This window comes from Prochlorococcus marinus CUG1416, assembly GCF_017695965.1.
Taxonomy (GTDB): domain Bacteria; phylum Cyanobacteriota; class Cyanobacteriia; order PCC-6307; family Cyanobiaceae; genus Prochlorococcus_A.
This window is the reverse complement of record NZ_JAAORM010000005.1, coordinates 1-230,686: the sequence shown is the minus strand read 5'-3', so window position 1 is coordinate 230,686 and position 230,686 is coordinate 1. Positions and strand designations below refer to the sequence as shown.

Sequence of the window (230,686 nt, the reverse complement as noted above, 5' to 3'; positions counted from 1 at the left end):
TTAATTATTGGTGATTTTACTGCTCAAATAGGAGACCCAACTGGAAAAAATAAAACAAGAGTGCAGTTATCGGAGAAACAAGTTAAGGATAATGCAAAAACATACTTGTCCCAACTAGGAATGGGGAAGCCAGCTAATGAATCTATTTTAGATTTTGATTCAAAAGATAGAATAGAAATTAGATATAACAGTGAATGGTTAAAAGATTTAAATCTTAATTCGATAATTGAATTAATGGGGAGTGCAACAGTTAGTCAAATGCTAGCTAAGGAGGAATTTAATAAAAGGTACACTTCACAAGTTCCAATTGCTTTGCATGAATTTTTATATCCACTATTACAAGGTTACGATTCGGTAGTTGTTCAATCAGATATTGAGCTTGGAGGTACAGATCAGAAATTTAATATTGCAATAGGAAGAGATCTTCAAAGGTATTTTAAACAAGAACCTCAATTTGGTGTTCTGTTGCCAATTTTGACAGGTTTAGATGGAATTAAGAAGATGAGTAAATCTGAATTTAACACTGTAGGTTTGACTGATGATTCTCTTACAATGTTTTCAAAGTTAGAAAAAGTACCCGACAATATAATACCTACCTATTTTGAATTACTTACTGAATTAGATTTGAGTTTTCTTGAAAACTCAAATCCTCGTGAATTACAGAGAAAAATGGCTTTAGAAGTTACGACTTTATTCCATGGGGCTGAAGAAGCATTAAAGGCGCAATCGAACTGCGAAAAAATATTCCTTGGAAACAAAGAAGAAGTTGGAGATATTCCAGAGATTTCATTAAAAGAAATAGTTTTTCCAGTTAAGTTTTTTTACTTGTTAAGTGCTCTAAAACTTTTCAAATCTAGCAGTGAATCCAAAAGATCTATCAAAGGTGGAGGCGTAAAAATTGATAGCCAGAAAGTAATAAATCCTGAGTTAGTGTTTGATTCAAAAAATGATTTGGAAGGGAAGATTTTGCAAATTGGAAAAAAAATAATTAAGAGGTTTGAAAACTGAAAATTGATGAATAACAGATTTAATTCAGAAGATAAAATAATATTGGCAATTGATGGACTAGATCTAAGTCAAGCAAAATTACTTCTAGAAAAATGTCCTAATATTAAGTGGGTGAAAGTTGGTTTAGAGCTTTTTGTTAGGGAAGGTCCAAAAGTTATTGAAATATTAAAAAGTTTAAATAAAAAAATTTTTTTAGACTTAAAATTTCATGATATTCCAAATACCATGCTTGCAGCATGTTTCCAAGTTTCAAAATTAGGGGTTGATATGATTTCTATTCATGCTTCAGCAGGTCTAAAAGCTCTTAAGGCTTCGAAAAAAGCATCTCTAGAAGGAGCTCTCTCAGTCAGTGTAAAACCTCCAGTTGTTGTTGGCATAACTGTATTAACCAGTTTCTCACTTAAAGATTTTCAAACTGATCTTGATAGAAATAATTCAATTGAAGAAAATGTATTGAGACTTGCAAAGTTGTCTTTTGATGCTGGATTAGATGGATGTGTATGCTCCCCTTGGGAGGTAAAAATGTTGAGATCTATTTATAAGGATAATTTTGAACTAATTACACCAGGTATAAGGTTAAAGATTGATAATAAAGATGATCAAAATAGAATTATGACTCCGCATGAAGCTATAGATAATGGCGCTTCTAAATTAGTTATTGGCAGATCAATATCAAAATCTATAGATCCTAATAAAGTTCTAATAGAAATATTTAAATCTATTAATTCTGGTTAATTTTGGATTCTTCTCCCTTTAACAATCTTGTTATGTTTGTTCTATGTTTCCAGATTACTAAAAATGCCACAATTAAACTTATAAAAAAGTATGAGTGCATAAAATTACCGAGGTAAAAAAACATAAAAATAGGAAGTAAGATTGCAGCTGAAATACTTGATAAAGAAACAAATTTAGTTTTTGTTAGGACTATTAAAAAAATGCCAAGAGATGCTAGTCCAACTTTCCAAGAAAGAGCCAAAAACATGCCTAATCCAGTCGCAACAGCTTTCCCTCCTTTACCTCTAAGCCATATTGGCCAAATATGTCCTGAGATAGCGGATATGCCTGCTAAAACTTCTATTAATCCTTGATCGGTGTAATATTGAGCAATTTTTACTGCAATAAGGCCTTTCCCAACGTCAATGATAAAGACAAAAAGTGCTGGCCATTTTCCAACATTTCTTAAGACATTTGTGGCACCTGTAGATCCAGAACCTATAGTTCTTAGATCTATATTTTTGATATATTTCCCAATTAAAAAACCTGTCGGAAGTGATCCTAAAACATAACTTGTAAAGATTATTAAGATATTCATAAAGATTAGTTTAGTTCAAGATCATCGTAAATTTCTTTATCTGATCCGGCAAATGCGACCCATAATGGGAATTGAAGTATTGGAATTTCAACAGAGGTTTCTGCCGCATCAATTATAATAAATGGCAATTCTTCATTGGCTTCTAATCTATCAGCTCTTTCGATGACACCTTCAGGCCTTTCAAAAAGAACAATCCCACTATTAGGTCCAAAGTCATCTCTTGTAAGACCAAGTGAATCTTGAAGAATTCTTCTCCATTCTCCTAATCTTTCAGGCTGCGAGGCTAAGATAAGAGTCTGAAACTGATCTCCATACAATTCGCCAAGAATAGATATTAAACCAGCTGATAATAAGGCATTTTTTTGTCGAGATCCTCGACTTTCTAAAGAACCTCTGCCACCCATATTAAAGAACCAATCATCAATGGTTTCTATATCTGATGAATCAAGACTTCGTCTTAATTTCCAAGGTTCAGCATAAAAATCAGGTTGTCCTGTGAAAGTTGAAAAGCAGTTTCTTATGATCTGCTCATCTGGCTTGAATGTTTCAGAAAGAGCAGGAACATTAACCACATTATTTGTACTGTCTTTCTTTGTTTCATCAAGTGGTGATGGCTTTACGATTATTGGTTGAGAGACTAATTCAAGTTTCTCAACGTTTTGTGAAAGATTCTGTAAAGCCCCAGTTAAGTACTCTTGAAAGCCTTTAACTCTTTTAGCAATATTATCTGAATGTCCTTTAAAGTTTGCCTCAATATCTTTTTCTAATTCAGTTTTTTTTGTTTCTAGCACTTTTATTTCTTTTACTAAAGAGTCTTTTTTTGAAAGGAGATCGCTAAAAATCTCATTAGAAATTTCATCAAAAGGTTTGTTTGCTTTCTCGTTTTTTGAAGCAGTTTTTTTATTTTGCGTGGTATTTTTCTTGCTAATTGGTTTGGTTTTATCATCTGAAATCGACTTATCTATTATTAATTCCTTCTGAGGATGACTGTTTGAAATTTCTTTATTGGTCATTTAAATAATTTTTTGAAGATTAAGCAAAAACTAAATTTTAGGATTTTTTAATTTCCAGGGAGTCAACTTTTTTTAAAAGTTCATCTTTTAATTGTTTTGGATTAAATAATATTGGTAATAAATGAGGACTTGACTTTTCTCTGAAATAAAAAATACCGGGGATTATAGGAAAAAAGAATTTCCAAGATATCCAGTTCTTGAAGGGAAAAGTTCTAATCTCTTTCCCTAATTGTAAAACGATAAAATCATCACTTGTTATTTTTATTCTTAATGTAAATGCTTGAAGTAATAAAAAAAAGCTAAAAGATGCAGAAACTATTGTAGGCCAAGAACCAATATTTAGAAATAAAAGCATAAAACTTAAAACTATTACGATGATTGGCAATTGAAATGATGGTGATATTATTACAGATTCTTCCTTTTCTGATTTAGGGTTAAACATAGACTCATCCAAATAAAATTTGTGTTAGGAACACATCCATTAAAGATACAGTAACAAGAGTCATTACAACCGCTCCTGTTGTACTTGTTCCAACTTCTTTTGGACCACCTTTAGTGGTGAGTCCATATCCACAAGCAATAATTGAAATAAGTAACCCAAACACTACAGATTTTATCAACATTGAAGTTAAGTCTGTACTGGTTAAGCTTACATTACCTGATCTTACAGATGTCCAAAAAACTATTGGAGGAACTTTATAAAAAATTGTGCTCCAAATTTGTCCACTCCACAAAGACACAGATAAAAATAAAAGACACTGTATCGGAGACATTATTACCATTGATAGCAACCTTGGAACTACCAAATATTGGACTGGTTCTGTTCTTAACATTGTTATGGCTTCAATTTGTTCTGTAACTTTCATAGTACCTAGTTGAGCAGCATAAGCTGTGGCAACCTTCCCAGTCATTAAGGTAGCAGTTAGAAGAGGTGCCATTTCTCTTGCCATTCCTACTGCTAATAAACCTCCTATTTCACTTGAAACTCCCATACTTGTCAGTTGTGATGCAACTTGAATATTAAATACTGTACCTGCAGCAATTCCTGTAATTAATACAATTAACAAACTTCCCGGACCTGACTCCATTAGTTGATCAAAGAGATCATTCTTTGAAATTTTACCTTTAAAGATAAAATTAATTGCTTGCCCACCAATGATTAGGCTGCTTAGGAGTCTTTTGAAAAACCTAGGATAATACATATTTCTATATTAGTTCGTAATTAATTCTTGATCCCATTTTCGCATAATTAATAGACCCCAGTAGACAAGTATAGAAGGTATTAAACCCATGCAAATCCTTACTGTTATTAATGCAGAATCTGGTTGAGTGATATCAATAATTCCCTGACAGGCTGCTTGCTTGAACCCAGTAAGAGTAAGAAGATAACCAAATAATCCTACGCTTAAAGCAATACCTAATTTTTGGCATAAAACCATCCAAGCAGTATAAATTCCTGCGGCCTTCTCCGGGTCATGATCAATAGCGTCTGGCAATAAAGACCAAGGTATTAAATATGCTGTTGATGCACCAAAACCAACAAATAATATTGTGAGAAATAAAGCTAACATTTTTATAGAATCAATATTGAAATTAGTAATTTCAAAATTATTTGACAATGGAGGTAATATCATTGCAATCAAGCAACCACCAATCCATATAAGTCCACCTATTTTTAATGCTTTAATTCTTCCATATTTATTAGAATAAAAGCTCCAGACTTGCAATCCTAACAGAGCACTTATTTGGAAAGGAATGATAATCCAAAAGGATATCCCTCTTGGTACATTCATTACTTGTTGCAAATATATTAATGAAACTGTTTGCATTAACTGAAGTCCACACCAGAGAAGTAAATAAAGATATATCACTTTTATAAAAATTTTATTTTTTAAAATACGCTTGAATTGATTTTTTATTGGCTGTATTTTATTGATAGGCTTTCTTGCGATCTTTGCATATGGAGCTAGGCCCCAAGTAGAAAGTAAAGTTATTAGTGTAACGATCGTGCCAGATATTCTTCCCATAGTTAGGTAACCAGTATCTCCCTTTGTTAGAAATATTGCACCTACAGTTAATCCTGTTAGAGAAGCTAATATTGAGCCTGTAAATCTGGCGGCGTTAAGTCTAGTTCTTATATTTTCATCTTCACTAATTTCTGTGGATAATGCTCCATAAGGAAGATTTACAGATGTATAGGCTGTCATATACAAAATTGATGTGCATATGTAATAAAAAGTCTTTTCTCTGATGCTGTAATTATTGGGTATCCACCACATTGCAGCTAAAAAAATTCCCAAAGGAAGTGATGCTCCAATCATCCAAGGTAGTCTTGGCCCCCATCTTGATTGGGTATGGTCGCTCATCCAGCCAATCAAAGGATCATTAATTGCATCCCAAAGCTTGATTATCATCAAGATAGAACTCGCTATCCAAGGGGGTAATCCAGCCGCACAAGTAAAGAATGGGAATAGGTAAAAACCAAATTGAGCATTAGCAAGCCCTGTCCCAGCATCTCCAAGCCCGTAGGAAAGCATTAATCTTGTTCTTGATCCTGATATATTTTTTGAGTGTGAATTTTCCAATCTTTTTAAGTTGTTGATTGTTTGATAATGTATTATTGCAATGGTAATTCTAATACTTTTTGCGGGCGTGGTTTAGTGGTAAAACCTCAGCCTTCCAAGCTGAAGATGCGGGTTCGATTCCCGCCGCCCGCTTTTAGAATATATTATTTTTTGCTCCAAATACTTCTTCTGAAATAATTAATAGAGAGCTTCTACTCTTTATTGAAACAGTTTCTTCATTAACAGTTGAGGGTTCAAAAATCTCAGACTTGCTAGTATCAATAACGTTTAGCCAATTATAGTTACATTTTGGTAAGGGAAAATCGATACTTTTTGAATATGCATTTAAACCTATCCAGACTAAAGGATTAGTTTTGCCTTTATTAATGCTAAAAGCAACTGTGTGAGACCAACTACTCCAATCGGGGCTATTTAACTTTGTTCCATGCCAATGATATCTTGGAGTGTTTTCATCGTTCTGCTTGTGAGGTAATAATGATGGATTAAAAATCTTTATAAGTTTTTTTCGAATTTTTATAACGTATTTAAAATATTCTAATAATTCCAAATCTTGTTGACTATGATCCCAATTCATCCAACCCAATAAATTATTTTGGCACCAAGAATTATTGTTACCTCCTTGGGACCTTCCTATTTCATCGCCCATTAATAGCATTGGAACACCTTTAGAGATAAGTAAACTAAGAATAAGATTTTTCTGTTGTCTTTTTCTTAAATCATTGATTAATAAGTTTGTAGTTGGCCCCTCTATCCCATGATTCCAAGAATTGTTATGGTTATCCCCATCTTTATTATGTTCTTTATTAGCAAAATTATGTTTTCTATTGAATGTTAATAAATCTTTTAGGGTGAAGCCATCATGTGAAGTAATAAAATTTATTGATTTTGGGAAAATATTATCTTCTTTATAAATAGATGGACTACCTTTTATTTTATCGCTTATATTCCAAGCTGTATCTTTATCTCCCTTCCAAAATCTCCGCAAGTCATCTCTAAAATGACCATTCCAAGTGAAAGTATTCTTAGATGGGAAATCACCTAATTTATATAAACCACCACAATCCCATGGTTCACTTATCAACTTAATATCAATAAGTTCTGGTTCACATTCTATATCTTCAAAAATTGGAGGATTATCTAGTGGCGAAAGATTTTCTCCTCTGGATAGTGCAATTCCTAAATCAAATCTAAAACCATCAACTCCTAATTCACTTGCCCAACATTTTAATGATTCAATTATTATTTTTCTAACTAATCCTCTGTTCGCTGCAATAGTATTCCCACACCCAGAGACGTCCTGATAATTTTTATCTTTTCCAATGAAGTAATAAAGATTTTCATCTATACCTTTCCAAGATATTACGGGCCCTTGAGAATCCCCCTCAGAAGTGTGATTGTATACAACATCTAAGATGACTTCAATGTCTGCTTTATGACATTCCTCTACTAATCTTCTAAATTCCTCTCTATTCTTTTCGGCGGATTCATTCGTAAGATATTCAAAATGCGGAGTAAACCAATTAATTGGACTATAACCCCAAAAATTTTTTAAACCATTTGGTGCATCAGTTGGATCAAAACAAAAAATTGGAAGTAATTCAATTGCTGTAATACCTAGTTCTTTGAGATACGGAATTTTTTTTAAAAACTTCTTAAAACAACTTTCATCTTTATCCGTTGATTCAGTGAAGGCTTTGATGTGTAGTTCATAAATAATTGTTTCTTCCCAAGAATGTTTCGGTCTTGGATAATCTTTAAAATTAAATGGTTTTCTATCGCAAACAACGCTTTTAAGACAAGAATTGGTATTTTCTTGCGTTTTCAATGCATTTTTTCTTTTATAAATTCCCCATCCAGTAATACCCCTTGAACAAGGATCAAGTAAAACTTTTTTTTCGTAGTTATTATTAACCCCATTATTTTTCTGTTTTATTCTAAAAGCATAAATACAACCTTTATTTAAATTTTTTATTTCAGCATGCCAGTAAGGTCCAGTATTATTATTATGATCTAGTTTCAATATACTTTTTGGGGAAATAGAGTCCTCTTTTTCAAACAATAATATTTCTACATATTCTGCATTTGTGGCAATTAGGGAAAAATTAACTCCTTGTGAAGTTAGAGAACTTCCTAAAGGGAATGGTTTACCTTTATTGATATGATTCACTGTCTCTTTATCATTGATTAATTAAATATTTAGATAATTTATTCAAATTACTGATATTTGAATAATAGATGCAAAATTTAAAAAAAAACTCAAATTTAAGGTTTCACTAATCAACTTTATTGAATCCTAGAGAATATTAATTTTCTAACTTTTTTCAATTTATCCATCCATCTGCTCAGTGAATGAAACGATTTATAGAGAAAGTTGAATCATGAGAAAACCCGATTTTTCTTGATTCCAAAATACAAATTATGCTGTTTCATGTGATGAGAAGGAAATATATCTGAAAATTAATAAAATATAATAAATAACTCAAATTCTTAACTTCATAACCTTTAGACATTTTTTTCGTTGATAAATGAAGTTAGATTCTTTAAGGCTAAATCCAGTATTGCCAATCGTTTTAGCGGTTGTCTAGATACAGAGTTTATTCTTTATATAAGAAAAATGTGCGGTTATAATATTAAAAAATATAGCTAAAAATATCCCTAAGATTTGTATAAAGCTTTGCACCGCTAGCATTTTCGGTTGCCGTATTCGTATTTGCTCCATATGATATGCAAGATCGAGGTTTTTAGATTTGATTAATACTCTTGTCTTTTGAATCTCTGCTTTACAAAAAATTCAATGAACAAAGCTGATTTAGTAAATCTTGTTGCTGCTCGTACCGAGCTAACAAAAACGGATGTTTCTTTAGTTGTTGATGCAGCTATTGAAACTATTGTTGATTCAGTAGTGGAAGGCAAAAAAGTCTCCATACTAGGATTTGGTTCTTTTGAGCCAAGAGATCGTTCTGCAAGACAGGGATTAAACCCTAAGACAGGCGAAAAAATAGCAATACCTGCTAAAAGAGTTCCTACATTCTCAGCTGGTAAACTTTTTAAGGATAGAGTTCAAGGGTAATCTTTTTAAAATCTGATTCTTCCATTAATACTTAGATGCTCCTTAAGAGCATCTTTTTTATGAATGGCAATAAAATATTATTATATTTACTCCTGAAATTTTTAGAAACTTATTCCAAGTTTTATATCTTAAGAAGTGATGAAAATTTTAACTATTTTACTTTTGAAATTTTTATTATTATCTAATTGCCTTATGGCAGAAACAATACCAACAAAGTCCAAGATTTTAAAACAATCCAGTGAATGTATTAAAGATTCTCAAAACCAAATATGTAGAGAATTAGTTTCTCAAATAGAAAAACTGCAATTAGTAGAATTTGATCAAAATAGATTCAAATGTCAATCTAGTTTATTGGGGTTGCAGTCGGAACTTATTGAAGCTTATTTTTTAAAAGAATCCTACAATGAAAAAATGTCATTTATGATCCCATATGTGATTAAAAATTGTTAATTATTAAAATAATTTCTTTTTTTGGAATATTATAAATTTGTTATTTAAGTTGGTATGGTAAAAGGTTTCTCTGATAAAGAAGTTAAGAATGAAGATCAAAATCAAGATTCAAAAAATGAAAAAAAAGGATTAGCTTCTATTCTTAAAGACAAGAAAATTACTTATACTTTGCCAAGTAAAAAACAACAAAATACTCTTGCATCAATAGTAATTGGCTTGAATGGGATTTTATTACTCTTAGTTATCTTGTATCTAAATAATCAAAAATTCCATGACTTTGTTGTAAATATTGGACGTTAACTATATTTTTAGATCGAAAATTTTTTTTAGATGATATATTTAAATTTTAGAAAATTTTATGAAGGTCGTTAATTTAGTTTTACAAATATTTTTTTTGTTAGCACTTTTTTTATTATTTATATATTATTTAACAGGTATTGACTCTGCTTTTGAGGCAGATCAGTATTGTCATTCAGATCTCTCAAGTTACGATAACTTATCTGGTAATTATGAGTGTGATCATGATACTGAAACACATCAGTGGATACTTTACGAGTCAAATGACAACAAAGAACCAGCTAAAATTATTAAGAAATTTAGGTACAAATTTTTATAATTCAAATTTTTTATAAAAAAACTTTGCACATATTATGGAAATTATCCCTGTAATTGTGAAGGTAAGATACTGATATATGCTTCCTTCTAAGTAAATTTTATTTTTATAAAGAGGATAATCTATGAAAGAACCTAATGTTCCCCATATTATTACCCATACAGATATGTATAAGAATACTTTTATTGGATTAGATTTTTTTTCTTCCATTTTTAATTGATGCCAAAAATTGAAGAAGTCACAGGTCTGCCGCTAAAAACCAACTCGGTTAATATTAGCATTAAGAATCCGATCATAGCTGCTCTACCATTCACAAGCTCAGCGCTGCTATTAAATCCAAAAACATTCTTTACTTCATCCCCCTGATTGTCTACCCATTTTGAGTATTCATTATCAGTTGATGAATTATTAGTAAAATCATCATTTTGATTTTCCATTGGAGAGTCTTTTTCTTGCATAGAGTCTTTTTTGTTTATATTAATAATTTTTAAATTAATTTATTATTAAATTAAACTCGAAATCATAAAAAAAATTAAGATAAAAATTATTATCCATAAAAATTGTAATCTCAAAATTAATTGACAAATTAATTTAATTTTCTCTCCACTGCAATTATCTCCAGTCGCATTGATTATTGGCTTTTCAATAATTTCATTTTTATATTTACTTTTTCCTCCCAATTTAATACCGGAAATATAAGCAAATATAGCTTCTGAAATCCCAGCATTAGGCGAATCATATTTTTTACCATCAAGATAACTTTTTTTTATGATTGGTATGTACTCATTAACTTTGGAACCAACTAAAGGTAATGTGATTAAAACTAATCTTGAAGGAACAAACGTAAAAATATCTTCGATTTTTGCACTGAAAAAACCCAAATATCTAAAATAATCATATTTGTAACCTATCATTGAATCTAAAGTACTTATTGCTTTATAAGACAAACCAAGTGATAAAGGCCCTGGCAGAAACATTGAAAACTTCATAAAAACTATTCCAATAAAAATCCAAAATAATGGCCCAAATATACCATCAACAGAATTTTCGGTAAGGCTCTCGGTACTCGATCTCAAGAGATGTTTTATAGAAGATGAACTTACATCCCTACTTACTATTCTTTGAACTTTCGCTTTGATTTTCCTCTTATTTTGGTCATTAATTTCCTTGCGTTCTACTAGCTCTGCAATCTCCTTCACACTTGAAATAAGTCCCTTAGTCGCAATACAACTAGAAAGTCCAAAAAAAATTAACAATCCACCAAAAAAATGAGTTCTTGATTGCACAAAACTAAGTTCTATCAATTTTCCTAAACTAAAACTTATTCCAATAGTGGATATAGAGACAATGAAACCGCCCCAAAACAATATTTCTTTATTTTCTCCAAAATTATTTATGAGGTAATCACATATTTTTTTTATGTAAAAGCCAATTATTTGAACTGGGTGGATTAAGAATCTTGGATCGCCGATCAATAAATCAAAACCAATCGATCCAAGAAATATTAAAAATAAATTTATTTCAGCCAACTGAACATCGAGCGCAGACCTTTACCTACTTTCTCAATTTCATGTTTTGAGTTCTCTTCTCTTAATTTTGTCATTAGGGGTTTGTTTTTATCGCATTCTTCTACAAAATTCTTAGCGAAAGTTCCATCTTGAATATCTTTTAGAATTTTCTGCATTTCTTTCTTTGTATCACTATTGATAAGTCTTTTACCACTTACATAATCTCCATATTCTGCAGTATTTGAAATGGAATCTCTCATTTGAGATAAGCCTCCCTTCACCATTAAATCAACAATAAGTTTAACTTCATGTAAGCATTCGAAGTAAGCAAGTTCGGGCTGATATCCTGCCTCTACAAGAGTTTCGAAGCCTGATTTGACAAGTTCTGATAATCCTCCACACAAAACCGCTTGTTCGCCAAATAAATCAGTTTCTGTTTCTTCTTTGAAGTTTGTTTCAAGAATTCCAGCTCTTGTTCCGCCAATCCCTTTAGCGTAAGCCATCGCCAATGATCTTGCACTCCCGGAAGAATCCTGCTCTACAGCAAACAATGCTGGAACTCCTTGACCATTTTGATATTCCCAACGAACAGTGTGTCCAGGTCCTTTTGGGGCAATCATTACAACATCCACAAAACTAGGAGGTTTGATAAGTCCGAATCTTATATTGAAGCCATGAGCAAAACTTAATATCTTTCCTTCTTTTAAGTTTGGTTCTATTTCTTTCAGGTAAACATCTTTCTGAAACTCATCTGGAAGGAGAATCATAATCCAGTCTGCTTTTTCGCAAGCTTCAGAAACACTAAAAACTTCTAAACCATCGCTAATAGCTTTGCTTTCAGACTTACTTCCTTTATATAATCCTACAATTACATCCATACCACTATCCTTAAGATTTAAGGCATGTGCATGTCCTTGTGACCCATATCCTATTATTGCTATTTTTTTATTATTTAAAAGACTTAGATCTGCGTCAGTATCGTAAAAGAGTTGGGTCATTAGTTGTAGCTTCTTTGCATTTGATAATTAATATTCTAGACATTAAACGTGTAAATAAACCAATAAATTATTAATTTAAAAATGAAAATTAAAATATTTATTTAGAAAATTCAAGACTGATTCGCTTCGCTTGGATGTGTGATTACTCTATCAATCAGGCCATAGTTTTTTGCTTCTTCTGCGCTTAGAAAATAATCTCTATCAGTATCTTTTTCTATTTTTTCAAATGATTGCCCTGTCATATCTGCCATAGACATGTTTAACATATCTTTAATTCTTAAAATTTCTTTAGCCTCTATTTCAATATCACTTGCTTGACGTTGAGATGTTCCTCCCAGGGGTTGATGAATCATTATTCTGCTGTGAGGTAAAGCAACTCTTTTACCTTTGGTGCCAGCGGCCAATAGAAAAGCTCCCATGGAGGCTGCGAGGCCTACGCATATGGTTACAACATCACTCTTTACATATTTAATAGTGTCGTATATTGCCAAACCAGCAGTTACTGATCCTCCTGGGCTATTTATATACAGATAGATAGGTTTGGAATTGTCATCAGAATCAAGATAAAGCATTTGTGCAACAAGGCTATTAGCAATTCCATCATTAACTTCTTGTCCAAGAAAAAGAATTCTTTCAACACCTAGTCTTGTATATATGTCAACCCATCTTTCGTATTGACTTCCGGGAAGTCTATAAGGCACGCTTGGAGTTCCTATTGGCATGATTTTAAAGTAGTTTTTTGTGAGGGTTAAATTTTATTTGGTAAATCTTTTTGACTTGTGAGTATTCTATCGATAACTCCATAATTTAAGGCTTCTTGCGGGTTGAGATAACTCATCCTGTCTGAGTCTTTAGAGAGTTCTTCAATAGTCTTTCCAGTATTACGAGATAGAATCTCCAGCATCGATTTTTTATTTTTCAAAACTTCCTCAGCTCTTATTTGGATATCAGTTGCTTGGCCTCTTGCCCCGCTTATAGGTTGATGTAAAACAATAGAAGCATGTGGGAGAGCTGCTCTTTGCCCCTTCGTGCCAGATGAAAGGATGACTGCAGCAGTCCCCATTGCTTGTCCGATACAGATTGTATGTACTGGGGGCTTAATGTAGCTTATTGTATCGCAGATAGCGAAAGCTTCTGTTTCGAAGCCAACTGCATCACCTGTGTACCAGCTTGTCCCTGTTGAATTTATATAAAAATAGATAGGTTTTTCTGGATCTTCAAACTCTAGATAAAGAAGCTGAGCAATGATTAGCTCAGTAACATCCATTCCTAATTGTCTTTTCGCATCATCATCTGAAAATAATGGCAAACCAAGATAGACAATTCTCTCTTTAAGTAAAAGAGAAGGTAGATCAGGGGGCGGGGTCCTCATAACGGTGTTTTCGCCGTAATAAGGAGCAGATACAGTCATTTGTATCACAAAAATAAGATTGATCTGATTCTAGCTAGATTTAGCCCTGTGTCGCTGGAGATTTAAAAGATTTGTTTGACTCAGGATTATTTGTCAGTTTTCCAAAGACCATTCTTCCAGTTGGAGTTTGTAGTGCTCCTGTGATGACAATATCTAACCTGCTTCCAACAAAATTCTTTGCTTCATCAATTACAACCATTGTTCCGTCATCTAAATATCCAATACCTTGCATTTTTTCTTTGCCCTCTCTTACGATTTTTATATTAAGTGATTCGCCTGGCTGTACTTCTGGTCTTAAAGCAATAACCAAATCACTCAAATTCATAACTTTTAATTCTTTAACTTCTGCAATCTGAGAGAGATTGTAATCAGCCGTAATTAAAGTTCCTGACATATCCTCTGTGATTTTCAAGAGTTTTTCATCGACTCCATTACCTTCATATTTAGTTGGGTTTATTACAAGTCTTCTCCCGTATAAATCTCTTAATTCTTTTAATAATTTCAGACCTCTTCTGCCCTTAGACCTTTTTTCATTACTGCTTGAGTCGGCTAAAGTTTGTAATTCATCAATTACACTTTGAGCCACAATTAATTGCCCTTCCAACAAGCCGCAACTTAATAGGCCATTGATTCTGCCATCAATAATTACACTAGTATCTAGAATTTTTGGACTTGCAGCAGGAAGGATTCCTTCATTAACTAGATATGCATCAGTATTATTTGGATTGAATAATCTCAATAATGTTCTACCGTGAGTATCCGCTAACTTATAACCAAGCACACCAAAGAAAATATTGCTTAATATAGCTGCTAAAGGTTTCGCAAAAAAGACTTCTCTTGGGAAGGGAATTAATAGTATTGGAGCAAGCAGGAGATTAGCAACAAGTAATCCTACAATTAAGCCAACTGACCTACTTATTAATAAATCCGTAGGCATTGTCCTTATTTGATTAAGAAATGTTTTTCTAAGTTGAAGGAATACAAAACCAGCTGCTAATCCTATAAAAAAACCTATTATTGCTAAAACAATTCTAAAACCTTCTACATTAGACACCTGTTTGAGTATGTCTACTGGCAATAAATCAACCCCCAGCCATCCTGAGGCAGCCCCAGACATTACAAATAAAATTAATACTAAGATATCTGTCATATCTATAATCTACTAGGATTTATTAATTGAGTAAATAAGGATTTTGTTTTTTTCTATCCTTAATACTTTTTTGGAGCTTAAAAATGTATTTAGATTATGAATAAGTTCCCAAGAAGTGCTTATGTACACATCCCTTTTTGTCATAGAAGGTGCTTTTATTGTGATTTTGCAGTTATTCCACTAGGAAATAAAGTTGAACCTTTACAAGGTTATGGAAGTAAAACTGTTAAAGAATATTTGCACTATTTATACAGAGAAATATTGTCAATTAAGCATAAATTACCTCTTTCAACAATTTACATAGGTGGTGGTACACCATCAATTTTGGATCCTAAACAAATCAAAGAGATAATTGATCTTTTTAAAGAAAATTATGGAATTGACTATGGTGCTGAAATCACTATGGAGGTTGACCCAGCTAGTTTTAATCAAGATGATCTTTATGGATTCATAAATGCTGGGATAAATAGATTTAGTCTTGGTGTACAAAGTTTTAATAATCAAATACTGCAAAAGTCGGGAAGGCGGCATTTGAGAGAAGATGCTGAAAAATCTTGTTTATGGTTGAAGAGAGTATATGATTCAAGGTTAATAAAAAGCTGGAGTTTAGATTTAATTCAAAACTTACCACTTAGTGGATTTAAAGAATGGCAAGATGACTTAAACAAAACAATGACGTTTTCACCACCCCATATATCCATTTACGATTTAAATATTGAAAATGGAACTGTTTTTAAAAAATTAGTTAATTTAGGAAAATTAAAACTACCAAGTGATGAAGAGGCTTTTAGAAATAGTGAATCAACTCATTTAATTTTAAAAAACTCAGGGTACTCAAGATATGAAATCTCAAACTATTGTTTACCGAGGCATCAATCTAGACATAATCGAGTTTATTGGAGTGGTTTGGGGTGGTGGAGTTTTGGTCAAGGTTCTACTAGTTCACCTTGGGGGGGAAAGTTGACTAGACCAAGAGTCAGTAAAGAATATAAAGAATGGGTAATTAGTCAATACGAATTTAATTTGGATTCATCACTCATTAATAAGGACTTTGTCTATAAAGAAATTGATGAGAAAATCATGTTGGGATTGAGACTTAAAGAGGGTATAGATATCCAAAAAGTGTTTAAAGAACAAAACTGGGAAAACAAAAAATTTGAAAGTAACTTAAGTAAATTGCTTGAAGAATGGAAAGAATTTCTTGAAAGTGGATTATTAGTAAGAAAGGGTAATAGGTTCTTTTTAAGTAATCCAAAAGGTATGGAGCTAAGCAATCAAATTCTTATTTCGATGTTTAAATGGTGGGATAAGATTAATTAATTCTCTCAGAGGCTACCCATTCTTTTAATTTATCTTTAAATAATTTTTTCCCCTGAATAATCGGCTGGCAAAATGGTGGTTGATCATCATTAAGGCCTAACAAATCGGCAGTGACTCTTACTTGCCCATCGCAAAAATTACCTGCACCAATGCCTATCGTAGGAATTGATAAGTTATTTTGTATTTCTTTAGCAAGCAACTCAGGAATATGTTCAAGAACTATTGAAAAACATCCTAATTTCTCGAGAATATAAGCTTCTTTCTTGATTTTTTCTTGGCTTGCTAAGCTTTCTCCTTGTTTCTTTAATCCTAGATTTAAATAGCTTTGTGGTGTGAGTCCTATATGTCCCATAACAGGAATTCCCATTCTTACTAATCTAGAAATAACTTGTTGTATTTCTGGTTCAGCCCCCTCTACTTTTACCGCTTTTGCATAAGTGCTTTGAATGATTTTACCTGCATACTCCACAGCTTTATCCTCTCCACATTGGTAAGTCAGAAAAGGCATGTCGGAAACGACCAAAGGTTGTTCTTCCATTTTCTTTTTAAACCCTCTTGACACAGCATTAGTATGATAAATTATGTTTTCTAAAGTTAATGGCAATGTGGATTTGTATCCTAGACAGACCATTGCTAAGGAATCTCCTACTAAGACGAGATCTACATTAGCTTGTTCTGCAATGGATCCTGATATAGAGTCCCATGCAGTTAATGCAACAATTTTTTGAGATTTTTCTTTATACTTAACGAGGTCTGAAGGTAACATAAGAATTTATGTATCTTTTTTAATCAAGAATTGCTAATATACTAATGACTCGGCCTTTCGCGGTTTTAACGCCTAAACCTGGTCAGGACCGGAAGGTAGCAGCCACAAGGGATGCTTGAGGCAGGCGAGATAACCGAGTCACTCTATTTTACATATTTTAATCTATATCTTTTTTATTTTGTCTTAGTCTCAAAAACTCAGGAATACTAGCTCCTGATTCTTTATTATCAGACATATTATATAGGGTTTGATTTGACAATCTGTTTTTTATTCGTTGTTGTTTTAAAGGTTGATTCGTTTCAAATCCGGTAGCAATTACAGTAACTTGTATTTCTCCTTCCATTGCCTCATCAACAACTGCACCAACGATAATATTTGCCTCTTGGTCAACGACATCATAAATAATTTCAGATGCGGAGGTCATGTCTTCTAAAGTCATATCTTTGCCACCAGTGATATTTATAACGCAGCCTTTTGCACCATCAATTCTAGCTGCTTCTAGTAATGGACTATTCATCGCTGCCTGTGCTGCCTCTAATGCTCTCGATCTTCCTGAACCAATACCTATTCCAAGAAGAGCCGTGCCTGCTTCTGTCATAACCGATCTTACATCTGCGAAATCAACATTAACTAATCCTGGACGAGTAATTATGTCACTGATACCTTTGACGCCCATTCTTAAAACATCATCGGCATTCCTAAATGCTTCTTGAAGCGGAGCTCCTGCTATAACGTCTTTTAATCGGTCATTTGGGATTACTATAAGAGTATCTACATTTTCAGCTAGTCTTGCAATGCCTTCTTCTGCTTGACGCATTCTTCTTTTACCTTCAAAAGAAAATGGTTTAGTAACTATTCCTACTGTTAAAGCACCACTTTGTTTTGCTACTTCTGCGACTACTGGAGCCGCCCCTGTCCCAGTTCCACCGCCCATTCCAGCGGCTATGAAAACTAGATCGGACCCCTCTAAAGCTTGTTGAAGCTCATCTTTAGATTCTTCCGCAGCTTTTTGGCCAATACTTGGATTTCCTCCTGCGCCTAGCCCTCTGGTAAGGTTTTGCCCTAGTTGGACTCTACTCTCTGCAGAAGACTGTAGTAGCGCTTGTGCATCAGTGTTAAGGACTCGAAATGATACACCCTCTAAATCACTATTTATCATTCTGTTAACTGCGTTACTTCCACCACCACCAACGCCAATAACTTCTATTTTGGCGTTTTGGCTTGGAAGGATTTCTCTCGATTGATCAAAGTTTGGATTGTTACCGAAGCTCATCTCTTAATTAGGGATCTAATACTAGTATTGGGTGCATTATGAACTCACTAAGCCCATCTGTAGGAATTTGTTGAGGAAACTCCTTAAATATTTATTTAATAAATATTTTGATTTAAATGCTAAACCCTAGTCAACACTACAATAATTAAAAAAAATTATTTAAAATTAACCCCCAAATATTAGGGTTTGAACACTTTTATTTTAGGTCTATTTGGATCAGTAAGATCAATATTATCTATTTTTTTAAGAAAGTTATTTTTTTTAAATTCATTTTTCAGGTTATTGATTATTTGTAATTGATAGTTAATTAAAGTTGGATTAAATCCTAGGAATATTGTTTTTAAATCTTTTTCATCAATAGTTAGAAATCCATTTGATGAAAAAGTTATTTTAACCAGCTCAAATTCATAATTCTCTTGGGCAATTATAATTTCAGATAATCTTTTTTTAAATTTTTTTTCCCAACCAAAAACTTGTAAAGTTAATTTGCTCAAATTTGTTTCGTCCACATTTTGTTTATTAATAAAACTTCCATCTTTATCAATAAAACCTAATATTTTTTCGTTATTCAATATTCTTTCACCGTAAGCAATTGGAGTTCTTGTATCAACATGAACTTTTAAACCAAAAGGAAATATTTGTCTACTTACTGAAATATTCTTTAGCGATAAATTTTGTTTTAACTCTTTTTCTAAAAAGTTAGTTTTAACAAAAATTAATCGGATTGGAAATTTTAAAGATGAATTATTTACAACATCATTCTGCGAGAATAATTCACTACCGGAAATCCTAATGTCTTGAATATTCACCTTCTTTAAGGTTTTGAGGCTTAAGAAGCTTGTTGAAAATAAAAATAAAATTAGAAATAAAAGACTTCTCTTGTTAACTTGTTTCTTGGTTGTCACAAATCACATCGAGCTTTTTCCATCAATTGGTCCATCCATTTTCTCGCCTGCTCTGCATCTGAAAATGGTACATCCATCTCTTTCCCATCGCCTACTAGTCTCAACCTGCACTTTCCTTGAGATTCACTTGTTAGAGGAGCTTCTCCTGAAGTGAGTGCCATTAATTCAACTAATTCTAGTTTCTTGATTATAAAACTATCTTTTTCTTCAAATTTACCAGCTTCAAATGCACTCCATTTTAATTCCCCATCTTTTAAGGACGCTGCACCTGAACTATCTAATTTGCAAAGTTCAGAACCATTCGCCCAGCCCCTAAAAAGATTTTGCCTTCTTCTTTCTAACCATCCTAAAGCAGTTAGTAAAACGAAGATCAAAAGTAATGGTAACCAAAGAAGTCCATGCAGCATTTGATTTGACTTATAAATCAAGAGATGTCTCTACTAGTTTAGCCACAAGTTGTTCAATATTTAAACCTGAAGCTTTCCAAAGCATTGGAAACATACTGTTTTTTGTAAAACCAGGAATTGTATTTATTTCATTTAATAAGATTTTATTTGAAGATTTTTCTAAAAAGAAATCTACCCTTGCAAAACCAAAAATATTTAGTGCCCTACAACTTTGAATAGCAATTTCTTTAATGTGTTTGGCAGTTTTAGAATCTATTTCTGCTGGGATAGTTATCTTGTTATTTAAGTTGTATTTTGAATCGTAATCATACCAATCACTTTCGTAGGTTACTTCTCCTATCTCAGAGGTTAGGAGTTTTGACTTGCCAATTATTCCGCATTCAATCTCTCTTACATCTAAACCTTCCTCTACTAAGATTCTTGGATCTATTTCCCAAGCCTTGTTCAATGCTTGTAATATTTCTGATTTATTTTTAACTTTAGATATGCCAAGAGAAGATCCAGAGTTAGAGGGTTTAACAAAAAGAGGAAAATTTAATTTTTTTAAAATTTGATTAATTAACTTTTGTTTTACTTCCTTATCGTTGAGATCTTCATTTCGAAAAACTAGATAATTAACTTGTGGAAGTTTAAGATTTGAGAAAATTGTTTTCATCAATATTTTATCCATTCCAAGTGCAGAGCCAATAATTCCACACCCTACTAAAGGCTTCTTTGTAAATCTAAGTAAGCCATGAATTGATCCGTCTTCACCATTAAATCCATGTAAAAGAGGAAACCAAACATCAACATTTTGAAATTCAATTCCGTCAAGGAAGTTAAATTTTTCTTGATTAAAGATTTCTTGTTTTATTGTTTTATTGTTTTCAATTTCACCAATTAGGATTTTTTCTGAACTATCACTATCAAGCCAATCTCCATATTTGTTTATGTAAAAGGCTTTAACTGTAAAGCGTTCTTTGTTTATTTCTGAATTAAATGCTTGATAAACTGTTTTCGCAGAGGATATCGATACTTCATGTTCATTGGAATTCCCGCCAAATATTAACCCAATACATTTTTTCTTACCCCCGATCATTTAGAAAAAAATCATAAATAAAGTTCGCCTGTTAAAGAAAAAGGTCTTGCTTCATTTATTCTGACATCTATCTCATCTCCCAATGAAAAATTAAAGTTAATGTTTTTGGGAATCTCTACGAAAGTTAATCTATTTGTTCTAGTTCTACCCATAATTTGCGAGGAATTTTTTGGATTTAAACCCTCAATTAAAATGCTTTCGATATTATTGATATATCTTTGATTTCTACTCCTAGCAGTTTTCTCGACTAAATCATTAATTTCCTGTAATCTGGCTTTTTTTACCTCTTCCGAAAGTTGATTCGACCAAACTGCTGCAGGCGTGTTTGGTCTTGGAGAGTATGCTGCTGTATTCACTTGATCAAAACCAATTTCTGATATTAGCTTTAATGTATCTTGATATTGTTGTTCGCTTTCTCCTGGGAAAGCAACTATGGCATCAGCTGTGATTGATGCATCTGGCATTAATGATCTTATATTCTCAATAATGTTTTTATACTTTTTGATAGTGTATCCTCTGGACATTTGCTTTAAGATTTCATCATTTCCACTTTGGAAGGGAATATGGAAATGTTCACAGACTTTATCAAGTTCATAACAAGCTTGAATTAATCTTTTTGAAAAATATCTTGGATGACTAGTCGCAAATCTTATTCTGTGAATTCCTTTAACATCGTGAACATAATATAAAAGATCAGTTAAAGTATTTTCTTTTCTCCCTTCTTTTGTAGTCCCTGGAAGATCTCTACCATAAGCATCAATATTCTGCCCCAAAAGAGTAACTTCTTTAAAATTATCATCAGCTAATTTTTGGATCTCACTTTTTATTGCATTTGGATATCTAGATTGCTCTTTCCCTCTGACAGAAGGAACTACACAATATGAACATTTTTCATTACATCCATAAATGATATTAACCCAGCCACAAATAGAGCTTTCTCTTCTGGCACTTGTTATGTCTTCAGAAATGAAGGTTTCTTCTGTGGCAGCAACTTGATTGCCTAAATCAACTTTCCCCAGAAGATTCTCAAGATTATTTACGTGTTGAGGCCCCATAACCAGATCAAGTTCTGGGACTCTTCTTAGTAAGGACTCTCCCTCTTGCTGAGCAAGGCAACCTGTAACTACAAGTTTTAAGCTAGGTGTTTTGTGCTTCCTTTTTGCTTGTCTTCCTAGAAAACTATAAACTTTTTGCTCCGCATTATCTCTGATTGTGCATGTATTATACAAGACCAAATCTGCATTTAATTCATTATCTGCTCTGGTATATCCCATTTTCTCTAATGTCCCAGCCATTCTCTCAGAATCAGCCTTGTTCATTTGGCATCCAAATGTGGTTATCCAATAACTGCCAGTAGTTGAATTCGTTTGAAAATTTTTTTCGTCTGGTTTTGTTTTTGTCAGCACTTTACTAAAAATTTTTATGATTCTTTAATTCAAAATTACAATTTAAAAAATTTTGCTGCAATTTTTTGAGGGCGAGCGAGGGGATTCGAACCCCCGAATAGCGGCGCCACAAGCCGCTGCCTTAACCACTTGGCGACGCCCGCCTCACATTTATAAATTTAACAACTCAAGGGTAATTTTTCATAGTTATTTTTATCTTTTAGCGAAATTTGAATTATTTTCTAATTCAGGTAAGTTTTCTTATGATTTAAAATAAAAGAAAATTTAAAAATTTGAGTAATTCCGGCAAAGCTGAGGTTCTTATTCCCAGAAGCCTTTGTTTAATAGAAGATATTGATAACCTCATTATTGATATAGAGGATTTATGTTCAGTTTCCATTAGTTGGGAGGATGGATTTGTCTCTGAGTTAAAGCCTCTAAAAAATAGAGTTACAAAACCAAAAAATATTTTATTCCCAAGATTTGTTGAAACGCATTCGCATTTTGATAAATCTTTTACATGGGCAGATTTTCCTAACCTGGAATCAAACTATGGAGGAGCATTATCAATAAATCTTGAAGAACATAAAACTAGAACTACAGATAAGGTTCTAGAGAGAGTTGAGAAATCATTAAAACTTGCTATAAAAAATGGATACCGAGCTATTAGAAGTCATATTGATACATACAAAAGTCAATCAATTAATATTTGGATTGAACTTTTCAAATTACAAAAAAAGTTTGCATCTGAGTTGACTTTACAATTCGTTGCTCTAGCCCCATTGGAATTTTGGGATACTTCTAATGGAGAAGAGTTGGCAAAAATATTTTCATCTTATGGAGGCATTTTAGGAGGTGTTATTGTGCCCCCTTTCAATAAAAAAGATACAAGCAAATTTCTCGCAAAGATGCTTCTTCTTGCGAGTAAATATAAATTAGAAATTGATTTGCATATAGATGAATCGATCATTGAGCCTGGAGCAGGTATAAAAGTTTTATTAGAGACAATCGAAAATTTAAATATTAATAATATTCCAATTACTTGTAGTCATTTGAGTAGTCTTATTTCTCTAAGTCATAGAGAGATTTTAAATTTAGGAGAAAAAATGGCTGAGAAAAATATTAAAGTTATTGCTTTACCCCTAACAAATTTTTGGCTGCTCAATCGAAGTAATAAAACTACCTCATTAAAAAGACCAGTTGCGCCAATAAAGCAATTACAAAAATCACACGTTGATGTATCTATAGGGAGTGATAATGTTCAAGATCCCTGGTACCCATTTGGTAATTTCGATCCTTTTTATATGTTGTCTTGCTCGATACCTATGCTTCAACTAAATCCCTGGGAGAGAATGACTCTATCTTCTGTTTTTTTAGCTCCAAGCAGATTATTAAACTTAAAATGGGATGGTTTAATTAAAAAGGGTTGCCCTGCTGACTTTGTAATTTTAGATGCACAAAGATGGGCGGATGTTTTTTCTAGTACCTTAAAGAGAAAAGTGTTTATAAAAGGCGATTTATATTGCTAATCGGCTAATTTATATACAAAACAAAAAAAAATTATTAATGACATCAAATAGATTTAACTTTATAGACAAATTTAGGGAAGTTAACAACTTAGAGATTATTGAAAGCCAATCCGACGTAAAAAGACTTTCAAAAGATTTTTATAATTACTCTCCAATTCTGACTGAAAAATTAGACGAATGTATTGCTGATTTGGTGGTAAGACCTAGCGATCATAAAGCGGTAAAGGAAGTGGCAGAAATTTGTTGGGAATTTTCTATCCCACTTACTCTAAGGGGTTCAGGTACAGGTAATTACGGACAAGCTGTCCCATTGTTTAAAGGAGTTGTAATGCAGATGAGTCACTTTAATAAGTTAGAAGAATTTGATCCAGATACAGGTTTTGTAAAAGTACAGTCTGGATGTGTTATGGGAGATTTGAATAAACAATTAGAGAAATATGGGAGGGAATTGAGGTTACTTCCTAGTACTTGGAAAACTGCAACAATTGGAGGTTTTATTGCAGGTGGATCAGGAGGTATTGGGTCCATTAGGTGGGGATTTTTAAGAGATCCAGGAAATCTTATTGGTTTAGAGGCAGTAACTATGAATGAAAAATCTGCATTATTAAAATTTGATGCTGAAGAATCCGAACCTCTAAATCATGCTTATGGGACTAATGGAATTATTACTTCTTTATTCCTTGCTACTGATATCAAACGTAAGTGGTATTCAATAGTTATCGACTGTATTGAATTTGAAAAAACAATAGAAATATTAAAAAATCTTACGAGCGCAGCAATTGATCTGAAATTAGGAGCAATTCTTGAAGAAGAAATTGTAGATCAAATGCCAAGATGGTTTAAAAGTAATTCTAGAAGTCACAAGATATTAATTCAATCTACTCTTGGAGGAACAAAAACCATCGAGCTTATTTGTAAAAAATTCAAAGTTGAATCTACCCTCCTTGGGGAAGAAGAAAAACTCGTCAATGGAATTTCTGAACTCGTATGGAATCATACAACTCTTCATATGAGGTCTAGGGATAAAAATTGGACGTATTTACAGATGCTTTTGCCACTTAATAATGAACTAGAATTGATTAATTTTTTGAGAAAAAAATGGGGTAGAAAAGTTCTTTGGCATTTAGAGGCAGTTTCTCAACAAGGATCACCACGATTAGCGGCTTTGCCTGTATTAAAGTGGAATGGGATAGATGAATTAAATGAAATAATGGAAGATTGTAAGAAACTTGGTGCGTTTATTTTTAATCCCCATGTTTTAACTGTCGAAGGCGGAGGCCTAGGAGTGGTTGACGCAGATCAAGTAAAAGCGAAATTAAAATTTGATCCTAAAGGTCTATTAAATCCAGGAAAATTGGAAGGTTGGGAAGTAAAGGAACAATTTAATATTTAACATTTCTGTTTATTTGCAAATTTAATAAATTCAGCTACTAAAAAAATAGAACCTGTTAAAACAGGATGATTGGGGGGCCAGTTTTTAAGGGTAAATAAATACTCAATGGCAAATTCAAATTTCTCAAACTCAATTATGTTTTGAAAGTCAATCTCTTTAATTTGAGAGAGATCGTTTAATTTCCAACTAGGTTGGTTTGGAACTGGCACAAGTAATAAGTGATCATTTTTCTTTAGAAGTATTTTTAATATTGCGTAAATATCTTTTTGTCTTTGGACACCTAAAATCCAATAAATTCCTTTATCTTCATTCTCCCAATTGCTTCGCTCATTAGAGAGTGCTTTTGCAGCAGGATAATTATGCGCACAATCTACAAGAATTTTTTTGTTTAAATAATTTATTATTTCTAGCCTTCCGTTCCAAGTTGTCTTTTTAAGACCTTCAGATATATATTTTTCTTTAATATTAAATCCCAAATTATTAAGTGCTTCAATTGCACCAACGGCGACTGAAGCATTTTGCTTTTGGAAAATTCCTTTTAATCCAAGCTCATAGCTGTTTGAAATTGAATCTTTCCAGATAATTTCTGCTCCAACTTCTTCAACTTTTTTGGTTATTAAATTTTCAACTTGACTGTTTTGGGCGCACGAGATGACAATTGAATTTTTTTCAATAACTGCTAATTTTTCCTTGGTAATTTTTTGAATCGTATCTCCAAGAAATTCTTTATGGTCTAAGCCAATATTCCCAATAGCAATTATTGGTCTAGATTTATGGGCGGTTGTCGCGTCTAATCGTCCCCCTAAGCCAGCTTCAAGAATGAGTAATTCAACTTTTTCATTGTCAAAAAAATTTAGTGCGCAGCAAATGATTTTTTCAAAAGGAGTTAATTCATATATTGAAAGATTTTTTTCTATTAAGCTATAGATTTTTTCAAATTCAATTTTGTTAATATTTTTCTTATTAACTCTAATCCTCTCACATACATCAAAAAGATGAGGAGATGTAGTTACGCCAAAATTTTTGTTAGCTTCAAAAAGTATACTTTCTAAATATGCCGCGATTGATCCTTTCCCATTGGTTCCAATAATTTGTATTGCAGGGATATTCTTGCAAGGATTATCAAGTTCTTGAAGTGCTTTTTTAATTCTTGATAAACCTAACTTCATATTATCCCTTTCATATTTGGGTGATAATAATTCAAAAATTTTTAAATTTGCATTTTTCAAAATTTAAATTACTATAACTCTTCAAAAATTGAATTTAGCTTATCCAAAAGAATATTAATTTCTCTTCGAGATATAACTAATGGTGGGACAATCCTTACAACATTTCCTCCTGCAGGAACTACAAGTAATCCTTTATCAAAAGCTTTTAATGTAATTTTTTTTGCATCAGCATAATCATCATTTATAAGAAGACCTTGTATTAAACCTAAACCTCTTTTCCCGCTAATAATATTTGGAAATTTTTTTGACAATTTTTCAAAACCAGCACTTAATTGTTCCCCTCTTAGATAAACATTATTGATAAGATTTCTTCTATTTATTTCTTCTAATACAGTTAAGGCAGCCTTGCAGGCGAATGGGTTCCCTCCAAAAGTGCTTGCATGATCTCCTGGAGAAAAAATGTTAGCTTTTTCTTTTACCAATAATGCTCCAATTGCATGACCTCCTCCTAATCCTTTAGCAAGGGTGAATCCATCAGGTTCAATTCCTAAATTTTCATAACCCCACATTTTCCCAGTTCGACCTACTCCACTTTGAACCTCATCTAAAATGAGAAGAGAATTATATTTATCACATATATCTCTTAGGCTTTTAAAAAATATTTTACTTCCAGGAATTACGCCACCTTCTCCTTGTATTGGTTCAACTAATACACCAGAAATCTTTTGATCATTATTTTCACAATCTTCAAATAATTTTTTTACTGAATCAAAATTGTTAAATTCAAAAAACTTAAATCCTTTAATCATAGGTTCGAAACCTTTTTGATATTTGGGCTGACCAGTCGCACTTAAGGCTGCCAATGTTCTGCCATGAAAGCTGGATTCTGCTGCGAGAATAATTGATTCTTTCCCTTCATTTCTTGTATTTCCAAATTTCTTTATTAATTTAATAGCTGATTCATTTGCTTCTGCGCCACTATTGCAGAAAAAAACGCTTTCAGCACAACTCATATTCGTTAAAGTTCTGCTTAATTGTTCTTGTTCTTCAATGTTGTAGAGATTTGAAATATGTTGAATCTTTTTTAGTTGAGTCGATAGCCTTCTTCTTAAAACTCTATCGCTATGGCCAAGACTACAAGTCGCTATACCAGCAACTGCATCAAGATACTTTTTACCTGTTTTGTCCCATAGCCAACAACCTTTCCCTTTTTTGAAAGATATATCGAATCGACTATAAGTATTCATCAAAGTGGGAGCGGTCGGACTTGAACCGACATACCCGAAGGTGCCGCATTTTGAGTGCGGTGCGTCTACCAATTCCACCACGCTCCCAAGGCTTTTGAAAAATAATGAACTTTTTTATTATAACAAAAATCATCTTATTGACTATGAGTTTGGTAGTTAAGGAAAAGCGATCAAGATCACATTTTTTATTAGTTAAAATCTTTTTAATAAAAACATAGAGTCATATTTCTTGGATTTGCTGACAAGAAGTAAGATAAAAATGAATTTTTTAACATTTATGGCACAGCTTTGTATCTAATAGCTAGTAAAAGCCTTTTTTCTTAGGAGATAGCTTCATGTTTAGTAACATTATGTTATATTAAAAAGAAAAATTTTAAATGTCTAAAACTAAAGCTAAAAAATTATCTTTAAAATTTGTCCCTTACCTTTTTGTTGCAGTAACTATTCTTACAGCATTTGGTTCTAATGGTGGAACTTGGGTATGAATTATTTGAAACTTAGTGGTTTAAATAAAACTTGGTCTAATCGCTTTTTAGTGTTGTTTCTACTATTTTTAGGTTCTATTTCATTAATTAATATCGCTTACGTATAAATTAATTTCCTAAGAATTGAAAAATTTCTATTCGTATACTAAGCAACTCTTAAATCTATAATTTCTTTAGGTTCAGAATCAATTTTACATTCACTCCGAGTAAGAGTTCTTTTATTAAACTCTCTCGCTATTTTAATACCCAACATTTTTAGCTTTGATTCAAAATTTTCATAACCTCTATCCAAATGCTCTAAACCATAGACCTTACTAATACCTTTAGCGATAATACCAGCAATTATTAATGCGGCTGATGACCTTAGATCTGAGCCAACTAGATCCATCCCCTTAATTGTTTTAACACCTTTGATATAAGCTACATTTTTATTTAATTTTATACTTGCACCCATTTTCTTTAGTAAATGAATATGATTCATTCTGTTTTCGAAAATTGTTTCAGTTATCCTGGATTCACCATTGGCGATCGTCATTAGAGCTGTAAATGGTGCCTGCAAATCAGTAGGAAATCCTGGGTAGGGGGCTGTATCAATGTCTACTCCTTTAATCTCTTTACCCTTGATTTTAATTGAATTACCTTTAATAGTAATTTTACTCCCACTCTCTTGAAGCTTATTCGTAACAGCTTCAAGATGTATAGGAATAACAGGAGAAATTGTAATGGAGGAGGAAGTTGCAGCAGCAGCTATTAGAAAAGTTCCAGCTTCTATTCTGTCTGGAATTACTTTATGCGTACAACCACCAAGTTTATTAACACCATCAATAATTATTTTTTCTTTACCAGCGTCGTAAATTTTTGCTCCCATTTTATTAAGCATTTGACATAAATCCTGAATTTCGGGCTCTCTTGCAGCATTCTCAATAGTAGTCCGTCCCTCGGCTAGAGATGCAGCCATTATTAAAGTTTCAGTTGCCCCTACGCTTGGACACTTTAATTTGATATCAGTACCATAAAGTTTATTTTTCTTTCCTTTTATTTTTGCCTTGACAATTTCTTCTTCAATGAGAATTTCTGCACCTAATGCTTTAAGTCCATTAATGTGCTCATCAATTGGCCTTGAACCAATATTGCAACCTCCAGGTAAGGGGACTTTAGCCTCTCCAAATTTACTTAATAGAGCTCCAATACAAAAGAAACTAGCTCTTAGTCCATTAACAAGTTCATAAGGAAGTTCTTTAACGGAAATATTTTTTGAATCTATCTCTATTTTATTGTTTTTATCTACCAAATTAACTCCTAAATTCTTAAGAATATTTCCCATTTTTTCAATATCAGTAAGACGGGGAACATTCTCAAGAATTATTCTTTCATTAGTTAGTAATGATGCCGCCAGCAAAACCAAGGCTGAATTTTTCGCACCACTTATTTTAACTCTTCCATTTAATTTACCTTGGCCAAAAATCTTTAAATTTTGCGATTTAAGATATGACTTCTTTTTGCTTACGCAAATCATTAAGATTTAATTTATTAGATTTATAATGACAAACTAATATTCTTAAGTCCACCCTATGTAACGTCCTGAATATTAATTAAAAGTAAAAATGTATTATTCAATTTTTGGGAAATTAAAATTTAAAAAATATTGTTCAATACTTTAATGGAAATTAAAATGTAAATGATAAAAAAATTTTAAAATTCCTCATAGAAAATACTTTTTTAAAAATAACTAGTAAAAACAATAATCTAGTTAAAAGATTTAGATCATTTAAAAGCGGATCTTCTCGCAAAGATAAAAACTTTTTTTGCATAGAGGGTACTCATCTCATAGAAGAATTGTTGAATTCTGGAAATGCTCCCTCCAAACTTTTAGTTACTGATAAATGGCTTAAAAAGAATCAAAGTCTTAGCAAAAAATTTGATCAATCATTAATAACTATTGTCTCAGATGAGGTTTTGGCTTCTGCAATTTCAACAATTAATCCAGATGGCATCGCAGCATTAGTCGAAATCTCATCAATACCTAATTATCAATTTAATAGTAAAGATGATTTGGTTCTTGTTCTTGATAGGATTCAAGATCCTGGAAATATGGGAAATCTTTTTAGAACGGCTCTAGCTGCTGGGGTCAATTCAATTTTTTTAGCTGGAGGCGCGCACCCATTAAATCAAAAGGTATTAAGAGCATCATCTGGTGCCGTCTTTCACCTCCCATTTCTAAGATTTGAGGGTAATGAAGAAGAAATAATAAATTCTTTATTAAATTCTTTATGTGAATTGTCAAATGTTGGGTTTAAGATATTTTCTACTAGTAGTCACAAGAAAAAATCTTCAAAGCCCTACTGGGAAATTGATTGGACTAAACGTACAGCATTGATTTTGGGTAATGAAGGTGAAGGAATTCATAAAAAAATTCAAGAAGCTTTTAATGAAACAATTTCAATTCCGCATAGTGAGCTTGTAGAATCATTGAATGTGGCTTGTGTTGCAGTTCCATTATTATTAGAACGAAAAAGAGTCGCATACACTTCTAAATACAGAGATAAAAAGTGACTGATTCAAGTTTTGATTTTGATTTAATCGTAATAGGAGCAGGGTATGGAGGTTTTGATGCGGCTAAACATGCTGCTGCTAAGGGACTAAAAGTCGCAATAGTAGAATCTTCTGATATGGGAGGCACTTGTGTTAACAAGGGTTGTGTCCCCTCTAAAGCTCTTTTGGCTGCAAGTGGAAAAGTTAGAGAAATTGCTGATTATGAACATTTAGCTAAATTTGGTATTCATGCGTCACCAGTAAGGTTTGAGAGATCAAAAATTGCAGATCATGCAAATAATTTAGTTTTAAATGTTAGAGAAAATTTAACAAAAACTCTCAAAAGGAGTGGAGTTGAAATTATTTTGGGCATTGGAAGACTTCAAGGAAATCAAAAAGTGGGTGTGAGAGATAAAAACGGAATTGATAAAATTTTCACTTGTAAGAATGTTGTTATAGCAACTGGTTCTTCTCCTTTTGTTCCTCGTGGAATTTCTTTGGATAATAGGACTGTATTTACTAGTGATGATGCGGTTAAACTTGAGTGGCTACCAAGATGGATAGCTATTATTGGAAGCGGATATATAGGATTGGAATTTGCTGATGTTTATACCGCGCTAGGTTGTGAAGTTACCATGATCGAGGCTTTGGAGAATATTATGCCAACATTTGATCCAGACATTGCAAAAATTGCTAAGAAGAACCTTATTCAATCAAGAGATATAGATACAAAATCAAATGTCTTTGCGACAAAAATAACACCTGGATGTCCTGTTAAAATAGAACTGACGGATGCAGAATCTAAAGAAGTTATAGAAACTTTAGAAGTTGACGCTGTACTAGTTGCGACTGGTAGAAGTCCTAATAGTAATAACTTAAATCTTGAATCTGTTGGGATTGAAACAGTAAAAGGCTTCATTCCTATAGATGATCAAATGAGGGTTAAAAATGGTGAGAAAATAATACCTAACATTTGGGCTGTTGGAGATGTAACTGGTAAACTAATGCTTGCCCACACAGCCGCAGCGCAAGGTACTATTGCTGTTGATAATATTTGCGGTGGTAACTTCGAAATTAATTATAAGAGTATCCCTGCGGCAACATTTACTCATCCTGAGATAAGTTCAGTTGGTCTCTCTGAAGCTGAAGCTAAAGAAATATCGGCAAAAGAAAATTTTACTTTGGGAGTTGTCAAAAGTTTCTTTAAGGCTAATTCAAAAGCATTGGCTGAATTGGAGAGTGATGGAATGCTCAAGTTGATTTTCAATAAAGATAATGGAAAAGTATTAGGTGCTCATATTTTTGGGTTACATGCAGCTGATTTGATTCAAGAAATTTCGAATGCCATTTCAAGGAATCAAGATGTAATTGAATTATCTACAGAAGTACATACTCATCCCACTCTTAGTGAAGTAGTTGAGGTCGCATATAAACAAGCGGCTTCTCAAGTAAAATAGAATTTATACTTAATGGAAATAAGACGCAGGCCACCAAATCCAACAGTTAGGGTAGAAAATTTAGAATATGCTGTACCTCACAGAGAGGCACAAGCAAAAAATATTCTCGAAGAAATTGTATGGCATAAGGACCTTGAAATTAAGAATTTTAAAAAAATAGTTTCTTTGGAAGATCTAATAAAGAAGATTAGTAAACTTCCTGCTCCTAAAGATTTTTATGAAAGTATCTTGGAGTCGAAAATAAAACCAGGAGTTATTGCTGAAATAAAAAAAGCTAGTCCAAGTAAAGGTGTTATCAGAGAAAAATTTAATCCTGAAGAGATAGCGCCTTGTTATCAAGGATTAGGTGCATCATGTATCTCAGTATTAACCGATAAAAGGTTTTTTCAAGGTAGTTACGAAATACTTGAAAATGTAAGGAAATCAACTAATCTCCCTCTACTCTGCAAAGATTTTATTATTTCTGCTTATCAGATTTATAAAGCAAGGGTATCTGGTGCTGATGCAATATTATTAATCGCGGCGATTTTAAGCGATGATGATTTAATTTATCTAAAAAAAATTGCTGATAATTTAAGGATGAGCGTTCTTGTTGAAGTCCATAACAAGAATGAATTAGAAAGGATATTAAAGTTAAAATCTTTTAATTTGATTGGAATAAATAATAGGGACTTAAAAACTTTTAAAACAGATTTAAAAACATCAATAGAATTGATGAATACATATTCAGATATATTTTTAAAACAAAATATTCTTCCCATTAGTGAATCCGGAATTAATTGTAGAGAAGACGTAGAATCGCTTATATCTATTGGAATTAAGGGAGTATTGATTGGTGAAACTTTTATGAGAGAAAGTGATATTGAAAAACCTTTCAAGAAATTATTTAACTCAAATTAATTTTGACTCCAAATCGTGCTATAAAATTGAATAAACTGAGATGTACTGAATATATATGCAGGCTGTAATATTAACCGGTATCGTTGCAGGATTTGTGCATGTAGTTAGTGGTGCTGATCATCTAATAGCAATGGCGCCAGTAGCTATTAATAATCCCAAAAAAGCTCTTGGAAATAGTTTCTCATGGGGCTTAGGACACTCTTCTGGAGTTCTCTTATTAGCTTTTCTCGCTATTTTTATAAAGGACATTACGCCATTAAACAAATTCTCCAATATTGCTGAATTCCTAGTTGGAATTTCTCTTCTAATTGTTGGAGTATTTGCTATTAAGAATTCTTTTCAATTAAGTATGCATTCCCACTCTCACAAGCATGATAATGGGATTGCTCATCGTCATTTTCATTTACATGTTAAGGAACAAAAAAATACTAATAAGCACTCCCATGCTTTAACAGGTTTAGGCTTACTCCATGGTATAGCAGGAGGTTCGCATTTTCTTGCAGTTCTACCTGCATTAGCTCTCCCTTTAACAAGTGCTTGCTTTTATTTGATTTCATATTTAATTGGTTCATTAATAAGTATGAATCTTTTTACTTGTTTAATATCTTTAACGACCTTTAAAGCAAGTCAAAAATTTATTAAAAGATTAATAGCTGGTGCAGGAGGGCTTTCCTTCTCCATGGGATTATTTTGGATTCAAAGAAGTGCTTCTATCTTTTTGAATTAATAAAACTTTTTAATTTAGAACTGATTAGTTTAGAGGTTACAATCCCAATGATTTTTTCGTTATTTACTAATCCAAATTTATTACTATCTTCACTAAATTCCATATTGTCACCAAAAACTTCAATAGTATTTTGATTCACTAAATTTATTCTTTTGATGAGGTTTTTGTTCTTAAGTGGATGATTAAAAATAACTATTTGACCAGGTTTTGGATCTGATTTGCCTTCCTTATAATTTTTAAAAAATACAATATCTCCTTCTTTGAGGGAAGGCAACATAGAATCACCGCTAATAATGGCGGTTTTTCTTAAGCCTAAGAAAAATAAAATTAAGTCAAATAAACTTTTGAAAATAATTCTGATTAACTAGCTTTTACAAAAGCGTCTGATCTTCCTTTTGAAGCCCAGAAAATATTATGAATCTTTTCTACATAACTCATGAGTTCTTCAGCTTGAGCTAAATCAATATTAACTTTGCATGCACTGCATAATTTGGCCGCCTTCCAAATGGTTTCATGTAAGTCTGGATAAGTTTCTAAGTGAACTGGTTTAAAGTAATCTGTCCACAAAATTAGAATTTCTTTCTTTGTTTCTTTTGCTTGCTCTTCTTTAACTGCAACATATCTAGAAAATGTATTACTGTATGTAGCCCACTCTGCTGAATCAGTGCTAGAAGGAGCTTCTAATGCAATAAGTTTTTTTGTCATTGATAAAACTGCTTCAGCAGCAACTCTGGTAGATGCTGGATCATAAACACCACAAGGACCATCACAGTGAGCATGGACTGTCATTGGGGATTTTTTATCTAGAAAAGAATTGATGAATTTACTTAACATTTCAAATATTTGATGTTGTATATATATTACTTGGAGATTAACTAAATTGAAAAGTCTTAGATATTTTTCTTACTTAATTTAATTGACTTTTAATAATTCAACTTCAAATATCAAAGTTGCATTGGCGGGTATAACACTTCCTGCCCCTCTTGATCCGTATCCAAGTTCCGGAGGTATTGTTAATTTTCTTTTTCCTCCAACTTTCATGCCGGCGACACCTTCGTCCCAACCTTTTATTACTCGTCCAGCACCTAAGGGAAAGCTGAATGGAGCTCTGCCGATACTGGTGTCAAATTGTGTACCGTCTTCTAGAGTTCCTGTATAATTTACACTCACTGTTTGCCCAGCAGTAGCTTCATCTCCTTCCCCATTTACGATATCCGAAATAATTAGACCACTTTCTGTAGTCCTTGAATTGCTTTCTGATTGTGTTTCTTCTGCCATAGCGAAAAGTATAGGATTTGGATCTGATGGGTCTAGCTCAAATAAATTATTATTTGAAACATTTGATGATTTTGCAACAGGTGTTTTTTGAATTAACTGAGTTTCTGATTCGGCAGCATTAACAACTTGGGGTGAATTAAATTGACTGAAAAGAGTTAATGAAACACAAAAAACAAAAACTGCAAAACTAATAAAGACTTCTCTCACTTAAATTTTGAAAGTTACTAAAACTAAGTTTACAGAATAAAGGTACAATAAAAGCGTGATTATAAATTTAATTTAGTAATTTTAGATTGTTAATCCCGACTCAAATTAAAAGTTTAAGACAATATTTTTACCCTTGTTTAGGTGGGATTTTAGGAGGAATTTCAGTCTCAACTCACTTTTGGCTGATTTTTATGCCGATATCTTTATTTATTTTATGGGAGGGAAGTGAAAGAAAAATAGCAAATTTTTGGTGGGGCTTTTTCTTTGTTTTGATAAGTCATTCATGGTTATATGATCTTCATCCATTGACATGGCTCGGTTTTTCATGGTTTGCAAGTTTAATAATTGCCATTTCAATATTATTATTTTGTGCTTTTTGGGGTGGGTTATTAGTTTATTTATGGGGGCTGTTAGTTGAAATGATTCTCTGGAAAGAGGATGTTTTTAAAATGAAAATTATGCCTTTAACCATAAAAGTATTCTTTTTATCTTTGATTTGGGGGATTGGTGAATTGATACTTTCTCAAACACCTTTTTTCTGGATAGGTTTAGGTGAAAGTCTAGTCCCAGGTGATATTTATCTTGCTGGTTTGGCAAGATGGATTGGTGCAAGTGGTTTATGTGTAGTACAAATATTGATTGGATTTTGGATTTTTTTTAGTCACGGAAAATGGAGAAGAAAACTTCATTTTAAAAAAATATTTATTTTTGGACTTTTGGTTATTGTTTTCTTACATTTATTAGGAGGTTTAACAACTCCAATAAAAAGAGATTATGAATATCCAGTAGCTATTTGGCAAACAAATATCCCAACAAGAGAAAAATTAAAAATAGATAATGAGTTTATTAAAGAAAAACAATCTATCGCTCAAGAATATGCTTTAGCCAATCAAGCAAAACTTCTTGTTGCTCCTGAAGGAACTCTAACTAATAATTTTTATTTACCTAAAGGCATTAAGGTTAATACTTTGGCAGGAGGTTTCAGAAATTACGAGAATGAGTTAAGAAGCTCTTTACTGGGATTTAAAATTGGAGATAAATCTTTTACCTCTTTCATAGATAAAAATAGACTTGTTCCATTAGGTGAAAAAATACCTAGATTTCTAAATAGTTTTTCAAGAGGATTATCTGCACTAGGAGGAATTCAACCAGGTTCTGATTCAAGATTTTTCGATCCTAAATTTACACCTCCATTAGCAGTAGCTATCTGTTACGAAATTAGTGATGGAGTGAAAATAAGAAAGGCTATTAATAGTGGCGCAACACTAATAATAACTGCAGCAAATTTAGATCCCTATCCAATTAAGCTGTCTAATCAATTCCTATCTTTGGCGAGATTAAGAAGTATTGAAAATAAGAAAAATAATTTACTCGTATCAAACACAGGCCCTTCGGGTTTAGTTCAGGATGATGGAAAAATAATTCAAATGCTTGATTTAAATGTTGAGCAAAATGAAATAGTGTTCCCTAATTTTTCATCCGAAAAGACTTTCTATACAAAATTTGGAGATAAACCTATTTTGTTTTTGTTTATATTTTTTATGGGATTAAATATCTTTTGGAAAATTAATTAATTAATCCACCACCTAATAAAATTTCTCCTTTATAAAAAACTGCAGCTTGTCCTGGCGTTACCGAACTTTGACTTTCTTCAAAAATTAATTTAAATGTTTTAGTTGGATTATCTGAATTTTTCAAAGGAATTAAAGTGCCTTTTACTGGATGACTTCTATATCTGATTTGTGCTTCTACTTCTATCTCTTGCTTAGGCTCTTCGATTGAAACCCAGTTAACCTTATTAATTATTGCTTCCCTATTAAAAAGATCACTTTTATCAGCTACGTACACTACGTTTTTTTTTCTGTCTAGACTTTTTACATATAATGGTTCAGGCCAAGCAATGCCCAAACCTTTTCTTTGGCCTACCGTAAAGTGCTGAATACCATTGTGTGTCCCAAGGACTTTACCGTTGACATGAATAATTTCTCCTTCTTTGGGCTCAATGTGCTTGTCAATAAATCTCTGCATTGATCCATAATGCTCAACTAAACATAAATCTTGACTTTCTGGTTTTTGAGCAGTTCTAAGGCCTAATCTCAGGGCTTCCTTCCTCGTTTCTTCTTTTTTCATTTCACCAAGAGGAAATTTTAATCTGCTCAGTACTTCTTGTGAAAGAGAATAGAGAAAATAACTTTGGTCTTTGTTCTCGTCAGCACCTCTTAGAAGAAGAAATTCCTTAAATATAAAGCTCTTGCAATCAAGTTTTTCAGCATAAGATGATTTTTTCAGCCTTGCGTAATGTCCGGTTGCAATATAAGTAAAGTCTTTTTTGGTTATTGCGTAATTAAGCATCTCTTCAAATTTCACATTTTTGTTGCACATCGAACATGGAAGTGGAGTGAAACCTTTCTCGTAGCTTTCAGTAGTTTTTTTAATCACCTCTCTTTCGAATATTTCTCTTGAATCTATTATTTTATGGTTAATTCCTAAATCTTCACAAAGGCCAGCAGCATCTACTAATCCTTCAGAACAACAGGACCCTTGTCCTTTCATTAGCCAAAGAGTTAGTCCCTCAACATTCCAGCCTCTTTCAACAAGAAGAGCAGCTGAAAGGGAACTATCTACGCCACCAGAAAGACCTACAATAATATTTTTCTCCTTTTTAGTTTTATTATTAGTAGAAAAATAGTTCTCTAATTTTTTATCCTTTTGTGTCTTTAACATGGAAGTTTAATTTTTTGAACAGTACTTCAATTGTTTTGTACTAATTATGAACGAAATTGTATGGCCAACAATTGACTCTAAACATTTAATTGTTGATTCAAAGCAAATGTTGATATTAGAGAAAGAAATGTTTTCTGATGGCATGCCACAAGAAGCATTGATGGAAAAAGCTGGAATCCAAATTAGTAGATGGCTCTTGAAAAGGAAACCTCTTTTAAAGCATGGAATAACTGTTTTAATAGGTCCTGGGCATAATGGTGGGGACGGTGCCGTAATAGCTAGAGAGCTTTTTTTGAAAGGTTTTTTAGTCCAGGTATGGTGTCCATTCCCGATAAAAAAAACATTAACAAATAACCACCTTAATTATCTTACATCTATTGGTGTTACAAAATTAGTAGAGCCCCCTAATGCAAATGGGAAAGAACTATGGATTGATGCGGTTTTTGGTAATAATCAAACAAGAATAGTTGATAATAAATTAATCAAACTATTTAATCAAAAATTTCATAATAAATATGGCAAGGTAATAAGTATTGATATTCCAACAGGATTATGTCCTAATAAAGGAAAGCCGTTTTTAGATAATGCAGTAAAGGCAGACTACACTTTAGCTATAGGTCTTAATAAAATTGGGTTAATACAAGATTCTGCTTTGCCTTTTATTGGAGAATTGAACCATATAGATGTAGGGGTACCTATTAGTAAATTGTCCAAAGTTGATAGAAGGATTTTTAAGGTTACTTACAAAGATTTAAAAAATATTGATTTACCTTCTTTACCAAAAAATTCCAATAAATATAAAAGGGGAAGAACATTATTAATCGCGGGAAGTGAAAAATATCCTGGCGCAGCATACTTAGCATTAAAAGGGGCCATATCAAGTGGAGCAGGATTTATCTCTGCGGTCTTGCCTGAGTTAGTTGCTGAATCTATTTGGCAAGTTGCCCCAGAAATAGTTTTAAAAGGAACTATGCAATCTAATCAAAATGGAAATGCATCCTTATCAAGTGTATTAAAAAATATTGATTTAAGTGCATTTGATTCATTAGCTTTAGGCCCAGGCATAGGAATTGATTATGATGATTGGGAAAAATCAAAAGACTATCTTTTAAGTTTTGAAGGATTATTGATCTTGGATGCAGATGCACTCAATAGGATTTCGGAATCTAAATTAGGATCAAAATTCTTTTTAGAGAGAAAATTTAAAACATGGATTACACCTCATACCAAAGAATTTTCAAGGTTATTTCCTCATATAAAAGGTGAGACTAATGTTGGACTAGCTCTTAAAGCGGCCAAAGAATTTAATATAAGTGTTTTGTTGAAGGGAGCTAATAGCATAGTCGCTGATGATCAAAAAGCATGGCAACTTTTTGGAACTGATTCTCAGACGGCTAGAGCTGGATTAGGTGATCTTTTATCCGGATTTGTAGCTGGCAGTTCTGCGATTGATTTGACGTTTTGTAGAAATATAAAGACTGATTTTTTTGCTAAATACGTACTTTTACATTCATTCGCAGCATCAAAGTGTAAAACTGGGTCAAATGCTTATGCGATTGGTGATGAATTATCGAAATTAATGAGAAATAAGAAAACGAGACAAATATCTTGAAAGAAACAATTTAAGAGAGTTATTTATAGTTTTAAACACATAAATATACAAATATTACTTGAAATCTGAAGCGCGCATTAAATATTCGGCTATTTCATTAAAAGTGTAGGAGAGTCTTAGTACCTTATTTAGGTCAAAAAAATGGTTTCCTCAATACCAGCACAAGCAGAACCCCCAAGAAGAAGAAGTAATGATCCGATTAGTTGGTATTTGCAGAACATCGGGCGAGTTCCTTTGTTAACACCTGCTGAAGAGATTGAATTGGGAAATCAAGTTCAGAAAATGATGATTCTCACAGAAGATGGTCAATTAAATGAACAAACTAAAGAATTTACAACGCAGCAAAAAAGAACAATAAAAATTGGCAGAAGAGCTAAAGAGAGAATGATGAAAGCTAATTTAAGATTAGTTGTTAGTGTGGCAAAAAAATACCAAGGTAAAGGTCTAGAACTTCTTGATTTAGTTCAAGAAGGTTCTCTTGGTTTGGAGAGGGCTGTGGAAAAGTTTGATCCGACAAGGGGATATAAGTTTTCTACTTATGCTTTTTGGTGGATTCGACAAAGTATGACAAGAGCAATAGCTTGTCAATCACGAACAATCCGTTTACCAGTGCATTTAAGCGAAAGATTAGCATCTATAAGAAAAGTTAGTAGGGATCTGGCACATAAACTTGGTGCTATGCCAAGCAGAATTGAAATTGCAGAAGCAATGGAAATTGATGTGGAAGAATTAGATTCTGTTTTAAGACAAGCTTTATCAACAAGTAGTTTAGATGCTCCAGTTAATGGTGATGATGGGAGGAGCTTTTTAGGTGATTTAATTGCAGATAGTAATAATGAAGAGCCTTTAGATCAAGTTGAACAGAAAATGCATCAAGAGCAACTTGGGAAGTGGTTAAGTCACCTAAGCGAGCAAGAACAACATGTTCTTAAATTAAGGTTTGGACTAGATGGAAATGAGAGGCATACACTTGCAGAAATAGGTAGATTATTAGAAGTTTCTAGGGAGAGAGTAAGACAAGTTGAATTGAAGGCATTAAGAAAATTAAGAAATTTAACCAGAAAATTACCTAGTACTATTTAATCTAATCTTCAGCCCAAATATATTTAGTTAATTCTTCTGAAGGTGGTTCAGGTGAATCTAAAGCATCTTTAACAGAATCAGTTATCTCTTTATCTATTTTCTTTTCAATATTTTTTAATTCTTCTTGGGTTGCGAATTTACCCTCAATAATTTCTTTGGCTAATTTCTTAATTGGATCTCTTTTGCCCCAAAACTCCTTCTCTTTTTCTGCCCTTAATTCATCAGGATCTGCAAGAGAATGACCTCTATATCTGTAAGTTAAGCATTCTAAAAGAGTGGGCCCCTCTCCTGCCCTAGCTCGTTTAATTGCTCTTTGTGCTGCCCCTCTTACTGCTAATACATCCATCCCATCAACTTCCTCACCATGCATGCCAAAAGCAGAGGCTTTTCTCCAGATTTCGGGATTGCTGGTTGCTCTATCGTGAGCCATACCAATAGCCCATTTATTATTCTCAACAACAAAAATTATAGGTAATTTCCATAATTGGGCCATATTTAAACATTCAAAAAACTGTCCATTATTGCAAGTTCCATCTCCAAAGAATGCCGCAGTTACTGCATCACTATTATTATTCCCAAGAACTTCCTTTTTATATTTGCTTGAAAAGGCTGCTCCTAAAGCCACTGGTATGCCTTCTCCAATAAATGCATATCCTCCCAATAAGTGATGCTCTCGTGAAAATAAGTGCATGGACCCTCCTCGGCCTTTACTACAACCTGTAGCTTTACCAAAAAGTTCACTCATAACTTCAAAAGAGGGAACACCTGCACTTAGTGCATGAACATGATCGCGGTAGGTGCTACAAAACCAATCATGTTTCTTTTTCATGGCGCCAATTACTCCAGTGCTAATTGCCTCTTGACCGTTATATAAATGAACGAAACCAAACATTTTCCCCCTATAGTACATTTCTGCACACTTATCTTCGAATCTTCGACCAAGTGTCATATCTTCATAAAGAAATAATCCTGTTTCTCGATCTAATTGGGCTTTTTTTATGTCTTGAAGATTTGAGATTCTCTCTACGTGTGTTTCCAAGAAAATACCTTATTGAAGTTTTGATTTGTTAACATTCTAAGCTGTGAAGGTCGATTTTCATGATTTTTTTTAATAACTCTGTAAGACCTTATGAAAAAAAGTTTTTAACTTGATAAAATTTGTCTAAGAATTTTTCAATAGGATATTTGTTTGGAACTTCCTTTAGACCATTTTCGTTTAATTGGCGTAAGCCCCTCCGCAACATCTGAGGAAATATTAAGGGCGTTTCAGTTAAGGTTAGATAAAACTCCTGATGAAGGTTTTACTTATGAAGTTCTAACCCAAAGATCAGAGTTGCTTCGTTTAACTGCTGATTTGCTCACAGATCCAGAAAGTAGGAGAGAATACGAAAATTTGTTACTTAATGGAGCCTCTGGATTAGAGTTTTCTTCAAATAGAGAAGTAGCGGGGTTAATACTTCTTTGGGAATCAGGTTCACCTAAAGAAGCTTTTAAAATCACAAGAAAAGCTTTGCAGCCTCCACAAACCCCAGCTTTAGGCAGTAGTCGAGAAGCTGATTTAACTTTATTGGCTGCTTTAACATCAAGAGATTCTGCGATACAAGAACAACAGCTTAGATCCTATTCAAACGCTGCAGATTTTTTACATGAAGGTATTCAACTTCTGCAAAGAATGGGAAAGCTTGGAGAAATAAGGAAAGATCTTGAAGAAGACTTGGTTTCTCTGCTTCCTTTCAGGATTCTAGATCTCCTTAGTAGGGATTTAAATGATCAGGAGTCTCATAAAAAAGGTTTAAGTATGTTGGAAAATTTAATAGTTAAAAGAGGTGGTTTAGAAGGTAATAATAAATCTGAATATGGAAATTATTTAAATCAACAAGAGTTTGAAGCTTTTTTTCAACAAATTAAGCCATATTTGACTGTTCAAGAACAGATAGATTTGTTTCTTGGATTACAAAAAAGAGGATCATTAGAAGCAGGATTTTTAGCTTTTTTATCCTTGACAGCAATTGGTTTCTCAAGAAGAAAGCCGGAAAAATTATTTGAAGCGAGGAGGATATTAAAGAAACTAAATTTATCAGGTCTTGATTCAATGCCTCTTGTTGGTTGTTTAGACTTGCTACTAGCAGATATTGAAAAGGCCTCTGCAAGGTTCTCCAGCAGTTCTGATGAAAAATTACGAGATTGGCTTAACAATTATCCAGGCAATAACTTGGAGGCGATATGTATTTTCTGTAAAAATTGGTTGGAGAATGATGTTTTAGTTGGTTATAGAGATATTGACTTAAAAGAAGTGGATTTAGATTCTTGGTTTGAAGATAGAGAAATTCAAGAATTTATTGAAACATTAGAAAAGAAATCAAATAAAACTACAATTAAATCAAATTTTCAGAACCAACAGATCAAAAAAGAATCTTCTACAAAAATCACAGATGATTTTGATAGTACATTAGATAATATTGATGAAAGTAGATTACCTTTGCCAGGTGGCATAAAACAAGCATATGAAAAGCTTGATATTCAAGAAAATAAATTCAATGAGGAAATCTTCAAGAATAAACCAATAGAGTTTTATAAGTACTTAATCGAAAAAATTGCTGAATTAAAGTTTGTTTTTGGAGAATTTCTTGAGGATAAACATATTACCAGTCGCACACCTTACTTAATTTATTTATATGCTTTTTTGATCTTATTCACATTTGGTATTGGCATTGGATTTTTAAGAAATAATTTTAAAAATTCAATTCAGGATGATGCTGTTGAGGATAAACCTTTTATAGCTTTAGATAAAAATCAAAAGGTTAGTGATAACGATATTACTCAAGAAATAAAAAAAAATTCTTCAAATAAATTAAATTCAATCCCTGAGAAATCTACTGCAATTAATTCCTCTAAATTCAAAGCACTTACTACAGCATCGCCTTCTTTAGAAGAGGTAAGAGATTTAATTAATATATGGCTTCTGAAAAAAAGTAATTACTTAGCTGGAAAGAGTGAACTTAATCTCTCTACGATTGTTAGTAATGGTTTGATTGATAGAACAATTGAAGAAAGACAAAATGACATAAAGAAAGGAATTTATAAACAAATTACTTCCCAAATACTTAATATAGATTTGAAATCGCAGACTTCCTCTAGGATTGTTGTTTTAGTTGAATTAAATTATTTAGAGGGAATATTAAAGGATTCTGGGGAATTTGTTAACGAAACATCATTGAATCCTCTAAAGGTTAAATATATTTTGGGTTTTTCTAATAAATCATGGAAATTGGTTGATTTTGTAAGTGGCTTGTAAGTATAAACTTCGAGATCATCTATAATAATTAAAATTTCTTTTTAATAATGTTTGATGAACTCTCATCACGCTTTGAAGACGCAGTAAAAGGTTTAAAAGGCGAAGCAAAAATTAGTGAAAATAATATTAATGATGCCTTGAATCAGGTAAAAAGAGCACTTCTTGATGCCGATGTTAGTTTGTCTGTAGTAAAAGATTTTATATCAGATGTTAAAGATAAAGCTATCGGAGAAGAAGTAGTTAGGGGTGTAAACCCAGGTCAAAAATTTATAGAAGTTGTAAATAAAGAATTGATTAACATTATGGGGAATGAAAATTCTCCATTAAACGAAAATAAAAATAGTCCCACTGTTATTTTAATGGCTGGACTTCAGGGAGCTGGTAAAACAACTGCAACAGGAAAATTAGGCCTTTATTTGAAGGAAAAAGAAAAAAAAGTTCTTTTGGTGGCTGCAGATATTTATCGGCCAGCAGCTGTAGAACAACTTAAAACATTAGGAAGTCAATACGACTTAGAAGTTTTTTCAGCAAAAGAGAAAAATAGCAAACCAGAAGAGATAACGAAGGACGCATTGAATTATGCGAGTGAAAATAATTTTAACTCGATCATTATTGATACTGCAGGAAGATTGCAAATTGATGATTCAATGATGAGTGAAATGGTTCGGATAAAGGAAGTTTCTAATCCTGATGAAGTTTTGCTTGTTGTTGATTCTATGATTGGGCAAGAAGCTGCTGATTTGACAAAGTCTTTTCATGAAAAAGTAGGAATTTCAGGGGCGATACTAACTAAGTTGGATGGCGACTCTAGAGGAGGAGCGGCTTTATCAATAAGAAAAATAAGTGGTAAACCTATCAAATTCATAGGTGTAGGCGAAAAGATAGAGGCACTGCAACCATTCCATCCAGAAAGAATGGCTAGCCGAATTTTAGGAATGGGTGATGTATTAACACTTGTTGAAAAAGCACAAAAGGAAGTCGAGCTTGCTGATGCAGAAGCTATGCAAAAGAAACTTCAAGAAGCAACTTTTGACTTTAATGATTTTGTTAAGCAAATGAGATTAATAAAAAGGATGGGCTCACTTGGTGGATTAATAAAATTAATACCTGGTATGAATAAAATCGACGATGGGATGATAAAAGATGGAGAAGATCAGCTTAAGAAAATAGAATCTATGATTTCATCAATGACTCTTGAGGAGAAACAAAAACCTGAAGTCCTTGCTGCTCAGCCTTCCAGAAGACAAAGGATTGCTCAGGGTAGTGGTTATGAAGCAAAAGATGTAGATAAAGTATTAGCTGATTTTCAAAGAATGAGAGGTTTTATGAAACAAATGTCGAATGGAGGAATGCCTGGAATGGGAGGAATGCCTGGAATGGGAGGAATGCCTGGAATGGGAGGAATGCCTGGAATGGGAGGAATGGGAGGAATGGGTAGTAATAAGCCGATGAAAAAACAGAAAAATAATAAAAAGAAAAAAGGGTTTGCTGATTTATAGTTTCTAATTTTTTACCTTTAAATGATATTATTATTAAAAACTAATTAATTTAAGATGATTAAGTTGCGCCTTAAGCGCTTTGGAAAGAAAAAAGAGGCAAGTTTCAGAATTGTCGCATGCAATAGTACTTCCAGAAGAGATGGTAAACCTCTGCAAGAACTAGGTTTTTATAACCCAAGAACTAAAGAAACTAGGCTTGACACAGAAGCTTTAAGAACAAGACTTACACAGGGCGCTCAGCCCACTGATGTGGTTAGAACTTTATTAGAAAAAGGAGGGTTGTTAGAAAAAATAGAGAGGCCCTCTATCGCAATTGGTAAGGCAAAGTTAGAAAAGGAAAAAATAGCTAAAGCTAAGACTAAAGACGAAGAGAATGATAGTAGTAAAGCTGAAAGCGTTAGTGATGAAGCTGAAAGTTAGTGTTTTGACTAATTTTTATTCTTTTACAATAACTAAATGAAAGAAGTTTCCAAAACTGGTAACTTCACAATTGATTTGCCAAACTCTGATGCTGCTACAGCATTATCTGGACCTGGTAATTCTTTTTTAAAAAAGTTTGAGTCACTTACAGGAGTTTCTTTAACTATTAGAGGCTTACAATTAGAGATGAACGGTGTCATATCTAAGATAGAGAGAGCTTCAGCCCTAGTAGAGCTGACAAGACCCATTTGGGAACAAGGATTAGAAGTTCCAGAGGTAGATCTTAAAGCAGCTCTAAGCTCTTTAAATATGGGAGAGTCATCTTCACATGCTGAACTTGGGAAAAAAGTTCTTGCCCGTTCCAAAGAAGGAAGATACTTAAGACCAAGAACTATAAGGCAAAAAGAATATGTTGAATCGATTGAAAACTTTGATCTTACCTTTGCAATTGGTCCAGCTGGAACTGGTAAGACATTTTTGGCAACTGTTTGCGCAGCAAGACTATTAAACGAGAAAAAAATAGAAAGAATTGTTCTAACTAGACCAGCTGTGGAAGCTGGCGAAAGCTTGGGATTCTTGCCTGGGGATTTACAACAAAAAGTGGATCCATATTTAAGACCCCTATTTGATTCTTTACATAGTATTTTCGGATTTGATAGAACAAATTCGTTAATCGATAAAGGAATTATTGAAGTTGCACCATTAGCATTTATGAGAGGCAGAACCTTGGATAACTCTTTGGTCATTTTAGATGAAGCACAAAATACAACTTGCTCTCAAATGAGGATGTTTTTAACAAGATTAGGTGAAAGATCAAAAATGGTTGTAAATGGAGATATTACTCAAATTGATTTAAAAAAAGATCAGGAAAGCGGCCTTATTGAAGCATCAAGAATTTTTTCTGAAACTGAAGGTATAAAGTTTTGTTTTTTAACTGTTGATGATGTAGTTCGTCATCCTTTAGTTCAGAAAATTATTGAGGGTTATAAATAACTTTATAACTCTGGAGATCCGTACCCTGAAATTTTAAAAATCAAGTAGAATAGGTGCATATTTAATAAAAAAAATGCCAGCAAGTAGTAATTTCAATCAAGCTATTCGTGAAGCACAAACTAGTGCAATTGTTGGACCTAATGTTGTTCAAAAAGCTCTACCCTATGTCGGTGGAGGTATGGTTCTAACTTCTTTAGGTGTTTTAGCAGGTGTCTCACTTATAGCAACAAATCCTGGGCTTTTCCAACCTCTTTCAATAGTTGCTTTAATTGCAGAGTTGATTTTATTTTTTATAGCCACAAGTGCTGCTAATAATGCAAATAATGCAAAGGCCTTGCCTTTGCTAACAGGATTTAGCTTGTTAACAGGATTTACCTTAAGTGGAATAGTTGCTTTGGCAATAGGAACAATTGGTATTGGTTCGGTAGGAACAGCTGCTTTAGCTACAGGTATAACATTCGTTATTGCCTCTTACACTGGCCAAAGAATGAGCGATAGTGTTGGTCAAGCACTTAGTGGGGTAGTTGGTCTTGGGTTGATAGGACTGCTCATAGCAATGTTTGTTCAATTGATTGGAGGATTCTTTGCTCCAGGAGTTTTTGGAGGTTCAGGACTCGAATTGATAATTGCAGGATTTGGAACTGTCTTATTTGTTGCAATGTCTTTCGTTGATTTCTATACAATGCCAAGAAGATATAATGATGATCAATACCTTGCAGGAGCTTTAGGTATGTATTTAACTTATATAAATCTTTTTGTTTTTATATTGAGATTAATGATTGCTCTCCAAGGCGGTGGAAGAAGAGACTAATAATTACTTAATTTTCTAATTAAAAGCGTAGATTTATTTCTACGCTTTTTTATTGGGCGATATCAAAAATTTGTTTTTTTATAAATTCCTTTTGCTCTGAGTCATATTTTACTGAATTATCAAAACTATTTCCCATAGTATCTAGGTCTCTGAGGACTTGATTAACAAACTTTATAACTGACTTAGTTTCAAGTAGTCTCAAAATAGCTTTACATCTGCTTGAAATATTTTCTGATGTTATCTCATATTCATGATTATTATCTCTTCGATGAATAATAATTTGAGCTGAACTCATTATTAAATTTTTTAATACTATGTCTGTTACAGCATCCCCACCTTCATTCAGTTTGTAAATTAGTGAAAAAGGAAGTTTATCTAACAAAAAACAATCTTTATCTGATAAAGCGTACGCAAAAAATCCTCTGAGTCCATTTCTTGTTTTAATTAGCTCTGCAATTCGATCTGCTAAAACCTCTTCGCTGAGTAAATCTTCACCCCACTCTTTACACCATTGAGTGGATATATTTATTGCTTGCGTAAAAGAAGCTTCCTTTAAATTTATGGTTTTTTTTTTCATTTTTGATCAGAATTTTATTATTGATGCATTAAAAGTCTTTGACTAATTATAGATCTGGGTTTGTAACTTTACTAGGAAGACCAAATGTGGGTAAATCTACTTTAATAAATAAATTGATTGGAGAAAAAATAACAATTACTTCTCCAATAGCGCAAACTACTAGAAATAAATTAAAAGGGATACTTACTACAGAAAATGGGCAAATAATTTTTGTCGATACACCAGGTGTTCATAAACCTCATCATCGACTTGGAGAAATATTAGTAAAAAACGCAAAATCTGCAATTAATGGAGTTGATATGGTTATTTTTGTAATTGATTCAAGTGAAGAACCTGGTAGAGGTGATGAATATATATTGAACTTTTTAATCGCAAATAAAACTGATTTTATTGTTGCACTGAATAAGTGGGATTTGGTTAATAAAGAATTTAGGAATTTACGTATAAATCAATATAGAAGATTTTTTGGAATTAATAGAAAATTTCAAATTATAAGTGCTTCTCAAGGAGAAGGATGTTCTGAACTAGTCGATATGGCACTTAATTTTCTTCCAGAGGGACCAAAACTTTATGGCGAAGAGACGATATGCGACCAACCATTAGATAATTTATTATCTGATTTAGTAAGAGAGCAGGTATTAATAAATACAAGAGAAGAAGTCCCTCATAGTGTTGCAGTAAAGATAGAAAAGATAGAGGAAATGAAAAGAAAAAATGGCAAAAGTTTTACAGCTATTTTGGCTACCATTATTGTTGAAAGATCAACTCAAAAAGGCATTCTTATTGGAAAGAAAGGTTCAATGTTAAAAATTATTGGTCAGTCAGCAAGATCAAATATGTCAAAATTGATTGATGGTCCAGTTCATCTGGAATTGTTTGTGAAAGTTGTTCCAAATTGGAGAAAAAAAGAATCAAGGTTAATTGAGTTTGGTTATGAGGAAGATTTCTAGATGAGTAGTTTTAATTTTGATGTAATTACATTGTTCCCTAAAGCTTTTGAATTGATAAATAATTCAGGGGTCATAACAAGAGCTCTAGATAAGAATTTGATCGATTTAAAATTACATGATTTAAGAGAATATGGTGAAGGGTCTTACAAACAAGTAGATGATAAGCCTTATGGAGGAGGAGCAGGTATGGTACTAAAACCTGAACCTATTTATAAGGCATATGAATCAATTAGAAAAACACCTAAAAGTAAAACTTTGTTGATGACCCCACAGGGTAAAGTCTTAAAGCAAAAGGATCTTGCGAGATGGTCCACTTTGAATCAAATAATAATTATTTGTGGTCAATATGAAGGTTTTGATGAAAGAATTAGATGTTTAGCTGATGAAGAGATATCGATTGGCGATTACGTCCTTTCTGGAGGTGAAATACCCGCTATCTCAATAATTAACGGTTTGACTAGATTATTACCAGGAACTCTTGGTGATCCAGACTCCTTAGTGGATGAGAGTCATAATTCTTCTTTATTGGAATATCCTCAATATACGAGGCCGTTAACTTTTAGAGATATGAAAGTGCCTGATATTTTAGTAAGCGGTAATCATGAAGAGATTAAATCGTGGAGAACAAGAAAAAGTATTGAAAGAACATTGGAGAGAAGAAGTGACTTAATTTCCAATGAAAACTACAAAAAATCCCCACAAAGTAAGAGAATAATAAAAGAATATAATCAATTCATGAAATTTAGAATAGATAATGAATATTATAATTACCCTGACTGGTAGTTATAACTGGGATTTATAATAAGGTTTGAGTAACTGATATGTCACAAACTAATTACAACGCTGCATAATTGGAATGCAATTCATCTTTAAGTTACACAAAGTTAATATCCATCAAAAAATAAATCTTTAGTATTAAATAATATTAGAAGATATTAGAATTTAAAGATTTTTTTACTAAATGAAAATAGGCATAATTGTAGATTCTGAAAAAATTTCTAATCATAACTATGAATTGATAAATTGGATTGAAAAGCAAAATAATATTGAGCTATCCTTGTTGATTGTTCAACAAATAAACTTTTCCACTACTAAATCAAGAATTAAATATCATGGTTTTAGAGGTTCCTTAAGGAGAATTTTATTTAGATTTTTAACTAGAATAGATCGATATTTGTCTTTAAAAATCAATAAAAAATTAGAATTTACAAAAAATCAATTTCTTATTAGTAACAAATTTTTAAAGACTATATTTATCACACCAGAGGTCTCAAAATCTGGTTTTATTTTTAGATATAAAAAAGATGACATTACAAAAATTAAGGAATTAGATTTAAAGTTGTTAATTAGAATGGGATCAGGAATTCTAAAAGGAGATATACTTGATTCCTCCTTATTTGGGATAATTTCATTTCATCATGCTGATAATAATGTTAATAGAGGTGGCCCAGCATGTTTTTGGGAAGTTTTAGAAAAGAAAGATACTACAGGATTTATTATTCAAATTCTTACCGAAGAGTTAGATGGTGGAAAAGTTTTAAAAAAAGGGAATTTTCATACACAAAAAACTTATTTTGAAAATCAATACAATGTTTTTAAAAAATCTTATTTTTATATGCAGGAATTACTTTCTGATATTGCTAAAAATGATTGTTTACCTGATATCTTAGAGTCTATTCCATATAGTAAGAGACTATATAGTGTTCCAAGAATTAGGGATCAATTAGCATATTTAAATTACTTCATAACTTATTTATTTTCTAAGTTTTATAGAAGGAAAATTCTTAGAAAGTTTTACAGATGGGGAGTTTCGTTTACCTTCTCTCACTGGAAAAATGCCGTTTTTTATAGAAGTATAAAAATAAGAAATCCCAAAAACTGTTTTCTTTCTGATCCTTTTGTTATTGAACATAAAGGGCAATATTTTTGTTTTCTTGAAAATTATTCGTTTATTAAAAGAAAAGGTACTATTTCTGCTTATCTTTTAGAAAAAAATGCCGCAAATTATCTTGGAGAATCTATAGATGAAGATTTTCATCTCTCATATCCTTTCGTTTTTAAATATCTTGATAATTTTTATATGCTTCCTGAATCATCAGAAAATAAAGATTTAAGATTGTATAAATCCAAAAAGTTTCCTTTTGAGTGGGAATTAGAAAGGGTTATATTTGATAATATTGTTGCTGTCGATGGAACAATATTTCAATATGGAGATAGATGGTGGTTATTTTTTACTAAAGATTCATCTAATTCTCTTGAAAATAATTCAGAATTGTTCGCTTATTTTAGTGATAATCCCGTTAGTTCAGAATGGATTGAACATTCATGCAATCCATTAATTATTGATAGTTCCAGCGCAAGGATGGGGGGTTTATTAACAGATATAAATGATATTTATTTGGTATCTCAATCGCAAGCATTTAACTTGTATGGAAAATCATCAAAAATTTATAGAATTAAAGATTTAACAAAAAATAGTTTTCAAAGAGAGTATGTTTGTGAAATTACGCCTGATTTTTTCAGTGATATTTTGGGAACCCATCATATGAATTCTTATAAAAACTGTACTGTATTTGATTATTTTAAAGAGGAAAACATTGATACTTAATCTTTATTATTTATTCCTAATAATTAAAGTAAAAAATTTCTGCATGTACGAAATTTAGGGTAATTTTTTTTTGATGTGATTATGGGGTTCTTTTATTGTTAAAATTATGGAATTACAAGACAAAAGTTACATTAAATGTTAAATAAAAAATACATCTGGAGTTTTAAATTAGTTTTAAGTCGTTCAAAGATACTTCAAGTCTATTGATATGACAAGAAAATACCCACAGTTACGTATTGGAAATGGATACGATATTCACAAACTAGTAGAGGATAGAGATTTAATTATTGGAGGTGTGAAATTGAATCATCCTGATGATTTAGGATTGGATGGTCATAGTGATGCTGATGTTTTAATTCACTCAATAATGGATGCATTATTGGGCGCACTTTCTTTGGGAGACATAGGAAAGTATTTCCCCCCATCTGATGAAAAATGGAAAAATGCTGATAGTTTGTTTTTGTTATCAAAAGTAATTGACTTGATAAGACAAGATGGTTGGGAAATAAATAATATTGATAGTGTTCTTGTCGCTGAAAGGCCAAAAATCATGCCACATATAAAACTAATGAAAAAAAACATTTCTGAAATCTTAAATATTGATGAAAATTTAATTGGGATTAAAGCAACCACAAATGAAAAATTGGGTCCTGAAGGGAGAGAAGAGGGTATAAGTTGCCATTCAGTAGTTCTACTTGAGAAAAAATGAGATTTAATTTACATTTGAAAAAAAAATTCCAAAGTTTTTGTTTATTATTAATTTGCTTAGTAGTTTTAATTTTTCAATCTGATATTCCCAATTTAAAAGCTCTTACAATGGATAAGTATCAAAGTGAAATGGTCATAGAGGAATTAAGACTTAAAGTACCTGCCGATGTAAAAGCAGTATGGTTGAATGCTGAACAAGAAATATGGGAGCCATGGTTATCTTCTCAAGATGGGTTTTTGGGGAGACAATTATTTTGGGATAAAGAAAAAGAAGAAGCTTTAATATTGGTAAATTGGAAAAGTAAGAAATTATGGAAAAGCATACCAATCTCAGAAGTAAATGTAGTCCAACAAAAATTTGAAGCTAATGTTAAAGCTGCTCTAAAAGTAGAAAAAAATCCTTTTCAATTAGTTTATGAGGGAGAGTTAGATAAGCAAAGATGAATTTTGATATCAAGTTTGATTTTCAAAGAAGAGAGAGGCTTGGACTAATTGAGGCTATTTGGGGGCAAGACAAGAGTATCGATCAATTAAAGAGATTATCTGAAAGTGTATTAAGTAAAAATGAGGTTGTTTTTATAACTAGGATTAATAGTAAAAAGGCTAATTATCTATTGAATTTGTATGATGATGCACGATTCTATGAAGAAGCAAATTGCCTAATAATTGGGAACAATCTGAATAAAATAAATACAAATAAAAAAGTTGCTATAATTTCGGGAGGCTCAAGTGATTTGCCCGTAACACTTGAAGCACAATTAGCGCTTGAAATTTATGGAGTGAATTCTCAATTTTTTATAGATGTTGGAGTAGCAGGACTTCATCGATTAATAAGTCAGTTAGAAGAAATTAATAAATATGATGTATTAATAGTTTGCGCTGGAATGGAAGGAGCTTTGGCAACTGTTGTGGGAGGGTTACTGGCGCAACCTATTATTGCAGTGCCTGTTTCAGTAGGCTACGGAGTCAGTAAGAATGGAGAAACTGCATTAAATAGTATGTTATCAAGTTGTTCTCCAGGAATTTCGGTTATGAATATAGATAACGGCTACGGAGCCGCAATGGCTGCTCTGAGAATTATTAAAAGTATTTCCTAAATACTTACTTTTTTTCTATTTCTAATAGGTTTTCTATCCATAAATTTAGTTGTTTAGAAAGTATTCCATCTTCTCGCATCTTCATTGCCTTAATCATGACTTCAGTGTTTACCCATTCTGGAAATCTTTTCGGCATTTATTTTTATATTCAGTAACTTTAATTTGGTACAAATTTTTATAAAGACAAGATCTAAGTAACAAATTTAATCTATTAAGTTTGATTTTGCACCTAATCTAGACAACTCAGAAGAGGTATGTTCACTTTCTACATTCTTTAATCTTTCAATTAGCTCAAATAAATCCTTATGGGCTAACTCCCCATTCTGTTCCCATTTTAAGGACCTTGAATTGTTATCAGCTTTTTCTTTCATCAATTTATTTTAGTAATAAGAATATAAAACGAAAAAAGAGAAAAATGGGTTATTGTTTCAAGCCTAAACTTAAAAAATTATGAAGATTTTGATTATATAAAGATTTTATCTTTTAACCACCACCAACTATTGAAACGATTTCTAAATTATCCCCATCTTTAAGTTTCACTTTTTCCCATTTTATTGAATTAATAATTAAATTATTTAACTCTACGACAATTGTGTTAGGTTTATATCCCATTAAATTTAGAGCTGTAGATAGTAAAACATTTTCTTGATCAAGTTCTATTTTTTTTTCTTCTCCATTTACTTTAATTTTCATGAGACAACTCTTTTAAAATCATAATAGCGTCTTCTTTAGGATCTTCAGAATTCATTAATTGCGAAACTAAGGCAATTTTTTTAAACCCATTTCTTTTTAAATATGAAATATTATTTGACTTAATTCCTCCGATAGCAAACCAAGGAATATTTAAATCCTTTGTTAAAGTTTTGATCTTTTCAATACCTATCGGTTTTTTGTTCTTTTTTGTTACTGTCTCAAATACTGGTCCTATTCCTATGTAATCACAACCATTCTTAAGAGCATTAGAAATATCAATTTCATTATTTGCGCTTATACCAATTATTTTTGAATGTCCTAATAATTTTCTTGCGGTCTTCAAGTCTAAATCATCTTGTCCAAGATGAATTCCATCCGCATTAGAAGCTAGAACTATATCAAGTCTGTCGTTAATAATGAATAAAGAATTATATCTTTTACATAGATTTTTAATCTGAATTGCTTCTTGAAGATTATCTTTATCAGTTCCCGATTTAAATCTATGTTGAATGATTCTTACTCCTGCAATTAAAATCTGTTCTATTATTTCTAATAAATTGTCCTTTTGATCTGTGATTACATATAAGTCATTTTCTTTTAAAATTTTCTCAGAATTCTTACACTTGCTTAAACTTAATAAGTCTATTTCTATAGTATAAATTTCATATCTAATTTCCGAAGCGATTTTTGAAAGCTCATGATTATGTAGCCTTGAGAATTCTTCTATTACTCTTAATGCTTCTTGAACTCTGCCTGAATTAGAACTTATAATTTGCTCAGAGGTTTTTCTGTTGATTTGCTCTTGATGAGTCAATCCTTTGCATTTGTCTTCAATATAATTTCTAGATTGTTTATAAACTTCTAAATGATTTCTTCCTAAAATTTGTCTAAAATTTTTAATCCTTTCAACATATTTTTCTTTGCCTAGACCAAATCTAGCCCAATCCTCTAGTACTCTTAATCCTTCTCTAGCTCTGTCTAGATTGGCGTCAATAATTTGATAAATTCTTAAATCTTCAGGGTTTGTAGTATTGGAATTCAGCATTTGTAACTTATTTTTTGTTGTTTTTAAAAATTCTTAGGGCATTATCTCTATCTTTTTTAATTTGATTAGAAAGTTGTTCTATATTCTTGAACTGAATTTGAGATCTGAGCTTTTCAACTGGTTCTACGGATAGTTTTAAACCATATAGATTGATATCTTTATTAATTAAATGAACTTCAACTGCAGATGGCAATAAAGGATTTATTGTTGGTTGAGAGCCAAGATTCATAACAGATTCAATTTTTTGGTTGGAATTTTCTATAGTTGTCCAAGCTGCGTAGACTCCTTCTCCAGGTAAAAATTTTCTGCCATCTATTTCAAGATTTGCTGTAGGCCATCCAATACTTTTCCCAATCCCTTTACCTTTAACAACTTTTCCATTAAAACTGTAAGGCCTATTTAGTATTTTGAAAGCATTTTTGAGATCACTTCTTTCTAATAAATCTCTTATTCTGCTGCTGCTGATTCTACCTTCTTTGTCTTCTAAAATCGGAGTAATTTTTAGTTTTATGTCCGTATCTTTAATCGTATTTTTTATAGTATTTATGTCTCCACTTCTTCTAAAACCAAATTTAAAATTAGCACCTACAGAAATGTTTTTTGCCTGTAATTGATTTATCAATATATCTCTTACAAACATTTCTGCACTTAATTTGGATAGTTCCTTATCAAAAGGAATCAGAACTAATTGTTCAATCCCGAGATCTTCAAGAATAGGTAGTTTTTCATCAGGGAGATCAAGTCTAAGACGCGTCTCTTTGTATAGAACTTCTCTGGGATGAGGCCAGAAGCTAGCAATTGTTGGGGTATATTGATTTTCTTCAACAACACTTTTTATTAATTTTCTGTGGCCAGCATGTAGGCCATCAAAACTTCCAATAGCTATTGAAGTAGGATTCTTGACTTCTGATGGCGATATTAAAGAGATCAAAAGATTACGTGCAATTTTATGATTTTGATGGCAAATTTGAATAGATTATAGTTTATTCAATCAAATGAATGTCTGACAAAATTGATTTTCAGTCGCTTTCATTTGGAATGCGGCGCATTGGATGGATACGCTTTTGGATTCAATCCATTTTAGGTGTTGTTGTTGCAGCTGTTTTGCTTTTTTCAAATGTTGTAAATAATAGCGAAGGTCAGCTTGGCTTGGCGCCTGGTTTGTCACTTACAACAATATCCTTGATTTTACTACTTTTTAGTCTTTGGCAAGGTTGGTTAATAGTTAGAACAGGAAGAGCAATAGCAAGCAATGCAAGACCCTCAAGAGGACAAACCAGTAAATTAATAAAAAGAGGTCTAATAGTTGATTTATTAGGAATTTTGTTTGGATTAATTGGATATCAAGCTCTTATGGGGGCTCTATTTATACAAGCATCCTCTCAAACGACTGGACAATTGATAACAGCGACATCTGATATCCCTATTACTGGACTTGAAATATTATCAGTTCTAAGTAATACCCAAGTTATTGCTGCTCATTTCTTTGGACTTTGCTTTTCTTTATGGCTTTTAAGAAGGATTCATAAATGAATTATTAATTTTAGGTAAGTCTTGTAAATTACCCCTCCAAAATAAATCTGGTTCTACAGGTGTAAGCGATATTTTATTTTCTTGTATTTGAGATACATCACTAGGCCAATTCTTAGGGCCATAACCTTTTGATTTAAGATCTAAAACTACCTCACCTGCTAACCAATAATAATCATCACCCCTAGGGTCTTCTCTTTTGGAAAATTGGTTTTTATATTTTCTTACTGATAATCTTGTCCAGGATAATTCTTTTATTTTGCTTTTCTCGCAAGGGGGTATATTCAAATTTAATAGAAGTGAAGCTGGCCAACTATCCTTAATGGCTTGTTCGGCAATATTCATTGCAATTTCTCCAGCAAATTCAAAATTCTTCCATTTAAAACTAGCTACACTTATTGCCATGGAGGGAACATTTTCTAAAGTGCCTTCCATAGCAGCAGCAACTGTTCCTGAACAAAAAATATCTGTTCCTAAATTGGGACCGTGATTTATTCCAGATAGAACTAGATCAGGTTTAGTATCCAAGAGTTCAGATAGTGCCAATTTTACGCAATCAGCAGGCGTGCCCGAACATCCCCAAGCTTCAATTCCTTCCCCGAATAATTCGTCCGCTCTTTCCACTCTTAATGGAGATTGTAAAGTAAGCCCATGCCCAGTAGCTGATCTTTCTTGGTCAGGACATACTACTTTTACCTTGTGTCCTCTTTTTTGTGCTGATTTTGCTAAAGCTCTTATCCCCGCTGCAAAAACACCATCATCATTACTAATTAATATATTTAACGGTTTCATTAATCAATACATTTTATTAATGGACGATATTTAAGTAAGATAAAGCAATACTTATTTTTACTATATCAGTGAGACAAATTGAATCATTAAGTCAAATTGAGGAAAAACTAAATAATCTTTCTCTAACAGCAAAAAATAATATAGATAATACTAATACTCATGAAGAACTGGATCAATTGAGAGTTTCATTGTTAGGTAAAAAAGGTAATTTGTCACTTATATTGAAAACAATGGGTCAATTATCTGCCACTGATAGACCAATTGTTGGTCAGAAGGCAAATTTAATAAAAATAAATTTGCAAGAATTAATAACTGAAAGAAAAAATCAACTGAACAGTGAAGCTTTAGATAAGAAGATTAAAAACGAAAAAATTGATGTAACTATCCCTCCAATTGGAACACCCCCTGGGAATAAACATCCTTTAATTTCAACTCAAGATGAGATTATAGATATTTTTTGTGGTTTAGGATACTCAGTTGAGAGCGGTCCTGAAATAGAAACTGATTTTTATAATTTTGAGTCTCTCAACATACCCAAGAATCATCCTGCAAGAGATATGCAGGATACTTTTTACTTAGATGAAAATCGACTTTTAAGGACCCATACTTCTCCTGTTCAGATTAGATACTTAGAAAATAATCCACCTCCAGTAAGAATTATTGCTCCAGGAAGAGTGTATAGGAGAGATGCTGTAGATGCTACTCATTCCCCTGTATTTAATCAGGTTGAGGTTTTATGCATCGATCAAGATATTAATTTTAGTCATTTAAGAGGAACAGTTCTTACATTCTTAAAGACCTTTTTTGGAGATATTCCTGTAAGATTTAGAGCTAGTTATTTCCCATTTACTGAACCTTCTGCAGAAGTAGATGTTCAATGGAAAGGTAAATGGCTAGAAGTAATGGGCTGTGGAATGGTAGATCCGAAGGTCTTAGAAAAATTAGGAATAGATTCTGAGAAATGGACTGGATTCGCAGCTGGATTAGGAGTTGAAAGGTTTTGTATGGTAAGACATCAGATTGACGACATCAGAAAATTTTATACAAATGATCTTAGATTCTTAGAACAGTTCTAATAAATTGAAAATTTAAATTAGGATTGTCCAACAAATTAGTTTAATATAGTCATAGTTTTTGTTGTTTGATTGGTACGTAAAGCAGGGCTAATTGTTAATGATGGGAAAGAACTGGCTGTTCAAACCGCAAGTTCTGTTCAGAAAAAATTGGAAAATTCCAATTTTGAAGTTTTAAGAGTTAGTAGCTCTGGTGGAATGGTTGGATTCGCCAATCCTGATCAACATGTTCGTCCTTTGGGGTATACGAATTGTGTCCCCGAGGGGTTTAACTCGTCAATGGAATTTGCAATAGTTCTTGGCGGAGACGGAACAGTGCTTTCTGCAGCAAGGCAAACAGCACCTGCTAAAATTCCAATCCTTACAATAAATACTGGTCATTTAGGTTTTCTTGCAGAAGCTTATTTATCCAATATTGATGAGGCAATAGATAAAATCATATCTGGTAATTGGGATATTGAAGAAAGAACTTGCTTTATTGTTAGTGTAATGAGAAATGATCAGAGGAGATGGGAGTCTCTCTGCCTTAATGAGATGGCTCTGCATAGAGAACCTCTGACAAGTATGTGCCATTTTGAGATTTCTATAGGGCGACATGCTCCTGTAGATATTTCAGCTGATGGAGTAATTTTATCTACTCCAACTGGATCTACAGCCTATTCTCTAAGTGCTGGAGGCCCAGTTATTACGCCTGATTGCCCAGTAGTGCAACTAACTCCAATTGCCCCACATTCATTGGCGTCTAGGGCATTGGTTTTTAATGATTCGGAGCCAGTAACTGTTTTCCCTGCAACTCCTGAAAGGTTAGTAATGGTTGTTGATGGAAATGCTGGTTGTTATGTTTGGCCTGAAGATAGAGTTTTAATAAGAAAAAGTAAACACTCAGTAAAGTTTATTAGACTTGAAGATCATGAATTTTTCCAGGTTCTTAGAAATAAACTAGGTTGGGGTTTACCCCATGTGGCTAAACCTAACAAATAACAACTATTTAAATTTATTTTTTTCCTTTTAATAGAAAAACAGGATTATTTGGTTCTAATCTCATTCCCTCAGCGATACTTAAGCTTTTATGGGTCTGAATTAAATTTAAATTTGTTTTGAAATTTTTATCTTCTAATTCCTCTTTCAACTCTTTAATAGTTTGAATGTCAATAATTGGGATAACGATAATATCTCCAATGCTCATATCCTGAGCCAGGGAATTAATAATTTCAAGTTTAGTCTTTTTTTTACATCCTCCAATTACTAATCTATTAGGTTTTCCAAAAGAACTTAAATTTCTAGTGTTCAAGGTTTTAATTATGTCTTCCTCAAAAATAAATTTTGGTTTAACGCCAAGCCTTTTTGAGTTTTCTCGTATTAATGCTTTTGATCCAATCCTTTTATCGATACAAAACAAATCTAAACTAGGCCTTAATTTTAATGCCTCTAAACCAATTGACCCACAACCTGCTCCTATATCCCAAATGACACCATTTTTCGGCAGCTCTAAATCTGCCAAGATTTGAACGCGAACCTCCCTTTTAGTTATTAAATTTGGTCTATCATCAAAAGTTTTAAAAAAACTGTCATTGATGCCGAAAAGAGGGAGATTATTCTTTGAATAATTTTTCTTTGTTTTTGTAAGAACAACAATGTTCAAACTTGATATATCCAAGGGCAATGACACTTTAAGATTTAATTTTCTTATTTTTTCATTGTCAAAGCCTATCTCTTCACAGAGCCAAAAATCATAGAAGTCAATCAGATTTAATTCTGATAAGTTTTTTTTGATTATTTCTAAACTTTTGTTATTTGAATCTGTAATAATAGCCAAACTTGAAGGCTTTGCTTTAAGAGCCTCAACTAACTTAGTGGAATCTCTGCCGTGAACACTTACATTAATAGTATCTTGCCATGGGATCTTTAACTTGCTAAATGCTAATTGAATGCAAGTATTTGAAGGGTAAAAACTTAATTCATCTTTTGAAAAATTTTCTAGTAATATTCTCCCAATTCCAAACCAAAGTGGATCTCCTCTCGAAATTAAAATAACATCAGTTTTTTGATATCTAAGCCAGTTAACAAGTTCGTTATTACTGTTGCTCGAAAAAAATGATTTCTTTTTTTCTAAACCATTTTTGTTCCATGATTTAATTTCTTCAAAATATGAATTGGGAACTGCAATATTTTCTGTGTTTATAAATAGATCTTGTAATTTGGGAGGTAAATCTTCAAATACATATGAATTAATACCTAAGACATGTATTTTTCTATAAACTTCAGTCATCAATATTTAATGAAAAGGAACTAAACTGTTTGAATGTTTTATTAAATTATCTTATTATTGTTCGAGTTATCATAGTAAATTAATTGTCAGAAAGAAGAAAGAGATTACATGATTTATTGTTAACTCTAATTAATAAAGATAGTGAATTTGAGTTTATTGAAGAAGATTCTAACGATTTAACATCTAGCTATTCTGAAAAAGACACTTTGAATTTATCTCGAGTTATAGAAAAAAATCGTAAAATAATTAAAAGGTACCAAGCTATTGTAAGAACAGCTGTAACTCTAGATGCCCTAATGGATTCTGAAAATGAAGAAAATTACAAAATCAAATAAAAATATTTTTACAAAAGGAATTTTGACTCTAATTATACTACTATCCTTTATTTTTAACCCATTAAAAGTATCTGCAGAAGTTGCAGAAATAGAAATAAATGGGGAATTAATAAATGCTAGTAGTGAGTTTTTAAGGGACTTGGACTATGAAACTTGGCAATTAGTAGCTTATAAATCACCTCTTTTTGCAGATAAATTGATCTTGAGAGTAATAGGATATCCAGGAAATCTTAGGATTGATCATCCTACTGACTTGAGTGTTGAATCAGGAAGGAAACAGTGGCTTTTAGATGATAAAACATTACTTAATATGGAATTAGCAAATGATGGAAGACAAGCTGCTGCAGAATTTGATCTTGATGAATTGATTAAAAATTTAGATAAAAATAGACCATTAAGATTATCTTTGTCAGGAGTTTTTTCTGAGTTACCTGTTCCTCCCTTTGTTGTTAAAGAGTGGAGATCAATAAACTGAATTTGATTTTTGAGATGTCTGAAAAAAATGTAAGTCATACAAAATGGATGAAAAGAGCAATTTTTTTGGCTTCTTTAGGCAAAAATACAACTAGTCCTAACCCTAGGGTGGGAGCAGTAATAATTGATAAGAATGGAAACCTTATTTCAGAAGGATTTCATTACAAGGCTGGGATGCCCCATGCTGAGGCAATGGCTTTTAAAAATTTAAAAAAAGATGCTAAAGAAGGATCAATGTATGTAAATCTTGAACCTTGCTGTCACCAAGGTAAAACACCTCCATGTGTAGATAAGGTAATATCCTCTGGGATAAAAAAAGTATATATCTCTATTGAAGATCCTGATAAAAGAGTCTCTGGTAGAGGTATTAAGCTGCTAAAAGAAGCTGGAATACAAGTTCACTTAGGATTATGTAAGAAAGAATCTTTGGAATTAAATAAAGCTTTCATTCATAGGAATATTACTAAAAAGGCCTTTGGTGTTCTTAAATGGGCAATGAGTATTGATGGAAGAATAGCTTTAAAAAATGGAAAAAGTAAATGGATTACTAATGAAGAATCAAGGTCATTAGTTCACTCTTTTAGAGCAGAATTTGATGCAATAATCATTGGTGGAAACACATTAAGAAGAGACAACCCACTTTTGACTACTAGAGGTTCAAAAAATCCTGAGCCTCTGCGAGTTGTTTTTACAAAAAGTTTAGATCTCCCTTCAAAATCTAATCTTTGGGATTGTAATAAGGCAAAAACTATAGTTATTTATGATTCTTCTTCAGCAAATGAAAGCTACCTTGCAAGGATTCCGAAATGTGTGGAAGTTGAAAAGGTATCATCAGATAATCCAGAGTTAATTTCAAAAATACTATCTGAAAGAGGATGTAATAAAGTTTTGTGGGAATGTGGCCCTAGATTGGCTACCGCAGCTATTAAATCTAATTGCATTCAGGAAATCATTACTTTTATTGCGCCAAAAATTTTAGGTGGAGAAAATAGTACGAACCCCTTTGGAGATTTTGAATTTAGAGAAATGAATGAAATTATTAAATTAAGCGATTCTAAGGTTAGTTTGATTGGCAACGATATTTGCGTTAAGAGTTCATTTGAAAATTAATTTTCATACTTATTTCTATAGGTCATAGTACCGTACGGTTCTTACCCAAAAAAACAAAACAGATACGGAAGCTTTTCGTTTAGTTTATAATAAGTTCAAAATTGATAACAATCATGCCAATAAGACAAGACGATAATCAACCTAATAAAAGATTTGGAATAGTAAATATCATTTTGATAGGTGTAGGAGCCTTACTTCTTTTTAGTAGCCTCTTTCCGAATCAAAATATGCAAATCCCTAGGGTTCCTTACTCTTTATTTATAGATCAAGTGAATGATGGGGAAGTTAAGAGAGCATACATAACACAAGAGCAAATAAGATATGAATTAAATGGAGCTGAAGAAGGTGCACCTTCAGTATTGGCGACAACCCCAATATTTGATATGGACCTCCCACAAAGGTTAGAAAGTAAAGGGGTGGAATTCGCTGCTGCTCCTCCAAAGAAGCCTAATATCTTTTCAACAATCTTAAGTTGGGTTGTGCCACCATTAATTTTTATACTTGTTTTACAATTTTTTGCTAGAAGAAGTATGGGGGGCGGAGGTGCTCAAGGAGCACTAAGTTTCACTAAAAGTAAAGCAAAAGTTTATGTACCCGATGATGAATCTAAAGTAACATTTGCCGATGTTGCGGGAGTTGATGAAGCCAAAGACGAATTAACAGAGATAGTCGATTTTTTAAAAAAGCCAGAAAGATATACAGATATAGGAGCACGAATACCTAAGGGTGTACTTCTTGTAGGACCTCCAGGAACTGGAAAAACACTTCTTTCAAAGGCTGTTGCTGGTGAAGCAGAAGTTCCTTTCTTTATTATTTCTGGTTCTGAATTTGTTGAACTTTTTGTAGGTGCAGGTGCAGCAAGAGTAAGGGATTTATTTGAACAGGCCAAGAAAAAAGCTCCATGCATTATCTTTATTGACGAACTAGATGCTATTGGTAAAAGTCGTTCTGGTTCAATGGGAGTTGTTGGAGGTAACGATGAGAGAGAACAAACTCTAAACCAGCTTCTTACTGAGATGGATGGTTTTGCATCCGCAGATAAACCAGTTATAGTATTAGCCGCCACAAACCAACCTGAAGTGCTTGACGCGGCACTTTTAAGACCAGGAAGATTTGACAGACAAGTTCTAGTTGATAGACCAGATTTATCAGGTAGAAAAACCATATTAGAGATCTACACAAAAAAAGTTAAACTTGCAGATTCAATTGACTTAGATTCAATTGCTCAAGCTACTAGTGGATTCGCAGGAGCTGATTTAGCTAATATGGTAAATGAAGCTGCTTTACTTGCAGCAAGAGCCAAAAGAAAAAGTGTAGAACAACAAGATTTAAGTGAAGCGATAGAGAGAGTTGTTGCTGGTTTGGAAAAGAAGAGTCGTGTTTTGCAAGATGATGAAAAGAAAGTCGTTGCTTATCACGAAGTTGGTCATGCAATAGTTGGTCACCTTATGCCTGGAGGTTCAAAAGTTGCAAAGATTTCTATTGTACCAAGAGGTATGAGTGCACTTGGTTATACTCTTCAATTGCCAACTGAAGAAAGATTCTTAAATTCAAAAGAAGAATTAAAAGGACAAATAGCTACACTTCTTGGAGGAAGATCTGCTGAAGAGGTAGTTTTTGGAAAGATTACTACGGGAGCTTCAAATGATTTACAAAGAGCAACCGATATAGCGGAACAAATGGTTGGTACATTTGGAATGAGTGATATTCTTGGCCCGCTTGCTTACGATAAACAAGGTGGCGGTCAGTTTCTAGGTAATGGTAATAATCCTAGGAGATCTGTTAGTGATGCTACTGCTCAAGCAATAGATAAAGAGGTTAGAGATTTAGTTGATGATGCGCATGAAACTGCACTTAATATTTTGAGGAATAATTTACCTCTTCTGGAATCGATTTCTCAAAAAATCCTCCAAGAAGAAGTTATAGAAGGGGAGGATCTCAAAAATCTCTTAGCAGAAAGCAAAATGCCCGCATAGTAGAATTGGCTCACAAGATAGGGATTGATGATTAAACCAAAAAAGCTTGCTAGTAGGAATTTTTTGTCAAGCTTAGATATGACAAAAGAAGAAGCTATACAAATCTTAGATATTGCAAGAAGCTTTAAAAATAAAGATCTAAATATTAATCTTAAGAATAAAGTTTTGGGATTAATTTTTGATAAATCTTCCACACGTACACGAGTCAGTTTTCAAGTTGCCATGTCTAGGCTTGGAGGAACCACTATTGATCTAAATCCTACAACTTCACAAATAAATAGAGGTGAGCCAATTAAAGATACTGCACGAGTTTTAAGTAGATATTGTGATGCAATCGCAGTAAGAACTTTTAATCAATCTAATTTAGAAGAGTACGCTAAATGGTCAACAAAGCCAGTAATAAATGCTCTTACAGATTTAGAGCATCCATGCCAAGCAATAGCTGACTTTCTTACCATTAAAGAGGAATTTGGAGAACTTAAAGATGTGGTTATAACTTTTATTGGTGATGGTAATAATGTAGCTAATTCCCTTATTTTGAATGGTGCTCTATTGGGAGTAGAGATTAGAATAGCTTGTCCAAAAGGTTACGAACCAGATTCATCAATAATTAAAAAGTCAGTAGATATAACTAATAATACGGAGATGTTAAAAATAACTAATGATCCAATCTCTGCGGTTTCAGGTGCAAACGTTTTATATACCGATGTTTGGTCATCAATGGGGGAAGAAAATCAAAAAGAAGAAAAAGATAAAGATTTTAAGGACTTTTGTATTAACGATTATTTGCTAAAGAAAGCTGCTGTAAATGCGATTGTATTGCATTGTCTTCCTGCATACAGAGAAAAAGAGATTACAGATCAAGTGATTGAAAGCAAAAACAGTAGAATATTTGATCAGGCAGAGAACAGAATGCATGCTCAACAGGCATTGCTTGCATGCTTACTCCAATAAAAACTTGCCTGATGATATGATAAAAGGTACAAATGTATTAGAGTACATTTGTTTTAATGGTCCAAATTTCAGAAAATGATTTAACAGCTGCTCAGCATGAGCTGTATGGATGGATAAAGGATTATATGAAAAAATTCCAACATAGTCCTTCAATCAGACAGATGATGCAAGCAATGGGGCTAAAATCTCCTGCTCCAATTCAAAGTCGTTTAAAGCACTTACAAGACAAAGGATATATTTCCTGGCAAGAAGGTAAAGCCAGAACAATGCAAATAGTTGATGAGATTGTTGAAGGAGTACCAATTTTAGGTTCTGTAGCTGCTGGTGGTCTAATTGAAACTTATAGCGATGTTAATGAAAATTTAGATATTTCAGATGTGCTTACAAAGAAAAATGTTTTTGCACTCAGTGTTAATGGTGATTCAATGATAGATGCTTGTATCGCTGATGGAGATATGGTTCTAATGGAGCCAATTAATGATTCATCTAGTGTAAGAAACGGAACTATTGTTTCAGCATTAGTTCCAGGTTTAGGGACAACTTTAAAATATTTTTTTAAAAGAAATAATAAAATATTTTTAGAGGCCGCTAACAATGCGTATGAGCCAATTCAATTGAACCAAGAAGAAGTTATCTTGCAGGGAAAACTTTTAGCTGTTTGGCGAAAAATATAGTCATGTATATAAAAAAACTTAAAAGATCTAAGATTATTGGCTGCGCTATAATGATATAAAGTACTCACATTTCAATTTGAGAATTAAATTTTTCCTATTTCTTTCCTTCGGATTGTGTTTTTTAGGAAGCAATTTACCTTTATTATCCTCTATAAATCTTGAAAAAGAAAAAACATATAATTCAATAACTTCTGATTATCTAAAACAACTTCCAGCTAACGATTATATCGTTGGTCCAGGTGACACGTTGAATATTCTAATATCAAGAGAATATACAGATCTAAACAGCATAGTTCAAGTTGATGGAGAAGGTACTATTTATCTACCTAGGCTAAAAAGAGTTTTTGTAAAAGATTTAACTTTAACTGAATTGAACCAAATAGTAAATAATGCGTATAAAAAATTTTTGAAAAATCCATCAGTGGAGATCACTATTAAAAGTTATAGACCTATTAGAGTTTTTGTTGAGGGTGAAGTTGTAAATCCTGGCGTTCAATCTTTAAAAGGATCTTATTCATTAGAAGAATTTTCAGATAAAGATATTTCGAGTCAGTTTCAGAATAATGCTAAATCTTATTTTTTTCCGACAGTTTTTGATGCTATTAGATCTGCTGGAGGAATAACTGCATTTTCTGATTTATCTAATGTCCAAGTTATTAGACAAAATAATCTTTCTGATGGAGGAGGCAAAATTGTAGCTAATTTAAATTTTGATAAAGTAATAATTGAAGGAGATAACTCTCAAAATATTAGAATTTATAATTCAGATATTATTAAGGTAAGTAAGGATAAATCTAAAAATTCTGAGCTTGTAAGAAAAGCTATTTTGTCTAATTTAAGTCCTAAATTCGTAAATATATTTGTAGCTGGAAGGGTTAATAACCCAGGTTCGACTAAAATACCTACATCCAGTACACTTCATGATGCAATTGATATGGCAGGTGGTACAAAGATATTAAAAGGACCTATTACTTTTCTAAGATTTAGAAACGATGGGACAATTGATAAAAGAGTTTTTAATTTAAGAAAATCCCATAAAAGAGGTACCTTTAAAAATCCAGAATTAAAAGATGGCGATTTTATCGTTGTTGGGAATAGCCTTATTTCAAACATTAATGAAGTAACTAAAGAAATTACCTCTCCATTTGTTGGTGTTTTTTCAACTTATGGATTAATAAATGCTTTAACAGATTGATGAAAGTGAACAAGGAAATAGATAATAATGAAAATTTAGATCTTGATAAAGATCAAATCAATATAAGTTATTTATTTAATTTCTTTTTTAGAAATAAAAAAGTTATAGGATTAGCAGGAATTTTATTATTTATATTTGCTTCATTATTTTCCCTAACAAAAAAAAGAGTTTGGCAAGGAGAGTTTCAAATTGTACTTAATAATGATAAAAGTGCTAATTTAGAGTTAGGAATTAATTCAGCTTTAGAAAAAATTAGTGGATTAAATAGAGCTTCAAAAGACTTAAAAACTGAAGTAGGAATTCTGGAAAGTCCTTCTGTGCTTTTGCCAATATTTGATTTTATTAATTCTCAAAAACAAATTAAATCAAAAAAAGGTTATTTAGATTTTGCTGATTGGAAAAAAAATAATTTAAAAATCGAATTGAAAAAGGGTACTTCTATTTTAGATATATCTTATAGAGATAAAGATAAAGACTTAATTATTCCATTTCTCACGAAAATGTCTGAGACTTATCAGGCATATGCGGGGAGAAGTAAAAAACGCAAATTAGAATTTTCAAGAGATTTTCTTAAAAAACAAATTCTACTTTATAAAGAAAAAAGTTCTAACTCTTTAAAATCAGCCCAGGAATTTGCAATTGATCAAGATCTTATGCTTTATATTGAAGAAAATTTAAATAAAAATAATTTTGAAGGTTCCAAACTATCTAATAAGAATCTTCCAATATCAAATATTGAAATTGAAAATATACGTGTTCAATTGAAGAATAAAATAAGGAAAATTGATTTACAACTAAAGAAAATTGAAGAGATGGGAGAAGATGTTGATCAAATTAAATATATAAGCTCAACATTAAAACCCCTTGATGATGAGGGAATCCAAGATAAGTTATGGGAAATCGAAGAACAAATTGTGGAAAAACAGGTACTTTTCACTGATGAAGATCCTTATTTAAAAAATTTAAAAGAGCGCAAAGAATTTATGAATAAATTTTTAGTAGAGCGAACAATTGGATTTCTTAAAGCAGAAAAAATTGATGCAGAGGTTCAATTAGAGGCTGCTAAAAGGCCTAAAGGGGTTTTATTAAAATATAAGGAGTTAATTAGAGAGGCTCTTAGAGATGAAAATACACTTATTAATCTTGAGAATCAGTTAATATTGGTTGAGTTAGATATGTCAAGAATGCAGGATCCTTGGCAGTTAATTACCGAACCATCTTTACTCTTGGATCCAGTTGCACCAAGCAGAAGAAAATATGCCACTTTTGGATTAATATTTGGAATTATTGGAGGATCCTTTTTTTCCTCTTATAAGGAAAAAAAATCTGGATTTATTTATGAAAAGAAAGTTTTGGAAGAAATAATGGGAACTGAAATTATAAGTATTAAGTCAAAAAGTAATTTTGAATCAATACTTTTGCAAGAAAAAATAAAATCTTCTCAAACTAAAGATATAAATCTAATAAATTTAAATATTATGAGAAATAAAGATTTAAATTTTATTGAGAGTTTTTTAACTGATCTTAAGATTAATCTTAAGATTGAATTTTCGGAAATTAATAAAATTAGTAATAAGGATAAAAATAAGTTACTTTTTTTGATCACATCTTTAGATAATTTACAAATAAAAGATGCTATAAATCTTAATAAGATTTTGAATTTTTATGATATCGAACTGAAAGGAATCATATTAGTAATTTGATTTTTAAATTTATAGTTTTCAAAATTGAATTAAATTATTTCTAAAAAAGAATTTTTTCTTTTTATTAAATATAATACCTTTATGTTCAATTTTAAAACTTACCATGTGTCGTTTCTGGATATCAATAGGTAAGGAATCAAGTGTTGCAAATATTAGGAAAGAATTTTTAAAGTTAAAACTAGACTCTTTTTTTAAAAATGGAGGGCCTGATTTTCAAAACATTATAAGGAATCAAGGATGTACTGCATATCATTCTAGGCTTGCTATTCAAGATCTAACTTATGAATCAAATCAGCCTTTCGTATCAGGTGGTAATAATATTTTAGTTTTCAATGGGGAAATTTTTAATTGGAAGGAAATCTTGAAATTAATACCAAATGATTTATTAGAAAAAAATATTAATTCAGATACAAAATTTTTAAGTTTTTTATTAGATAATGATTTGATTGAAAAATATATACATAAATTTAAAGGTTTCTTTTCCTTTGTCTATTTTTGTTCTTCTAAATTTTATGTTTCATGTGGGAGAGATTGTTTTGGTGTGAAGCCTCTTTATTATGCTTATGAAAATAATAAATATCCAATTTTTTCTTCTACAAGTGAGGCCATAACTTTAAATCCTGCAATTAGTAATAGTTTGAATCCAGAAAGTCTAGGATCTTATTTAAGGTTTGGATTTTTCCCCCATATAAAGTCTCCTTTTCTTGGAATAAATCAATTATTACCAGGAACCTATAAAAAGTTATATTTGAATAAAGATTATTCTTTAAATCATAAAAAAAAGATTATAAGATTTGATATCGAAAAATCAATTATTCCTAAAGTTATTAAAAACAATAATGTAAATTTTTCCGAGAATTATTTCTTAAATATCTTAGAAAATGCATGTAAAAAAAGACTTCTTGCAGATGTACCAATTTCATTACTACTAAGTGGAGGAATTGATTCCAATCTTCTAGCGTGGATATATTCTGAAAAATTAGGTATTAAGTTACCATGTTTTACTATTGCATTTGATAACACTCCAAAATTTGATGAATCTAAAATTGCATCAGAAACTTGCAGAATATTAAATTTAAGGCACGAAATAATAAAATTCAGTGAGGTTGCTATGCAGGATAAGATTTTAGAAATAATGAAAAATCTAGATCAACCTTTTATTGATACTTCTATTATTCCAACAACATTATTGTGCAGCACTATTTCAAATCAATTTAAAGTGGCAATTTCTGCTGACGGAGGAGATGAAGGCTTTGGCGGATATACAAAGTATTTAGAAAATTTTAAATTTTACAAATATTTTTCCAAGTTAAACTTTCTTCCAGATGAATTTTTTAGGATTTCAAATAAGATTGACATAAATAGATTTTCAAAAATCGCAGATATATTTCTTGAAAATAAGGATTTAGATAAATCTATCTTTATTCATCAACATCAAGTTTGGCCAAACAAAATCATTGATAAGATTTTATTAAATAAACAAGAGCAATTTGATTTTGGCTGTTTTTACAAATCTTTTGAAAAATTTAATTCGCTATCAAATTTGTCACAGCTCCAATTTATTGATATGTCTTTTTATCTAAAGGACAATATACTTTTTAAGATAAATAGGGCATCTATGCAACATGGAATTGAACTAAGGGAACCATTACTTGACCAAGATTTAATTACTTATGGTTTGAGTTTGAGAAGTGAGGATAAAATTTCAAGAAAAAAAGGTAAAATATGTTTAAGAAAAATGCTTTCAGATAAATTACCTCATGTTCAAAATATAAAAAAGAAAGGATTTGGCGTTCCTATTAGTACAGTAAAAAGTTTCTTAGAAAATAGAGAATTCGATATAGATAATTTAGATCTATCATCAAATCTTTGGTCAGTTTTTGATAGGAGTTTTGTTAAAAGTCTCCTAAGTAAAAATAACTTAAGTATTACGCAAAGGTGGCATATTCAATCTTTGATATTATGGTGTTACTTAAAGAAGATTTAAATTATTTTGTCATCATATTGTTATGTCAAGTTATTTTCTAAACAGAATTCATAAATATGAGAATAATTATAATTCTAATTCTGCTAATTGGTTATTAAAAAAGAGTGAAAAGTTTGTAAATAAACTCTTTAGTTATGTGAGGATTCAGAATTTTTTTATTCCAAGATTAAATCTTTCGAAAGAAATCAACAAAATTTGTCCTCTAAATTTTGATATTTTTATGAGTGAAAATAGTAGTAGCCCTTTTGATATAGAAATAAAAAAAACCTTATTAAGGATAGAATTTAGATATAAATTTGAATCGCAAATCTTACTAAAAAAATTAGTTATTCAAGCTGCAAGAATCAAATCCACGCCATTTGATCTTGAAAAATATAAATATATTTCTCCGTTATATCCAATAATTCACTTCCCCAATGATTATTCTGAAGAAGGTGGATTACATAATGATTATATGAGTGTAGATCTATATGGCACAAGAGTTATTTGGTTGCCATTAACAGATTATGAATATCCTGGAATTATTACTAAAGGAAACTATTTTAATTTTGTTGCACAATATTTAGGTTTAAAAATTGCTCATAAAATCTTTAGAAAAAGTAAAAATATTAATTTGAGAAACAAACATAAAGCAGGCGAATGGATAATTTGGAACGATACTTTTTTTCATAAAGGGATTATCAATACGACCAAAAAAGTTGCCTGCGCATCTGTAGTTAGGTTCTCTAGAAGATTGACTAAGGAAACATTCTTAGAGATTGGTGATTTACTTAGAAGTAATCCTATTGATCCTTATTTATCAGAAACAAATGATTTTCTTGTTGATAAGGCAAAGGCCTTGTTTGAAAAAATAATTAAAAATATAAGTCTTGAATATAAGGGAGACGATAACTCGAATGATATTTATGGATATGTAAAATCAAATTTAAATAATTTTTCTAAAAAAGAAATTGCTTTTATTTTGCATATAGTTGAATATTCATTATCCTTGATTCTATTAAGAGTTACCACTAAATCTAAGATAAATTGGTTTCTTGAGGACAAATTTAATTCAAAAGTTTTGATCAAATTAATTTTTCAGAATAAGAAACTAATTGAGAAAATTAAATTAGAGTTAATATGAACTAATTATAAAATTTGAAAATAATTGAAATTTATAATTTATATTAATTAATTATTCTTTTGAGATACTATTTTTAAGTAATAATGAATTAGATAGTTGTATTATAGATTTATATTATTATTTTGAAAAATTTTATAGTTAAATAAATGAAACAAATATTAAAAAATATATTAATTAGAAGTTCTCCGAAAATGCTTAGGTTTATATATGAATTAATTGAAATCAAAAGAAGTTCTAATTTGAAATTAAAAAAAAGCATATGGGGATTTTCAATGTTCTCGCCTAATGATTTAATGAGCAAGGGAACGTTTGAAGAAATTGATACAAAATTTTTTAGAAAGATAATTAAAGATTATGAGTGCTTTGTCAATATTGGAGCAAATATTGGCTACTATTGTTTGCATGCATTGAGTCAAAATATAGAAACAATTGCCGTAGAGCCTAATCCTTTTAATTGTAAATTACTTATCCAAAATATTGAAATTAATGGTTTTTCTGAAAAGTTTTCTCTTTATCCTGTTGGAGCAGCCAAAAAAAATGGAATTGAGAAACTCTATGGTAATGGAACTGCAGCTTCGTTTGTTAAAGGATGGGCTAATGCAACTGTTGAAAATTATTCCTATCTTCCTCTATTATCAATTGATCAGATAACTAGTTCAATTAGGAATAAAAAAACATTGCTTTGGATGGATATTGAAGGTTATGAATTTGAAGCATTACTTGGTGCTAAACAATTCTTGGCAGAAAATCCCAAACCCAATCTTGTTATAGAAATAACTACTAATCAACATCAACCAAAAGGTTCATATTGGAATGAGAAATTTTTAAAAACATTTGAGCTCTTATGGTCGCTTGGCTATGATGCTTATTTTGTAAATAATCCAAATAAGAAAATTGATAAATCATTGATTTTTAATACTCATAAAAATAAAATTCCCTTAGACTCTTATAATTTTCTATTTATTCCTAAAAATAATACTTGATACAATTTAAAATTAATAACAATAATTTAAAATTTATTTTTTATCCCTTATTTTTTTAAATTCTTTATATCTAAAAATTATATATTCAATAATTCCAGGATTTTTATAAATTTGATTCGATAGGATAGGTTTTTGTTTTTTAAGATTTGGTAATTTTCCTTTAATACAGTCATCAACAACCTTCACAATTTCTTTTGAAATCATATTTAATAGCAAATAATCATTAGCTCTATAAGAAATGTTTACATCATATTTGATATATTCTCTTTTGATTATTGGTCCTGAGTCAACTCCTGAATTTATACAAAAAATACTATAGCCATTATAATCATCTTTATTTTTATATCTCGCCCAAAAGGTAGAATTAGAACCTCTAAACCAAGGTATAATTCCTGGATGAGAACCTATTATAATTTTAGAATAAATTAGATCTCTAATTTTTTTAGGTATCCAAAATGGAGTATGACAAACTAAAAAATAAGGATTTATAGATGATATAAATTTGACCACTTTTTGATTCCCATAATCATATGACTTTAAATTAACTATAGGTAAAGATAACTTTTCGGCTATCTCGAAAAGATCCTCCTGAGTAAATTCTTCATATAGTTCTTTTAGCATATTTTTATCTTTTCTCCCATCTATTAACTTATGTAAGATACTGGCAAATATTTGAGAAAACCTTTTGAAAACTCCATATTTACTAATAAGCGACTTTTCAAATTTTATTCTATTTTTTAACCCTTTATAGTTTCCAATTATTATCCCTGATGGAGGTGTATCTGATTTAACTAAAAGGTAAGCAGTATAGAAAGTAGATAACTCATTACTTATTAACAAAATATATTTTGAATTCATAAATTTGATATTTTTATTTTATTAATATTCTTGAATTAAGTTTTCTAAAATCAGCTTCTCTTTCTCTTTTGAATCTACCTGATTGATATCTTATTCTTTTTAAAGTCCAACCTTCTCCATTAATTATTCTTATAATTTGTTTTTTACCCATAGATTTGAATATACACAAGCGGCCATAAAAAACAGAATTTAAATTCCTAAAATACTCCCCTTGAAATGGTGTAGATGTATATATTTCCTTTAAATCAAATTCCTCCCCGCTAAGGGTAAGTAATGTACTTTTTGTGCATTCTCCTCCTGGAACAGAAAAAGTAGTTATCTTATCATTCAATAATTCTTCAAGTATTGATCTACTTTTATATATTTCGTATGCTATTTCGTCTTTATTTAATTTGCAAAATGGATTTGGATGAGTATGACTATGTGAACCTATCTGATGTCCCATTGAATGAATATACTTGATTTCCTCATAATTCAGAAAATTTTTTGAACCAATCTTAGATGTAATAATAAAGAAAATCCCCTTAATCCCTTGATCCTTTAAGAAATTAGCTAATAATAATGCGGAACCACCGCCATCATCACTTGTTATTTGAACAAAGTTCTTGTTCTCATGATTTGTAAAAAGCTTTTCAAAATTTATTCCATTTTTAATTGAAGCTTCAATACAGGATTTAAACTTTGAAAATGATAACAAATATTTCTCATCTTGATTCTTATTAAGTCCTCTTCTTTTTGACTCAATAAAATCATGAACTAAAATAACTCTATGTTTTTTTTTAGAGATATTAAAAGACAAATTACTTTTTATTTTTTTTAATATTTTACCTATTAATATTAAACATTTAAATCGAATGAATTACAAATTTATAAATTAATATCAATTAAAAAATTGATTATCAAAAATAATTAAAAGTTTTCAAAAATATTTAATAAAAAATCCCAAAAAAATAAAGCTTTTAAATATTTAATAAAATAAGAGGCTAAGTATTTTAATTATAAATTTTGTTAAAGATATCCTTTAATTAAAAAAATCATCATAAAGGGAAAGTGTGGAAATTTTCATCTCATCTCTGATCAATTTGTTTTTTCTATTTAAAATATCTTTGTAATATTTCTCATTTTCTAGAATATTGTCAACTCTAATTAGCAAATTATCTTTATTTATTTGATTACAATCGAGAACAAGATAATTATTCTCAAAAAAGAATTTGTTTATTCCCAAGGACTTTATGCTATAAGAAAGAATTATTGATGGAATATTTAAAGATAAAGCTGCAATAGTTGAATGTGTCCTAGCTCCTATAAAAATTTTAAAGTTAGATATTAAGTACTTAATTTCAACTGCGTTAAGTCTATTAGATACTAAGTAAACAGAAATATTTTCTTTTAAACATTCTTTCTGAATTCTTAATAAAAATTGGTAATCTTCATAAGGGTCATTCTTGCGGCAAAGGTGGGGAACTAAAACAACTTCCATATCATATTTAATTTTTAGTTCTTTAATAAATGATTTGATTATGCTTATTAGGTTAATTTTTCTGTTAGAGAATTTTTCAATTAGTGGATTAACATTTATTCCAATAATATTTTTCTTATTTATTTCTCTTAATAGCAAATCAACCTCTGATGACTTTTCATGTAATAAAGTGAAAGCCGGATCAAATGATAATTTTATATTATTTAATCCAATTTTTTCTTTAAGATATTTATATGAAATTTCCTCACGTACATAAATCATTTTCATTTTTGATAAATGTTTTTTTATTTTAGGAATTAAAAAATACTTTCTTTCAAAAGGTCCAACAGATGCTCCCCATAAAATAAGGGGCTTATTTAATTTATGAGCAAGTTGATCTTGATAGATTACATAATTAGGGATGTTGTAATCAAGAGAATAATTATCACCTCCAATAGAGAGAAAAGCATCTACGTTTTCACAAATATTTAGTAGATATTTAGGATAATGATATTTAATTTCATATTTACTTAAATTCCCTAGTCTCTGTATCCTCCAAACCAATTTTAGATAATTAGGAATTTTATATTTTATAAATTCAACACCATATTCTTTTGCTGCTGGCCACTGTTCTATATCCCATTTAATATTTTTACTAGGTACGATAAATTTTAGTGAGCTATCGTGTTTTTTTAATAATCGAATAGTAGACCTTACAATAGCTTCGCAACCTCTATTCTTAAAAGTATGATGACCTGTGAGGTAAATTTTTCTCATAATAGTATTTCTATTTCAAAGGAATTATTAGTTTATGCACCTTACTTAGAATAAAAGAAGAATTAATATTTAACAAATTTTTTGATTTATTCCAAAGGATAAAGCCTCTTAATAAAGAAGATATTAAAGTTGAAATTGCTGCTCCATTTATTCCAATTATTGGAATTAATACTAAGCCAAATATGGTTCCAATTAGCAAAGTTATCCCACAATAAAAAATAGAAACTTTTTCATTACCACTCATGTTTATTATTGAACCTACTGAACCAAAAAAAGAGTTAACTAATGGCGTTAGTAAAATTAAGAAAACAGTTGTTTTCGGTAAAATAAAAAAACTTCCAAAAAATAAGCCAATAAATTTTTCGTAAAAAATAAAGATTATTAAGCTTGTTGCTATAGCATAAATAAAAGCAAATTTATTACTTGTTAAAGCAATATTTTCGATTTTATTAATTTCTTTATTACTAAATCCCTTTGCAAATCTGGGCTGTACTATTTTGTTTATAGAATCTAAAGCTAAGCCTGAAATAGCTGAGATTTGAACAGCAATTTTAAAGTTTGCTACAATTTCAGGTGCTTGGCAAAATCCTAAAATGATAATTGGCAATAATTTATCTACCAAGACAAAAATTTGAAATAGAATAAATGATGTTGATTCCTTTAGATTCCTAAGCATGTTTTTCATCAAATTAATTTTAAAAATTTTAAATTTGAATATTTTTCTTATTTGATAAAAAGAGTAAGTAAGGGTTATAAAAGCTGATAACGCAAATAAGAATATATAAGATGAGTAATTTTCTAAATTTATAAAAATTTTTAAAAAGAAAATTAATAAAATAAATATAAGATTTTGGAGCAAATTCTCCATTATTAATCCTTTCAGCTCGCCTCCAGATGATCTTATTATTGATGAAATTGAGTTAATAATTGATAAAAAAGGTGTTATGAATATTATTCCAAGGATAATTATGTTGAAATAATTTCCTAAAAAATTTGGTATTATCAATTTCAGAAAAAGAAAAGATACTAAAGAAAAAAGTAAATAAAATAAAATAATATATAAGTTTCTATTGATCAATTTATTAACCTCTACTGACCTATTCTTACTTAAGAATGATGATTTTTTTAAAAGAAAATAGGGGTAACCTATTAAGATTGGTAATCCTATAAATTTCACTAGAGATAAGGAAAATATATATTTTCCAAATTCCGCAGCACCAAGAAATCTGGCTAAAATAAAAATTAAGAAAAAATTTAAAGAAGAATAAATAATATTTAGAAATAGACTTAAGAAGTTTTTTTGATTTAAATTCTTTATTTCTAGCTCCATAATTTGTCAGCTCCTATAAGTTATTAGAGCTATAAATTTTATAATATCTAATATTATTGAAATTAAAGAAAATCTAATAAATTGAAAAAAATTTAATTTAAAGAAATTTATATTTTTCTTTGATGGTAGAATGATTAGCCTAAATAATATGTAAATTATTAATATAAATAGGAAAGTTATTTTTGAAATATGAGGTAAATAAAAAAGACTATTCTCATCCCATTTAGCAACTTTGTCATTCCAACTTAATGCGATCAATATTATAGAAATTGTCGAAAAAGATAAATAATAGAATCTTTGAAAAATTAGACTATTATTTAAACATGCGCTTGAATAATTTTTGTACCATTTTGTGCATAAATCTATAAAATTTAAGTCTTTTAAACCAATATAATTTAAAGGCATAACATTGATTTGTTTTATGTTTTTTTCGAATGCTAAACATCTGTGAATCCATTCTGAATCTTCACCGCTTCTTTTATTTGGAATAAAGAAGCCTATTTGATTTATTAATTTTTTTTCTATCAAAGTCCCAGGTAATGTATGGCGGGGTATATTTCCAAAAGTTGCAGCTATAAAGCATTTTTCAAATTCATTTAAACCTATATATCTTGTTCTCCCCAATATTCCCCTTAAGTTTTTTTCTTCCATTATTTTAATTGAAATTGATAACCAATTTTTTTCAGGTAAGGTATGAGAATCCAAAAAACAAAGATAATTAAAGCTACTTTTATCAATTCCAATATTCCTTGCTTCCCCAGGTAGAACAACCCTTCTAAAGAAAACTAGTTCTAATTTGATTTTTGTAATATTTTTCAGCAAAGATAAAACTCTTTTTTGTTCTAATTGATTAATATCAGAAATAACGCATATTATTTCACTTAAAAATTTATTATTTTCATCTAGTTTTTCAATTAAAAATTTAATTTCAGCAATTTCTTTATATAAACATCCAATTATTAAAGAAAATTCTTTTTTTATATTCATGTTTTTAATTTACTCTTTATGTAATTTAAGGCATAATTTGAATATTTACTTTAAATAAAATTATTTAACCTCATAAAAAATTATAATGTTCGATCTAATATTAAAACTAAAAAAGTATTCTTATTTTAAGAATACATTTTATATGTTTAATTGTTTTTGATTTTATAAAATTAAATTTTTTGTTAGAGTTGGTTTAATTAGATAAATTTTCTAATAAAGTGTTTGAAAAATTAAGAAGTAAAATTCCAATAGATATACTAAATAAAGAAATAGATCTTGAAAATTTTATTTCTAAGGCAAGAATAGAAATTGATAAAAACGGTTATTTTATTGCAAAAAAACTTATCAGTAATGAATGGTATCATTCTTGTCGCAAGGAAGCTATTGAATATTTTAATAAATATAGTTGTAAAAAGAATGATTTACCTACTGCCCTTCGTGGGAATGTTTCAGCTGGAATGGCAGATTTATTAGGATATGAAAAGAATACAGCTTGGCATTTATTTAGATATTGCGGTTTTAGATGGAATAAACCTAATATTGAGCTAATAAAAGTTCTCGAGACTTCACATTCTTTATCTAGAATTAGAAATGTAATCTATGGAAACGATTTGGAATATGGCGATTTTATTGAAGAGAATAATTTTTTTACATATACTTCATTAAGTCTTTATCCTTTAGGGGGAGGATTTTTGAATAAGCATATAGACTTCAAGCCTTCATGGAATATAAAACCTATGATTCACTTTAAAGTTGAATTAACACATAAGGGGAAGGATTATAATAATGGAGGTTTATATTTAACGGATAAATCAAATAATAGTATTTGTTTATCAGATTATGTTGATCCTACAGATATTATTTTCTTTGAAGGTAGTCAACCTCATGAAATAAAACCTACAGGGAGTGGCAAGCTAGGAAGAATCGCTTTTTTTGAAATACCTGCATCAGTAATTCCTTCCTCAAGAAAATGTATATATTCTGGCGATGGTATATCTTTTCCCAAAAAGGTACTTATTAAAATAATTAACTTACTATAATAGAAATCAAGAAGAGCATTAGGCAAAATTAATTCCTATTTTTTATAAATAAATTTTTGTTCGATAATTAAAAATTCTTTCTTTTCATTTAAAAATAGTTCTAATTTCCTAATAGCTTTTATTTATTGATTATTTACTTCTCAAAAACTCTTTGAACTAGAATCCTTATCATGATTTTTTTTAACTCTGGAGAGGATATAGCTAATTAATAAAAAGGAAAAAATTAGTAAAAATTTTAATTTATCTAAAAAAACTCTTCAAATTTTTTATTTAATCTCTTTTAAAAATCCTCACATTTTCGTTTTAATACTCACCTTCGAAATTAATTTCTCCTTAAACCTAACCTCTTTTCTTGGAAAAATATCTAATACAGACTCTTGTTAAAAGTCTCCCTTTAATTTTTCTTACTTCTATACTCCATACAAGACAAGCTTGACTATTTAAGAAGGCTCTTAATAGCGTTATAAAAGTACCAGAAAGCACTCTAAAACTTGTAAATCTCTATGTCCATTTTAGGAAGTAGATATTAATAATCAAACGATATAAACTAACATAGGAATTAGTGACGTTGAGAAAGAAATCTTTAAATAGATTGTTATAAAAGACGTTTCTAGATTTGGGGCCATAGCTCAGCTGGTAGAGCACCTGCATGGCATGCAGGGGGCCAGCGGTTCGAATCCGCTTGGCTCCATCAAGATTTTGCTTGTTATACCAATGAGTGTGATCAATAATTCGATAGGATAATAATGTACAAATATGGATAATTAAGGGTTCTCTGCGAGCTACTGTGCGAGCCCTTATCTCATATTTAGTAGCACTAATTGATATACCATGATTGGACGAACCGTCCATTGTAAATTTTAATACTATATTTTCGAACAGGGCTAGCTATTACTAGAATATTACTAGTAATTAATTTTTCGTTATTAATGACCATTTCTTTATCTAATAATTCTAAATCCTTATTTAGTAAATCTATAAATCTCGACCATAATAAATTTTTAATCAAAGAAGGTTTTGATCATTCTAAAATTAATGAAATCAATAAAAAAATTGAAATTATAAACTCTTCAATATTTAATATTGGTAATTCTATTTTAGATGTTGCAAAAAATCTATCTGAGATTAAGATCCTTTTTAAAAATACTAATTGGGTTAAGCTAACTGATTCAAGAGTTTTTTATTTAAGTGGTAGAAATTGTAGAGATTTAGCATCCGCGTATGAATCATGGTTATTTAAAACAAATATTCCTGAAACTATTTTGGCAGAATTATCATCAAGATCATTAGCTAAAATTGGTAATTTTGATTTGGTAAAAAGAAAAGAAATTATAGATCGTTTATTAGGTGGAGAGATATTTACCGAATCTGATTTGACAAAATTTTCTTCTGAAAAACAAAAACCTAATTTTGATTACAACCAAAAAATAAAAAAAGCAATGGATATTTGTCGTTCATTATCTAATGCTCAAAAACTAAGGAATTTTGAAAATATTATGATTATAAATATTAAACAAAAAGAAGAAATAATAAATTTAAAAAAAACTATTTCAGAACTTAAAAATAAATAGAAGAAATTCAAAATTAATTATTAAATAGAAAAATTCAGATAGTAATTATTTACTCATCATTAATGAAAGATAGAAAGAATAATAAGAGCAATTCTTTAAGGGATTTTTAATATTGTTTTTTCTGCGAGCTATTCTGCGAGCTAATCATTAAGAACAGCAGCTAAAACTAGCTATAGCTTGATTGGTGATCTGCATGGCATGCAGGGGGCCAGCGGTTCGAGTCCGCTTGGCTCCATCAAGGTTTTCATTAGTTATACTAATTAGTTTGACCAATTTATCATAACAAAACGATACGTTTTGATAAGGTAAAATATGGCAAAATATGCCCCCTCTGCGACCACCTCTGCGACCAGTAAGTCTTGCAAATAGCTATGAAAAAGTAATATTTTATTATTCTGGACTTTCTTTAATTATTGGAATTATACTAAATTTTCTTTTAATACCAAAAATAGGAATAAATGGAGCAGCTATTTTCTCTTTAATAGCAACTTTTATAAGAGTATTTGCATTTTGGAATAAATCATTTAAATTACTTAAAGTAAATACTTCATTTTTCTTTAGTGGGATATTCAAACTTTATAATCAATAATATTTTGAAAATTTATAATAATTCTAAGTTTTTTTTAAAGACTTTTTTAGTGAATATTGGATATATGAATTTTCTGAATAATACCTATAATTTATATGATAATGCAATATTTAGCTTGGCTTCTGCAAATAATTTTAAGCTTAATTATCAAAAAATGAATCAGGATGAATTAGTTGAATATATTACTTATAACTATCATAAATTAGAAAAAGGTCTTTCTTTAAAAAAAGTTAAACCAAATTTTGGTTCCGACTCAAAAGTAATAAGTAAAATTATAAAATTAACTGAATATTATATTGATAAGTTTGATTATCAAGATCCCATAGTAATTTCTGTATATGATGCATTAAACGATTATTTAATTTGGCATAAACAAAAAAAAATTGATATTTTGGAAAAACCACTTATCAAATTCATTGAAAAATATAAACATTTGAAATTAATAAAATCTGATCAGAAATATGGTGGTATTATTTCTCAAAATAAAAAAGACATTTTAGAAAAGATTACTTATTTAAATGAAGATTTTTTTAGAAGTAGAAGAAGTATAAGAAATTTTTCAGATATTGAAGTTGATAATAATTTGATAATGGAATGTGTTAATAAAGCACTTATTGGTACCCCTACAGTATGTAATAGAAATATTAATAAGGTCTATGTTATTGATGATTATTATAAAAGAAAACTTATTTTATCTTTGCAAAATGGTAATAAAGGATTTGGAATCCATGCCTCAAAAATATTAATAATAACTTCAAAATTAAACTGTTTTTTTCATCCTATTGAAAGAAGAGAACCATATATTTCTGGTGGTATGTTTTCAATGTCTTTATTATATGCTTTACACTCTAATTCTTTAGCTAGTTGTTGTTTAAATTGGGATGTATCTCCAGATAAAGATATAAAGTTAAAAAATATCTTAAGAATTAAAAATGAAAGCGTAATAATGCTTATTGCTTTAGGACACTATAAAGAAAAATTTAATGTAGCAGTAAGTAAAAAAAAGTGTTTGAAAAATGTTGTAAATTTTATTTAAAATAATTTAAACTTGGAAAAGTTTGTATAGAATTTTATTCCCTTTTTAAAAAATATATTTTCAAATTTAGAAATAATTTATCAAAAATATTTAGTTAAATTTTTTTAATAGTTTTAAAGGATTTTTAAAAAAATATATGAATTTCTGACTTGTATTTTTAAGTCTTGATTTCTTTAGTGAAGCATTTACAACTTTTTCGTAGTCTAGGTTTTCATGATTTGATTCTAAGTAATATGGCATATTCTTTGAATTCTCCATGTCATACCAAATGTTTCCATAAAGTTGTGTTCTTTGTTCTATTAGATCATTGTATTCTGCCTTGATTGCATGCAAAGTATATGAATTAGGGGAAAAAATAGTTATGGAATTATTTTTGGAATGCATAAATTCAGTTTGACACCAGCTCCAAGGTACCCAAGGTCTTTGGATATTAGTATAGTTATTCCAAATTTCATATATATAAGATTTTTCTAATTTAAATTTCATTAAATGTGTATGATAATTTTCATTTTCGCTTTTTTCATTTAAATTTAAATTAAGCATCCAAGTTAATGCCTTCTCTCTTACATCTGGATGTGGACTAATTTCATATCCAGATAAATATTTTTGAAAACCACAATCAATTTTGTATTTAAAATTGTCATTTAAACTAAATTTATTTTTAATACAATCAATAAAATCTTCACTTAAAAATAAGTTTCTAAGCTCAGATAAAAATTCAGGCAAATTAGATAATCTAAAAGCCATTCCAGAACCTTCACATAATTTATTTATTTCATTATGACCATAGATATCTTCATTTAGCCTGTAATTATTTTTTCTCCAAGTTTTGTATGACTCTAAATCTTTAAATGTCCCTGGATGGGGATGAGGTGTCCAACCTTTTTTATCCATTTGTGAGCAAAGTTCTTCAAAATTATTACCAGATGTTTTAAATGAACTATGACTAATAATCATATTTAGATCATCTATTGATAAAAAATTATCGATATAAATAAATTCAAATGGTTTTTTTTTAACCTTAGATAATCTAATTTTATCAAGCAAATATGAATAGCTATTCATAACTTAATTTAGAAAATTATATCTTCATTAGTATATTTAAAATCAATTAGCCAAAAGAAAAAGTAGGTGTTTTGTTGAGTATTGTTAATATTGTTATCCCTGCGACCAACTTAGCTAAAACAGTTGCAAACACTAGTTATACCAATTAGTTTGGTCAATTTATCATAACAAAACGATAGGTTTTGATAGGGTTAAATATGGTTAAATATGGAGTCTCTGCGACCACCTCTGCGACCAACCCTGCGACCAAAGTGCAAAAAATACCTGCAAAACCTAGTTATAGCTTAGTTGGTGATCTGCATGGCATGCAGGGGCAGGGGTTCAAATCCCCTTGGCTCCATTTAAGAAATGCATTGATAAAATGAGTTTTTAGAGGGCTTTTAGTAACAAAATAACTTTTGTTGCCACTTTTCCATGATTGATTATGCAATTCTGCATCCTAAAATTAACTTAATTAAGACAAGTAATATCTAAAGAAAGAAATATAGTTAATAGCCACTAATTTAAAATTTTTTAGATAAAAATAATTTTTCAATATTTATTAATTAAACTTAAATTAAAAAAAATTAACATCTTTTATTTATATTGTTAGTAGAAGAAATTATTTTATCTTTAAGTGGTTGATTTCTGGAAAAATAAAAAAGTTTTAGTAACAGGTGATACTGGCTTTAAAGGTTCTTGGTTGACTTGTCTACTTCTAAATCAAAAGAGCAAAGTGCATGGTATTTCCTTAAAGCCTGATTCAACAAATATTCTTTATAATTCGCTAGTAACAGATACTGACTTTAAAAAGTTTTTTGATGAGAATTTATATACACATGAAAATATAGATATAAGGCAAAAAGATGAGTTAAAAGAATCAATTCTAGATTTCAACCCGGAATTTATTTTTCATCTAGCTGCTCAACCTCTAGTGAGAGAGAGTTATGTTAATCCTAAATCAACTTGGGATACTAATGTAATGGGGACAATAAATTTACTCGAAATACTTAGATTAATGAAAAAATGTTCAGTCATAATTGTCACAACAGATAAAGTTTACGAAAATCATACATGGCCATATAGTTATAGGGAAAATGATGAGTTAGGTGGCTATGATCCATATAGTTCGAGTAAAGCATCGGTAGAATTAGCAGTGAAATCATGGAGAAAATCATTTTTTAAAGATAATATAAAAATTTCAACAGTTAGGGCTGGGAATGTAATCGGTGGAGGCGACTGGTCCGCAGATAGAATTGTGCCAGATACTATTAAAGCTCTTATAAATAAGACATCACTTAAACTACGTTATCCAGATGCTGTCAGGCCATGGCAACATGTTTTGGATCCTTTATTGGGATATTTGAAATTAGCTGAAAAACAAATAAATGTACAGAAAAGTTTTGAGTATAACTTTGGACCTAATTCTATGGATGTTGTATCAGTGCAAAAATTAGTAAATATGATCTCATCATATTGGGGAGAAGAATTAACAATAGAAAAATTAGAGCATCAATCTGTGGAATCTACATATTTAACACTTTCTATTGAAAAAGCACTTAAGGAACTAAATTGGTATCCAAGATGGGACTTAAAAAAAACTATTTTTTACACAGTTAAGTGGTACCAAAACGTACATAATGGTAATTCTCCCTATAAATGTATTTTAGAAAATATTAGATCTTTTAACTCAAGATAATAACTATTTCTTTCTAGAAAAACCATTTGATAATTCCTCTAATCTTGTACTTATTTCTCTCCAAGATCTATCTCTATCTGATAAAAAAGATGGATTAATTGGCCAATTTATTTTAAGAAAAGGATCATCATAGGCTATTCCCTTTTAGTATTCTGCAGAATAAATTTCAGATGATACATAAATTATATTGGTGTTGTCTTCTAAAGATAGGCAAGCATGTCCAAATCCTTCCGGTACAATTAAACTTTTTCCGTTTGAAGGAGTTAATTTTACCCCAAACCATTCAAATCTTTGATTGGAATTAGGTCTAAGATTTATAGCTAAATCCCAAATGCTTCCTGTGATACATGAAATTATCTTACACTCTGAAAAAAACAGGATATTGAAAATGTATTCCCCTGAGAGTAACAGCTTTCAGTGATAAAGAACTGTTTACATGGGATACTTTTAAGTCAAATCCTAATTTTTTTAATTCATCAATCCCATATAATCTACAAAATTGACCTCGATCATCTTGTCTAATTTGTTTATTTAATATATAAACCTCATTTAAACTTGTTTTCTCTAAATATATGGTTAAAGATTGTTTTTAAGTTATTAGCCTATAGGTTAAGTTAATCAATATAAATTTTATATTATTAACAAAATTAATTTTAAATCTTAAAACTATTTTAAAAAAATTATCGAACGATTTTTATTTAAAAATTATCGTCTTTCAGAAATTTTTAAAATTTTATTCCTTACTCTTTTTTATTGGGAATATATAATTAAATTAATCATTATTTAATAAAAAAAATATTACTAATTTTACTTCTGATCCTTAAGAAGCGAAAGATAAAAAATATTCTAAAGAATTACAAATAGCTCGTATGGCATTAACTCTGGATTGAGTCAAAAGTTTAAGAGCCGATATTTGCGGCGATTGCGTAAAAGGGTTGAATTTAAGGGGTAGAGAAGAGACCTGGTTTTGATGATTATCTATTTTGTATAGATCTTTAACTTACGATTTAATTTCAATTCTTAGAAAATGGAATAGATAAAGGGTGCAACAACAGATCCTTGTGAAAATATTAAAACTGAGCCCATAAGCACAATAGTTATAATTAAAGGGGCAAGCCAATATTTCTTTCTTGTTTTTAGAAAATCCCATATGTCTTTTATTAATTCTAAGAGAGCTTCCATATCTAAAATATTTTTTTTAAATATACCTTATAGTTTACTTTAATCTCTCTATATGATTTTTGACTACTTTTGTGAAGTTTAAGAGGATCATAACCAATCATTTTCATAACCATTGAGATAGGTATGAGAACAATAATAAAGACTAATCCTAGAATTATATTACTATTGAACCATCCCAGAATATTTCCAATTTTCATCCATGCCTTATAAGGATAGTAAAGCAGAATTGGTTTTATAATTGCGGCAATTAATAAGGGGAAACTAAACCATAAGGTCCATACTCTAAAAGAATGACCACCTATTACAGGTAATAACCATCCGATTAGGATTGGAAATATAAAACCAACAAGGAACCCAAATTCCCTTAATATTTTCTTTGAAAAATTTTTCTTCATAATTAATCTAATTCAAATTTCTGCTTCCAAGTTTCATCTTTTTCTACTTTGGGCTGTTCAGATTTATAAAGGATTTGATTCTGTAGTACTAATATATCCATCTCTGTTCTCATAAAGCAGCGGTATGCATCTTGAGGAGTACAAACTATGGGTTCGCCTCTTACATTAAATGATGTATTAACTATTAATGGGCAATTAGTTAGTTTCTTGAAAGCATTTATTAGATTGTAATAGCGAGAATTGGTTTCTTTATTAACTGTTTGAACTCTTGCAGAATAATCAACATGAGTAATTGCAGGTAAGGTAGATCTTTTTATATTTAGTTTATCTATGCCAAATAGTTTTTTTTGCTCGGCATTCATATCAATACAAAGTTCTTTTTTTACAGGGGCAACCAACAACATATAAGGACTTTTATTTTTCATTTCAAATTGACTAGCAACATCTTCTTCAAGTACTGAAGGTGCAAATGGTCTAAAGCTCTCTCGATATTTTATTTTTAGGTTCATTACACTTTGCATTTCTTGGTTCCTTGGATCACCAATAATAGATCTCCCTCCAAGAGCTCGTGGACCAAATTCCATAGGCCCATTGAACCATCCAATTACTTTACCTCCTTCAAGTTCTAAGGCTATCTTTTTAAAAAGTTCGTTATCTTGATACGTTTCAAAAGGAGCATTAATTTTTTTTAGGTAATGAATAATCTCTTCATTAGAAAAATTACAACCAAGATAAGTACCTTTCATAGAATCGCTTGGATTAACTTTTCTTGGCTTATCAAAATGCTCATACCAGCCAACTAGTGCAGCTCCTAAAGCAGAACCAGCGTCTCCACTAGCGGGTTGAATCCATATATCATTAAATATTTTTTTCTCAAGCAGCTTACCATTAGCAACGCAATTTAGAGCAACACCCCCTGCAAGGCAAATATTTTCAATACCTGTTTCCTTTTTGAGAGAGCAAGCAATTTTCAGGACGATCTCTTCTGTCACTGCCTGAATAGATGATGCTAGATTCATATGAAATTGAGTTAATTCTTCTGCTGCGTCTCTAGGAGGAGAGCCAAAAAGTTTATTGAACTTTTGACTAGTCATACGAAAACCTCGATGGTATTTAAAATAACTCATATCTAATTTAAAAGTGCCATCGTCTTTAATATCAATTAGTTTTTCTTTAATTTCTTTTGTGAAAATTGGTTCCCCATAAGGAGCTAAACCCATTAATTTATATTCACCAGAATTTACTTTAAAGCCGCAATAATAAGTGAATGCTGAGTATAAAAGTCCCAATGAATGAGGGAAACTTATTTCCCATAGTGGTTTAATTTTATTGCCTTTACCTATCCATGTAGAGGTTGTTGCCCATTCACCCACTCCGTCCATACAAAGAATGACTGATTCTTCAAAAGGACTTGGATAGAATGCTGCTGCTGCATGTGATTGATGATGCTCAGCAAAAAGAATCTCAGGAATATATGGATCTTCATTATTAATAATTTCTTTCTGAATATCTTTAAATTTTTTCTTTAGTTCTGATTTTAAAAAAAGTTTTTCTTTTAACCATACTTGCATTGCTGCTACAAAAGATCTTCCACCTCTTGGAGATGCGGCAAGGTAGGTTTCTAAAAGTCTTTCAAATGTAAGAAGTGGTTTTTCATAATAAACAATATTTTTTATATCTTTCAGGTTTATATTATTTGATTTTAAACAATACTTAATAGCATTATATGGGAATCTTGAGTCATGCTTTTTTCTTGAAAATCTCTCTTCTTGTACTGCAGATATGATTTCACCATTACAAATCAATGCTGCTGCACTATCGTGATAAAAACAAGATAATCCTAGTAAAAATTCGTTACTCAAAATTATCTAAATATTCTCAGTGCACAACCAATAGGGCGCCTTGGCTTCTGAAAATATTTTGCTGTATTTAATATTTTTGTGGGTTTAGGTTCAAAGGAATATATTATAGATTTAATTTCTTCATCTGATTTATGCCATTGGTAAGTATGACCTCCAAATGCATCAAAAGTATTTAAAACAGAAAGTCTAAATGCTCTCTTAAATCGCTTAATAGGACTTTCACCTTTAATTATTGGCACATCTCCCTGTATTACAAATCCACTTTTCTCTAATAAAAAACCAATCAAGGGTAATATTTTTAAGGATGCAACTATCCTAGAATATAATAATCTTAATTTGAAAGGTAATCTCCTTAAAGTAAATCTTAAAGGTTTATATATAAAGTTAAACCTTATCCAGGTTACTAAATTATGGTCATTAGTGGAATAACAATTAAAAACAAATTCTCCTCCTGGTGCTAACAAGTTATATAGAGAATTAGCTGTTTTTTCTACAGAAGGAGTATGTTGAATTACATTATGACAATAAACTAACCCTTTAAAACTCATTGGCATAAAGGGGGGTGCATCTATACTGCACTGAATAATATCAAATCTTGTAGGATCAACTCCAGAAAGGTTTCTTTTAACTACATCATCGACTGAATGAGATAAATCCATAAGAAATACATGAGATGCTCCGTATTCTAAAAACCATTTTGCTTGAGCACCGCTTCCACATCCAGCATCAATAATAATATTATCTTTGAAGATATTAACGCTACCAAAAGTATTTTTTACGACGTGCTTTAACCAATTTTCTTTAAACTGTTCGAAATTAAAAAAATTCCACTCATCACCAAATGCTGCGGCTGTTTTTACAGAAAGGTTTTCTAAAAAACGAGGCACTCCTCTAATTATTTGATAGTTATTACCAGATATTGAGTTTAGGATCCCAGATTCTATGTTCCCAAAAGAATCATATATAGGATTCTCTAAAGTAAGTTTTTCTCCAGTTGCAGGATCAATTAAAAATTCAAGTAGATATGGCGTCAATTTTTTCTAAAAATTTTAATAATTATATACTATCTGCAGTGCAAAAATCTTTAGTAGATTGCAATGAAAGTTAAATTTGCATTAAAAATTAAATATAAAATTTCTTTAAATTGCATTTATATACTTAATTAGATATCTACAAACTTGGTTTGTCTATGAAAAAATAAAATAATGAAAAATTTTCAGGCTCCTTAAACATATTGTTATATCTACTTGGAAAAACTCTACTCCTAATCAAGCCGCTTTGATAACTGCGGTTATAATCCTAATTCTTATAATTTTAATGGTAAGTGTTGTTCAGGTATTAGTCCCTTTTACATATATTGCAATCTAATCTGATTTTTTGAACTAAAGTATTTGACATCTTTATTTTTATAGTTATTAAAAATATAAATAGCCTAATATTTAACATTCTATTATTATTTTTGTTGATCGCTTTATTGTAAGACTTTATAATTTAATTAATAGAGATTTAGGTTAAAAAATTGTCTGAACTCAGACTTCATACATGTGGGAATGCGACATTAATTTTAGAAAAAAATTCAGTCCCTATTTTGGCAACTGATCCTTGGTTAGATATACATACAGCCTATTTTGGATCTTGGTGTACTAGTCATAAGATACCAAAGTTTCATTTTGAATTACTCCAAAAAGTTCCTTTTATATGGATATCACATTTTCATCCTGATCATCTTAACTTAAGAAGTCTATTAAAGTTAAAAGCTAGAGAAAAAACAATTTTGCTTAGTTATCAATATTGCAATAGGGTGGCTGAAGATTTGAGAAGGGCGGGTATGAAAGTTGTAATTCTTCCTCCCAGACAATTTATAAATATTGAAGATGATTTAGATATTGCTACTTTCCCAATTTTATCTACAGTGGATTCTATTCTTCTAATAAGATTTAAACAAAATCTTGTTATCAACTCAAATGATACAAGTTGGGACCCCTCGATGAATTTCATTAAAAAAGAAGTGGCAAAAAGTAAAAGCTCATTGCTATTAAAGTTAGCGGGATATGGGGATGCAGACATGATAAATATTTATGATGAGAAAAGCAGATTTATTGAGCCTATTGCCGCTACAAAACCTGCTCCTGGATTCTTATTAACTTCTCAAGCAAACAAATTAAATTGTACCCATGCAATGCATTTTAGTTCTTTTCATAAATATATTAGGAAGGATTCATTATGGGCTAACAAATACACTACACCTGAAAATGATTTAACCAGAGGTTGGAATAAGAATATAGGATATTTTAAACAATTCTCATCAATACTAATTAATGAAAAAGGATTCATGAAATTACCCTCAACATATCCTGATAAAAATGATATTGCCGTTCAAATGCCTCAGGAATATGGAGATAATTGGGATGAAGAACTTTCTTTTATGGAAGAAAAAGTTGTAATCAATTATCTAAATAAAATTGAAGAAATAAATAAAAATGGATTCTCCATAAAAGTTGGTAAGAAAATAATATCTTCAGATAGATTCAATATTAAGGCTTATCAAAAATATAATTTTATACTTAATGCTCCTAGAAAAAGTCTTTTAAGAGCAATTAGATCGAACATCTTTGATGATTTGCTTATAGGAAACTTTGCCAAAATAATAATAACAAATAAAAAAACTCTAAATTTTAGAAATACTCTTAAAATTCCATCAAAATATGTTGATAATGTACGCATTAATGATGCTCAAGAATTAAAACAATTTTTATGGGCATATAGAAACTCTTATGATAGTAAATTAACTCTATTAAAATCAGATTTAAAAATTAGAGCTAGGGATATTGTTTTATCAAATTTAATCAAAAATACTAAATTATTAGGTAAACTTAAAAATTTTTATCAAAAAATTTAATTAAAAAATTTAATTAAAAAATTTCTTAAAATTTAAATTCTTTTTAAGCTTTTAACTAATTATTAATGAAATATTGGGAATAAAAATTTGCAATAAATGACGTGCCATCGCTAGTAAGGTGCGCAGCATCATAGAAATAATTATCTTTTAAATCTTTCTGATTTATTTGTAATATTTTAAAACCAATTTTCTTTAAAGTCTCCGAATATTTATTGTCATATTCTTTGATAATTGAAGCTGATTCATTTCCGCTCAACTTAATGCCATTCTTATCAAATAAGAATTGCCTAAAATCAAAAACTCCTGCTGTATTTTTGTTTAAAAAAGAGTTTGGCTCGATAAAAAAATAGACCTTAGATTTTGGATAATTTGCTCGCTTTAAAGTTGAATCCAATTTAGATCCTAAGGACTTAATGAATTTAGAATATCCTTCTTTATTTTCCTTATTTGACCATTCAAATTTTATGCTAGAACTTGTCCTATTTATTTGTGAAGCACCATAACAGCAGCCCTCAGATAAAGCTAATTCGTAGGCCAATTGATTAGAACTGAAATCATTTCCCTTTAAGGTTGAATTTTTATTATTAAATAAAGGCTTTAAGTTCCCAAGAAAATCATATATTCCAGGTAATGATTTTTTGAATAGATTTTTTGTAAATAACATCCAAGGAGATGTCTTTCCTTTATTAATAAATTGAGGAAGAGTATTTGCATTATTAGCAATTACTATAGCCTTAGGCTTACCTACGTAATTAAGAAAATAATTGATTGTATTTATACAACCTTCTAGCCCTTTCCCAGACATGCCAGCATTAATTGATGGAATTTTTGTATTTTTTGTAAATTTATCAGTAACTCTTTCACCTTCTGGCACAGCAACGCACTCAGTTGTTGAACCTCCGCAAAATATTATAGAGGAATTTATTAAAGTCTTATTTCTTTCTATAGATGATGGCTTAATTGTGCCATATGAATCTGTTCTGAAAATTGTCTTTTTTAGTTCTTTGGGATCACCATATATTTTTTTATAGTTATTAATTATATTAAGATTGGGTTCATGCAACCCTGCTTTTAAGATCTTTAATCTTGACTTAGATTTGTTAAATCCAAAATTATCATAGATGTAACCGGTGTTGAATTTATATTGCGCAAAGATTTCTACAGCTAATATTGGTATTAAAATATAAAAAAAAGTATAAATTGAAATTTTTTTTATATTATTCATAAATACTGAATTTATTAAAATTTAAATATTTATATTATCAAATACATGGCAAGAAAATTCAAATTCTCTTAAATAATTATTAAACATCAAATTATATTATTAACTCTTATTAGAAAATAAATATGGCTTAATAGTAGTTTTAATATGAGGATCTGAAAATTTCCAAATAAAACCATCTATGTAGAAATGATAAAGCTGGAAAATAATCGGAATTAAATAAAAAATTGAATAATTGTTTTGGTTAATTCCTAAATCTTTAATTCCAATATAAGCAAACGTAGTCATTAGAAATGAATAAAAAAGAACGAAACCTAATCTAGAAAAAAAGTATTTAGATGTTTTTAAGTTATTGTTTGTAAGATTATGTTTACGCAAATATGTTGACCAAATTATTGCTAGATATTGACACCAATGCATCCCAACTCCTATTGCAGTGGCAACTGAAATGTTTTCGAAGAATAATAAAGGTAAATAAATATATAGTCCAGTTAAAAGAGGTAAGAATTTCTCAACTTTTCCTATTTAAAATATTTAAGATCATAAATAAAGTTTTTGAAGATTTAAGAGCGTAATATTAAATAGATCTGATTTGATACGAGAGGATATTGACTTCTATTTTATTTATTATCTTTGTTCATAATAAATTGGTTTCATTTAATTGTATCTAGAATTAATTTATTAATAGATATACTAAAAAGACAATTTTTTTAATTGTTTATCTTTTGCAGATACTTGAGTTATTTGTTCAGGCCATTTTATTCCGATTTTTTCATCATTATAAAATAATCCACTTTCAAAGTCTGGATTATAGAATTCACTTACCATGTAATGAATAAATGAATTATCTGATAAGGATTGATATCCGTGTGCGCATCCTTTTGGAACATATATCATTTTTCCATTCTCAGGATTTAATTCAGTACCAACCCAATCTAGGAAAGAAGGTGAATTCTTTCTTAAATCAACAACAACATCAAAAATACTGCCAGCAAAACAGTTAATGAGTTTTATTTCTTCGTAAGGCTTGTTTTGTAGATGCATCCCCCTTACGGTTCCCTTCTTAAGATTCATGCTTATATTTGACTGTTTGTATTCCGTATTTAATCCCATTTTCTTAAATTCTCTAGTACAAAAAGACCTAGAGAAAAAACCTCTTTCATCAGATTTTTTTTCTTGTTCTATTATCCAACAATCAATTATGTTTGTTTTTTTAAATTCCATTAATTAATACCGACTTTTGTTTAATTTTTTAGAAGATTTATCTTATTAGGTAGTATCACTGTTTTATTCTACAATTAGATTTATAAAATACTGAAAATAATGAAAAATCATGTTTGGACAGGGGATAAAAAAAAGAGAGCTATAAGTGGCTCAGATTTAAAGATGAGATTAGATCTAAATAAGAAATATCAATCCAAAGATTTTCAATCTTGGTTAAGAAAAAGATTAAATGTAAAACCAGGTGAAAAGATTTTAGATATAGGATGTGGTAATGGCGCACAAACTTTTTTCATGGCAGAGGATGCCGGTGAAAACGGTCACGTCACAAGTTTTGATATTTCAAAAGATTCAATTCAAAATTTAAGGAAATCTACTCCTCATTATTTAAAAAATCGTATTTCTTCATTTGAATTAGATATGGGAGAAGTAGCTAATTTCTTGAAAAAAAATTATCCAAATAATAATTATTCTCTTGCTCAAAGCAGTTATGCACTTTATTACTCTCCAAAAAGAATAGATGTTCTTAGCTTAATGCAAGATAAAACAAAAGATTTTGGAAGGGTATCAATTTTTACACCTGCACCTCCTCATGGCATGATTTCTTTTGTAAGTAAATTTCAAGAGATCTCTGATCCAGTATCAGATAGTTTATATTTTGGTGAGAATGTCTTGAAAGATATTTTTAGGAAATGTTTTTGGGATGTAGAAATTCATTATTTTCAGAGTAGATTAAAAATCACGTCTTTTAATGATTTTCAACAATTTTATGAGGCTACTACTTATTTTGATAAAGATGCTTCTGAGGAGATTTATAAGAACGCTATTCTAGAAATTGAGAAAAATGGAAGCTTAAATTTTGAAAAATGTGGGATTCTACTTATAGGTTCCAGTTTAAGAAGGCTAGCAAATGAAATTTGAAGGACCAATAGCATGTGTTTTCGCACATCCTGATGACGAGGTTTTAGGATTCGGTGCAACTTCACATAATTTATCTCTTCAAGGCATAGAAGTTTATCCTATCTTAGTTTCAGGTCAAGCTGACAAAAGATATAAAGGCGATAATAAGAATGATATAGAGAAGAAATGCCGTAAGGCTTGCTCTATTATTGGGGCTAAAGAACCATTATTTGGAGATTTTCCAAATTTGGCCCTTCATAATGTAGATTCTTTTAAAATAGTAAACTTTATCGAGAATGCCTTTATATCAATAAAACCTAAGATTGTAGTTACACATCACCCCGGCGATTTAAATATTGACCATAAAGTTTTATCTGATTTGTGTTTAGCAGCTTGTAGGTTGCCTCAAAGAAGACCTGATTTAAATTTACCTCTAATAAGAAAGGTTCTATTTTCTGAGATTCTAAGCTCAACTGAATGGGCCTATCCTACAAAAAATAATCAATTCAAACCTAATCATTATTTTCAAATTCAAAAAGATAACTTGGACAAAAAGATACTAGCTTTAGAGGCTTATAAAAATGTTATTAGAAAAACGCCACATCCTAGAAATAAAAAAACAATTAATGCCTTGGCAACATTAAGAGGTTCCGAATCCGGTGTGGAATATGCAGAATCTTTCGAAGCTTGTTTTTCACTTTATGCAATTTAGTAGTTTTTTTATTTCTTTAGTTCTTTGTCCATTAATAATTTTAATTTCGCAAAAATTTAAATTATTTGATTTACCTAATAAAAGGAAATCTCATACAAAACCTACACCAAAATTAGGAGGCCTTGCAATTTTTCTTGCTTTTCTAATAGATAGTTTATTAAATAACTTCTTTGAAATTTCTTTATCCTTTTCTTCAACAATATTGATTATTCTAGTCTTATTGGATGATAAATATAATTTAAATAGGTATTTAAGGCTGGTGGTTCAAATTTTAGCTACTATTCCAATACTTTTGCATTTTAATTTATTTGATTTAAATTTCATAATTTTATTATTTTCCTCTTTTTTTATTATTTACTCAATAAATATTTTTAATTTTTTTGATGGGCTAAATGGATTACTAATAACCCAATTATTATTAGTATCATCTTTTTATCTTAATTATGGAAATTCCTTAGGTATTGGAAATTATACTAATTCTATTGCTTCAGTTTCATTAGCAGGGATATCTTTTTTATTGTTTAATCTAGGTGGATTGATTTTTATGGGAGATATTGGCAGTTGTTTTTTAGGATTATTCATTTCTAATGTAGTTTTAAAATCTATCCACAATGGAGATATAGTTTCTTTTGTTTGTCTTTTAATTCCACTACTACCTATATTTGTAGATTGTAGTTTAATTATTTTAACTAGATTCAAAAATCGCGAAAAATTTTTTTCTACACCACATAATCAACATACCTATCAACTTCTTAATAGGTTAGGCTTTAAACATTGGATGGTAAATATAATCTATATTGTTAAATATTTTATTTACATTATTCCTCTATATCTTTATAAGGAAGGCATAGGTACTTTGAATTACCTACTATTTAATATTTCAATATTAATTATTCTTGATTTGCTTTTTTGCTCCTTTATAAGAAAGGTATCACTTAAACAGAATATTTTATAAATAATTTTTCAAGATTAAATATTTATAAATTATTTATAAAAAACTTTTCTATCTTGTTATCTCGTAGTAATCTATATTTTGCAGTATTAAGTCAAATGAATAAATCATATAAAAATTTTGATGATGATGTTGTGAACGATTTTGGAAACCAGTGGGAAAAATATAATTATGACGAAATCTTTGGCTTTAATAAGCTAGCTTTTAATGAATACTTTTCAATATTTCCTAAGAAGTTTTTAAATAACGAGGCAATTGGATTTGATGCAGGATGTGGTTCAGGTAGATGGGCTAATTTCATTGCTCCAAAAGTAAAAAAACTTTATTGCATAGAACCGAGTAAAAAGGCAATTGAAGTTGCAAAACAAAATTTAATTAAATACGAAAATTGTGTTTTTGAATGCGCCACAATCAATACATCTACTATTAAACCTAGAGAAATGGATTTTGGATATTGTTTAGGTGTCTTACATCATATTCCAAATACATTAAGTGCAATGAAAAGTTGCACTTCAAAATTAAAGCCTGGTGCTCCTTTTCTAGTTTATATTTATTATAAATTCGATAATAAACCTATTTGGTATAAATATTTATGGATTTTTTCTAATTTACTTAGAAAGATGATTTGTATTTTGCCTTTTAAATTAAAACTATTATTATCAAGAATTATAGCTATTTTTATCTATTTCCCCCTAGCCAGATTCTCATTTATTCTAAATAAATTTGGCATAGAAAATAATAATTTACCTCTTTATGAATATAGGAATAAACGTTTTTATGTTATGCTTACAGATTCTTTAGATAGATTTGGAACAAAATTAGAAAAAAGATTTACAAAAAAAGAGATTAAGAAAATGATGCAAGATTCTGGATTGGAAAACATATCTTTTAGCGCTAATGCTCCTTATTGGGTTGGAATAGGTTATAAAAAAGATTAAGAAAAAAATTTTTAATTTAAATTCTAGGAAATTAAATTTTCATATTTTTCTTTAAAATAGTCAGATATATTCCATTCAGGAACTAATTTCTTTACAAATTTTATTGACTCTAATTCCCTATTTGCAAGGATTTCATTTTTCAATAATTCTAATATGGGGAAAAACTTCGAGGGATCAATACATTGCTCTTTTGCTTTATAAATTAGTTTATGTTCTGTGCTTTGACATGTAGAGTCTATAATTAATTCTTCATAAAGTTTTTCACCAGGTTTTAATCCAATAATCTTTAATTCAATTTGGTCTTTTTTATTGTGATTACTTAAACTTATCATTTTATATGCTAAATCTTTTATTTTTACTGGATTCCCCATTTCAAGCAAAAAAACCTCCCCTCCTTTTGTTAAAACTGAAGCCTGTATTAGTAGCTCTACTGCTTCTCTAATTGTCATAAAATACCTTACTACTTCTGGATGAGTTAATGTAATTGGACCACCATTTCTTATTTGCTTCTCAAATAATGGAACTACTGATCCTGATGAACCAATAACATTTCCAAATCTTACCATTGAAAATAGGGTACTATTTTTATTAGTATTGATTCCTTCTTTGAAAGCATAAGCTTGAAAAATTTGCTCAGCAATTCGCTTAGATGCGCCCATAATATTTGTTGGTCTAACTGCTTTATCAGATGATATTAATATTGCTTTTTTTACTGAGGTTTCTATACAAGCTTTAGCTATAGAATTAGTTGAAAATATATTATTTTTTAAAACTGAAATTAAATTTATTTCAGAAATGTTTACATGCTTATATGCGGCAGCATGAAAAATTATAGATACTTTGTGAATATTAAAAATTTCTTTTATTAAATTAAAGTTTGCCACATCTCCAAGTATTGGAATTAGCTCTGTTTTTATATCTTCATGAGAATTCAATTTCTGATTAATTTCATAAAGTGAAGGCTCGCTAATTTCGAATAGTATTAATTTATTAGGCTTCAATAATAAAATCTGATTACATAACTCTGAACCTATTGAGCCTCCTGCTCCCGTAACAGCTACGACTGAATTTTCAATACCTGGTCCAAGTAAATTATTTAATGGCTTAACAGGATCCCTTCCTAACAAATCTTCAACTGAAATAGGCTTTAATTTATTAATCTTAGCTTTGCCACTAGATATTTCTGAAAGTGTAGGAACTTTAAGGATGGGGATATTAAATTTACTTAAATTATCAATTAATTGTTTAAATCTGTTTTGGTTTATAGATGGAAGAGCTATTAATATTTGATCTATACCACTTTTGAATTTATTAATTTTAGAAGGTGGGTTTATAGGAATATCTTTTAATGATCTCTTCCACAAATCAGGATTATCATCTATAAAGGAAATTATTTCATAATTATCAGTAAGAATTAAGGATGCTGCAAGTTGAGCACCTGCTTGTCCAGCTCCATATATTATTACTTTAATACTCGACTTGAAATTTCTTTTTCGTCTGTAAAAAAGTAAAAAGTCCCTTATAAAGAATTTGATACTCCCAACAAAGGTTGTAGAAAAAATCCACAATACTATATATCCTTCAAAACTAAATGAGTCCCAATTATTTTTAGAGATTAATAAGGCAGATATTGTTATCGAAATTATATTTCGTAATGCTATTAAATATAAAGACTTACTTCCCTGGTATCTTACTAAACCTTTGTAATGTCCCGAAAATAAAAAAACTAAAACACTTATTAATAAGAATGTTGAAAGATCAAAAAATGAATCAATACTTTCTCTCAAAAAAGTACCTTTAGTTATCCATAAGAAAAAATTTATAGATAATATTAGTGTAATAATATCTATGGAAATAAGAATAAACTTCCTAATTAAAGGCCTGGACTTTGTAATTTTTTCGGTAGTTTTAAACAAAAAAATTAAAATTTGATTGTAAAGACTTTTTAGAAAGATTGAACTTTTGTAATTAATTTTCATATTTCCTTATATCAATTTATTAATTTATAATATTTAAATAATCTTGAATAACTCTTTGTTTTGAAAATTTTTTAATATTTTTCTCAAATAAATTATTTTTAAATTTAATTTGTTCATTAATAGGTAAAAATATAACTTTTTTTAATGCTTTATATAAAGATTCAGTTGATCTAGGTTCAAAAACTATACCACAATCATTTTCAATTATATCTATACAACCTGGGACATTAGTACTCATTAATAAGCAGTCTGCATTGCCTGCTTCCAATAATACATTAGATAGTCCTTCTCTAAAACTTGGTAAGCAAATTATGTCAATAGATGAATAAAAGGCTTTTACATTCGATGGTTGACCAATATAAATACCTCCTGCTTTTTCCCATTTTTGTAAATCAGAATCATTTAGTGTATTATTTTTGAAATTCCCTTTATATTTAATTCCTGCAAGATATATATTATCTTTCATAAAAGGATACTCTTTAAAAATAATTTCAGTAGCTTTAAGATAATGAAGGATGCCTTTATCAATGATTAATCGTGAAAAACATGCGATTTTAGGTATATTTTCTGGGATTTTGTAATTAATTTTTGTTGATTTTTTTTGTGAAATTTCTATACCTGAACCTCCTGTTATTGTGAAGTTCTGTTTTTTATTTTTTTTTGTTAGATAATTTGCATCATCTCTATTATGAAAGAAAATATGTTGTGCACTAGATAAGATAATTGGATAGAAAAATCTCAAGCATTTATAGATCCAATTATTTGAATCAATTAAAGGTCCTGTTCCAGTTATTGTTGGATATAAGCTTAAGCGAGGACATATATGTTTTAATAAAAAGCCAATGATTAATGGTCTTATGGTGAAAGTCAATATTTTGTCAGTTCTGTAAATTTGAGTTATTAACTTTATAAAAGTAATTAAGCCTAATCTTTGAGTTGAAAAATTATCAGAGATGTATATATTTTCCTTGATTTTGCTATCTTCTCTAAGGTAATAAAGTTTTACTTTGTAATCTTTGCTAAGCCTTTTAAAAAGATCTATTCTGATTTTTAAACTTATAAATCTAGAATTGTCAATTATTATTAGATTTTGCATTTCCAGATCTTATTTTTTCATTTCCATAACTTCCAAGGGGCTTGGTTTTTTTGCCATAATCCTTCTAAATATCTTTTATCTCTTAAAGTATCCAGAGGGTGCCAAAAGCCATTATGGTTATATAAACCAAGCTGATTCAAATCAATTAATTTCTCTAAGGGTTCTGACTCCCAAGGTGTGGAATCATTTTCGATTAAATCTATTACTTCTGGTTTTAAAATAAAAAAACCTCCATTTATCCTTCCTCCATCACCTGCTGGTTTTTCTGCGAATCCTGTAACTTTATTGTTTTTATACTTGATAGCTCCATATCTTCCAGGAGGTGCAACAGCGGTAACAGTGGCGAGAGTTTTGTTTTCAATATGAGTCTTTTTTAATAAATTTATATTTATATCAGCAAGACCATCTCCATAAGTAAATAAAAAATCATCTTCCATTTCTAAATATTGCTTTAATCTTTTTAACCGACCTCCTGTTTGCGTTCCCAATCCAGTATCAATTAAAGATATCCTCCAAGGCTCATACCTATGAGCATGAACTTCAGTTGAGCCATGTTTAAGATCAATAGTTACATCTGATGAATGAAGTGAATAATTAGAAAAATATTCTTTAATTACATAACCTTTATATCCAAGACAAATTATAAATTCGTTAATTTCATAACTAGATAAAAATTTCATTATATGCCATATGATAGGCATGCCTCCAATCTCAATCATAGGCTTAGGTTTTATATGAGTCTCTTCAGAAATACGAGTACCTAATCCACCTGCTAAAATAACTGCTTTCATTGTCTATCCTAAATTTTCTTTAAACACCATAACGCACATCCATAATTTAAACCAAAGTTATTTAAATAATCAATTTTGTCTGGTGATATGGGAGCATGGAATAAACCTGAATTATCAACATATGCAAAATTTATTGGTTTTAAGCCAACATATGAAAAAATATAAGAGATATCTTTTAAAGAAATTACTCTATGTGCATTAAAGTATATTTCTGATTCCTTTGAAGTAGGATGGGATAAATAAAGGATACCCTCTTTTTTTAATATTAAGGATAAGTTTTTTAAAGCTTTAAGATGACCTAATGGATCTAATTGATCCCCATATCTGCCAAGTCCAACATGTTCAATTGCATGAAGACAACTGATCGAAGTATATGTTGTTAATTTTTTACGTTTTAATGGTTTTGAAAGATCAAAATATATATTTTTAACTAAAGAATTGTCAATTTCAGATTTTCTTATGTCTCCAATTAAAAGCTTCTGTTCAAAAGATAATAGATGAGAAATAAAACCATCTATTCGGCTCCCAACATCAAAGTGAATTCTAGGTTTATCTCTATAAATTAAGTTTGCAAAATAAAGATCTTGGTGATAGTAATGCCCTTTTGCTACTCCAGAAGATTCTGTATTTTCACTAAATATAGGGTATAAGATACCAAATTTTTTGATATTAAATTCAGTGGAATTACTTTTAATAATACTCAAATAAAAAAAATATAAAAATGAAATTATAAATTTAGGAGTAGAATATAATGACTTAAAAAATTTTAAAGGGTCAAAACCATAACCTCTGAAAGTTAGGAAAAAAAATAACAGAATTTCTTTTAAAAACTTCTTTTTTTTAATCTGTTTTATTAAATTCATATTGTTGATAAGAATTTGTAGATTTTCTTACTTATGAAATCAATATCTCTAAAAGATAAATCAACATGAAAGGGTAAAGTCAGTAATAAATCTGCTTGTGATTCAAGGTTTGGACAAGAAGATTTATATTGTTTGAATAAAGGTTGTAGATGGAGGGGTGAATAGTGACATCCTGTAGCGACTCTATTTTTTTTTAAATATTTTATTAATTCATCTCTATATTTTGTCCTAATTCCAAATATTTGATATGAATAAATATCTGGCTCATATGGAACTAAAGGAATTAAATGAGGGCAATTTTTTAATTTATTTAAATATCTTTTTATTATTTGACTCCTTTTTTTTAGAAAGTAATTTAATCTTTCTAATTGTATTATTCCTAAAGATGCTGATAAATCATTCATATTATATTTGTATCCTAATTGATTAATTTCATAGTACCAATGCATTGAGGTATTCACATTATCAACGTATGATTTCGCAGATTTCCACGTATCTTTATCTATTCCTACCCATCGCATTGAAGGTAAATTTTTAAGAAGATCCTTATCATTTGAACAAATCATTCCGCCATCACCAGTAGTCAATAGTTTCTTTTCCTCAAATGAAAAGCATCCTATATCGCCCCACAGACCTAGTCTTTTTCCTTTATATATAGAACCTGCTGTATGAGCACAGTCTTCAATTATTTTTAATTTCCTTGATCTGGCCCAAGGAACTATTGACTCCATTTTGCAAGGATGCCCACTATAGTGCACTGGAATTATTGCGACACAATCTTCATCAAACTTTCTATCCAAGTCATCTATATCCATTGATAGAGTATTTATGTCACAATCAACAAAAACTGGAATTAAATTGTTGTAAAGAACGGCAGATGCTGTTGAAGAAAAGGTTAAGGATGGAACAAGAACCTTTTTGCCTGGCTTAAATTTAAAAACTGATAATGAAAGGTGTAAAGCTGCAGTTGCTGAATTTAAAGCATATGCTGATTTACACCCTAAGTAATCAGACCACATGTTTTCGAATATTTTAACTTTTGGTCCAAGACCAATCCATGAATCTTTGAATGATTTTCTAACTTCTTTAAGTTCTCTTTTCCCTAATGAGGGCTTAAAAAGTCTTATTGACTTTTTACTTGTGAAATTCAGTTTATTAATAAGACCATTTAAAAATTGTAGGAGCATATTAATATTTATTAGTTATAGATGAATCTACTACATTGTTTTTTTTAAGATATAAAAATATTAATATAGGTGAAATAATAAGTGACATTTTTACATCGATACAAAATCTAGAAGTAAAAAACTTTCTTATATCTCTATCTATTTTCAAACTAATTTTATAAATTTTATCAAATGATATTTGATTTAATTTTGAGTTGTTCTTTTCATAATGAAAGTGAAGAGCGATTGCTAAATTTCTATAGCATCTTTGTGATTCTGTATTCTTTTGTCCAATCTGTTGCGATGACTGTCTAATAAATACATTTTCTTTTTTAAGGAATATAATCTTAAAATTTCTTCTCAAAAGTCTTAACCATAAATCTCTATCTTGTGAAAACTTAAAATTCTCATCATAAAATATTTTCTCCTTATTTGCTTTTATTGGAAATATAGAACCTGAATGATTAAACCATGAAATAGGAAGAAATATCCCAAATTTTGAAGATGCAAGAAAATACATAAGTCGGTTTCTTTTCTTAGGCTTTGATATGTTACTGAATGTTTTGTAATTAGAAACGATTAAAAAATATTTATTTTGCAAAGACAATTCATGATTTATTAATTTTGAAGCTGTGTTTAAATAGTTAGGTGAAAATAAATCATCTGAGTCTAGTCTTACAGCATATTTAGCTTTTGATTTTTTTAGGCATTTATTAAGTGTTTTTGTTAATCCACTATGACTAAATTTATAAATTTTAATTTTATCTCTTAAATTATTTTTTGTATTTATTTTGTTATCTGAAATAAAATTATTTTTAATTACCTCGATAGTTCCATCTTTACTTCCGTCATCTCCTATTATAATTTCAAAATCTTTAAAAGTTTGTTTTGATAAACATATCAATGTTTCATTTATAGTATATTTTGAATTAAAAGTTGGAATTATTATAGAAAAAAAAGGTTCCATAATTAGCAAGATATTAATTTAATTAATTTACTTACAGAAATTTTGTCAGTTCCATTTTTAAGAATCCAATTTCTTGGTGATATATCTTTCGAAGAGTAATCTTTATTCTTTATAGATCTAATAAGACAGTCGAAATTATTTACATATTTGCCCACAGACTTATTTATGTAAGGGCAAACACATCCTTCATAATCTAAACCTTCATTTGTTTTAACTTTATATTCCCAAACATAAGTAAAAACATTCATGGACCATGCTTCAAAGAAAGCTAAACCTTGTGTTTCATCTCTAGAAAGAAAAATCATGAATTTAGATTTTTCTAAAGCTTTTTTATATTCTTCAATTGTGTAAGATCCATAATCTATGAAATTTATATTTAGATTAAATGAAGAGAGTTTTAATTTGATAATATCTTTACTAGGTATTGGCCCTTTTTGATTTTTGTAATAGATTAATATTTCTGATTTTTTTTTATTAGTTTTTCTATTTTCCCAGTATTTTGGATCTACGCCAGATGGCCATATTAATGTCTTTTTGAAATTCTCATAGTTGGCACTTCTTATAATTGATGAGGATTCTTTAGAAGGAACTAAAATTCCAGATAAGTAAGGAAAGTTTTTTCTGAAAAAAATAAACTCTATATTTGGACCTGCATACAGTCTCTCAATAAAACCATTTTTTTTATGAAAATGCATTTGAAGTGCTGCTAACCTTGATGAAATAACTACCACCTTTTTACGGCCTGTAATTTTACCCCAATTATTAAAATCTAATCTTGATAAAGACCCTCTAACTAAGGAATTATAAACAGCCCCATGCCCAGAACTGAATATATTCTTGAGATTTTGTTTAAAAGTAAGAACTTTTGTGATTCTTAAAAAAATCCAAAGAATAAATGGAATGGAAGTAGTATTCAATCCTAGGAAAATTGGTCTAGTTAAAATAAGTGGTTTTGGCTCTGATTTCTCAGGAATATGGAATAAAGAATCTTTAAATCTCATCTTGTTAATTTTAAAATAATTTTTTTAAATTCACTAGACATTTTGTTTAAATTGGAAACCTTATAAGAATGAGTCTTCATACTTATAAAATAATTTTTTTTATGAATTTTTTTATTTCTACTAAATAAATTATATTCTTTTTTTATTGCGCTAACCATACTACTTATTTCAAAATCATCTGTAATAGTTCCGAAATTTCCAATTAATCGATATGCATCTGCAGTTGGTGTTGATATAACTCTGGTTCCAGAGAATATTGCTTCAGGAATAACTAGGGGAGAACATTCGCAAATACTAGGTACAATTAAGAGGTTTATTTCCTTAAAAAAAACATCTACATTATTAGTATTTGAATCTAAGAAAATTAAATTTTCTTGATCTTTAGAAATATATTTTGAAAGTAAATCTACCTTATCTCCTTTCAAATATATTTTTGCAGTTGATTTAGTCGAATAATGAAATGCTAAAAATGCATTAATTGCAAGTTCTAAATTTTTGTATCTATTATTTCTTCCAAGAACTCCAATTTTAAAAACCTTTTCATAATTTGATTTAGTGCTTTTTATCTCTAAGTCTTCTTCTAAAAAAATACCATTTTTTACAACAATAGATTTGTTTTTAGGAAACCCATCTAATAAATGTTGACTCATACTTATTTTATTTGGGTAAGTAAAAACTACTTTTTTAAAAGGAAGAAATATTTTTATCAGTTTTCTAGATATTTTTACTGGTAAACCTTCCAATCTTTTATCAAGTAATGAATGCAAAGAAATTATTTGACCAGAAATAGGCGTTAAATAAGAAATAATAAATGCTAATAATCCTCCATAATACATCCATCCAAATAAGATTTTTTTATGATTTTTATGCCTATATAAAACAAACTTCAAAAGATCAATATAAGAATTTTTATCAAAAATTACTAATCTTAATTGAACGAAATCTTTAGATAGTTTTTGATAAAGGAGATTATGAATCTTTTCGGCTCCACCTCCATACAATCGAGGTAAAATGTGAAGGATAATTATTTTTTTATGCATTTATACCAGCATCCTAAAGAGATAAAAGGCCATAGTGCATCTGAAACTCTATCTCCGGATTCTAAGGAAATAATTAATTCATCTAAGTAAGTAATCATCTCTTCAGATTGAATAATTGATTTTGCAGCGTCTATATTATCTTTCATCCAAGAATTTAAACTTTCTCTTAACCATTTATCCAAAGGAAGTGAGAATCCTTTTTTTGGACGAGTAATGAATTCTTTACCTAGATGGCTTTGTAAAAGATACTTTAAAATACTTTTTGTTTTGAAATTATGCATATGAACCTTATAGTCTAAACCAAGAGCAAAAGACGCAATTTTGGGATGTAAAAATGGCAGCCTTGATTCTATGGAAGAAGCCATACTTGCCGAATCAGTTTTTACAAGTGTATCCTCATACATATAGTTGGCTATATCTGATGTCCTAAAAAAATGCATTTCAGATTGATGTAAACTTGAAAAAATTGAATTAATATTTTTGGAATTATCCAATCTATTGGAAAAAATATTCAGATTAGAGTTTTGTTGAATTAAAAGGTTGTATATTTCTCTTGATGTCATTAAATGGAATCCATTATCAATAGCTTTTTTTAATTTATATCTAATATTTGGGGATAAATTTACATATTTTATTGAAATGACTTTTTCTAATATTGCTGCTGCTGATTTACGAAGAAAAACTGGAAATTTATCCATCCATAAAGACATTCGTAAATATCTATATCTTTCATATCCATAAAACAATTCATCACCTCCGTCGCCTGAAAATGTAATTTTAAATCCCTTTGATTTGATTTTTTTAAAAATAAAGGTACTTGGAACCAAACTGGAATCTCCAAAAGGTTCATCTATAATATCGGTATAATTATCCATTATTTCTATGAGATCTGAAGGAAAAATTTTATATTCATTATGTTTAGATCTTATGTGCGTTGCAACTTCTCTTGCATATATTGATTCATCATACTCTTGATCAGGGAATGAAACTGTAAAAGTTTCTAGACAAGATAGGTTCTTTGCTAAATAAATACTTACTAAAGAGGAGTCTATCCCTCCAGAAAGAAGAGCGGAAACCTTTTGATCTTTTGGGATCATCTCTTTAATTGTTTCAGAAAAAATTTCTTCAAAATAATCTAGATTTTTTTTGAAAGGCCTATTTTTAGATTTAAAACTATTTGAATTATTTTTATTTTCTTTTTTATTAAAAGAGTTATGAATATAATTTTTGGTTTTAAAACTAAGTTTGGAATCAATTTCTATTAATTGGCCAGGGCCTAATCTTTTTACGCCATTAAAAATAGTATTTGGGAAGATATTTCTTACTTTCAAAAGACTTGAGTTTAAAGACTCTATATCAGGGTTTATTTTTAGATATTTGGATATTGGCAGTAAACGAGAACAAAAAATAAAATGTTTATTTCCAAGAGAATAATATAGGGGTTTTTCTGCGAAATTATCATTCGCAATTGTTATTTTTTTCTCTAAATAGTCATATATAGCAACTACAAATGAACCCTCAGCATGTTTCTTTATAGTTTCTTCAATCCCATGTAAAGAAAGAAATTCAACAAATACTCTTGTATCAGAAGAAAGGTCCATGATTCTTTGTGAAGTAATTTTTTTTAATAGGCTTTTTTTTAAATATTCGTGATTATAAATTTCTCCGTTGAAAACTACATGATATCTGCCACAAAATGACTTCATTGGTTGTTTACCAAATTCCTTGCCGCTTATAGATAATCGAGCATGTCCAAATAATAAATTTTTATGTAGCTCTGTAAAACTAAATTCATCAGGTCCCCTTTTAGATAAAAAGTCATGTGAGGATTTTAAAAAATCTAAATTTTGATGATTGTCATAATTTAGTAAACCAAATATTCCACACATATTTTATATCCAATTAAAAATATCAATTTTAATTGGAAAATCTGTCCATGGATGAACATAACCTTCCTGAAGCCATTTGTTTGAAGGAGCAATTACATTAGCCCCTTTAAATTTTGATGCAAAGTATCCAATCCACCATGAAAAAGTACTGTTACTTAATAAGATAGTTGGGAAAGTGCTTAAAAAAGTAAGTAATTCGTCAACCTCCATTTTTTGTGTAAGAGGTCTTAAATCTATAACTTCCTTGAAATTATTATCTTCTAATTTTAATAAGGTTAATATTGCATTTATAGATAATTCGCAATCAGTGGATATATATAAATATTTGATGTTTTTTGAAATAATATTGTTTATGCATTCTTTATAAAAATCAGGCTTTACACATTCTTTTATAGAAAATCCATCCTTGGGGTAGTATCTAAAATGCAACAATAGTGAATTATCTTTAGGACTAAAAGGAAAGGTGTTTTTATAATAACCATAAAATTTATCGCCACTGTTTTTATTTATAGTTTTTTCAACATATTTATAGTCCTGTAGATAGCCTGTGATTAAGTAAGAGAAGGGTGTACTTAATGTATAATCATCTTTATTATTTAATGAATTTAAATAATGTTTCTTAAAAAGTGAATTTGTACGTAATAATAATCTATTTAAAATTGTGATAAAGGTGGTTGGAAAATTTAATTTATTAAAATCTTCTTTAAGCATTATTAACTTACATATCTTCTTAAGTCTTAAGTATTTACTATTATTGCTTAATTTGGCACTGAAAATACTATCATTGCAATCAACATATAATTTTTTATTTCTATTTACGTTTGCAATAAATATTCCAGCACATATTTGAAATAACTGATTCCCAAAACCTCCTTGAATGCGTTGATATGCTAGGTTATTATTGCTTAACATTTTTAAATGTGTATTGGGAATTAATAGTATTATTAAGATTAATTAAATCTTCCAAAAACATATTTAAAGGTATACCATATAAATTAGCTTTGATTTTAAGTTTATTAAAAAACTTAAAGTTGTTTAGGAGAAATTTGTTAAAGAATAAAACTTTAGAAAGTGTACCAAAAGGAAAAAATTTATACATTACTAATTCTTGCTTGAATCCCTTTGATAATGAAAATTTTACTAATTTTAACAATAACTTAAATGTAAATAGTAGATATCAAGATACTATTGAATCTTTAAATTCGATCAAGAAAAATGATAAGAATGCCTATATAATTTTCGTCGATAATTCAAAATTTAATGTTGAAATGGAGAGAGAAATAATAGAAAAATCTGATTTATATTTCTCTATTAAAAATTATAAGTCAGTATTAAAATCAAGAAAATCTACTAATAAGGGAGTCCCAGCATTAGTTACTATAATTTTTGGATTAGAAGTGGCTTCTTTAATTAATAAAAATAGAAATAATTTAAATATCATTCCTGCAAGATATAAATTAATATCTAATCAACTTAACAAAATAAAATCGAAAGGAGTTTATATGAAAATTTGTAGAAGAAATAATAATCACTCTACAAGAAGAATAATAATTGTAAAAAGACAAATATCTAAGATAAGACTTATGAGTTTATTATTCCTAACGGCTTCAAATATTTCTTTAGAAAATATTATAGGAATCTTTTTATATCCGATTAAGAACATTCCCTATTTAGGCATTGAGGGCTACATTAATGGGAATGATTTTTTTTGTGAATGAAAAATATAATTATTAAGAATATAAAGTTTCAAAACTTAAATTTCTTTATTTTCTTAGCATTAAATTATTGTGCCGTTAGCATTCTAAAAAATTTTGTTTTACAAAATGACTGGCCCATTTATTCTCAATTTTTTAATTCTTTTTATGAACTACCAAATTTATCAATAATAAATTTAACAAACGAATATTTATGGAAAGCTTTCGCTACAGTTGTTAATATCCTCGGAATTGAGCCAGAATTTATACTTAATTTATTAAGTTTTATTATCTACACCTCATTTTCATACTATATACTCAAAGCTCTAAAAAATATTTTTAAATTAAAAAATAATAAAGAATTGTACTTGATATATTGTTTAAGTATTCTATTTAATATCCTTCCTCAATCAATTGTTCCAGCCTTTAATCAAGTAAGACAAGGTTTAGCAATTATATTTTTAATACCTGTTTTTATTAATAATTTAGGTTTCTTTAGATCTTTTATTGTTATTTTATTCGCTAGTTCTATTCATAGATCTTCTTTGTTTTTCCTGGGACCTTTAATAAGCTTTTATTTATCAAGGTATGCTCTTTTAAAGAATAAAAATGTAAACAAATTTTTATTAATTGCATTTCCTTTTTTAGTTATTCTCCTTATAAATATATATAATTTAACTATTGAGAATAGTTCATTTAGTTTAGAAATATACTCTTTATATACTAATAGATTTAACTTTGGTATCTTACTATACCTATTCATCTTCCTTATTTTTTGTAATGCATATGGAATGTTTGGAAAATATTCACTAATTAGCCATAGTTTACTTTTTTGCCTTTTAAGTACTTTCTTCTTTCCCTTTTTAGGAAGACTATTCGCAACTCTTTATATACCTATAACTTATATGATTTTTAGTAGTAAGAATAATGATTTTAAGTTGATTTATTTGTTTCTCATAATATTAAAATCAATATTTGAAGTTAAATTTGCATATTTGATTTAACCATTAATCTAATCTAATAATTTCTTCATGCAATTCACTTAATTTTTTGCTGTGAGTAATTGTTATAATGATGAAATGTTTTGAAAGAGACTTCAATATATTCGAAAACTGATTTAAAGATTCTATATCCATTGCACTAGTAGGCTCATCAAAAATTAAAATTTCAGGCTGACTTACAAGAGCTCTTAATATGGCAATTTTCTGTATTTGACCTCCGCTTAATGATGCAATTTCTTTTCCATAAATAGTTTCAATTCCTTTTGGTAATTTTTGGAAAGTATCAAATAGGTTTAATTCTTTTACCCATTTACTAATTTTTTCTTCTGAATTTTTATTAATAAGATTTTTTCTGCCAAAATAAATATTTTCTTTAATACTAGTAGTCAATAAGTATGGTTTTTGGGGTACAAAAGAAATTCTCCCTAAGAGGATTTTGGGATCATAATTAAAAACTTTGTTGTTTTTGGTAAATATATTTATTTTGCCTTCACAAAATTTTTCATGCCCAAGAATAATATTCATTAGAGTAGTTTTCCCGGCACCACTTGAGCCTGTAATAGCAGTAGATTTCCCCAATCTAAATGCACAAGAAAGATTTTTGAAAGTATAGGAATTTGAATTTATATATTTATGAGATAATTTATCAATAGTAATTGCATGAATTTTTTCTTTATCTGGAATATCGCGATATTTATAATTACTTTTAAATGAAGATTTTTTAAAATCTATTTGTTTTGTTAATTCTAATAAAGCAGGTGTTGAGGTTTTTATAAGAGTTAAGGAAGAATAAACAACTTGGATTGATGGAATAAGTTTCAGGCCAAATATTCCAATAGCAACTATCCCTGATACTTCATCAATATTATTCCCTTCATTAAGGGTTACCTTAAGTAATAATAATAAAACAATTGTCCCTAAGGAAATTGTCTCTATAAGATATCTTGGAAATGTCGCAATGAACTGAGATTTTGCTAATGATAATCTCATCTCTGAGTCATTTTTGAAGAAAATCTTTATGAAATTTTCTTGAACTTTATAAATATTAATTTCCTGCTTAAGTTTTAGGGTATCATCAAGAATTAGTGCTAGTTTATTACTCGCATTAACGAATTTATTACCATATATTTCGATTCGATTTTTTATTAAAAAATAAATAAGAATATAAAAAACAAAAATTATTAAAGCAAAATATATAAATAAACTACCAGTCTCTATTAAGAGTACCAAAATCAAAATACTAGATAATATCAATGAAGATATAAGCTGTAATGAGTTTATAAAGTAACCACTCACAACTTGATTTATTTTGGTTAGTACTATTGATTTAATCTTTGAGTCTTCTTTTGAGTTAAAAGAAATATACTCATTTGATAATGAGTTTTTATATACAGTGTTGCTAACTCTAATACTGATATTTGCTGATATGATTTGTGTTAAATAAATAGAAAAAGTTCTTACAAGACCTGAAATTAAAATAAAAAATAAAATAGAAGTTATCGCAATGATTTTATTGCTTCCATATTGAGGAAAAAATGTATAAAGCTTTTCGACGAAAGTAGTTGCTTCAAGAGGTGTTGATATTAGCGAATAAATAAATGAAAAAACTAGTGCAATTGTTGATATTTCAAATAATGCTGCAAAAATAAACATTGCAATTACAAAAAAGAATTCTCTATAAGAATTAGTTCTTTTTAGAAGAAAATTTAAAATCTTAAAGCTATACAATTTATTCACGGGCTTTAATTACTTTTGCTGGTGATCCATATGAAATCATATTAGATTCTATATCTTTAGTTACTAAAGAACCTGCTCCAACAATTGAATTTGAGCCAATTTTTATTCCTGGAAGAATTGTTGAACCAGCTCCTATAAAACTCATGTTACCAATGTGTACCGAGCCGCAGATTGTTACACCGGGCGCAATATGTGTAAATGCCCCAACACTTGAGTCATGTTCAATAATACTTCCACTATTTACTATTACTCCTTCTCTAATTTTAACATTACCGGCAATAGTAGTATTTAACAAGATTTGAACACCTTTGGATAAAGAACAAGTGTTCATAACTATTGCAGATTTAGATATGTAAGTGTCAATTGAATAATTTTTTCGTATTACTTGCTCAAACAAATATTTTCGGTCAGTTGAATTAGTGCCTCCTACTCCAATTAAAATAGAAATCTCATCATTTTTATCATTAATATTTTGAAAATCATCAAGGCTTTTATATATAGGTATGCCACTAATACAATTACCTAGTAAATCTTTATCTTGGTCAATAAAACATAAAATTTCTAAGCCATCGTTCTTAAGACTATAAAGTAAAGATCTCCCATGGCCTCGAGCACCATAAATGATGTGTTTTTTTAAGATCATTTTCAAATTTCTGTTGTTAAGATGCATTTTAGTAAAGGGACTTTATTTTTTGAATTTATAGATATTATTTTTTTTAAATAACCTAATTTAAAAGTTCAAATCTTGAATATGTCTTCAGATATTAACTTTTTATGACTTTAGTAAGTTTATAAGATCAATTTTTAATAAATTGAATTTTCGTTCTTCATTTCAGATAGACTATTAAAGAATAAGAAGAAAAAATGAAGTCTAAATAATGAATGTACTTGTGACTGGAGCAGCTGGATTTATTGGTTACCATCTTTCAGCTAAATTAATTAATGATGGATTTACTGTTATTGGATTTGACAATTTAAATAATTATTATGACGTAAATCTGAAAAAAGCTAGATTGGAGAAATTAAAAAAAATCAAGGATAAAGAAAATTCTTTTGTTTTTAAGAAAGGAGACTTGATAAATAAGGACTATTTAAATAGCATTTTCTATGAATATAAACCTAGTTTTGTTATTAATTTAGCTGCACAGGCTGGGGTGAGGTATTCTATTGAGAATCCGAAGGCTTATATAGAATCTAATATTGTTGGTTTTAGTAATATTCTAGAGTGTTGTAGAGAGTATCTTACTGAACATTTATTGTATGCGAGTAGTAGTTCTGTTTATGGGGGCAATAGTAATCTACCTTTAAGAGAAGAAGATAATGTTGATCACCCTGTTTCTTTATATGGGGCTACAAAAAAATCTAATGAATTGATGGCCCATTCTTATAGTCATCTATATAATATCCCTACAACTGGATTAAGGTTCTTTACTGTTTACGGACCATGGGGGAGGCCTGATATGGCATTATTTCTATTCACAAAAGCTATTTTAAATAAAGAACCAATAAATATTTTCAACAATGGGAATATGATTAGAGATTTTACTTATATCGATGATGTTGTGGAATCAGTTAGCAGGTTATTGGAAAAAAAACCTACTAGAGATTCTAAGTTTGAACTCTCCAATCCAAAACCTCATCAAAGTTGGGCTCCATATAAAATTTTCAATATAGGAAATTCAAGCCCAATTAATTTGATGGATTACATTATCAATATTGAAGAGATTTTAGAGATTAAAGCTATTAAAAACTTTATGCCAATGCAAGATGGAGATGTGAAAAGTACAGAATCTGATACTAAAGAACTAGAAGAATATATAGGTTATAAACCTAATACGACTATTAAGGAAGGTATCTCTAGATTTATTTCATGGTATAAGAGCTTTTATAATGTTTAACTATGCATTTACTTCCAAAATTAAATAATTGTAAAGTTACAATAGTTGGTCTTGGTTATGTAGGTTTACCTTTAGCAGTTCAAATTGATAAAACTTTAAATTGCCATAAAACTGGACAAAAATTAAGAAGAAAAATAGTTGGTTTTGATATCAATCAGGAGAGAATTTCAGAATTAAAAAAAGGATTTGATAGAACTAATGAAGTCAAAGATAATGATTTGATTAATGGGAATAATATTTCTTTTACTAATTTAGAAAGCGAGATAGAAAATTCTGATGTTTATATAATTACGGTCCCTACTCCAATTGATTCATTTAATAATCCAAATTTAAAGCCAATAGAAATAGCAAGTAAGTTAATTGGTAAAACTTTAAAAATAAGGCGAGATAATGAATTAATCAAAAATATACCCATAGTACTCTTTGAAAGTACAGTTTATCCAGGTTTAACCCAAGAGATTTGTATACCAATAATTGAGGCAGAGATGGTTGGTAAAGTAAATAAAGATTTTCTTTGTGGTTATAGTCCCGAAAGGATTAATCCTGGTGATAGAGGAAGATCAATAGGAGATATTGTAAAAATAACAAGTGGGATGGATGAAATAACTGCGAATTGGGTCGATAGTTTTTATGCCTCTTTTATAGAGGCTGGAACTCATAAAGCAAAAAGCATCAAAATTGCGGAAACAGCAAAAGTTATAGAAAATACTCAAAGAGATTTAAATATTGCATTAGTAAATGAGTTGGCGATAATTTGTAGAAAACTTAATATCGATACACTTGATGTCCTAGAAGCAGCGAATACAAAATGGAATTTTTTAGATTTTAGACCTGGATTGGTTGGGGGCCATTGTATAGGTGTAGATCCATATTATCTAACTCATAGAGCAACATTAGCTGGTTACTCTCCAGGGGTGGTATTAGCAGGAAGAAGAATAAATAATTATATGGGAGACTGGATTATTGAAGAATTAGTTTCTGTCATGACTAGTGAAGGATTTACATTAAGTAGGTCTACGTTTCTAATATTAGGATTGACTTTTAAGGAAAATTGTCCTGACATGAGAAACTCTGGGGTTATTAAATTAATCCAAAAAATAAAGTCATACGGAATTTCTATCGTGGTGGTGGATCCCTTTATTGAAAAAACAGATAAGAATTTACCAAAAAAAATAGATTTTTATAATAAAATTCCTACTAATCAAAAATTTGAGGCAATAATTGCTGCAGTTGCTCATGAACAATTTAAATTACTAAAAACAGAATTTTTCAAACAATTGATTGTAGAAAAGGGTAAATTCGTTGACATTAAAGGAATTATCCCAAGAGAATTGAATCCAATAAGGTTATAATTAATATAAAAGGCTAACAGTTAATTCATTAATTTTTCTTTTAAATTTATTTTTAATAACTCATCAATTATTATATTTAATTTGAAGTCTTTCAATATAAGAATAATCTAAGGCTTAAATCTTCAAATGAAAAAAGTACTTGTTACTGGCGGATGTGGTTTTATTGGTAGTAATACTTCTTTGGCTTTACTGGAGAAGGGCTATGAATTATTGATAGTTGATTCTTTTGTAAATAGTTATCCCATAGTAATAAATAAAATAAAAAACTTATTTTTTGAAAAATACGTTAAAAAAACAAATAAAATTAAACTTATTAATTGTGATTTAAAGGATCGTGATTCATTAGAGAAAGCTTTTGAAGAATCTAATAAAGATGGTAATAAAATATCAGCTGTTATTCATTTTGCTGGTTTAAAAGCCGTATCAGATTCATTGTTAGATCCATTAAGCTATTGGACTTCAAATGTTTTGGGTACAGTCAATTTGCTTAATGTAATGGAAAAGTTTGAATGCAGAACTTTGGTTTTTAGCAGTAGCGCAACTATTTATGGAACAAATAACAGTAAAGAAAACTTAAAAGAAAATCACTACAAAAATCCACTTAATCCTTATGGTATGACAAAGGAAACCATAGAAAAGATTTTAAATAATCTAAATAATGTAGAAAAAAATGATTGGAGAATAGCAATATTGAGATATTTTAATCCTATTGGAGCACATACTGCTGGAGAATTAGGGGAAAGTCCTAAAAATACGCCTAATAATATCATGCCAATTATTAATAGTGTTGCATTGGGTAAAAGGGGATATTTAAATATATTTGGGAATAACTGGAATACTCCTGATGGAACACCAATAAGAGATTATATTCATGTGATGGATCTTGCTGATGGTCACATTAAGGCATTGGAATATCTTTGTAAAAATAGTAAACCTAATTTAATTACACTGAATTTAGGAACAGGTATTGGCAAAAGCGTTTTGCAATTAATTAATATTTTTGAGGAGGTAAATAAAATATCAATACCTTATAGGTTTGCTTCTAGGAGAGCCGGAGATATTGAATACTCTGTAGCGGATAATTCAATGGCGAAGCAGTTATTAAATTGGGAACCACATAAAGATATAAAAGCCATGTGCAAAGATAGTTGGAATTGGGTATCCAAAAATCCAAATGGGTACTCAAATAGGTAAATTTATAATAGACCATCTCCTATTTGCCAGAAGTTTAAATTTGATTTTTTTATATCAATAGGGCTTAAAATTGAACGAGTATCAAATATCCAAGCAGGAGATCTCATAAACTTGGAGACCACTTCCCAATTTATACTTTTATAAATATCCCACTCTGTTAAAATTACGACAGCATCGGCATCATTAAATATTCCAGATAAATCTTGAGTATAATTCCAGTTGCCACCTTTAGATATTTTGGAATCATCATTATTTGTTAGATGACTGTTTAAAACTTTCTTTTCTAGATCTACTTCAATTTGTTTATAGGCCACTTTTGAATCATGTATAACTAAATATGCATCTTCCTCTAGTAGATTTTTACAAATTTGTATAGCCGCAGACTCTCTTGTATCATTAGTATTTGCTTTAAAAGCAAAACCTAATATTACAATTTTCTTATTTGACAAAGTACCAAATAACTTTTTGGTAATTAATTTTGAGATTCTATTTTGATGCCAATTATTTAAATTTACAACACTTTCCCAAAAGGCAGCCACTTCGGGTAATCCAAAAAATTCCGATAAATATACTAAATTTAGAATATCTTTTTTAAAGCAACTGCCACCAAACCCTGGCCCAGTATTCAGAAACTTTGAGCCAATCCTACTATCTGATCCAATCGCTCTGGCTACCTCTTTAACATTTGCTCCAGTAGCTTCGCATAAAGCACTAATAGAGTTAATAGAACTTATTCTTTGAGCTAGAAAAGCATTAGATGTTAATTTCGCTAATTCACTGCTCCAAATATTTGTAGTAAGTATTTTTTCTTCTGGAACCCAATTTTTGTATATTTCGCACAAAGAATTTATGGCATCATTATTTTCACCTCCTATTAAGACTCTATCAGGAATTAAAAGATCTTTTATAGCAGAACCCTCTGATAAAAATTCTGGATTAGATAAAACATCAAAAGTTTTCAGAGGCATTTCACCTATATTCTGTTTCTTTGATTCCTTTAGTATTGATTTGATTACTTCTGCAGTTCTTACAGGTAAAGTGCTTTTCTCAACAACTATTGTGTGACCAGAAGAATATTGAGCCACTTGTCTTGCGCAAGCCTCAACCCATTTTAAATCGCTTGCTTTACCGGCACCTAATCCCTTTTTTTTTGTAGGAGTATTTACAGATATAAAAACCATATCTGCTTCTTTAATTTTTTCCTGAATTAAATTGGAAAAAAATAAATTTTTATTTCTACAATTTTTAACAATTTCGGCTAACCCAGGCTCATAAACTGGAAGATTATTTAAATCATTACTATTCCAACTGTTCACTCTTTCTTGATTTAAATCAACGACATTTATTATTATATTGGGGCATTTTTCTGCTAAAACTGACATTGTTGGTCCACCCACGTAACCAGCTCCAATACAACAAATATTTTTAATTATCATCAAATTTTGCTAAAGAGTTCTTGATATTTACTATCATAAATTAACTCATAGTTTCAATAAAGGATAGTTTATAAATATGCAAAGTTGAGATATATGAAATCAAATATGATAAATTTTCATTATGGTTAATTTAAATAAAAATAAAATATTCCCTTTGGTTATATGTGGTGGCACAGGAACTAGGCTTTGGCCATTATCAAGAAAAAGCTTACCTAAACAATTCTTAGAATGTAACCCTAAAAATAAAATTTCATTTATTCAAGAAACTTTTTTGAGATTAAAAAATATTAATAATGTACAAGAACCTATTTTGATTTGTAATGAGGAACATAGATTTATTGTCGCTGAACAAATGAGAGAAATAAATGTTGAACCAAAATCCATAATTCTTGAACCTTTTGGCAGAAATACAGCCCCAGCAATAGCATTAGGAATAATTAACGCAATGCAATTTGATCAGGATCCCCTCGTATTAGTATTGCCAGCGGATCATTTGATAAAAAATCCTGATAAATTTAATGCAATTATTAATAAGGGAATTAAATATGCCCTGAATAACCAAATTGTAACTTTTGGGATACCTCCAAAATATCCTGAAACGGGATTTGGATATATAGAAGCTGAAGAACCTTTGGATAAATTAGATATTAAAGGTGTCAAAATAAAGAAATTTATAGAAAAGCCAGACAAAAAAACTGCAGAGAAACTACTTCAGAATGAAAAATATACTTGGAATAGTGGGATTTTTTTAACTAAAGCAAAATTTGTTTTGCAACAATATAATTTATTTGAGCCTGAGCTTTTATCTATTTGCAAGAAATGTATTAAGGAAAGTTCTGTTGATCTAGATTTTCTAAGAATTTCGAAAGAAAATTTTGAAAAATGTCCAGATATTCCTTTTGATATAGCAATTATGGAAAAGACTGAATTTGGAATGGTATTACCTTTAGATGTTGAATGGAGCGATGTAGGGAGTTGGGACGCTTTATTTAAAATATCTGAAAAAGATTTGAATGGGAATACATTAACTGGAAATGTTTTATCTGAAAAAATCAAAAATTGTTATTTAAGAAGTGAGAATAAATTATTAGTTGGTGTAGATATTGAAGATCTTATTGTTGTAGAAACATCTGATGCTGTATTGGTAACAAAAAAAGGATCTAGTCAAAAAGTTAAAAATCTTGTTGATCTCATGAAAATAAAAAACTTTCCAGAGGCTACCACGCATAGAAAAATATATCGTCCTTGGGGTAGCTACATATCATTGTCTAGTTCTAAAGGTTGGCAGGTAAAAAGAATAAATGTAAATCCTGGTGCCTCACTATCATTGCAGAAACATAATTATAGAACAGAACATTGGGTAGTAGTAAATGGAAAAGCTTTAGTAGAGATTGAGAAAGAAAAAAGTATTCTTTCTGAAAATGAAAGTACATATATACCCTTAGGTTTTAAACATCGACTTTCTAATCCTGGTAAATCCCCATTAATTCTAATTGAAGTTCAAAGCGGGGAATATCTAGGTGAAGATGACATAGTGAGATTTGATGATAAATATGGCAGAGATAACTTAAGTGAATAAACTTAATTTTAAAGTTATAAGAATCAAATTTTGAAAGTTTTTATTGTAATTGAAAAATATGGAGGTTTTTGTAATAGGCTTTTTCAATCATTACACTATCATGCATATGCCTTAGAAAAAGAGATAAAAATTTTAAATCCTTCTATGTTAGGACTTTTAAAATTTGATAATAATTTATTTTATTTTTTTGATAAGATAAATAATTTTATTCTTAAGTTTTTAACTAAATCGCTTAAATTATTTTTTGGCAAAGATGAGTTTTGTTTTTATATAAATGAAAAAAACTACATCAAATTTGTGACAGGTTGGAATTACAGACAATATAAATTAACGGCTAAGCATCATGAAGTATTAAAAAATATTTATAGTTTTGATGAAAGATTTTTATCTAGGAAATCAATTTCCCTAAAAGAGTTTTTAATTAATCAAAAATCTAAGGGAAAATTTATCATAGGTGTTCACATTAGAAGAGGAGATTACAAAGAGTGGAACAAAGGAAAGTATTATTTTGATGATGATTTTTATAGAGATATAATTAATTGCTTAAGGGGAAAATTAATTAACGATAGTAAGAAGCCCTTTTTTGTTATTGTCAGTAATGAAAAAAAAATGATAGATATTGGGGCTGATTATTTTTCTGAAGGTTCTTGGAAAGATGATCAAATTATTCTCCAATGTTGTGATTTAATCGTAGGACCGCCAAGTACATTTTCGATGTGGGCATCTTATATTTCCAAAACCCCTCTCATTGAGTTGAATTCAAACATCAACAAAAAACTTTTAAATGGAAAAGTGTGTGAAGGTTGAAACTTCTCTCGATCAATTATAAATAATATTTAGTTCTTATAAAAAAATTAAAAACTATTAGTGAATTATAAAAGTTAATTTTGAATTTATTCAAGTAATTTTTTTGCAATTTCTTCTTCTCTTTCTGATCTTTCTATATGATTAATTAATTCTTGATTCACACTCTTATGATTGCTCCTTTTAATAATAAATTTATCCCCCTTCATAAGGATATTAATATTAAATTTGCAAGCATCTTCGGTTTTCTGAAAATCACTTCTTTGGTGTGCACCTCTACTTTCTTTTCTTTCTAGTGCTGATAACAATGTTACTTTGGCCGTGATAAGAGATGAATGTAAATCTAATTTGTTAATCAAATCATTCTGATTATTAAATTCTAATCTTATATCTGTATTTGGCAAAAAGCTTTCAAGATCATTTATTCTGTTTATGCCTTTAATTAAACTTTTTTCATTTCTAATTACTCCACAATAATCCCACATTAAATCTCTTAACTCTGATTTTAATAAGTAAACGTTTTCATTACCTTTTGAAATTGAGTGATTTAAATAATCGTGAGTTTCAGAAATACACTTCCTTGATCTTAATTGAGAAGACAAGGCTTTTGACAACTTTGCAGCAGCTCTACCAGCATGAGCACCAAATATTAAGATTTCTGCTAAAGAATTGCCGCCGAGTCTATTAGCTCCATGCAATCCACTTGCTGCTTCTCCAGCAGAGAACAAGCCTTCTATTCTTGTAGAATGATCTAATGCATTAACTTTTAGACCCCCCATTGAATAATGGGCTGTTGGCGATACCTCCATAGGCTCCTTGGAAATATCAATTAAGGAGTTTTCAATGAATTGTCTATAAATATTTGGTATTTTTTCGAGAATAAATTCTTTACTTTTATGAGATATATCTAGAAATACTCCTCCATTTTCTGTTCCCCTGCCTTCTATTATTTCAGTATAGTTAGCCATTGCGACTCTATCTCTAGTGGAAAGTTCTAATCGTTTTGAATCATATTTAGCCATAAATCTCTCTCCTTTAGAATTTAATAGTAAGCCTCCCTCACCTCTTACTGCTTCAGTAACTAGAGTTCCTCTTGTTGCTGTAGGAAGGACCGTGCCAGTTGGATGGAACTGGACCATTTCCATATCTGATAATTCACAACCAGCTTTAAGACCTAGATGAAAACCATCACCTGTATTTTCATATTCTCTTGAGGTGCTATTCTTCCAAATCCTAGTATGTCCTCCAGTGCAGAGAATAACAGCATCTGCAAAGTGTGCTGTTCTTTCACCTGTAATAATATTAAAAGACATGGCTCCAAAACATTTATTATCTTTTACCAATAATTCTGCAACATATTGAGAGTCATGGATGGGGATTTTAAGAGAAAGACTTTTTCGCAACAAGGCATTCAAAATTGATTGACCTGTATAGTCACCTGAGTAGCAAGTTCTTCTATATTTATGTGCTCCAAAATACCTTTGGTCAAATTTATTGTTATCTAATTTTTTAAAATTTGCTCCCCACTTATCAATTTCTTCAACATAATATGGAGACTCTATACACATTCTTTCTATAAGCTCTGGATCACCTAACTCATAACCCTCTAAATATGTATCTGCAAAATGATATCTCCAATTATCATTTGGATCAATATTACCAAAAGCTGCATTTATCCCTCCTGCTGCAAGAACGGTATGAGAATCTTTTTTGCTTCTTTTCCCCAAAATAGAAACCTGCAGTCCATTCAATTTTGCCTCTATAGCAGCTCTTAATCCGGCCCCGCCGCATCCAATTACAAGAACATTATTAATATCAACTAGATTATGATTCATTGGATTTATACGTTATTAAATTTATAACTTAACTAAGCTTTTTAAATAAAGATAGAAATAATAAAAAATATTTTACTAAATTTAAAATATTTATCAATTAAAAAATCGTTGAAAAAGATTATTATGGATATTTGAAGTTTTTAATTTTAAAATTTCTAATCTGGAGTATAGATTTAGAATTAACTTAATTAAGATAATATAAATCGAAATTAGATTATATAGCCTATAAGAAAAAATCAAAGTTTCTTTATATCCAAAAATGATTGATCTTTTATTTAAAGAACTGATACCTCCAGTAGGCATTATGGAGATTATTTGATTAAGATAACAATTTTTCCAAAGTTGTTTTTTTCTTAATTCCAATTGCAATTTATAATCTGCAGATATTTTTAAACGTGAATCAAAAGGATTATTTAATTTTGATAAAGTTGCTTTCTTAACTACAAAGGAGGGGTGTGGTAATTGAGCAAAAGGTAGATTTTGATATAAGATTCCTAGCCCAATTAATCTTTTTATTTTTTTAGTTTTGAGATTAACTTGTAAAGTCCCTCCTGAATATGAAGTGAAGTTAGGATTTTTTTTTATATTTTCAGCTAAATCCCTTAAGCTATTTTTAGAAAGAAAAATGTCACCAGCATTTAGAAATAAGATATATTCATTTTTAGAAAGTTTGAAACCTTGATTCATTGCATTATAAACACCTTCATCTTTACTTTCGATAAATCTGGTATTTCTATATTTTGAGTAATCTATTTGGTTAGTTTTATCATTAGAAAAACCATCTTTTATAATGTGGATATAATGCTTATAATTTTGCTCTTGAACAGATTTAATTGTTGTTAGTAATTCTGCTTTAGCATTTAAAGTTACTGTAATAATAGAAAATTCTACATTAGTTTTCATTTTATTTAGGTAAAGAACCCCTCAAATTAAAGACTAATCTTATTGTTTCTAAAAGTATTAATAAATCAAATAAGGTTGAAAAGTTTTTAATGTAGTAGAGATCATAGCTGAACTTCATTTTTGTATCTTCAACAGATGCCCCATAAGGATAGCTAACTTGTGCCCAGCCACTTAATCCAGGCCTTACTAAATATCTTAATTGATAATTGGGAATTTCTTTTGAAAGCATCTCGTCTATTTCAGGACGCTCAGGTCTTGGTCCAATTAAACTCATGTCGCCATTTAGTACAGATAGTAGTTGCGGAACTTCATCTAATCTGGTTCTTCTAATTAATTTTCCAACTTTAGTTATTCTTTCATCATTAAGAGAAGACCATTTTATTCCATTTTTTTCTGCATTTACTTTCATACTTCTCAATTTATAAATTCTAAATGATTTACCCGCAAATCCATTTCTGATTTGAGAATAAAAGATAGGACCGTTATCCTCAATTTTTATAAGAACAGCAATCAAAAATATTAGGGGACTTAATATCAAAAGTAATAATAATGAGAGAAAAAATTCGCTGAATCTTTTTATTCTCTGAGAAGAATTAATTTCTTTATTAATTAAAACTTCTCCAGCTATATCATTAGAGTTAGTTATTTCTTTTGGATATCTATGTAGATACCTTTCATACCAATTTATTAAGGATAAAATTTTATAGCCTCTGTTTTTGAGATTAATTAAGATGGTTTTTTCTTTATTGTCAAATGAATTTATATCTTCAATAATCAATCCAAATTTACTATTACTTAATTTAGTTAATTGATTGATTTTACTTTTATGAATTGATTTAGAATAACTATTATTTTTGACATATAATGGTTCAGACAATAAAGAACCTTTTTCAATATTTGAATATATGGATATCCATTCAATATCTTTAGATAAATATTTTTTAATTATAAAAGCATGAAATATTTCATAAAGATAACTAAAAAATGCGGTACATATAATAAATGCAATCCATTTACCATCTCCAACATTCCAATTTAGAATGGAGGAAAATATGATTATAAATTTAAATAAGACTCCTGAAAGAATAGAAGTGTTTATAACTCTTAAAAGTCTCTTTGATATGTAGATGTTGAAATCATCTTGTGAAACAGAATATTTATCAAGGATATAACTAACAACTAACCATGATAAGGCTAATAGGTTAATAGATAAAAAATTAGTATTAATATATTTAGTTGTTTGTAGGATTAAAAATAATATTAAAATTATTGAGTAATCAACAATACTCAATATTAATACTCTTCTTCTACTTACCAACCAAGGCATATTTTTAATTATCATATAATTCTCCTTATAATTTTCTTAATAGTATTTGGGATCAATTTCTTGATTTTATCCTTAAAAAAATAATTTTTTCTTGTAAATATTCCGTGATTAAATTTTTTATCAATTTTTCTTATGATATTCAGAGATTTTAAAATTTCTTTTTCATAAATTTCATATATCAAATCAGGTTCTTTCTTATTTGATGAATACATATCTCCAAGTCTAAAGAACCTTTGGTTTTCCAGAATCTTAAATTGGTGGAAATGATAAAAAATTAGATTACTTTCATTAATTTTTATTTTATTATTTTGCTTCTTTATTTCGTATTTTGCATAATTCCATGGCGCTATTCCAGCTCCATCATCTTTTATGATATGACAATTACGGAATTTACTTGGCCACTCATCAAGGTATTTCTGATCGCCCATTTTCCCATTTTCTAGTCTGTAATAACACCAAGCTAAACATTGTTTTCTCCAATTATCCAAGCATCTAATACCCTCTTTGTCTCTTCGAAAACTATTCCATTCAACGCAAAATCTCCCATTAACTTCTAAGTACTCGAAGGGTGATGAGAATCTATGTTCTATAATCGCAATTGACGATTTTTTTATTTCTTTAAAAATAACCTCTACATCCGAATAAAATAAAAGATCGGCATCAAGATATGTAATTAAATCAATTTGTTTGAATCTATTTAAAACATACCAAGTAAATGAGGATGCAAGAGTCCAACAATATTCTGTATTTGTTCTTTTACTCTTAGCTTCTAATAAATCTCTATCTTCTATTTCATTCAATAATATGGTTTTAACATTATTTAAATTGATCTTATCTAAAATATCTTTTGTCTCTTTATCTAAGCAAAGTACATATATAAAATATTTAATACAATTCTTTGATAAGCTATTAATCATGCTCAAACCTTTGATTAGATAGTTTTTATCAAAAAGAGTACAAAAATATCTCATCTAGATTCTTATTAAAGATTTGATTAGTTCATTTAAAAGATTTAACCCCTCATATCCACTCCTTTCAGGGTGAAATTGAAGTCCAATACAACTTTTATATTTTACTGCAGAAATAAAATCTTTACCTCCATAGGTAGATTTGAAAAGAGTATTCTCTGAGTCAGTTTTCTCGGGTTGATAAGCATAAGAATGAACAAAATATTGATAACTTTTATCAAATAATCTTAAATTAGAATTTTCATATTTTTTATCTATATAAAGTTTATTCCAGCCAACATGAGGCAGTACTAATTTTTCATTATTATAAGATTTATTTGATAATTTTTTGATTTTACCTTTAATAATACCTAGTCCTTTGCATGGTTGGTATTCTTCACCTTCCTGAAATAATAGCTGCATTCCTAGACAAATACCTATAATAGCTTTCCCTTCATTTGCTCTTCTTAGCAGAGGATTTATGAGTTTTCTTGAATTCAAATTTCTCATCCCTTTATGAAAGGAACCTACTCCTGGTAAAAACACAAGATCAGCATCCATTATTTTACTTTTTTCAGAACTGATAATTGCATCAATACCTATCTTTTTTAATCCATTTGACAAACTTTCTAGATTCCCCATTGAGTAATCTACAATTATTACCTTAGCTTCAGTTATATTTAATATTTTACTAGTATTTTCTAATAGTCTTGTTTCACATTTACTTTCTTGAATTGCTTTGTGTACCTTATTGATATTGAGATGATCATTATGGAAAGACCAACCTATTGAAATCCCTGAAAGACTTTTATGAGTATTAAATATTTTTGTTATTTCTTCTTCAGAACCTATGCCACCACCTATTACTAATGGGATTTTTGTTGATGGTTGGACTTTTCTTATCAAATCATGATCGGTTCCTTCCCCGATACCATCATTATCAACAGAAGTTAATATTATTTCTCCAGCACCTCTGGCTTGGACCTCTTCAATCCAGCTAATTAAATTTTTATCACATTTTTCTCTGCCACCCTCGATCATTAATTCCCAAGAATTAGAATTGTAAGACTTTCTAGCTTGAATCGAAACTACAACACATTGGGTCCCAAATTCATTTGCTAAATCATTTATCAAATTTGGGTTTCTTACAGCCCCTGTATTAATTGCTAACTTATCTGCTCCTGAAGCGAGTAATTTTCGTCCATCCTCAATGCTGTTGATTGCTCCGCCAGCAGTTATGGGCACAAATACATCTTTACAGGTTTGCTTAAGTAAATCATATAGGCTATTTCTTCCATAAAGACTTGCTACCGCATCAGAATAAAAAATCTCATCAACCCCCAAATTTGCATATTTTTTAGCTACTTCATATGCATTGCCAATTACTCTTACTCCCTCAAAACGTACTCCTTTTATAAGCTTAGATCCTTTAATGTCTAATCTTGCCAAAACTCTTTTGCAAACACTCATTATCTAGCCTTGTTACCTTGCCATGATCCTGCGGAATCTTCTTGTTTATTATTTTCTTCGATTTCGAATATTTTATATCGTAAAGACCATCCATTCTTGTTGTCCCATTTCCATATGTGAGGCGATCTAAATTTATCTGCTAAAAGATCATAATATTTTCTATCAAAAATTGGTTTTTCAAAGAATTTCGAGATATCTGGAAACTCTTTTTCTGGTAGGCTTAAATAGTTAAAAACTTCCGATGCCCATCTTTCAGGAAATTCCCCGTCAAATTTTTTAACTAGCGCTATACCTTCTTCACGCATTAGATCTCCTGATCTGATTTCTTGAGCCGCATCATAAGTTGCCCTACCAATTCCAAATTTGATAAATGTTGTATGGTAATGAAAGTCATCGACCTTATCATCTATTGAGTTGTATGTATTAAAAGTTCCTGCTGTTCTTTCAGGAGCACTTTTAAAGTCACCATTTTTAACAGAATAGTAATAGGCTCCTTGAGGGTGCCACTTTTCAAAATAACCAAGATAGTAATATTCTATTTTTTTCTCCTCTAAATAGCAGTTATCTATAGGTAAATAAGGTTCCCAGTCTACTTTTTTTAATCCTATCTCTTTAAGTTCATCTAAGGATGTTCCTCCCAAGTATATTTTATCTTTATCATCCTTTGAAAAAAACTTATTGGCCATTTTAGGATTTTTGCTGTCAGACTTTGGATTGCCATATTCTGCTTGATTTTCTCCATAAAAAATTAATTCAATATCGTATTTGGCTGCTATTTTAGGAGGCATATTTTTTTGACCTAAAATAAAAGGCTGGAATGGATAGAATAATTTTTCCATAGCAAGTCTTGTAAGTAATCTATGGACTTTGCCGTTTGGCGTAAAAAGTAAATTATCAAATCCGGCATGAATCCAAGCTTGATGATTCTTCCAGCCCCAATCTGTATATATGTGTGGTGCCCATGTACAAGTTAAAGGATTCATCCCGTATTTATATTTTAATAAATGAGCGGTCATGAAACTGTCTTTACCTCCACTGCCAGGTACTAAACAGTCATATCTTCCATCATTTCTTCGATACTTATCACATATTTGTTTGAGTTCTTTTTCTCTAGCTTCCCAATCAATAATTTCAATATTTTTTCTTACCTTGCAAGCATCACATATTCCATCATCATTAAAATTTATAGCTTGTTTGGGTTGTTTCCCATCATTTTTGAACTCTACACTAGTTGAAGGTCTTTGATTGCTTATTACACATGACTTACAAAATTTTACATTTTTAGGTAACCCATAAAAAACTTCAGTATTATCGTTGAGTTCAAGATAATTAGTTTTGTTAACTTCACTTGGGTAGTTGCAAAAGAAATCCATATAATAAAAAATCTTTTTACTACCATAAAGAATTCTTGATCATTTTAGAAAGCTTTATTATAAATATTAAGACTTTAAAAGATTTATCAGAATTAAATTAGATGAAAATCTTTTTACAAGTATTTTTTTAGGATTATATTTAATTCTCCCATTCTTTTTTCGTAAGTATGATCTTTTAGTGTTCTTTTTTGTCCAGCTAATGATATTTTCTTTAATTGATCTTGATTCCTTAAATAATAAGAAGCTTTATCAGAGGCTTCTTCTTTTGACTTATATGTAATTACTTCTTTATCTATTACAAACATTTCATTTAAATTATCTTTATAGTCTGTTAGCAGTAGCGAACCCATACCAGTAGCTTCAAAAAGTCTCATATTATTAGCGTAATTCTTTGAAGTTGATATATGTCTATTAAGTGATATGAGACTTCTCTGAAGTGTGCTATACATTTCTAAACCCCATTTTTCTCCAGAGTGACATCTTCTGATTTTTGAAAAAATAGGTAAGTTTTTTACACCCTGTCCAAATATTTTTAAATTATTCTTTTTAATAAGATATTCAAGTATTGGCATTGCTTTGTTATGGTATTTACTAATACTTCCTACAAAGCTGAAATTTATATCTTTTTTTTGATGTTTTAATCTTTTAAGAACTCTTGAATCAAAACCTATTCTAAAATATTCACTATTAATTCCTAATTTCTTAATTTGACCTACAAAATGTGGGAATGAGGTAAGAATTAAATCATAAGGCTCTAAAAAAGAAATTGGAGGTAAAGGAGATGCGATCTGTCCAACAACTAATTTAGAATAATTTTTTATATTTAATAAAACTTCTTTTGGGAAAAATGATAAATTTTGAATATAAATAATATCAGGTTTAATTTTTTTTATTTGCTCAAAGGCAATATCCGCTAAGTTTGGAAGCTTATTTAAGAAATTACCAAATATCGGAATTTTGAATATTTTGTAATTAAGATTTATTCTGAAAACCTTAATATTATTTTCTTTGGCCCAAGCATTTTGTAAGTATTTGCAATTAACTATTAAATCGGAGGCTTTAAATGCTTTATGGTTATTCAAGTAATAACTATAATAATCTGAAGTACCGAAACTGGAATCTATCAAAGCTTTTAATTGATCATCATAAGTAGACCTTTTAAGATATTTATTTGTTTGATAAAATTTATCTAAAAAATCTTCATAATAAGTATCTATTATTAAAATTCTCAAAATAATTTACTTCCTCGATTTGGGATTATCATAAATATGATTATCCTAAAAGGCAAGGTTATCAATCCTAACCAATCACTGGCTTGGATCCAAAATGCAATCTTAGCAACAAAATAGGAAGAAGATTTTCTGACTAATAATTTTGTTAAAAATTTTTCTTTTTTACGTTCAGCTTTTTTTTTCATGAAATCTTCCTCAGAAAAGACACAATTATTTAAAGAGACAAGTAATTTTAGTCCCACTTTCTTAGCTCTCAAAGAAAGTTCATAGTCTGAATAATAATGAGGTAATAATTTTGGTCTCATCCCTCCACATTGTTTTATTTTTTCGAAGGGATAAATAACTCCTCTTCCTGATAAAACATCTGATTCTGCAATATCAAAACTTTGATATTTCTTTTTATTTTTTAATTCATCATTTATTTGTAAATTCCAAGTATCTACCTTTATTGTTAAAGAAGTTATTTCGGGAGTTTTGTTACAATTTTTGATTGCACTTCCAATCGCCGCTGGATAATATTTTTTAGCAAGATTAAATAAGTTTTTAATGTAATTTTTTTCTATAATGACGTCATTATTAATTAGAAGAACCCAATCTGTATAATTTGCAATTTTTTCTAAATAATTAAAGGCTAAATTAACAGCACCTCCCCATAGAAGATTGCCAGTACCTTTTATTGTTTTAATATCATTTTGTTCTATGAGCCATTCTCTTGTGCCATCTGTTGATCCATCATCAATAATGATTGTATGAATAAAATCTTTTGCAGTTTGTTCCCGTAAACATGAAACTATACTTTTAGTTTTTTCTAATCGATTAAAAACAGGAATAACTACATAAATCATTATTTACTTTTTTGATAAATTAACATTATTTATTTCCTTTCCCTAAAATATCAATTAATAGATTATCTATTCAAATTTATGTAATTAAAAAAAATAAAAAATTTAAAGTTTTTAAGCTATATCTCTTTAAGAGATCTAAATTCTTTAAATTTGCTGTAATCTCTTATGTAATCTGACTCTTCATATTTATGCGTACAAAAAACTATTAATATACTTTGCTCTGACAAATAATCTTGAGATGACCAAATCTCATTTGGGATTTTTAAAATCTTTTTAGGATTATCTAAAAAGATTTTACTAGAATATTTACTATCATCACATTGAATTAAGCACTTACCTTTAATACAACAAAGATATTGTATGCATTTTTTGTGCGCATGATTCCCTCTTGTTGAATTTTTTTTTCCTAAAACAATAAATGTCCTTTTTATAGATGTGTTAAAAATATCAGAATATTCATAAGGAATAAGAACCCCTTCTTCATTGCAAAAAGTTCTTGTTTCAATTAATTCAAGATCTTTGATAGTGTTCATAAATTTAGATTAATGAGATATTTATAAAAATTTTTAAAATAAATTAATTATCATATTTTTCTATAAAATTATATCTTTTATTATTTTAATTGTGTTTTTGTCTGAAAAATAATCAGACTTGATTTTACATATACTCTTTTTAAACTCTTTTAAATATTTCTTATTATTTAGAAGCTTTTCTAACTCTTTTTTTGCATCATTCAAATTAAAAACTTCTACTGCAGCTCCTTGTTTTGCTATCTCAGGGATGTATTTTGGAAGTGTTCCAAAACTACAAATTAATGGAACAACATTTAATGCAATGGATTCCATTATTACACTAGAAAAAACACTTACTGCAATATCTATTGATTCTAAATCATTAGAAATACTATTTTCTTCAGGATAAGATATGATGACATTTTTAAATTTTGAGATTTCATTTTTGAAGTTTTTATTGATTTTTGAAGAGGGATGCTCTCTTATAATAAAGTCGATATTTTTATATTTTTTAATTGAAAATAAAATCAATTTATAAAAAACTCTGATTTCTTTTTTATCCAATAGAGCACATTCTCCTTGCAAGAAGAAACCAACTTTAAATTTTTTCTTTGAGATTACCTTATAGTTATTTTTAGTTTTTAAAGAGTGATTCCCAACTATCATAAACTCTTGTTTTGGATTATATTTTTGTAGCAGTTTTGAGGTCCCAGTGCCCCAGGCTAAAAATTTTGAAAATTGCATATTTCTGAATCCTGTATCTATAAATGGTGGGTAACCATGCTGAACACAAAAAGTTGAAATATTCATGGATTTTGCAACTTCCGAAATTAAAATATCTTTTGGTGCAACTCCCTCTATAACTAAAATTGATTTTGGTTTAATACGCTTTAAAATAAAAATTAAATCATCAACTATATTAAATAATTCTAAAAATTCAACCATATAATTAGAAGAATTTAAATGATTATAATTTGAATAATAACTTTTAAAATCTATTACCTTATAATTTCTTTTTTTAATTTGTTCCCAAAAAATTTCATCATTACCTGCTTCAATAATAAATGAATCTTTAGGCAAAGCACTTAATATAGGTTTAAGAATACTTAGAAATTTAATATGGTTAATACTTATTATAATTTTACTCCTTTTATTTTTAATTTTTCTCTTAAGCAAAATTTTTCTTAGGTTTTGTATTGTATTTCTCCAAAATTGAATTGATTTTTTTAAAACTACTCTTTTAATATTTTTCTTTAAGTATTGATTAGAAATATTTTTATTTAAAATAAAATATAGAATATCTTTTTCAATAGGACTTAAATTAGGTAAATTAGTTTTTGAGTTTTTTCTTAAATAGTATTTTTCATAGTTTAGGAAAAGACTTTTAGAGTTAATACACTTTATATAGATGCATCTTTCTATCGAATATCTCATGTTGATGTCCCTATAATTAAAAGCATTTTTATCTTTATTTAAAATACTTTGAGTATAGTTTTCTATTGAATTACAAATATCTACTGAATACTGAAAGCCATTCCCCTTAAAATCAATTTTTGAATAATCAATTAATTTTTTATTAAACATATTATTAATAGATTTTTTTCTTTTTTGGAAAAACATTAAATTTTTCAAAAAGTTCTTTAGAAACTTGCTCCTCTCTATAAAAATAATTCGTTAAGGCATATCTGCAACCTCTTTTTATTGGAGCTCCTCTGTGCAAAGTACTAGTATCAAACAAAATTAATGATCCAGCCTCTGCACAAAATGATTTTTTTCTGTGTTTATTTTTATGTAATATTTTTTTTATCTCTTCATCACTTAGACGATATTGGTTAAATTTCAAATTAGCAGACTTCATATCACTTAATTGTGAATTAATCTTTTGAGAATTCAAAATTAACTCAAATGGACCATTATCCATATTTACATCAGTTAGATAAAGCATTGATTTAAATTGTCTATGAAATCCATCTCGATGCCAACCTTCTCCAGAACCTTTATTCCCAATTTTGAAATTCATTTTAGCTGCCAATGTAAATGTGAGGATTGTCTTTTGGCCATTAAATCTGTTGGCTATTTCATTTATATTTCTGTCTTTGAAGTAATTATTTATAAAATCAGAACAGTTTTCAGCTCCAAAAAATCTTTCGTCGGATAAACAATTAGAGTTTACATATTTAGGATATTTTTCTATGAATTTATTAATTTCTATTATTACTTTTTCACAAGCTTCCTTTGACCAGTAATTTTTAAGAACATAATATCCATTTAACTCCAGTTGATTAATGATATGAGAGTTATAATCATCAATATTTGCTAAATGTGATTTATTTTTATTTCTTTTGATAAAGAAAATATTATGCTCAACTTTTGTAAGAAGTTTTGCCATGTATTTCGGTACTTTATTATTAAAAATTTTTTTAATAATACTTGAAAAACTTTTTAAGATTAATAATCTAATTTCTATAAAAATGTTTCTTAAATTCATAAATAATTTTTAGTAAAAGAAATATAAAGAAAAAATATATTTGAAATATTGACTATCTTTTCTTTTGACACGAGATTTTACTTAGAGTATATTTCTTTTATATATCTAGATATAATATTGCTTACAAGTTTATAACCATAATCAGAAAAATGGCCATCAATATGATCTCCTGATTTAAAAAGTTTATCTATATCTTTATCTAGATTATAGAATCTGATATTGTTCTTGATTGAAAAATCTCTAACTAAATTTTTTTGAAGATGATGGGTCTTTTCATATTTAACTTTATCAATATATTCTTTAGAGTTCCATCCACCCCACCCAAGATAAATCATCACAAGTTCCCCACCGTTTGATTCAATATAATTTTTAGCTTCTTTTAATATCTCTTTAGATGCTTTAGCCATAAGTAAATCTTCTTTATGTGGTAATCTTCTCACTAATATTTCTCTTCTAGAAATGATCATATTTCTTGGAGTTTGTTTTTCTTTATAATTAGAGTATTTTTTTTTCTTTTCTTATTTTTTTAATTAAAGAAAAGGTTTTTGGGAAATAATTTTTAATTATATTTTTTGTATTAGAGTAAATATCTTTTTGATTATGATTTTTCTTAGATATTTTATTTAGGCTTTTAGAATCTTCTTGATTATTAAATTGTTGGTAAACTTGTAAAATTTCTTTTACGCTTTTATCTGCATTCAATTTATTTATAGGATTTATGAGGTTTTGGCTATATCCTTCACGCATATAAAATCTTAATGGAGATTGTAATTCATCTTGTAAATTTCTAAGGTCGTTACCAACCCAAAACCAGAAAACATGATTTGGTTTATATTCTGAAGCATATTCTTTAAGTAAAGCTAATGAAAGTAAGGGCCCAGCACCTCCTTGAGCAAAGGTAGCTATTTTAAGATTTTTATTCTGTTTAGATAGGTTTTGTTGTATCGAACTTTTATTAGTACATGCTCCATCTAAATAAGAATCTCCTATTAAAGCAATATCAATTTTTTGTGATTCAAAAACATCATCATTATTTGGAAAGCCATGCCTATCAGAAAAATAATTAGAAAGAAATCCTTGTTCATTGCAGTAATAAGTTTTTATATTTGATATTCCATTAATCGGTAATATATTTTTTTTTAAATCTATAATATTAGTTGCAAAATCAGGATAATAATTTAGTGAATAGTCCCTACCTAAACCATCATTAATTAAAGCTTCTTCTGCAGTATTGAAATTTTTAGAATCGTTATTTATTTTTTCTGCACTTGTGATGATATTTTCCCTTTCGCTAGAAATGAAATCGTAAATAAGAAATACTCCAATACCTATAAATGAAAATAGGAATAAAAATATTGCATTATATTTGAGTATTTTATTATTCAAGTTTTTTGCAAATTTGAAAGTTAATATAAAAAAATTTTTATTTATTCTACTAAATTATAGATTTAAATAAATGTTTCTTAATTTTATTTAAAATTGGCAATATAAAATAACCTTTTAAATATTCTTTTATGTCAAAAAAACTAAATTTCTTTTTATCCTTTGAAGTAATTTCTGAGAATAATAGATCTTCACTAAAATCTTTATTCAATTTATTTATACCGTTTATCCATTCGAAAAATAGATTTTCATTATAAAAGAACTGCATATCATTTTTATATCCGTGACAAGGTAATCTAAATAGAAGATCATTTAAATACCAAATACTATTATTGTTCTTAAGAATAAGAAACTTTTCTTCTAAAAGTTCTTTTAATTTTCTCTGATTAACTTCCTCATTGAACATATTTTCTAAATTTAAATATTTAAAATCAAAAAATTTGTAATTATTTAATCCGCTCAGTATTTGATTAGCGGCCACTTTTGGTAAATCATCGACTTCAATTATATTTTTCTCATTAAAAAAACTTCTTAGACCTGATTGAAGTTTATTTGATACTATACAAGGAACATTTAAACTAAATGCTTCAGCTAATACTCTAGGACCACCTTCTAGATAAGAATTTATAAAAATAAATTTTGATCTAGATATAATTTCTTGGATAAAACTATGTGGTATTGGAAAGTTTCCAAAAGATTCTTGTGATGAACTTAAAAAAGTAATATTTTTCAATTCTGTACAACTAAATATTAGTTTTGGAAGTTTAAAGAATTTTTCATCAATACCTAATTTATAGGTTCTTGATCCTTGAGACTGAATTCTTGGATCTGGAACTATAAAAATAACTTTTAAGTCTTTTTTTAATTTAAAAAGTTCCTTGATCGTATAAAGTGTCTCCTCAATTCTTTTTATTTTTGAAGGCCTAGATACTATACATATATCCCATTTTTTTTTCGAATTATTAATATTATTTTTTGGCAAAAAATATTCTGCTGTTAAAGGAATAATTTTTGCATCTTGAATATTAGACAAAAATTTAGAATTTTTAATATCCCCCCACATGTAGAATGATTCCCATTCAGAAACTGGCCAATATTGCATATGTTGGCAATTACCCTGAATATGAACTCCAAAAATCCATTTATTTTCTTTGGACATTTTTGTTAAAAATTCTCTTATTTTTTTTGATCTTGCAGGAAGTCCTCGTAATACTTCATTATGAGTAAATGTTATTATTCCAGGGCTATTTTTTGAACTTTTTTTTAATATACAAGGCATTTTTTCTTTTTCTTATTTTCTTATAATATCAATAAAGCTCTGAAGGCTAAATAATGATAGAAATTTCTTATCTTTATTTATACTAATAAAACAATTTTTTTAAAAACTATTGATGTGCCATGTCTCTAAAAGTTTTGTATGTTTTTATAAGACTCTCATAGCTTCCTGAATCTGCAATTGAACCATTTTTGAAAAAATAAATTTGATCACAATTTTTTACAGTAGACAATCTGTGTGCAACTATTATTATCGTCATTTTTTTATTTAAATTATCAACTGCTTGCATAACAGCCTTTTCGGTAAGGTTGTCTAGTGAGCTTGTGGCTTCATCAAGTATTAATACTGTCGGATTATTATAAATCGCTCTAGCTATACCAATTCTTTGTCTTTGCCCCCCCGATAACCTTACTCCTCTTTCGCCAATTTTAGTTAAATATTTTTTAGGAAGTTTATTTACAAAATTATGAAGATTAGCGACTTTGGAAGCACAAATTACTTTATCTAAATTTATTTCTTCTTTCTTTACTCCAAAAGCAATATTAGAAGCAATATCTTCATCTGAAATAAAAATCTCTTGTGGAACGTATCCAACGTTTTTCTGCCATAACTTTGAGTTCGTTGGAGTTATTATTTCGCTGTCAATTTTAATATTTCCGCTTTGAGGCTCTAATAGTCCCAATATTATATCTATTGTGGTACTTTTACCACTTCCTGTTTCTCCTACTAGTCCAACTTTTGTATTAGCTTTTATTTCAAGGTTAAGGTTATTTATTATTTTTTTATTTTGATCTTCATAAGCAAAGTTTATATTTTCTAATAAAAGTGAGTCTTTAAGTTCTATTTTAATTTCATTATTATAATTATAAAACTTATTGCTATTTAAATTTATAGAATCATTATATATATTTTTTAAAGGGATTTTTACATATCTTAGTTGAGCAAAATTAGAATATATTTGTTGTAGTGAAGGCAATAATCTATAACCTGCGAAAAGATAAAGAGTTATAAATGGGAGAGCGCTTTTAAGATTTAAATTATTAGCAATCATAAATAAAATTATAATTTGAACCGATCCGAAAGCAATTATTTCTACAAAATACCTCGGCAAAATAGTTGTAATTTGCAAATTGGAATTTCTAAAAGCATACTTCTTTGCTAATGGTTTAAATCTTTCAAGATATCTAGATTCTAAGCCCAGAATTTTTATCACTTTATAAGCATTAAAAGCTTCATTTAAAAGTTTAAATCGTAATGAATTTGTTTTACTTCTTTCTGCTCCAATTCTTTTTAAGAATTGGCTTACAGTTTTAAAAATTATTAAGTAAAGAAAAAGTAGAATAAAGATAATAGAAAAAGCTAATTTTGCTTCTGCAACTATTAGTAAAGTTATAAGCGATATTGCTACAATACTTTGTGCTGCAATATTTACCAAAGGCATCAAGCCACAATTTACAATTGTACTTACTTCTTCGATTATATTCTTACCAAGTACTGAACTATTTCTATTTAGAAACCAAGAATGTGGTTGATGGATATATAAATCAAACATTCTTTGAGATAAGCCACATTCACATATTTCTGCAAATAATATTTGAAAATATGTAGTAAAAGACTTAATTACTAAGGATATAGTGAATAATAATAAACAAAGTAAGCCAATAAAAATAATAAAATACTTTTCATTATTAATTCCAATGAAATTATAAATTTTCAAAATTAAAGGCTGACTATAAATGATTTCTGTATTTGTAATTAGGCCAATAAAAGGAAATATGGAGGCTACGCTAAAAACCTCTATAAATGCCATTATTAAAACTAAGATTAGTAATTTGTATCCTTTTGATTTTTCCTCTTTGCTAAATAAACTAATTATTTTCTTAAAATCATTTAACATGTAAATCTATTAGATTTGATTTTAATATAACAGTTTAATGAGATTGATTTATTTACCTGTAATTAAATAAATTAATTAATTCTTATCACCTAAAAGAGATAACAAATAGTTACCATAGTTCGATTTTTTATATTGCAATGCAATCGATTTTAGTTGATCTGATGAAATATAACTTTTTTTATATGCAATTTCCTCAGGGCAACTAATCTTTAGACCTTGCCGATGTTCCAAAGTCGCCACAAATTGACTAGCCTCAAGCAATGAATCATGTGTACCTGTGTCTAGCCATGCATGCCCTCTGCCTAACTTATTAACATTTAACCGATTTTGTTCTAAATAAACTTTTAAAATATCAGTAATTTCAAGTTCACCTCTTTTTGAAGGTTTTAAGTCTTTAGCAAAACTTACTACATCTTTATCAAAAAAATAAAGACCTGTAATCGCATGATTAGAAACATTTTCAGTAGGCTTCTCGATTAGTTTTACCGGCTTTTGATTTTGATTAAATTCAATAATGCCATATCTATGTGGATCTCTGACTTGTGAAGAAAAAATTGAAGCACCCAAGAAATTCTTAGCTGATATTAAGTCTCTCGAAAGCTCATTTCCATAAAAAATATTATCACCAAGAATTAAGGCACAATTTTCATTATTAATAAATTTTTCTCCAATTATGAATGCCTCTGCAATACCATTAGGTTTATTTTGAACTGCATAAGAAATATTTAAACCCCACTTATTTCCATTACCAAGTAATTTTTTAAATCTAAAGACATCAAATTCAGTAGTGATTAGCAAAATATCTCTTATTTCTGCCAGCATTAATGTTGACAATGGATAATAAACCATTGGCTTATCATATATGGGCAGTAATTGTTTTGAAACCGCGAGGGTAGCGGGATTTAACCTAGTCCCTTTACCGCCGGCAAGAAGAATACCTTTCATAAGATTTATACCTCGCAATAATTTTATATCTAATCAATCAAATTTCTTAAATATAATGATTTTTGTTATTTAGATACCAAATTATAGTTTTTTTAATTCCTTCTTCAAATTGAATTTTTGGTTCCCATTGTAAATTTTTAAGTATCTTTAATGAATTAATGCCATATTTAAAGTCATGCCCAGGTCTGTCTTTGACATGAGTGATTAAATCGTTGAATGAATTTAAATTTGCAGGTTTTTCTATCACGATTTTATCTAAAATATCACATATTTTATTAACAACATCAATATTTACTCTTTGATTATTACTTCCAATATTATAAGTTTCGCCAATCTTTCCTTCTGAAATGACTCTTAATAATGCTTCAGCATGATCCTCAACATGTAACCAATCCCTTACCTGCAGACCATCTCCATAAATTGGGATTTTTTTTCCTTGAATAGCATTTAGTATTGTAAGAGGAATCAATTTCTCTGGGAATTGAAAGGGACCATAATTATTAGAGCAATTAGTAATCACTATTGGTAAATTATATGTTTTAAACCATGAGCGAACTAAATGATCAGAACTTGCCTTTGAAGCAGCATATGGTGAGCTGGGCTGATATTTAGAATTCTCATCAAAAGTTTTATCTGAGTTCAGACTTCCATAAACCTCGTCAGTAGAGATATGATGAAATTTGAATCTGGTTTTTCTTGCATATGGTAATGAATTCCAATATTGGAGGCAACTTTTCAATAATATAAAGGTTCCAAGAATATTTGTATTTATAAATTCTGAAGGATTATTTATTGAATTATCTACATGAGATTCTGCTGCAAGGTGCATTAAGAAATCTGGTTGATAACTATCCAATAATTTTTGAATAAGATTTTCATCACAAATATCTCCTTTTATAAATTGATAGCGATCACAATCCTGGATAGACTTTAAATTAAATAAATTTGCGGCATAAGTATGTTTATCTAAATTCAAAACATTATGTTTGGTATCTTCTAAAATTTTTCTTATTAGAGCAGATCCAATAAATCCGAGTCCACCAGTAATAAGAAATTTCAATTTTATTATCTTTATCCTTTATTAATAATTTATCATTAATGCAGTTACATTAGTCTCTTTATTCCTTTAAGTAAATAAAAGATATTTATTTTTCTAAATAATAATTATCTAAGTAATCTTGATAAGTTTTTTCTAATCCAATATTAAGTTCTATTTTTGGATGCCAACCTAAGTTGTTAATAAGACTAGTATTTAAGAGTTTTCTAGGTGAACCGTCCGGTTTTGAGCTATCAAACTCAATGAGTCCTTTATAATTTATTATTTTGGCTATTTTAAAAGCCAAATCTTTAATTGTTATATCTAAACCTGTACCAACATTTATATGACTACACATAGGATCTATAAATTTATTTATTTTTGATTTATCAAGATTCATGATATGTAGACATGCCTCAGCGAGGTCATCCACATGAAGGAATTCTCTCTTTGGACTACCCGTACCCCAAATCTCAACTTTTTCTAGATTTTTAATCTTAGCATCATGAATTCTTCTTATTAAAGCTGGGATTACATGACTATTTTTTTCATGATAATTATCTCCAGGACCATATAAATTTGTAGGCATTATGCTGCGATAATCAATTCCATGGCTTTCCGAATATTGGCGATTATAACTTTCACATACTTTTATTCCGGCTATTTTTGCAATTGCATATGGTTCATTAGTTTTCTCTAAAAATCCATTAAGTAAATCTTTTTCACTTATTGGTTGATCGCATAGTTTGGGATAAATGCAACTTGAGCCTAAAAAAAGTAACTTTTTTATTCCAAAATTAAAGGCGGTTTGGATAATATTTGTCTGTATTAAAAGATTCTCAGTAATGAATTCTGCGGGATAAGTATTATTTGCAAAAATACCGCCTACTTTAGCTGCTGCAATATAAACTTCATTTGGTTTCTCATAATGAAAGAATTTTCTTACAGAATCTTGGTTAGTTAAATCAAGCTCTTTTCTTGTTCTTGTAAGTATTATGATATTTTTGCTTTTTTTTAAAACCTTTAAAATTGCAGATCCCACCATCCCATTGTGCCCAGCAATAAAAATTCTTTTTTGAGATGTATTTGTCATTCGTAATAATCTAAAATTGAATAACCACTATTTCTAATTAATTCATTTCTTTTTGAAATTTTATAATCTTCTTCAACCATTTCTTCCACTAAGTTTTGGAAACTAATTTTTGGTTTCCATCCCAATTTTTCATGAGCTTTAGTAGCATCTCCTAATAATGTCTCAACTTCTGTAGGCCTAAAATATCTTTCATCAATTTTAATAACTTCCTTATTCTTATATATCCCAACTTCATTAAGGCCACTTCCTTTCCACTCGATATCCATTTTTAGAGCTTGTGCAGCAATTTCTATAAATTCTCTTACAGAGTATTGAATACCCGTTGCGATAACAAAATCTTCAGGTTTATTTTGCTGAAGCATTAACCATTGCATCTCGACATAATCTTTAGCATGGCCCCAATCTCGCTTGGCATTTAGATTGCCTAGGTATAAACAATCTTGAAGCTTTAATTTAATTCTTGAGAGTCCGCGGGTAATTTTCCTCGTTACAAATGTTTCACCTCTTACTGGAGATTCGTGATTAAATAAAATTCCATTGCAAGCATAAATACCATATGCTTCTCTATAATTTACGGTTATCCAATATGCATATAATTTGGCTATTGCATAAGGACTCCTAGGGTAAAAAGGTGTAGTTTCTTTTTGCGGAGTTTCTTGAACCATTCCATATAATTCAGAGGTACTTGCTTGATAAAAACGTGTCTTTTTTTCTAGGTTAAGAATTCTAATAGATTCAAGAATTCTGAGAGCACCTAATCCATCAGAGTTTGCTGTATATTCAGGCTCTTCGAATGATACAGCAACATGACTTTGGGCAGCTAAATTATAAATCTCATCTGGTTGGACTTGTTGAATTATGCGTGTAAGAGAAATTGAATCAGTCATATCTCCATGATGCAAAATGAAATTTCTTTTTTCTAAATGTGGATCTTGATATAAATGATCAATTCTTTCAGTATTGAATAGAGATGATCTTCTTTTGATACCATGTACCTCATAACCTTTATTAATAAGTAATTCGGCCAGATATGAACCATCTTGTCCTGTAATGCCTGTTATTAAAGCTTTTTTCATATAAAAATGCCAGATAGTTTTTAATTAATTTTTACTATTAATTGTTTAAAACAAAATTTTTTTAAATAATTAAAAATCAAAAACCAAGAATTATTGCTGCAATTAAGATTGCGTGGATAATTTAAAATTTCTTCAATTCTCAATTATTCAAGTTACATGATTTATTTACTTAAAGTATATTAGTATAGTATTCATCCAAATAAAACTATGTTTTAAAATGGGCGAAACAATACCCTCTTGGACATATGAATATGAATTGAATGAGAATAAAAAAACTTATTTTGATTTAATAAATAAAGTATTTGATTCAGGAAGGCTTATTCTTGGTCAGGAATTAGAAAACTTTGAAAAGAATTTTTCAGAGTATATAGGTACAAATTTTGCTATTGGGTGTGATAATGCAACTAATGCACTTTTTTTGATTTTAAAGTCTATAGGAATAAAAAAAGGGGAAGAGGTTATTACAGTAGCAAATACAGCAATACCAACCGTTTCAGCTATAAGGCAATCTGGAGGAACTCCAATATTTGTTGATGTAAATGAAAACGCCCTAATTGATATCAATAAAATTAAAAATGCTCTAACTAGCAAAACCAAAGCAATTATTGCTGTACATCTCTATGGTTATCCTTGTGATATTCAAGAGATTAAAAAATTATCAAATCAATATGATATTACTTTAATAGAAGACTGTAGCCAAGCACATGGAGCAAGTTTTAAAGGTAAGAAAGTAGGATCTATAGGGGATTTTTCAGCGTTTTCCTTTTATCCAACTAAACCATTGGGGGCTTATGGCGATGCTGGAATTATTTGTACTAATGATATTGATAAATATCAACTAATTAAAAGATTAAGATTCTATGGGATCGAAAAAGATTATGTTGCTGAAGTTGATGGTTTTAATTCTAGGATGGATGAAATACAAGCAGCTATTCTTAATTTCAAGTTAAAAAAACTAGAAAAGAATATTTTTTATAGAAAAAATATTGCTGAAATTTATTATAAAAATTTAACAAGAGAATTTTTCAATCCAATACCAATCCCAAAATATTCAAATTGCTCTTTTTATTTAATACCCTTTTATTTCGCAAAAAATAGAGATGATTTTCAAGAAAAATTAAAGAATGCTGGTGTGGGCACTAATGTTAGTTATAGAAATCCTATACATTTGATGAAAGCTTATCGTGATTTAGGATATAAAAAAGGTGACTTGCCAAAAACGGAATTATTTTGCAAACATAATATATCTTTGCCAATATTTGATTTGATGCCGATAGAAACTACTTACGAGGTCGTTAATAGAGTTAGTAAGGTCCTTGATAGTTACTAAGAAAAAAATATAATCTATGAAAAAAATTATCTTATTGACAGGAAATGAGAGAAGACATGAATTTTTTAGGAAAAATATTGCATCAGATAAACGTTATAAAGTTATTGCTAGCTTCTGTGAGGGGAATGAAAAAAGTTTATTAAATCGATCAATTAATAATAATGTTTCTAAAATAGAGAAACTACATGCTGCAGCAAGAGATTCTTCAGAAAGAGATTTTTTTGATACTTCAATTAGATTAACTGAGGATTTTTCAAATCCAATAATGATTAAAAAAGGAGAGATTAATGATAAATATATTATTGAAAAAATAATAAAAATTAATCCTGACCTTATAGTCTGTTATGGTTCTTCTTTAATAAAAGAGGAACTTATAAATGTATTTGAAAATCGTTTTTTAAATGTTCACTTAGGCTTATCACCTTACTATAGAGGAAGTGGTACTAATATATGGGCATTAATAAATAATGAGCCACATATGGTAGGAGCTACTTTTATGTATTTAAATAAAGGTATAGATACAGGTAAAATTATTCATCAAATAAGAGCAAGTATATTTCTTGGAGACGGACCACATTCAATAGGTAATAGACTGATAAAAGAAATGTCAAATTTATACAAAGAAATAATTAATAAATTTAATGATTTAAGCCAAGAAGTTCAACCCATCTCTCAAGGTAAACTCTATCTTCAGAAAGATTTTGATGAAAAGGCTTGTAAAAGTCTTTACAGAAATTTTTCTAATAATTTAGTTGAAAATTATATCAATACTATAGATAGTATTAACTTGCCATATATTGTGAAGAATAAAGCTTTAGAAAAAATCTCTTCTTAAAGAATTTGTAGTTTTTAATTAGTTTTTAAAAGATTGTATGAAGGCCATAATGTATCACTACATTAAAAAATATGATGCAAGTCATCCAAATTTCAGATTTCTTGATTTTAAGAATTTCAAATTACAGTTAGATTTCTTTGATAAAAAATTTGGTTTTGTATCAAAAAAAGAATGGATTGATTTTATAGATAATGGTGTATATCCAAATTCTAAAGGTAAGGTAATTTTAACTTTTGATGATGGACTTCAATGCCATTATGAGATTGTTTTTAAAGAACTACTGAGAAGGGGATTATGGGGTATTTTCTATATTCCCGCAATGCCGCATATAGATAACAAGTTTTTAGATGTGCATAGAATCCACCTTTTAACGGGTGCTTTTTCTGGAGAAGTTTTGTTTCTATCTTTAAATAAATATCTTAGAAAATATATGATCCCAGATAGCAAGATTGAAGAATTTAACAAAAACACTTATAAGAATCAGGAAAACTCATATATGATTACAGAATTTAAAAAAATCCTAAATTATTATATTTCATATGAGTATCGAGAATTGTTAATTGATCAAATATCATTCGATTTGAATTATAAATTTAATATAGAGGATTTTTATATAAGACCAATCAATTTGAAAAATATGTCAAAAAATGGAATGATTATTGGATCACATTCTTATAGTCATCCAGTAATGAGTAAGTTATCTTTTGCTGAACAGAAAGTTGAAATTGAAAAATCACTTAAATTCTTAGAAAGTATAAATATTGTGGCACCAAAAACTTATTGTCACCCATATGGAGGTTTTCATACCTTTAACAAAAAAACAATTGAAATCTTAAATTTCGAGAAGGTGTCATATTCTTTTAATGTTGAACCGAGGGAAATTAGTCCTGATGATATTGATAATTCGAGGCAACATTTGCCAAGATTTGATTGTAATTTATTCCCTTATGGTAAAGCAGATTAATTTATTTTTTAATAATTTTCGAAACTTTTCTAAAGTCTTCTATATTATCTATATCTATTGATCTTTCTAAGGGCATTTCATAGAAACCAATTTTATTTGATGGAAAGTCTTTACATTTCAAAAAATCTTTTATTGAAAAAACATAAATTGCACCATTAGGAGAAAGAACTTTTGGAAGTTCTTGTCTGTTTTTAAAGAGAGACTTTTTATGTAAAGGTTTAAAAAAATTATTTTTTTTAATTCCATATTTTAAAATATTTTTTTCAGTTTCTTTTACACTTATTACAAGTGAATACTCTTTAGTTTTAAATAAATTAATGGCATTGATAATATCTTGATCTGATCTTAAGGGAGATGTTGCTTGCAATAAGACAGCATTGTAATCAACTAAATTCAATTTACAAAATAGATCATTTAGGACTTCTTGCATAGAAGTTTTATCTCCTGAATATTTCTCCTCTCTTTTAAATGTATCAATGTTAGATGTAAATTTTTTATTTAAAATCTCTTCAATATTTGTATTTACAATACATTTTTCAAATAGTCTTGATGATTGGTTAATAGTATATAAATAAAGCGGGATACCATTAAGTAATTTAGTGTTTTTATTTTTTATACCTTTTGAACCTTTTCTTAAGGGGATTATTGATATGAATTTATTCATAAGGAGTCCTTGAATTTTTTTTGAAGATTCTTTTCCCATAACTCATCCTTTTTTAAAAGATTAACAAACTCTTTTGCAGCATTACCTTTCCCATATGCTAAGTCTTTTACAAATCTTTTATTCCAGTTTTCAAGAATAGCTTCTTTGATAATTAACTCATCAAAATTATCAATTTGTTTTATTGAAGATGATAAACCTCTATTGGTTTGTCTTGAACCAATATTTATTGAACAAATCCCTAGAAAGGGTAATTCTCTTACTCCTGCACTTGAATTGCCGATAAATAAACTGCAATTTTTTATAAGTTCAGAAAAATAGTTAAATCGCATTGAAGGGAGAACTTTAAAATATTTTTTATCAAGTTTTTGAATCTTTTCTTTTATAACCTCAGATCCAGGGTCATTATTTGGAAGTATGACAACGAAATTTTTTTTGCTAAGACATAGTGCTTGAAAGAATTTTTCTGCTTGAGTGTCGATCTTATCTAGTTCAGAAGTAACTGAATGAAATATGCAAATTCCATATTCATCAAAAGTTATATCATATCTTTTCTTGACTTCTGAGATACTTACCCCTGAGTTCTCCCTGTGAATATCTAATTCAGGAGAACCAATTACATAAATATTTTTTTTATTCTCTCCAAGCTGGATAACTCTTTTTCTCGCGTCTTCCGAACTTACCATATGAATATTGCATAATTTGGTATTGCAGTGTCTAAATATTTCATCAATAGTTCCAGAAACCTCTCCTCCTTCGATATGAATACTCAATATATAATTAGTCGCACATACAATTGAGCACGCAATTGCTTCTATTCGGTCACCATGAATTATTACCATATCTGGTTTTAATTCATTTACATAATCAGAAAAGCCTATTATTGTTTTTGACAAAATAACGTCTTGAGGATCTCCATCTCTTTGGTTAAGGAATTCAACGGTCTCAAAATCATTATTCAAGGAAACTTCAATTTTTGTGAGTCCATATTTATCTAACATATGCATACCAGTTATAAAAAAAGTTACCTTAAATCCTTCTTTTATAGCTTCAATAGCTAGAGGCTGTAATTTCCCAAAGTCTGCTCTTGTTCCAGTTACAAATAGAAGATTCTTATTATAATTTCGCATTTTTGATTAATCTTTGACAAAATTTTCCCATTTCAACTGTTGATTAAATTTAATACTATTTTTTAACTTCTTTCCGAGTATCTCATCAAATAAGTAACCAGGTATTTCACCATTCCCGGGCCTTCTTGCCCAAATATCTTCTTCTTTTATGATTTGCCCTTCTTTTAAATCCCTATCAGCAACTAAGCTACTTCGAGCAAATTTATATACATCCTCCTCTGGCGTTGTTCTTGATTTTTGATTTTTAGATGCTATGTATATTTCCTTTGACTTCTTAATTAAAAAACTAAGCTCACTAGGATCCATTGAACAAGATATATCAGGACCTTTTCTATATTTTGTATCTGTAAAATGTCTTTCAATTATTGATGCGCCTAGAGGAATAGAGGCTAAAGCCATATGGGGTCCGATTGAGTGATCTGAAAACCCAATAATAGTATTAGGAAATTTCTTGCTTAACTCTGATATTCCCAATAAAGAAACAAATTCAGGAGGAGATGGATATAAATTCGTACATTCTAATAAAGCGTAATCAATTTTCCCCTGATTTAAAATTTTTACAGTTTTATCTAAACTTGTTAGAGATTGCATACCAGTTGAGATGATGATCGGTTTTTTAAATTTGGTAATATGTCTTACAAGTGGTATGTTATTACACTCTCCTGAACCTATCTTAAAAGCTGGAATATCAATTTCCTCTAGAAAATCAGCAGCAGCTCTTGAAAAAGGAGTTGAGATATAAATAAGTCCCAATTCCTCAGCATATTGTTTTAAGGCGAATTCTTCATCCCTATTTAAAGCACATTTTTCAATTACTTCCCAAATTGAAGCATTAGCATTAGGAGGAAAAATTTCTTTTGCATCCTCTGTCATTTCATCTTCCACGAAATGAGTTTGATGCTTAACACATTCGGCTCCAGATTTTGCAGCTTCATAAACCATATTTTTTGCTACATCCAAACTTCCCCCATGATTAATACCAATTTCCGCAATTATTAACGGAAAATTATTAGAACTGATTTCCCGACCTTTTATTTCCATTTATATTTGTTATTTTAATTATTATACTTGTTGGCTACTAAAGGTTATTCTATTTAATTAGAAGAATCATTTTTTTTATTCTATGTAAATAGAAAATTTACATCCAAATTGATATATATTTATATTTAGTTAGTCCTTTTAATGCTAAAAATACTTGAAAAACTAAAAAGAAGAGTTGTAAGTTCAAATTTATTTGTAACGGAGAATTATGATTATGCAGAAAAACTTTGTGAAATAAAAAATAAATCTTGTTATCAATCCGAAATTTTATGTAAATATCGGTTTGAAAAAATGAGTAACTTACTAGAGGTTAATCAAGACTTTTTTATACCACCGTCTTTAAATATACTTCTACGCTGCATAAAGCTTTTTGTTAATTCAAATAAATCGATAATCCCTTCATTTGTTGATTTTGGGGGTGCATGTGGAGAAAATATTTTGTTCTTAGAGTCTATTTTTGGGGATGAAATATATGATAAATCATGGGTAATTGAAACTCCAGCACAGGTTGAAGAGTCTAGGAAATGGAGCTTTTCCAGGAAAATTAGGTTCTCCTCATCACTAAAAAGTGTTTTAAAAAGTAATAAAATTGATATTTTTTTTACTTCTTGTGCAATTAATTACCTGAAAAATCCTTATGATCCAATAATGCAAGTTGTATCTGAGAAAGTTCCATATGTAATTTTAACGAGAAATAATTTCTCAAAAAATCCTTTTACTTTTGCTCAAAAATCTTTTTTATCTGAGAATGGTAATGGGAAACATTTGAAAAAATATATTGATAGAGAGATTTGGTATCCATCATCCACAATAAGTGAAACTAAAATAAAAAATATTTTTAATGAAAATCACTATTCAATAAAGTTAGAAAAATTTATCGATAATACAGGCGTAATCAATGAAAAAAAATGTTACTCAAAAGATTTAATATTTATGCTTAATTGAATTATTTATAAATTCATCAGAATTGTTTTCGGAGCCTATATTGTTAAGCCCTGCTATTAATATCCATAATATTACGCTTATTCTTCCATCGTAATAAGTAATATCATTCATTTGAGATAATAAAATAATGATCGAAGAGGCAAACCAACTTTTACTAAATATCAGTTCCTTTTTGTTTGGAATTCTATGTTTAATTGATTTATATGCTTTTTTGAAGATAGATAAAATAAGATAAATTAACAATATTGACACCAATAAACCATAACTAGAGGCAATTTCAAGAAAAATATTATGTGTGTGTTGTTCAGTATAAAGTGGATCACTAAATTTAATGGCATAAATTATTGGAAAGAAGGCAGCACCATAACCAAATATCGGTTTTTTAAGTAATAAATTTAATGTGTTATTCCATAAATTTATCCTCCGGTACTCGAGTAAATTACTAAAACCAAATTTATTAAATTTGTCTATAAATTGTTCTGGTAGAAATCTTGTTAAGTTTTCAGATAAGAAAGTAGGTATTGGTAAAAATGACGAATTTAACAAAAATAAAAATAATAATATTGTTGAAATAAGAAATAAGCTTTTTAATCCCAAAACTATTGGTATGGAAATAATAATACCTAAAATAGCATTCCTGGAAGTAGTTAAAATGATGGCAAAAGTAAAGCTCCCAATCATAAAAATCAATATGGATTTTTTATAGAACTTTTCTAAGTTAATTATTAGAAGACCAAGTATTAAAGGCCATATTGTTGAAAGCCAAGTTCCAGTATAATTCTGATTACTAAAAAGACCTGAAAGCCCTAAATGATTTTCAATAGGTTTTAAATACCATATTATGGTTCCGTATAAGAATTTAAATGGGCCTTGCCAGTTTAGAAAATATTGCCCAAATCCAGTTACTAATATTGGAATGCTGCCTGAGATGACAAATTTTGCAGCATTAATTCTTTGAGAATTTGTTTTTAGAAAAGATTGAGTACTCCAAAATAAAAAAAAGAATGGAATCCAATTTAATAATCCTAACCAGGTTAGTGAAATTTGCCATCCATACAGTTCCTGATTTGAAAGATTCAAAGTTTGAAAAATGCAAGATGCAACCATTAAAAAAGATATGCATATCAAAAGAATCGAATAGTTTTTTTCGTTCTGTTTATCTTTCCTGAAAAATAAAGTTGCGATTGAAGAAATTAGGATTAGTAATATTCCTAATGACATTGTTGAGGGGAGTAAGAATAAGCCTAATAAAAAGATTTTCTCAGATATTTCCTGAAGCTTAATTTCTTTATTTTTAATTTTTTTAAAAGTATTTATCATTCGGATTTCATCTCAAATTAAAATTTTTTTATTTCAAATTATTCTTATGAGTTAAGTTTAGGATCATTTTGTTAATGTTAAATTGACTTTAATTCGGAATTTTTTATTTAAACGCTTCCTGCAGGATTCGAACCTGCGGCCCACTGCTTAGAAGGCAGTTGCTCTATCCAGCTGAGCTAAGGAAGCATTTGTTTATTATATCTGACTATTAAAATCTAAACAATCAAAATGGCTATAAAATTTATTTTTATTGCTAAGTATTTTTATTTGTTTTTTTTTGCTCGAAATATTTCATAGAATGGTAAAAAGATATTTAATTAAATTTGGCAAAGAGACTTTCTGAAAAGCAAATACAGGAAATTAAACAAAGTTTTATTCAAGGTTCAAGTGTAGAAATTTTGTCTAAAAATTATGGATGTACTAAACTAACAATTATTAGAAATTTAAAGAAACATCTTGGAGATTCACAATATAAGGAATTAGCAATTAAAAATAATTCTTTAATTAAAGATTTATCTATTAAAGAAAAGGGAAAAAATAAGTCAGAATCTAAGAAAAACAACCTAAATTTAAAATATGATTCAATAAATATTAATAATTTGGACCTTAATACAAAAGATGATAATTTTTCTTTGTCCTCAACATTTTTTGAAATTACTCCACTTAATTACGAAATTAATGAGGAATCCCAAAAAGATTTAACATCCATTCCAATTTCAGATGTTGAATTTCCTAAATTAGTTTATATGATTGTTGATAAAAAAATTGAGTTAGAAATAAAACTTTTGAAAGATTACCCTGAATGGAGATTCTTGCCTGAGGATGATTTAAATAGAAAAACAATAGCAGTGTATTTAGATCTAAAGCTTGCGAAAAGATTTTGCAATAAGGAGCAAAAAGTAATTAAAGTTCCTAATACTGATGTTTTTAGGATTGTTGCCCCATTATTGATTTCTCGCGGTATTTCAAGAATTGTTAATGAAGATAGACTTATATCTCTTTAAATTGCTGTTGCTTTTTTTTATCAAAATTTAGTGTTAAAAAACTTCCAAGTAGTGATCCGCAAATAAAACTTGATCCTACGATGAAGCTTATTGGCAATATTATTGTTTCGTTCAATAATAAATTAACTCGACTTTTTTTTGCACTATTTTGGATACCTATTATTAGTAGTAAAAATAAACAAGTGTTAAAAGAAAATACAAAAAATAACTTTCTAAAATTAAAAAACATAAATTCGCATATATCCTATATCAAATTCTAGTACATATTATAAAGTAGGTTTTTTTTAATTCCTTTTTTCTTAGATAAGTATTTTGAAGCTGCTGATAGACTTATTCCTGCATTCATTAATTCGCTAATTTCCTTTTTTAGTTCTGATTCATTAAATTCTAAATTTATTTTTTTATCAATACCTTTTAAAACTATGGTAATTTCTCCTAAGATTTCCTTTTTTTCAAAGAATTTCATTACCTCTTTTATATTGTTACCTACATGTTCTTCATATTTTTTTGTTAGCTCTCTTGCTACAATTATTTCTCTATCTTCCCCACAAAATTCATGTAATTCTTTTAAAAGTTTCTTTAATCGGTGAGGGGATTCAAAAAATATAGTCGTTTTTTCGCTTTTACTAATTTCTTGAATAATTTTTTCTCTATCAATTTTCTTTTTAGGTAGAAAACCTTCAAATGTAAAACTTGATGAGGGCATCCCACTTGAGACAAGTGCCGTTATTGGGGCGCATGCTCCTGGTATACAAATAACATCAAAACCTTCTGATTTGACTGCTTTCACAACATCTTCGCCAGGGTCGCATATTCCCGGCATCCCTGCGTCACTTACAAGTGCTATCGATTTCCCTGACTTTATAAAATCAATTATTTTAGGAGTTTTTGTTAAGGAATTATGCTTATTCAGACTTATAAGATTATTAGAAATTTGAAACTTACTCATTATTTTTTTTGTTTGTCTTGTATCCTCGCAAGCAATGAGAGAAACGTTTTTTAAAATATTTAATGCTCTTGAAGAAATATCATTTAGGTTACCAATTGGAGTTCCAACGAGATATAAAGTACTGGGTTCAGGTTCTTGACCTCTATGAGATAATATAAATTTGTTTTTCATTTAATGATTAAATTGCCTGATGGCGTAGATATTCATAATCTTATCGACGATTTGAGGGTTTTAAGTTGGGAGGCTTGTGAAATATTATTGTTTTACTCCCAAAAGATTAAAGATTCCGAAAATAAAAGTGAAATTATTAAAAGCCAAAGTGTCCAAGACCCAGTAACAGTAGCTGATTTAGAAGTAAATGACTTAATAATCAATAGGATTAAACAAAAGTATAAAGATATTTGTTGGACTATCTTAAGCGAAGAGAATGCAAAAAATAACTTTGATTCATTTAATAAAAATTTTGATTGGATTTGGGTTCTTGATCCTTTGGATGGTACTAAAGACTTTATTCAAGGTACAGGAAATTATGCAATGCATTTGGCTTTAAATTATAAAAATAAACCTTTTATAGGATTTGTTCTTATTCCCGAAAGAGATGAGTTATGGATTTCTAATGGAGAAAAATCATGGTGCGAGAGGAAAAATGGTTCATTGATAAATTCCAAAATGTCTCGTAAAAATCATATTAAGGACATGAAAATAGTGACAAGCAAAAATCACAGAAATAATACTTTAAACAAATTAATAGAAAAGCTTAATTTCAAAGATGTAATAGTTATGGGAAGTATCGGATGCAAAGTGGCTTCAATTTTAAGAGGAGAAAGTGATATTTACATATCATTAAGTATTCCTGGTAAAAGTGCTCCGAAGGATTGGGACTTTGCCGCTCCTGAGGCTATTTTAAAAACAGCTGGTGGGGAAATCTCAACATTAAAAAATGAGGAACTCTCTTACTGTAAATTAGAATTTGAGCAAAGAGGTGTTATTGTTGCATCCAATAACTATCTGAATCACAAGGATATCTGCATGAAGGTAAAAGAAACGATCAAAAAATATGATTTATATGATTTTTAGGCCTAATTGAGTGGAGCAACTGGAGTTGGAGTTGGTTCTGGGTAAGACATTCCTCCATTTTGTGCAACCCCCCTTAATGTAAGGTTTATTCTTCCTCTGCTATCAATCTCTCTAACTCTTACTGTTACTTCATCTCCTTGCCTTACAACATCTTCTACTCTTTCAACTCTTGCTTCAGATAATTGAGAAATGTGTACCATCCCCTCTTTCCCAGGAAGGATTTCAACAAATGCACCTATTGGGATAATTCTTGTCACGACACCCGTGAAAATCTCTCCTTCGTGAACCTTTCTTGTTAATCCCTCTATTATTTTTTGAGCTTCTTCTGCGGCAGCTCCGTCATGAGATGCAATAGTTACAATTCCTCCATCTTCTATATCTATTTTTGTATTAGTTCTTTCAGTAATTCCTTTGATAGTTCTTCCTCCAGGTCCAATAACTGTTCCTATAAGCTCAGGATCAATTCTAAAGCTTAAGAGTCGAGGAGCATGAGGAGAAAGAGATTCTTGAGGTTTATCTATTGCCTCTTGCATCTTTTCTAAGATATGTAATCTTGCAGGACGAGCTTTTTTAATTGCATCAGAAATAATAGAGACAGGTAAACCTGAAATTTTCATATCCATTTGCAAAGCAGTTATACCCTTATCAGTACCAGCAACTTTAAAGTCCATATCTCCAAGGAAATCCTCAATACCCTGAATATCTGTAAGTATTCGAACTTCTTTGCCTTCTTTGATTAAACCCATAGCAGTACCACTTACAGGAGCTTTTAAAGGAACGCCAGCATCTAATAATGAGAGGGTGCTTCCACAAACAGACCCCATTGAAGTGGAACCATTAGAACTTAAAACTTCACTCACAACTCTTAAAACATATGGGAATGTCTCTTTGCCAGGTAGAACAGGGATTATTGCCCTTTCTGCAAGTGCTCCATGACCAATTTCTCTCCTTCCAGGAGTTCTCATAGGCCTAGTTTCACCAACTGAATATGGAGGAAAGTTGTAGTGATGCAAATATGTTTTTTCAGTACTTGGATTTAAGTCATCCATTTCTTGAGCATCACTTGGTGTGCCAAGTGTCGTAGTAGATAAGACTTGAGTTAGACCTCTTTGAAAAAGTGCAGAGCCATGAACTCTTTTTGGAAGAATGCCCGCAGAGGCTGTTATCTTTCTAACTTCGTCAAGTTCTCTTCCATCAACTCTTTTACCATCATTAATGATTTGGGACCTCATTAATTTTTTTGTTAGTTTTTTAAAGTCAGAATGAATTAATTTTTCATTCTCTGAGGTCAGAACTTTTACTTGATTGTCATCTTTAAGAGAATCAATTTTGCTTTGAGTTTCAGTTTTAATTTTTTCGAGTTCAAGATCTCTCTCATCTTTTGATTGATCAAATTTCTTAAGAACCAAATCAATAGCTTTACTGCAATTTTTTTCCAAATAAGAAGGTAATGTTTTATCCTCTTCAGGATCCGATGGTTTGATTCGTTTTATTCCTAAATCTTTTAGTAAATCTTCTTGAGATTTAATAAGTTCAGTAACAGCCTCATATCCAAAATCTATAGCTTCGATTGTATCTTGCTCTGATAATTGATTTGCACCGGCTTCAATCATGACGATACCGTCTGGTGATCCTGCAACCACAATGTCTAAATCTCCTTTCTCAATCTCCCTATAGCTAGGATTTAAGATGAAATCATCCCCTATTAGGCCAACTCTTACCGCAGCCATTGGCCCATAAAATGGTATTTCTCCTATTAATGTTGCTATTGAAGCGCCCGTAACAGCTAAAACATCTGCTGGAACTCTTTCATCTAGAGAAAGGCATGATGCGACTATTTGAATCTCATCACTCATCCATGTGGGAAAAAGTGGCCTCATTGGCCTATCAATTAATCTTGCAATTAAAGTGGCTCTTTCTGGTGGGCGACCCTCTCTCCGCATAAAACCACCTGGAATCCTCCCTGCAGCATAAAGTTTTTCTTCATAGTCGCATATCAGAGGTAGAAAGTCTGATGGTTCTTTTTTGGCAGTTTTTGTTGCTGTAACTAATAGTGAGGTATCACCACACTCAATCATTACTGATCCATTTGCTTGAGGAGCATATAGTCCTGTAGTTAGTCGTATCTCTCGTCCGTCAAACGTGATCGACTTATTTTGTCCTTCCACTTTTTAAATTATAAATCTATACATAATTTATTCTTACATTTAATAGGGACATATTGAGTAAATTATTTAGATAAGCTGTAAAAATTTTTAAAAATTTCCTAAAAATGAATCTTAATTTCTAAAACTATTATTTTTTCTTGAGAAAATATAGTACTTATTAAGTTAAAAACTCATACTACCAACTTGATTTAACTACTCCAGGAAGTTCACCGTTATGAGCTCTTTGTCTTAACTGATTCCTGCAAAGACCAAAATCTCTATATACACCTCTAGGTTTACCAGTTGCCCAACACCTATTTCTTACTCTATTTGGTGCAGAGTTTCTTGGCAGACCTTGAATCTTTCTATGAATTTCTAACCTTTCCATTGGATCTTTTGCGGCATTAAATTCATCTAATAATGATTTCCTTTTTGCAGCATATTTCTTCACAAGTTTTTTGCGTTTAACTTCTCTAGCAATCATGGACTTTTTGGCCATTGAATATAATCTTTAAACTAAATAACATATTAACAGCTTGGAGAACAGTTTTTAAAATTTATTTATTGGTTTAATAATCTTTGTACGATTAATAGTTGACTAGTATCTCTGATAATGAGCAGAACGCTTAGTCCAACTAAAAGAAAAAAACTGGACTGAGTAACAACCATTTGCACCTTGACTGGGACAGGTTTCCCCCTGAAACCTTCAATTAAAGTGAAAACAAGTTGTCCTCCATCTAACAATGGTAAAGGTAATGAATTAAGTACTGCTAAATTAATAGAAATTAAAGCCGCAAATAATAATATGCCTGTTCCACCTTGTTGAGATAATTGTGCGCCGATTTCAACGATTTTTACCGGCCCACTTAATTGTTGAGCTGTTGAGGAGAAATTTGTTATTAAACCTTTATAACCTTGAATTGTTTTTATCAAAAGTGATGAAAATTCATTATTAGTGTATTTAAAAAGTTCGAAAATATTTTTTGTCTTTTTAGTTTCTTTCCTTATATTCGGCTGCAATTGAGCACCTATTGTTCCTTTCCCATCAATATTTTTTGGTATCAAAGTTAAATCTTTTAAAATCCCATCTCTTTCAATTTTTATTGCAATTGGTTCATCTGATGAATTTTGAATCTCTTTTACTAAAGTGGAAACAGCTTGATCACCAATTCCTAAAGTACTAGTTTCAATTTCTAATATTTTATCTCCAGGTTCTAAGCCAGCAATAGAGGCAGCTTTCTCAGGTTGAGTCGCCAAAACTAAAATACCCGGTTCTGGATCAAATGGAATACCAACAGTAGTTACATTTATAATTAAGATTGTGTAAGCAAGTATTAAGTTAGCGAATACTCCAGCGGAGATTACAATAACTCTTTGGATTATGGGCCTATTTCTCAAAAGATTTGGATCTTTAGGGTCAATATTATTTAGTTCTTCATCAGGAAAGGATACAAAGCCTCCAAGGGGAAAGGCTCTGAATGAATAAGTGATGTCTCTAATTTTTTTTTGAATAATTGAGGGTCCAAAGCCAATCGAGAATCCATCAACATAAATACCTTGTAAAATTGCTGCAAGAAAATGCCCCATCTCATGAAAAAATATGAGGAATCCAAGTACTGTTATTGAGGTTAAGACATTCATTCTTTTATATTAAGCAGTTTTTAAAAAATTTGATCCAAAATATGGAACCAGAGCATCTGGAATCTTAACTCTGCCATCTGTTTGTTGACCATTCTCAAGAATAGCGGCCATTGTTCTTCCAACAGCAAGCCCACTGCCATTTAAGGTATGTAAATATGTATTTTTTTTATCAATTTTTGATCTTATTGATGATCTACGCGCCTGAAAGTCAAGGCAATTACTGCAACTTGAAATTTCTCTATAACATTTACTACTAGGAAGCCAGACTTCAAGATCAAATGTTCTACTGGAGGAAAAGCCTAAATCTCCAGTACAAATATCTACTAATCTATAAGGTAAGTTGAGCTTTTTTAAAATGCTTTCTGCATCAGAAGTAATCTTTTTATGAGCTTCTAAAGATTGACTTGGATCACAAAACCAATAGAGCTCAACCTTATTAAATTGATGAAGTCTTATTAAACCTTTAGTATCCCTACCATAACTTCCAGCTTCTCTCCTAAAACATGGACTATATGCAACATACTTAATAGGTAACTGCTGAGGATCAATAATCTCGTTCCTATGAAAAGCAGTTAGTGGAACTTCAGCTGTTGGAGAAAGCCATAAATCGTCATTAGTACACTTAAAACTTTCATTTGAAAATTTAGGTAATTGTCCAGATCCCCTAAGACTTTCTGAATTTACTAAAGCTGGGGGCATTAACTCTAAATAACCATTTTTAGTATGCATATCGAGCATAAAATTAATCAATGCCCTCTCTAATTTGGCACCATCACCTATAAGAGTAATAAAACGACTTTTTGAAATTTTTGTTGATTTTACAAAGTTAAAAATATTAAGACTTTCTCCTATTTCCCAGTGTGATTTAATATTCTCTTTTCTAAAAGGGTCCCCCCAAGTTTTTATTTGTACATTATCACTTTCATCATTTCCAATAGGTGCATCTTTGCTAGGAAAATTTGGCAAATTATAAATCTCATCGTCTACTTGTTTATCTAATAATCTTTTTTTCTCTTCAAGTTCAGAAATTTTAATTCTGTATTCGTTGCCCATTTTCTTTAATTCATTTAGTTCTTGTGAATTATTATTTTGCGATTTCCCAATTACTTGACCGATTGATTTGCTTAATTTTTTACTTTCGGATTGGAGACTGGATATTTCTATATCAATTTCTTTTTTTTTAACAGTTAATTCGTGTATGTGGGATATTTTATAAACTTTTCCTCTTAAGGATAAATTCTCTTCAACAGATGTTGGATTTTCTCTTATTAATTTTTGATCTAACACTCTTTTTTTGTAATGCCTTAATTAAGATAGTTAATCTCAATTCATTTTTTGGGATTTTTGATGAAAAATTAACTAAATTAATGATTCCTAACTTTTAAAACATTTTTAATGAATAGAACTTTAATTACGATGCAGAACGAGCACGTCCTGTAGATGACCATTCTTTTAGTAAATCAATTTGCTCTTTAGCTGTTCTGGATAGAGGCACTAATTCAGAAACGGCCTTTATTAAATCTTTCTCCATAAGCTCTCTATTTTCAGAGAATGAAATATGCATACCCTCTATTACTGCTTGTTCAAGTTCTGCTCCTGAGAATCCATCTGTTCTATCAATAATAGTAGAAAGAGGGAAACTGTAAGTTGGTCTTCTTTTTTTTAAATGCAAATCCAGAATACTTAATCTTTCTTCAGAATTTGGTAAGTCAAGAAAAAATATCTCATCAAATCTACCTTTCCTTAATAATTCAGCAGGAAGCTTATCTATAGCATTAGCGGTGGCAATTACAAATACGGCGGATTCTTTTTCAGCCATCCAAGTTAGCAAACTTGCTAAAACTCTTTGACTTGTCCCTCCATCACTTCTAGCATCGCCACCAAAGCCTTTATCAATTTCATCGATCCAAAGGATACAAGGTGCCATGGCCTCAGCTCTCGATATTGTTTCTCTTGTTCTTGCCTCGCTTGAACCAACAAGGCTAGAAAATAGTCTCCCCACATCTAATCTAAGAAGTGGCATCGACCAACTCTTGGAAATTGATTTTGCAGTAAGTGATTTCCCTGTTCCTTGCGCTCCTAAAAGTAAGACTCCCTTTGGAATAGGTAGTCCATAGTCTCTAGCTTCTTTAGAAAAGGCCCTATATCTTTGATTAAGCCAAACTTTTAAAACATTTAAACCACCAATATCATCTTGACTTGATTTGGCTTCGAAGAATTCTAAAATTTCACTTCTTGCTATAACTTGTTTTTTTTCTTCAAGAATATCTTTAATATCTTCTTTACTTATTTTTCCTCTTTGAGCAAGAGCCTTTGCAGTGACTTGCTTTACCTTTATTTCAGTTAATCCACTTGAAGCTATAGAAAGTTGGTTTAAGTCTTGTTCCTCAAGATTTGAATTGGTATTAATAGCAATTCTTTTTATTAGATTTTTCAATTCTTTTTGATCAGGTAAAGGTAAGTTTAAAATTGTCATTAATTCATCCAGCTCCTCTGATGATGGAAATAGATGAGAACTAATAATTAAATTATGACTGGTTTCCTTAAGCGCTGAAGATAGTTCTTTAATAGTTCTATTAATAGATGGATCATCATAAAATTTATGAAAATCTTTTACTAATAAAACTGTTGAAACTTCAGAACTTTGTGCCTTAAGCCAATTAAGCACTCCTAAAGGATTGTTAGAAAATTTACCTTCTTCATTTATTAATCCTTTAATACCGCTAACACAATCCCAGCAAACGAATCTTTTTATACTTAAACTTTCACAAGAGAAATTAACTAATTTTTCTAATCTTTCCTCTTCTTTAGTCCTTATCCAAATTAATGAAGTTCTTGATTTTATAAGTAATTCTAAATTTCTACACCAAGAATTCATTATTTAAGATTAAGACTATTTCTTACTGTTAGGTTCAAAAGGTAATCTTTTGTCAGAGATAGTTGAAGCAGAAGTCGTTATTACTTGATCTTTGGCCAATAATTGTTGATCCAAAATTTTCTGTAGATTCTCAGGAAGGGCTTCTTTGTTAAGAAGAAAAGTCTGAAATGCCTGGAAAATATTTGCAACAACCATATATAGTAAAACTCCCGCTGGTAGAGGGAAAAACAGAAACATACCAGTAATCATTACTGGTGTAATTTTGTTAGCTGTTGATTGCTGTGGATTCGCAGGCATCCCCTGACTAGACAAAATTTGGGAAAGAAGTAGGGTTAATCCAAAGGCCCCAACTAGTGTCGCAATATCCCAATTAATAGCCCCATCTACATAAAAACCAACTTGACCAAGAGCTTTAATAAAAAGAAAACCACTTTTGGCGGCTAGACCAGGTATTTTTGCTTCAATTGTTGCATCACCTGGTTTAATTGCAGTTACAGTACCGTCTTGGGAAACTTTTAGATTTTCAGATCCTTTTGATACCTTCCAAGTAGGGAGAAATTTCGAACCATTATCGTATTTAGATAAAACTTCCGCATAGCTATTGCCATTTGTTGTTTGCAAATTTATTTTGATTGATTCTTCTGTTCCTAATTTTGTTCCATTAGGAATTGTAGCTATCACAGGAAAATGTGATTTTTCTGTGATGAATATAGAGTGTCTTGGTGATTTATAAGGTTTTGGATCTATCGCTGCAATTTGATCCTGTGGAACAACCTTAAGATTTATGTTGTAAGGAACATCAGCAAATGGTGAGCCTCTTAAGGTCGCAAACAATGCAAATAGAACAGGCATTTGCACAATCAATGGAAGGCAACCGGCGAGGGGACTGCCAAACTCATTCATTAGTTTTCCTAATTCTTCTTGCTGTTTCTTTGGATCACCTGAAAACTTAGATTTTATTTCTGCTTGCTTTTTTTGCATTACTGGTTGGGCAATCTTCATCCTTCTTGCACTTCTAATGGAACCAGCGCTTAAAGGGAAAAGTGCGATCCTAATTACAACTGTTAATGCAACAATCGCTAAACCATAACTAGGTACTAAACCGTAGAAAAAATCTAGAATAGGGATAAGTAGTTTTTCAGAAATGAACCCTATCACGATATTAAAGAGAGTGTAATTTTACTAGACATTTTATTTTACAGGATAAACAGGTTTTTGTAATTAATTTATTTAGGATTTAGTAGCAAATCCTTCTACCTCGTTGAGATTTGGTATTTGTGATCTTTTATTTATATTTTCTTCAATAAATTTTTGCTTTTCTCTGAATAGAGGTAATGATTTCATTTCAACCTTTGATCCGTCATTAAGAATAAGAACCATATCACCATATGATCCGAATCCCCTTGGGATAGATCTGATTTCTTCAATGTTACTTAATGAAACTTGTGTTTTGTTTTTACCAAACCATCCACCATCTATTGTAATTCTTTTGTTTGTAATTTTATATCTCAACCACAATGCTCTAACTATTGCTGCAAAGGTAAATGGCAAACCAAGAATAGTTATACCCGCTAGTAGATTTATTATTAAATCACTTTTTGCAGGACCACCTTCGTAAAAGGTTTCTTCGTTGATGTTAATCATTTGATTAGACGAGATTTGAACATTAAGTTTTGAAATTCCTCCAAAAGTCTATTTTTATCATTGCAGAAATCTCCGAATTTAAGGTTAACAAGTAACCAATAAGGTTTGTGGTTATTAATTTTTTGAAAGTTTGTTAATAACCAATCTTGCAGGATTCTTCTTATTTTGTTTCTATCGACAGCTTTTTTTGAAACTTTTTTGCTAATCGCAATTGCAACCCTAAATTTGTTTGATGTATTTGTGATTTTATGGGATAAGAGGATTTCAGTATTTGATCTGGCCACTTTAAATGTCATTAATTTCCCATGATATTTTTTGGAATTTTTATGAATATAATTAAAAGTCCTATGACCTTTTAAACGCATATCTTTAGGTAAGGCCATCTTTATGTTGAGTTAGACAGCTATTCTTTCTCTACCTTTTTGTCTTCTGCTTTTTATAACTCTTCTACCAGTATGAGAACGCATTCTTACTCTAAACCCAGATACACGTTTTCTTTTTCTTGAAGTTCCACCAAAAGTTCTTTTAGTCATTTGTTTTATTATCCTTAATTAATTTATCATTTAATCGATCACTATGGTCCAGCTTCCTAAATAACTTGAAACTGATTTACCTTTAGGCTGTCCATAGGAATGAAATTGATAAAGTCCTGATTTTTTTGGATTAATTAGTTTTAAAACAATTGCAAAACTTTCTTTATTGTATGGAATTGGTCTGTAGGGGTAAATGTTTACTGATCTTAAGGATGATTCATCAGTATTAATTTCAATATCAGCAGGAATATCTTCCAGACATTTAGTTCTATTCTCAAAACCGCCTATTCTTACCTTGCAAAGGCTGATTTTTTCTTTATTTAGAGTAGCTTTAAAGGCTTTAGGAATGGATAGATTTATTTTTAAGAGTTCAGTATTTCTATCGGATGGCCTCAGGAAAAAATAAATCCTATTTCTAAATCTTCTTTTGTTCTCTTTTTGAAACCACTTTAATCTTCTGTGTCCAGAATTTTGGTCCCATTGGAATTCTAAGCCTGCTTTAGCATCTTTAATATCACTAAAGAATGGAGTTGAGACTAAAATTATAGGGATAAGAAGAAATTTTAATATTTTAATATTTAAAATAGTATTCTTTGTTTTTTTTAGCATTGATTAAATAAATTTCTAAGAATTAATTAGATCTATCCAAATTAAAAGTGGAAGAATTGTTTTACTAAGGTTAACATCTATCTGTCCTTAATTTTGAAGCGCCTCTTAAGTAAGGATGCTTTACAGGCTGAATTGTTGGTAATAAAACTTGTGCCATTATTCTTATACAAAAATCGATATCATTAGAGACATACATTTGTTGACAGTCTAAGAATGCGACTAAATCAAGTCCATGACATTTCCTTGCAATTGAAGCAGGAAAACATGCATCCAAATCTTTTGTTGCAGTAAATGTAATAGACAATATGTTTGTCTTATTCAGATTGTTGCGTGAAATTAATTCATCAATTAATTCCACAACTGCATCTTCTATTTCATTAATTGAATTCCCAGATGCTGTTGTTGCTCCTCGAATAAATGTAATTTTATGTTCAACAATCATTTTTTCATGCAGATTTATTTAAGGCTTATACAACCAAAGTATTTTGTTAGATGAATCAATCTCAAAAAAGATACTATTAATAACTTTTTCAATAATTTTACTTCCAGGAATTAGTCCAAGTATTTTCTTTTTTTTCTTCCCAAATGTTAAGGGCTGAATTTTTGGATCAATATTAACCATCTTTGCAGCAAGTTCTCTTGCCACGAATTCATCTCCAACTTCATCAACAAGACCTAATATTTTTGCTTGCGTCCCTGTGAAAATTCTTCCATCGGCAAATTTTCTAACTTCTTCAACAGATAAATTTCTTCCCTCAGCTACTGCCTCAGTAAATTGTTTGTAGCTTTCATCTATCAGGCCTTGAAGTAGTCTTCTACCCTCCTCACTTAAAGCTTTATCTGGAGAAAGTATATCCTTAAAGACACCGCTTTTAACCGTCTCGAATTTTATACCAATTTTATCTAATAATTCAGATAAATTATTTCCTCTTATAATCACACCAATAGATCCTGTAATTGTACCTGGATTCGCAACTATCTTGTCAGATGCAACACCAATGTAAACACCTCCAGATGCCGAGATGTTCCCAAAACTAGCAATGACTTTACATCCTGTATCCTTTAGTCTTTTAATAGCAGAGTATATTTCTTGGCTATCACCAACAGTACCTCCTGGCGAATCAATTCTCACGATTAAAGCAGGAAATTCTCTATCCTCTATTTGTTTAAGAGCTTTAAGGACAGAAACTCTTGTTGAACTCGTAATAGGCTCATCAATTACTATACGAGCCATTCTTTTTTTTGACTTTCGTCTAAAAGGCCAAATCATACTTTTAAGGTAAAACATAAAACTACTTTAAAAAGACTATCAGCAGACCTAATGAATTCAATCCTAAATTGGTTTTTAATGATACTCCCTTTTGCTCTTTGGGGTACTTCGATGGCGGCTATGACTCCCTTAGTATCTAGTGCTGGGCCAGAGTTTGTTGCTTCTTTAAGGTTACTTCCTGCAGGGATTCTTGTTCTTATAACAACATATTTGTTTAAAAGAGATTTAAAAATTTATAAGTGCGATTTGAAGTGGTTTTTTGTGTTTACAATTGTCGATGCCACTTTCTTTCAGTTATTTTTAACTTTGGGCATAGAAAAAACTGGAGCAGGTCTTGGCTCTGTATTGATTGATTCTCAGCCCCTTTTGGTAGCGATTTTAGCAAGGGCTATATTTGGAAATTTAATTAATCCAATTGGATGGTTAGGCTTACTTTTTGGCTTGGGAGGAATAGTTTTTTTAGGAGTCCCACAAGAATTTTTAGAGAATTGGTGGTTATTGTCTGATAAGTCTGTGAATGATATAGCTTTTAACTTTGGTGAACTTTGGATGCTTGCAGCTGCTTTAGCTATGGCACTAGGAACAATTTTAATTAGGTTCACCTGTACTAAAAGTGATCCTGTTGCAGTTACGGGATGGCATATGGTTCTAGGGAGTGTGCCCTTAATCATTAAGCATTGCTTACAATCAAATTTTCAAATTATCCCAAATTGGTCAATATTTGATTGGGGACTCATGTCATTCGCAAGTATCTTTGGAGGAGCTGTAGCTTATGGATTGTTTTTCTACTTCGCTAATAGTAAAGAAATAACTGGATTTAGTACCCTTGCATTTTTAACCCCTGTATTTGCGCTTCTCAGTGGAGGTGTTTGGTTAGATGAAAGACTTACTTTTGTGCAATGGATAGGAGTAGTTTTTGTTCTTATATCAGTATTTTTTGTTAGCCAGAGAAGGTCTTTATGGGAAAATAAATTTACAGACACTACTATTTAATTCGATTCTTGATTTTTAAAACAGTGTAATAATGCGTATAGTTTTGATTAGTACTCCAATAGGTTTTCTGGGAAGCGGGAAAGGTGGAGGAGTTGAATTAACTTTGAATTCCTTAGTTTCAGGTTTGCTTTCTCTAGGTCACTCGGTAGATGTGATAGCTCCCAAAAAATCTAAATTATATGATAGTAATGAAAAAGCAAAATTACATGTTGTAGAAGGTCAAGATCAAATTAGTTGGCAGCATCAAAATTACAATTCTCCTGTACTTATCCCAGATAATTCACTTCTAGCAGGAATGCTAGAAAAGGGATTAGATATCGCAAAACAAGCAGATGTATTGTTGAACATGTCTTATGATTGGTTGCCTATTTGGATGACTCTAAATGTAGAGATACCCATTGCACATATTATTAGTATGGGTTCTGAAAGTTTAGTCATTAGTAATTTAATCTCCAAGGTATATGCTAGACATCCAAACAATTTTGCTTTTCATTCAAAAATACAAGCTAGTGATTATCCATTTATAAAAAAACCAACAATTATTGGGAACGGTTTTAAATTAGATAATTATATTTTCCAAGATTCATCGAAGGGACCCTTGGCTTGGGTTGGAAGAGTGGCACCGGAGAAAGGTTTAGAGGATGCGGTTTTTGCAGCAAATCAACTTGGCGAGAAACTAAATGTTTGGGGAGTTATAGAAGATGAGACCTACGCATCAAAGATAGAACAATCATTTCCTCAAGGAACTATAGATTGGATGGGTTTCTTGACAACCGATGAATTACAAAAAGAACTTGGTAAATGCAGAGTTTTGCTAAATACTCCGAAATGGAATGAGGCATATGGAAACGTTGTTGTTGAAGCTTTAGCTTGTGGAGTGCCAGTTATAGCATATAAAAGGGGAGGACCTAGTGAAATTATTCAGCACGGGCAAACAGGTTATCTTGCCGATCCTGATGATAAAGAAAGTCTTCTTTCCTATGTAGAGATTATTGAAAAAATAAAGCGTAAAAATTGTAGAGAATGGGTAGAAAAAAATGCTTCCACAGATATATTTGCTAACAAGGTTATGAACTGGCTTAATAAGGTAATCAACGAATATAAGTAAAATTAATATAGTAAATGATTCTTCTAAATTCAAAAAAAAGGATTATAACCTTATTAATAGTTTTAGTTTCTGGGATTATTTTATTTATTTTAGATTTAGGGAAAACAGGACTGGTGGATGAAACCCCACCTTTATTTGCCGCTGCTGCACGGGCAATGAGTGAATCTGGGGATTGGTTAACGCCAAAAGTCAATGGAATTTTCCGTTTTGATAAGCCTCCACTAATATATTGGCTAATGGGTTTTTTTTACTCATTACCAAAAAATGAGATTTGGGATAGTTTCGGGACACTCTCAGCCAGACTTCCTTCGGCTTTAGGCTCATTATTTTTAATGCTGATGATTGGAGATACCTTGTGTTGTTGGCCACAGAAAGGTGATAAGTATTTCCTCACTCCAATAGTTGCATCATTAGGTTTTGCTCTGTCTCCATTAATAATCATCTGGAGTAGAACTGCTGTGAGTGATTCTCTATTAACTGGAACTTTAGGAATTAGCCTGCTTTTATTTTGGAGAAGAATGGCAAGTGAGAATAATGATAAATGCATCTCAGCATGGGTATTTTTGGGGTTAGCAATTTTAACGAAAGGACCTGTTGCATTTGTTTTAGCAACACTTACTATTACATCATTTTTATTTATTCAGAAAGATTGGAGAAGTTTGCTTTGCAAGATAAACCCTAAGAAAGGTTTATTAATAACAATTCTAATAAGTGTTCCATGGTATATCTTAGAACTGATTAAAGAAGGAAAGCCTTTTTGGGACAATTTTTTTGGTTATCATAATTTTCAAAGATATACATCAGTTGTCAATAATCATGCTGAGCCGTTCTGGTTTTTTCTCTACATAATGATATTGGCTTCATTACCATTCACCCCTTTTTTATATCACGGTGTATTTGAAGCTTTTAAGGATTTCTCGAAAAGTTTAAAAGAAAGTTGCAAGGTTTCTGAAACCCTTTATACATATTCCCTATGCTGGTTAACATCAGTTTTAATCTTCTTTAGTATTTCTGCTACGAAACTGCCAAGCTATTGGTTGCCAGCAATTCCAGCGGCTGCAATTTTAATCAGTAATAGCTTTATAAACTTAAAAGATCGAAATAAAACTTATGTATATTTATGGATTATTAATATTTTAATTTTGTTTGGACTTTCAATAGCATTCTTTTTCTCAAATATTTGGTTAGGTTCAATAAATGATCCTGAAATGCCTAATCTTGCATCTGATCTAATAAGTTATGGGATAATTTTTAAAGCCAAATTATTTTTCTCTTTATTTACTGTTCTTGCAATAATTTTATTTTCTTTAAAAGCCAAAGATATCTTTCTTTATCTTCAAATTTTGCTCCTAATTGGACAAACTTTTTTGATGTCGCCAATAAGAAAATTAGCAGATACTTCAAGGCAATTACCTTTAAGGAATATCTCAAAATTAATTTTAGGTATTCGTGATGGGAAGGAAACTCTAGCAATGATTGGGATAAGAAAACCGTCTTTACATTATTATTCGAGACAAATAGTTTTTTATGAGCCAAATACTAAAGAAGGATTAATTAACCTGTCAGACAGAATAAATACTGACAGGCGAAAAAATTATAAGGATCAACCTGATTATGAATACAAATCTTTATTGGTTGTTATAGACGATTATTCTTCCCAAGAACCTCATTGGTCAAAAATTAATCATCAAAAATTGGGCCAATATGGGATTTATAATTTATGGCGTATTCAGAAAAGTGATTTAAATAAGTTTTCTGATTTTTTAGTTAAAAGTGGTTATAAATCTGACTGGAAAAATAGAAAAGTTGAGAAATTTTAACAAAGCCTTTTTTTAAGAATAGCTTTTTTCAGGTCATCAAGGCTGCACTTATTTGGAATTTCAATTTGATGCAAATCTTCGAGTAATTCGAGATCAATTACAGAATCTTCAGCTAAAAAACTAAAAACTTCATTAATGCTTATTCCCATATCTTGAGCCATCTCTGTTATAAGCCTTAGAGTATCCTTCCTCAAAGAAATCCTGAGATTTAAAGGAATATATTCATTTTCAGGGCTTGCTGACTTCATAACCTAAATCTTAAGACATTATGTAGTTATCCGGATATTATCTTTACAATATTCATTAACCATGCGTCTAACCTTTGTAAGTCGTTTCATTGACTGCTTTTATGCAAATTGTTAAAAGAGGAATTGTAACTATTGAAATTAAAGTTGTGGAAAAAAGAATTTTTGAAGCGATCTTTTGTCTCACTCCATAAGCCTCTGCCATTAAAATTGTTGATATTGCCGTTGGAGTTCCTGCCTGAAGAATTACTGCTGCTGATTGATAGAAGTCAAAATTTAGAAATTTGCTTGCTAAAAAAATAATAAAAGGAAGAATAAATAACTTTAATAAAATGGAAAATTTAATTTCTTCATTTAGATCAAGAATCTTATCCTTTTGATTTGTTATTAATCCAAGTCTTGTTCCTACAGTAATTATTGCCAAAGCAATAACTATTCTTGCAGGGACCCAAAGATAATTACCTAAGGCCCCATCTATTTGGAAAAGGTATGCTAAAAGTACACCAATTATCCCTCTTGATGCAGGACTATTTATCAATGCATTTAATAATCCTTTGATATATGGGATATTATTTTTTTGAGATTTTTTTTGTAGAAAAAAAGGTCCAAATATCCAAGCGAATAGTGTTGTCCCTAAATCAAATCCTATAGTAAAGTTTATGGTTTTTGAAGGGAGAAGAGCTATTGCAATTGGTATTCCAAGAAATGATGTATTACCTATTAGGCCTGCCAGCTGCAAGCTGTAATTTGGAAGTCTGTTTTTAAATATTGGGAATATGTTTATTAAAATTAATAAAAATCCAATTATAGAAAATGCCAATATTGCACTTTTAATTAGGTTTATATCTATACCCTCTTTTAATAAAAGACCCATTACACTTAATGGAATGCCAAATCTTATTAAAGGTCTTGCAATATTTTCAGAAATCTTTGGGTTCTTTTTACCAAGAAAAAAACCAAAAATTAAGAAAGGGATAATATTTATAAAAAGAGAGTAGATGGTATTAATTAAATATTCATTAAAGTAATATTAACTTGCCGGAGTGCAGTAAAAAAAAGTTTTTTTTGGTATGGATTATTTAAATTATTTTCCATAATGCTTTATCTGGGATTATCGGAGATTTATATAAATTTTCTGGTTCTCTAGTCGAAACTCTCCAAGTTGGAACTCTACAAGTTACGTAAGCAGGACTTTCTATTAAAACCCCCGGTTTCTCGTCAAAAGTGCATGTAAACCCTTCTTTCCAAAAACCACTATTGTTAAGGCTTCCTTTAAACCAAACCCAGCATTTTGAAGTTTTCAAGATCAGTAAATTTTAATTCTATAATAATTACTTTTTAAGTAAAATAGAAATACTTTAATACTATTAGAGCTACTATTGCTGTCTTTAGTTTTTTGAAAAATATATCTTTGAGATTAATATCAATAGATTTAAGATTAAGGTAATTAAATTAGCTATCAGTATTGGTGTAGATGAAATCTTATAACCGTAAATAATCCAAGACAATACCCCGATAATAAACATTACTAAAGTTGTCAAAGAAACATCATCTGCCTTTTTCGTTCTTAAAGTTTTTATCAATTGAGGTAAAAATGCAGCTGTTGTTAGAATCGCTGCAAAATAACCAAATATGTCTATATTCATAAAAAGGTTTTAAAAACTATTCTTTAATTAAATTAGATAAAAATCCTAAAGGATCTCTCATGTTTGATGAATATCCAAGAACATCCCTCGAAAAAAATTTATAAATAATTTGATTTTTTTCATTTAATAAAAAAGAAGCCCCTCTTTGAGGAAGGTATTTTTCATTAAGTATATAATCACTCCAATTTTGAATTATTTCATTCATATTATTCAATCTAAATGTTGCCAATTCAAATGGTCTTAAATAACCATCCCCGAAAACCTGTCTGAAAGAATTACCAGAAAATTTTAGAAATTTTAAAACGTCAATATTGTCGAGTTCTGAATAGATTTGTTTTGCTTTACTGTCTCCTGTGTAACCTCTAAAAACTTCTTGTATTGTTTTAAAAGAATTTATTCCAGATAGCATCAAAAGCATATTTATCCAACCTCCTAAACCTATATCTAATCCTCTTGAGACTTTTAGATTATTATGAATTTGGTTATCAGAAACAACCATTAAATTTTCTTTACTAAAGCCAGTAAAGTTACAGAATTTTTCTTTGCCATTTTGATTGCCAATAGCTATAGCAAAAACATCTAAATTGTTATCTTGATGATTATCGATAAAATTTTTCAAATTTATTGCATATTCAAAGCTATCAAAATCTCCCAATAAACCAAATAAAACAATTAATTTAAACCCCCCCCTACCTTTAAAGTTAAATTCTTCAACAAGATTATTTATATCATTTTGAAATTTATTAGTCATGATGCTTGAAATGTTTTTTTATGAATTATTCTCAAAAAAATTTTCTTACTTTAATTAGTATAAAATTTTACATGAAAAAGTTTTTAAAGAAATTAATTTAACGTTTTTAGATTTTATTATTTTAAGGTAAACATTTTGAAGTTATGACTGTAGGAATTTATTACGCAACTACAACTGGAAAAACTGAAGATGTGGCGGATCGTCTTCACAACTTTTTTTCTTCAGCGGAAGCACCTAAAGATGTATCTGATGTAGATGATCTTTCAGAATTTGAAGGCCTTGATGGAATTATCTGTGGGATACCTACTTGGAATACCGGAGCAGATGAAGAAAGATCAGGAACTGCATGGGATTCAATCCTAGAGGATATTGGTGAACTAAGTTTATCAGGGAAAAAGGTTGCAATTTTTGGTTTAGGAGATTCTTCTACCTATACAGAAAATTACTGTGATGCCATGGAAGAACTTCATAGCTACTTCACTAAAGCAGGCGCCGAAATGGTCGGTTACGTAGATAAATCTTCTTATACATTTGATGAGTCTAAAAGCGTAATTGGAGAAACCTTTTGTGGATTACCTCTTGATGAGGATAGTGAATCTGATTTAACTGATTCACGTCTTGAAGCATGGGCTTCTCAGCTAAAGGGAGAAATTCCCTCATTGGCATAAGCTATTGAATATATTACTTCCTAAATTTGTAACATTTGTTCTTTAACAATATGTTTTTTTTACATAAGTAATTAAATCTGTAAAGAACATGTAAAAACTCATACTGATTAACAATATGCTCAACATGCTGTTTATTTAAATCAAGTGTTACAAACTTACGGAAAATCTGATGTCACCTATGACTGGTACGCAGGGAATTCTGGTGTTGTTGGCCGTTCAGGTAAATTCATAGCTTCTCACGCTGCTCATGCAGGACTTATGATGTTCTGGGCAGGTGCTTTTGGATTATTTGAGTTGGCTCGTTACGACGCCAGTATTCCAATGGGGGCACAAAACTTAATTTGTTTACCTCACCTCGCAGGTCTTGGGATTGGTGGTATTGAAAATGGAGTTATTACTGAAACATATGGAATTGTTGTAATTAGTACATTGCATCTAATCTTTTCTGCTGTTTTGGGTGCTGGGGGATTATTACATTCCACTAAATTTGCTGGGGATCTTGCAGATTATCCTGAAACCAGTAAGCCAAGAAAATTCGACTTTGAATGGGATGATCCAGATAAATTAACTTTTATTCTTGGCCATCATTTAATCTTTTTAGGTATAGGAGCTATTTGGTTCGTAGAATGGGCTAAATGGCATGGTATTTATGACCCAGCTCTTGGAGCAGTAAGACAAGTTGAATATGATTTGAATTTGTCACATATATGGAATCATCAATTTGATTTTCTAAAAATAGATAGTCTAGAAGATGTTTTGGGAGGTCATGCATTTCTAGCCTTTTTAGAAATTATTGGTGGAATTTTCCACATTTTTACTAAGCAAGTTGGAGAATATACAGAATTCAAAGGTAAAGGTTTACTAGGTGCTGAGGCTATTTTGTCTTACTCAGTAGTAGGCGTTTCCTATATGGCTTTTGTAGCGGCATTCTGGTGTGCTTCAAACACAACAATATACCCAGTTGATCTTTATGGGGAACCTTTAAAACTTCAATTTGAGTTCGCTCCTTATTTTATTGACACAGTTGATTTAGGTTCTAGTCTAAATAGCTCAAGAGCCTGGCTTGCAAATTCTCATTTCTATTTGGGATTCTTTTTCTTACAAGGTCATTTATGGCATGCTCTAAGAGCAATGGGATTTGACTTTAAGAAAATTGGTCAAGCATTTGACAATATGGAAAACGCAAAAATTACTCAAAAATAGTTTAATTTATCAAAAAACCTCTCCTTATAATAGAGAGGTTTTTTTGTAGAATTATTTTTATGAGTTTAAAAATTAATGGAGAATCTAAAAGAAATTAATTGTAAGGAGATTTTTAGAGAGGCTTATGAAAATAGGTATACCTGGAAGAATGAATTTAATGGTTATAAAGGTAAATGTATTTTTTCAAAAAATAGTAGTATTAATGAGGGTGAGTTTGTATTAGGTAAAGATTTTAAACCACATATTCAAAAAATAGATGATGAAAAAATTGTAAAAAGTATTGCCTCTCAATTATTTGAAGTATGTATACATCGGGTAAAGAGAAAATTTCAATCTGTGCATTCAGAGAATAATTTTAATTTAGTAAAAAGTTCTGAAAGCGGTATTGAAATGAGTGTAACTGGCAAGAACGAAGGTGATAAATATAGAGTTAAAAATAATTATATTAATATGGTCTATAGAAAAATTCATGGAACTATAATTGAAATTTTTGTTGATGAATTCATTGATACAGAAAGTGGCTTTCTAAGTAAAAGATATACAAGTCAACAAATTGATCCAAACACTCTCAAACCAAATTCTTTGAATTTGGAATATAAAGATGAATTTATAAATATAGATAATGAGGATTATTGGATTTTAAATTCAAGAACAATAAAATACTTAAACCAAAATCAAGAAGAAGAAATACAAAAATTTGTTTTCGAGGATATATGTTTATTGAACTAATTTTTTATTCAACCAATCTGAAACCTTTATCAAGTAGTTTTTGATATAGGATTCTTGCTCTGAAAGCTAAAATTTGTTCTTCATTTTCATTACTAATTACATGAAAATAATTATTATCAAGCTTGTTTTTGCTAAAGCATACATTTGCTTCGCCTAATCTTAAAGTCCAGTTCTCTTCTTTGGCTAAATGTTGATTAGGTCCAAGATCCCAAGGACATTTTTCAGGATATTTTTCTCTTTTAGAACCCATTATTATAAATTTTAACTATCCAATAGTAGTAAAAATTTAAAAGTATGGCTATGGATTATATTTATTAGATTTTATGGCTTGTTCCTCAATGTAATAAGAGAATTATTTATTTTTAGTCGCAATTAAACAATAAAATGGGTCTTTATTTAAAAAATTAAAGATGTTAAGAGCTGGTTCATTAAACTTTTTAATAATTCTTGGCTCATTAAATCCATTTGATATTAATACTTTTCTAACATATTTGACTCTCTCTTCTTCAGTAGATGAAGTCCATATGTAAGGAGCTTTATGCCAAAATGCTCTATTTGAAAAAGCAATTATAATTTTGCCTTGATCACTCAAAATTCTCAAGATTTCTTTGGTTAAATTTTCTGGATATTGTAAATATTGCCATGCTGCCACCATCAAGCAATAATCCACACTTTCATTATCAAGAGGAATTTCTTGATTTAAATTGAAATTTTGTATCCAATAAGAATCAAAAATCTTGTTTTTTTCAAGTTCTTGTTTGTTTAATCCATGCCCAATAACTTTTTTATATTTTTTCCCTTTAGGCAAATAACTATCCCAACTGGACATTAAATCAAGTACTGTTGAAAAATCTGCGATTTCATTTTCATAAACACCTGATAGATATTGTCTAAAGTTTGAATCTAGATGATAGACAAATTTTGGATCAGAATAAAATTCTTCATCATTACTCTCATCAAGCTTTTTTCTCTGGTAATTATTTAAAACTTCCAAAACAATAAGTAAATGTATATTGAATTTAATAAATAAGAATACATGTTGTGTTTTAAAAATCTATTTTCTATATAAATTAATTAAAAATATTAAAAAAACTAGACATCTATTCAGAAAAAGTTAAATTATTAATTAATAATTTAATTAAAGATGATTAAATTTAAAAGGAGCAAAAAAGGTAGATCCAGAAATGCTCTTTTCAATCCCTATAAAAACGGAATAAGTTCATACGATATGGCATATCTATCATCAAAAAGAGTGGTAAAGAATAAAACTATTTATTCACAAAGTGATTCCCAAAAAGATTATATGGCTGCATAAAAATGCCTTATATTAATATTTTAACATCATCAAAAATAGGGGATAAGAAAAAATTACTTGAAGAAATTTCAACATTAGTTTCATCTTTAACTAACAAATCAAAAAGATTTGTCATGGCAAAATTAGATGATAATTGCGAAATGTATTTTAATGATCAAGCCCCTTGTTGCTTTCTAGAAATCAAGTCAATAGGTTCTTTAAGTCCTTCAGATATGGCAAAGCCAATTTCCGATTTTGTATATGAGAGAATGGGAATACCAATAGATAAGATTTATATTTCTTTCGAGGATGTCTCTGCTTCAATGTGGGCATGGAATGGTAGAACATTTGGATAACAATTTATTTTGTTCAGGAATTCACTAAATGGAAATAAATAACTTATTTGATTTAAACAGCCTCAGATCAGCTCCTCAATTAAGTAAAGTACAAATCAAACAATTACTAGAAGAGCTTGAAGCCAAAATTATAGATGCTGATTGGATAACAATAGGAATAATGGCACCTTCTGATGTTGATGCTATTGGGGCATTAAAATCAATTTCCAAAAAATATTCCTCTGTTAAATTCAAGGATCTAGAATCCCTTAATGCTAATGGAAGTGTTTTTTTAAAAGGTAATCAAAAAACTGGGAATGTTTTTATTAGATCTGAAAATGGTCTTGGAGAAGGAATCTTGTTAACTTGTCAGTATGACCATGAATCTAAAGAGGCCAGTACTTTTGGGCCATTGCCATTAGATTTCTTTAACTAATTAATATTTAATTTACTTTTAAATCTAAAATATTTAAGGCAATAAATTTTTTAACTAGAGAACCATTTCAGAAATTAGAGTTGTTAATTACTTTTGTGATTATTAGTTTGAAAATTTCTTATTTTTACATTTGAAAATATGTCTTTTCTGAGAGCAATTAATATTTTAATAATTTATTTTTGTTCTTCTTCGTGTGAAGCTTTGTTAGTATTGCTTATGGAATTGATTTAAATCTCTCAACTTTTTAATTAGATGTTTTTTCAGGACATAATTCAAAACTTAAACAAATTTTGGTCCGAGGAAGGATGTTTAATAATGCAACCTTATGATACTGAAAAGGGTGCTGGAACAATGAATCCGCATACTTTTTTAAGGGCAATTGGACCAGAGCCTTGGAGTGTCGCATATTCAGAGCCATGTAGAAGACCCACAGATGGACGTTTTGGAGATAATCCAAATAGGGCCCAGCACTACTTTCAATATCAAGTAATAATTAAACCTTCCCCAGAGGGGATTCAAGAAAAATATTTAACATCTTTAGAATCTCTAGGAATTAATCCTAGAAATCACGACATAAGATTTGTGGAAGATAATTGGGAGTCACCAACTCTTGGAGCTTGGGGAGTAGGTTGGGAAGTTTGGTTGGACGGTATGGAAGTTACTCAATTTACTTATTTCCAACAATGCGGGGGATTAGATTGTAATCCAATCCCAATTGAAATTACTTATGGATTAGAGAGGATTGCAACGTTTTTGCAGGATAAGGAAAGTATCTGGGACTTAAATTGGAACAAAAATTTGAAATATAGTGATATTTGGCTTCAATTTGAAAAAAGTCAATGCTCATATAATTTTAATGAATCTAATCCTGATAATCTTAGGAAATTATTTGAAATTTATCAGGATGAGGCAAATAATTTAATCGAAAAGAAATTAACTTACCCTGCCCTTGATTTTGTTCTAAAATGTAGTCATACATTTAATTTGCTTGATGCAAGAGGAGTAATTTCAGTTACAGATCGTGCTCAATATATTGAAAAGATTAGAAAATTAGCCAGAGAAGTTGCATCATCTTGGATTGAAGAAAGAGAACTATTGATGTATCCATTAAATAAAAGATAATTAACCTTTAAATCTTTATGTCCTGTATAAAAAGATACTTCAAAAGGCAACTAATTATTCTTTTGTTTTTTGTTACACCAGATACAGTATAGTTACCCATTCTTGTGGGTAATTTTAGTGTGAGGCACAATGAAACTCTTCCAACAATTGTTGGTTGCTAGTACTGCAGTTGGTTTAATTTCCCCTATTGCAGCACAAGCTTCCGATACAATCAATCTTGAGGGCATGAGTAGCTACGGTCGTAGCGAATCTAAATCCAAAAGAATTGATAACAAATCATTCGTTAACGAAGTTAATGAAAATTTAGCGACACTTAAAGGACGTGTAGATGGTCTAGAAGCTAGACAAAACAATTTTGAGGCTGGTAGTTTCTCTGAAACTACAACTTTAGACGGTAAGGCTGTATTTACACTTGGTGGTGTTGACTATGACTTAGCATCTGAAACAGCTTCTGAAGCTATTCAGGCCATGTATACATACACCATGAACCTAAATACAAGTTTTACTGGTGATGATAATCTTTACGTAAGAATCAAGACAGGTAATCATGCTGACTGGTCTAAAACTAAAACTTATGGTACCTACTTAAGTTCAGCTAACAAGAATGGTGATACTTTAAAAGTTGACAAAATTTGGTATGAATTCCCTCTCGGTGAGAGAAACACAGTTTGGGTAGGTCCAAAAATTGAAAACTATTATATGCATGGAACTACACCTTCCATCTATAAGCCAGTAACAAAGCAATTTACTCTTGGCGGTAATGGAGAAGCATATGGTGCAAGTACAGATACAGGTGCTGGTTGGGCTTACAAAGCAGACAATGGATTTGCAGTTAGTTCAAACATAGGTACTAAATCAAATACATCTTGTTACGAAACTCTTGATCCTTGTGGTACTGATAAGACTAAATCTTACGTAAATTCAGGTCTCCTTACTGACGAAACAAAGACAAGTTGGGCTACCCAAGTTGGTTATACAAAGGATAGATATTCTGTATCAGCTCTTCTAAACGTTAAAACAAATGGTTGGAGTGATACTTATTATCACACAAGTGGCCATGGTGGAACTGCTAAGTCAGGTAAAACTCTTGGTAACTTCACTTCAGTTGGTTTAAGAGGCTGGTGGAGACCAGAAGAAACAGGTACTGCTACTCCAGCAATTTCTGTTGGTTATGACACTACTAGTTATGAAAATGCTACAAATGCTACATCAAACTCTGATGCATATTTTGTTGGTTTAAATTGGAATGATATTTTCCAGGCAGATGACAAAATTGGTATTGCATTTGGACAGCCTACTAAAAATGAAGATAACGATACCGATCCATTCGCGTACGAAGTTTACTATTCATTCAGACCTAATGATTCAATAGAAATCACACCTGCTATATTTGGTGGATCTGATAGAAACGGTACAACTGGTCAAGACTTCACTGGTGCACTAATTGAAACTACATTTAAGTTTTAATTTTACCGATTAAAAAACGCCTTAATAAGCGTTTTTTTTTCTAATTAAATAAATAAAAAAAGCCTTAACCGGCTTTTTTTTATTTTAAATTTAAGAATTGGTTTTATTTAATTTAAAAATATTACCAGCAGTTCTCCCCTTCTCCAATAGGAATACAAGCACTTGATTTTGCTGCTTCGTCAGCTATTTTTTTTGCATCTGCATCTAGTTTGAAATCTGCGTCTAAAGGCATATCAGTATTCCATTCTTTTAATCCTCCTAAATCATTTTCACCTGATTTAACTGGGTTAGTATCTGCAGTTGAAATAGCTAGTGCGCTTGTTGCTGCAATAAAAATTGCAATTGAACTTTTTTTTGGCATTAGATAATTTGCTTTTTTAATATGTTAACCATTTTCAAATTATTATTCTTTTTGTTGTATAAAATGATCTATATTTAATCACCCATAACTCTTAATAGATTTGAATATGATTTGAAAATAAGATCAAGCTCGTCAGATCTGCCATGCTTTGCAAGTAGACTCCTCGCACCTGCATCTAAATCAAATAAATATTCTCTCTCCTCAATACTTTTTACATAACTTTCGATCCATCCAACGCATACTATTCTTTCTCCATTGAGAACACTTTTAACGGAATGCAGATTTGTGCTTGGATAAATTATAATTTCACCTCTATTAAGTTTAAATTTGCTTTCTGAAGTCATATTCTCAATCAATAGTTCACCACCTTCATATTGTTTCTTTTCTGAAAGGAAAATTGTGAATGATAAATCAGCCCTTCCTGATGACATATAGGCATTATCTATATGACGACCATAGCTCATCCCTTTTAAGGATTTTGTGAACATGATTCCATGAATATGTTTTGGCAAAGTAAAACTTTTGATTAAATTATCATCTAAAATCTTTTTTTTAATTAGCAATGATAATTCTTTAGAGATATCTGATTTTCTATTTAGTTGCAAATTATTTTTTACTTTAGAAGCATGGCTTCCTGCAGTATTTTTACCGTCCTCCCAACCTTCAATTTCTTGACCTAATTTTTCTTTTATAAAATTTATTTCTTCAGCATTTAGTAACTGATGAGTTAAATAATTCATATGCAATATAAAAAATGATACATCTTTATGTATAGAAGATCGCTTTTAAAGCCCGAAGACTTTTGATGGGTATAAAGTAACCATAGATACTGATTTGAATAAGTGCAAAAACTAAAAAAAATTTTTTACTCAGCACTAACATTTACATTTTTATTAAATGTTAATTTACCATCTAATTCAACACAAAAAGAAGTAAAAGTTTATTCGGGTAGACACTACAACACTGATAGAGCTATATACAAAAAATTTGCAGAAGAAACAGGAATTAAAGTTAGGTTAATCGAAGCGGCAGGAATTTCTTTAATTGAAAGATTGAAAAGGGAGGGAAAGAATTCCCAAGCAGATTTAATATTGCTAGTTGATGCTGCAAGAATCACGAATGCTGCAAAAGCTGGATTACTTCAGAGTATTCAATCTTCATCCTTAGAAAAAGATGTACCAGATGGTTTAAAAGATAAGGATAAGCAATGGTATGCATTAACTAGAAGAGTAAGAGTTATGGTCGCTAATCCAAAAGTTGTAGATGTGAGTAAGATAAATGACTATACAGATCTAGCTGATCCATCCTTGAAAGGTAAAGTATGTTTAAGGAACAGAAAAAGTCCATATAATCAATCATTGGTAGCTAATCAAATTGTTAATAAAGGTCAAGAGGCAACAAAAACTTGGCTTAATGGGATGATATCTAATGTTTCTCAACCTTTCTTCCCAGGAGATATTTCAATAATCAGAGCAGTTTCTAAGAAAAAGTGCGGAATAGGAATAGTTAATCATTATTATGTAGCAAGGATGTTGGCAGGGATTAATGGAAGAAGAGATGCTTTATATGCAAAAAAAACAGTAGTACTTACACCAAGTCCTGCTCATGTAAATATTAGCGCTGGTGGCGTTGCTAAATATGCCTCTAATAAAGCCGAAGCTATTAAGCTTCTTGAATATTTAGCATCTCCAGGAGGTAGTAAAGGATTAGCTGATCCTACTTTTGAACATCCATTAAAAGAGGTTAATCAAAACCCTATTGTCAAAGATTTTGGAGAATTTACTCCTGACGAGGTTACAGTATACGATCTTGGGGTTAATAACTCTCTTGCAATAAAATTGATGAAAGATGCAGGTTGGAATTAATAATTAAGATAAATAAATAGACCTTATTTTTTTGATTCAATTTTGTAGATAATCAATAAAGCCTGGAGAGGTGGCTGAGTGGTCGAAAGCGAACGACTCGAAATCGTTTAATAGGTAACTATTCGTGGGTTCGAATCCCACCCTCTCCGGATATTCTAATTTTATGTTTTGTAGAAACTCCCAGAAATGATTATACGAAAATGTTTTTAAAAAAAATAAATCACCTTTTTTGACTTTAGTTAAGTTTTGGTTTTTGTCTGTTTGTGATATGTTTGTGATTTCTAAATGTAGTGTTTGTGATTTCCAATTTTAGTTTTTTATTCTCCAACAAAAGATGATTTTTTGAAAGCATTAAGTTATTATTAATTAAAAAATTTATTTTATATGTCTGAAATAGAAGATTCTTTAAAAAAAATACTCAAGTTTATCGATCCATATAAGAAGAACTTTTTATCTTGGTATGGAAGAAACAATAAAAATAAGTACATTACTAAAATTGGAGGAGGAATAATAATTATCTTTCTTGGTAATGCAGTTTTATTTGGAGGTGAAGCAAAGATAAAATTATCAAATGGTTCTACAGTAAAATTTAAAAAAGAAAATGTTTCTTGTAGGAAAGAATCATACCCTGATGGGAACCTGTGGTATTGCAGTGGAAGTGGAGTTATTAAAAATTTGGCAGGATATAAATATACTTATAATAAATCATCCTATGTTTGCGCTTCAGCACTGAATGGTAAAAAAAAGACTAGAGAAATTGGCATGGGAGAACCTGTTTGTATCGCGGCAGAGAAATTCAACAAGTTATAATTTCTGAAAATTTTTTCAAACAAAAAAATAAATTATATTGTTTGACTTTAGTTAAGTATTTTTGTGTTGTGTGTTTGTGATATGTTTGTGATATTTAAATTTTTTTATTAAAAACCTGTTCAGACCTGTTCAGGACTGTTCATATTAAAATCACTCTATGAACACCCTCTCCGGTTTAATAGGATAACTAGTACTCTTGATTTCTTGAGTTCTAGTTCAAATTGCAATGATAGAGAAGAGTTCTAGAAAATATCAGTTTAAATAGTGTTGGTTTTTATTTTTATAAGTTTTGTTGGATGTGGTGGGGGATATCTTTAATGTTTTGGTGGATATTTGATTGACGAAATATGGTGTTGGTGGATTCCTTGAGATCTCTTGTTAATAATGAGTGATTCTGATTATTTTATAGGGAATTACGTATCATCTTCATTTGATTTTTTTTCAAAATCTTTGAATAATGATTGCATTTGACCTGCATTCTCTACAGGATCATATTTATTTAAACCTCTTATTTTTCTCCATCTTGAGTACATATATCCAAGATAGATTCCTTGCATAAAGTTTTTTGCTCCATGCTCTAGAAGATTTTTTGAAAATTTATCATTAAATTTTCCACTTTCTAATAATTCTTTCTGCCAGTTAAATTTTTCTTTCATTGCTGTTGCTGTTCCTCCTGAATTTTCTTCAGTCTTTCGTATTCAACATGCAGAACACCTAGACGCCATGCATCTTTTAATCCTTTTACAACTCCCATTAAGAGTTTCGCATCTGAGGGGGAATGTGACTTCATATTTAAGAAATCTTTCTGCCAAGATTTGTCATCCCATTTAGTGCTCATACTTTCCCTACATACTTTTTGAACGCATCCAAAAAGATTTTAATCATTATCTTTTGAATAAGAAATTTTATGATTTACTTTGTAAGATTAATCCTTTAGCAAAAAACACGAATAAAATTCAAAAAAAATAAGAGGGCAAACAAACCCCCTCTTCTAGTCTTAGTCACCTCTCTGTCCACAAATTAGATTAAGTGCTTTTGAATAGTGAATTATTTCTACTACTACTGAATGGGAATAGAAAGTTGAGACATCCACAAAGCACTAATACTCGAGTATTAATACTCTATTAATTTCAAATGAATAGGAGGATAATTAATTAGTAGAGATATAGGAGGTTTTATGAGACTAACTACTCCATTCACTGCCCTTAGAAATGCAACTTCAGATATTTGGAGAATGCATGATTTTAATTATCAACTACCTAAAGATCAAAGACAAGATTATTGGGAAAAAGAATGCATAGACCACCCAACAAGTTCTCATTGCAAAGTTTACTAAAGGTAATATAAATTAAGATATCAATGAAGACCCTGACAAGGGTCTTTTCTTCTATTTAAGAAGATGTTTTTTTATTTAAAACTAAAAAATGCCTTTTAATAATTCAATCTTTAAATATGATTGGCAGTTTCTTGTGACTGGATTTTTTTTAATCTCAGTTTTTATTTTTACAGATTTAATTGGTGTTATTGATAAAGAATATTTTTACTTTGTACCAAGATTAATTAGTGATCAACCCCATAGGATTTTCACATCAATTCTAATCCATGCAGATTTAAATCATTTATTAAGTAATCTTGGTGGAATAATCATCACTAGATATTTCTTGATGAGACTCGGAATTAAAAGCAGATTTTTTTATTTAAAATTTATTTTAATTTGTTCTTTTTTAAATTTTTTTATTATCTGGTTTTACGAAAAGATTTTATCTTATTTTAATATATATCCAAATTATGCCGCTTTAGGATTTAGTGGAATAATTTATGCTTTTTTTGGATTCCTACTATTAACTTCTTTTTATGGAAAGAGTTATTTTTTAGGTAAAGAAATAGGTTTTAAATCCAATTATGAAGTTCAAAAAATGTCAAAGACAATATGCCTTATAGGGTTGATTTTTTCTTTCTTGCCAGGGGTAAGTTTATTAGGTCATTTAAGTGGATTTATTACAGGATGTTTTTTATTCTTAATCTAATTAATATAGTTATTTTCCCAGATATCTAACTTTTTTCTTTAACTAATTTACTTTTGAATAAATCAATTTTGATATCAAAAGTAACTACTATTCCAATACTTATAAGCAGTAATCCAATCGCAATCTGAGGAGAAGGTAATACCATATAAGAATTATTTTCAACCACCCTACCTAAGTTCTCCAATTAAAGATGAAAGGTTTAGTCATATTAATTCTAAATAAAGCATCACCTTGAAAAATGGCAAAAGTAGAAAATGATATTGATATATTACGCAGTAGGAAATGCAAATACTCAAAGACAAGAAAACGAAATTGCATTAATTATGAAAAAAGTAATTCTGCAGGATGGAAGTTGATGTCAACAAGTACCGCAATAGTAGATACTAAAAACCAGTTTTCAAATCTTTATCTATTTTTGGAAAACAATTAGTAATTAATAGTGTAGATATTTGATACCTTCTGCCATTAAATTATATTTATCAGAAACTGCTCACAAACTAATTTTTGATAACTAAACACCCTTCTGTCTAAATTAGGGTGTTTTTAATGACAAATATACTGCAATAGACAACTTGTAGATGTGACAGTTTAGTAATATCCCATTCGCCCTTCCACGAAAAAGAAAAAAATGTCATATTTTAAAAGTGTGTGAAGGAGTGGTTTTACTAAAACAGTGGAAACAAGGAAACACTTGATTTGGTAACACCAAGAAAGACCTCTAGAAATAGAGGTCTTTTTTTATGCAAACTCACTACTTTTATTGATTTTCCTATTTCTTTCCAAGTGTTATTTTCTATACCGAATTTAGTGACGGGGAATGAATTAAAAGTTAAAGTTTTAATTATATATAGTTCTATATCTTCCTTGATGGTATGCAACTAGGATTTAACCCTCTCATTTTATTAATTAAAATATTTCTATTTCAGAGATAGAAAACTTATTCAAGATTTGCAAGATATATTTTATTAAAGAAAAACAAAAAAGATGCTACCTTAACATATATATTTTAATGAGCGTTAACTTAAAAAGGGGATCTTTTTGAATTACTTATTTTTGATAATTATTTGGAATATTTGATCTTATTTGTTAAAAAAATATGAATTTTAAGTCAGTAATTTTTAAAGTATTTTTTACCTATTTATTGGTTTATTTTTTGGCTTTAATATCTAAATATACCTATGATATTGAATCAATAGTAAATAATATTCAATACAAATATTTGATAGCTTTGAATATAATTTCTATATTTTTAGGTCTTCCTTTTTCGATTATTTTTGACTTTATATTAGTAAAACTTTTTGGGTTATATTATGTTTTATTTTTTTCTCCTGCTTTAACCATTTTAAGTGTAATTCAGGTTCTTATTTTGAGAAAAATTAAATTCAGATTTTCTGGAAATATATTGTTTCTGAAAAAACCAAAGAAAAATTATTTTTATAAATTTTTTGAAAATGTCACCTTTAGATCCTTTTATATCTTAATCATAAGATCTTTCCCAATAATACCTCACGTCTTAGGAAGCTATATTATTGCCTCCTCAAAAATCAAAAAAAAAGTTATCCTAATCAACACATTTTTAGGTTCATTTTTATATTATATTTTTCTTTATTTAATCATCGGGAATGCTTAGTGGAATCTTTCTTTAGGTATTATTGAATTTATGAAATTTTCAACTACATTTTATTCCAACTTATATGTAGATAAGTTTAGACCAAAATATAGAACTATTTACAATATTAGTTGTATACCCTGGTGAATTATTATCTTGGGAAATTTAAGATTGATAATTATAGTTTTTTTTTTGTATAATTGGATGTTAGAAGGTAAGTTTTAGAATTTGTTAATATGAGGATAGTTTTTTATATATTTTTAATTAGTCAATTATTGAATTTTGTGGGAGTCTTTGCAGGTAAAGCAAAAGAAGATTCTTCTAAATTAAATTCGATTAATTGGAAAAAGGTAGATGAAAATAAATCTAAACCATTGCAAAAGATTATCTGGAAATCCTACAAAAATGATGAATTTTATTTTGGAAATAAAAATAAACAAGGTTTAATAAAAAATAGTACGAATTCATCAAACGAAGAAAAAATATATGAATCCTCAAAAATATCAGTTCCTCAGATAACGGAACTCGAACCTTTTTTGCCACTCAATAATTTCCTTGACTATGGTAATTTTCAAACCTCTATAAGGTGGAAATCATCTTTTGATGGAGGTGCCTCGGATGGTATTGGGCAGCAAAATCCCTCATTCGTTTTTGATTACGGAATTTCAGATTCTTCCCTTCTTTCTCTTTATATAACGGGAGCTGATGATGATCTATATAACTTAGTAGACGGTCAGAAAATTAACTATTATTGGCAAAATTATGGACTTTCATTTAAGAAAAAATTAATAGATGAGGAAGATTTTGAATTTGGATTGTCATTAGTATCTACTCTTGAATATTGGAGACATGCTAGTGGATCTGAAACCTCAAAAAGTATATTTAATCAAAGTGATAGTTCACTTGGTAAAGACAAATTTGAAGATCTAGTTGGAGCTTTATCTTTCCCAATATCAAAAAATTTAAATGAAAACTTTACTGCTTTAATTGTCCCCGGCATCACATTTTTGCCTGAGAAATTAGGTTCCAAAGGAATTGGAAAAAATGCGTATGGTAATAATTTCTATATTGGAAGTGGCATTATCTTTAATGCGGCTGAAGATCTTAATCTTCTTTTCTCATATACGACTCCTTTAGGTCCAGGTAATAATTATTTTGATAGTGATTTAAACTACTCTAGAAAGAGTATATATAGTTTTGGTTTGGGATGGGATATTAATTCTAAGATTGGAATTGAAGGAAAAATAACAAACTCATACGGAGCTTCTCCCTCTACTGGATTGCTTACTATTCCCTCAGATAACCTTCCACTTTACTCTGCCAATATTACTTATAAACCCCACGGCGAGGATACATATCTTAATCCTCTAAATGAGAGAGATAGATTTATTAGTAATAGTGGGATTACTGTAAATAATGCCTTGATACCAAGAGCTGGAACTTCACAAATACTTTTTAACTATGATAGTAGAGGTAATTTATTTGGCTCTTATGGTTATTCTTTATCAAATATATTCCAATTAGAGCTTCTAAATATTGGTAGTTTTAATGATTTAAACTTTAGCGGAAGTAAAAATTCAAATTTATATTCGACCTACTTAGGTGAAAATAATATTAATTTTAGGTTAGGCGGTAAGCTTCTAATATTGAGTCCTCAAAAAGATGACCTTTATTGGCTTGCATTAAGAGCATCAGTAGGAAGAAATGATGATACTAATCAAGGGTATTTATTCACAGAATTTATGAATACTTTTAGATTAAACAATTGGTTGGCCTTTAATATTACTCCCAAATACTTTTTTAGTGGGGTGGACAGTTTTGGTGGGATCGGCTTCTCAAGTTATATAAATTTATCAGATAATTTGATGCTTATCCCAGAAATAAATACTTCAATTAAAAAAGATTCGGATTTAAACTCTACTCTTGCATTGAGATATTCTTTCTCACCTGAAAAGTCATTAGATTTGTATTATTCTAATGCCGCAGGAGTTCAAGACCTTGGACAACTTTTGAAAGATAATCAATATAGATTTGGAATTAAGTTTAATTTTTTATATTAATAAAAAAAGAAAGTTTATATTTCCCAAAATGGGTCTGTAGTTAATGAAACTTTAAATAAGCATTTTTTATTGCTTTTAATATCACTTATACATGCTCTTACTGTTGCACCATTCACATCTATTTCGCAGGCTCCACAGCTTCCTGTAAGACAGCCAGTTGGAATTTCAAAACCAGCCTTTTCTGCAGAAGAGAACCAATCATCTCCCTCTGAAACAAATGTTTCATTATTATTTGGCCAAATAATTTTTATTTTTTTTTGTTTCAACTTAAAAATGATGTGAGATTTAAATGTTTATTGAATTCATCCGCAAGATTATCAATAATAGATTCTCTCTTCTTTTTATAAGATATTGATTTTTTATTTAATATTGGTAAATTTTTACTCTTCCTTATTAAATTAAGATATTGATCTCTCCAGCTATCATTTTCAAAGATTCCATGAATATAAGTTCCTGCAACAGTCCCACCCCTATTATTTTCTTTGTACCAACCTAGATCTAAGTCTTTAAAAATAGGGTTAATCTTTAATGAGCTTTGATTATTATCAAATTCAGTTTGCCCATTATGAATTTCAAATCCATTGATTTTTGATTGGCATGGCCATACCGATTCAGAGTTGATTCGTCGTGTTAATTTTTTCTCAAAGAAAGTTGTTTTTAATGGTAGTAATCCAATGCCTTTAATCGTTTGTTCAGACTGACTTTTGGAACCCTCTTTAAAAAAAGGATCATAAAGAGTTGTTCCTAACATTTGTAAACCTCCACAAATTCCAATAATATTTCCCTTATTATTGGAATATTCCCTAATATCCTTAGACAAACCAGACTTTTCAAGAAATATTTGATCTTTAATAGTTTGTTTACTACCGGGCAGAATAATAAAGTCATACTTACTCAAGTTTTGCGATTCTACAATCCATTCAATTAATATTGATTCTTCATTTTCTAATGGATCAAAATCTGAAAAATTACTTATTGATGGTAATTTTATAATTCCGACTTTGATCTCATGATTTGTGGAACGTGATTTTTTTTCTAACAAGTCTAAAGAATCTTCTGGAGGAAATGAATCATTTAACCATGGAATGATTCCAATAACAGGGATTTGAGTTTTATTCTCTATCCATTTTTTACCTTCTTCAAATAATGAAAGATCTCCTCTAAATCTATTTATAATGATTCCCTTAATAAGTTTCTTTTCTTCAGGTTTCATTAATTCAAGGGTTCCGATTATTTGTGCAAATATGCCCCCTCTTTCAATATCAGTAACTAAAATACAATTTGCTTTTAAATACTTTGCAATTCTTAAATTAGTAAGGTCTCTATGAATTAAATTCATTTCTACTGGACTGCCAGCTCCTTCGATAATTAAACGGCAATTTGGATTTCTTTTGTAAATAGATTTTATACTTTTTTTAATTATTTCCCATCCTGGAATAAACCAATCTTTGTAGTAATATTTTGCGGTTGTGGTTCCTATGCTTTTGCCAAGGTGAATAACTTCGCTTATTGAGTTTCCTTGTGGTTTTAATAAAATGGGGTTCATTTCTGAGGAAGGATTAATACCACAAGCAAATGCTTGAAGTGCTTGTGAATATGCCATCTCTCCCCCTTCCCAATCAACCCAAGCGTTGTTACTCATATTTTGTCCTTTAAAGGGTATTGGCTCTTCTCCTGAATTTTTAAGAATCCTGCAAATTGCTGTTACCGTTAATGATTTTCCTGCCCCACTGGAAGTGCCTAGGACCATAATTGGTTTCTTTATTGCATATGATTTCGCTTCTAACTGCATTTGTGGTTTATATTAATTGTGAAATTTATTAATTTGTAAATTGAATTATAATTCGAAAAAAAATTTGTGTTAATTCTAGCCTCTGCTTCCCAATCTAGAAAGAAATTACTAGAAAATTGTCAAATTGAGTTCCTTCAAATTTCAAGTAATTTTGATGAGTCTTTAATCAAAGATGAGAATATACCTAATTTAGCTTTGGAATTATCTTTTCAAAAGGCTCATAGTTTATCTCAAAATATTCAAAAAACATTATTGCCAGAAGACTTTAATTATGGTTTATTGGAAATTCTTGGATGTGATTCAATCTTTGAATTTAAAGGGAAAGCTTTTGGAAAACCATCTAATAAAGAAGAGGCATTTATTAGATGGGAAAAAATGTCTGGAGAATTTGGTTTTTTACATACTGGTCATACTCTAATAATTGGAAATTTTGATGCTAATTATAATATGTTTAAAATCACTGAAACAATTAAAGAAACAGTAAGTTCAAGAGTTTATTTTTCTAAGTTAGAGGATTGGGAAATAAAGAGTTATGTAGACACCCGTGAACCTTTATACTGCGCTGGAGGCTTTGCTTTGGAGGGTATAGGAGGAAAATATATAGAAAAAATAGAAGGTTGTTTTAGTAATGTAATGGGATTAAGTTTGCCATGGCTAAGAAAAAATTTATATAAAGAAGTAAGTTGAGCAAAAAAAAAACCCTATCAAAGGATAGGGTTTTTTATATGAGTTAGAGATTAATCTAAATCAGGCATTTCTAAAGCGGGCTCACTCTTTCTGTCAATTCCTTTTTCGAAACCAGCAGCGGCTGCTCTGGCACGTCCAGCATGCCAAAGGTGACCAATAAATGTAAACCATCCTAGGAAGAATTGGGCTGCAGCTAACCATTGTCTTAGGTTAACAAAGTTAACAGCATTAGGCTCTGTAATGATTCCACCAACTGAGTTGATAGAAGCGTTAGGAGCATGAGTCATATATTCAGCAGCTCTTCTAACTTGCCAAGGCTGAATATCATTTTGAATTTTCTCAAGGCTCAATCCATTAGGTCCTCTAAGAGGCTCTAACCATGGTCCTCTGAAATCCCAAAATCTCATTGTTTCACCACCAAATATAATTTCACCTGTAGGAGATCTCATGAGATACTTACCTAAACCTGTTGGTCCCATTGTTGTACCTACGTTAGCTCCAATTCTTTGATCTCTCACAAGGAAAGTAAAGCTTTGGGCCTGTGAAGCTTCAGCATTTGTAGGACCGTAAAACTCTGATGGGTAAGCAGTATTGTTAAACCAGATGAATGTGGATGCAATAAAACTTGCTACACAAATTCCACCAAGAGCATAACTTAGTAGACCTTCACCGTTCCAAATGAATGCTCTTCTTGCCCATCCAAATGGTTTTGTAAAGACATGGAATAGACCTCCAAGTATTTCTATTACACCAACATAAACGTGGCCACCAACGATATCTTCAATTGAGTTAACACCGATTAGAGAACCAGCACCTCCCCATGGAGATCTAAATAGATAACCAAAAATTACCCTTGGATCCAAAGTTGGATTAATAAGTCGTACTTCTCCGCCACCAGGTGCCCAAGTATCATATGCTCCACCAATAAAACACCAGTTTACTGACCAAGCTAATGAACCTATACCTAGGACTATTAAATGATAACCAAGAATGTTGGTCATCTGATTTTTATCTCTCCAATCAGTTGAGAAGAAAGGAAAATCTTGCTCAAGCTTTTCTGGACCAGCTAAAGAGTGGTAAATTCCACCAAATCCAAGGACTGCAGAAGCTATTAAATGAACCACACCTACTTGGAAAAAAGGCATGATATCTGTAACTTCGCCACCAGGACCTATCCCATAGCCAAACATAGCAACATGCGGCATACAGATTAGGGCTTGCTCCCACATTGGTTTATCAAAAGTAAAATGATTAACCTCAAAGAGCATCATTGCACCTGCCCAGAAGACTATAAGTCCAGCGTGAGCGATGTGAGCTCCTAATAAACGTCCAGATAAATTGATTAGTCTAGCGTTGCCTACATACCAGGCATAACCAGTTTCTTCAATACTTTGGTTTGGAGCTCTTAATAAATTATTAAAGGGCGTTTCCACGTGGAAGAACCTCCTCAGGGAATACAAAATTTTCGTGTGGTTGATCCACAGAAGACATCCATGCTCGCATACCTTCGTTCAAAAGTATATTCTTTGTATAGAAAGTTTCAAATTCTGGATCTTCTGCTGCACGGATCTCTTGGCTTACAAAATCATAAGCTCTCAAGTTTAGTGCTAAGCCGACAATACCAATTGAAGATGTCCACATACCCATAACAGGTACAAAAAGCATCAAGAAGTGTAAGAAACGCTTGTTAGAGAAAGCAATACCAAAGATTTGACTCCAGAATCTATTCGCTGTAATCATTGAATAGGTTTCTTCTTCTTGTGTTGGGTCAAAAGCTCTAAATGTTGAACTTTGAACCTTGCCATCTGTATAGATACTTGTATCTTCATATAATGTGTTTTGTACTGTAGCCCCATGGATAGCGCAAAGTAGAGCACCTCCAAGAATCCCAGCTACTCCCATCATATGGAAAGGATTAAGAGTGATATTATGAAAACCTTGAATGAACAGAATATAACGGAAGATTGCTGCAACACCAAATGAAGGTGCGAAGAACCAACTATGCTGTCCTAAAGGATAAATAAGGAAAATACTTGTGAATACTGCAATTACTGCTGAGAAAGCTAAAGCGTTGTATGGTCTAATTCCAACAAGGCCAGCAATTTCAAACTGACGAAGCATAAAACCTATAAGGCCAAATACTCCATGTAATGCAACGAAGTTCCAAAGACCACCAAGTTGTAGCCATCTTACAAAACTACCTTGGGCTTCTGGACCCCATAATAAAAGAAGACTGTGACCCATGGCATCTCCAGGGGTACTTACAGCTGCTGTTAGGAAGTTGCAACCTTCTAGGTATGAGCTTGCAACTCCGTGTGTGTACCAAGAGGTAACAAATGTTGTTCCGACGAACCAACCTCCTATCGCAAGATATGCGCAAGGAAGTAGAAGTAGTCCGGACCAACCAATAAATACAAAGCGGTCGCGCTTCAACCAATCATCGAGGACATCAAACCATCCTCTTTGTGGGGCGCTACCAACTGCGATCGTCATGAGAATCGTTTTTAGCTTCGGGATACGGAGTGACTTTAACAAAGATTGAGAGTAATGTGGGGAAATATATGTATATCTGAAATGCGTTGTAAAGCTTTCCTGACTTTTTTATTAAAAATTAGGTAAGAATACTCCCTTAGTTTGTTAAATTATCTGAATTACGCTCTAAAAAAAGATAAAAATGAATTCAGAACTCACATCTTTCGATAAAATCGAACAAAAAATTGGCGGATCAAGAAAAATTTCGAATTACATCATCGGTGGAATGCTTACGATTGGCGGTATTGGTTTCCTTTTGGCCTCAATATCTAGCTACATAGGAAGGGATTTATTACCCTTAGGAAACCCTTCAACTTTATTGTTTATACCTCAAGGAATAATAATGGGAGCTTATGGTTTGATAGCTAATCTATTAAATTTCTATTTATGGTATATGGTTTATATTAACTTTGGTTCAGGCATTAATTCTTTTGATAAATCATCAAAATCTGTAGAAATAAAAAGAAAAGGCTTATTTAAAGATATTGAAGTTAAATTCAATTTCGATGAAATTAAATCAGTTAAGTTGGATATTAGTGAGGGATTCAATCCTAGAAGAAGGATTGCTTTGGTACTCAAAGGGAGAAAAAAACCTCTTCCTCTTAGCGGAGCAGGTGAACTTAAACCACTTCTTCAGGTTGAAGAAGAAGGGGCTCGGCTAGCTAAATTTTTAAATGTTAATTTGGAGGGTTTAAAATAAAAAAAAATAATTTTTTAAAAGCAATATCTTTCATTCAGGTTTTATTTTTTGCGACAGCTTGTAGTTTTAAAAATGAGATTGATTCAAATTCTTTTTGTCAAAAACTTAAATTTAGTTGTACACAAAATAATAAAATAATTCACTTTAAAACTTCACAAGGTGACATTGAGGTTAAATTATTTGGTAAAGATAACCCAGTAACTGTATCTAACTTTCTAGAAAATATAGATAATAATATTTATAGAAATCAAAAATTTTATAAAATAATAAATTATCCCCAAATAAAGTTTATTCACGGTGGTATTAATCCAGGAAATCAATTTTATGCTGAAAGAAATCAAACCTTAAATAAGACCAGTCCTTCAATACCTTTAGAAATAAAATTTAAAGAAGAAATCAAGCCAAGATATAACTATGAAATAAAAACTCCGTATGAATCTAAAAAATTAATTAATACTTTTGAGAATGGTTCACTCGCTATGGTTAAGAGCGGTAAGAATAAGTCTTCCTCTACTGAATTTTTTTTTGTAACTAATAAGATTCCAGAACTAGACGGAAGATATTCAATCTTTGGAAGAATTATAAAAGGAATAGATGTACTTGAAAGAATTAAGAAAGAAGACTATATCAAGGAAGTCCAGATATCTAATTAAATTTCTAGAGAATATTTGTTGACTTTTAACATTTCTGTATTAACTCCTGAAGAGCGTTTTAGAGCTACCTTGCCAGTTCTTGCTATTTCAAGAATGCCGTAAGGTTCTAGTAATTTCTCTAAAGCAACTAACTTCCCAGGATCTCCAACCACTTCTAGCGTTAAAGCAATATCTGAAACGTCAACAACTTTTGCACGGAAAATCTGAACTAAATCTAAGATGTTGCTTCGGGTATCTTCTTTAGAGGAAACTTTTAGTAACATTAATTCCCTCTCAACAGCTGCGAGATTAGTAAAATCAACAACTCCCAAAACATTAAATAACTTATTAAGTTGCTTCGTCATTTGTTGAAGAGTTTCATCATCACCTTCTACGACCATTGTTAACCTTGAAATCCCTTTGGATTCTGCAGGACCAACTGCGAGGCTATCTATATTGAATCCCCTTCTAGCAAAGAGGCCTGAGATTCTACTCAATGCTCCAGATTCGTCTTCTACAAGAACTGATAATGTATGTTTCATATTTTAATTTTAAAAGGTTTTTAAATCTTTAATCCATTCATAAGAGATTTTATTGAATACTGAAGGATCTTCATCATGTATGCAATGCCCTAAATTGGATACTATTTTTAATTTTACCCATCTATGTAAATTTGCAATCTTTTTACCAAGAAACAAAGGTATGAAATTATCTTTATCTCCCCAAATTAATAAAAAAGGAACTTTTTTTGAAGCGCTAAGTTTTGTTAAAAGGTAAGAGGCTTGTAATTTTTGATCTCTTGAAGACATTCCAATACACATTGCTCTTAATGATCTAGCTGAAGTTTTCCTTAGAACTGGCCTTGTTACTATTTCTATTAGTTCGCGATCAATATTATCTTTTTTGAAATATGCAGAATTAAGACCTAGTCTAATAACCCCTGATTTGGTTATTAAAAATAAAATAATCTCTAAAGGAAGCAATATAAAAAATATTGCTATGAATCTATCTATGAATTTTTTTAAAAATGGTTTAATTGTTATTTTCTTTTTGTTTTCCTGAAATTGATCTGGAAGAGGTGATGCAATAACTGTTGCAATTTGGTCTTCTAATGAAACAGCGCAGGTTAAAGCCACTAATGCTCCAAGGGAATTGCCAATAAGAATGACTTTGCCAGAATTCTTTGGTCTTATAACTTGTGCAATAAAGTCTTTAACTTGATTACCCCAAATCTCATTATTTAATCTTCCAATTTCTTTTATCCCAGGTTGATCCGAATCGCCAAATCCTATTAAATCCAAAGAATAGGAGGCACAATTCCTTCTTGCAAAATACTCTAAATTATTTCTCCAATGTTTTCGACTAGCACCAAATCCATGGAGGAAGATAATTGGAATTTCATTATCTTCGCCTATAACACTCCAACAAATCTTAAACCCATTCCAATTCCAGTAATAAGGTTTGTTAATATTTTCTTCTTTAAAATTGGTATTCATATTATTCAAAATTTTCAAGTTATTTGCATTATCTACTTTTTTAACAAATAAATGTATATTGAATGTAAATTATAGTAATCATTAAATTTTACTATGGCTAAAGAAATTTTTAGTATTGCGGCAGTTTTTTGGATACTGATACCAATAGGATTGATTGGTGGTGCATTATTATTAAAGTTTCAGGGAGATTAATTCTCACGAATACATAACAAAGTGAGTTATTGTCTACAAGTTAAGTAAATCTTAAATATGAAGATTCTTTTAGTAGGAGCAACAGGAACTCTTGGAAGGCAAATAGCAAAGCAAGCTATAGAAGATGGAAATGAAGTGAGATGCCTTGTTAGAAACCCAAAAAAAGCTTCTTTTCTACAAGAGTGGGGATGTGAATTAACACAAGGTAATTTATTAAATTCTTCCGATATTGAGTATGCATTGCAAGATATCGAAGTAGTTATTGATGCAGCAACTAGTAGACCTGATGATCCTAAAAGTATTTATGAAATAGATTGGGATGGAAAACTTAACTTATTCAATGCTTGTGAATCTTTAAATGTAAAAAGGGTAATATTCCTCTCAATACTACTAACTGAGAAATTTAGGAATGTTCCATTAATGGATATTAAGTTTTGTACAGAAAAACTTCTTGAAAAATCGGATCTAGAATATACAATCTTCAAATGTGCAGCTTTTATGCAAGGAGTTATAGGTCAATTTGCTATCCCAATATTAGATAGTCAAGCAGTATGGATTAGTGGGACTCCAACAAAAATTGCTTATATGAATACACAAGATATGGCAAAAGTTATTGTTGCGTCAGTAAATAATCCAAAAACGTATAGAACTTCATTGCCATTAGTGGGCCCCTCCTCTTGGAACTCTGATGAAGTGATCTCATTGTGTGAGAAATTTAGTGAAAAAAAAGCAAAGGTATTTAGGGTTTCACCTTTTCTTATCACCATCACGCAAAAAGTTGTATCTTTTTTCGAGGATTCTTTGAATGTTGCTGAAAGATTGGCATTTGCTGAAGTAACCAGTAGTGGAGAATCATTAGATGCTGATATGAGTAAAACCTACGAAATATTGGATCTTAAAAAAGAAGATATGACATCACTAGAGATTTATATCAAGGATTACTACCAACAAATACTTAAAAGATTAAGAGAAATGGAAGCAGATCTAAATATTGAGGAAAAAAAGAGATTACCCTTTTAATATTGCACTCGTAGAATTATGTAGTATACTTGTACTATAAATTTAATTTATTATGTCTGTTTCTAAATCTAAAAATCTTGAACGAAAACTAGATAATTTTGCAAAAGAAGCAAAAAATGAATTGAATAATGTCTGCGGTTCTTCGTTATGGGAAACCCTTGGCTTTGTGTTTTTTGATCAATTAAAAGATTCTGAGAAAATTGCGAAAGCTAATTTTTACTATGGACAACTTCAAATAATTAATGAAATAAAATTTTCAATTTAATTTAAATTCCTTTTTTTAATTGAGTAATTTTTATTGAATCAATTTTGGCCAAACTTTTTCTGATAAAATAAATTAAGAAAATAATTATTTAATGATTGAAACTTCAGGTGTAATAGAAAAGGAACAGGGAAATGGTTTTTATTTGGTTACTTTAGAGCAACCTGAAGGTCATCAGTGTTTGTGCAGAGCTGCAGGTAAATTAACTAAATTTAGAATTAAATTATTAGCTGGAGACAAAGTTTTAGTTGAGATAAGTCCTTATGATCTCTCAAGAGGGAGGATAACTTATCGAGAAAGGAATGCAGGAGGTGGTGCAAGACCTACAACTAATAAAAATAATCCTAAGAGGAATAATAAGTAAAAATTTATTTTAGATAAGATTTTTTATCGCTTCTTTAAACTCACTTCTTTGTTTAACACCTTGCCATTGTTGTTTTAATAATTTTTCTTTAAAAAGTTGAACTGTTGGTGTTCCGTTAATACCAGCTTGTTTTGCGATATCTTGATCTTTATCAATATCTATTTCTACACCGAGCACAGCACCATCTAGTTCTTTGATTATTCTTTTTAACTGAGGTTTTAAAACATGACATGGCCCGCAGCTTGGGGAACTAAAAATAACTAAGATAGGTTTTTTACTCTCGTGATAAAGTTTTCTTAATGCATAACTACCTTTTTGCCATTCTGAATTTGAATCGAAGGTCGCTTGATTAACTTCCTCTTCATTAAAATCTGAGGAATTTAATGTTTTTTCTGGTTCAGGTGTTTCTCTGACTATAGTTTTTGCTAAGTTTTTTTCGGCTAGCCACCTTTCAGTAGCTAATGCTGCCATGCATCCTGTCCCTGCAGCGGTAACTCCTTGTCTCCACTCTGAATCAACAACGTCACCTGCTGCGAAAATGCCTTCAATAGATGTCTCTGGTCGTCCTGATTTGCAAGCAATATATCCTTTTTTATCTAAATCAATTTTGTTGCCTAAGAACTTTGTATTTGGTGTGTGCCCTATAGCGTAAAAAAGACCCTTTATATTGATTTCCCCTTTACCTTCTTGAGAGTGATTAGTTTCTATTTTCTCAAGCCATTCAGAACCATTAGCTTTCTCTACTTTTGTATTCCAGTGGATTTCTATCTTTGGATTAGCGTTTACTCTGTCAACCATTGCTGCGCTAGCCCTTAATTTTTCTGATCTAACAATCAAATGTACTTTGCTGCCATACTTTGTGAGATATGCTGCTTCTTCGCATGCAGAGTCCCCTCCTCCTATCACAGCTAATTCTTCGTCTCTGAATTGTGGGGTGGCTCCATCACAAATTGCACAAGCACTTATTCCCTTACTCCAGAATTTATCTTCATTTATCACGCCTAATCTATTTGCACTTGCTCCAGTAGCAATAATAATTGAGTTAGTTTTTATAGTCCCTTCTAAAGTTTTTAATTCAAAGGGATGTAAATCAGTATTAATTGAGACAACATCACTTTCGTATAAATTCGTACCCCACCTTTCTGCTTGAGCCTTCATTAGATCCATTAATTCAGGACCTAGTACTCCATCAGGGAAACCTGGATAATTTTCAACGAATGTTGTAGTCATTAATTGTCCACCAGGAATTCCACCAGAATTAAATCCTGTTACGAGTAAAGGTTGAAGATTTGCTCTTGCTGCATATATTGCAGCTGTATAACCTGCAGGGCCTGAACCTATAATTACAACATTTTCTACGTTTGAAATTGTTTCTTTATTTTCCATTTATTAACTAATTTCACTACTAATAATAATAAACAAACCCAAATAATGTAGGTCGGATTTCACGCGATCGATTTATTATTTAATCGTTTACTTTTTGGTCTAATAATTGTTTTAATTCTTTTGGTAAGTTTAAAACAGAATCTTTTAAATTTTCGTTCTTTTCTCCAATATGTAGTATCCACTCTCTAAATTCTTCTGCGATTGCATAACTGTCTTCATATCTTTCTAGAGTATCCATTGCAGAAATTCTGTTGGTAGCCCAACAGGTTGCGATATCGATCCTTTTTCTAATGAAATTTTCCATTGATACTTAAAAGTTGTTTATAGATAAACACATGAAGTAATGTATTTAATGTCTAATAAGTTACAACTTTGTACTTCAAAACAATAATTTAATCTTTAATTTATATTTGAGCTAATTTTTGGCAAGATTATAAAGAAAATATAAAGAAATAAGATTAAACTGCCTCGCTGTGATTGGCAAGTAACCTTTCAACTTCCTCAAAACCCTCTTTAGCTGAATTTATTGCAAGTTCCTCGCTAACTTTTTCTTCTGAAATTAATTTTGCGGATATTTTCTTTAAAAGAGTTTCTTTCTTTTCCCTTAGTGAACTAACAACTTCTTCTTCAATGATAGATTTTATTGCTTTGGAAATTATTTTTTTGTCATTTGCTTCCTCAAATGTACCCTGGACTAATTCCTGAATAAATAATCGATGCACCTCACTACTCCTTAGAAAGCTTTCTGTGGCATTGATAATTCCTTCAACAAGAGCTTCATCAGGTTCAGAATCATTTTCTGCTAGCTTAAATTCCCAATCTAAATGTCTTCTTTGCCAACCTGCCGAGTGGAGACTGGGCATAACTGTCTGTGAATAAGTATCAACTGACATTTCATAAATTCTCTCTGCTAATTTCTCACACCAGTCTTTACCATGCTTTTCTAGATTTTTCTGCATAGCTTGCCTTGGAACAGCATGACCACCATGATGGCTGTGACATACTCCGTCAGGGCATTCGATTGCTTTTATACTCATTGGATTATTTAGTACCTATATATTCTACATAGCTATTTTTTCTAGAAAAGAAAATATATTTTTAACAAAAATCTAAGACTTTTGACTTTCTTCAATTTATATTTAATATGTTAAAAAAATAAATAAATTGACAAAGATACTTATTCCTTCCGAAACAACCTCTGGTGAAAGGAGAGTTTCAGCTACTCCAGAAGCAGTAAAGAAATTAAAAAGTCTTGGATGTGATGTTTATATTGAAAGTTCAGCAGGGAAATTATCAGGATTTAGTGACTTATTATATGAAAAGTCCGGTGGCATAATAATCAGTGACTTAGATCAAAACATTTGGGGTGAAGCGGACATAGTATTTTGTGTTCAAACTCCATCTGAAGATAATTTAAATAAATTAAAGAAAGGTTCTGTTCTTCTTGGTCTTCTTAACCCATATGGTAATAAAGAGCTTCTTAGGATTATAAATAGTAATAAGATTTCAGCTTTATCATTAGAGTTGCTTCCGAGAATTAGTAGGGCTCAATCTTCTGATGTTCTCTCTTCGCAGGCCAATATAGCCGGATATAAAGCAGTTCTTTTAGCTGCAAGTGAATTAGATAGATATTTCCCCATGCTTATGACTGCAGCAGGCACAGTCCAACCTGCCAAAGTAGTTGTTCTAGGTGGAGGAGTTGCAGGATTGCAGGCAGTTGCTACAGCAAAAAGACTTGGCGCAATAGTTTTTGTATCAGATATAAGACCTGCTGTTAAAGAACAAGTAGAGTCCCTAGGCGCAAGATTTATAGAACTTCCTAAAGTTGACGAAAAACCAGGAGAGGCAGGAGGTTATGCAAAGGCCGTAACTCCTGAATTCCTTACAAAACAGAAGGCTACTTTAACTAAATATTTATCTGAAGCTGATGTTGCTATTTGTACGGCGCAAGTTCTAGGTAAAAAGGCTCCTGTTTTAATAGACTCTCCAATAATTGAAAAAATGAGGCCTGGTGCAGTAGTGATTGATTTGGCAGTTTCTCAAGGAGGTAACTGCGAAGGAACAAAATCAAATGAAACTATTATCAAAGATGGAGTAAAACTTATAGGAGCGGGAGAATTACCCTCATCAGTTCCTTATGATGCAAGTTCACTTTATGCTAAGAACTTAACATCTTTGATTACACCTTTTATAAAAGATGGTGTAATTAAACTAGATAAAGAGGATGAACTCATTTCTGGATGTTTATTAAGCGATGAAGGAGTTGTTCTTCAAAATAAAGTTTTTGAAAATTGAGGTTTTAAAATTATGTCTTTTATAAGTCTTCTTTGGGTTCTTTTACTTGGCAGTTTATTAGGCCTCGAGTTAATTGGAAAAGTTCCTCCTACTCTTCACACACCTCTAATGAGCGGAGCAAATGCAATTTCAGGAATAACAATGCTGGCAGCATTAACTTTAATTGTAAAAGCAGAAGGTAACGTACCACTTTTAATCATTGGTTCAGTTTCTCTTGGATTTGCTCTTTTTAACGTTGTAGGCGGTTTCTTTGTAACTGATCGAATGCTCGCGATGTTTAGTCGTAAACCATCAAATAAGAAGTAATTTTTAACATGAATCTACCTGTAATCATTAAATTCGTTATTGACCTTCTAGCAGTACTTTTACTGGCTTTGGGAATAAAAGGATTGTCAAAAGTTAAATCAGCAAGGGATGCCAATAGATTAGCTGCATTTGCAATGTCGCTATCAGTAGTAGGATTACTTTCTTATTATTTGGGTACTTCTGGAATTGCTATTCAGTCTTGGATTTGGATAATAATTGGATCAATCATAGGTAGTTTATTCGGAGCAATACTTGCAAAAAAAGTACCTATGACCTCAATGCCTGAGACAGTGGCATTGTTCAATGGTTGTGGAGGAATGTCATCACTTTTAGTGGCCTTGGGAGTAGCTATTTTTCCTATATCTGGTGGCCAAGAAAATTTTGATATTTTTAAGTCACTGATTAACGAAGTTTCAATATCTGTTTCTATATTTGTTGGTGCAATAACTTTTACAGGTTCAATTGTTGCAATGGCAAAGTTGCAGGGTTGGTTGTCAACTCCAGGATGGACTCAGAGCAAAGTTAGACATTTTGTAAATATTGTTTTTGCAGTTGCTTCCTTGATAGCCTTTTTTGATTTGATAAACGGCAATACAAGTTCTATTTGGCTTTTAGTTATAGTTTCTTCTTTATTAGGTATTGGAGTTACTTTGCCCATTGGTGGAGCCGATATGCCAGTAGTTATATCTTTATTAAATAGTTATTCAGGGATTGCAGCAGCGGCGGCAGGTTTCGTTGTAGATAGTCAGCTTTTAATAGTAGCAGGCGCAATGGTTGGAGCGGCAGGTCTAATACTTACTCAAGTAATGTGCAAGGGTATGAATAGATCATTGGTCTCAGTTCTTTTTGGAGGATCCTTATCGGCACAAAGTACAGCCTCTTCTGGTTCAGGAGAATATACAAATATAACTTCTTGCAGTGTTGAAGAATGTGCCTTGACTTTAGAAGCAGCAAACAAGGTAATAATTGTTCCTGGTTATGGTCTCGCGGTAGCTCAGGCTCAACATACTTTACGGGAAGTGACAAAAAAACTAGAACAAAATGGTATTGAAGTTGTTTATGCAATACATCCTGTAGCAGGGAGGATGCCTGGACATATGAATGTACTTTTAGCAGAAGCAGATGTTCCTTACGAACAACTTAAAGAGATGGACGTTGTAAATCCTGATTTTCCAGCAACGGATGTTGTTTTAGTTTTAGGAGCAAATGATGTGGTTAATCCTCAAGCTAAAAATGACACCTCTTCTCCTCTATATGGCATGCCTGTTCTTGATGTGCAGGAAGCAAGAACGGTGTTTGTAATTAAAAGAGGTATGAGTGCAGGTTACTCCGGAATAAAAAATGATTTATTTGATCTGCCTAATACTTCTATGGTCTTTGGCGATGCAAAGAAGGTATTAAATGATCTAATTGGAGAATTAAAGGATCTTGGAGTTGGAGAGAAATAATAGTAAATCTTCAAGGTTTTCAGATTACTTAAAAAATAAGCCATTTCGAGAAGTATTACCTTGGATAGGAGGTGACTTACAAACTTTGAGAGATACTTTTGTTATTGATTTTGGTAAATCAAAAAAAAATAAAAAAATATTCTTTCCTATTAATAAAATTATTCCTGAAAAATTTGAATATGATTATCTTCTAGGACTTTTAGAATTTCCTGAAAAATTAAGCTCTCTTAGGGGTTTTGTTATAGTTACCCATGGGTTAGGGGGATCAACTAAACGGTTTGGGTTAAGAAGAATCTCTAGGAAATTAGCAAATAATGGTTTTGGAGTTCTTAAATTAAATCTAAGAGGATCTGGGTCTGCAAGATATTTGGCTAAAGGAAATTATTGTGCTAGATGCTCCAGTGATGTTATTTCAGTAATTAATTGTTTTAAAAAATTGATTAATTTAGAGTTTAAAGATCTCATTAAGATGAATAATCTTCCAATTTACGGAGTTGGATTATCTTTAGGGGGAACAATTCTTTTAAATGCCTGCTTAGATTACGATGAAAACAAAGGAGAAAAACTTTTAGATGGCCTGGCCTGCGTGAGTAGCCCTTTAGATTTATCATCATGCAGTCTCTGTATTGAAAAATCTAGAAATTATATCTATCAAAAATGGTTACTTCACCGCTTAAAAAATCAGTTATGGGACGGACTTAATGATGAAGGAAAACTTCTTAATAACGAGAAATTAAGAAAAAAAATTAGAAGTTTAAAAAGCATAAGGGAATTTGATCAGAAATTTACAGCTCCTACTTGGGGATTTGATTCTTTAGAAGATTATTATTTTAAAGCTTCTCCAATATTTAGAGTCCAAAACTCAATAAAAAAATTACCTAAAATGCTTTTTATTCATGCCAAGGATGATCCTTGGGTTCCATATAAGGATACTTTGAATTTAAGAAAAGAACTTATTGATAAATTTACTATTCTCATAACTGAAAAAGGAGGCCATAATGGTTTTCACTCGATTAATGGCTGCTGGTCAGACGAAGTCGTAAAGAACTGGTTTATAAGTATCTAGGACTATTTAAAAACGGTGTTTTTTTTAAAATCCATTTTTCTATTGGCTTGTCGTTAATAATATGTGAGGTAAAAATTTCTGAAATTTTTTCTGGAGAAACTTTCTCGTACCAAATACCATCTGGCCAAACAAGAAGAATTGGGCCGTTTTTACATATCCTTAAACAGTCAGCCTTTGATCTTAATATATGAACGTTTTTTGTAGAGGGATCATTCTCAAATTTTTTTAAAGTCTTTTTCAGACATTCCCATGTTTTTTGACCTTCATTGCCTTTAAAGCATTTTTGTTTTGTGGGTGTTGCGCATAGTAGAAGGTGCTTTTTAATATTCACTTTTATCCAATACTTACGTATTTTTTCCCTTTTTTAATTTCTTGCTCAACAAAAAGTCTGGCCCAATTGTCTACTTCAAGAATATCCTCCAATTCGGGACTCAAATTCAAATTCTCCATATGTGATTCACAAGCTTTACTTATAAAGGTTGGAATTTCTTGAAAAGAAATTTTTTCTTTAAGGAATTGTTCAACAGCCATTTCATTAGCAGCATTTAAGACTGCAGGCATAGTCCCAGAAGATTTTCCTGCGGCATAGGCAAGTCCCATGCATGGATATTTAAACTCGTCTGGCTCTTTAAAAGTTAATTTTCCAATTTCACTTAGGTTTAATCTTTTCCAATTTGTTTTAAATCTTTCAGGCCAACTCATCGCATATAAAATAGGTAGTTTCATATCTGGCCAACCTAATTGAGCTAATACTGAAGAATCTTCCATCTCAATCATTGAATGAATAATACTTTGAGGGTGGATAACTATTTCGATATTTTCGTAAGAGGTCCCAAATAAATAATGAGCTTCTATAACTTCTAATCCTTTATTCATAAGAGTTGCAGAATCTACAGTTATTTTTTTCCCCATATCCCAATTAGGATGTGAAGTTGCATCTTCCACTGTGACATGCTTTAAATCCTCAACGGCCCAATCTCTGAAAGCACCACCAGAAGCTGTTAAATGTATAGCTTTTAAACCTTTAGGTATCTCTCCTGTTGAAAAATCTGCATTTTCATAATTGGGTAATCCTTGTAAACATTGAAAGATAGCAGAGTGTTCTGAATCTGCAGGTAAAAGCCTACTATTATTTTTCTTTAATGCAGGAATAACAATTGGCCCTGCCGCAATTAAAGTTTCTTTGTTGGCAAGTGCAATATTTTTACCCGCATTAATTGCTGACATTGTTGGAATTAATCCTGCACATCCTACTATCCCTGTAACCACAGTATCTGCCTTATCCCATGCTGCAACTGAGTTAATCCCCTCCTTTCCACTTAAAACCAAGGGAGCACTATCCAAATCTAAGTTATTAATATTATCTTTTAAATCTTCTATAAGATTTTCATCCTCAATCGCAACTACTTCTGGTTTATGTGTTTTAACTTGTTCAGTTAATAAATTAATATTTCTTCCTGCCGAAAGAGCTACGGCTTTAAACTTATCAGGCTGCTCACTAGCTATTTCGAGAGTTTGAGTCCCAATTGAACCGGTAGAACCGAGCACAGTAATGTATTTCAATTTTCTCTGATATTTCTAATATCTTCCCATTTAAAGGTGTATTTAAAAAACAAAAATTTCAAATTGGTTTTTTTCTTAAAATTTAGATCCTTATCCATGTTGTTATTTCCTTTGATTGATCAATAAGTTCAATACCTTTTTCTTTTAACAAATTCCTAATTTCATCAGCCTTCGTATAATTCTTTTCCTTTTTTGCTTTCAATCTTTCATTAATAAGCGTTGATATTTCTGCTTCTGTTATTTTACTTTCTTTTACTAAAACCTCTTTTTTAAGACCAAGTACCTCAGTCAACTTTTCAAGAGTTTTAAAATTCTCAATTAGAAAGAATTTTTCATTTAGGTCTATTTCAAAACCTTCGACCCTTTGAAATTGGTTTAGAAAGTTTTTTAATGGTTTTGCTAAATCGTAAATAATTGCAATAGCACCTGCTGTATTAAGGTCATTTCCCAGAGCCTCAGAAAATTTAAGCTTTTTTTGAGATAAATCAAAGCTTATTTTCTCTTCATATTCTTCTTCGATAGATTCATTTTTATCAATAGATCTAAAAGCACCTTTTGTAAGTTCCATAAAAGAAAGGGCTACATTAATGTTTTTCCAAGCTTCTGAAGCACTCCTTAAAGCTTCTTCAGTAAAATCAAGTGGTTTTCTATAATTGACAGTCATAACAAAATATCGCAAAGTCATAGGGCTTATACCTGACTTAATTAGCTCTCTGATAGTTTTAAAATTTTTAAGGGATTTACTCATCTTTTGTCCATTTACATTGACCATCCCATTGTGTAACCAATAGTTCGCTAGCTTTTTGCCATTGGCTGCTTCTGATTGGGCGATTTCATTCTCATGATGTGGGAAAATCAAATCAGAACCACCTAAATGGATATCAATAGTATCTCCTAATTCATCTTTAACCATCGCCGAACATTCAATATGCCATCCTGGCCTACCTTTACCCCATGGCGAATCAAAAAATGGTTCATTATCTTTAGCTTTTTTCCATAGTGCAAAATCTTGCGGATTAAGTTTTTTACTATTTTCCTCATTAGCCATTCTTCCTTGCTGATTGATATTTTGTTCTTTTATGTTTTGATTACTCAGCTTTCCATAATTTTTATTTTTAAAAACAGAATAATAAACATCTCCATCCCTAGAGTATGCATAACCTTTGTCCTCAAGGATTGTTATGAAGGAGCAGATATTGCATATATGATTCGTTGCTCTTGGCATACTATCCGGACGCATTATTCCTAGAGAATCCATATCTTTATGAAATTCAATAATATTTTTTTCAGATACTTCCTTCATTGAACTGCTTTCTTCTTTAGCTCTTTTTAAGATCTTGTCATCAATATCTGTAAAATTTTGAACATACTTCACTTTGAAATCACTGTAAATTAAAAATCTTCTCAATACATCCCAAGCTATATAACTTCTGGCATGACCAAGATGACATAAATCATAAACAGTTACTCCACAACAATAAATTTTTACTACATCGTCAATAGGCTTAAAAACCTCAACTCTTTTGCTTAAAGTATTAAAAAGTTTGATCATCTTAAATTAAGTATTTCATAAGGTTTATTTTGTCTCCATCCAATTGTCTCCAATACCAATATCAACTAAAAGAGGCACATTTAATTTTACACAATCTTCCATAGTCTTCTTTACTAATTTCGTAGTAATTTCCAAAGAATCTGGTTCAACTTCAAACAATAATTCATCATGTACTTGTAAAAGCATTTTTGCGGGAACATTCATTTCTATGAATTTCTTATTTAGTTGAACCATTGCAATTTTAATAATGTCTGCACTTGAACCCTGAATTGGTGCATTAGCTGCGGCTCTTAATGACTGTGCTTCCATGCCAGCCCTTCTTGCAGATTGCAGGTCAATTTCGTAAGGATCTTTCCCTATTAATCTTCCAAGTCCATTTTTATCAAACTTAAATTCTCTTTTTCGACCAAAAATTGTTTTAACATAACCTTTTGATAAGGCAAGCCTTTCTTGGAGTTCAAGAAATTTGAAAATTTTTGAATATCGTTCTTTGTATTTTATTAGGAATTCTTTTGCCTCTGGAGTACTTACTCCTGTTGAACGGGCAAACTTTTTTATCCCCATACCATAGATAACTCCAAAATTTATTGTTTTCCCAACTCTCCTTTCGTCGGATGATATTTCTTCTTTCTCGAAAATTAATCTTGCAGTCAAAGAATGAATGTCATCATTTTTATGAAACGCATTAATTAGTATTTCTTCATCCGCTAAGTGAGCAAGTATTCTTAATTCGATCTGAGAATAATCAGCTGATAAAAGTTTCCAATTTTTTTCAGGCAAGAATGCTTTTCTGATTCTCCTACTAAATTCAGTCCTAACCGGGATATTTTGAAGATTAGGATTGCTACTACTTAGTCTCCCAGTCGCTGTAGCAGCTTGATTAAAGTTTGTATGAACTCTTCCTGTCTTTTCGTTTATGAGATTTGGAAGAGCATCAATATAGGTGCTAAGTAATTTGCTAAGAGTTCTGTGTTTTATTAAATGTTGGATTATTTCATGTTCGACGACTAATCTTTCAAGAACTACTGCATCTGTACTCCATCCTGTTTTTGTTTTCCGTGATTTTTTCTTATCCAAATTTAATTTTTCAAACAAGATCTCACCAAGTTGTTTTGGTGAAGATAGATTAAAAGTCTCCTCTGCTAATTCATAAACTTTACTTTCAATATCTTCTAAGGTACTTTTTAGTTCTTTTGAGAGTTTATCTAAATAAGGGATGTCGATGGTTATTCCATTCATTTCCATTTGAGACAATACCGGCTCTAAGGGCAGCTCGATTTCTTCGAACAATTTGATTAATTCATTATTTTCTGTTGAAAATCTTTCTTTAAAAATTTTGACAATCTTAAAAGTTAGAAATACATCAAAGCCGCAGTAAATACTAGCTTCATCAATATCAACAAATGAAAAGTCTTTATTTTTCCCAACTGTTTCCTTAAATGAAGGAGGCTTAAATCCAAATAATCTAAAACTAATTTCACTTAACCCATGCTTCTCCTGATTATTTAGAAGATAGTCTGCTAACAAGGTGTCAAAGGTTACTCCTTTAAGATCAAGTCCGTGATTAAAAAATATTTGCCTGTCAAATTTAGAATTTTGGAGTGCCTTTTCTTTTTTTGGATCTTCTATCCAAGTTCTTAGTTTTGAGAAAACATCTTCAATCGATAATTGATTGGGGGTCTCTTTTTTTGTTTGATGACCAAGAGGTATATAAAATAAATCATAAGTTTCTTCTCCAAGACATAGTCCTATCCCAACAAGTTCCGCATCGATTGGATTTAAACTATTAGTCTCTGTATCTAAAGAAACTATCTCATTGGTCTTTTCTAATCTTTGAATTAATTTATCAAGTAATTCAAAATCATTTACAACAGTTACTTTGATTTTAGGAATTTTATTTTTACTATTTTCTAATTCACTTTTACTAGAGACTTTTGAATTTTTCTCCTCCACTTTAGCCTCATTATTTTTGTCAAAACCACCTTTACTAAAAGTTGAATTGAAAATATCAATTTGCCGGAGTAGTGTTGATAATTCAAGTTTTTGCAGTGACTCTGATAGAAGTTCTTGATTTATATTTTTTAATTCATAACCATCACTTAATATCAAAGGCACTTCAGTATTTATTTTTGCTAAATCCCTGGAAAGAAAAGCATTATGCTTATCATTTCTGAGCTTTTCTATAACCGAACCTTTGATGAATCCTTTATATTTTTTATCATTGTTCTGCTGAATCTTGTCCAAAGCCTGATAAATCCCATCAAGTGTATCGTTTTCTTTTAGTAGATTAATTGCAGTTTTTGGACCTACCCCTTTAATACCAGGAATATTATCAGAACTATCACCAGTTAGAGCTTTAAGATCAACTACTCTTTCTGGCGCAACACCTAATTTTTCTTTTACTCCATTTTCATTTATAAGGGTTGGATTACCACTTTTCGCATATGGACCACCACCCATATACAGAACATAAATATCTTTTTGATCATCTACTAATTGAAATAAGTCCCGATCCCCAGAAAGAATATTCACGCACCATCCTTTAGAAGCCGCATCATTTGCAATTGTGCCTAGGAGATCATCTGCTTCGTAACCAGGAGATTTAAAAATTGGTAAATTAAGGCTTTCTTCTAAAATGATTTCTAGTTGTTCAATATCCTGAAAAAAAACATCTGGTGCTACATCTCTATTGGCCTTATAATTTGGATCTAATTCATGTCTGAAAGTAGGTTTTTCGGTATCAAAAGTAATACAAACACCCTCAGGACTAATATTTTTGCAATTATCAAGAAGGCTTTTTAGAAACCCATAAGTCACACTTGTTGGGAATCCCTCTTTGGTTGTTAAACCTCCATCAATCCCTTTGCTAAATGCATAGAAGCTTCTAAAAGCAAGTGAATGACCATCGACTAAAAGTAAAATTGGTTTTTTAGAGTTTTCAGATTTTAAACTCATTTTCTCTTCTTAGCCCAAGGTGGAATATCAATAAAGATTTGCTCTCCAGGTTCTAATCCCTCAATTACTGAAGTTTTATTTCCACTACTAATACCAATTTCAATTTTTTCAAATTTGGGAGAATTGTTTTTATCAACTTTCAAAATTCCCTTTTCACCTTTTTTAGTGACAATAGAAACTGTTGGCACTAAGATTTTTTCTTCGTTACCTTCGACTCTAAATTCAAGATCTGCAGTCATTCCAATTTTAATTTCTTCAGAAATATCTTTAAAATTTAAAGTTACATCGAATGAGGTTACATTATTATCTTTTACAGCTCTTGTAGCTATTTTTTTAACTATGGCACTATATTTTTTTGAGGGATAAGCCTCAATTCTTACTGAGGCTTCTTGACCTATTTTTATTCTGCCAATGTCACTCTCAGGAACTTTAGCTACAATTTCTAGGCCCTCTGATAGTTCAAAAATAAAGTTTTTGGTTTTAGGGTCTGAACTTAAGTTTGTACTTGGTGTGACATAAGATCCTATCTCAGCATATTTTGCAGTTATCTTTCCTCCATAAGGAGCTTTAATTAGATAGAAACTTTTTTCAGCTTTTGCATCATTAAGTTTGGCGCTACTAATGTTGTAGTTATTTTTATAACTTTCATAGTCTTCTTTACTTGCCGCACCTTCTTGATATAAATATTCTCTTCTTAAAAATTCAGATTTTTGTTTTTCTACATTTAATTCAAGTTCTTCAATTTTATAGATAAAGTCTTCATCATCAAGAGAAGCTAAAACCTGATCTTTTTTTACAAGATCTCCCTCATCTACTTTGATTTCTTTTATTACGCCTTGCTTCCGAGGCCCAATATTGCTTGTCCTTATTGCTTTTACTTCACCACTAGTATTAATTGAATCTGAGAGGATTCCTTTTTCTACTTGAACTACAAAATCAGAAATATCTTTTGACTTATTTTTCTTGAATGAATTGGTTATAAAAACGAAAAATATAGCTAGAGAAAGCAATATAATTCCACTTTTTAGATTTATATTTCTTTTTATTAAATCAAACATTTCTTTTTAAAAGCAGCAGTAGTGAATATTTAGGAACTAAATAAATAATCAAGACGATTATAATTAACTTATCCAAGATTGGTTAAGTAAATACTATATTACTAGAAGATGTTTTCTTGATAATTTTTCCATAAGTTTTTTCAAATGTTAAAAGCAGGTATTATTGGATTACCAAATGTTGGAAAATCAACTCTATTTAATGCACTTGTAGAAAATGCTAAGGCCCAAGCGGCTAATTTTCCCTTTTGTACTATAGAACCTAATAAAGGCATAGTTTCAGTCCCAGATCAAAGGTTGCAAGAGTTAGGTAATTTAAGTTCTAGCCAAAATATTATCCCAACAAAAATTGAATTTGTAGATATCGCAGGACTAGTAAAAGGAGCTAGTAAAGGAGAAGGTTTGGGAAATAAATTTTTATCAAATATTAGGGAGGTTGATGCAATAGTTCATGTTGTAAGGTGCTTTGAAGATAGTGATGTAATTCATGTTTCTGGAAAGGTAGATCCCTTGGATGACATTGAGATAATTAATCTGGAATTGAATTTAGCTGATTTATCTCAACTCCAAAAAAGAAGAGAAAGAATTAAAAAACAGGTTAGAACTAGTAAAGAGGCAGCAAAAGAAGACACCTTACTAGAAAAAATTGAAGAAGAGCTAGAGAAAGGCCTTTCAGTTAGATCAATATCTTTGAGTGAAGAAGAAAATATAATAATTAAGCAACTAGGCCTCCTTACTGCTAAACCAATTATTTACGCAACAAATTTGAATGAAAATGATTTGGCTGAAGGTAATGATTTCTCATCAAAAGTTCAGAGTTTTGCAAGCAATGAAAATACAGAATGTATAAAAATATCAGCTCAAGTCGAATCTGAATTAATAGAGTTAGAACCAGAAGATAAAAAAGACTACCTTATGGGTTTAGGAGTAGAAGAAGGGGGATTAAGTTCTTTAATTAGATCAACATATAAATTATTGGGATTAAAAACTTATTTCACTACCGGAGAAAAGGAGACAAAAGCATGGACCATAAAAGATGGTATGACTGCGCCACAGGCTGCAGGCGTAATTCATACTGATTTTGAAAAAGGATTTATAAGAGCTCAAACTATTTCATATCAAAATTTAATTGATTCAGGTTCAATTGCCAATGCAAAAACTAAAGGTCTTTTAAGAAGTGAAGGTAAGGAATATATTGTTAACGAAGGTGATGTAATGGAGTTCTTATTTAATGTTTAGTAAGTCTCTTAAGGCTTACTATTTTGGTTTTTATATTTAAATTCAAAAAATGAAATTAATAAAATTAAGATACATCCTAAGCAACTTCCTATTAACCCAAAACAATGGTTGTAAAGCCATCATCGCAGCCATATTGTAATTGTGGTAAGTGAGGGGGAATTGGCATTATTTTTCAACAGAATTTTCAATATCTTCAAGTAAATGTTTAGTTGATCTACTAAAACCATTAGTTCTTAAATAGTTTTGAGCCTCTCTAAATTTTTCGGCTACTTTTTTTGTATAAGGAGTATTCATGTAATTTTGAGTCATATTGAAAATGCGACTTACTTTATAATCTGATTTAGGTAACCCCTTGATAAGTATTCAAAAATACAAGAATATAAAAATAGGATTTTTTACTTACTAAGAAATTTATTGTGAAAAGTTCTTGATTCTCCAAAATAAAGTTTTTCAAATTAGAGAAATTGACAATGACAAATATATTATTAATTCTTTTTTTTGTAATTTTATTTTTATTATTTTTTTATTCAAAACGAAAAAGAAGGTTAGCCCAAAAAACAAAAATTATTCCAACTTATGTACCTTTCTTAAAAGAACAAGAATTTAATCCTGACATAAGTACTGATAATTGGGATTTACACAAACTTAGATTAGATAAATTTAAAAGATCACAATATAAGGGATTAACTTTCTTTGTAAGTTCAGAAAAAAGAATTTACTATCTTACTGAAGAAGGGGATAAAGTCTATTGCTAACAGGTGAAATTAATTTTATAAATAAGAAAAGCCCATAGAAATTAATAATATTAATGAAGTATTTATTTTTATTATCAGAAAAGTTCTATAGGTTTATCGAATGGGAGTGGAATATCTTAAAAAATTTAAAAAGAAAAAAAAGAAAGAATTTTTTTCTTAGAGGAATTGTTGCTTTGTTTAGTTTATTCTCTATTCTTTTTTTAATCTTTTCTCCTCCTATTGCTTTTGGATTATTATTTGGAGAGGGATTAAAATTGAGTATTTTTTTTATTTGGATATGGATCTTAAACTTAAAGTTTTTTTGAAAAAGTATATTTAATTACCTTAGGTTATTTAAAATTAAGAATAAAAAAAATTGTCTTATGCCAAAAATATTCAAACAAAATAAGTTCGCATTATTAGGAGCGAATGTATTAATAATTTTACTTTGGATAACTATATCTACTTTTTTGGTAGATTTATTTCAAAGTGAAAATGACCCATTTTATATATATAAAATTTCTTTTTTAATTAGATTTCTCCCTCCTATTTGGGTAACGTGGTTTTTATGGATAAAAAGGGGCGGTTTAAAAAGATAAACAATGGAAGCATTTTTACGTATTTACTACTAAATAAAAATCAATTATAGTCATTGAGCTTACTTGAAATTTTCATGTAAGAATTAGGTAATTGAGAGATTGTTTTTAGCTAAGAAACAATCTCTTTTTTTTTTTTTTCTTATGATTTTATTAACATAAAAGTGTTTGCCAGTATCCCTATTGGCAAACACTCATGACGATCTATCTTTTAAAAAATTAAATTGTTAGTCTGTTATCAATTTCCACAATTCCAGAATCCATAAGAAGTTCGATCTTAATAACTAAAGATATATCTAACCTAGAAAATTCAGATTGATGGTTAGTTATATAATCAAGTTCTGATAGAGTTATTACACCTTAAGTATTTACTTTAAGAAATAGTAATCCTAAATTCATTTTAAAAGATTCCAGGAATTATCCATCCGAACAATCCATAATTTACAACTAAGGCAAATAACCCCATCATTGCCATTCTTCCGTTAGTTCTCTCGGCGTTTTGCCAATAAGTTTGATTTGAATTTTCCATTTTTATTTGGTTGATTTTTTGTAAGTATTTAAACGAAGCCAGGAATTATTTGACCTGTTGTTAGATATGCTCCAATAGCAGCGATTAGTCCAAGCATTGCGAATCTGCCGTTGAGAGTTTCAGCAACAATTTTTTCTTTTTCGATTGTTTTAACTTTTGCGTTTGAGTTTTTCATTGGATTGGTAGATAAATAATTTGAATTTTCGTTTTGAAATTGCTTAGTTAGATAAGCGACTAGGATGGCTGTAAAGAATACCATTACAGCTAAAAAGCCTGAAAGAGGACTCATTAAAAAATGCCAGGAATAATTTGTCCAGTTGAAACATAAGCACCTACTAGTGCAACAAGCCCGATCATTGCCCAACGACCATTAACTTTTTCTGCATTTTGTGGGTAACTGCCGTATGAAACTGACTCATCTATGTAAGGACGTGTCTCAGTAGGAAACATATTCTGCCTGCCGCCTGATTCAGTAGTAACGTTTGAATTAGCCATTGAAGTAATGTAATTGTTAAATAATGTAACATAACTATTAATAAATGTAAAGTAATGGGCCTAAATTGAGTTATTTTTAAGATATTTACCACATATCTGTATCATTAACGTTGCATTTAACCCCTAAATAATTAATTTTTGAACATTCTCTTAACAGTAATCATTGTCTTTAGTCGTAAGAGACCTCTATAAATCCTTTTAAGGTAAAGTACTTAATTTACTATTAAATAATTTGTTTTTTAATAAAAATGATAATTTCGGTGAACTTATGAATTACAGGGAAGATTTAGAAATCAAACTTCAAAAGTAAAACTTGCTATTCAGGAGGTTTTAGAGGATATCTATAAAACTGATCAGGAGAAACAAAAAATAATTGACGCACTTATAGATTTTAAAGAAGCAATCATTTCCAAAGGTATTGAACTTAATATTGAATTAGAGGCAGCCTAGAAATATTTGAAAATCACATGAATGTCTAATAACTTTTAGAGTAATGTTATTAACAAAGAAGGTTTATTTATCAAATGCAGCCTGGTACTTTTGAATTATTGATTCTAGTATTTATCTTTTTAGGTCTTCAAGCTTGGTGGATTATCCCAATAATAATTAAAAATAATAAATTGAATAAGAGAGGTAAGGATCTAAGAGAGGAAATAAAGCAATTAGAAAAGTTATATAAAAAATAAGTATTTTATTTTTAAAATAATTATCATAAGTGAAAACTAATATCTAATGAAATTAAAAAATATTATTCCATTCATATACCTTTTTGTTGGAACTTTAGTTTCACCACAAACGTCTCTAGCTGAAGAAAAGATTGAAGTTATACCTATTATTCAAAGTTCAAAAGGTCTAAGTGGTAAAAATTTTAATTATCTCGAGGGAAAGCCTGAATTAAGACTCTTAAAAGTGATGATTCCTGTAGGGTTGGAAACCCCAATTCATACGCATCCCTCTCCAATGTTGATTCATGTCACAAGAGGTAGATTAAAGCATGTTAGGGGTGAAGAAATTACTTTCTTTACGGCAGGTGATGCATTTGTAGAAAGTAATAACGGGGGTGCCCACTATGTGAAAAACATTGGGAAAAAGCCGGTTATTCTTCATGTAGGAGTTGTATCAGTAGTTGGGATGCCAACGGCCATAAATAAATAAGAGTTTTCTCAAAGTTGTTCAATCTTCATTTTAGGATTGAACTTTTATGAAGAACAGCTGTAGTGAGATACTCCTCCATAGTTAAAATATTGGATTGGCTTTAGTCGATTATATTTTTGATCTATTTCTGAGGGTTGTTCTATATATGGATTGCTAAAGACATCCTGTAACTCTTTTATTTTTTTGTAATTTCCTTTTTCAGCTTCTTCATATGCGGTAACGACCATCCATTCGCGCCATGTATAGACTGGATTAAGGGATTTCATTGATATCGATTTTGCTTTAATATTTCCCTCTTTCTTCAATACTGATTTCCAGTTTTCAAGCCATACTTCCCACCTATTATTGAGCTCATTATTAATTGGTAAATAGAAACTGTCTTTTAAAGAATCTAAGTTATCAGGTATTTCAGAGAGTTTACGGAACAAAATTGTATAGTCTGCTTTTGAAATGACCATAAGATTAAAAAATTCATTTATTAGAGTTTCATTGTAATGTTCTAAACCAAGCTTGTTTGCCCACATTTTCATCAATGCCTTATTCATTAATTCAGAAAAGTCTTTTTCGATTTGCTCTAGCTTTTCAAAATCATGTTTGCTTTCTGAGAGTAACGGACTAAGAGAGGAACAAAATGTTTTAAAGTTGATTTCAGCAGCAGAAGGTTGGTTAAAAAATGAAAAATGCTCACCTCCACCTGTCCATGGTTGAAATCTTGGATCAAATAATTCGCAGAATCCAAAGGGTCCATAGTCCAAGGTGTAGCCACCAGCAGCACAATTATCACTATTGAAATTACCCTGGCAATAACCAACTCGCATCCATTTAGTTACAAGAGATATAAGTCTCGATCTATATAAGCAAGAAAGTTTTATTACCTTACTTTCAAGTGAAATCTCATTTTCAATTTCATCTTTATAGTTTCTATCAATAAGATGTTGAACTATCATCTTTAGTTCACTAAGAGCTTCATCATGAGCATTATTGCGAACTCGTCTTGCAAAAAGTTCAAGCTGTCCAACTCGTACAAAAGATGGAGCGACCCTAGTTGTAATTGCCGCTTGATTATCAATCATGATGTCAGGTTCAAAATACTTGGACCCTTTGGAATACCACGGTCTTCTAACTATTTCTGAACGTGAGACATAAAGTGTTAAAGATCTTGAGGTAGGGATTCCCAAGGCATCCATTAATTCCTGTGCTAGAAATTCTCGTACGCTAGACCTTAAGACAGCTCTACCATCTGCTCCACGACAGTAGGGAGTTGGACCTCCTCCTTTAAGTTGCATTTCCATTCTTTTTCCATTGAATAAACCTTCAAAAACAGAAATTGCTCTGCCATCGCCATAACCATTGCCGGTGCCAAAGGGACATTGTTGGGTATATTCAGTACCGTAAATTGATAATGCATAACCTGTTGCCCAACCAACAGGACTCATTGGATAATCAGCAACAGTAATATCACCTGAGAAAAAACGACAAAAATTCTTGTCTCTAGTAAGATCTGAGCTTAGCCCTAGTTCTTTAAAAAGTTTCTTGCTATGGGAGATATATTCTGGGTCTGGAATAGCAGTTGGGAGAACTGGTACGTAATGGCCCGAATATACTGAACGCGGTTTATGATCATTTCCATCTTTTGTTGATTGAGGATCTGCTTTGAGACAATTCATAAAAGAATAGTCAGATAATTGAGAAAAATCAGAAAAATTTTCCGTAAGCTTTTCTTTTAATGAATTAGACTTGGTTGACATTAAATTTGTAATCTATTGTTGATTTCGTTGTAATTTCTTTAAATTCAACATCTAGATATATCTTATACATTTTCTTATCAGGGATGGTTTCTGCTGTTACTTTTAAAATTTAATAGAATTTAAAATTTAATAGAATTTAAAATTTAATATTTACTTAAAAAAAAGTTCAGCAGTAAAATATTGTCTAACTTACCCAGCCTTTCAGTAAATCAAAAACACTAATAAATAGTCCAAAACCAATAATTGGGGGCGCAACCCATCTTGTCATGAATTTCAAATAACGTGTCGTTTTGATTCCAACTTTTGAATCACTAAGTTCTTCATTAAATTTTCCAGGGACTACCCATCCCATAAAGAAAGTAACCAAGAATCCACCAAAGATCAGTAATACGCCACCAAAAATCGAATCAACTGTTCCAAGAATATTTAAATTTAATGCAGAAGGGATGCCTGCTAAGAATAGGAAAAGAGTTATCAACCAAACCGATTTTTCTCTTTTAAAGCCGAATTTATCCATTAATGAGGAAACTGGAACCTCCAATAATGAAACAGATGAAGTTATGGCTGCGATATAAGCTAGTGCAAAAAATGCAACAGCTACAATTCTTCCTGCTGCACCATATGAACCTAGACCTGTTGGAATTGAGATAAATAAAGCACCAACAGTGGATTCAGAAATAGCGTCACTTAAACCGAATGTTAAAACTATTGGGAAAGTTATAAATCCAGCCATTAGTCCAACCAAAGTATCTAATGATGCAACTCCAACACTTAGTTTTGGAAGATTACTTTTTTTATTTAAATAGGATGCGTAGGTAACCATAATTCCAATCCCTAGGCTTAATGAAAAGAATGCTTGTGTAAAAGCGTTTCTTATTGTTTGAGGATTTCTCAATTCATTAAAATCAAACTTAAGTAGAAATGTTTTATATCCTTCCCATGCACCTGAAAGTGAAGTAGCCCAAATAGCAAGAATCACAATAATTATGAAAAGGATTGGCATGAAATATCTAGTAACCTTTTCTATCCCCTTTTTTATACCTGATGAAACTATTATTGCTGTAAGTACAAGACTTAATAGGTGGCCCAACAAAACACTGCTGCCACTACTAATTGAGCCAAAGAAGGTTTCTGCTTCAGTTAAATTCTTTGGTAATCCAAAAAATAAAGAATGGAATAAGGTATCTGCAGTCCATCCCATTATCACTGAATAATATGATGCTATTCCTAGAGGAGCTATGAAGAAAAGAATTCCTAATGGATACCAATTCTTACCAGCCAGCTTAACTGGAGCAAGCAATGTGCTTGCCATTGCGTTTCTTCCTAGAGCCATTTCAGCAACAAATACCGGAAGACATACAATTAAAACGATTAATAAATATAAGAGTACAAACGCCGCACCTCCACCTTGAGATGCTCTATAAGCAAAACCCCAAAGGTTGCCTAGACCTACTGCACTACCAGCCGCTGCGAGAATGAATCCTAGCTTACTAGTCCATTGTTCTCTCTGAGAAATTTTTGAGTCCAAAATTAAAATCGTTTTTTATAGTTGATTTATAACTCATAAATGAAAATTAGTTAACACTTTGCTTAATAAAAACTAATTTTTTTAGATTAACTTTTTTGATAAAGATTTAGAATTAAAAAACTTTAATTATTCTTATGACTATTGAAACGACTATTTTAGATTTTCAACTAAGTAATACCTATGAGGAGTATAAATCATATATGAATGCAAAAGACCAGCAGACAATGTTTAAAGAAATGGGAGTTAAAATATTTTATATTGGTAAATCATTAGATGATCCTCAAAGGGCGACAGTAATTTTTCAAGGACCAGAAAATGTTTTATATGATATTTTTATGAATCCTGAGACAAAACCTATAGTTGAAGCTTCAGGACATATTTACGCGGGGACAAAAATCACTCGCTGGATTTCTTGAAAAAATAATTCTTTTTATGAATTACCAACTTTTAATTGAATCATATTCTCTTGGGTCACCCCTTTCTGAGCAAGAAATACAACTCTTAAGTCTGGAACTTGAAACTCAAATCATGAATATTAATATATCAACAGAATTTGGATTTTTTAAATCTGCTCCCTCTCATATTTGCGAAGGTCTTAATTTAAAAAAAGATACTTATTGGATAATGTGCCTTGCTGAAATATTAGATTTACATAAGTCCAAACAATTTGGGAAAACGAAAAGTGTAGAGGTTTTCGATTTACTTCTTGAAAAAGGACTTGTTATTGGCTAATTAATTATTTATTTGATTATTAAAAATGAATTCGTTTTTTCTTTTTTTGATAGGATTGATTTTAGGTCATCAAAAAAAATGGAATATTCTGAGCGATTGATATTGGAAAATCTTATTAAGCTAACTAGATCAAGTGAAAATAAATTTAAACTAGGTAATTTTAAAGGTGCTTTAGACGACAAAATTAAAGCTAATGCAATATTGAAATCTAAATCTTATGATGAAAAAATGATTCAAGAATATAGAAAAGAATTATCTAGTTTGTATTGCTCAAAATTTGATCTTATATTCGATCATAAACTGAAAATTAATGAAATAAAGATAAATGAAATAGTGAAAATGTTGGAACGTAAAAGTCAGGAAAAATTAAAAAATCTTGATTATAGAGGTGCAATAAAAGCATTAAGAAGGGCAGAAAAATATTTATCAAATTAAAATAATCCAAACTATCTTGAGTTTTAAGAAGTTTTGCTTATTGTGTTTTTTATTGCTCAGTTTAAAGTTGAAATACTTAAGTAATAATTTATGCAAAAACAAAATAAAAAGAAAATAAAAAGTTTTGATAAAAAGGAATTAGAAGTTTTAGATAGGTTTTTGAGGATCTTATGGAGAAAAGAGGTTGAATACAAAATAAATATCTGATAAAAGCAAATTTGAAGGAGATATCTTATGAAAGTTCGAATAGGATTACTAATTATTCTTTTTATTTTTTACTCGTTATCTGATTTTGCATTTAAAAAAAGAGTATTAAAAAATAAGTTTAGAAGGGCTCAAAAATTAAATTAAATCATTTGATTAAAGACATGAATTTAACAAAAGGAATACAAAAAAGTTTAGGTCCAGGAATTTTGCTAGCTGGAGCGGCTATTGGGGGTTCTCATTTATTGTCATCAACTACTGCTGGTGCAAGGTTTGGATTTTCATTAGTTGGCCTAATCCTTCTTACTAATCTTTTAAAATATCCATTCTTGTTGGTTGGGACTAGATTTACAGCATGTACTGGTAAATCATTATTAGAAGGTTTCAAAGAGCGGAATTCTTTATATCTTCCTTTATTTCTAATAGTTAGTCTAATTACAGGTACTTTCACAATAGCGGCTGTAAGTTTTGTCTCTGGTGTCCTTTTAACTAATATTCCCTTTTTCGCAGCTTTTCCAGCCATGGATTTGTCTATAGGAATCCTGATTGTTTCTGGAATGATATTAATTATTGGTAAATATAAAGCCCTTGATAGGATTTCAAAATTTTTAGTATCTCTCCTAACTTTTTTAACATTATTTGCAGTTTTATCGCTTTTATTCAAAGGTTCAATAAATGAGTCTCTAAATATGAGTTTTTTTGAACCAGAAATAAGCCCATGGAAGTTAACAAATTTAGCTTTTTTGATCCCTTTAATGGGATGGATGCCTTGCCCAGTAGAGTTATGTGTTTGGCCTTCTTTATGGATGTTTTCTCGAGCAAAAGATTCAAGTTATAAACCAAATATCAGTGAAGCAGAATTTGACTTTAATCTCGGTTACTTAATAACTGTTGTTACGGCAATTTTCTTCCTTACTCTTGGAGCAATAACAATGTATGGTACTGGCGATGGAATGCTTTCCGGAAGTGGAGTGTCCTTCGCTCAAAAGTTAATACTCCTTTACACCAAATCCATTGGTAATTGGGCTAAATGGATCATTATACCTGCAGCATTTGCCGCAATGTTTAGTACTACAATTACTTGTCTAGATGCATATCCTAGAAGTATTTCTGCTATTCAAGGTTTATTGAGAGGTACTGATTTTGGACACATGGATTCCAAATCAGAGCGAAATAGATTTCAACTTTGGATGATTATACATATCTTTGCATCATTAATAGCTTTGCTGATTGCAAGGTCTGGAGGTATAGGAGTAAAAGATTTTGTATTTGCGGCAATGACTGGAAGTTTTCTAACTGCCCCTTTATTTGCATGGATGGCAATGGATACTATAAATAGCAAATTAGTACCAATTAAAAATAGATATGGATTTTTTCTAAAAACAATAAGTTGGATAGGATTAATTTTTTTAACATTATTTAGTTTATTGTTTATTGCAAATTCATTCTTTGGGATTGGGATTTATTAATTTGAAAATAAAAAATAATTAAAGGGTTGATTTTTCTTCAGAATTCGTTTTTGTAGAAATGTATTATTTTTTGGTACTTATTATGGTTATGCCTCAATCTACTTTAGAGAGCTTATTATTTTTTTTGATACTATCTCTTGTTGCAACTTACATTGTTAATTTAAAGTATTCTTCAAAGTTAAAAATACAGAAGTAGTTTTTTTATTTATCTTTTTTGAATTTGATTTATTTCTTTGGATCACTCCAAGTCTCTTTTTATAACCAACTCAAAAAAGTAAGAGTAAGTATATTTCCAAATGGATAAGTTATTCCTAATAATGGGTCATATATATAGCCAATAATCGTCGACATTATAAAGATTATTAGCCCTGAAAGACCAAACCCTGAATAGGCAAATGATTAAAATTTACCGAATTTATCATTTGATAATTGTTTTAAATAGATTAAATTAATTATAAAACCATAAAGTAACTTATTTATTTGTAAGGAAATATCATCTAAGATATGAATGATTTTAGAATTGCTAAAGTAATTATAGTTTTTTCATCATTATCGTATTTGAGTTTTACTTTTTTAAGAAACTATAATTCTCCAGAAAATATAGAAAAAAGATGTATTCTTAAATTCGAAAAAGATTTTAAAAATAATTTGGAAACATCTCATGAAGAATGGAATCAAAATTTAGATTTAGCTGATAACAATTATTTAAAATGTATGGGAATTCCTCAGTATTAATTATGGGAGAGGCAAAGAGAAGAAAAAATTTAGGTATTCCTCCTAGAGAAAAAACCGAAGATATAAAGTTGCCTCAACTTGATAAAAAAGCCATACAACAAAAAGTTAGGTCTACATTATATAAATATCCAATTATCCCTTTTCTTTTTTATGGAGTTGCAATATTGATCTTAATTGGGGGTTTATTTTATGTTTTCAAATCCTTTTATATTGCTTAATTATGATGGTTCTTAATTCTGATATTTATGAATCTTTTGCACCATCAATTAAAAAAACTTTGAGGGATAATTAATGAGAAATTTTTATTATGCAAAAAAATCAAATAAATAATATATGAGACTTATTTACGATTGACACCATCTTATTGTGCTGTAATTTTGGATTAAATTAAAATTATTTATGAAAAACATAAATAAAAAATATGCTGAAATTATGCGCCAAGCTGATAATGCGGTTGGAAGAAAAGAAGTAGTTAGTTTATTAAAAAAAGCTGCAATGATTAAGTCTGAATCAGAGGAAAACTTAGCTGCTTAAATTAGAAAGCTATTTTATTAGGATAAATAAAACACCATAAAGAATAATAGATGAGGATGCAGCCATAAAGATAAATGGTAGTATCATGCCTGAGTTTAACCATCTTAAAAGTCTAATTTTTTTGTTAATTATTCTTGCCATTTTCCCTGAATCTCTTATTTGCAAATTAACAAGTAAATAAATGTTGTAAATGGTTAATTAATCTTTTTAAATATCTTTCTTTAACTATTTTGAAATTAAATTTTTTAAAGAAAAATATTTTAATTTCATCCGAATATTTATTTTTAAAGAAATTTTTAGGTAATTAATACCTTGTATTCTTGAAATTTATCATGCAAGATTTAGAAACATTAGATTTTTAAATAATGATTGAAAATTTTAAAGAGAGCCCTGAAGAATTTAAAGATTATGATTCCGAATTGTTACTTAAGATTATAAATAAGACATCAGTTGAGATAAAAAAAAATGATGATAAAGAATTATTTGTAGATGCAAATTGGAAAATTAATTCAAAAAACATTGAAAATGAAATTTCTTCAGATGATTCAAATTTGAAGAAAATATTATCAGATATATTCCCAAATAAAAAAATAGTTATTCAGAATAAAAATGATGGCTCTCAGACTATTTTCTTATCCTAATGTACTAAATATTAAAATATTTTTTTTCCAATTAATAAAGTCCTTATTTTGAGAAAATAATTAGTAAAAATTACTCTCGCGGAATTTTTTTGAAGATGTTATCGTTCATTAACGTTCATCCAAGTTTATATCTCTGGACGCATGATATGGGAGTAGGGAACGGGATTCTCATTAACTGCAAAAGACCATGAATAACCTCTTACAAATAAGAGAAAAAATCAAAAAAGCCAATAGGCTATATCAAGCCCAACTTTTGGCAACTAAAAGTGGAGAAGTTACTCCATACAGAAGATCCGTCTTTGAAGAAAGAATCAAGAAAACACAAAAAGAAATGAAATTTAAAAACTCAAAAAATTAAATTTTTTTTTTAAACTGATCAATAGGAGGGGGATTTATCCCCCTTTTTTTATTTTTATAAAAACAAGGTAATTATTAATTTATTTTTTCGATTATCGATTATTAAAAAGAACATAATTTTGATTCTTTTACTATTGATTTAAATTTTATAAATGGCAAATTTAATTCAGTAATTAATAGTTAAATAAATATGTTTAAAAAGAAAAATAAACAAATTAAAACCTTACCCAATAAATCAAATTTAGATCAAGTTTTATGGTTTATAGAAAATTATTTGCCCCAAAAGAAAGATCGAGGTGTTCAAAAAAAATTGTATATGGATAATCTAGAAGCAGAGACTATTAAGATATTTTCTAAATTAGCCCATAGACGTTCTAAGTCATTATCACCAACTACAAAAAATACGACTATCTCTTTTACCTTTGGTAATTGGACCTTGCCTTACCTGAAATTGCTTAAGAAAATAGGAATAGCTAAGTAAGAAAATTGTGATCGGCTAGAACTAGATTTATCTCGCAAATAAAAATAAATAAAGATTAAAAAGTCTCAGAAAGTTCTTTTCGAAATTTAAGGAGGAATACTTACTTTACATAAAAAAATACAATTGCTAATTTTAAGATAAGATATCTATTCATTAATGTTTCTAAATTATCTGCCTATTGAAATGGTTGAAGTTATTGGTTTGACAATGATTTTTTCATTTCTAGTTGGAACCATCTTAATTTTGTTATTTACATCAGATCAGGCAAATACAAAGAATCTATATTTAAAGAAGGCTAAATAAATTTTAAATAATTTGTTTATCTATAAAGGACCTCTGTTTTTAATAAAGTTAACTCGCAGGTGTAGAACATAATTTTTAATATTGATAAATAAACAAATTTAAGATTATGGGCGAAGCTAAAAGAAGAGAAGAATTAGGATTGCCACCTAGACAAAAAAATGAATTAAATAAGTCTGATAGATACCTTTCATGGCTTCCAATTACTAAATCAAGAATTAAGAAATACCCTTATATGGGTGTAGCAACAATGGCACTAGGAGCGATAATTTTCTTAGTAAGTGGCGGCGCAAATAGTATTAATTAGTTAGATTTTGGCCAGGCTTAGAATATATCTAAGATTTTTTTTGTAATAGTTTAACGCCAGATATTATTGAGATTATTGAAGCTATACCAAGAAATATCGAGTAAAAAGGTTGCAAATTAATAATGCCAAAATTACCTGTATGCCATTTTATTAACCAAAAAGCATCTATTCCTAGTGGTTGAAGAATACTATAAATAGTCCCAGATACAATAGTAATTAGTAAAGGGATTGCTGAAATTGCGGTTATTTTTCTGTGAATTTTTCTTTGATTTGTTTTTAATTTTTCCATCTATTTCCTCAAATATATATGTAATTCTTTTTCGTTTTTGCATGGCATCCATTTATCTTGATTCTTATGTATTCCTTCGCAACCAAGCTCTAAAGATCTATTTTCGGCGTCCTTTGCATAAAGAAATGTACCCCTCATATGTGCATGCGAATAACTATTGAAATTTAGAGATAAGGAGTATAAAAAAATAAAAAATTTAAAATTTCTAAGAAAAATATGCATTATTTCAAATCAAGTATTTGTATTAAGGATAGACTTTATCAAATATTTTTGTTTTGCCAGTTTTACTAAATGAAACTACTTTGTAGTTCTCATAATCATGAGAGTGAGAGTCGTGAGAATGAATTTCCATCCCTGGAGAGCCAAGTGGCATGCCGGGAACTGCTATCCCATTGATATTTGGTTTATCTCTAAAAAGTTTGTTGATTGATTCAATCGGGACATGTCCTTCAATCGTATAGTTAGCTATTTGAGCAGAGTGACATGATCTCAGATTATTGGGAATTTGATATTGGTTTTTAATTACTGAAACATCCTCAACTATATTATCAAGAACTTCTAATCCATTATCTCTTAAATGAATGATCCATTTTTTGCAACAACCACATGATGCTGATCTGTAAGAAACAACTTTTGGGATATCTGTATTTTCTTGAGTTAAAGCAATACTCTTATTTGGATTAATTATATTTGTAAAAAGAATTCCAGAAAAAATCAGATAATTTAAAAATCCTCTTTTCATAAATATTTCTTTAAGTGCCATACTAATTACGACGATTAAATTTAATATTTAAAATAACCACAAATGAAAATTTATAAAATCGCTATTTAATCAAAATTAAAACACTCATAATTGCCATTAAAAGATTTTCGGTAAAACTAATAATTCCCAAAGGAGTTTTTGCATATCCATCAATACATGCACAATTTAATTTTAATTTATCCAAATAAACAGCCTTAAATACTGAAATAATTCCAGAAATTCCTAAAATTAGGGCAATAAAAATAATTAAAGAGGGTGGAGAAGAATCAAGAAAACTTATTCCAATTCATAATTCGCAAAAAGGATAAATATATATATCCAGACATCAAATTTAGAATATATTAAATCATATTTCTTATAACTTGTTCCAAAAGCTTCAATATCCATAAGCTTGAGCATCGCTAAAAGACAAATTGATATCCCCATAAAAATTTGGAAACTTTTAAGTAATGTAATGGTTATCAGAAATGAAGTAGCAAAGACTGCAATTAAGGGGGTAAATGACTTAATCTTCATTTTTAACTTTTAAGGATAGAGTCACAAATACTAGATGGATTTGCTTGTTTGACTATTTTTAGTCTTTTGATAAGTTTGTCTCGATCTATTTGATGTTTTAAATATTTAATACATAAATTTTTTTCCTGATATACCTCTGCTATTGGAGCAATCTTTAAAGCAATAGCAAAAGTACCAATAACTAAAAGAATGTTTGTAGATAGTCGAATATTTGATCTCATTTGTATTCTTTATTTCTGTCAATAACTTCTCTTAAATATAAATCTTTTAGCTCTTCATTGTAGCAATTTTATTTTTACAAATTTCTCTTATTCCCTTAGCACTTTGTCTTTCATTAAGCAGCTTTGGAAATGTTATTTTTCATGTCTTCAATTTTATTGATTAATTCATCTAACCATTCTGTATTATTTTCGGATCTTTTCTGAAAATATGAGATTTTTGGTTGATTAATTTCTAGTGTCTCATAATCTCCACTCATAAATTCCCCCTAATTTTATATTCTGCCTAATTTATCTAGATAAATTATCCTCATCAATAGGCGCTAATACTTATTGGTAATTTACTATTGCTAAAAAGTTCGCTTTTTCAATAATATAAATTTCAAGTAATATATCTCCCAAAAATATTGCTAGTAATCAAGAATTATAAAAAATAATTTAGACTTGAGAAAAAGAATTGCAACACCTAAAAGCTACTATGCAATATCAAATGAGAAATAAGAAAAAGTGATTCATTCTTATAAAATAGCAATTACTTTTTAATAATTTCAAATTTTAGGTAAAGTAAACCTATTAACCATTTAAAAAAAACTCTTGGATCTATAAGTTTTCTTCCATCCCTCCACTAATAGTTCTTTATATTCTTTTCTCGCTTCTTCGATAGATTCAACCCTTGAGCCTTTCATAACTGGCTTACTTGATCGTTTATAAACACAACCATAAGAAATCATAATTGCATTAATAATAGATTAATAATAGGTGAAGGATTTGAACTATCTTCAAACGGTTCAAATACTTTTATCCTCGATCTATTTTTATTGATTAAAGTAAATTTTTCCATAAAAAAAAGGGCGTAAGCTTCGCCCTAATCAAAAAGCGGGATAATCCCCATCACCCAGCCCTTTTTAAAATACTAGCACTACATATGGTGTTTGTAAGTAATAAAAATTACCTATTGATGGGGTTGTTAGTTTCAGTTTAATTTGTCATGATAGAAATCCCCATCACCTAGGCTCGCAAGAGTCTTTTTTTTTGACTATTTATGCTTATATCTTTTTTAAATTAGTGTTTAAAGATTTTTTATTTAATTTTTAAATTCGATAATTAATAATTAAAAAAAATTATTTTAGTTATGCAAACTTACATTGTTCACTGGCAATTCCCAGATCAAGAGAGTCATATGCAAGGTGCAGAGGCTTTTGCTGGCTTTGTGGAAGGAGGATGCGAAGGTGATGAGTTTGATGGTTTTAAAGTTGTTAATCGTGTAGTAAACCCTGAGGGAGCTAATGGTTGGGCGATTGTGGAATCTTCAAACCATCAGAACATTTGGAAATGGAGTAGTATCTGGGTCGATAATTTTGGAGTAGAAATTGAAGTCACACCTGTTTTAACAGACCAGGAATTTCTTTCTGTGCATAAAGAAATTGAAACAGCCTAGAATTAGAATTTATTTTTAGATTTAATCATTTATGGAAAGTCATATTAACTATAAGCATTTAGTTGAAAATATAGGAAATGAACCTATATTTCTTTCTAGATTTGAGGCATATGCTTACCGACTACCTAAAACTAGTAATAAGTAAAAATATCAAAAGTCTTAATTGACATTAGATTTAAAATAAGAATAAATTAGCTCGTTTTTTAAAAGTGAGTTTTTAATAGGGTTTTTGTAAAAATGTGCGGAAGATTTGAACTTAATACCGAATTTAATAATTTGCCTAAAGTTTTGAAACAAGACTATCCATGTGGACTTGATATTAAATATGAGACTCAAAAATTAGTTAGACCAGGTGATCCAGTTCTCGTGATTAAGAATGAGGGCAAAATGAAAACAACCTTTATGTCTTGGGGTTTTATTCCGCCCTGGGTTAAAAATCCATTTGATGAAAAAAAAACAAGACCATTTAATGCAAGATCAGAAACCGTTGAAGAAAACAAATTATTTAGTGGAAGTTGGAGATATAAGAGATGTTTAATACCTGCAAGTGGTTTTTTCGAGAAAAAATACCGTATTCGTAAAGAAAATTACGAGACTTTTTGGTTGGCAGGAATCTGGAGCAAATGGGCTTCGCAGAATGGTGCTGAAATAGAAAGTTGCTGTGTTTTGACAACTGAACCAAATGATCTAATTAAACCTTTACATCACCGCATGCCTGTTGTGGTGCCAAATGGATATGAGGAAAATTGGACTGAAAAGGTAAAAGATTTTTATGAATTAAAAGGTTTACTGCCAATAATGATGGGTTGGTCACCAGATGGATGGGTATCAGAACAAGTTAATAAAAAACAAACTGATCAAATGAGTTTGTTCTAGATGAAAGGTTTAATATTTGAAAGATTAGCTTTTATCACTTTCCAATATTCAACTACTTAGCTAAGTTGGTGAGTTCGAGATTATAAATATATTTTTCTCCATCATCATCACCATCATCATCATCATGGAAAGAAGAGATTAATACATAAACACCTCCAAATCCCAAAACCATAGATAGATAGAGAACTGGATCTGACATATTCTAATTGTGTAACATTCAAATTAACTTTGAGGAAGCTTTTCAATATCTATATGTTCTCTTAATTATTAAATGAAGATCTTTCTATGATAAAAATAGTAATTATTCTTTCATTTGAAATTATTGACAGTCGATTTAATATTGAGAGATATAACCCTCTTATTTTATGGGAAAATTCTCTTCTCAAGAAATAGAAAGTCAATACAATTTGATAAAAATGCTTTTAGCTGAACCTGAAAAGTATAAAGATGCAATTGATGCAATTAAGAAAGATATTGATTATATGCCTATAGAACTCAAGAAAAAACTTGAGGATGAAAATATTACCTTATGAATTAAAAGCTAATCTCATCAGCAATTTTCGTTAAATTTTAATTTTATTGCTATAAATTAATTGAGGCCAAACCTCATTGAGTACACTCTACGTTTACTCCAAGAGAAAGATTGACTTTATATAGTACGAGTCAATTTTATAACCCCTTCAGTATTTGGAATTTCTGGAGGGGTTTCTTGTTTTAACCGAGATAGAAAAAAAAGGATGCTAAGATAATATATTTTTTGAGAAAGAGGATATATTAATTCACTAATTGCAATGGAAGCAGTAAATTAATCTCTACTAAATTAGTATCATGAATATTGGTTCGCCAATCAATAAATGTTCACTAAAATGAGATTTTATCAAGCATCAATATATCTTGAGCTTGAATTGTATCTCTCTTATCTTCATCATCAGAATCTTGATAAGATTCAATTTCAGCTTGAATCCTTCTCTTGTAAACTCCCTTTATATAATTCATTTCGCCTCTCTCATTATTGAGGGTTGAGAATAGTGATTTTTTAGAATTCATAACTAGCTATTCGTCATAAACTAACCAAGAGAATCTAAATCTCTTCTATGGTGAACTGTATTCTCCTTATTATTTAGGACATTCTGTTCTCGCATTAAATCTGCAATAGTTGGATAATCTTTTGCATAATCAAGATCTTTTTTATTTTTATCTTGAATTGCGAATGGTGATCTTTTAAAATTCATAATTAATTACCTCAAAATTTTTGTTGGATTCTGGTTAC

The 230,686-nt window shown here is 30.1% G+C and carries 248 protein-coding genes, 8 tRNA genes, 1 other RNA gene and 1 pseudogene (1 of these 258 cut by a window edge); 115 read left to right on the top strand and 143 right to left on the bottom strand.

Translation table 11 applies throughout. From position 1 onward, the window contains the following. Both tyrS and pyrF read left to right on the top strand, forming a co-directional pair. Positions 1 to 1,008 carry the 3' portion of a tyrosine--tRNA ligase gene (gene tyrS, locus HA146_RS07440; RefSeq protein ID WP_209108925.1) on the top strand. 231 nt of this gene lie to the left of the window's left edge, so only the last 1,008 of its 1,239 coding nucleotides appear in the window; the start codon falls outside the window, past its left edge; it ends in the stop codon at positions 1,006 to 1,008. Between the two features lie 6 nt (positions 1,009 to 1,014). Continuing rightward, positions 1,015 to 1,743, top strand: coding sequence for an orotidine-5'-phosphate decarboxylase (gene pyrF, locus HA146_RS07435; protein WP_209108924.1), 729 nt, complete (start codon positions 1,015 to 1,017; stop codon positions 1,741 to 1,743). Here the strand turns inward: pyrF and plsY are convergent. From plsY to HA146_RS07410, 5 genes are read right to left on the bottom strand one after another with little or no spacing between them, the layout of a single operon-like run. Further along, positions 1,730 to 2,320, bottom strand: coding sequence for a glycerol-3-phosphate 1-O-acyltransferase PlsY (gene plsY / locus HA146_RS07430; RefSeq protein ID WP_209108923.1), 591 nt, complete (start codon positions 2,318 to 2,320; stop codon positions 1,730 to 1,732). The genes pyrF and plsY overlap by 14 nt on opposite strands. 5 nt (positions 2,321 to 2,325) lie before the next feature. Beyond that, entirely contained in the window at positions 2,326 to 3,333 is a 1,008-nt protein-coding gene (locus HA146_RS07425; protein ID WP_209108922.1) for a DUF3086 domain-containing protein, read from the bottom strand. A 37-nt stretch (positions 3,334 to 3,370) separates the two neighbouring features. Further along, positions 3,371 to 3,775 (bottom strand): DUF3119 family protein, encoded by a 405-nt coding sequence (locus HA146_RS07420; protein WP_209108921.1) that lies wholly within the window; start codon positions 3,773 to 3,775, stop codon positions 3,371 to 3,373. A gap of 4 nt (positions 3,776 to 3,779) precedes the next feature. Beyond that, the gene (locus HA146_RS07415) at positions 3,780 to 4,535 is read right to left on the bottom strand and encodes an MlaE family ABC transporter permease (protein ID WP_209108920.1); all 756 of its coding nucleotides are present in this window, start codon (positions 4,533 to 4,535) and stop codon (positions 3,780 to 3,782) included. Positions 4,536 to 4,544: 9 nt separating this feature from the next. Further along, complete coding sequence (locus HA146_RS07410; RefSeq protein WP_209109291.1) at positions 4,545 to 5,870, bottom strand: MFS transporter; 1,326 nt, start codon at positions 5,868 to 5,870, stop codon at positions 4,545 to 4,547. Between the two features lie 109 nt (positions 5,871 to 5,979). Between HA146_RS07410 and HA146_RS07405 the strand changes: the two genes are divergently transcribed. Beyond that, positions 5,980 to 6,050 (top strand) — tRNA-Gly (locus HA146_RS07405). Position 6,051: 1 nt separating this feature from the next. Here HA146_RS07405 and HA146_RS07400 read toward each other — a convergent pair. Beyond that, the gene (locus tag HA146_RS07400) at positions 6,052 to 8,085 is read right to left on the bottom strand and encodes a glycogen debranching protein (RefSeq protein WP_209108919.1); all 2,034 of its coding nucleotides are present in this window, start codon (positions 8,083 to 8,085) and stop codon (positions 6,052 to 6,054) included. 627 nt (positions 8,086 to 8,712) lie between these two features. On the opposite strand from HA146_RS07400, the gene HA146_RS07395 reads away from it, so the two are divergent. The 4 genes from HA146_RS07395 (at position 8,713) to HA146_RS07380 (ending at position 10,054) form a co-directional block, all read left to right on the top strand. Continuing rightward, the gene (locus tag HA146_RS07395; RefSeq protein ID WP_011132955.1) at positions 8,713 to 8,988 is read left to right on the top strand and encodes an HU family DNA-binding protein; all 276 of its coding nucleotides are present in this window, start codon (positions 8,713 to 8,715) and stop codon (positions 8,986 to 8,988) included. Between the two features lie 192 nt (positions 8,989 to 9,180). Beyond that, positions 9,181 to 9,438: a hypothetical protein gene (locus tag HA146_RS07390; RefSeq protein ID WP_245211336.1), complete on the top strand. Its 258-nt coding sequence runs from the start codon at positions 9,181 to 9,183 to the stop codon at positions 9,436 to 9,438. Between the two features lie 54 nt (positions 9,439 to 9,492). Next, positions 9,493 to 9,738 (top strand): hypothetical protein, encoded by a 246-nt coding sequence (locus tag HA146_RS07385; RefSeq protein ID WP_209108917.1) that lies wholly within the window; start codon positions 9,493 to 9,495, stop codon positions 9,736 to 9,738. 58 nt (positions 9,739 to 9,796) lie between these two features. Continuing rightward, positions 9,797 to 10,054 carry a hypothetical protein gene (locus HA146_RS07380; protein WP_209108916.1) on the top strand — a complete coding sequence of 86 codons (258 nt, stop codon included), beginning with the start codon at positions 9,797 to 9,799 and terminating at the stop codon, positions 10,052 to 10,054. On the opposite strand, the gene HA146_RS07375 is transcribed toward HA146_RS07380, so the two are convergent. From HA146_RS07375 to HA146_RS07345, 7 genes are all read right to left on the bottom strand, one after another. Then, positions 10,049 to 10,261, bottom strand: coding sequence for a hypothetical protein (locus tag HA146_RS07375; RefSeq protein WP_011376960.1), 213 nt, complete (start codon positions 10,259 to 10,261; stop codon positions 10,049 to 10,051). The two genes, HA146_RS07380 and HA146_RS07375, sit on opposite strands and share 6 nt — an antisense overlap. Positions 10,262 to 10,263: 2 nt before the next feature. Further along, positions 10,264 to 10,509, bottom strand: coding sequence for a chlorophyll a/b-binding protein (locus HA146_RS07370; RefSeq protein ID WP_209108915.1), 246 nt, complete (start codon positions 10,507 to 10,509; stop codon positions 10,264 to 10,266). 45 nt (positions 10,510 to 10,554) lie between these two features. Next, positions 10,555 to 11,580, bottom strand: a complete 1,026-nt coding sequence (cbiB, locus tag HA146_RS07365) for an adenosylcobinamide-phosphate synthase CbiB (RefSeq protein WP_209108914.1) — start codon at positions 11,578 to 11,580, stop codon at positions 10,555 to 10,557. Next, positions 11,568 to 12,557 carry a ketol-acid reductoisomerase gene (ilvC, locus tag HA146_RS07360; RefSeq protein WP_209108913.1) on the bottom strand — a complete coding sequence of 330 codons (990 nt, stop codon included), beginning with the start codon at positions 12,555 to 12,557 and terminating at the stop codon, positions 11,568 to 11,570. The genes cbiB and ilvC overlap by 13 nt, the downstream gene beginning before the upstream one ends. Before the next feature lie 110 nt (positions 12,558 to 12,667). Then, positions 12,668 to 13,279, bottom strand: coding sequence for an ATP-dependent Clp protease proteolytic subunit (locus tag HA146_RS07355; RefSeq protein ID WP_002807795.1), 612 nt, complete (start codon positions 13,277 to 13,279; stop codon positions 12,668 to 12,670). 26 nt (positions 13,280 to 13,305) lie between these two features. Next, a complete protein-coding gene (locus HA146_RS07350; protein ID WP_032518226.1) occupies positions 13,306 to 13,968 on the bottom strand; it encodes an ATP-dependent Clp protease proteolytic subunit in 663 nt (220 codons plus the stop codon). Positions 13,969 to 14,008: 40 nt separating this feature from the next. Next, positions 14,009 to 15,118: a PIN/TRAM domain-containing protein gene (locus tag HA146_RS07345; RefSeq protein ID WP_209108912.1), complete on the bottom strand. Its 1,110-nt coding sequence runs from the start codon at positions 15,116 to 15,118 to the stop codon at positions 14,009 to 14,011. 96 nt (positions 15,119 to 15,214) lie between these two features. Between HA146_RS07345 and hemW the strand changes: the two genes are divergently transcribed. Continuing rightward, complete coding sequence (gene hemW, locus HA146_RS07340; protein ID WP_209108911.1) at positions 15,215 to 16,438, top strand: radical SAM family heme chaperone HemW; 1,224 nt, start codon at positions 15,215 to 15,217, stop codon at positions 16,436 to 16,438. On the opposite strand, the gene panB is transcribed toward hemW, so the two are convergent. Continuing rightward, complete coding sequence (gene panB / locus HA146_RS07335) at positions 16,431 to 17,204, bottom strand: 3-methyl-2-oxobutanoate hydroxymethyltransferase (RefSeq protein ID WP_209108910.1); 774 nt, start codon at positions 17,202 to 17,204, stop codon at positions 16,431 to 16,433. The genes hemW and panB overlap by 8 nt on opposite strands. A gap of 46 nt (positions 17,205 to 17,250) precedes the next feature. Here panB and ffs point away from each other — a divergent pair. Further along, positions 17,251 to 17,347, top strand: an RNA gene (gene ffs, locus HA146_RS07330) — signal recognition particle sRNA small type. Positions 17,348 to 17,361: 14 nt separating this feature from the next. Here ffs and ftsZ read toward each other — a convergent pair. The 6 genes from ftsZ to HA146_RS07300 form a co-directional block, all read right to left on the bottom strand. Beyond that, positions 17,362 to 18,477: a cell division protein FtsZ gene (ftsZ, locus tag HA146_RS07325; protein ID WP_209108909.1), complete on the bottom strand. Its 1,116-nt coding sequence runs from the start codon at positions 18,475 to 18,477 to the stop codon at positions 17,362 to 17,364. A 179-nt stretch (positions 18,478 to 18,656) separates the two neighbouring features. Beyond that, positions 18,657 to 19,382 (bottom strand): cell division protein FtsQ/DivIB, encoded by a 726-nt coding sequence (locus HA146_RS07320; RefSeq protein WP_209108908.1) that lies wholly within the window; start codon positions 19,380 to 19,382, stop codon positions 18,657 to 18,659. Continuing rightward, complete coding sequence (locus HA146_RS07315) at positions 19,379 to 19,789, bottom strand: hypothetical protein (protein WP_209108907.1); 411 nt, start codon at positions 19,787 to 19,789, stop codon at positions 19,379 to 19,381. Before HA146_RS07315 ends, HA146_RS07320 begins: the two co-directional genes overlap by 4 nt. A 10-nt stretch (positions 19,790 to 19,799) precedes the next feature. Then, positions 19,800 to 20,867: a D-alanine--D-alanine ligase family protein gene (locus tag HA146_RS07310; protein WP_209108906.1), complete on the bottom strand. Its 1,068-nt coding sequence runs from the start codon at positions 20,865 to 20,867 to the stop codon at positions 19,800 to 19,802. Positions 20,868 to 20,878: 11 nt separating this feature from the next. Further along, positions 20,879 to 22,273, bottom strand: coding sequence for a tRNA (N6-isopentenyl adenosine(37)-C2)-methylthiotransferase MiaB (miaB, locus tag HA146_RS07305; protein ID WP_209108905.1), 1,395 nt, complete (start codon positions 22,271 to 22,273; stop codon positions 20,879 to 20,881). A 70-nt stretch (positions 22,274 to 22,343) separates the two neighbouring features. After that, positions 22,344 to 22,416 (bottom strand) — tRNA-His (locus tag HA146_RS07300). A gap of 129 nt (positions 22,417 to 22,545) precedes the next feature. Here HA146_RS07300 and HA146_RS07295 point away from each other — a divergent pair. Further along, positions 22,546 to 23,781, top strand: a complete 1,236-nt coding sequence (locus HA146_RS07295; protein ID WP_209108904.1) for an amidohydrolase family protein — start codon at positions 22,546 to 22,548, stop codon at positions 23,779 to 23,781. Between the two features lie 37 nt (positions 23,782 to 23,818). Beyond that, positions 23,819 to 25,174 carry an FAD-binding oxidoreductase gene (locus HA146_RS07290; protein ID WP_209108903.1) on the top strand — a complete coding sequence of 452 codons (1,356 nt, stop codon included), beginning with the start codon at positions 23,819 to 23,821 and terminating at the stop codon, positions 25,172 to 25,174. On the opposite strand, the gene HA146_RS07285 is transcribed toward HA146_RS07290, so the two are convergent. From HA146_RS07285 to murA, 4 genes are all read right to left on the bottom strand, one after another. Beyond that, a complete protein-coding gene (locus HA146_RS07285) occupies positions 25,171 to 26,403 on the bottom strand; it encodes a bifunctional folylpolyglutamate synthase/dihydrofolate synthase (protein ID WP_209108902.1) in 1,233 nt (410 codons plus the stop codon). The genes HA146_RS07290 and HA146_RS07285 overlap by 4 nt on opposite strands. A gap of 11 nt (positions 26,404 to 26,414) precedes the next feature. Next, complete coding sequence (locus HA146_RS07280; protein WP_209108901.1) at positions 26,415 to 27,590, bottom strand: aspartate aminotransferase family protein; 1,176 nt, start codon at positions 27,588 to 27,590, stop codon at positions 26,415 to 26,417. A 5-nt stretch (positions 27,591 to 27,595) separates the two neighbouring features. Further along, positions 27,596 to 27,677 (bottom strand) — tRNA-Leu (locus HA146_RS07275). A 543-nt stretch (positions 27,678 to 28,220) separates the two neighbouring features. Next, a complete protein-coding gene (gene murA / locus HA146_RS07270; RefSeq protein WP_209108900.1) occupies positions 28,221 to 29,591 on the bottom strand; it encodes a UDP-N-acetylglucosamine 1-carboxyvinyltransferase in 1,371 nt (456 codons plus the stop codon). 173 nt (positions 29,592 to 29,764) lie between these two features. On the opposite strand from murA, the gene HA146_RS07265 reads away from it, so the two are divergent. From HA146_RS07265 to HA146_RS07250, 4 genes are read left to right on the top strand one after another with little or no spacing between them, the layout of a single operon-like run. After that, a complete protein-coding gene (locus HA146_RS07265) occupies positions 29,765 to 30,628 on the top strand; it encodes a TrmH family RNA methyltransferase (protein WP_348535297.1) in 864 nt (287 codons plus the stop codon). Beyond that, positions 30,625 to 32,064 carry a dihydrolipoyl dehydrogenase gene (gene lpdA, locus HA146_RS07260; RefSeq protein ID WP_209108899.1) on the top strand — a complete coding sequence of 480 codons (1,440 nt, stop codon included), beginning with the start codon at positions 30,625 to 30,627 and terminating at the stop codon, positions 32,062 to 32,064. Before HA146_RS07265 ends, lpdA begins: the two co-directional genes overlap by 4 nt. 12 nt (positions 32,065 to 32,076) lie before the next feature. After that, positions 32,077 to 32,964: an indole-3-glycerol phosphate synthase TrpC gene (gene trpC, locus HA146_RS07255; protein ID WP_209108898.1), complete on the top strand. Its 888-nt coding sequence runs from the start codon at positions 32,077 to 32,079 to the stop codon at positions 32,962 to 32,964. Between the two features lie 55 nt (positions 32,965 to 33,019). Then, positions 33,020 to 33,691, top strand: coding sequence for a hydantoin utilization protein A (locus HA146_RS07250; protein ID WP_209108897.1), 672 nt, complete (start codon positions 33,020 to 33,022; stop codon positions 33,689 to 33,691). Here HA146_RS07250 and sodX read toward each other — a convergent pair. From sodX to HA146_RS09660, 3 genes are all read right to left on the bottom strand, one after another. Then, a complete protein-coding gene (gene sodX / locus HA146_RS07245) occupies positions 33,675 to 34,019 on the bottom strand; it encodes a nickel-type superoxide dismutase maturation protease (RefSeq protein WP_348535296.1) in 345 nt (114 codons plus the stop codon). The two genes, HA146_RS07250 and sodX, sit on opposite strands and share 17 nt — an antisense overlap. A 32-nt stretch (positions 34,020 to 34,051) precedes the next feature. Continuing rightward, positions 34,052 to 34,525, bottom strand: a complete 474-nt coding sequence (gene sodN, locus HA146_RS07240) for a superoxide dismutase, Ni (protein WP_209108896.1) — start codon at positions 34,523 to 34,525, stop codon at positions 34,052 to 34,054. Positions 34,526 to 34,603: 78 nt separating this feature from the next. Next, on the bottom strand, positions 34,604 to 35,176 hold the full coding sequence (locus tag HA146_RS09660; RefSeq protein ID WP_209108895.1) for an FKBP-type peptidyl-prolyl cis-trans isomerase: 573 nt from the start codon (positions 35,174 to 35,176) through the stop codon (positions 34,604 to 34,606). Between the two features lie 86 nt (positions 35,177 to 35,262). Between HA146_RS09660 and HA146_RS07230 the strand changes: the two genes are divergently transcribed. Beyond that, positions 35,263 to 36,750 (top strand): acyltransferase, encoded by a 1,488-nt coding sequence (locus HA146_RS07230; protein WP_209108894.1) that lies wholly within the window; start codon positions 35,263 to 35,265, stop codon positions 36,748 to 36,750. Here HA146_RS07230 and mnmA read toward each other — a convergent pair. Further along, positions 36,743 to 37,900, bottom strand: a complete 1,158-nt coding sequence (gene mnmA / locus HA146_RS07225; RefSeq protein ID WP_209108893.1) for a tRNA 2-thiouridine(34) synthase MnmA — start codon at positions 37,898 to 37,900, stop codon at positions 36,743 to 36,745. The genes HA146_RS07230 and mnmA overlap by 8 nt on opposite strands. Before the next feature lie 46 nt (positions 37,901 to 37,946). On the opposite strand from mnmA, the gene HA146_RS07220 reads away from it, so the two are divergent. Both HA146_RS07220 and HA146_RS07215 read left to right on the top strand, forming a co-directional pair. Continuing rightward, complete coding sequence (locus HA146_RS07220; RefSeq protein WP_209108892.1) at positions 37,947 to 39,512, top strand: NAD(P)H-hydrate dehydratase; 1,566 nt, start codon at positions 37,947 to 37,949, stop codon at positions 39,510 to 39,512. Between the two features lie 141 nt (positions 39,513 to 39,653). After that, positions 39,654 to 40,595 carry an RpoD/SigA family RNA polymerase sigma factor gene (locus HA146_RS07215; RefSeq protein ID WP_209108891.1) on the top strand — a complete coding sequence of 314 codons (942 nt, stop codon included), beginning with the start codon at positions 39,654 to 39,656 and terminating at the stop codon, positions 40,593 to 40,595. A gap of 1 nt (position 40,596) precedes the next feature. On the opposite strand, the gene pdhA is transcribed toward HA146_RS07215, so the two are convergent. Then, positions 40,597 to 41,634, bottom strand: coding sequence for a pyruvate dehydrogenase (acetyl-transferring) E1 component subunit alpha (gene pdhA, locus HA146_RS07210; RefSeq protein ID WP_209108890.1), 1,038 nt, complete (start codon positions 41,632 to 41,634; stop codon positions 40,597 to 40,599). Positions 41,635 to 41,784: 150 nt separating this feature from the next. Here pdhA and HA146_RS07205 point away from each other — a divergent pair, with 150 nt between their 5' ends. The 5 genes from HA146_RS07205 to HA146_RS07185 all read left to right on the top strand — a co-directional run bounded on the left by HA146_RS07205 (position 41,785) and on the right by HA146_RS07185 (position 47,613). Next, positions 41,785 to 43,890: an IMS domain-containing protein gene (locus HA146_RS07205; RefSeq protein WP_209108889.1), complete on the top strand. Its 2,106-nt coding sequence runs from the start codon at positions 41,785 to 41,787 to the stop codon at positions 43,888 to 43,890. A 47-nt stretch (positions 43,891 to 43,937) separates the two neighbouring features. Further along, complete coding sequence (gene ffh, locus HA146_RS07200; protein WP_209108888.1) at positions 43,938 to 45,389, top strand: signal recognition particle protein; 1,452 nt, start codon at positions 43,938 to 43,940, stop codon at positions 45,387 to 45,389. Between the two features lie 54 nt (positions 45,390 to 45,443). After that, positions 45,444 to 45,809 (top strand): 30S ribosomal protein S16, encoded by a 366-nt coding sequence (rpsP, locus tag HA146_RS07195; RefSeq protein ID WP_209108887.1) that lies wholly within the window; start codon positions 45,444 to 45,446, stop codon positions 45,807 to 45,809. A 36-nt stretch (positions 45,810 to 45,845) separates the two neighbouring features. Next, a complete protein-coding gene (locus HA146_RS07190; protein WP_209108886.1) occupies positions 45,846 to 46,802 on the top strand; it encodes a PhoH family protein in 957 nt (318 codons plus the stop codon). A 73-nt stretch (positions 46,803 to 46,875) separates the two neighbouring features. Beyond that, a complete protein-coding gene (locus tag HA146_RS07185) occupies positions 46,876 to 47,613 on the top strand; it encodes a Bax inhibitor-1/YccA family protein (RefSeq protein ID WP_209108885.1) in 738 nt (245 codons plus the stop codon). Between the two features lie 49 nt (positions 47,614 to 47,662). Here the strand turns inward: HA146_RS07185 and HA146_RS07180 are convergent, their stop codons facing one another. Then, positions 47,663 to 48,190 (bottom strand): hypothetical protein, encoded by a 528-nt coding sequence (locus HA146_RS07180; RefSeq protein ID WP_209108884.1) that lies wholly within the window; start codon positions 48,188 to 48,190, stop codon positions 47,663 to 47,665. A gap of 38 nt (positions 48,191 to 48,228) precedes the next feature. Here HA146_RS07180 and era point away from each other — a divergent pair, with 38 nt between their 5' ends. From era to larB, 6 genes are all read left to right on the top strand, one after another. Beyond that, the gene (gene era / locus HA146_RS07175) at positions 48,229 to 49,140 is read left to right on the top strand and encodes a GTPase Era (protein WP_209108883.1); all 912 of its coding nucleotides are present in this window, start codon (positions 48,229 to 48,231) and stop codon (positions 49,138 to 49,140) included. Next, entirely contained in the window at positions 49,141 to 49,923 is a 783-nt protein-coding gene (gene trmD / locus HA146_RS07170; RefSeq protein ID WP_209108882.1) for a tRNA (guanosine(37)-N1)-methyltransferase TrmD, read from the top strand. 178 nt (positions 49,924 to 50,101) lie between these two features. Further along, positions 50,102 to 51,748 carry a glucosamine inositolphosphorylceramide transferase family protein gene (locus tag HA146_RS07165; RefSeq protein ID WP_209108881.1) on the top strand — a complete coding sequence of 549 codons (1,647 nt, stop codon included), beginning with the start codon at positions 50,102 to 50,104 and terminating at the stop codon, positions 51,746 to 51,748. Between the two features lie 208 nt (positions 51,749 to 51,956). Then, a complete protein-coding gene (gene ispF / locus HA146_RS07160; protein ID WP_209108880.1) occupies positions 51,957 to 52,457 on the top strand; it encodes a 2-C-methyl-D-erythritol 2,4-cyclodiphosphate synthase in 501 nt (166 codons plus the stop codon). Continuing rightward, positions 52,454 to 52,900 (top strand): TIGR03792 family protein, encoded by a 447-nt coding sequence (locus tag HA146_RS07155; RefSeq protein WP_209108879.1) that lies wholly within the window; start codon positions 52,454 to 52,456, stop codon positions 52,898 to 52,900. The genes ispF and HA146_RS07155 overlap by 4 nt, the downstream gene beginning before the upstream one ends. After that, the gene (gene larB / locus HA146_RS07150) at positions 52,897 to 53,553 is read left to right on the top strand and encodes a nickel pincer cofactor biosynthesis protein LarB (RefSeq protein ID WP_209108878.1); all 657 of its coding nucleotides are present in this window, start codon (positions 52,897 to 52,899) and stop codon (positions 53,551 to 53,553) included. Before HA146_RS07155 ends, larB begins: the two co-directional genes overlap by 4 nt. 4 nt (positions 53,554 to 53,557) lie before the next feature. On the opposite strand, the gene HA146_RS09655 is transcribed toward larB, so the two are convergent. From HA146_RS09655 to HA146_RS07130, 5 genes are all read right to left on the bottom strand, one after another. Further along, a complete protein-coding gene (locus tag HA146_RS09655) occupies positions 53,558 to 53,689 on the bottom strand; it encodes a hypothetical protein (RefSeq protein ID WP_257469913.1) in 132 nt (43 codons plus the stop codon). Positions 53,690 to 53,756: 67 nt separating this feature from the next. Next, positions 53,757 to 53,924, bottom strand: a complete 168-nt coding sequence (locus HA146_RS07145) for a hypothetical protein (RefSeq protein WP_209108877.1) — start codon at positions 53,922 to 53,924, stop codon at positions 53,757 to 53,759. 112 nt (positions 53,925 to 54,036) lie between these two features. Continuing rightward, positions 54,037 to 54,246 carry a sulfur carrier protein ThiS gene (thiS, locus tag HA146_RS07140; RefSeq protein WP_209108876.1) on the bottom strand — a complete coding sequence of 70 codons (210 nt, stop codon included), beginning with the start codon at positions 54,244 to 54,246 and terminating at the stop codon, positions 54,037 to 54,039. Next, positions 54,236 to 55,291, bottom strand: coding sequence for a thiamine phosphate synthase (locus tag HA146_RS07135; protein ID WP_209108875.1), 1,056 nt, complete (start codon positions 55,289 to 55,291; stop codon positions 54,236 to 54,238). Before HA146_RS07135 ends, thiS begins: the two co-directional genes overlap by 11 nt. Before the next feature lie 7 nt (positions 55,292 to 55,298). Beyond that, complete coding sequence (locus tag HA146_RS07130; RefSeq protein WP_209108874.1) at positions 55,299 to 56,222, bottom strand: bifunctional riboflavin kinase/FAD synthetase; 924 nt, start codon at positions 56,220 to 56,222, stop codon at positions 55,299 to 55,301. 68 nt (positions 56,223 to 56,290) lie between these two features. Between HA146_RS07130 and HA146_RS07125 the strand changes: the two genes are divergently transcribed. Next, positions 56,291 to 56,824, top strand: coding sequence for a DUF3611 family protein (locus HA146_RS07125; protein ID WP_209108873.1), 534 nt, complete (start codon positions 56,291 to 56,293; stop codon positions 56,822 to 56,824). On the opposite strand, the gene surE is transcribed toward HA146_RS07125, so the two are convergent. Beyond that, positions 56,804 to 57,613 (bottom strand): 5'/3'-nucleotidase SurE, encoded by an 810-nt coding sequence (gene surE / locus HA146_RS07120; protein WP_209108872.1) that lies wholly within the window; start codon positions 57,611 to 57,613, stop codon positions 56,804 to 56,806. The two genes, HA146_RS07125 and surE, sit on opposite strands and share 21 nt — an antisense overlap. A gap of 68 nt (positions 57,614 to 57,681) precedes the next feature. Here surE and pheS point away from each other — a divergent pair, with 68 nt between their 5' ends. Beyond that, on the top strand, positions 57,682 to 58,689 hold the full coding sequence (gene pheS / locus HA146_RS07115) for a phenylalanine--tRNA ligase subunit alpha (RefSeq protein ID WP_209108871.1): 1,008 nt from the start codon (positions 57,682 to 57,684) through the stop codon (positions 58,687 to 58,689). Positions 58,690 to 58,758: 69 nt separating this feature from the next. Beyond that, a complete protein-coding gene (locus HA146_RS07110) occupies positions 58,759 to 59,667 on the top strand; it encodes an NAD(+) kinase (RefSeq protein WP_209108870.1) in 909 nt (302 codons plus the stop codon). A 13-nt stretch (positions 59,668 to 59,680) separates the two neighbouring features. On the opposite strand, the gene cbiT is transcribed toward HA146_RS07110, so the two are convergent. After that, positions 59,681 to 60,955 carry a precorrin-6Y C5,15-methyltransferase (decarboxylating) subunit CbiT gene (gene cbiT / locus HA146_RS07105; RefSeq protein ID WP_209108869.1) on the bottom strand — a complete coding sequence of 425 codons (1,275 nt, stop codon included), beginning with the start codon at positions 60,953 to 60,955 and terminating at the stop codon, positions 59,681 to 59,683. 83 nt (positions 60,956 to 61,038) lie between these two features. Here cbiT and HA146_RS07100 point away from each other — a divergent pair, with 83 nt between their 5' ends. The 11 genes from HA146_RS07100 to HA146_RS07050 all read left to right on the top strand — a co-directional run bounded on the left by HA146_RS07100 (position 61,039) and on the right by HA146_RS07050 (position 73,469). Further along, on the top strand, positions 61,039 to 61,290 hold the full coding sequence (locus HA146_RS07100; RefSeq protein WP_025946244.1) for a hypothetical protein: 252 nt from the start codon (positions 61,039 to 61,041) through the stop codon (positions 61,288 to 61,290). Continuing rightward, the gene (locus HA146_RS07095) at positions 61,265 to 61,765 is read left to right on the top strand and encodes a DUF3122 domain-containing protein (RefSeq protein WP_209108868.1); all 501 of its coding nucleotides are present in this window, start codon (positions 61,265 to 61,267) and stop codon (positions 61,763 to 61,765) included. The genes HA146_RS07100 and HA146_RS07095 overlap by 26 nt, the downstream gene beginning before the upstream one ends. A gap of 14 nt (positions 61,766 to 61,779) precedes the next feature. Further along, positions 61,780 to 62,874: a bifunctional diaminohydroxyphosphoribosylaminopyrimidine deaminase/5-amino-6-(5-phosphoribosylamino)uracil reductase RibD gene (gene ribD / locus HA146_RS07090; RefSeq protein WP_209108867.1), complete on the top strand. Its 1,095-nt coding sequence runs from the start codon at positions 61,780 to 61,782 to the stop codon at positions 62,872 to 62,874. Positions 62,875 to 62,987: 113 nt separating this feature from the next. After that, positions 62,988 to 64,850 (top strand): ATP-dependent zinc metalloprotease FtsH, encoded by a 1,863-nt coding sequence (gene ftsH / locus HA146_RS07085; RefSeq protein WP_209108866.1) that lies wholly within the window; start codon positions 62,988 to 62,990, stop codon positions 64,848 to 64,850. A gap of 27 nt (positions 64,851 to 64,877) precedes the next feature. Then, positions 64,878 to 65,804: an ornithine carbamoyltransferase gene (gene argF, locus HA146_RS07080; RefSeq protein WP_209108865.1), complete on the top strand. Its 927-nt coding sequence runs from the start codon at positions 64,878 to 64,880 to the stop codon at positions 65,802 to 65,804. Between the two features lie 56 nt (positions 65,805 to 65,860). Continuing rightward, on the top strand, positions 65,861 to 66,478 hold the full coding sequence (lexA, locus tag HA146_RS07075; RefSeq protein WP_209108864.1) for a transcriptional repressor LexA: 618 nt from the start codon (positions 65,861 to 65,863) through the stop codon (positions 66,476 to 66,478). A 76-nt stretch (positions 66,479 to 66,554) separates the two neighbouring features. Beyond that, positions 66,555 to 67,673 (top strand): polysaccharide biosynthesis/export family protein, encoded by a 1,119-nt coding sequence (locus tag HA146_RS07070; protein WP_209108863.1) that lies wholly within the window; start codon positions 66,555 to 66,557, stop codon positions 67,671 to 67,673. Beyond that, the gene (locus HA146_RS07065; protein WP_209108862.1) at positions 67,673 to 69,376 is read left to right on the top strand and encodes a GumC family protein; all 1,704 of its coding nucleotides are present in this window, start codon (positions 67,673 to 67,675) and stop codon (positions 69,374 to 69,376) included. The genes HA146_RS07070 and HA146_RS07065 overlap by 1 nt, the downstream gene beginning before the upstream one ends. A gap of 103 nt (positions 69,377 to 69,479) precedes the next feature. After that, positions 69,480 to 71,363 (top strand): asparagine synthase (glutamine-hydrolyzing), encoded by a 1,884-nt coding sequence (asnB, locus tag HA146_RS07060; RefSeq protein ID WP_209108861.1) that lies wholly within the window; start codon positions 69,480 to 69,482, stop codon positions 71,361 to 71,363. Between the two features lie 22 nt (positions 71,364 to 71,385). Continuing rightward, on the top strand, positions 71,386 to 72,486 hold the full coding sequence (locus HA146_RS07055; RefSeq protein WP_209108860.1) for a hypothetical protein: 1,101 nt from the start codon (positions 71,386 to 71,388) through the stop codon (positions 72,484 to 72,486). Positions 72,487 to 72,632: 146 nt separating this feature from the next. Further along, positions 72,633 to 73,469 (top strand): FkbM family methyltransferase, encoded by an 837-nt coding sequence (locus HA146_RS07050; RefSeq protein WP_209108859.1) that lies wholly within the window; start codon positions 72,633 to 72,635, stop codon positions 73,467 to 73,469. Between the two features lie 33 nt (positions 73,470 to 73,502). Here the strand turns inward: HA146_RS07050 and HA146_RS07045 are convergent, their stop codons facing one another. From HA146_RS07045 to HA146_RS07025, 5 genes are all read right to left on the bottom strand, one after another. After that, positions 73,503 to 74,327 carry a formyltransferase family protein gene (locus tag HA146_RS07045; RefSeq protein ID WP_209108858.1) on the bottom strand — a complete coding sequence of 275 codons (825 nt, stop codon included), beginning with the start codon at positions 74,325 to 74,327 and terminating at the stop codon, positions 73,503 to 73,505. A gap of 13 nt (positions 74,328 to 74,340) precedes the next feature. Continuing rightward, complete coding sequence (locus HA146_RS07040; RefSeq protein ID WP_209108857.1) at positions 74,341 to 75,126, bottom strand: polysaccharide deacetylase family protein; 786 nt, start codon at positions 75,124 to 75,126, stop codon at positions 74,341 to 74,343. 222 nt (positions 75,127 to 75,348) lie between these two features. After that, positions 75,349 to 76,563 (bottom strand): polysaccharide pyruvyl transferase family protein, encoded by a 1,215-nt coding sequence (locus HA146_RS07035; protein ID WP_209108856.1) that lies wholly within the window; start codon positions 76,561 to 76,563, stop codon positions 75,349 to 75,351. 10 nt (positions 76,564 to 76,573) lie between these two features. After that, on the bottom strand, positions 76,574 to 77,893 hold the full coding sequence (locus HA146_RS07030; RefSeq protein ID WP_209108855.1) for an oligosaccharide flippase family protein: 1,320 nt from the start codon (positions 77,891 to 77,893) through the stop codon (positions 76,574 to 76,576). Between the two features lie 6 nt (positions 77,894 to 77,899). Then, positions 77,900 to 78,880 carry a glycosyltransferase gene (locus HA146_RS07025; protein ID WP_209108854.1) on the bottom strand — a complete coding sequence of 327 codons (981 nt, stop codon included), beginning with the start codon at positions 78,878 to 78,880 and terminating at the stop codon, positions 77,900 to 77,902. Between the two features lie 218 nt (positions 78,881 to 79,098). Here HA146_RS07025 and HA146_RS07020 point away from each other — a divergent pair, with 218 nt between their 5' ends. The 6 genes from HA146_RS07020 (at position 79,099) to HA146_RS06995 (ending at position 83,116) form a co-directional block, all read left to right on the top strand. After that, positions 79,099 to 79,920, top strand: a complete 822-nt coding sequence (locus HA146_RS07020; RefSeq protein WP_209108853.1) for a hypothetical protein — start codon at positions 79,099 to 79,101, stop codon at positions 79,918 to 79,920. Positions 79,921 to 80,538: 618 nt separating this feature from the next. Next, positions 80,539 to 80,611: transfer RNA gene (locus HA146_RS07015), tRNA-Ala, on the top strand. 238 nt (positions 80,612 to 80,849) lie between these two features. Further along, positions 80,850 to 81,491, top strand: coding sequence for a hypothetical protein (locus HA146_RS07010; RefSeq protein ID WP_209108852.1), 642 nt, complete (start codon positions 80,850 to 80,852; stop codon positions 81,489 to 81,491). 168 nt (positions 81,492 to 81,659) lie between these two features. Then, positions 81,660 to 81,726, top strand: a tRNA-OTHER gene (locus HA146_RS07005). Positions 81,727 to 81,813: 87 nt separating this feature from the next. Further along, positions 81,814 to 82,080, top strand: a complete 267-nt coding sequence (locus HA146_RS09740) for a polysaccharide biosynthesis C-terminal domain-containing protein (RefSeq protein ID WP_209108851.1) — start codon at positions 81,814 to 81,816, stop codon at positions 82,078 to 82,080. A 64-nt stretch (positions 82,081 to 82,144) separates the two neighbouring features. After that, a complete protein-coding gene (locus HA146_RS06995) occupies positions 82,145 to 83,116 on the top strand; it encodes a nitroreductase family protein (RefSeq protein WP_209108850.1) in 972 nt (323 codons plus the stop codon). 90 nt (positions 83,117 to 83,206) lie between these two features. Here the strand turns inward: HA146_RS06995 and HA146_RS06990 are convergent, their stop codons facing one another. Further along, positions 83,207 to 84,181: a hypothetical protein gene (locus HA146_RS06990; RefSeq protein WP_209108849.1), complete on the bottom strand. Its 975-nt coding sequence runs from the start codon at positions 84,179 to 84,181 to the stop codon at positions 83,207 to 83,209. A 279-nt stretch (positions 84,182 to 84,460) separates the two neighbouring features. Between HA146_RS06990 and HA146_RS06985 the strand changes: the two genes are divergently transcribed. Then, positions 84,461 to 84,521, top strand: a tRNA-OTHER gene (locus HA146_RS06985). A gap of 276 nt (positions 84,522 to 84,797) precedes the next feature. Beyond that, positions 84,798 to 85,859 (top strand): CDP-glucose 4,6-dehydratase, encoded by a 1,062-nt coding sequence (gene rfbG / locus HA146_RS06980; protein WP_209108848.1) that lies wholly within the window; start codon positions 84,798 to 84,800, stop codon positions 85,857 to 85,859. 144 nt (positions 85,860 to 86,003) lie between these two features. On the opposite strand, the gene HA146_RS09735 is transcribed toward rfbG, so the two are convergent. The 6 genes from HA146_RS09735 to HA146_RS06955 all read right to left on the bottom strand — a co-directional run bounded on the left by HA146_RS09735 (position 86,004) and on the right by HA146_RS06955 (position 90,332). Continuing rightward, entirely contained in the window at positions 86,004 to 86,216 is a 213-nt protein-coding gene (locus tag HA146_RS09735) for a dTDP-4-dehydrorhamnose 3,5-epimerase family protein (protein WP_374027182.1), read from the bottom strand. A 1-nt stretch (position 86,217) separates the two neighbouring features. Beyond that, a complete protein-coding gene (locus tag HA146_RS09730) occupies positions 86,218 to 86,433 on the bottom strand; it encodes a dTDP-4-dehydrorhamnose 3,5-epimerase family protein (RefSeq protein ID WP_209109287.1) in 216 nt (71 codons plus the stop codon). Positions 86,434 to 86,879: 446 nt separating this feature from the next. Further along, entirely contained in the window at positions 86,880 to 87,041 is a 162-nt protein-coding gene (locus HA146_RS09570; protein WP_219079128.1) for a DUF5989 family protein, read from the bottom strand. Positions 87,042 to 87,043: 2 nt separating this feature from the next. Continuing rightward, positions 87,044 to 87,436: an SxtJ family membrane protein gene (locus tag HA146_RS06965; protein ID WP_209108847.1), complete on the bottom strand. Its 393-nt coding sequence runs from the start codon at positions 87,434 to 87,436 to the stop codon at positions 87,044 to 87,046. A gap of 2 nt (positions 87,437 to 87,438) precedes the next feature. Then, positions 87,439 to 89,298, bottom strand: a complete 1,860-nt coding sequence (locus HA146_RS06960; protein ID WP_209108846.1) for a carbamoyltransferase family protein — start codon at positions 89,296 to 89,298, stop codon at positions 87,439 to 87,441. 2 nt (positions 89,299 to 89,300) lie between these two features. Then, entirely contained in the window at positions 89,301 to 90,332 is a 1,032-nt protein-coding gene (locus HA146_RS06955) for a class I SAM-dependent methyltransferase (protein WP_209108845.1), read from the bottom strand. A gap of 485 nt (positions 90,333 to 90,817) precedes the next feature. On the opposite strand from HA146_RS06955, the gene HA146_RS06950 reads away from it, so the two are divergent. Further along, positions 90,818 to 92,197, top strand: coding sequence for an MBL fold metallo-hydrolase (locus HA146_RS06950; RefSeq protein ID WP_209108844.1), 1,380 nt, complete (start codon positions 90,818 to 90,820; stop codon positions 92,195 to 92,197). A 55-nt stretch (positions 92,198 to 92,252) separates the two neighbouring features. On the opposite strand, the gene HA146_RS06945 is transcribed toward HA146_RS06950, so the two are convergent. Next, the gene (locus tag HA146_RS06945) at positions 92,253 to 93,422 is read right to left on the bottom strand and encodes a hypothetical protein (RefSeq protein WP_209108843.1); all 1,170 of its coding nucleotides are present in this window, start codon (positions 93,420 to 93,422) and stop codon (positions 92,253 to 92,255) included. A gap of 690 nt (positions 93,423 to 94,112) precedes the next feature. After that, complete coding sequence (gene rfbC, locus HA146_RS06940) at positions 94,113 to 94,643, bottom strand: dTDP-4-dehydrorhamnose 3,5-epimerase (protein WP_209108842.1); 531 nt, start codon at positions 94,641 to 94,643, stop codon at positions 94,113 to 94,115. A gap of 99 nt (positions 94,644 to 94,742) precedes the next feature. Between rfbC and HA146_RS06935 the strand changes: the two genes are divergently transcribed. From HA146_RS06935 to HA146_RS06920, 4 genes are all read left to right on the top strand, one after another. Then, positions 94,743 to 95,561, top strand: coding sequence for a methyltransferase domain-containing protein (locus tag HA146_RS06935; protein ID WP_209108841.1), 819 nt, complete (start codon positions 94,743 to 94,745; stop codon positions 95,559 to 95,561). Beyond that, on the top strand, positions 95,551 to 96,252 hold the full coding sequence (locus HA146_RS06930; protein ID WP_209108840.1) for a PIG-L deacetylase family protein: 702 nt from the start codon (positions 95,551 to 95,553) through the stop codon (positions 96,250 to 96,252). The genes HA146_RS06935 and HA146_RS06930 overlap by 11 nt, the downstream gene beginning before the upstream one ends. Next, on the top strand, positions 96,242 to 97,207 hold the full coding sequence (locus HA146_RS06925) for a glycosyltransferase family 4 protein (protein WP_209108839.1): 966 nt from the start codon (positions 96,242 to 96,244) through the stop codon (positions 97,205 to 97,207). The genes HA146_RS06930 and HA146_RS06925 overlap by 11 nt, the downstream gene beginning before the upstream one ends. A gap of 95 nt (positions 97,208 to 97,302) precedes the next feature. Then, positions 97,303 to 98,142, top strand: a complete 840-nt coding sequence (locus HA146_RS06920; protein WP_209108838.1) for a class I SAM-dependent methyltransferase — start codon at positions 97,303 to 97,305, stop codon at positions 98,140 to 98,142. Positions 98,143 to 98,165: 23 nt separating this feature from the next. Here HA146_RS06920 and HA146_RS06915 read toward each other — a convergent pair whose 3' ends face one another. The 10 genes from HA146_RS06915 to HA146_RS06870 form a co-directional block, all read right to left on the bottom strand. Beyond that, on the bottom strand, positions 98,166 to 100,058 hold the full coding sequence (locus HA146_RS06915; protein ID WP_209108837.1) for a polysaccharide biosynthesis protein: 1,893 nt from the start codon (positions 100,056 to 100,058) through the stop codon (positions 98,166 to 98,168). A gap of 82 nt (positions 100,059 to 100,140) precedes the next feature. Continuing rightward, complete coding sequence (locus HA146_RS06910; protein WP_209108836.1) at positions 100,141 to 101,217, bottom strand: glycosyltransferase; 1,077 nt, start codon at positions 101,215 to 101,217, stop codon at positions 100,141 to 100,143. A gap of 17 nt (positions 101,218 to 101,234) precedes the next feature. Then, entirely contained in the window at positions 101,235 to 102,008 is a 774-nt protein-coding gene (gene rfbF / locus HA146_RS06905) for a glucose-1-phosphate cytidylyltransferase (protein WP_209108835.1), read from the bottom strand. A gap of 8 nt (positions 102,009 to 102,016) precedes the next feature. After that, complete coding sequence (locus HA146_RS06900) at positions 102,017 to 102,712, bottom strand: DUF268 domain-containing protein (protein WP_209108834.1); 696 nt, start codon at positions 102,710 to 102,712, stop codon at positions 102,017 to 102,019. 155 nt (positions 102,713 to 102,867) lie between these two features. Beyond that, positions 102,868 to 104,058, bottom strand: coding sequence for a DegT/DnrJ/EryC1/StrS family aminotransferase (locus HA146_RS06895; protein ID WP_209108833.1), 1,191 nt, complete (start codon positions 104,056 to 104,058; stop codon positions 102,868 to 102,870). A 1-nt stretch (position 104,059) separates the two neighbouring features. Then, positions 104,060 to 105,004, bottom strand: coding sequence for a glycosyltransferase family 2 protein (locus HA146_RS06890; RefSeq protein WP_209108832.1), 945 nt, complete (start codon positions 105,002 to 105,004; stop codon positions 104,060 to 104,062). 2 nt (positions 105,005 to 105,006) lie between these two features. Next, complete coding sequence (locus HA146_RS06885; RefSeq protein ID WP_209108831.1) at positions 105,007 to 106,005, bottom strand: hypothetical protein; 999 nt, start codon at positions 106,003 to 106,005, stop codon at positions 105,007 to 105,009. Next, positions 106,002 to 107,045: a glycosyltransferase gene (locus HA146_RS06880; protein ID WP_209108830.1), complete on the bottom strand. Its 1,044-nt coding sequence runs from the start codon at positions 107,043 to 107,045 to the stop codon at positions 106,002 to 106,004. Before HA146_RS06880 ends, HA146_RS06885 begins: the two co-directional genes overlap by 4 nt. After that, the gene (asnB, locus tag HA146_RS06875; protein WP_209108829.1) at positions 107,030 to 108,934 is read right to left on the bottom strand and encodes an asparagine synthase (glutamine-hydrolyzing); all 1,905 of its coding nucleotides are present in this window, start codon (positions 108,932 to 108,934) and stop codon (positions 107,030 to 107,032) included. The genes HA146_RS06880 and asnB (HA146_RS06875) overlap by 16 nt, the downstream gene beginning before the upstream one ends. Before the next feature lie 3 nt (positions 108,935 to 108,937). Next, positions 108,938 to 109,846 (bottom strand): hypothetical protein, encoded by a 909-nt coding sequence (locus HA146_RS06870; protein WP_209108828.1) that lies wholly within the window; start codon positions 109,844 to 109,846, stop codon positions 108,938 to 108,940. Between the two features lie 119 nt (positions 109,847 to 109,965). Between HA146_RS06870 and HA146_RS06865 the strand changes: the two genes are divergently transcribed. Together HA146_RS06865 and HA146_RS09725 are read left to right on the top strand one after the other, a co-directional pair. Continuing rightward, positions 109,966 to 110,652, top strand: a complete 687-nt coding sequence (locus HA146_RS06865) for a hypothetical protein (RefSeq protein WP_209108827.1) — start codon at positions 109,966 to 109,968, stop codon at positions 110,650 to 110,652. After that, the gene (locus tag HA146_RS09725; protein ID WP_209108826.1) at positions 110,649 to 111,632 is read left to right on the top strand and encodes an EpsG family protein; all 984 of its coding nucleotides are present in this window, start codon (positions 110,649 to 110,651) and stop codon (positions 111,630 to 111,632) included. Before HA146_RS06865 ends, HA146_RS09725 begins: the two co-directional genes overlap by 4 nt. Positions 111,633 to 111,635: 3 nt before the next feature. On the opposite strand, the gene HA146_RS06855 is transcribed toward HA146_RS09725, so the two are convergent. Both HA146_RS06855 and HA146_RS06850 read right to left on the bottom strand, forming a co-directional pair. Beyond that, positions 111,636 to 113,282 carry an ATP-binding cassette domain-containing protein gene (locus tag HA146_RS06855; RefSeq protein ID WP_209108825.1) on the bottom strand — a complete coding sequence of 549 codons (1,647 nt, stop codon included), beginning with the start codon at positions 113,280 to 113,282 and terminating at the stop codon, positions 111,636 to 111,638. A gap of 76 nt (positions 113,283 to 113,358) precedes the next feature. Continuing rightward, the gene (locus HA146_RS06850; protein WP_209108824.1) at positions 113,359 to 114,009 is read right to left on the bottom strand and encodes an acetyltransferase; all 651 of its coding nucleotides are present in this window, start codon (positions 114,007 to 114,009) and stop codon (positions 113,359 to 113,361) included. 235 nt (positions 114,010 to 114,244) lie between these two features. On the opposite strand from HA146_RS06850, the gene HA146_RS06845 reads away from it, so the two are divergent. From HA146_RS06845 to galE, 3 genes are all read left to right on the top strand, one after another. Beyond that, complete coding sequence (locus HA146_RS06845; protein ID WP_209108823.1) at positions 114,245 to 115,264, top strand: NAD-dependent epimerase; 1,020 nt, start codon at positions 114,245 to 114,247, stop codon at positions 115,262 to 115,264. A 2-nt stretch (positions 115,265 to 115,266) separates the two neighbouring features. Beyond that, positions 115,267 to 116,616, top strand: coding sequence for a nucleotide sugar dehydrogenase (locus tag HA146_RS06840; RefSeq protein ID WP_209108822.1), 1,350 nt, complete (start codon positions 115,267 to 115,269; stop codon positions 116,614 to 116,616). 126 nt (positions 116,617 to 116,742) lie between these two features. Then, a complete protein-coding gene (galE, locus tag HA146_RS06835) occupies positions 116,743 to 117,810 on the top strand; it encodes a UDP-glucose 4-epimerase GalE (RefSeq protein ID WP_209108821.1) in 1,068 nt (355 codons plus the stop codon). Between the two features lie 2 nt (positions 117,811 to 117,812). Here the strand turns inward: galE and HA146_RS06830 are convergent, their stop codons facing one another. After that, the gene (locus HA146_RS06830; RefSeq protein ID WP_209108820.1) at positions 117,813 to 119,246 is read right to left on the bottom strand and encodes a nucleotide sugar dehydrogenase; all 1,434 of its coding nucleotides are present in this window, start codon (positions 119,244 to 119,246) and stop codon (positions 117,813 to 117,815) included. Between the two features lie 121 nt (positions 119,247 to 119,367). Between HA146_RS06830 and HA146_RS06825 the strand changes: the two genes are divergently transcribed. Continuing rightward, a complete protein-coding gene (locus tag HA146_RS06825) occupies positions 119,368 to 120,825 on the top strand; it encodes a mannose-1-phosphate guanylyltransferase/mannose-6-phosphate isomerase (RefSeq protein ID WP_209108819.1) in 1,458 nt (485 codons plus the stop codon). A gap of 30 nt (positions 120,826 to 120,855) precedes the next feature. Next, positions 120,856 to 121,632, top strand: coding sequence for an alpha-1,2-fucosyltransferase (locus HA146_RS06820; protein WP_209108818.1), 777 nt, complete (start codon positions 120,856 to 120,858; stop codon positions 121,630 to 121,632). Between the two features lie 86 nt (positions 121,633 to 121,718). Here HA146_RS06820 and HA146_RS06815 read toward each other — a convergent pair whose 3' ends face one another. The 19 genes from HA146_RS06815 to gmd all read right to left on the bottom strand — a co-directional run bounded on the left by HA146_RS06815 (position 121,719) and on the right by gmd (position 143,267). Next, a complete protein-coding gene (locus HA146_RS06815; RefSeq protein ID WP_209108817.1) occupies positions 121,719 to 123,464 on the bottom strand; it encodes an FAD-binding protein in 1,746 nt (581 codons plus the stop codon). Positions 123,465 to 123,557: 93 nt separating this feature from the next. Next, on the bottom strand, positions 123,558 to 124,367 hold the full coding sequence (locus HA146_RS06810; RefSeq protein ID WP_209108816.1) for a glycosyltransferase: 810 nt from the start codon (positions 124,365 to 124,367) through the stop codon (positions 123,558 to 123,560). Between the two features lies 1 nt (position 124,368). Continuing rightward, a complete protein-coding gene (locus HA146_RS06805) occupies positions 124,369 to 125,709 on the bottom strand; it encodes a sugar transferase (RefSeq protein WP_245211333.1) in 1,341 nt (446 codons plus the stop codon). Beyond that, entirely contained in the window at positions 125,706 to 126,665 is a 960-nt protein-coding gene (locus HA146_RS06800; protein WP_348535284.1) for a glycosyltransferase, read from the bottom strand. Before HA146_RS06800 ends, HA146_RS06805 begins: the two co-directional genes overlap by 4 nt. Next, complete coding sequence (gene hisH / locus HA146_RS06795) at positions 126,666 to 128,111, bottom strand: imidazole glycerol phosphate synthase subunit HisH (RefSeq protein WP_209108814.1); 1,446 nt, start codon at positions 128,109 to 128,111, stop codon at positions 126,666 to 126,668. Beyond that, positions 128,111 to 129,484 (bottom strand): N-acetyl sugar amidotransferase, encoded by a 1,374-nt coding sequence (locus tag HA146_RS06790; RefSeq protein WP_209108813.1) that lies wholly within the window; start codon positions 129,482 to 129,484, stop codon positions 128,111 to 128,113. The genes hisH and HA146_RS06790 overlap by 1 nt, the downstream gene beginning before the upstream one ends. A 113-nt stretch (positions 129,485 to 129,597) precedes the next feature. Further along, complete coding sequence (locus HA146_RS06785) at positions 129,598 to 130,716, bottom strand: glycosyltransferase (protein WP_209108812.1); 1,119 nt, start codon at positions 130,714 to 130,716, stop codon at positions 129,598 to 129,600. After that, complete coding sequence (locus HA146_RS06780; protein ID WP_209108811.1) at positions 130,713 to 131,561, bottom strand: glycosyltransferase family 2 protein; 849 nt, start codon at positions 131,559 to 131,561, stop codon at positions 130,713 to 130,715. The genes HA146_RS06785 and HA146_RS06780 overlap by 4 nt, the downstream gene beginning before the upstream one ends. A 116-nt stretch (positions 131,562 to 131,677) precedes the next feature. Beyond that, a complete protein-coding gene (locus HA146_RS06775; RefSeq protein WP_209108810.1) occupies positions 131,678 to 132,094 on the bottom strand; it encodes a sugar 3,4-ketoisomerase in 417 nt (138 codons plus the stop codon). 60 nt (positions 132,095 to 132,154) lie between these two features. Continuing rightward, the gene (locus tag HA146_RS06770; protein WP_209108809.1) at positions 132,155 to 133,657 is read right to left on the bottom strand and encodes a hypothetical protein; all 1,503 of its coding nucleotides are present in this window, start codon (positions 133,655 to 133,657) and stop codon (positions 132,155 to 132,157) included. Between the two features lie 4 nt (positions 133,658 to 133,661). Next, positions 133,662 to 134,561 carry a phytanoyl-CoA dioxygenase family protein gene (locus HA146_RS06765; protein WP_209108808.1) on the bottom strand — a complete coding sequence of 300 codons (900 nt, stop codon included), beginning with the start codon at positions 134,559 to 134,561 and terminating at the stop codon, positions 133,662 to 133,664. A gap of 77 nt (positions 134,562 to 134,638) precedes the next feature. Beyond that, the gene (locus HA146_RS06760; RefSeq protein WP_209108807.1) at positions 134,639 to 135,028 is read right to left on the bottom strand and encodes a hypothetical protein; all 390 of its coding nucleotides are present in this window, start codon (positions 135,026 to 135,028) and stop codon (positions 134,639 to 134,641) included. 28 nt (positions 135,029 to 135,056) lie between these two features. Further along, positions 135,057 to 135,947: a hypothetical protein gene (locus HA146_RS06755; RefSeq protein WP_209108806.1), complete on the bottom strand. Its 891-nt coding sequence runs from the start codon at positions 135,945 to 135,947 to the stop codon at positions 135,057 to 135,059. A 49-nt stretch (positions 135,948 to 135,996) separates the two neighbouring features. After that, positions 135,997 to 137,223: a glycosyltransferase gene (locus tag HA146_RS06750; RefSeq protein WP_209108805.1), complete on the bottom strand. Its 1,227-nt coding sequence runs from the start codon at positions 137,221 to 137,223 to the stop codon at positions 135,997 to 135,999. A gap of 106 nt (positions 137,224 to 137,329) precedes the next feature. After that, on the bottom strand, positions 137,330 to 139,117 hold the full coding sequence (locus tag HA146_RS06745) for an ABC transporter ATP-binding protein (protein WP_209108804.1): 1,788 nt from the start codon (positions 139,115 to 139,117) through the stop codon (positions 137,330 to 137,332). Between the two features lie 75 nt (positions 139,118 to 139,192). Beyond that, positions 139,193 to 140,062: a glucose-1-phosphate thymidylyltransferase RfbA gene (gene rfbA / locus HA146_RS06740; protein ID WP_209108803.1), complete on the bottom strand. Its 870-nt coding sequence runs from the start codon at positions 140,060 to 140,062 to the stop codon at positions 139,193 to 139,195. Positions 140,063 to 140,108: 46 nt separating this feature from the next. Further along, positions 140,109 to 141,122 (bottom strand): dTDP-glucose 4,6-dehydratase, encoded by a 1,014-nt coding sequence (rfbB, locus tag HA146_RS06735; protein ID WP_245211332.1) that lies wholly within the window; start codon positions 141,120 to 141,122, stop codon positions 140,109 to 140,111. Positions 141,123 to 141,207: 85 nt separating this feature from the next. Beyond that, positions 141,208 to 142,191, bottom strand: coding sequence for a GDP-L-fucose synthase family protein (locus tag HA146_RS06730; RefSeq protein ID WP_209108802.1), 984 nt, complete (start codon positions 142,189 to 142,191; stop codon positions 141,208 to 141,210). Then, positions 142,188 to 143,267 carry a GDP-mannose 4,6-dehydratase gene (gmd, locus tag HA146_RS06725; protein WP_209108801.1) on the bottom strand — a complete coding sequence of 360 codons (1,080 nt, stop codon included), beginning with the start codon at positions 143,265 to 143,267 and terminating at the stop codon, positions 142,188 to 142,190. The genes HA146_RS06730 and gmd overlap by 4 nt, the downstream gene beginning before the upstream one ends. Before the next feature lie 217 nt (positions 143,268 to 143,484). On the opposite strand from gmd, the gene HA146_RS06720 reads away from it, so the two are divergent. Genes HA146_RS06720 through HA146_RS06710 form a run of 3 tightly spaced genes read left to right on the top strand, consistent with a single transcriptional unit; the run spans position 143,485 to position 146,396 of the window. Then, positions 143,485 to 144,597, top strand: coding sequence for a DegT/DnrJ/EryC1/StrS family aminotransferase (locus HA146_RS06720; RefSeq protein ID WP_209108800.1), 1,113 nt, complete (start codon positions 143,485 to 143,487; stop codon positions 144,595 to 144,597). Positions 144,598 to 144,613: 16 nt separating this feature from the next. Next, a complete protein-coding gene (locus tag HA146_RS06715) occupies positions 144,614 to 145,432 on the top strand; it encodes a formyltransferase family protein (protein WP_209108799.1) in 819 nt (272 codons plus the stop codon). A 37-nt stretch (positions 145,433 to 145,469) separates the two neighbouring features. Further along, entirely contained in the window at positions 145,470 to 146,396 is a 927-nt protein-coding gene (locus tag HA146_RS06710; protein ID WP_209108798.1) for a polysaccharide deacetylase family protein, read from the top strand. Position 146,397: 1 nt separating this feature from the next. Here HA146_RS06710 and HA146_RS06705 read toward each other — a convergent pair whose 3' ends face one another. Genes HA146_RS06705 through HA146_RS06695 form a run of 3 tightly spaced genes read right to left on the bottom strand, consistent with a single transcriptional unit; the run spans position 146,398 to position 149,228 of the window. Beyond that, the gene (locus HA146_RS06705; protein WP_209108797.1) at positions 146,398 to 147,099 is read right to left on the bottom strand and encodes a cytidylyltransferase domain-containing protein; all 702 of its coding nucleotides are present in this window, start codon (positions 147,097 to 147,099) and stop codon (positions 146,398 to 146,400) included. Further along, entirely contained in the window at positions 147,057 to 148,187 is a 1,131-nt protein-coding gene (neuC, locus tag HA146_RS06700; protein WP_209108796.1) for a UDP-N-acetylglucosamine 2-epimerase, read from the bottom strand. The genes HA146_RS06705 and neuC overlap by 43 nt, the downstream gene beginning before the upstream one ends. Before the next feature lie 6 nt (positions 148,188 to 148,193). Continuing rightward, positions 148,194 to 149,228 (bottom strand): N-acetylneuraminate synthase family protein, encoded by a 1,035-nt coding sequence (locus HA146_RS06695; RefSeq protein WP_209108795.1) that lies wholly within the window; start codon positions 149,226 to 149,228, stop codon positions 148,194 to 148,196. A gap of 141 nt (positions 149,229 to 149,369) precedes the next feature. Between HA146_RS06695 and HA146_RS06690 the strand changes: the two genes are divergently transcribed. Beyond that, on the top strand, positions 149,370 to 150,173 hold the full coding sequence (locus tag HA146_RS06690; RefSeq protein ID WP_209108794.1) for a hypothetical protein: 804 nt from the start codon (positions 149,370 to 149,372) through the stop codon (positions 150,171 to 150,173). On the opposite strand, the gene HA146_RS06685 is transcribed toward HA146_RS06690, so the two are convergent. Both HA146_RS06685 and HA146_RS06680 read right to left on the bottom strand, forming a co-directional pair. Then, positions 150,153 to 151,493, bottom strand: a complete 1,341-nt coding sequence (locus HA146_RS06685) for an O-antigen ligase family protein (RefSeq protein WP_209108793.1) — start codon at positions 151,491 to 151,493, stop codon at positions 150,153 to 150,155. The genes HA146_RS06690 and HA146_RS06685 overlap by 21 nt on opposite strands. 112 nt (positions 151,494 to 151,605) lie before the next feature. Further along, positions 151,606 to 151,679: transfer RNA gene (locus tag HA146_RS06680), tRNA-Arg, on the bottom strand. 137 nt (positions 151,680 to 151,816) lie between these two features. On the opposite strand from HA146_RS06680, the gene HA146_RS06675 reads away from it, so the two are divergent. Further along, a complete protein-coding gene (locus HA146_RS06675) occupies positions 151,817 to 152,497 on the top strand; it encodes a hypothetical protein (protein WP_209108792.1) in 681 nt (226 codons plus the stop codon). Positions 152,498 to 152,753: 256 nt separating this feature from the next. Here HA146_RS06675 and rsmI read toward each other — a convergent pair whose 3' ends face one another. Beyond that, positions 152,754 to 153,617, bottom strand: a complete 864-nt coding sequence (gene rsmI, locus HA146_RS06670) for a 16S rRNA (cytidine(1402)-2'-O)-methyltransferase (RefSeq protein WP_209108791.1) — start codon at positions 153,615 to 153,617, stop codon at positions 152,754 to 152,756. Between the two features lie 3 nt (positions 153,618 to 153,620). Between rsmI and HA146_RS06665 the strand changes: the two genes are divergently transcribed. Then, on the top strand, positions 153,621 to 154,523 hold the full coding sequence (locus HA146_RS06665) for a 3'(2'),5'-bisphosphate nucleotidase CysQ (protein WP_209108790.1): 903 nt from the start codon (positions 153,621 to 153,623) through the stop codon (positions 154,521 to 154,523). A 2-nt stretch (positions 154,524 to 154,525) separates the two neighbouring features. Here HA146_RS06665 and HA146_RS06660 read toward each other — a convergent pair whose 3' ends face one another. From HA146_RS06660 to sppA, 12 genes are all read right to left on the bottom strand, one after another. Continuing rightward, on the bottom strand, positions 154,526 to 156,691 hold the full coding sequence (locus HA146_RS06660; RefSeq protein WP_209108789.1) for a polyribonucleotide nucleotidyltransferase: 2,166 nt from the start codon (positions 156,689 to 156,691) through the stop codon (positions 154,526 to 154,528). Between the two features lie 175 nt (positions 156,692 to 156,866). After that, the gene (rpsN, locus tag HA146_RS06655) at positions 156,867 to 157,169 is read right to left on the bottom strand and encodes a 30S ribosomal protein S14 (protein WP_012008067.1); all 303 of its coding nucleotides are present in this window, start codon (positions 157,167 to 157,169) and stop codon (positions 156,867 to 156,869) included. A 62-nt stretch (positions 157,170 to 157,231) separates the two neighbouring features. Next, complete coding sequence (rseP, locus tag HA146_RS06650; RefSeq protein WP_209108788.1) at positions 157,232 to 158,311, bottom strand: RIP metalloprotease RseP; 1,080 nt, start codon at positions 158,309 to 158,311, stop codon at positions 157,232 to 157,234. A gap of 9 nt (positions 158,312 to 158,320) precedes the next feature. Continuing rightward, positions 158,321 to 159,598: a serine--tRNA ligase gene (serS, locus tag HA146_RS06645; RefSeq protein WP_209108787.1), complete on the bottom strand. Its 1,278-nt coding sequence runs from the start codon at positions 159,596 to 159,598 to the stop codon at positions 158,321 to 158,323. Positions 159,599 to 159,722: 124 nt separating this feature from the next. Beyond that, positions 159,723 to 161,189 (bottom strand): AAA family ATPase, encoded by a 1,467-nt coding sequence (locus HA146_RS06640; RefSeq protein ID WP_209108786.1) that lies wholly within the window; start codon positions 161,187 to 161,189, stop codon positions 159,723 to 159,725. A 15-nt stretch (positions 161,190 to 161,204) separates the two neighbouring features. Next, the gene (yidC, locus tag HA146_RS06635) at positions 161,205 to 162,347 is read right to left on the bottom strand and encodes a membrane protein insertase YidC (RefSeq protein ID WP_209108785.1); all 1,143 of its coding nucleotides are present in this window, start codon (positions 162,345 to 162,347) and stop codon (positions 161,205 to 161,207) included. Between the two features lie 72 nt (positions 162,348 to 162,419). Further along, a complete protein-coding gene (locus HA146_RS06630) occupies positions 162,420 to 162,833 on the bottom strand; it encodes a PH domain-containing protein (protein WP_025938576.1) in 414 nt (137 codons plus the stop codon). Further along, the gene (rnpA, locus tag HA146_RS06625) at positions 162,830 to 163,216 is read right to left on the bottom strand and encodes a ribonuclease P protein component (RefSeq protein WP_209108784.1); all 387 of its coding nucleotides are present in this window, start codon (positions 163,214 to 163,216) and stop codon (positions 162,830 to 162,832) included. Before rnpA ends, HA146_RS06630 begins: the two co-directional genes overlap by 4 nt. A gap of 12 nt (positions 163,217 to 163,228) precedes the next feature. Then, entirely contained in the window at positions 163,229 to 163,366 is a 138-nt protein-coding gene (gene rpmH / locus HA146_RS06620) for a 50S ribosomal protein L34 (RefSeq protein WP_002808184.1), read from the bottom strand. A gap of 30 nt (positions 163,367 to 163,396) precedes the next feature. Continuing rightward, positions 163,397 to 163,975: a DUF2808 domain-containing protein gene (locus tag HA146_RS06615; protein WP_209108783.1), complete on the bottom strand. Its 579-nt coding sequence runs from the start codon at positions 163,973 to 163,975 to the stop codon at positions 163,397 to 163,399. 70 nt (positions 163,976 to 164,045) lie between these two features. Next, on the bottom strand, positions 164,046 to 164,417 hold the full coding sequence (aroH, locus tag HA146_RS06610) for a chorismate mutase (RefSeq protein WP_209108782.1): 372 nt from the start codon (positions 164,415 to 164,417) through the stop codon (positions 164,046 to 164,048). Between the two features lie 18 nt (positions 164,418 to 164,435). After that, positions 164,436 to 165,245 carry a signal peptide peptidase SppA gene (gene sppA / locus HA146_RS06605; protein WP_209108781.1) on the bottom strand — a complete coding sequence of 270 codons (810 nt, stop codon included), beginning with the start codon at positions 165,243 to 165,245 and terminating at the stop codon, positions 164,436 to 164,438. A gap of 51 nt (positions 165,246 to 165,296) precedes the next feature. Between sppA and HA146_RS06600 the strand changes: the two genes are divergently transcribed. From HA146_RS06600 to HA146_RS06590, 3 genes are read left to right on the top strand one after another with little or no spacing between them, the layout of a single operon-like run. Next, the gene (locus HA146_RS06600; RefSeq protein ID WP_209108780.1) at positions 165,297 to 166,238 is read left to right on the top strand and encodes a DMT family transporter; all 942 of its coding nucleotides are present in this window, start codon (positions 165,297 to 165,299) and stop codon (positions 166,236 to 166,238) included. 31 nt (positions 166,239 to 166,269) lie between these two features. After that, positions 166,270 to 167,346 (top strand): glycosyltransferase family 4 protein, encoded by a 1,077-nt coding sequence (locus HA146_RS06595; protein WP_209108779.1) that lies wholly within the window; start codon positions 166,270 to 166,272, stop codon positions 167,344 to 167,346. A 14-nt stretch (positions 167,347 to 167,360) separates the two neighbouring features. Next, positions 167,361 to 169,166: an ArnT family glycosyltransferase gene (locus HA146_RS06590; protein ID WP_209108778.1), complete on the top strand. Its 1,806-nt coding sequence runs from the start codon at positions 167,361 to 167,363 to the stop codon at positions 169,164 to 169,166. Here HA146_RS06590 and HA146_RS06585 read toward each other — a convergent pair. From HA146_RS06585 to HA146_RS06565, 5 genes are all read right to left on the bottom strand, one after another. Next, positions 169,163 to 169,414 (bottom strand): CopG family transcriptional regulator, encoded by a 252-nt coding sequence (locus HA146_RS06585; protein ID WP_209108777.1) that lies wholly within the window; start codon positions 169,412 to 169,414, stop codon positions 169,163 to 169,165. The genes HA146_RS06590 and HA146_RS06585 overlap by 4 nt on opposite strands. 67 nt (positions 169,415 to 169,481) lie before the next feature. After that, a complete protein-coding gene (locus HA146_RS06580; protein ID WP_209108776.1) occupies positions 169,482 to 170,285 on the bottom strand; it encodes an AEC family transporter in 804 nt (267 codons plus the stop codon). Between the two features lie 205 nt (positions 170,286 to 170,490). After that, on the bottom strand, positions 170,491 to 170,715 hold the full coding sequence (locus tag HA146_RS06575; protein WP_209108775.1) for a hypothetical protein: 225 nt from the start codon (positions 170,713 to 170,715) through the stop codon (positions 170,491 to 170,493). Between the two features lie 84 nt (positions 170,716 to 170,799). Then, positions 170,800 to 171,057 (bottom strand): SemiSWEET family sugar transporter, encoded by a 258-nt coding sequence (locus HA146_RS06570; RefSeq protein WP_209108774.1) that lies wholly within the window; start codon positions 171,055 to 171,057, stop codon positions 170,800 to 170,802. A gap of 16 nt (positions 171,058 to 171,073) precedes the next feature. Further along, positions 171,074 to 171,808 (bottom strand): AhpC/TSA family protein, encoded by a 735-nt coding sequence (locus HA146_RS06565; protein WP_209108773.1) that lies wholly within the window; start codon positions 171,806 to 171,808, stop codon positions 171,074 to 171,076. Positions 171,809 to 171,951: 143 nt separating this feature from the next. Between HA146_RS06565 and fldA the strand changes: the two genes are divergently transcribed. The 3 genes from fldA (at position 171,952) to HA146_RS06550 (ending at position 174,408) form a co-directional block, all read left to right on the top strand. Continuing rightward, entirely contained in the window at positions 171,952 to 172,476 is a 525-nt protein-coding gene (gene fldA / locus HA146_RS06560; RefSeq protein ID WP_209108772.1) for a flavodoxin FldA, read from the top strand. A 144-nt stretch (positions 172,477 to 172,620) separates the two neighbouring features. After that, positions 172,621 to 173,679 (top strand): chlorophyll a/b binding light-harvesting protein, encoded by a 1,059-nt coding sequence (locus HA146_RS06555; RefSeq protein ID WP_209108771.1) that lies wholly within the window; start codon positions 172,621 to 172,623, stop codon positions 173,677 to 173,679. 75 nt (positions 173,680 to 173,754) lie between these two features. Then, entirely contained in the window at positions 173,755 to 174,408 is a 654-nt protein-coding gene (locus tag HA146_RS06550) for a DUF3386 domain-containing protein (RefSeq protein WP_209108770.1), read from the top strand. A 4-nt stretch (positions 174,409 to 174,412) separates the two neighbouring features. Here HA146_RS06550 and HA146_RS06545 read toward each other — a convergent pair whose 3' ends face one another. Both HA146_RS06545 and HA146_RS06540 read right to left on the bottom strand, forming a co-directional pair. Continuing rightward, a complete protein-coding gene (locus HA146_RS06545) occupies positions 174,413 to 174,658 on the bottom strand; it encodes a hypothetical protein (RefSeq protein ID WP_209108769.1) in 246 nt (81 codons plus the stop codon). A gap of 102 nt (positions 174,659 to 174,760) precedes the next feature. Beyond that, positions 174,761 to 175,402 carry a methyltransferase domain-containing protein gene (locus HA146_RS06540; protein ID WP_209108768.1) on the bottom strand — a complete coding sequence of 214 codons (642 nt, stop codon included), beginning with the start codon at positions 175,400 to 175,402 and terminating at the stop codon, positions 174,761 to 174,763. Positions 175,403 to 175,725: 323 nt separating this feature from the next. Between HA146_RS06540 and HA146_RS06535 the strand changes: the two genes are divergently transcribed. From HA146_RS06535 to HA146_RS06520, 4 genes are all read left to right on the top strand, one after another. After that, entirely contained in the window at positions 175,726 to 176,058 is a 333-nt protein-coding gene (locus tag HA146_RS06535; RefSeq protein WP_209108767.1) for a phenylpyruvate tautomerase MIF-related protein, read from the top strand. 28 nt (positions 176,059 to 176,086) lie between these two features. Further along, a complete protein-coding gene (locus HA146_RS06530) occupies positions 176,087 to 176,473 on the top strand; it encodes a DUF1824 family protein (protein ID WP_209108766.1) in 387 nt (128 codons plus the stop codon). Positions 176,474 to 176,725: 252 nt separating this feature from the next. Next, positions 176,726 to 177,595 (top strand): glycine--tRNA ligase subunit alpha, encoded by an 870-nt coding sequence (gene glyQ / locus HA146_RS06525; RefSeq protein ID WP_209108765.1) that lies wholly within the window; start codon positions 176,726 to 176,728, stop codon positions 177,593 to 177,595. A gap of 129 nt (positions 177,596 to 177,724) precedes the next feature. Continuing rightward, a complete protein-coding gene (locus tag HA146_RS06520) occupies positions 177,725 to 179,062 on the top strand; it encodes an iron uptake porin (RefSeq protein WP_209108764.1) in 1,338 nt (445 codons plus the stop codon). Positions 179,063 to 179,183: 121 nt separating this feature from the next. Here HA146_RS06520 and HA146_RS06515 read toward each other — a convergent pair whose 3' ends face one another. Together HA146_RS06515 and HA146_RS06510 are read right to left on the bottom strand one after the other, a co-directional pair. Further along, complete coding sequence (locus tag HA146_RS06515; protein ID WP_209108763.1) at positions 179,184 to 179,423, bottom strand: hypothetical protein; 240 nt, start codon at positions 179,421 to 179,423, stop codon at positions 179,184 to 179,186. A 74-nt stretch (positions 179,424 to 179,497) separates the two neighbouring features. After that, entirely contained in the window at positions 179,498 to 180,163 is a 666-nt protein-coding gene (locus HA146_RS06510; protein ID WP_209108762.1) for a Fe2+-dependent dioxygenase, read from the bottom strand. 102 nt (positions 180,164 to 180,265) lie between these two features. On the opposite strand from HA146_RS06510, the gene HA146_RS06505 reads away from it, so the two are divergent. From HA146_RS06505 to HA146_RS06495, 3 genes are all read left to right on the top strand, one after another. After that, complete coding sequence (locus HA146_RS06505) at positions 180,266 to 181,288, top strand: extracellular solute-binding protein (protein ID WP_209108761.1); 1,023 nt, start codon at positions 180,266 to 180,268, stop codon at positions 181,286 to 181,288. Positions 181,289 to 181,352: 64 nt separating this feature from the next. Then, positions 181,353 to 181,437: transfer RNA gene (locus tag HA146_RS06500), tRNA-Ser, on the top strand. A 235-nt stretch (positions 181,438 to 181,672) separates the two neighbouring features. Next, positions 181,673 to 182,098: a hypothetical protein gene (locus tag HA146_RS06495; RefSeq protein WP_209108760.1), complete on the top strand. Its 426-nt coding sequence runs from the start codon at positions 181,673 to 181,675 to the stop codon at positions 182,096 to 182,098. A gap of 413 nt (positions 182,099 to 182,511) precedes the next feature. On the opposite strand, the gene HA146_RS06490 is transcribed toward HA146_RS06495, so the two are convergent. Together HA146_RS06490 and HA146_RS06485 are read right to left on the bottom strand one after the other, a co-directional pair. Then, positions 182,512 to 182,754 (bottom strand): hypothetical protein, encoded by a 243-nt coding sequence (locus tag HA146_RS06490; RefSeq protein WP_209108759.1) that lies wholly within the window; start codon positions 182,752 to 182,754, stop codon positions 182,512 to 182,514. Beyond that, positions 182,751 to 182,936, bottom strand: a complete 186-nt coding sequence (locus tag HA146_RS06485) for a hypothetical protein (protein ID WP_209108758.1) — start codon at positions 182,934 to 182,936, stop codon at positions 182,751 to 182,753. The genes HA146_RS06490 and HA146_RS06485 overlap by 4 nt, the downstream gene beginning before the upstream one ends. Before the next feature lie 339 nt (positions 182,937 to 183,275). On the opposite strand from HA146_RS06485, the gene HA146_RS06480 reads away from it, so the two are divergent. Then, positions 183,276 to 183,434 (top strand): hypothetical protein, encoded by a 159-nt coding sequence (locus tag HA146_RS06480; protein WP_193742653.1) that lies wholly within the window; start codon positions 183,276 to 183,278, stop codon positions 183,432 to 183,434. Positions 183,435 to 183,522: 88 nt separating this feature from the next. Then, positions 183,523 to 184,125, top strand: a complete 603-nt coding sequence (locus HA146_RS06475; protein ID WP_209108757.1) for a rhomboid family intramembrane serine protease — start codon at positions 183,523 to 183,525, stop codon at positions 184,123 to 184,125. 25 nt (positions 184,126 to 184,150) lie between these two features. Here the strand turns inward: HA146_RS06475 and HA146_RS06470 are convergent, their stop codons facing one another. Continuing rightward, positions 184,151 to 184,309: a hypothetical protein gene (locus tag HA146_RS06470; RefSeq protein ID WP_209108756.1), complete on the bottom strand. Its 159-nt coding sequence runs from the start codon at positions 184,307 to 184,309 to the stop codon at positions 184,151 to 184,153. A 54-nt stretch (positions 184,310 to 184,363) separates the two neighbouring features. On the opposite strand from HA146_RS06470, the gene HA146_RS06465 reads away from it, so the two are divergent. Both HA146_RS06465 and HA146_RS06460 read left to right on the top strand, forming a co-directional pair. Next, the gene (locus HA146_RS06465) at positions 184,364 to 184,555 is read left to right on the top strand and encodes a hypothetical protein (RefSeq protein ID WP_245211330.1); all 192 of its coding nucleotides are present in this window, start codon (positions 184,364 to 184,366) and stop codon (positions 184,553 to 184,555) included. Positions 184,556 to 185,970: 1,415 nt separating this feature from the next. Beyond that, entirely contained in the window at positions 185,971 to 187,794 is a 1,824-nt protein-coding gene (locus tag HA146_RS06460; protein WP_209108755.1) for a hypothetical protein, read from the top strand. Positions 187,795 to 187,808: 14 nt separating this feature from the next. Here HA146_RS06460 and HA146_RS06455 read toward each other — a convergent pair whose 3' ends face one another. Together HA146_RS06455 and HA146_RS06450 are read right to left on the bottom strand one after the other, a co-directional pair. Then, entirely contained in the window at positions 187,809 to 188,060 is a 252-nt protein-coding gene (locus tag HA146_RS06455; RefSeq protein ID WP_209108754.1) for a 2Fe-2S iron-sulfur cluster binding domain-containing protein, read from the bottom strand. Continuing rightward, the gene (locus HA146_RS06450) at positions 188,057 to 189,586 is read right to left on the bottom strand and encodes a cobyric acid synthase (protein WP_209108753.1); all 1,530 of its coding nucleotides are present in this window, start codon (positions 189,584 to 189,586) and stop codon (positions 188,057 to 188,059) included. The genes HA146_RS06455 and HA146_RS06450 overlap by 4 nt, the downstream gene beginning before the upstream one ends. Before the next feature lie 66 nt (positions 189,587 to 189,652). Here HA146_RS06450 and HA146_RS06445 point away from each other — a divergent pair, with 66 nt between their 5' ends. Further along, entirely contained in the window at positions 189,653 to 190,273 is a 621-nt protein-coding gene (locus HA146_RS06445) for a nucleoside triphosphate pyrophosphatase (protein ID WP_209108752.1), read from the top strand. Positions 190,274 to 190,323: 50 nt separating this feature from the next. On the opposite strand, the gene psbC is transcribed toward HA146_RS06445, so the two are convergent. Both psbC and psbD read right to left on the bottom strand, forming a co-directional pair. After that, positions 190,324 to 191,706 carry a photosystem II reaction center protein CP43 gene (gene psbC / locus HA146_RS06440; protein ID WP_209108751.1) on the bottom strand — a complete coding sequence of 461 codons (1,383 nt, stop codon included), beginning with the start codon at positions 191,704 to 191,706 and terminating at the stop codon, positions 190,324 to 190,326. Next, positions 191,690 to 192,766, bottom strand: a complete 1,077-nt coding sequence (psbD, locus tag HA146_RS06435; RefSeq protein WP_209108750.1) for a photosystem II D2 protein (photosystem q(a) protein) — start codon at positions 192,764 to 192,766, stop codon at positions 191,690 to 191,692. The genes psbC and psbD overlap by 17 nt, the downstream gene beginning before the upstream one ends. Before the next feature lie 181 nt (positions 192,767 to 192,947). Here psbD and HA146_RS06430 point away from each other — a divergent pair, with 181 nt between their 5' ends. Both HA146_RS06430 and HA146_RS06425 read left to right on the top strand, forming a co-directional pair. After that, on the top strand, positions 192,948 to 193,505 hold the full coding sequence (locus tag HA146_RS06430) for a photosystem I assembly protein Ycf4 (protein ID WP_209108749.1): 558 nt from the start codon (positions 192,948 to 192,950) through the stop codon (positions 193,503 to 193,505). After that, positions 193,502 to 194,158, top strand: coding sequence for a peptidylprolyl isomerase (locus HA146_RS06425; RefSeq protein WP_348535295.1), 657 nt, complete (start codon positions 193,502 to 193,504; stop codon positions 194,156 to 194,158). Before HA146_RS06430 ends, HA146_RS06425 begins: the two co-directional genes overlap by 4 nt. On the opposite strand, the gene ilvN is transcribed toward HA146_RS06425, so the two are convergent. Together ilvN and HA146_RS06415 are read right to left on the bottom strand one after the other, a co-directional pair. Continuing rightward, positions 194,155 to 194,679, bottom strand: coding sequence for an acetolactate synthase small subunit (gene ilvN / locus HA146_RS06420; RefSeq protein WP_209108748.1), 525 nt, complete (start codon positions 194,677 to 194,679; stop codon positions 194,155 to 194,157). The genes HA146_RS06425 and ilvN overlap by 4 nt on opposite strands. Positions 194,680 to 194,688: 9 nt before the next feature. Then, positions 194,689 to 195,633, bottom strand: a complete 945-nt coding sequence (locus HA146_RS06415; RefSeq protein ID WP_209108747.1) for an alpha/beta fold hydrolase — start codon at positions 195,631 to 195,633, stop codon at positions 194,689 to 194,691. A 93-nt stretch (positions 195,634 to 195,726) separates the two neighbouring features. On the opposite strand from HA146_RS06415, the gene petM reads away from it, so the two are divergent. From petM to infA, 4 genes are all read left to right on the top strand, one after another. After that, positions 195,727 to 195,825: a cytochrome b6-f complex subunit PetM gene (gene petM, locus HA146_RS06410; RefSeq protein ID WP_209108746.1), complete on the top strand. Its 99-nt coding sequence runs from the start codon at positions 195,727 to 195,729 to the stop codon at positions 195,823 to 195,825. Positions 195,826 to 195,882: 57 nt separating this feature from the next. Next, entirely contained in the window at positions 195,883 to 196,845 is a 963-nt protein-coding gene (locus HA146_RS06405; RefSeq protein ID WP_209108745.1) for an NAD(P)H-binding protein, read from the top strand. Between the two features lie 52 nt (positions 196,846 to 196,897). Next, a complete protein-coding gene (locus tag HA146_RS06400; protein WP_209108744.1) occupies positions 196,898 to 197,110 on the top strand; it encodes a hypothetical protein in 213 nt (70 codons plus the stop codon). Positions 197,111 to 197,201: 91 nt separating this feature from the next. Beyond that, the gene (gene infA, locus HA146_RS06395) at positions 197,202 to 197,471 is read left to right on the top strand and encodes a translation initiation factor IF-1 (RefSeq protein ID WP_012008027.1); all 270 of its coding nucleotides are present in this window, start codon (positions 197,202 to 197,204) and stop codon (positions 197,469 to 197,471) included. Positions 197,472 to 197,480: 9 nt separating this feature from the next. On the opposite strand, the gene trxB is transcribed toward infA, so the two are convergent. The 3 genes from trxB to HA146_RS06380 all read right to left on the bottom strand — a co-directional run bounded on the left by trxB (position 197,481) and on the right by HA146_RS06380 (position 199,894). Further along, positions 197,481 to 198,857, bottom strand: coding sequence for a thioredoxin-disulfide reductase (gene trxB, locus HA146_RS06390; protein WP_209108743.1), 1,377 nt, complete (start codon positions 198,855 to 198,857; stop codon positions 197,481 to 197,483). Between the two features lie 79 nt (positions 198,858 to 198,936). Next, positions 198,937 to 199,161 (bottom strand): hypothetical protein, encoded by a 225-nt coding sequence (locus tag HA146_RS06385; RefSeq protein WP_209108742.1) that lies wholly within the window; start codon positions 199,159 to 199,161, stop codon positions 198,937 to 198,939. A 154-nt stretch (positions 199,162 to 199,315) separates the two neighbouring features. Continuing rightward, a complete protein-coding gene (locus HA146_RS06380) occupies positions 199,316 to 199,894 on the bottom strand; it encodes an EF-1 guanine nucleotide exchange domain-containing protein (RefSeq protein ID WP_209108741.1) in 579 nt (192 codons plus the stop codon). Positions 199,895 to 200,021: 127 nt separating this feature from the next. On the opposite strand from HA146_RS06380, the gene HA146_RS06375 reads away from it, so the two are divergent. From HA146_RS06375 to HA146_RS06360, 4 genes are read left to right on the top strand one after another with little or no spacing between them, the layout of a single operon-like run. Beyond that, a complete protein-coding gene (locus HA146_RS06375; protein WP_209108740.1) occupies positions 200,022 to 201,152 on the top strand; it encodes an NAD(P) transhydrogenase subunit alpha in 1,131 nt (376 codons plus the stop codon). A 12-nt stretch (positions 201,153 to 201,164) separates the two neighbouring features. Further along, positions 201,165 to 201,458: an NAD(P) transhydrogenase subunit alpha gene (locus tag HA146_RS06370; protein WP_011863273.1), complete on the top strand. Its 294-nt coding sequence runs from the start codon at positions 201,165 to 201,167 to the stop codon at positions 201,456 to 201,458. An 8-nt stretch (positions 201,459 to 201,466) separates the two neighbouring features. After that, on the top strand, positions 201,467 to 202,906 hold the full coding sequence (locus HA146_RS06365) for an NAD(P)(+) transhydrogenase (Re/Si-specific) subunit beta (protein WP_209108739.1): 1,440 nt from the start codon (positions 201,467 to 201,469) through the stop codon (positions 202,904 to 202,906). Next, on the top strand, positions 202,887 to 203,972 hold the full coding sequence (locus HA146_RS06360; RefSeq protein WP_209108738.1) for an alpha/beta fold hydrolase: 1,086 nt from the start codon (positions 202,887 to 202,889) through the stop codon (positions 203,970 to 203,972). The genes HA146_RS06365 and HA146_RS06360 overlap by 20 nt, the downstream gene beginning before the upstream one ends. Here HA146_RS06360 and HA146_RS06355 read toward each other — a convergent pair. The 5 genes from HA146_RS06355 to HA146_RS06335 all read right to left on the bottom strand — a co-directional run bounded on the left by HA146_RS06355 (position 203,959) and on the right by HA146_RS06335 (position 211,100). Continuing rightward, positions 203,959 to 204,303, bottom strand: a complete 345-nt coding sequence (locus HA146_RS06355; RefSeq protein ID WP_209108737.1) for a (2Fe-2S) ferredoxin domain-containing protein — start codon at positions 204,301 to 204,303, stop codon at positions 203,959 to 203,961. The genes HA146_RS06360 and HA146_RS06355 overlap by 14 nt on opposite strands. Positions 204,304 to 204,305: 2 nt before the next feature. Further along, the gene (locus tag HA146_RS06350; protein WP_209108736.1) at positions 204,306 to 205,535 is read right to left on the bottom strand and encodes a 1-deoxy-D-xylulose-5-phosphate reductoisomerase; all 1,230 of its coding nucleotides are present in this window, start codon (positions 205,533 to 205,535) and stop codon (positions 204,306 to 204,308) included. An 82-nt stretch (positions 205,536 to 205,617) separates the two neighbouring features. After that, the gene (cysS, locus tag HA146_RS06345) at positions 205,618 to 207,087 is read right to left on the bottom strand and encodes a cysteine--tRNA ligase (protein WP_209108735.1); all 1,470 of its coding nucleotides are present in this window, start codon (positions 207,085 to 207,087) and stop codon (positions 205,618 to 205,620) included. A gap of 24 nt (positions 207,088 to 207,111) precedes the next feature. Then, positions 207,112 to 210,042 (bottom strand): DNA polymerase I, encoded by a 2,931-nt coding sequence (gene polA / locus HA146_RS06340; RefSeq protein ID WP_209108734.1) that lies wholly within the window; start codon positions 210,040 to 210,042, stop codon positions 207,112 to 207,114. Next, entirely contained in the window at positions 210,039 to 211,100 is a 1,062-nt protein-coding gene (locus tag HA146_RS06335) for an efflux RND transporter periplasmic adaptor subunit (RefSeq protein ID WP_209108733.1), read from the bottom strand. The genes polA and HA146_RS06335 overlap by 4 nt, the downstream gene beginning before the upstream one ends. A gap of 144 nt (positions 211,101 to 211,244) precedes the next feature. On the opposite strand from HA146_RS06335, the gene ychF reads away from it, so the two are divergent. Continuing rightward, the gene (gene ychF / locus HA146_RS06330; protein ID WP_209108732.1) at positions 211,245 to 212,336 is read left to right on the top strand and encodes a redox-regulated ATPase YchF; all 1,092 of its coding nucleotides are present in this window, start codon (positions 211,245 to 211,247) and stop codon (positions 212,334 to 212,336) included. 165 nt (positions 212,337 to 212,501) lie between these two features. On the opposite strand, the gene HA146_RS06325 is transcribed toward ychF, so the two are convergent. Then, positions 212,502 to 212,645 (bottom strand): hypothetical protein, encoded by a 144-nt coding sequence (locus tag HA146_RS06325; protein ID WP_209109313.1) that lies wholly within the window; start codon positions 212,643 to 212,645, stop codon positions 212,502 to 212,504. Positions 212,646 to 212,806: 161 nt separating this feature from the next. Between HA146_RS06325 and HA146_RS06320 the strand changes: the two genes are divergently transcribed. Then, complete coding sequence (locus tag HA146_RS06320; protein ID WP_209108731.1) at positions 212,807 to 213,091, top strand: cytochrome B; 285 nt, start codon at positions 212,807 to 212,809, stop codon at positions 213,089 to 213,091. 975 nt (positions 213,092 to 214,066) lie between these two features. On the opposite strand, the pseudogene HA146_RS06315 reads toward HA146_RS06320, so the two are convergent. From HA146_RS06315 to HA146_RS06305, 3 genes and pseudogenes are all read right to left on the bottom strand, one after another. Then, a pseudogene (locus HA146_RS06315) lies at positions 214,067 to 214,201 on the bottom strand (chlorophyll a/b-binding protein); the annotation flags it as partial. 22 nt (positions 214,202 to 214,223) lie between these two features. Further along, positions 214,224 to 214,484 (bottom strand): chlorophyll a/b-binding protein, encoded by a 261-nt coding sequence (locus tag HA146_RS06310; protein ID WP_209108729.1) that lies wholly within the window; start codon positions 214,482 to 214,484, stop codon positions 214,224 to 214,226. After that, positions 214,484 to 214,690 carry a high light inducible protein gene (locus HA146_RS06305; RefSeq protein ID WP_032527066.1) on the bottom strand — a complete coding sequence of 69 codons (207 nt, stop codon included), beginning with the start codon at positions 214,688 to 214,690 and terminating at the stop codon, positions 214,484 to 214,486. Before HA146_RS06305 ends, HA146_RS06310 begins: the two co-directional genes overlap by 1 nt. Before the next feature lie 524 nt (positions 214,691 to 215,214). Between HA146_RS06305 and HA146_RS06300 the strand changes: the two genes are divergently transcribed. Together HA146_RS06300 and HA146_RS06295 are read left to right on the top strand one after the other, a co-directional pair. Next, complete coding sequence (locus HA146_RS06300; RefSeq protein WP_209108728.1) at positions 215,215 to 215,376, top strand: hypothetical protein; 162 nt, start codon at positions 215,215 to 215,217, stop codon at positions 215,374 to 215,376. 46 nt (positions 215,377 to 215,422) lie between these two features. Beyond that, positions 215,423 to 215,845: a cupin domain-containing protein gene (locus HA146_RS06295; protein ID WP_209108727.1), complete on the top strand. Its 423-nt coding sequence runs from the start codon at positions 215,423 to 215,425 to the stop codon at positions 215,843 to 215,845. Positions 215,846 to 215,889: 44 nt separating this feature from the next. On the opposite strand, the gene HA146_RS06290 is transcribed toward HA146_RS06295, so the two are convergent. Together HA146_RS06290 and HA146_RS06285 are read right to left on the bottom strand one after the other, a co-directional pair. Then, on the bottom strand, positions 215,890 to 217,593 hold the full coding sequence (locus HA146_RS06290; RefSeq protein ID WP_209108726.1) for a protein adenylyltransferase SelO family protein: 1,704 nt from the start codon (positions 217,591 to 217,593) through the stop codon (positions 215,890 to 215,892). Between the two features lie 184 nt (positions 217,594 to 217,777). Continuing rightward, positions 217,778 to 219,121, bottom strand: coding sequence for a sodium-dependent transporter (locus tag HA146_RS06285; RefSeq protein ID WP_209108725.1), 1,344 nt, complete (start codon positions 219,119 to 219,121; stop codon positions 217,778 to 217,780). 134 nt (positions 219,122 to 219,255) lie between these two features. Here HA146_RS06285 and HA146_RS06280 point away from each other — a divergent pair, with 134 nt between their 5' ends. The 11 genes from HA146_RS06280 to HA146_RS06235 all read left to right on the top strand — a co-directional run bounded on the left by HA146_RS06280 (position 219,256) and on the right by HA146_RS06235 (position 225,316). Then, on the top strand, positions 219,256 to 219,537 hold the full coding sequence (locus tag HA146_RS06280) for a DUF3764 family protein (protein ID WP_209108724.1): 282 nt from the start codon (positions 219,256 to 219,258) through the stop codon (positions 219,535 to 219,537). Between the two features lie 16 nt (positions 219,538 to 219,553). Further along, positions 219,554 to 219,853, top strand: a complete 300-nt coding sequence (locus tag HA146_RS06275) for a hypothetical protein (RefSeq protein WP_209108723.1) — start codon at positions 219,554 to 219,556, stop codon at positions 219,851 to 219,853. A gap of 78 nt (positions 219,854 to 219,931) precedes the next feature. Beyond that, positions 219,932 to 220,288, top strand: coding sequence for a hypothetical protein (locus HA146_RS06270; protein WP_209108722.1), 357 nt, complete (start codon positions 219,932 to 219,934; stop codon positions 220,286 to 220,288). 368 nt (positions 220,289 to 220,656) lie between these two features. After that, positions 220,657 to 221,961 (top strand): NRAMP family divalent metal transporter, encoded by a 1,305-nt coding sequence (locus HA146_RS06265; RefSeq protein ID WP_209108721.1) that lies wholly within the window; start codon positions 220,657 to 220,659, stop codon positions 221,959 to 221,961. Between the two features lie 504 nt (positions 221,962 to 222,465). After that, positions 222,466 to 222,696 (top strand): hypothetical protein, encoded by a 231-nt coding sequence (locus HA146_RS06260; protein ID WP_209108720.1) that lies wholly within the window; start codon positions 222,466 to 222,468, stop codon positions 222,694 to 222,696. 2 nt (positions 222,697 to 222,698) lie between these two features. Further along, positions 222,699 to 222,914: a DUF2839 family protein gene (locus tag HA146_RS06255; RefSeq protein ID WP_209108719.1), complete on the top strand. Its 216-nt coding sequence runs from the start codon at positions 222,699 to 222,701 to the stop codon at positions 222,912 to 222,914. 181 nt (positions 222,915 to 223,095) lie between these two features. Beyond that, the gene (locus HA146_RS09650; RefSeq protein WP_257469911.1) at positions 223,096 to 223,230 is read left to right on the top strand and encodes a hypothetical protein; all 135 of its coding nucleotides are present in this window, start codon (positions 223,096 to 223,098) and stop codon (positions 223,228 to 223,230) included. 365 nt (positions 223,231 to 223,595) lie between these two features. Then, a complete protein-coding gene (locus tag HA146_RS06250; RefSeq protein ID WP_209108718.1) occupies positions 223,596 to 223,871 on the top strand; it encodes a hypothetical protein in 276 nt (91 codons plus the stop codon). 187 nt (positions 223,872 to 224,058) lie between these two features. Further along, positions 224,059 to 224,229, top strand: a complete 171-nt coding sequence (locus HA146_RS06245) for a hypothetical protein (protein WP_209108717.1) — start codon at positions 224,059 to 224,061, stop codon at positions 224,227 to 224,229. Positions 224,230 to 224,418: 189 nt separating this feature from the next. After that, positions 224,419 to 224,709: a hypothetical protein gene (locus tag HA146_RS06240; protein ID WP_209108716.1), complete on the top strand. Its 291-nt coding sequence runs from the start codon at positions 224,419 to 224,421 to the stop codon at positions 224,707 to 224,709. Between the two features lie 409 nt (positions 224,710 to 225,118). After that, positions 225,119 to 225,316, top strand: a complete 198-nt coding sequence (locus HA146_RS06235; RefSeq protein ID WP_011863232.1) for a DUF2839 family protein — start codon at positions 225,119 to 225,121, stop codon at positions 225,314 to 225,316. A 28-nt stretch (positions 225,317 to 225,344) separates the two neighbouring features. Here HA146_RS06235 and HA146_RS06230 read toward each other — a convergent pair whose 3' ends face one another. The 7 genes from HA146_RS06230 to HA146_RS09710 form a co-directional block, all read right to left on the bottom strand. Then, positions 225,345 to 225,605: a hypothetical protein gene (locus HA146_RS06230; protein ID WP_209108715.1), complete on the bottom strand. Its 261-nt coding sequence runs from the start codon at positions 225,603 to 225,605 to the stop codon at positions 225,345 to 225,347. Further along, complete coding sequence (locus HA146_RS06225; protein ID WP_209108714.1) at positions 225,606 to 225,743, bottom strand: DUF3721 domain-containing protein; 138 nt, start codon at positions 225,741 to 225,743, stop codon at positions 225,606 to 225,608. Between the two features lie 106 nt (positions 225,744 to 225,849). After that, a complete protein-coding gene (locus HA146_RS06220) occupies positions 225,850 to 226,368 on the bottom strand; it encodes a DUF411 domain-containing protein (RefSeq protein WP_209108713.1) in 519 nt (172 codons plus the stop codon). Positions 226,369 to 226,644: 276 nt separating this feature from the next. Continuing rightward, positions 226,645 to 226,884: a hypothetical protein gene (locus HA146_RS09555; RefSeq protein ID WP_245211329.1), complete on the bottom strand. Its 240-nt coding sequence runs from the start codon at positions 226,882 to 226,884 to the stop codon at positions 226,645 to 226,647. A 2-nt stretch (positions 226,885 to 226,886) separates the two neighbouring features. Beyond that, positions 226,887 to 227,105: a hypothetical protein gene (locus HA146_RS06210; protein WP_209108712.1), complete on the bottom strand. Its 219-nt coding sequence runs from the start codon at positions 227,103 to 227,105 to the stop codon at positions 226,887 to 226,889. A gap of 113 nt (positions 227,106 to 227,218) precedes the next feature. Next, the gene (locus tag HA146_RS06205; protein ID WP_209108711.1) at positions 227,219 to 227,362 is read right to left on the bottom strand and encodes a hypothetical protein; all 144 of its coding nucleotides are present in this window, start codon (positions 227,360 to 227,362) and stop codon (positions 227,219 to 227,221) included. Between the two features lie 321 nt (positions 227,363 to 227,683). Then, positions 227,684 to 227,833 carry a hypothetical protein gene (locus HA146_RS09710; protein ID WP_306822625.1) on the bottom strand — a complete coding sequence of 50 codons (150 nt, stop codon included), beginning with the start codon at positions 227,831 to 227,833 and terminating at the stop codon, positions 227,684 to 227,686. Between the two features lie 401 nt (positions 227,834 to 228,234). On the opposite strand from HA146_RS09710, the gene HA146_RS06195 reads away from it, so the two are divergent. Together HA146_RS06195 and HA146_RS06190 are read left to right on the top strand one after the other, a co-directional pair. Continuing rightward, on the top strand, positions 228,235 to 228,540 hold the full coding sequence (locus HA146_RS06195) for a DUF3303 domain-containing protein (RefSeq protein ID WP_209108710.1): 306 nt from the start codon (positions 228,235 to 228,237) through the stop codon (positions 228,538 to 228,540). Positions 228,541 to 228,777: 237 nt separating this feature from the next. Next, complete coding sequence (locus HA146_RS06190) at positions 228,778 to 229,416, top strand: SOS response-associated peptidase (protein ID WP_209108709.1); 639 nt, start codon at positions 228,778 to 228,780, stop codon at positions 229,414 to 229,416. A gap of 52 nt (positions 229,417 to 229,468) precedes the next feature. Here the strand turns inward: HA146_RS06190 and HA146_RS06185 are convergent, their stop codons facing one another. Further along, entirely contained in the window at positions 229,469 to 229,615 is a 147-nt protein-coding gene (locus tag HA146_RS06185) for a hypothetical protein (RefSeq protein WP_209108708.1), read from the bottom strand. Positions 229,616 to 229,781: 166 nt separating this feature from the next. On the opposite strand from HA146_RS06185, the gene HA146_RS06180 reads away from it, so the two are divergent. Next, positions 229,782 to 229,949 carry a chorismate-binding protein gene (locus HA146_RS06180; RefSeq protein ID WP_209108707.1) on the top strand — a complete coding sequence of 56 codons (168 nt, stop codon included), beginning with the start codon at positions 229,782 to 229,784 and terminating at the stop codon, positions 229,947 to 229,949. 328 nt (positions 229,950 to 230,277) lie between these two features. On the opposite strand, the gene HA146_RS06175 is transcribed toward HA146_RS06180, so the two are convergent. Further along, on the bottom strand, positions 230,278 to 230,463 hold the full coding sequence (locus HA146_RS06175; protein WP_209108706.1) for a hypothetical protein: 186 nt from the start codon (positions 230,461 to 230,463) through the stop codon (positions 230,278 to 230,280). A 20-nt stretch (positions 230,464 to 230,483) separates the two neighbouring features. Beyond that, positions 230,484 to 230,648, bottom strand: coding sequence for a hypothetical protein (locus tag HA146_RS06170; RefSeq protein ID WP_209108705.1), 165 nt, complete (start codon positions 230,646 to 230,648; stop codon positions 230,484 to 230,486). Positions 230,649 to 230,686: the final 38 nt, after the last annotated feature.

Excerpts from the sequence above, each read along its gene's own strand:
- pyrF (WP_209108924.1), top strand. The coding sequence starts at position 1,015 with ATGAATAACAGATTTAATTCAGAAGATAAAATAATATTGGCAATTGAT.
- plsY (WP_209108923.1), bottom strand. The coding sequence starts at position 2,320 with ATGAATATCTTAATAATCTTTACAAGTTATGTTTTAGGATCACTTCCG.
- HA146_RS07425 (WP_209108922.1), bottom strand. The coding sequence starts at position 3,333 with ATGACCAATAAAGAAATTTCAAACAGTCATCCTCAGAAGGAATTAATA.
- HA146_RS07420 (WP_209108921.1), bottom strand. The coding sequence starts at position 3,775 with ATGTTTAACCCTAAATCAGAAAAGGAAGAATCTGTAATAATATCACCA.
- HA146_RS07415 (WP_209108920.1), bottom strand. The coding sequence starts at position 4,535 with ATGTATTATCCTAGGTTTTTCAAAAGACTCCTAAGCAGCCTAATCATT.
- HA146_RS07410 (WP_209109291.1), bottom strand. The coding sequence starts at position 5,870 with ATGCTTTCCTACGGGCTTGGAGATGCTGGGACAGGGCTTGCTAATGCT.
- HA146_RS07395 (WP_011132955.1), top strand. The coding sequence starts at position 8,713 with ATGAACAAAGCTGATTTAGTAAATCTTGTTGCTGCTCGTACCGAGCTA.
- HA146_RS07390 (WP_245211336.1), top strand. The coding sequence starts at position 9,181 with ATGGCAGAAACAATACCAACAAAGTCCAAGATTTTAAAACAATCCAGT.
- HA146_RS07385 (WP_209108917.1), top strand. The coding sequence starts at position 9,493 with ATGGTAAAAGGTTTCTCTGATAAAGAAGTTAAGAATGAAGATCAAAAT.
- HA146_RS07380 (WP_209108916.1), top strand. The coding sequence starts at position 9,797 with ATGAAGGTCGTTAATTTAGTTTTACAAATATTTTTTTTGTTAGCACTT.
- HA146_RS07375 (WP_011376960.1), bottom strand. The coding sequence starts at position 10,261 with ATGGAAGAAAAAAAATCTAATCCAATAAAAGTATTCTTATACATATCT.
- HA146_RS07370 (WP_209108915.1), bottom strand. The coding sequence starts at position 10,509 with ATGCAAGAAAAAGACTCTCCAATGGAAAATCAAAATGATGATTTTACT.
- ilvC (WP_209108913.1), bottom strand. The coding sequence starts at position 12,557 with ATGACCCAACTCTTTTACGATACTGACGCAGATCTAAGTCTTTTAAAT.
- HA146_RS07355 (WP_002807795.1), bottom strand. The coding sequence starts at position 13,279 with ATGCCAATAGGAACTCCAAGCGTGCCTTATAGACTTCCCGGAAGTCAA.
- HA146_RS07350 (WP_032518226.1), bottom strand. The coding sequence starts at position 13,968 with ATGACTGTATCTGCTCCTTATTACGGCGAAAACACCGTTATGAGGACC.
- HA146_RS07345 (WP_209108912.1), bottom strand. The coding sequence starts at position 15,118 with ATGACAGATATCTTAGTATTAATTTTATTTGTAATGTCTGGGGCTGCC.
- hemW (WP_209108911.1), top strand. The coding sequence starts at position 15,215 with ATGAATAAGTTCCCAAGAAGTGCTTATGTACACATCCCTTTTTGTCAT.
- panB (WP_209108910.1), bottom strand. The coding sequence starts at position 17,204 with ATGTTACCTTCAGACCTCGTTAAGTATAAAGAAAAATCTCAAAAAATT.
- ftsZ (WP_209108909.1), bottom strand. The coding sequence starts at position 18,477 with ATGAGCTTCGGTAACAATCCAAACTTTGATCAATCGAGAGAAATCCTT.
- HA146_RS07315 (WP_209108907.1), bottom strand. The coding sequence starts at position 19,789 with ATGCTGCATGGACTTCTTTGGTTACCATTACTTTTGATCTTCGTTTTA.
- HA146_RS07310 (WP_209108906.1), bottom strand. The coding sequence starts at position 20,867 with ATGATCGGGGGTAAGAAAAAATGTATTGGGTTAATATTTGGCGGGAAT.
- HA146_RS07290 (WP_209108903.1), top strand. The coding sequence starts at position 23,819 with ATGACATCAAATAGATTTAACTTTATAGACAAATTTAGGGAAGTTAAC.
- HA146_RS07280 (WP_209108901.1), bottom strand. The coding sequence starts at position 27,590 with ATGAATACTTATAGTCGATTCGATATATCTTTCAAAAAAGGGAAAGGT.
- murA (WP_209108900.1), bottom strand. The coding sequence starts at position 29,591 with ATGATTTGCGTAAGCAAAAAGAAGTCATATCTTAAATCGCAAAATTTA.
- trpC (WP_209108898.1), top strand. The coding sequence starts at position 32,077 with ATGGAAATAAGACGCAGGCCACCAAATCCAACAGTTAGGGTAGAAAAT.
- HA146_RS07250 (WP_209108897.1), top strand. The coding sequence starts at position 33,020 with ATGCAGGCTGTAATATTAACCGGTATCGTTGCAGGATTTGTGCATGTA.
- sodN (WP_209108896.1), bottom strand. The coding sequence starts at position 34,525 with ATGTTAAGTAAATTCATCAATTCTTTTCTAGATAAAAAATCCCCAATG.
- mnmA (WP_209108893.1), bottom strand. The coding sequence starts at position 37,900 with ATGTTAAAGACACAAAAGGATAAAAAATTAGAGAACTATTTTTCTACT.
- HA146_RS07220 (WP_209108892.1), top strand. The coding sequence starts at position 37,947 with ATGAACGAAATTGTATGGCCAACAATTGACTCTAAACATTTAATTGTT.
- HA146_RS07215 (WP_209108891.1), top strand. The coding sequence starts at position 39,654 with ATGGTTTCCTCAATACCAGCACAAGCAGAACCCCCAAGAAGAAGAAGT.
- ffh (WP_209108888.1), top strand. The coding sequence starts at position 43,938 with ATGTTTGATGAACTCTCATCACGCTTTGAAGACGCAGTAAAAGGTTTA.
- rpsP (WP_209108887.1), top strand. The coding sequence starts at position 45,444 with ATGATTAAGTTGCGCCTTAAGCGCTTTGGAAAGAAAAAAGAGGCAAGT.
- HA146_RS07190 (WP_209108886.1), top strand. The coding sequence starts at position 45,846 with ATGAAAGAAGTTTCCAAAACTGGTAACTTCACAATTGATTTGCCAAAC.
- HA146_RS07185 (WP_209108885.1), top strand. The coding sequence starts at position 46,876 with ATGCCAGCAAGTAGTAATTTCAATCAAGCTATTCGTGAAGCACAAACT.
- HA146_RS07180 (WP_209108884.1), bottom strand. The coding sequence starts at position 48,190 with ATGAAAAAAAAAACCATAAATTTAAAGGAAGCTTCTTTTACGCAAGCA.
- trmD (WP_209108882.1), top strand. The coding sequence starts at position 49,141 with ATGAGTAGTTTTAATTTTGATGTAATTACATTGTTCCCTAAAGCTTTT.
- HA146_RS07165 (WP_209108881.1), top strand. The coding sequence starts at position 50,102 with ATGAAAATAGGCATAATTGTAGATTCTGAAAAAATTTCTAATCATAAC.
- ispF (WP_209108880.1), top strand. The coding sequence starts at position 51,957 with ATGACAAGAAAATACCCACAGTTACGTATTGGAAATGGATACGATATT.
- HA146_RS07155 (WP_209108879.1), top strand. The coding sequence starts at position 52,454 with ATGAGATTTAATTTACATTTGAAAAAAAAATTCCAAAGTTTTTGTTTA.
- larB (WP_209108878.1), top strand. The coding sequence starts at position 52,897 with ATGAATTTTGATATCAAGTTTGATTTTCAAAGAAGAGAGAGGCTTGGA.
- HA146_RS09655 (WP_257469913.1), bottom strand. The coding sequence starts at position 53,689 with ATGCCGAAAAGATTTCCAGAATGGGTAAACACTGAAGTCATGATTAAG.
- HA146_RS07145 (WP_209108877.1), bottom strand. The coding sequence starts at position 53,924 with ATGAAAGAAAAAGCTGATAACAATTCAAGGTCCTTAAAATGGGAACAG.
- thiS (WP_209108876.1), bottom strand. The coding sequence starts at position 54,246 with ATGAAAATTAAAGTAAATGGAGAAGAAAAAAAAATAGAACTTGATCAA.
- HA146_RS07135 (WP_209108875.1), bottom strand. The coding sequence starts at position 55,291 with ATGCTGAATTCCAATACTACAAACCCTGAAGATTTAAGAATTTATCAA.
- HA146_RS07125 (WP_209108873.1), top strand. The coding sequence starts at position 56,291 with ATGTCTGACAAAATTGATTTTCAGTCGCTTTCATTTGGAATGCGGCGC.
- surE (WP_209108872.1), bottom strand. The coding sequence starts at position 57,613 with ATGAAACCGTTAAATATATTAATTAGTAATGATGATGGTGTTTTTGCA.
- cbiT (WP_209108869.1), bottom strand. The coding sequence starts at position 60,955 with ATGACTGAAGTTTATAGAAAAATACATGTCTTAGGTATTAATTCATAT.
- HA146_RS07095 (WP_209108868.1), top strand. The coding sequence starts at position 61,265 with ATGAAGAAAATTACAAAATCAAATAAAAATATTTTTACAAAAGGAATT.
- ribD (WP_209108867.1), top strand. The coding sequence starts at position 61,780 with ATGTCTGAAAAAAATGTAAGTCATACAAAATGGATGAAAAGAGCAATT.
- ftsH (WP_209108866.1), top strand. The coding sequence starts at position 62,988 with ATGCCAATAAGACAAGACGATAATCAACCTAATAAAAGATTTGGAATA.
- argF (WP_209108865.1), top strand. The coding sequence starts at position 64,878 with ATGATTAAACCAAAAAAGCTTGCTAGTAGGAATTTTTTGTCAAGCTTA.
- lexA (WP_209108864.1), top strand. The coding sequence starts at position 65,861 with ATGGTCCAAATTTCAGAAAATGATTTAACAGCTGCTCAGCATGAGCTG.
- HA146_RS07065 (WP_209108862.1), top strand. The coding sequence starts at position 67,673 with ATGAAAGTGAACAAGGAAATAGATAATAATGAAAATTTAGATCTTGAT.
- asnB (WP_209108861.1), top strand. The coding sequence starts at position 69,480 with ATGTGTCGTTTCTGGATATCAATAGGTAAGGAATCAAGTGTTGCAAAT.
- HA146_RS07055 (WP_209108860.1), top strand. The coding sequence starts at position 71,386 with ATGTCAAGTTATTTTCTAAACAGAATTCATAAATATGAGAATAATTAT.
- HA146_RS07050 (WP_209108859.1), top strand. The coding sequence starts at position 72,633 with ATGAAACAAATATTAAAAAATATATTAATTAGAAGTTCTCCGAAAATG.
- HA146_RS07045 (WP_209108858.1), bottom strand. The coding sequence starts at position 74,327 with ATGAATTCAAAATATATTTTGTTAATAAGTAATGAGTTATCTACTTTC.
- HA146_RS07035 (WP_209108856.1), bottom strand. The coding sequence starts at position 76,563 with ATGAGAAAAATTTACCTCACAGGTCATCATACTTTTAAGAATAGAGGT.
- HA146_RS07030 (WP_209108855.1), bottom strand. The coding sequence starts at position 77,893 with ATGGAGCTAGAAATAAAGAATTTAAATCAAAAAAACTTCTTAAGTCTA.
- HA146_RS07025 (WP_209108854.1), bottom strand. The coding sequence starts at position 78,880 with ATGAATATAAAAAAAGAATTTTCTTTAATAATTGGATGTTTATATAAA.
- HA146_RS07010 (WP_209108852.1), top strand. The coding sequence starts at position 80,850 with ATGACCATTTCTTTATCTAATAATTCTAAATCCTTATTTAGTAAATCT.
- HA146_RS09740 (WP_209108851.1), top strand. The coding sequence starts at position 81,814 with ATGCCCCCTCTGCGACCACCTCTGCGACCAGTAAGTCTTGCAAATAGC.
- HA146_RS06995 (WP_209108850.1), top strand. The coding sequence starts at position 82,145 with ATGAATTTTCTGAATAATACCTATAATTTATATGATAATGCAATATTT.
- HA146_RS06990 (WP_209108849.1), bottom strand. The coding sequence starts at position 84,181 with ATGAATAGCTATTCATATTTGCTTGATAAAATTAGATTATCTAAGGTT.
- HA146_RS09570 (WP_219079128.1), bottom strand. The coding sequence starts at position 87,041 with ATGGAAGCTCTCTTAGAATTAATAAAAGACATATGGGATTTTCTAAAA.
- HA146_RS06965 (WP_209108847.1), bottom strand. The coding sequence starts at position 87,436 with ATGAAGAAAAATTTTTCAAAGAAAATATTAAGGGAATTTGGGTTCCTT.
- HA146_RS06945 (WP_209108843.1), bottom strand. The coding sequence starts at position 93,422 with ATGAATAATATAAAAAAAATTTCAATTTATACTTTTTTTTATATTTTA.
- rfbC (WP_209108842.1), bottom strand. The coding sequence starts at position 94,643 with ATGGAATTTAAAAAAACAAACATAATTGATTGTTGGATAATAGAACAA.
- HA146_RS06935 (WP_209108841.1), top strand. The coding sequence starts at position 94,743 with ATGAAAAATCATGTTTGGACAGGGGATAAAAAAAAGAGAGCTATAAGT.
- HA146_RS06930 (WP_209108840.1), top strand. The coding sequence starts at position 95,551 with ATGAAATTTGAAGGACCAATAGCATGTGTTTTCGCACATCCTGATGAC.
- HA146_RS06925 (WP_209108839.1), top strand. The coding sequence starts at position 96,242 with ATGCAATTTAGTAGTTTTTTTATTTCTTTAGTTCTTTGTCCATTAATA.
- HA146_RS06920 (WP_209108838.1), top strand. The coding sequence starts at position 97,303 with ATGAATAAATCATATAAAAATTTTGATGATGATGTTGTGAACGATTTT.
- HA146_RS06910 (WP_209108836.1), bottom strand. The coding sequence starts at position 101,217 with ATGCAAAATCTAATAATAATTGACAATTCTAGATTTATAAGTTTAAAA.
- rfbF (WP_209108835.1), bottom strand. The coding sequence starts at position 102,008 with ATGAAAGCAGTTATTTTAGCAGGTGGATTAGGTACTCGTATTTCTGAA.
- HA146_RS06895 (WP_209108833.1), bottom strand. The coding sequence starts at position 104,058 with ATGCTCCTACAATTTTTAAATGGTCTTATTAATAAACTGAATTTCACA.
- HA146_RS06890 (WP_209108832.1), bottom strand. The coding sequence starts at position 105,004 with ATGGAACCTTTTTTTTCTATAATAATTCCAACTTTTAATTCAAAATAT.
- HA146_RS06885 (WP_209108831.1), bottom strand. The coding sequence starts at position 106,005 with ATGAGATTTAAAGATTCTTTATTCCATATTCCTGAGAAATCAGAGCCA.
- HA146_RS06880 (WP_209108830.1), bottom strand. The coding sequence starts at position 107,045 with ATGCATAAAAAAATAATTATCCTTCACATTTTACCTCGATTGTATGGA.
- asnB (WP_209108829.1), bottom strand. The coding sequence starts at position 108,934 with ATGTGTGGAATATTTGGTTTACTAAATTATGACAATCATCAAAATTTA.
- HA146_RS06870 (WP_209108828.1), bottom strand. The coding sequence starts at position 109,846 with ATGTTAAGCAATAATAACCTAGCATATCAACGCATTCAAGGAGGTTTT.
- HA146_RS09725 (WP_209108826.1), top strand. The coding sequence starts at position 110,649 with ATGAAAAATATAATTATTAAGAATATAAAGTTTCAAAACTTAAATTTC.
- HA146_RS06855 (WP_209108825.1), bottom strand. The coding sequence starts at position 113,282 with ATGTTTATTTTTGCAGCATTATTTGAAATATCAACAATTGCACTAGTT.
- HA146_RS06850 (WP_209108824.1), bottom strand. The coding sequence starts at position 114,009 with ATGATCTTAAAAAAACACATCATTTATGGTGCTCGAGGCCATGGGAGA.
- HA146_RS06845 (WP_209108823.1), top strand. The coding sequence starts at position 114,245 with ATGAATGTACTTGTGACTGGAGCAGCTGGATTTATTGGTTACCATCTT.
- HA146_RS06840 (WP_209108822.1), top strand. The coding sequence starts at position 115,267 with ATGCATTTACTTCCAAAATTAAATAATTGTAAAGTTACAATAGTTGGT.
- galE (WP_209108821.1), top strand. The coding sequence starts at position 116,743 with ATGAAAAAAGTACTTGTTACTGGCGGATGTGGTTTTATTGGTAGTAAT.
- HA146_RS06830 (WP_209108820.1), bottom strand. The coding sequence starts at position 119,246 with ATGATAATTAAAAATATTTGTTGTATTGGAGCTGGTTACGTGGGTGGA.
- HA146_RS06825 (WP_209108819.1), top strand. The coding sequence starts at position 119,368 with ATGGTTAATTTAAATAAAAATAAAATATTCCCTTTGGTTATATGTGGT.
- HA146_RS06815 (WP_209108817.1), bottom strand. The coding sequence starts at position 123,464 with ATGAATCATAATCTAGTTGATATTAATAATGTTCTTGTAATTGGATGC.
- HA146_RS06810 (WP_209108816.1), bottom strand. The coding sequence starts at position 124,367 with ATGAAAACTAATGTAGAATTTTCTATTATTACAGTAACTTTAAATGCT.
- HA146_RS06805 (WP_245211333.1), bottom strand. The coding sequence starts at position 125,709 with ATGATAATTAAAAATATGCCTTGGTTGGTAAGTAGAAGAAGAGTATTA.
- HA146_RS06800 (WP_348535284.1), bottom strand. The coding sequence starts at position 126,665 with ATGAGATATTTTTGTACTCTTTTTGATAAAAACTATCTAATCAAAGGT.
- hisH (WP_209108814.1), bottom strand. The coding sequence starts at position 128,111 with ATGAGTGTTTGCAAAAGAGTTTTGGCAAGATTAGACATTAAAGGATCT.
- HA146_RS06790 (WP_209108813.1), bottom strand. The coding sequence starts at position 129,484 with ATGGATTTCTTTTGCAACTACCCAAGTGAAGTTAACAAAACTAATTAT.
- HA146_RS06780 (WP_209108811.1), bottom strand. The coding sequence starts at position 131,561 with ATGATTTATGTAGTTATTCCTGTTTTTAATCGATTAGAAAAAACTAAA.
- HA146_RS06775 (WP_209108810.1), bottom strand. The coding sequence starts at position 132,094 with ATGAACACTATCAAAGATCTTGAATTAATTGAAACAAGAACTTTTTGC.
- HA146_RS06770 (WP_209108809.1), bottom strand. The coding sequence starts at position 133,657 with ATGTTTAATAAAAAATTAATTGATTATTCAAAAATTGATTTTAAGGGG.
- HA146_RS06765 (WP_209108808.1), bottom strand. The coding sequence starts at position 134,561 with ATGAATTTAAGAAACATTTTTATAGAAATTAGATTATTAATCTTAAAA.
- HA146_RS06760 (WP_209108807.1), bottom strand. The coding sequence starts at position 135,028 with ATGATCATTTCTAGAAGAGAAATATTAGTGAGAAGATTACCACATAAA.
- HA146_RS06750 (WP_209108805.1), bottom strand. The coding sequence starts at position 137,223 with ATGCCTTGTATATTAAAAAAAAGTTCAAAAAATAGCCCTGGAATAATA.
- HA146_RS06745 (WP_209108804.1), bottom strand. The coding sequence starts at position 139,117 with ATGTTAAATGATTTTAAGAAAATAATTAGTTTATTTAGCAAAGAGGAA.
- rfbA (WP_209108803.1), bottom strand. The coding sequence starts at position 140,062 with ATGAAAGGTATTCTTCTTGCCGGCGGTAAAGGGACTAGGTTAAATCCC.
- HA146_RS06730 (WP_209108802.1), bottom strand. The coding sequence starts at position 142,191 with ATGACAAATACATCTCAAAAAAGAATTTTTATTGCTGGGCACAATGGG.
- gmd (WP_209108801.1), bottom strand. The coding sequence starts at position 143,267 with ATGAAAAAAGCTTTAATAACAGGCATTACAGGACAAGATGGTTCATAT.
- HA146_RS06720 (WP_209108800.1), top strand. The coding sequence starts at position 143,485 with ATGGGCGAAACAATACCCTCTTGGACATATGAATATGAATTGAATGAG.
- HA146_RS06715 (WP_209108799.1), top strand. The coding sequence starts at position 144,614 with ATGAAAAAAATTATCTTATTGACAGGAAATGAGAGAAGACATGAATTT.
- HA146_RS06710 (WP_209108798.1), top strand. The coding sequence starts at position 145,470 with ATGAAGGCCATAATGTATCACTACATTAAAAAATATGATGCAAGTCAT.
- HA146_RS06705 (WP_209108797.1), bottom strand. The coding sequence starts at position 147,099 with ATGGGAAAAGAATCTTCAAAAAAAATTCAAGGACTCCTTATGAATAAA.
- neuC (WP_209108796.1), bottom strand. The coding sequence starts at position 148,187 with ATGCGAAATTATAATAAGAATCTTCTATTTGTAACTGGAACAAGAGCA.
- HA146_RS06695 (WP_209108795.1), bottom strand. The coding sequence starts at position 149,228 with ATGGAAATAAAAGGTCGGGAAATCAGTTCTAATAATTTTCCGTTAATA.
- HA146_RS06690 (WP_209108794.1), top strand. The coding sequence starts at position 149,370 with ATGCTAAAAATACTTGAAAAACTAAAAAGAAGAGTTGTAAGTTCAAAT.
- HA146_RS06685 (WP_209108793.1), bottom strand. The coding sequence starts at position 151,493 with ATGATAAATACTTTTAAAAAAATTAAAAATAAAGAAATTAAGCTTCAG.
- rsmI (WP_209108791.1), bottom strand. The coding sequence starts at position 153,617 with ATGAAAAACAAATTTATATTATCTCATAGAGGTCAAGAACCTGAACCC.
- HA146_RS06665 (WP_209108790.1), top strand. The coding sequence starts at position 153,621 with ATGATTAAATTGCCTGATGGCGTAGATATTCATAATCTTATCGACGAT.
- rpsN (WP_012008067.1), bottom strand. The coding sequence starts at position 157,169 with ATGGCCAAAAAGTCCATGATTGCTAGAGAAGTTAAACGCAAAAAACTT.
- rseP (WP_209108788.1), bottom strand. The coding sequence starts at position 158,311 with ATGAATGTCTTAACCTCAATAACAGTACTTGGATTCCTCATATTTTTT.
- HA146_RS06640 (WP_209108786.1), bottom strand. The coding sequence starts at position 161,189 with ATGAATTCTTGGTGTAGAAATTTAGAATTACTTATAAAATCAAGAACT.
- HA146_RS06630 (WP_025938576.1), bottom strand. The coding sequence starts at position 162,833 with ATGATTAACATCAACGAAGAAACCTTTTACGAAGGTGGTCCTGCAAAA.
- rnpA (WP_209108784.1), bottom strand. The coding sequence starts at position 163,216 with ATGGCCTTACCTAAAGATATGCGTTTAAAAGGTCATAGGACTTTTAAT.
- rpmH (WP_002808184.1), bottom strand. The coding sequence starts at position 163,366 with ATGACTAAAAGAACTTTTGGTGGAACTTCAAGAAAAAGAAAACGTGTA.
- HA146_RS06615 (WP_209108783.1), bottom strand. The coding sequence starts at position 163,975 with ATGCTAAAAAAAACAAAGAATACTATTTTAAATATTAAAATATTAAAA.
- aroH (WP_209108782.1), bottom strand. The coding sequence starts at position 164,417 with ATGATTGTTGAACATAAAATTACATTTATTCGAGGAGCAACAACAGCA.
- sppA (WP_209108781.1), bottom strand. The coding sequence starts at position 165,245 with ATGATTTGGCCTTTTAGACGAAAGTCAAAAAAAAGAATGGCTCGTATA.
- HA146_RS06600 (WP_209108780.1), top strand. The coding sequence starts at position 165,297 with ATGAATTCAATCCTAAATTGGTTTTTAATGATACTCCCTTTTGCTCTT.
- HA146_RS06595 (WP_209108779.1), top strand. The coding sequence starts at position 166,270 with ATGCGTATAGTTTTGATTAGTACTCCAATAGGTTTTCTGGGAAGCGGG.
- HA146_RS06590 (WP_209108778.1), top strand. The coding sequence starts at position 167,361 with ATGATTCTTCTAAATTCAAAAAAAAGGATTATAACCTTATTAATAGTT.
- HA146_RS06585 (WP_209108777.1), bottom strand. The coding sequence starts at position 169,414 with ATGAAGTCAGCAAGCCCTGAAAATGAATATATTCCTTTAAATCTCAGG.
- HA146_RS06580 (WP_209108776.1), bottom strand. The coding sequence starts at position 170,285 with ATGGGTCTTTTATTAAAAGAGGGTATAGATATAAACCTAATTAAAAGT.
- HA146_RS06570 (WP_209108774.1), bottom strand. The coding sequence starts at position 171,057 with ATGAATATAGACATATTTGGTTATTTTGCAGCGATTCTAACAACAGCT.
- HA146_RS06565 (WP_209108773.1), bottom strand. The coding sequence starts at position 171,808 with ATGACTAATAAATTTCAAAATGATATAAATAATCTTGTTGAAGAATTT.
- fldA (WP_209108772.1), top strand. The coding sequence starts at position 171,952 with ATGACTGTAGGAATTTATTACGCAACTACAACTGGAAAAACTGAAGAT.
- HA146_RS06550 (WP_209108770.1), top strand. The coding sequence starts at position 173,755 with ATGGAGAATCTAAAAGAAATTAATTGTAAGGAGATTTTTAGAGAGGCT.
- HA146_RS06545 (WP_209108769.1), bottom strand. The coding sequence starts at position 174,658 with ATGGGTTCTAAAAGAGAAAAATATCCTGAAAAATGTCCTTGGGATCTT.
- HA146_RS06535 (WP_209108767.1), top strand. The coding sequence starts at position 175,726 with ATGCCTTATATTAATATTTTAACATCATCAAAAATAGGGGATAAGAAA.
- HA146_RS06530 (WP_209108766.1), top strand. The coding sequence starts at position 176,087 with ATGGAAATAAATAACTTATTTGATTTAAACAGCCTCAGATCAGCTCCT.
- glyQ (WP_209108765.1), top strand. The coding sequence starts at position 176,726 with ATGTTTTTTCAGGACATAATTCAAAACTTAAACAAATTTTGGTCCGAG.
- HA146_RS06520 (WP_209108764.1), top strand. The coding sequence starts at position 177,725 with ATGAAACTCTTCCAACAATTGTTGGTTGCTAGTACTGCAGTTGGTTTA.
- HA146_RS06515 (WP_209108763.1), bottom strand. The coding sequence starts at position 179,423 with ATGCCAAAAAAAAGTTCAATTGCAATTTTTATTGCAGCAACAAGCGCA.
- HA146_RS06510 (WP_209108762.1), bottom strand. The coding sequence starts at position 180,163 with ATGAATTATTTAACTCATCAGTTACTAAATGCTGAAGAAATAAATTTT.
- HA146_RS06495 (WP_209108760.1), top strand. The coding sequence starts at position 181,673 with ATGTCTGAAATAGAAGATTCTTTAAAAAAAATACTCAAGTTTATCGAT.
- HA146_RS06490 (WP_209108759.1), bottom strand. The coding sequence starts at position 182,754 with ATGAAAGAAAAATTTAACTGGCAGAAAGAATTATTAGAAAGTGGAAAA.
- HA146_RS06485 (WP_209108758.1), bottom strand. The coding sequence starts at position 182,936 with ATGAGCACTAAATGGGATGACAAATCTTGGCAGAAAGATTTCTTAAAT.
- HA146_RS06480 (WP_193742653.1), top strand. The coding sequence starts at position 183,276 with ATGAGACTAACTACTCCATTCACTGCCCTTAGAAATGCAACTTCAGAT.
- HA146_RS06475 (WP_209108757.1), top strand. The coding sequence starts at position 183,523 with ATGCCTTTTAATAATTCAATCTTTAAATATGATTGGCAGTTTCTTGTG.
- HA146_RS06465 (WP_245211330.1), top strand. The coding sequence starts at position 184,364 with ATGGCAAAAGTAGAAAATGATATTGATATATTACGCAGTAGGAAATGC.
- HA146_RS06460 (WP_209108755.1), top strand. The coding sequence starts at position 185,971 with ATGAGGATAGTTTTTTATATATTTTTAATTAGTCAATTATTGAATTTT.
- HA146_RS06450 (WP_209108753.1), bottom strand. The coding sequence starts at position 189,586 with ATGCAGTTAGAAGCGAAATCATATGCAATAAAGAAACCAATTATGGTC.
- psbD (WP_209108750.1), bottom strand. The coding sequence starts at position 192,766 with ATGACGATCGCAGTTGGTAGCGCCCCACAAAGAGGATGGTTTGATGTC.
- HA146_RS06430 (WP_209108749.1), top strand. The coding sequence starts at position 192,948 with ATGAATTCAGAACTCACATCTTTCGATAAAATCGAACAAAAAATTGGC.
- ilvN (WP_209108748.1), bottom strand. The coding sequence starts at position 194,679 with ATGAAACATACATTATCAGTTCTTGTAGAAGACGAATCTGGAGCATTG.
- HA146_RS06415 (WP_209108747.1), bottom strand. The coding sequence starts at position 195,633 with ATGAATACCAATTTTAAAGAAGAAAATATTAACAAACCTTATTACTGG.
- petM (WP_209108746.1), top strand. The coding sequence starts at position 195,727 with ATGGCTAAAGAAATTTTTAGTATTGCGGCAGTTTTTTGGATACTGATA.
- HA146_RS06405 (WP_209108745.1), top strand. The coding sequence starts at position 195,883 with ATGAAGATTCTTTTAGTAGGAGCAACAGGAACTCTTGGAAGGCAAATA.
- HA146_RS06400 (WP_209108744.1), top strand. The coding sequence starts at position 196,898 with ATGTCTGTTTCTAAATCTAAAAATCTTGAACGAAAACTAGATAATTTT.
- infA (WP_012008027.1), top strand. The coding sequence starts at position 197,202 with ATGATTGAAACTTCAGGTGTAATAGAAAAGGAACAGGGAAATGGTTTT.
- trxB (WP_209108743.1), bottom strand. The coding sequence starts at position 198,857 with ATGGAAAATAAAGAAACAATTTCAAACGTAGAAAATGTTGTAATTATA.
- HA146_RS06385 (WP_209108742.1), bottom strand. The coding sequence starts at position 199,161 with ATGGAAAATTTCATTAGAAAAAGGATCGATATCGCAACCTGTTGGGCT.
- HA146_RS06380 (WP_209108741.1), bottom strand. The coding sequence starts at position 199,894 with ATGAGTATAAAAGCAATCGAATGCCCTGACGGAGTATGTCACAGCCAT.
- HA146_RS06370 (WP_011863273.1), top strand. The coding sequence starts at position 201,165 with ATGTCTTTTATAAGTCTTCTTTGGGTTCTTTTACTTGGCAGTTTATTA.
- HA146_RS06365 (WP_209108739.1), top strand. The coding sequence starts at position 201,467 with ATGAATCTACCTGTAATCATTAAATTCGTTATTGACCTTCTAGCAGTA.
- cysS (WP_209108735.1), bottom strand. The coding sequence starts at position 207,087 with ATGATCAAACTTTTTAATACTTTAAGCAAAAGAGTTGAGGTTTTTAAG.
- polA (WP_209108734.1), bottom strand. The coding sequence starts at position 210,042 with ATGAGTTTAAAATCTGAAAACTCTAAAAAACCAATTTTACTTTTAGTC.
- HA146_RS06335 (WP_209108733.1), bottom strand. The coding sequence starts at position 211,100 with ATGTTTGATTTAATAAAAAGAAATATAAATCTAAAAAGTGGAATTATA.
- ychF (WP_209108732.1), top strand. The coding sequence starts at position 211,245 with ATGTTAAAAGCAGGTATTATTGGATTACCAAATGTTGGAAAATCAACT.
- HA146_RS06325 (WP_209109313.1), bottom strand. The coding sequence starts at position 212,645 with ATGACTCAAAATTACATGAATACTCCTTATACAAAAAAAGTAGCCGAA.
- HA146_RS06320 (WP_209108731.1), top strand. The coding sequence starts at position 212,807 with ATGACAAATATATTATTAATTCTTTTTTTTGTAATTTTATTTTTATTA.
- HA146_RS06310 (WP_209108729.1), bottom strand. The coding sequence starts at position 214,484 with ATGAGTCCTCTTTCAGGCTTTTTAGCTGTAATGGTATTCTTTACAGCC.
- HA146_RS06305 (WP_032527066.1), bottom strand. The coding sequence starts at position 214,690 with ATGGCTAATTCAAACGTTACTACTGAATCAGGCGGCAGGCAGAATATG.
- HA146_RS06300 (WP_209108728.1), top strand. The coding sequence starts at position 215,215 with ATGCAGCCTGGTACTTTTGAATTATTGATTCTAGTATTTATCTTTTTA.
- HA146_RS06295 (WP_209108727.1), top strand. The coding sequence starts at position 215,423 with ATGAAATTAAAAAATATTATTCCATTCATATACCTTTTTGTTGGAACT.
- HA146_RS06290 (WP_209108726.1), bottom strand. The coding sequence starts at position 217,593 with ATGTCAACCAAGTCTAATTCATTAAAAGAAAAGCTTACGGAAAATTTT.
- HA146_RS06280 (WP_209108724.1), top strand. The coding sequence starts at position 219,256 with ATGACTATTGAAACGACTATTTTAGATTTTCAACTAAGTAATACCTAT.
- HA146_RS06275 (WP_209108723.1), top strand. The coding sequence starts at position 219,554 with ATGAATTACCAACTTTTAATTGAATCATATTCTCTTGGGTCACCCCTT.
- HA146_RS06270 (WP_209108722.1), top strand. The coding sequence starts at position 219,932 with ATGGAATATTCTGAGCGATTGATATTGGAAAATCTTATTAAGCTAACT.
- HA146_RS06265 (WP_209108721.1), top strand. The coding sequence starts at position 220,657 with ATGAATTTAACAAAAGGAATACAAAAAAGTTTAGGTCCAGGAATTTTG.
- HA146_RS06260 (WP_209108720.1), top strand. The coding sequence starts at position 222,466 with ATGAATGATTTTAGAATTGCTAAAGTAATTATAGTTTTTTCATCATTA.
- HA146_RS06255 (WP_209108719.1), top strand. The coding sequence starts at position 222,699 with ATGGGAGAGGCAAAGAGAAGAAAAAATTTAGGTATTCCTCCTAGAGAA.
- HA146_RS09650 (WP_257469911.1), top strand. The coding sequence starts at position 223,096 with ATGAAAAACATAAATAAAAAATATGCTGAAATTATGCGCCAAGCTGAT.
- HA146_RS06250 (WP_209108718.1), top strand. The coding sequence starts at position 223,596 with ATGATTGAAAATTTTAAAGAGAGCCCTGAAGAATTTAAAGATTATGAT.
- HA146_RS06245 (WP_209108717.1), top strand. The coding sequence starts at position 224,059 with ATGAATAACCTCTTACAAATAAGAGAAAAAATCAAAAAAGCCAATAGG.
- HA146_RS06240 (WP_209108716.1), top strand. The coding sequence starts at position 224,419 with ATGTTTAAAAAGAAAAATAAACAAATTAAAACCTTACCCAATAAATCA.
- HA146_RS06235 (WP_011863232.1), top strand. The coding sequence starts at position 225,119 with ATGGGCGAAGCTAAAAGAAGAGAAGAATTAGGATTGCCACCTAGACAA.
- HA146_RS06230 (WP_209108715.1), bottom strand. The coding sequence starts at position 225,605 with ATGGAAAAATTAAAAACAAATCAAAGAAAAATTCACAGAAAAATAACC.
- HA146_RS06225 (WP_209108714.1), bottom strand. The coding sequence starts at position 225,743 with ATGAGGGGTACATTTCTTTATGCAAAGGACGCCGAAAATAGATCTTTA.
- HA146_RS06220 (WP_209108713.1), bottom strand. The coding sequence starts at position 226,368 with ATGGCACTTAAAGAAATATTTATGAAAAGAGGATTTTTAAATTATCTG.
- HA146_RS09555 (WP_245211329.1), bottom strand. The coding sequence starts at position 226,884 with ATGAAGATTAAGTCATTTACCCCCTTAATTGCAGTCTTTGCTACTTCA.
- HA146_RS06210 (WP_209108712.1), bottom strand. The coding sequence starts at position 227,105 with ATGAGATCAAATATTCGACTATCTACAAACATTCTTTTAGTTATTGGT.
- HA146_RS06205 (WP_209108711.1), bottom strand. The coding sequence starts at position 227,362 with ATGAGTGGAGATTATGAGACACTAGAAATTAATCAACCAAAAATCTCA.
- HA146_RS09710 (WP_306822625.1), bottom strand. The coding sequence starts at position 227,833 with ATGATTTCTTATGGTTGTGTTTATAAACGATCAAGTAAGCCAGTTATG.
- HA146_RS06195 (WP_209108710.1), top strand. The coding sequence starts at position 228,235 with ATGCAAACTTACATTGTTCACTGGCAATTCCCAGATCAAGAGAGTCAT.
- HA146_RS06190 (WP_209108709.1), top strand. The coding sequence starts at position 228,778 with ATGTGCGGAAGATTTGAACTTAATACCGAATTTAATAATTTGCCTAAA.
- HA146_RS06185 (WP_209108708.1), bottom strand. The coding sequence starts at position 229,615 with ATGTCAGATCCAGTTCTCTATCTATCTATGGTTTTGGGATTTGGAGGT.
- HA146_RS06180 (WP_209108707.1), top strand. The coding sequence starts at position 229,782 with ATGGGAAAATTCTCTTCTCAAGAAATAGAAAGTCAATACAATTTGATA.
- HA146_RS06175 (WP_209108706.1), bottom strand. The coding sequence starts at position 230,463 with ATGAATTCTAAAAAATCACTATTCTCAACCCTCAATAATGAGAGAGGC.
- HA146_RS06170 (WP_209108705.1), bottom strand. The coding sequence starts at position 230,648 with ATGAATTTTAAAAGATCACCATTCGCAATTCAAGATAAAAATAAAAAA.